Genomic DNA, 214,158 nt, shown 5'->3' with positions numbered 1-214,158 from the left:
TTTTTGCGTCAATTTATTTTACAACTTACGATGCGAGAGACACGGTACTGGATGGCTGCCCTTGATGGGCCGTGCCGTTCGGCATACCGGACTACGGCTAGACGGAAGGCTGCTTCTTGTGCTATTCTGTTCATGAGAGGATACTCCTTTGCTTTTTTGATTTTGTTCCTTAAAAGCATACCACAAGGTGCGTCCTCTTTTCATGACGATTTTGTAACACATGTATTGTAAACCTACACAATCTGTACGAATGTGTACGAATTTATATTGACTTATTCACTGCTTTTTGCTATTATAATGGCTGAATGTACGTATTTGTACGAATACAGAAGATTGGAAGTTATCGCCATGAAAGCAGAATTGGTTGAAAAAGTCATTGTTGCTCATTGCAGCGGAGACGAGCAACAATTTTCAGAGGCATTAAATAATCTCGTAAAAGACGAGGAGAAAAAGGGAAACATGCCCACGGCAAATAGGTTCCGTAAGGCTTATGAAGAAAAGAAAAGTTCCTCCTCCACACCCGCAGATTTTTCTGTAGGTGGATCCGGAGCCTTCTTTTCTCAATCTTCATCCGTGGCTGCACCCAGAGATAAGGATAGTCTGTTAGAGTTGTATGATGTAGTAACGTCAGATGTTTCCTTTGATGAGGTCGTATTGCCAGAGAACCAGAAAAAAATTATCCAGCAGTTTATTGACGAACAGAAAAATGCAGAACGGCTGAACAAACACAATATACCAGCCGCAAACAGGCTTCTCCTCTGTGGCCCGCCCGGTTGTGGAAAAACCATGACAGCATATGCCATCGGAAATGCCCTTAAATTGCCTATAGCATACGTTCGTTTGGATGGACTGGTTTCCTCATATCTCGGACAAACCAGCATAAACTTGCGGAAAGTGTTTGATTCTGTCAAAAACAAGAGGATCATTCTTTTCTTGGATGAATTTGACGCAATCGCCAAGAAGCGAGATGACGCCAACGAGCTCGGAGAGCTCAAAAGAGTGGTGACAACTCTCTTACAGAATTTCGATAACTTACCGGATAATGTAGTTTTGATAGCTGCCACAAACCACGAGCACCTTCTCGATCCTGCCATCTGGAGAAGATTTAATTTAACCATAACGCTTGCCCTGCCTGGATTGGAACAACGGAAAGTTCTTATTCAGAACGGCCGTAAGAAATATGGCATCACAGCAAAAATTAATACATCATCTATTGCGAAAATCACAGATGGGATGAGCGGAGCTCTTATTGATGAATTGATGCTGGCTTCAGCAAAAAAATTTTTACTTGATGGCAAGCTGCAAACGACAGATATTACAACGATACTGATTCAGCAGAAAACAAAGTACTCCGACAATAATGAAGACGCAATAAAAGTTATTATTGAAATGCTAGATAGAGGAGTGTCTTTACGGGCCGCTGCCAATGCGCTCGGAATATCTCATAGCACCTTGGAGTATCAGGTGAATAAATACAGAGGTGGCAATAATGGCTGACAACAGACAATATCATTTATGGATTCCCGAACAGGAAATAGATAGCATCGACAAAAGTCCCACAGGAAGAAGCAACCAATATGATGTAGAGCACTCCGAACATGGCCAGAAGTTGTCGCAGGGTTTGAAAAGTGTGGTGGATTTCTTCCAGCATTTGCAGTCATCAAGCTCTCTTGACGAAAATGACCTGATCACGTTTAAAGTCATTCTTCAAGATAAAGAGGATTTGGCCAGCCAAAAGGATTTTATTGAGAATGAGGGGCTAACCATTAATGCTGTCAAGGATCATAGACATGCAATTGTATCCGCGCCGAGAGATGTTTTTAACAATCTTCAAGGCCGCGTAGATCGCTATAAAGAAAAAGGAACGAAGAAGGATTTTCAATATATCCAAGAATTTGAGCCCTTCACAGCGGAAGATAAAAAAGCGACATCTGTATTACAGTACGTTAAGAATAATCCGGATGCCGTTTCTATTGATGTGCAGGTGGTTCTGCTCCCTGATATGGCTCCTGATGTTCAGCAACGTGCAGAATCCAACATTTCTGATCGCATCAGAGCAGGAAAAGGAATTATTCACAATGAGCCATACCGTCTGTCCGACGGTACATCGATAATCCGCGCAAGTATGTCTCCGCAAAACGTGGATAAAATAGCTGATGATCCGCGTGTTTATTGGGTTGAGAGGACTTTGTTTTTTCACGGGATCCAGCCCAGCATAGTTTCTCCGCTTAGTGGTGGATTGCAGTTGGATCCTAACATCGACATCTCTGCACTACCCGCTGTTGTTGTACTCGATGACGGAGTTTCACTTCCGGATCATCTTCAGGATATTGTCCCCGTTCATTGGCAGGCATCAGGGTGTTCCAAAGGGTCATCCTTCGGAAGTCACGGGACACCTGTCTCCAGCAGGGTCACTTTTGGATATCTTGGCATGCATCTCGCAGATCCATATCTTACTCCAAGGGCCCGAATAATTGATGCCCAGATTGCTGATGCGGACAGCGTGCCTGAAGATACCATGCTAAAACGCGTTCGTGAAGCGGTAGAAAATTTTTCGGGAGTCTCTAAGATTTTCAATTTTTCTTATAATGCTTCAGAACCAATCGAGGGTAGTGAAATGAGCCTGCTCGGGAGTGAGTTTGATCTTCTGAGCAGGAAATATGGTGTCCGATTCATTATCTCTGCTGGAAATCACAACTTATTTGAAAGTCAGGATTCTCTCAAGGATATTGTTGCAGAAGACTTATCGCAGATAGCCTCTCCTGCTGATGCAATGCTCGGCGTCACGGTTGGCGCAATTGTCGGTGTCGATCATCCCGGAAGTTTAAGTAAAAAGAATGAGTTAGCTCCATATTCAAGGCGTGGTCCCGGATTTTATGGATTTTATAAACCTGATCTTGTAGCCTATGGGGCTACTCAATTCAAAAATGGAAATATTCCACCTGACCAATATGCGCTCTGCCTTTCTCAGACCGGATATTGTGCACCTGCTGGAACGAGTTTCACTGCACCAATTGTTGCCGGAGATCTCGCGCAGGTTATGACTGTCGTTCCCAATAATGATGTTGGCCTTGCTCAAGCTCTTCTTTATAACAGAGTTATACCCCCGTATGACAGAACTGGAATGACGCAGGAAGAAATGGATTTAGCCGGGAACTTATATGGCAGAGGATTATCATCACCTGAAAACAGTATGTACTCTTCGGAAGACAGGGTGACTTTTTTAAACAGCGGAACAATGAATCGTCTTACGAAGAAGCGTGTTAAATTCCATATTCCTTCTGCCATCGCGGATCTCAAAGTAAAACGTGGGGAAAAGAAAATACGCGTTACCGTAACCTGCATAGCACGGCCTCCAGTAGACAGGACAAAAGGAAGTGAGTATTCAGCCGCATACATTTCAGCCTCAATACATCGGCTTAATTCCAATGGCGTCAATGTTGTCGATAATCCTTCTGTAAGTGATAATCGGAACAAATGGGATACGTGTTACCACTTCTCTAATGAATTTTCTAGCTTTGATTCTGGAAGCTGGGAAGTTTGGCTTGAATTATTTACCAGATGGGGAATTGCTGACGATGAGGAGATACCTTATTCTCTTGTTATCACAGTAGAGGATCTGACATCTGCTGGCAATCTGTATTCAGAAATCGTTCGTGAAACCGCTGGCCGCTTCAGTGCTGTACAACCGGTACGAATCAATATAAGGTGAAATACAAAACTCGTTGCAGTTATGAGGATGTCTCTTACTGCAACGAGTTTTTTATTTTCTTTTACTGATTAAATAATCGACGAACTTCTTTACTTCTTCCAGTTCTTCCTCTGTCAGATCTTTCGGTATGGGCTGGTCGCTCATAGATGCCACAAATTGCCTTCCCTTTTCTACAGTACTTTCTTCCAACACCCCGGCGACCTGAAGAAGGTCTTCTACCGGAATTGATAAAGCATTGGCAATAGACTTGAGCACACTTGGAGATGGCTCTTTTCTTTTACCAGACTCTATTCTTGAAATCTCGGCATTGCTAATATCGGATGCGGCAGCAAGATCTCTCTGCGACCATCCCTTTTCTTTTCTTTTCTGAGAAATGTATTCACCCAGATTCATGTGTCGCACCTCCTTTGCCTATACTATATCACCAATGTTCCTGTTTAGCAACATCTTTTTGAAGATATTTGACAATAGGTAACAGTATTGATATAATGTCTTTGTTACCAATGGGTAGCGCTGTGATTGCAATATGGCGTTTCGGCTTTATTTTTTGGCCGATGTGTTACCTTTTGGCAACAAAATTGATGAAAGGAGGCATACCTATCGAAGACGGATTTAAGGATGTCCGAAATAGCCATAATCACCTGCTATGTAGGGCAAACGACAAGACGGGTGATGTTCAAACAAAGGGGCCTCATAAGTCCTTGTGTCAGTTCAACATCCCAATAGGTGATTCGTTCACGGTTATACGAGGAAGCATTTGTTCCCGTATAACACATACCACAACTGGTTTCTATGCAGTAGACATCTTATCGGCATAAAAACTTAGCCAAACAGAGTCCGCAGAGCTGCTAGACGGCCTAGGACATAGCTCATTCCTTGCAGGAATAACTATGTGCCTCAGGCCGTTTCTCTGTCTCTACGGACGAATCGGCTTCTGCGGATTCAGCAAATCCAAAGGAGTCGAATATGAGTAAAAAATCTAATTCTTTCCGCATCTATGACAAAAACACCCGCACATGGTATGAGGTGTCAGAGGATCAGTACAAAGAGTATGACCGGAAGCGCACGGCCTATCGAAAGCGCATGCAGTCTCGCGGTGAATGCTTCTGCCCGAGAAATAAATGGTGGCTTTGTGACTGCTGCTGCCTCGATTGCGAATTCCACAACAACAAGGGAGTCTCTCTCGATGAACCTCTCCCAGATGGCGAAGGCACTCTCGCAGATTACATCCCGGACAACGCTCCCCTCATCGAAGACGTTCTCGCAGACAAAGCCGAGCTGGAGCAGCTCATCAAACGTCTGCAGGAGCTGATGCCGGAAGCTATAAAGATCGGTGAGCTCCGTTTGGAGGGTCTCTCGGATGAGACCATCGCCGACATCATTAGAATCAAGCGGACCACCTTCCGCTCACGTCTGAATAAGGTGAAAGAGAAGCTGTCCGAGGAATTCCCGGACTGGTTTTAATCGTCTGCTCTGGCTGCCGCTCAGGTGGCCGGAGTTTTTTCTAAATTTTTTCTCTTTCCTTCGTCAAAACGGGTCCTTCGCCTCCAGTGGGAAGTGTAAGGAGCACGAACACAGGATGCTCCGGATTGGAGGTAGCGATGAACAAGACACGCAACAGAGGTCCGGCAGACACGGAAGTGATAGCAGTTCTATTCGCGATCAGTCGTGTGTCAGCCCGACTGGCAAGAAACCTGACCATTCTTGCCGCAGACAGTCAATCCGAGGAAGGAAGAAAAGACGATGTCAAAAATGGCCGATTTGGATCAAACCATCAAAGACCTGCGCGATGCCGCCGCTGTTATTAATGACGCGGCAAACTGGCTCTACCGATAGTTCTCCGGAACTGAAACAGAGGAAATACCTGTGCCAGAACCGGAAGCAAAGTCAGTACCGAAGAGGGAACTGAAGCTCGAGGATGTGCGGAAGGTTCTCGCAGAGAAATCCCGCGCCGGTCATACAGCTGAGATTCGTGAGCTGCTCCATAAATATGGTGCCAGCAAGCTTTCGGCAGTAGATCCGGCAAATTACGAAGCCCTGCTTCAGGACGCGGAGGACCTCAAATGAGCACTAAAGAACACGCGGTCCTGTCCGCATCCAGCGCCGACAGGTGGCTGCACTGCCCGCCGTCCGTACGGCTCAGCGAAGGTTTCGAGGACACCGGAAGCAGCTACGCCTTGGAAGGCACCTGCGCACACAGCCTCGCGGAATTCAAGCTCCGGAAGGCACTCGAGTACCCGGCGGAGGATCCAACTGAGAATCTTACCTTCTATAACGAAGAGATGGATGAGGCAACGGATGAGTACGCAGGCTATGTGCTTGAACAGGTTGCAGCCGCAAAGGAAACATGCGCTGACCCGGTTGTTCTGATCGAGCACAGGGTGGATTTCTCCCGCTGGGTAAAGCAGGGATTTGGCACAGCAGATGCGCTGGTCATTGCGGATGGGACGCTTCGGATTATTGACCTGAAATACGGCACCGGGATTCCCGTTTTCGCTGAGAACAATCCCCAGCTCAAATGCTACGGGCTCGGAGCCTTGGAGCTATTCGATGACATCTACGACATTGACACAGTGGCGTTCACGATCTATCAGCCGAGGCGGCAGAACGTCAGCGAATGGCAAATCCTGAAAGCTGACCTACTCAAGTGGGCCGATGAGGTGCTGAAGCCTGCAGCCGACCGGGCATGGGATGGTAATGGTGAATTCTCCTGCGGCGAATGGTGCCGGTTCTGCAAGGCCAAAACCATCTGCCGCGCCAGAGCCGAGGCCAATCTGAAGCTCGCCCAGTACGATTTCAAGCTTCCACCAGAGCTGTCGGATACGGAGATTGAAGTCATTCCCTCTAAAGTCGACGACCTTGTTTCGTGGGCATCCGACATCACGGAATATGCCCTGCAGCAGGCCATCTCCGGAAAGGAATGGCACGGCTTCAAGCTCGTCGAAGGCAGATTTGTCCGGAAGTACACGAATGAGACAGCTGTCGCCAAGGCCGTCACCGATGCTGGGTATGACCCGTATGAGAAGAAGCTGCTCGGCATTACCGCCATGCAGAAGCTCCTCGGCAAAAACCGATTTAACGATCTTCTGTCGGCGTACATCGAAAAGCCGCAGGGCAAACCAACTCTGGTGCCGGAGTCGGATAAAAGACCGGCACTCAATACAGCAAAAAATGATTTTATGGAGGACAAAAACTATGAGTAAGAAAATGCAGAATCCGATGAAAGTCATCACTGGCGTAAACACCCGCTGGTCCTACGCCAATGTCTGGGAACCGAAATCCATCAACGGCGGCACGCCGAAGTACTCGGTCAGCCTGATTATCCCGAAGTCCGACACGGTCACGGTCAACAAGATCAAGGCTGCCATTGAAGCCGCCTACAAAGAAGGCGAAGGAAAGCTCAAGGGCAACAGCCGCACGGTTCCGGCGCTCTCGGCGATCAAGACGCCACTTCGTGACGGCGACAGCGAGAGGCCTGATGACGAGGCTTATCGCAATGCCTACTTCGTGAACGCCAACGCTACAACGGCTCCCGGAATTGTGGATGCCGATCTAAATCCAATCATGTCGAGAAGCGAAGTCTACTCCGGCGTGTACGGCAGAGCGTCCATCACGTTCTACGCGTTCAACAGCTCTGGTAATTGCGGCATCGCCTGCGGGCTTAACAATCTGCAGAAGATCCGTGACGGCGAGCCGCTCGGCAGTAAGGCCAGCGAAGAGTCCGACTTTGCGGAATTCGCAACCGACGGTGACGACGACTTTCTGAATTAATGAGGTGACAAGGCTATGGAAAATATCATGAACACGATTCTTTACATCATTGTCTATGCCGGTGGTCTGGCAGCGATCATCCTCATGCTGACGCTGACCATCACGAATTACCGCTCCTACAAGGAGGATAAGGAAAACCGCGAAAAGCAGGACAAGCGTGATGCGGAATATCACGAGAGCCGTATGAAGGCGCTCGAGAAGAAATAACCGCAGCGGCCTTGCCTACTGGCGGCGGGGAGAAATCCCTGCCGCCACATTTTGAATGGAGGCGACAATCACAAAAAAAATATTTCTATCGATCGATATTGAAACCTTCTCGGACATCGATCTTGGCAAGTGCGGCGTGTACAAGTACGCGGAATCACTCGCCTTTGAGATTCTCCTCTTTGGATACAGCTTGGACGGCAGCGAGGTTCAGGTCGTGGATCTGGCATCAGGCGAAGAAATCCCGGAAGGGATCTCTGAAGCGCTGACGGATGATGACATAACGAAATGAGCCTTCAATGCAAACTTTGAACGTGTCTACCTGTCAAGATTCCTCCGGGATAAAGGAGTCAGCCTCGATCCGTTTCACGACCATCATCCTCTCTCGACTGAATATGCCAGGTTTCTGAATCCGGAAGGCTGGAAATGCTCGATGGTCTGGTCGGCGACGATGGGACTTCCGCTGTCGCTGAAGGGCGTCGGCAAGGTTCTGAATCTGGCTGACCAGAAGATGGATGAAGGCAAGAGCTTGATCCGCTTTTTCTCTGTTCCCTGCGTGCCGACGAAGGCAAATGGCGGCAGGACTCGAAACCTTCCCTCTGATGATCCGGAGAAATGGTCGACCTTTAAGGCTTACAACAAGCGTGATGTTGAGGTCGAGATGGCGATCCAGAAGTGGCTTGCCAACTTTCCCGTTCCGGAATTTGTCTGGGACGAATACCACATCGATCAGGAAATCAACGACCGCGGCGTGCGGATTGACATGGACCTGGTCAAGAAGGCCATCGAAATGGATTCCCGCTCCCGCCGGGAACTGACGGAAAAGATAAGGCGGCTTACAGATCTGGATAATCCGAACAGCGTCCAGCAGATGAAGCAGTGGCTCGCAGATAACGGCATGGAGGTCGACAGCCTTGGCAAGAAGGCCGTAGCCGCTCTTCTTAAGACGGCTCCGCCTGAACTTGCGGAGGTGCTGGAACTCCGGCAGCAGCTTGCCAAATCCAGCGTTAAGAAATATCAAACAATGGAACGAGCCGTGTGTGCAGATAGCCGCACCAGAGGCATGTTCATGTTCTATGGAGCGAACCGGACTGGCCGCTGGGCCGGACGCCTGATCCAGCTGTAAAATCTCCCGCAGAATCATCTGCCTGATCTGGATGCCGCACGCGCTCTTGTGAAATCCGGAGACTATGAAACCGTGAAGATGCTTTACGAAGACGTGCCGGATACGCTCTCGCAGCTCATCCGGACAGCTTTCATCCCGAAACCGGGTACCCGTTTTATGTGGCGGACTTCTCAGCTATAGAGGCGCGCGTCATCGCTTGGTACGCGGGCGAGAAATGGAAGTCAGACGCATTCGCTAATGGGGAAGATATCTACTGCTCGACCGTGAGCCGCATGTTTGGCGTTCAGGTAGTCAAGCATGGCATTAACGGCGAGCTTCGCCAGAAAGGCAAAATTGCGGAGCTTGCCTGCGGCTACGGCGGCTCAACCGGTGCGCTCAAGGCGATGGGCGCTTTGGAGATGGGGATTTCGGAAGATGAGCTTCCCGGCATCGTCTCTTCTTGGCGGGCTGCCAATCAGCAGATTGTCTGTTTCTGGTGGGATGTGGACAAGGCTGTCATGCAGGCGGTGAAGTATCACAGGAGCACTCGCCTTGGAAAGCTCACCTTCTTCTGGCAGTCCGGCATGCATTTTATCCGGCTGCTGTCTGGGCGGAATCTCGCCTATGTGAAGCCAAAAGTCGGAACGAACCGGTTTGACAGCGAGTGCATCACTTACGAGGGCGTAGGCTCCGCTAAGAAATGGGAGCGGCTGGATTCCTACGGGCCGAAGTTCGTGGAAAACATCGTACAAGCGACCTCGCGCGACATTCTCTGCAACAGCATGAGGACGCTCCGCTGCTGCGACATCGTCATGCATATCCATGACGAGCTTGTGATTGGAGCGGATCCGAGGGTATCGCTGAAAGTTCTCTGTGAGCAGATGGGACGCGTCCCGGATTGGGCGGATGGCCTAGTACTTCGCGTGGACGGATATATTTGCGATTTCTATAAAAAAGATTGAGTTTGCTTCGTCAAAAGCAGCCTGTCACCTCCAGTGGAAAGTGAGGCAGGCTGCTTTTTTGATTTCCTGCCGGAAAGGAGGATACCGGTTTTGGATTACAGAAACAGTGAAGGCTATCCGGACCCGACATGCTATGATGCACTTTACCAGATTGCGCTGGAAGAAAAGAAATCTCTCCACGCCTTCCGGCCCATTGTCTATATCTGCTCGCCCTATGCGGGAGATATTCCCAGCAACGTGATGGCGGCAAGACGGTACTGCCGATTCGCGGTCGACTCTGGATGTATCCCGGTCGCGCCGCATCTCTTGTTTCCGCAGTTTCTCGATGACAGTGATCCCGCTGAGCGCGAGCTTGGACTTTTCTTCGGGAACGCGCTGATGAGCAAATGTGCGGAGGTCTGGGTGTTTGGGAGCCACATCTCAAGTGGCATGACAGCGGAAATCCGGGCATAAGAAAAATTCTCACTACTGGATCTTTCCAATAGTGAGGATTTTTTAATGTATAATTCTTATATCTGACTTTGGTAGAAACATGGTGGCTGCCAATATTCCATTCCGCAAAGTTTTCATCCCTGATGCCTCTCTAACGAAGTCGTCCCCAGTAAGCCTTCCTGTGAATAAACTTAGCAATAACGGATAGTACTCCCGGACTTCAAAAAATGCATCCTCGTCAATTTCTCTTACATTTATAAAATCCAGTCCTGGCTCTACAACCAAACCCATTTTATTTACTCGGTCAAGAACTTTTTCAAAATCATTATTCATAGGAAAATAGACAAGAGGAACTTCATATCGCAAGTCCGCTAATGATTTCCTTATGTAATTTAAGCCATTCCCGCTAACTTTTATCTGAAGACCTGCAATCGTTCCTGCTGTAGCTTGACTACCTGCAACTAATGCGCATTCACCTCCATCGTTTATCCATATGACATCTCTTTGTGGATCTGACGGGCTATATTTTCTTGGATATCTTCTTTTTGTTGAATGTAGCCCAATACCAATGGCTTTAAACGAATCAGCAAATCTTTGCGTGGTTCGATTCTTTCTTGCTTTAGAAAGCCATGCGCGATTTAGTTGTGTGTTATCGGTACAATTCCTTACGATAACTGCTTCAGCAACTTTTCCAAGTAAACGCATTGCTCCAATCTTTGGATTTTTTTGCAATACTTCTGCAAAGACCGCCCGATTTCTTCTGCAAAGACCGCCCGATTTTCCTCAAAATGGATAGAACCTGTTTCGTCAATAAGGATTGAAAGAAGTCTCTGTGCCGGATTCAGCAAGATTGTTGTCCGCTTATTGGGAAGGTATAGTTGATCTCCAATATGTGCATCGCCATCAACGATATCAATAGCTAATTTTCCCTTGATATTTAAGACTTTGGGTTCTGCAACAAGTTGTCTCGAATACAAAGGATCATCTGAGACATATATTTCATCGTCGTAGATTGGGATTTCGATGTCAGGTGAGTTAAGAATTTCGGCTCCAAAGCATTCTGGATAATACACGTTTTCTATGGCACCCTCTGGATACTCAGATACATCTTGCTGAAAAGATATATTGTTTCCACACTCCGGACATGAACAATCAGCATAGAACCTATAATTTATTCGTGTCCCCATAGGGGCATTTTCATAACCTTCATCGCGCTCTATTTCATCTGTACTTATAAAGAACTCACATCCACAATTTTCACAGCGGATTAGAACGTCTTGTGATATTTGTGATCCATGTGTTTCAAAATCAAATGCCATAATTTGAGTATCACTCCTCTATGAAATGCCAAGTCTAACCGACACCCCTCTTCAAAGCCGACACCCCTTGGCGTCAAGCGACACCCCTGAGAAGGCTATCGTTAATTTGTATTGAAGTGGTAAACTAAAACTGGACACAGAGGGGGTAGAAAATGGACACTGCTTGCGGTATTCTGTGCACAGGATAACAAGCAGTGGACAGCTTATCTCCCGATGTAGGCAGGAGGTTATCACATGAAGTACACCAAGGCGCAACGGCTCATCATAGGCCGCCGGATTTATGACGGTGAACTCACAAGGTATGAAGCAGCGGAAGAATACGAGATCAGCGAGCAGACCGCACGCGATTATATGCGGCTGTACCGCGATGTCAACCATATCCCGCCGCGAAAGGGAACCAAGCGTATTTGCGGGCTTGCCAAAACAAAATCCGCACCGACTCCAACAGGGCTGGAAGATCTCCAATCCATGACGAAAGAAGAACTGATCGATGCTCTTGCGATGGCAAAGATTACAGAGGCACGCTTAAAAAAAGGCTATCTGGTGGAAGGAGTTGGTGCACACAAGACGTTCATTCCTATCGGCAGGAAGAGTACCAAGTAGTCATGGAACTTTCCGGTCAATTCCCCGTCCAGCTGCTCTGCAAAAGAATCGACATCCCGCGCAGCAGCTTCTACCATTGGAAAAAGAGTGTGCAACATCTGTCTCAGCAGAAAAAACGGCTTGTGCAGAGCATTGCATTGTTTCAGGAATACCATAACCGTTTTCCCTCCCACGGCTACCGCTGGCTGAATGCCAAAATCCGGCTAGATAAGGGAATCCTCTTTTCCGATCCTTATGCCCATAAATGCTGCAAGATTGCAGGGATCAAGAGTGTTTCCAAACACTACAGGTACAAGAAGCTAGGAGATCCATTGAGAACCTATCCGAACCTGCTGCTCGCAGGAGTACGCATCAAAGGTCCGATGGAGTGCGTGGTGAGTGATATGGCCGCCTTTTATGTGAAGGGCACATACTACGAGCTCACGCTATACATGGATCTGTGGAATGACGAACTCATAGCTCACGCACTTTCATCCAGGCGCGGCGACCGCATGACCTATCTCGACGGCTTGCAGGATGTGCTTGCATTCAAGAAACAGTATCTGGAACAGAAACTTATTCTGCACAGCGATCAAGGTTCTGTCTATGCATCCAAGAGCTACAACGAACTCTTGCCCATGTACAACATTACAAGGTCAATGTCCAGAGCCGGCACACCAACCGACAATGCTGCTATGGAGTCTATCAACGGCTGGATCAAGACCGAACTCTTTACGGATTTCCATATTACCTCACCGGAGAACGTCCCGGAACAGGTATCCGATTACATACGATTCTTTAACGAAGAACGCCCAGCATACACGCTTGGATACCTTACGCCGAAGCAGTATCGGGAACGGTTTGCGCCCAAGCGAGAACATGATGTCCAGACCATCGCAGGTAACGTCTGAAAGGTTGCTATCGGTATTCTGAGTACCGTATCTTCGATGGAGCTGTATGATATTCAAGATTCCGTGGATAATTTTTAAATTTTTGTGTCCAGTTTTTGTTGACTAGTGCAGATGAGGATAAAGCACCCTTACGGGAATATGAGTTTCCATGCGCCAAGGCGCAAAAAACTCACCGCTTTACCATCATCCGGCCATTTGGTAGCTCGTTTCGGCTCCGTTGCTCGGTATGTTGGTCGATATGTTCAGACTGCCGGCCTCATGGTCAAGGCGCGCCGTCCTGCATATTTGAATTTCGCCAGCTTGTGGCAGTGGGGACACTTGAGTTCCAGTTCCACATTGCCTCTGGCATCAATGTCCGCCGCTCGCCTTCCGCAAACGGGGCATCTGAGCCGCTCCATGCTTACATAACTTCGTCCTACATTCGGTTGGCAGTCCAATCCGCATCCTCCTAACTAAGCCAATTGGCAAAATAAAATGTTTAATTGATGTTCAATTATAATTATAGAGAAAGTGTATTAGTTTGTCAAGGACAAATTACAGAAAATTTTCCGGCCAGTAAAATCAAGGCTTCTGCGTATCGAGATAAGATTATCCCTTTAATATCAAGGAACTAAGAGCGTAAAAGGGCAAGGACCCATGTCTGTTCTGCTTCCAAAATTGCAAGTCTTGTTTTGATGGCATTTCACGGCACTTGAAAATTTTTGTGAAGGAAATGTTGACATTTTTGTTTTAAGTATGTATAATTATCTGTCACAGACAGGGAGATTTCTTCCACTTACATTATCAGGCACGGAAGGAGTATTTTTCATGAGCGGTTTGGGTGAAAAACTCAAGAAATTGCGCGGGGCGCGGCATTTGTCGCAGCAGGAGGTCGCCGATGCCATCCGTGTTACCCGCGGCACATATCTGTCCTATGAAAGCGGCCAGCGCCATCCGCGTAACCGCAAAGGCTACGCGAAATTGGCGAAATTCTTTGACGTTGACGTGGAGTATCTCTACAGCAACGATGAGATTTTCCTGGATGCCGCCGCAGATGCGTATGGCAGCCGCGGTCGGCGGCAAGCCGCCGCTTTGGTGGAAAACGTCAAAGGAATGTTCGCCGGCGGCGATATTTCCGAGGACGATAAGGATGCCGTCATGCAGGCGATTCAAGCGGCGTATTGGGAAGCCAAGAAAGAGGCAAAGAAATACACACTTAAGAAATATCTTTGATTTCAGGAGGACATATGATGAATGCAAACGTGCTTCATCAGAAGGCAAGGCAACTCGTCAATTTAGGCGGCAGCACATGGAATATGGTCAAGTTCGCCCAGCGGCTCGGAATCAAAGTGAATTTCTACCCAGGATTCGGCAATGTGCTGGGCGTGTACACTTACCAAGTGAGGCAAAGGTTTATTCTTCTCAATGACCAATTGCACGGCGCGCTCCTCCGAACGGTGGTGGCGCATGAGGTGGGACACGACACGCTACATCGGGAGATAGCGGCTTCCAAGGGCTTTAACGAAATGGGCAGAATGTTCAACATGAAAAATCAAACGGAAAACGAGGCCAACATCATCGCAATCCACATTTTGATTTCCGACGAAGATGTGCTCGAGGCCTATGAAAATGGCTATACGACCTACAAGATGGGCGGCCTTTTCGGTGTAGACCACAATTTGGTGCTTATAAAGATGCAGGAAATGAACCGCATGGGAGCGAATTTGTATATCCCCGATTCGGCTGATGCTTGCTTCTTCAAGCACTTATCCTGTGAGCCGGGTTATGACGAGTGGGATTGCTGACGGGAGGCATCATGGAAATCGAACGGCAATTCCTCATAGACACGCTCCCTCCTTTGCCTACAGAATACGACGCTATCCGTCAAGGCTATGTGTCCCTCCTACCGGAGATACGCATCCGGCAGACCGGGGATGGCAAGTTCACGCTGACGGTAAAACGTGGAGCGGGCTTGGTGCGCGAGGAATGGGAGACGGAAATTTCCCAGCAGGAATTTGAGAGCCTTGCTCAGCGGCTCATGCCCAGTACGCGCATGATAGAAAAACGCCGTTACCGCTTGCCGCTCCCGGACGGGCGCACGGCAGAAATTCATGTCCACGAGAAACATCTTGCAGGATTTTCTTATGCCGAGGTCAATTTGATAATGTTGACGATGCCGCCGATTTCAAACCGTCGTCTTGGTTCGGACGGGAAGTCACGGAGGACGAGCGGTTCTCTTATGGGACTTTGGCTCGGGAAGACGGCTTGGAAACTGTACGGCGGATTTTGGGAAAATAATCACAAATTATTTTGTAGGAATGAAGGAAATTTAATTTTTGTGTAGAATTATATAGAGTTATAATAAGGTATATGTCGTGTGCTTTTGCGATCAAAATTGAAACAAAGTGGCGTTTTGAGATTGAAGTTGTGAATTGATATGAGCGAGAACACTGATTTTCAACCGGGAAAACTAAATATTGCCCCTGCCAGATATACATCGGAGTGGATTCGCTTTGATTTCACAAACCCCAAGGACTTCATGCGAACGATTCCGGCATATGTTGCAATAGGTGACGCAACTATAACCGGAAAAACATGGGCGAAGATTTTGGCGGCGGTTGTTGAGCATGAAATCAATGCCAAAAATCCGGCACTTGCCGTTTTGTACAAAAGGCCGTTATCATCATCGAATAACGGTAAACCGTTTTTCTTAAAAAACAAAATCAAAAAATTGAATTGCGCCAGATTGTCAAATAACTACTGGATAAATGTAAATCGGGACATCCCGGCGTTGATGAAAATTATTTTGTCATTTTGCTTATATTGCGGTTATTCTGAAGAGCAAATTGTCATATACGGCATCAAAAAAGATAAATCCCGCGAGGCAATCAATGGCAATGCTATCGCCGTCGATAAGGGAAATACTCAAAATTCACTTGATGAGGCGATTCGTCTCCGTGCGGAAGATGTCGTATTGCAATCCGAACTCAAGGGCATTTCGGTCACCGATTTGGCTCGTACCCTTTCTTCGTCAGAGTGGAATGTGGCCAAAATAGTCCGTGCGTCCACAAAAATCGTTTCCATAGGCGACCGCCTGATTCACGAGGATTCTTTTTCCGAATGGGAAGAAGGCGCGCGCCAAATGGATGACATTTTAACGAAACTTATGGCGAAGAATGCCGGTTATGTGTCCTGTAGCCAGCTGTATGAATATGCGCGCGCAGAAATGGACTTATTTCTCCATGAAAATGACATGGCCGACCAGCGCAAGATTTTTGATATAGCCGAGCATTTATTTGATAAAAAAGGCTATCAGGGAAAACATTACACCTTTTGCAATAAAACGCATATTTCCCAAAATCAAGAAAAGATTGCTTCAAAACTTGATATAATGAAAAAATACGCCCATGACCATCAGGGTTTCTTTCGTCAAGAGGATTTGGGAAATTACCTGCAAGGGCTGGGGATACAAACCGCTTCCTTGCGGCAACAAATGAAGGTTTATGACGAGCCGATTTTCCTTTTGTATGAGCCGGGCGTATTTATTACGAAGGACAGCATGGGCATCGATGAGGAATGGCTGCAAAAAACGAGCGGCGCTTTCCGAAAACTCTTTGACGACTCCGGCGACCATGTGGTGTTTCGGGATATTGACTCCTATTGGTATACGCTGTTGCCGGAACTCCCAAACGGCAAGGAGTGGACTTTGCTCCTCTTGCAAAGCGTATTGATGCACTATGGCGGCGATATTGACGCAAAGGTAATTCGTGCATCAGTCAATCAACGCTTGGATACGTTGGGGGCTATGGTGGCGAGCATAAGCAGCGAAATCCAAACCTTTGCCGACGCTGTTATTTCCGTGATATTGGACGACGGCATCGACGAGCGACGGTTTGAATCGGAGGAGCTTCGGCAGCTTTTGGTAAAGCGCGGTCTAATCGCCGGAAGCGAACTTATTTGGAATATGCCCAAGGTTCTCCCAAATGATGAACATTTCGTTTGGGATGCCGAGGGGAAATATGTTGCTTTGAGAATTTAAATTTTGATGGACGGAGGATTGAAAATCCGTGTATGGTTATGAATGGACAAAGGAATACGGTATCTTCCGTCTGACGATAGATGCGAAAATCATCAAGGAGATAAGGCCGGTCTTTCATGAAGAGCTTGATTTCTTTGGCATGGATGAATTTTGGGATTACCCCAAAGATACGGACGCCCCGCTTCTTTGGGCGGAGGGGATTCGACGTTATGTCATGAACGGCGTTCCCGTGGCGGAGGCCGTGGGCGGCGGTTTTTACACCAAGCCTACTGTCAACAGGCTGACGGAGGAAAGACTTAAGCTTCAGCCGGTGGACGTGAAGCTGCTTTACGAGGTCAACAGCTCCCTGATGATTAGCTTGGAACAAAAGGCCATTGGTTTTATCCAAAGCCAATACGAGAAATACAAGCAAAAAGGCTATGCTTTCGTATGCGCTTTTTCCGGCGGCAAGGATTCCCTTGTCCTTTTGGATTTGTGCGCCAAAGCCTTGGCTCCCAACGATTTTTACGTGATATTTTCCAATACTGGCATGGAGCTTTCCGACACGTTAAAGGCCGTGGAAAAAGCCAAAGAACTTTATCCCGAACTTCGTTTTGCCGAGGCCAAGTGCCACATGGAGCCGGATGAGACGTGGGATGAATTCGGGCCTCCCGGCAGACGCATGAGATGGTGTTGCTCCGTGCATAAATCTGTGCCGACGATAATAAAACTGAGGGAAATTACCGGCAGAAATGATGTTAAGGCGGTAGTTTTTGATGGCGTAAGAGCGGAGGAAAGCGCACGAAGGGCAAAATATGATGAGATTAGCGAAGGTGCTAAGAATATAAGTCAAATCAATGTAAGTCCTATTCATAAATGGAATACATCTGAAATTTACTGCTATCTTTTATTTAATAATGTGCTTCTTAATTCCGCATATCGAATTGGAATGTTTCGAGTGGGTTGTAAAGTTTGCCCCCTTTCTTCTGAATGGTGGGACAGTATTGCAAACCTGCATTATAATAACGAAATTAGTAATCTTCTATCCTTGGTTGAGGCATATGCTAAAAGGACGAAACCCGAAACGGAATTCAAAAAATATATCGAAAGCGGCGGATGGAAAGCGCGAATGGGAGGTCGCGGTTTGCCAAATGGCGGCAATCGCGTGATAGAACAAATTAGGGATAATAAATTTACACTACGAATAAAATCTCCCGTTCAAAATTGGCTATCTGTAGCCCCAATTTTAGGGACTATAACGGAACAAAGCAAAAAAAAAGGTATCCAAAAAATAAGCGATCGTAATTATACATATAATATAAGGGAATCTGATGGGAATGTACAAATAACATATCAACCGTTCTCAAATATGGATAGATTCTGCGTAAGTCATCTCAGAGGAATTGCGTATAAAGTGGCTTTTTGTAAGGGTTGCAAAGCCTGTGTCATTCAATGCCCCACTGGGGCATTTACTATACAAGCGGACAGAAAAATTTTCATCCGTGAATCAATGTGTGTACATTGTTCAAACTGCCTGACATTTTCAGAAAAAAGCTGTCTAATTGCGAAATCTCTAAGCACGACAAATTTAGGAGGTATAAGCGTGAATATGAAAGGATTGAATCCTTATCAGCATTTTGGATTCAGGCAGGCATTTCTTGAACACTTTTTTGATACTGGCATGGATTGCTTCTCTCAAAATGTTTTGGGAAATCGTCAGTACGATGCTCTCAAGGTTTGGCTTAAAGAGAGCAAAATCATCGAATCTGATAAGAATCGTGCGCTTTCTATATCTGCCCTCGGCGAAAAAATCATGCAAATGGGTCCCTACAATCCTTTTTCTTGGGCAATTATTTGGGCAAACCTTGCATATAATTCCACCATTTGCAATTGGTATTGCCTAAATGCAGAAATAGGCGCAACTTACGAAAAAGGCGACCTTGTGGTGATGCTTGGAGAAAGTGCTTCAAAATCCAGCAGAGAAAACGCCGTTACCGCTTTATCAGAGACATTGCGGATGTCACCGATTGGTACAGCACTCAAACAGGGGATGCCTATTGAATTGAGCAAAAATACATTTTCTTACCTTCGCGCCGGTTGGGACTATCCCCATGCCGTAGCTCTCCTCTATGCGCTTTACCTATACGCCGAACATACCAATCGCAAGAGCTTCACATTCTCGGAACTTGCCAACGCCCACAACAACCCGGACGCTACGGGGATTTCCCCCCACGACATTTACGGCATTGACGTGAACGCCTTCCGTGAGCAGGTGCAGGGGTTGGCTACTCAATTTCCCAAATATATCCGAGTGTCCTTTGTGGCCAATTTGGACAATATCGTATTGGAAGATTTTTCGTCTTTGGACGTGCTGGACTTGGCCGAGGAAGACTAGGAGGTAGCATTATGCCTGTGACGAAATACAGCAACTATCTGGAAATCAATCCGGCTTTCGAGTCCGTGGTGGATATCGATGCCGACAAGCGTAATCCCGAGCTTTGGCGCGAGTATATCGTTGGCGACGATATGATGAACCTGATGGAGTTTATGTGCCGATCTTTGGGCAATGAAGCTCCCGATGCCCGTCGCTCATTTTGGATTAACGGCTCCTACGGCACGGGCAAAAGCTACGCAGCTATTTTGGTGAAGCATCTCTTTGACGAAAAGCCCGATGTGGTGGACACCTTCTTGAAAAAGAGCCGCTTGTCCCAGTTCAAAAACCGTTTTATGAAATGCCGGGCGAACGGCGATTATCTGGTGGTTTGGAAAACCGGCTGCACGGGCATCCGCTCCGGCGACATGATGCTGATTGAAGCGGAAAAAGCAATCCGCGATGCCTTGGAACAAAACTACGGCGATAATGCCGAGCTTGGCGGGGAGTCTTTGCTGACCTCCGTGAAAAACAAGCTGGACGACCCTACGATAAATTGGGATATGATGATTTCCACCACGGTTCTGGGCAATACCTATGCGTCCGTGGATTCTTTGCGCGCAAAAGTCGATGCCGGCGATTTGACGGCGGTGCAAGAAGTGGCGCGTGTACTCCGTCAAAAGAATATGGGACTCATCAACAATCTGGAAACCTTCCAGAATTGGGTGGCGGAAATCATCGAAGCCAACGGCCTAGCCAAAAGCGGCATCATTTTTATTTGGGATGAATTTACGGAGTATGTAGCTTATTCCGATGACCATACGGTGGTGCAGCAACTTTCCGAGTTTACCAAAGTAAAACCTTTTTTTGCTTTCTTTATCGTGCATAAATCAGCCGATCTTGTATCCCGCGTGGGCGGCGAGGCAAATTATCAGCTCATTGCCCATCGCTTCCACGAAGTCGAATTTCACCTGACGGCAGATGCCGCTCTGGATTTGATTGCCGGTTCCATCAACACGCACACAGGCATGGAAGAGCATTGGAAAGAGGCTCGCAAGCAGGTGGTCAAGGAAATCATGCCCTCTTTGGCGGACATGAGCGGTCTTGACGATAAATTGGCTAACATGATTAATGCGCTCTGTCCCATGCACCCCATGACCATTCGGTTGCTTTCCCGTGTGGCTGAAAATTATGCCGCCGCCGAGCGTACCATGTTCCGTTTTATGAAGGATACCGCCAACGAGGATATTGGCTTTGTGGGATATATCAATCACTACGGCCCGGATGATGAGGCTCGTTGGCTGACTCCCGATTGGCTGTGGGATTATTTCTTTACCCGTAACAGCGACTTCCATGACAAGGACGTTAAAGTGGCGGAATACATTCGCCACTACGAAGATAGCCGGCATATGGTGGAAAATGACGAAAACGCCCATCGTTTGTTTAAAATCGTCATGTTGCTTTTGGCTGTCATGTCCTCCGTCAAAGGAATCTACAGCGGAAGCCGCGACCATGGAGGGATAGTCGCCACGGCGGATTGCGCGGCTCTTTGCCTTGCCGGTGTAATGGACAAGGCGAAAGTCAAGGATCTTCTGCAAACTTTTGAAGACAGCAAGATATTGGTTCTTGATACGGCGGCAAACGGCACAGTCCAGCTACAGCTTCCCTTCAAGAATGACGGCGGCACATTCCAAATGCACTATGATATCCTTGACAAGAGATACACCCGATATCAAATGTTCTCCAAGGATGGCATTTTCGCTAAGGAATTTGAAAAAGTGGCATGGGATGCCAATGACGCAACCTTAAAACGTATGAAGATTTGTGTTTGCTGTGCGGAGACGAATTCCATAAAGAACCGTTTGGACGAGATAGAAAAGGATTTGGATAAGTTTTCCTATAAATTGGGTCTGTTAATCGTTACCGTTCGCGACGATAACCAATACATGGCTATACAAAGCGATTTGGCTAAACGCGCCAATGATGTGGATAAAAGGATTACGATTGCCCTCCTAAAAAATCCCCTGACAGACGATACCCGTAAGAAATGGCTTAATGCCCTTACAAAACAGGAAATGGCAAAGGAAAGCGGTCAGACAGGGGCGGCTTCGCAAGCGGAGATGGAGGCGGCTTCCGTTATAACCACTTGGGTTCAGCCTGCTGTGAACGGGAGCAAGATTATGGCTTGGAATGGCGATACCGTTTGGAACAACCAATACGGAATGCCCCAGCTCAGAAAAACGATTCAGCTGAATGTGAGAGACAAGCTCTTCCCTTACGGCCCGGAATCCATTGTCATGACGAATACGGCATATAAGCCTTGCAATGATTCTGCGCCCTTGGCGGGAATCCAGCGGACAACCAATAGCTCCCAGTTAAAGGGTGTTCTGACAGGATTGGGCAATATGCTGTCCGTCACCGACATTAATGAGATGGCAGAGCTTAAAGGGAGTATTGCCGCTGATGCCATCGGAAGGCTTGCCACGATTGTCAAAGAGAAATTCGAATCCGGCCAGAGGGTCAATCTTTCCGACTTATGGCAGGAACTTATGATGCCGCCTTTCGGGTATTATGACACGATTGCTTGCGGCGTCCTTTTGGGATATGTTTTTGCCGGATATAAAGACAGCGAATACAGCTGGACGGACAATACCCAAGCCACCCATGTTTTGGGAGAATCAACCCTCAAAAAACTGGTATATGAAACCGTCAAAGGCAAAATGACCACAGATTATCTTTCTTCCGGCAGCCAAACTTTCCAGCTGTTTAGAAAATATGGAAAGGGCATAATGGACTTTACGGATGTGCAAGTGGCAAACGAGATGGAATGCTGGCACAATATGCGCGAAGCCGTCACCAAGAGCGGTGCGCCTTTTTGGACTTTGAAATATTTGCCCCAATCTGCCTACGGCAGCGACGAGGCTTGGCATACAGCGGCAGATATTGTCCAAGAGATGCAAAAGTTTATCGCCCAAGACAAAGACCATGAGAACATCATGGGAAGCGTCAATCAACTTTTTAAGGGACAGGCGAAAATTCGTCCGGTGCTAACCAAGGCTTTTCAGGACAAGCATTTGCTTAGCGAGGCGTTCCGCTCGTTCATTTTCGATGCCTCTCCCAACTTAAGGGAGATTGCTGAAAAACTCACCATCCAGCCGGAAGAACTAAGCGACAAATTGCATCTTGTCATGCAGGATGCGATTTACACTTGGACGGAGGAACAAGTCAAGGATAAGCTGGCATCCGTTGTTAATGAATACCGCTATCTTGACACATTAAATGACGCTATGGGGAAAGTATATCATAGCGTTGATGATGCCCAAAAAGACCTTCGCAATCTCTTCCGCATGGTTCGTATTCCCCTGTCTATAATAAGCAAAATGAACAAACCTTGGTTTCCTGCGCTTGATGCCATGCATAAAGTCTATACCGGGAAATGGGTTCATCTTTCTGCCGAGGAACGAAATAGTGACGCGATAGAACTGTCGTCGAACGGGAAAACGGCTATGGATTTCCTTAAAGCTGCCAAACCGATTTTAGCCGAATTGATAGAAGCTCAAGGTTTGGAATGTTCCCAGCAGGAAATTGATGCCGTTTATGCCGGGCTTAAGGACATGACCGTTGACATATCCGAGGCGCAATTTGAAAAGGAACTCAAATCACAAATCAATCAAATAAGCCATGCCAGAAATCGTATCATCTTGCAGGAAAATTGGCACTCCAAAACCGGATGCGATACGGTACGGGAATGGTGTTCAAGCCACAATGTTCCGCTTATGTGGATTGTAGCCAAGGAGCATAGAAAGGCTATTTCCACTCTTATTGACGTTCAGCGGAATCAGCAGACGCTTAATCGCGATGTGGAAACCGCTAATGCGGTTTTGAAAGCGATGGAGCAAAGCACTCTAACGGATGACAATGTGATTTTTGAAAAAATGCTTCACCTCGTTGGCGCAGAATACGAAGGCATCTTCAGAGAAGAAAAAGACCGTGTCATGAACAGCGCAAAAATGAAAATGGGCAATGACATGAGCACTTGGGATGCCTTCGATTTAAACATACTTCTGCAAATTTTGAAAAAAGAGCAGCAGGAGAAGTCGAAGCGCGAGAAACTTAGCGTTACGAAAAATCATGTAAAATCAATGGATGAAAGTCAGCTTAGGCTTAAAGTGCAATCATTCCTGGATATGCACCCCGAATATTGCGATGATTTTAAGATGTAGGAGGCGAGAGCGTTGACTGTAGAGCAGGTTATAAACACCCTGCAGCTTGAGCAGGAACAAAATCAGCAGCACAGGTTTTGCTGCCGTGCAATCATGGTGAAAAATATCGCCCAATATAGCGATTTGCTTGCTCGTCTCCGTAAGCTTCCTCATGCCGAGGTTGTGCCGTCATCGTATTTGTTTGATGGGGATGACATTCTTCCTTCATACGAAAATCTTATTTCGCCGATTCATTACGGGAAATGGTTGATTCTGCCGGGGGTAAGCGAATATTTGCGCTTCTTTGGCGACGATGAAGTTCAGTCTCGTCGCTTTGATAAATTGTGGAATAATAATTGGCCTTCAACCCAAAGGGGCAGAATCATCATTCCCCTTTGGGGATGCAGCGGAGAATGGCATGATAAATCTCTGCATTTTATGGACAAAATAGAGAGAACGGATGAAGTATTCTTTGATTGCGTAAATGATAGTGACGAAGAACAGAAACTAAATATTGATATTCTTTCTGTCGCTTTTAGAAATTACAAGCCTCAACTGATTGGCTTCGGCAAGGTGGTTATTGACGGCTTGCGCTCATGGTATGATTACTGGACTAACCCGCCGGCAAATATGTCGGAATATGTGTTGATTACGGGGAGAATAGATTTTATTCGCCGAATCAATGGCAATATTTCTGTACGAACAGTCAAAGATATGCTGTCTTTTATGCAAACAAATATGCACGGCGGCAATACGCTGACGGAAGAATACTGCCCGAAGGAAGCTCAAGAATGTCTTTTTGAAAAAGCTCCGCATGGAAGTTCTGTTGATGAATCCATTTCTTCTTGCTTGAATGTAGAGAAATTCTCGGCATTCGATGTGATGGGCAAATGGAATGCATTTTCACGGGGTCAGAAACAATTGGTAAGGCTTTGGTATAACCTGCATCCCGATGATAGCTATATTTGCTTTTGCCTGTCAAAATCAAAAAATATTATGGATGTCGAGAGCAATATCTTACATCGCATATTCGATGTCAATAAAACACATCCCGCTTGGATATCAGAAAGCCAAACATTGATTCATCTCATGAAGATAGAAAAAGATGATGACTATTTTGCCGCTGTGGCTAAGTTGCCAACTCTCGAAGAACAGCTTTCATACTTATCGAGTGATAACGCAAGGGACAAGGCGTTTATAGTAAATATTGCCGGCAATTTAATCCGTGAGCAGAAAAACATCCCGGATTTGTTTACGCATTTCGAATCCATATATCCCGAATTATGCGCATATCTAAACGAAACATCGTACAATGAAGATTTAAAGAGATATATGTATCTTTATAAGGGATACAAATTATCAAACACTCTTCCCAAGGATGACCAAATTTACTTTGGAAACATACAAATAGATGACTATGATTCTCGATATTCCGCCATACATAATGCGTTGAACGAGCAATCGATAGTGCTTTGGATTGATGCATTGGGCATCGAATGGCTACCGCTTTTATGCTGGTCTTTAAACCGCATTAATTGCGGGAAGATAGTGGACATAACCATCACGCAGGCAAATCTCCCTACCGAAACAAAATTTAATAAGCAATGGGAACAAATGAGCGTTCCTTTCGATAAGACGCTTAATAGGTTGGATATACTCGCACATAATGGGGTCATAGATGATGCCAATTATTACTCATGTGTGGAGCAACAGATAGAATTTGTCTCAGAAAAGATAAGCAAAAAAGTAATGTCCTTGCTAAAAGATTACCGCCGTATAATAATTACCGGGGATCATGGAACAAGCAGACTGGCTGCGCGTATTTTCCACAAAAGAGACGGCATCAAAGCAAATAATGTAACGCCCATGTCCCACGGTCGTTACGGATTAACCAAAATCGACACCTATCAAATGCAATTGCCTGAAACGCAGATTCCCGCCAAAGACGATGCGGGAAACTCGTATATTGTCTTCAGGAACTATGATCACTTCAAATTCAGTGGTCGCGCTGCGGGAGCAGATGACGATAATGCCACATACGGGGAAATTCATGGCGGAGCAACGCCAGAAGAAGCCCTCGTTCCTGTTGTGATTTTTGATAGTACTGAAACATTGCCACTTTCAGCCAATTGGGGTGAAAATCCTGTAAAAATATTTATGCGAAAGGCAAGATGTCGTATATGTTTCAATCAGCCGGTCAATGATTTACAGGCGAAGGCAGGAGCAATCGATGCCCTTGTGAGTGCGACTAGCAACAAAAAAGAGTGGATGATGGAATTCAAAGACATCAAAAGCGGGATGCATCATGTGTCGATAGTCGCCGATGGAAAAATTGTAGGCGTTGAGGACTTGGTTATAAAATCAGCATTATCAAATGATGATGGTGACTTGCCATGAGCAGAAAAGTTCTCTGCATTGATTGCGGAAAAAGGCTGCGGAAAGACGAAATCGCCCTTTCCCAAAAGCTTATAGATGTTGATACGATGGAATTTTATTGTTTGGATTGCCTTGCGGACTATATCGGTTGCACCATCGATGATCTTAGAGACAAAATACAGGAATTTAAAGAACAAGGCTGTGTTTTGTTCCTTTGATAAGGGGGATTTTTGTGCTTGAAGATAAAATAAGGGAAGTCTTCGTAGATATGGTGGTTCTAAAGAACCCTGAGCGAAGTGAATACTTTTCCAATCTTAGCATTCCTTCCTATATGCGGGATTGGTTGGTTATGAAATTTTCGGACGAAGATGGCATCATCGATTATGATAGCGTTGGCCGTTATATCAAGCGTTACATCCCCGGCAAAGAAGATTTCGAGCAATATAAATTTCAAATGGTTAATGGTGAAACCGTGCAATTTTTAGCGCGGGTGAGAGTGACCGTTGATGTAAAATCAGGCCACACGATATTTGAGTTGCCCGACTTTGGCGGAGCCAGAGGCGGAGCAGCTGGCATTGTGGCGTATGATGTTGCGGACAAGTGGAAGGATACCCTGCTTAAAGAAAGCGAAAATTGGGGTATTTTAAGTTTGTCTTGGCTCATGCAGGGTACGGAAAAAAATCCTAAAGGCACTATCACAATGGTCAATTATAAACCGTTTTGCCCGTATTCGGTTGACCTTGATTTTTATCGGGAAGCCAGAAAAAATTTTGACATTCATGAGTGGATTGATGTGATAATTAGCGCTGTGGATTACAATCCCGACAGCTATATTGATGAGCATGGTGAAGCGGACGAAACGACGAAATTATTCTTTTTGCGCAGGCTTTTGCCCTTTGTCGAAAAAAGGATAAACTTGATAGAACTCGCTCCGAAGGGAACCGGCAAAAGCTATGTATTTGAGAAAATCAGCAAACGCGGTTGGCTCATCAGCGGCGGTACCGTATCCAGAGCCTCGCTCATATATGATAATGCAAAAAAAATGGGCGGTCTGCTTACAAGATTCGACTATGTCGGTTTTGATGAAGTCCAATCCATTACATTTGACCAACCGGGTCAAATTCAGCAGGCCATGAAGCACTATATGGAAGAAGGCGAGATTAAGGGATTTGATGCCATGATAAGGGCGCACGCCGGTGTGATAGTGCTTGGAAACATCAATGCAGAGCGATTTGATGTAAACAAAAATATGGTGGAACATATAAGCACCGTCTTTGGCGAATCGGCAACGCTTGACAGATTTCACGGCTTTATCCCCGGCTGGAGGATTCCGGCTTTTAGCACAGGTATGATTTGCAAAGGATGGGCAATTAACACTGAATATTTCGCTGAAGTGATGCATTCGTTGCGAGAGGACATCAGTTATGCAGCAATAGTGAACGAAATGATTGTCGCACCGCCTAAGGCATACAAACGTCACATGACTGCCATCAAACGAATGACGACCGCATTTCTAAAATTGCTTTTCCCCCATGTGAGAAGCTCAGATGATATATCACCTGATGATTTTTGGAAGTATTGCTTGAAGCCCGCCATTGAGATGCGAAGTGATATTTATAAGCAGTTATGTATCATTGACCCAAAGGAATACACGCAGGCCGACAAGTTAATGCCCAATTTATCCTGTAAAGGGATGGAATTATGATTTATGCCGATAACGCTGCCACAACTAAACTTGATACAGATGCCTTCGAAGCCATGAAGCCTTTTCTGCTTGGAGAGTATGGTAACGCATCCGGGATATATTCTTTTTCTCGTGTTCCCAAAAGAGCCTTGAAGGATGCTCGTGAGATAATCGCTCAATGCATCCATGCCAGTCCAGAGGAAATATATTTTACTTCTGGCGGCACTGAGAGCGATAATTGGGCTGTCAAAATTATTGCAGGTTCAGACGAAAAAAAAAGAACCGTTATAACGTCTGCCATTGAACACCATGCTATCCTTAATTCCTGCAGGGTGATGGAAGGCAGAGGTTACTCGGTGGTATATATGACGCCGGATAAAGATGGAATTATTGCATCGGAAATTCTTAAACGTCATATAACCGATACGGTGTCCTTAGTTACAGTCATGTCGGCAAATAATGAACTTGGCACAATTCAGCCCATTCGAGAACTTTCCAATCTTGCTCATGAACATGATGCCGTTTTTCATACCGATGCCGTTCAAGCTATCGGGCATATTGATATCAATGTCGATGAGATGGGCATCGATATGCTTTCAGCCTCGGCTCACAAATTCAACGGACCTAAAGGAGTAGGATTTCTTTATATTCGAAAGGGGACAAATGTATCTCCCTATTTGGATGGTGGCTCACAGGAAAGTGGATTGCGGGCGGGAACAGAAAATGTTCCTGGTATAGTGGGTATGGCGGTTGCTCTCAAATCAAATATCGAAAATCTAAAAACGAACCGTGATTATGTGAGAAAATTAGAACGGCACCTTCTGGAAAAATTGAGTGACTTTAATGTATCATATGTCCGCAACGGAGGAGAAAATACTCTTCCGGGACTTATCAGCCTTTCGTTTGACGGGCGAGACGGAGAAGCCATCCTTCATAGATTGGACTTAATGGGAATTAGCATTGCTACCGGCTCAGCTTGTAATAGCCATAGCAAAGAAATATCTCATGTATTGAAGGCAATTAATCTGCCGGAATCGCTTGCCAAGGGAACGGTGCGTATTTCTCTTGGCAAAAATAATACAGAGCAAGATGTGGATGCAATCGCAGATGGATTAAAAAAAATACTTTTCCATAATCGAAATTGAGAACCCTGCAAACGGTGGGGTTTCAAAATCCGATACTCTACAAACGGCAGGCAATTTTCGATGCAACCCCTGCTGGTTTTTGAGCGGCAAAATTCTGCCGTACTTCTCCAAATCGTCCTCTAAGCCGCAATCCTCAGATTAGTCAAATCCTCGAAGTCCCTTATATCAAGGGCTTTCGAGGATTTTTCTTTGCCGTTTGCTTGTATCAAATAAGCTATCCTTTTGTCCAGCACGACGTCGTCTGCCTGCACATCCACAAGGTCGCACATCAAGTCCGTGATATGGCGGGGTGTCAGAATGATGCCGAGTGTCTGGCCATCGCCGCCGGAATAGCTCATGAACTCGCCGTAGAAACGTCCGATGAAGTCCTCGGATGTTTTTTGGTATTTGATGTTTTTGAATACGTGCTCGTAAAGAAATTCCGTGTAATACTTCAGTGGGGTCTTGCCAAGCACATCGTTGGTTTCATTTAACCGGAAGCTCGTCTGAAGGATGGAAAACTCCGACAATAGTTTGTCCTTCTTTGCATCAGGCCCGACGTTGGAGCGGGTCAGCCTCGTTCGGATGGCGTTCATCAGCTTGTCCCCGTCTCGGTTTCCGGGCAGTTGGTCGCCCGTCAGGGAATCCATGCGGAATCCGCCGTAGTCGATTTCGTCCAATGCGAGCAGAATGCCAGCCACGACAAGTGGCTTGTCCTGATCTTTCAGCGTGCCGTATGTGCGCAGGTATTCATGCAGGGTTGCGGCATCCTTTAGAATCTGCTCGGTCGTCTTTTCGATATCGGTTGCTTCTTCGAGTACATAGCGTGTGTAATACTCCTGAATGTTGCTCGGTGAGAATGATACGAAAGACTCTATGTCCGGCAAGCGTTTGTAGCCTTCGCGGTCATCCACCCATAGAGGCGTGATGGCGTGGTGCTTTTCATCCCCGGACACACCCAGTGCGAATACTTTTTTGAATGCGCTGTTCTGCGCGATGTGCTTGCCATAAAAGTATGCGCTATTCACACCATAGTCGGTGATGGATTTCGTGTCCGTGGCGATGACGCCGCTGTCGGTCAGATGGATTTGCTTGTCTAGTGACGCTTTGTCCTCAATGACGAGAACGAAATCTCGGACAACAGCCACGTACTCAGGATAACCAGCGTTGCCTGTGCCACGTTTCGATGCCGTTTTCAGAGCCTCGTTCAACTCTTTGATATTGCTTCCCTGTGCGTCGAATGAAATCTTGCACGCTTCAAGCTGCTTTGCCACCCAAAGGTCTGTGTTCGCTTCTTTCTTCGCCATATATGTTATTGCCCCCTCCGTATCTCAATAAATTCATTATAAGAAGAAAGCAGATCCTTTTCAAGGAAACACGGAATCTATCCTGGATCCTTCCATATTGTTTTTTGATTGTTTTTTGACGAAATAAGCAAGTGGTGTCATAATGGAACGTGTAATCAGGAAAAGGGGCTTAGCCGAAAGAATTGCAGCAGAGGAGAAAGAGGCGTTTTCATGCAGACGTATAACATTGCAGTCATCGCAGGCGATGGCATTGGCCCGGAGGTCATTGGCGAGGGGAAAAGGGTGCTTGAGCAGGTCGCCGCACTCGACGGCAGCTTTCGATTTGTGTTCACGGATTTTCCATGGGGGTGTGAGTACTACCTAAAGACGGGGGAGATGATGGAGGCGGACGCGCTCGAAAAGCTCCGTGCGTTCGATGCGATCTACCTCGGCGCGGTTGGCTACCCCGGCGTGCCGGACCACGTCTCGCTGGGCGACCTCCTGCTAAAGATTCGCCGCGGCTTTGACGAGTACATCAACTTGCGTCCCGTGAAGCTGCTCGCCGGCGCGCCGTGCCCGCTCGCGGGCGTGCGCCGCGGGGATATCGATATGGTGGTCGTCCGCGAGAACAGCGAGGGCGAGTACGCCAATGTCGGCGCAAGACTGTTTCCCGGCACCAAGGAGGAGGTTGCGCTGCAGACGGGCGTATTCTCGCGCAAGGGCTGCGAGCGTGTCATGCGCTACGCCTATGAGCTTGCAAAACGCGAGGGGAGGACGCTGACCTCCATCTCGAAGGGCAATGCGCTCGGCTATTCGATGGTATTCTGGGATGCGATCTTCGAGGAGCTGGGGCACGAATATCCAGAGGTCGAGACGCACAAGCTCCTCGTCGATGCGGCGAGCATGTTCTTCGTGAAAGACCCGGCACGCTTTGAGGTCGTCGTGACGAGCAATCTATTCGGTGATATCCTGACCGATCTCGGCGCGGCGATCGCGGGCGGCATGGGGCTTGCAGCGGGGGCGAACCTCAACCCCGAAAAGAAGTTCCCCTCGATGTTCGAGCCGATCCACGGCAGCGCGCCGGACATTGCAGGAAAGGGACTCGCCAATCCCTTGGCCGCGATCTGGTCGGCAAGCCAGATGCTCGAATTCTTCGGGCAGGAGGCCTGGGCGAAGAAGGTCATTGCGGCGATCGAGACGCTGCTCACGGAGAAGAAGACGCTGACGCCAGACCTCGGCGGCAAGGCAAACACGCAGGAAGTCGGCTCGGCCGTCTGCGCGGTCCTGCCGCGCGTCTAATACGGCAAAGAAAACGCTTCTGCGGCATGGCATGCATGCTCAGCAGAGGCGCTTTATTGTGCGTTTCGCGCGGTTTATATGGAGGGGCTTGCTTCTTCTGCTACCGCGAATCCTGCCGCGCGAAAAAATGTTCGATAGGCTTCTGCCTTTTTCGCAAGGGGCATCGGATAGGCGCGCGAGGTGGACGGCAGGCGCGTGACGAGGAGCGTGCGATCCCCGCAGCGCGCGGGCACGGTCTCGCCCGTCTTGACGTCCTTCCCCTTCTTCTCCGCCGTGAGCAGCGCAAAGAGAATTTCAGTTGCCTTGCCGCCTGTCGTGCAGATGCGGCGGCACTGCGGAATCTCACGCAGGATTTCGGGCAGCTCCACGGTCTCCACGACCTGCAGAAAGGCGTCGGATGCGTTGCCGTGTGTGCGGATGGCGCGGCGCACGCCGGGGCATGAGCCGATGCCGCGTTCCGTGAGGAACGCCTTGATGCGCGCTGCGTCAAACATCTTCTCTCCCGGCACTTGGAAATGCGTTGCATCGCCGAAGAACACGAGCCCGTAGACCCGCCACATATCGTTCTGGAAGTTCGGGTAGTGGAACGCCATCGCGCGTTTTTCTTTCATTGGGGGGAAGCTTCCCATCATCAGCACGGTCGCATTTGGTGGCAGGAATGGCGGAAAGGGGCGAAGTTCGATTTCCGGTGTGTCCGTCTTTGTTTTCTTTTTTTTGGCTTTGTTGTTCAACATGTTTCTCGTTTTCCATGATCGTTTCAAATGGCATGGCGAGACAAAGGCAAGAGACTTAGGCGCTCAGCCCTGCCAGCAATATGGGAATCGAAACGCCCTCCAACCGCCTCGGAAGGGCGTTTCCTGTACGTCATGCTTCTGCTGTTTGCCGTGCACATTATAACACGGCTCAATCATGGGATGCAATTTTTGGACACGAACTCGTACCGATCAGAGAATTGTCGAAGGGCGTGAATTTAATTTGACATTTTGCCCTTTTCGTAGTATATTACATAATATATTTTAGCACTCTTTGTGAAGGAGTGCTAAAAAATAGGAAGAAGGAAAGGCAGACGAGACATGGCAAAAGAGACACATGAATTTCAAGCGGAGACCCGCCAGCTTTTGGATCTGATGATCCATTCGATTTATACGAACCACGAGATTTTTTTGCGTGAGCTCATTTCGAACGCGTCGGACGCGATCGACAAGCTTCATTTCGAAGGACTGACGAATCGCGACATTCTGGAAGGCGACGAGAATTACGAGATTTTCCTCGTGCCGGACAAGGAGAGCCGCACGCTGACGATTTCCGATAACGGCATCGGCATGACGCGCGAAGAAGTCATCGAGAATATCGGCACGATTGCAAAGTCGGGCACGAAGGCATTCCTCGAAGAGCTCAAGAAAGCGAAGGAGTCGAATGAGGACGTCACGGACAAGGACATGATCGGTCAGTTCGGCGTCGGCTTCTATTCGGCATTCATGGTTGCGGAGAAGGTCACGGTCGTGACGCGCAAGGCGGGCGAAAGCCAAGCGTACAAGTGGGAATCGACGGCAGACGGCTCGTTCACGATCGAGGAATGCGAGAAGGAGAAGCGCGGCACGTCGATTACGCTGACGCTCGCGAAAGACTATGCGGGCGAAGGCGAGGACGACTACACGGATCCTTACACAGTCGAGCGGCTCGTCAAGAAGTACAGCGACTACGTCCGCTATCCGATCAAGATGAATTTTATGTTCGAGGAGACACCGAAGGACGCGGACGGCAAAGAGATCGAAGGTGCGGAAAAGGTGAAGCGCACGGAGCTTCGCACGCTGAATTCGATGCAGCCGCTTTGGACGCGGAGCAAAAGCGACATCAAGGAAGACGAGTACAACGAGTTCTTCAAGCACCAGTTCCATGAGTGGGAGAACCCGATGGAAATCTTTCACACGAAGGTCGAGGGCACGATCGAGTACACGGCACTGCTCGCCATCCCTGCGCACGCGCCGTTCAACCTCTACCAGACGGACTACGAGCCGGGACTGCAGCTCTACAGCCGCCACGTCTTCATCATGGATAAGTGCAAGGATCTTTTGCCGGACTACCTGCGCTTCATGAAAGGACTCGTCGATTCCCCGGATCTCTCACTCAATATCTCGCGCGAGCTCTTGCAGCAGAGCCGCGAATTAAAGACCATCGGCCGCGCGCTCGAAAAGAATATCCTAAAGAGCCTTGCAAAGAAGCTCAAGAACAGCCGCGAGGACTATGAGAAGTTTTGGAACGAGTTCGGCAAGTCACTGAAGATCGGCGTCTACAACAGCATGTATTCTGGCGGTGATACGATCGACAAGCTCAAAGACCTGCTTCTCTTCACGAGCTCGAAGGAAGGAAAGCTCGTGTCGCTCAAGGAATACACAGAGCGAATGCCCGAGAGCCAGAAGAAGATCTATTATGCGACGGCGCACGACAAGGAGACGATCGAGCAGCTTCCACAGATGGAGACGCTGCGCGACAAGGGCATCGAAGTGCTCTACCTGCTCGATCCCGTCGACGAGTTTGCGATTGAGACGCTGCGCGAGTATGACGGCAAGCCATTCCATTCCATCAGCCGCGGCGACCTCGGACTCGACGATGCAGAGAGCGAGGAAGTGCGCAAGGAAGCGGAGCATATCCAGAAGGAAAATGACGATTTCATCAAGGACGTCAAGGAAGCGCTCGGCGGCAAGGTCGCCGACGTCAAGGTTTCCGCCCGTTTGAAGTCGAGCGCGGTCTGCCTCGTCGCGGATGAAGCCGGCCCGTCGCTCTCGATGGAGCAGACCTTCGCCGACATGAACAATCCGATGTTCAAGGCGAAGCGTATTCTTGAGCTCAATCCGCACCATGCACTCTTTGAGAAGCTCAAAGAACTCCATGCGGCGGGCAAGGATTCGGCGGACTTCAAGGAATACTGTGACCTTCTCTACACGCAGGCACTCCTCATCGAAGGGATCCTGCCCGAAAATCCCGTCGAGTTTGCGAACAAACTCGCAAAGCTTATGGCAAAGTAAAGGAGAGAAAAAGGAGCCGTGGACAAAACGCGAAGGCATTTTGTCCACGGCCCTTTTTGATTGCATGGTGCGACAGGAGGGATTCGAACCCCCGACCCACGGCTTAGAAGGCCGTTGCTCTATCCAACTGAGCTACTGACGCAAAATGGTCGGGATGACAGGATTTGAACCTGCGACATCCTGCTCCCAAAGCAGGCGCGCTGCCAAACTGCGCTACATCCCGACATACCATAGTAGTATACAAGTTTCGTCCCCGAATGTCAAACGATTAATAGCGATTCCTGCGTGCGAGAGCACGAATGACTTTCGCTCCGGTATTGTGGATTTTGCGCAGCGGAGCAACATGTGTTTTGACCTTTGGCCGTATGTCCTTGGCGGATCCGAAATCGCCGCGCTTCAGAAGTGTCGTTTTGATTTTGTCTGGCTTGAAGAATTCGCGGAGCGTGCTTGCAATATTGTCGGGCTGTGCGTTCTTTTGGCAGAGGAATATATCCATGGCGACGTATTTGAGCGCGGTGTATACGTGCATCGTGATATGCCCTTCGCGAAAAAGAATCATGGCTGCGTAATGATCCTCGCTGATTTTTTCGACGGAACTCGTGATGAGTGTCGATTCAATCTTCCCCAGAATCTCCTGCAGGGATTCCTTGATCATCGTGAGGTCTTGCAGGCGGCTGTTTTTGCAGTTGAAAAGGTCAGCCGTGAGATGGCGGGCTAGAATCTTCATTCGCTATGCTCCTTTGAATAGTTCTTATTTTCATTATAAGGGATAAAATACAATGGAGTCAAATCAAGCAGCGGGACGCTTTTTCTTGGAACGGACCCCGAGAATGATGAAGCAAGCGCCTGCTGCGATGAAGACGAGCAGGCTTGTCGTTTGGGCGCTCGTGAAGAGACTGAGCACTTTTTCCGTATAATCGCCGCGCAGGAATTCGAGACCGAAACGAACGAGGCTGTAGAGCATGGCGTAGAGTGCAAAACACTGTCCTTTTGCGTGTCTTGTCGTGCGGAACATCAGGAGAAGCGCGAATATGACGAGGTCGAGCTGCCCTTCCCAAACCTCGGCAGGCCAAAGCGGCTGCTCGCCGTAGACGCGGTGGGCGAGCGTCGTTGCCGGATAGAGTATGCCGAAGCTTGTGCCTGTCGGCGCGCCGAACGCGTCGCCGTTAAGAAGATTGGCGCAGCGGCCGAGCGACTGGCCAAGCACAATTGCCGGCGCGAGTACGTCCATGAGGTGGATGGTGTCGAGCTTGTGCTTGCGGCAGTAGAGAATGCCAGCGAGGACGCCGGCAACGACGCCGCCCTGTATCGCCATGCCGCCCTGCCAAACGTTCAATAGTTCCGTCAGATGGTCATGGTAGTATTCCCAGTCGAAGAAGAATACGTCCCAAAGACGCGCGCCGAGGAGTCCTGCAATGCCGCAGCAGATGCCGAGGTCGGGAAGGTGCTTTTCATATCCCTTTCGGTCTGCCTTTGCGAGAAAGCAGCCGACGCCTGTCGCGAGAATGATGGAGAGGCAAAGCACGAGTCCGTAGGTACGAATGGGGAAATTGCCGATATGAAACAGGTACTGGTGCATGATATATGTTACATCCTTTCAAGCGCTATGTCCTCTCGTATTATAGCGTAATCACCGGGAAAAAAGAAGGGCGGAAGGAATCCAGGCGAGCGGCGGCGAATTTAGGCATATTGTCTTATGGATAAAGAAAGAAGGATTTCGATGGGCATGACAACGGCAGAATTTATGGCAAAGGCGGCAGAGCTTGGAATCAAGGATCATGCAGCGAAACGAGTCGTCGCCATGCACGACAAGTTCGCTGCGCTGGGATTGGAACCGACGCCTTATGAGCAGATATTGAAGGCGTATCAGGGCAATTCCTGTCAGGATGCCTTTGAAGACGCACTCGCCAAGAAGGAATAAGCTCGCGATGTGTAAAAAGGAGGCGCGTGCATGGCAGGGCTGAACGAATTGCAGCGTCAGGCAGCAGAAAATCTGACGGATCACATCTTGCTGCTCGCACCAGCCGGAACGGGCAAGACGAATACGCTCGCATACCGTATCGCCAATATTTTGGCAGCCGGCAAGACGGAGCCGGAGGAAATCCTATGCCTGACGTTTACCAATAAAGCGTGCCGTGAGATGCGTGACCGCATAGAGGAGCGCGTAGGAGAGGCTGGCAGGCGCGTGCTCGTGCGGACATTTCACGCATTCTGCTACGACGTCTTACGCATGGAGGCGAAGCGCAGCGGAGATTTTTTTTCCGATGCGGCAATTTTCGATGAAGTCGATTGCCAAAGCCTATTGCGCGACCTCCTGGAAGAGGATTGGCCGCTTTTATCCGTGCAGAATCTCGTCGCGGAGCTCAAGACGGAGCGCGCTTCCCGTGCCATCGATACGGGCGACGTCTTTGCAGATTACCGCTTGGCGTTGGAATGCATTCGAACGGAACAGGAGACGCGCCTGCGCCGCCTTGCTGTTGACGGTGGTTTTCATTTTTACAATCGGCTCTTCCTCTGGTGGTGTGGGAATGGACCGCGTGTCACGGCAGAGTACGATCAAAGGCTCCATGAGCTGCACGGGCTGGATTTCACCGATCTCATCGCAGGGGCGGCGCGCCTTTTGGCCGAGGATGCCGTGGCGATCAAGTGGGCGCGTCGGTTCGCCTACATTCATATCGATGAAGTGCAGGATACGAGCGAATTGGAGTATGCGATTCTCTCGCGCATCTTCGGAACGAGCAGGCTGCTGCTCGCGGGCGATTGCTTTCAGACCATTTACGAGTGGCGCGGATCGCGGCCGGAATGCGTGCTGCATCAATTTGAGCTGGCATACCATCCCATTCGCATCGTGCTTACGAAAAATTACCGTGCGACGCAGACGCTCTTGTCGGCGGCGTTCGGCGTGCTCAAGGGACTCTTTGGGAGGCGTGTTGCGGATTTCTATCCGCAGGGGATTCACGCGGCGAGCACCTGCATCGGTGCGCCGATCCTCTTGAAGAGCGCAATGGATTTTGCGGAAGAAGCACAGTGGATCTACGGGCAGATCCAGCAGCTCGCGCCGGATGATGCGTCGCGTATCTGCATCTTGACGCGAAGCAATCGGTACAACAAAGACTTGTCCGGGCAGTTTCGCAGTCTTTCCACACTCGTTGCGGAGGAGGAGAGGCTGCCTTTTATGCGCATCGACGATATGAAATTCTTTCGGCGGCAGGAGATCAAGGATGTACTCGCCTTTTTGAAGCTTATCGTCAACAAACACGATACGGCAAGCTGCATTCGCCTCTTAAATCGATTCGGGCGCGGGATCGGACCTGCTACGATCCGAAAGATAGCGGCCGCTGCCTATCGGGCAGCGGGCATTCGCATCACAGACTACCTCGACGATGCGGCGAGACGCTTTGGCGATCCATTTGCCGTGCTCCTCACGGCACTTGACGAAGAGAATGTCGTCGTCTTCGATGTCGAGGCGACGGGGCTGGACGCGACACGCGATGAGATCATTCAAATCGCCGGCATTCGGCTTGCGAAAGACGGGAAAGCAAAGGCGAAATTCAATCGGTTGCTCACGCCGTCGATTTCAGTCGGCACGAGCGAACGCGTTCACCATATCACGGATGCGTGGTTAAGGGAGCACGGCGAAAATGCGCGAGATGTCTTGCAGGCATTTTGTGTGTTTGCCAAAGGGAGCGTTATCGTCGGGCACAACGTGACGTACGATCTTTCCATTCTCGGCAGCCACCTCGCGCGGCTCGGTCTTCCACAGCTCGATTTCCGCACGTACTACGATACGCTCGACTTGTTTCGGCGATTTTATCCGGAGCTTCCGAATTATAAGCTTTCGTATCTCGGCAAGTTCTGCAGCGTTTCGCATGAGTCCACGCACGATGCGTTCGATGATATACGTGCGACCGCAGAGATCCTGCATTATGTCGTCGAGCACGACGTGCGCCCGCATGAAAAAGAGCGACGTATCTATATGGCCAAGTGGAAAGATGGATTTGAGGACTTTGCGATGCACATGCACGCGTTTCGTGAGGCGGCTGGCACGCTGCGCCCGTGGCAGCTCCTCGGCCGCATCGTCGTGGATGCAGGCATTGACGCTTACTACCGCGCGCGAGGGGAAGAGCAGCGCATCGAGAACCTGCGCGACCTTTTCCGTCAGGCACGCGATTTCGATGATCCGAGCATGCGCCCCATGGACGCCGTCCTACGCTTCCTGCGCTATGCGACGCTTTCGACAACGGAGCTCGATGCGCTTTCGACACATCCGAAAATTCCGATCCTCACGATCCATCAAGCGAAGGGCACGGAATTTGACTACGTGTTTCTCGCAGGGCTGCAGGAAGGGACATTTCCCAGTTTTTCCGTCGGGCAGGATGACCGTATGGAAGAGGAAGCGCGTCTGTTCTACGTTGCGATCACGCGCGCGAAGAAGCAGCTCTTCCTCTCCTGGAGCCAATATCTCTATGGACATGAACGCACGGCAAGCCGTTTCCTGCGGGCTTTGCCGAGGGATCGTGTCGAACGCTTGTAGGACAAAAGGGAAGCGGATTTGACAAACGGGTCTGTCCTTGCTATAATGTACCCGTTGGTATAAGTAGTCAAGACAATCGCGGCAGCGGTTACGCTGATGAGGAAAGTCCGGGCTCCACAGGGCAGTGTGCTGGATAACGTCCAGCGAGGGTGACCTTAGGGAAAGTGCCATAGAGATTTAGACCGCCTGCTTTGCAGGCAAGGGTGGAAAGGTGCGGCAAGAGCGCACCAGCAGTCAGGTGACTGGCTGGCTTTGGCAAACCCCACACGGAGCAAGACCAAATAGGGAAGGGATGATGCGGCCCGCGGAACCTTCCGGGTAGCGTCGCTTGAGCCGGCAGGCAACTGTCGTGCCTAGATAAATGATTGTCGCCGCACAAGCGGAACAAAACTCGGCTTACTGACTGCTTATGACAACAAAAGGGAATCATGACACTGGCTGCGATACGCAGCCTGTTTTCATGTTAAGAACAAATCTGAAAAAAGAATGGAAACATAGTGAAAGAAGTTTTCGTTTTGAAGTAGGCGTAATGCGGCATAGCCGTATTATTATAGATGGGTTCATGCAACGGGATGCGTGGCGTCTCATGCGGCGCATCTGTGTATCGTTTGCAGCAAGCCGAGTCCAGCCCAGGAGCGGGGGAACCAATGTCTCGCAAGGCGCTGATCCAGGTTTTGGACAGAACCTTGCGGTATGGGGTGAACGCATGCCACTGCGGTGTCAGGCAGGATTGCCTTCATGGCAGTGCATGCGAGGGTGGCTTTCTTCATCCTAACCCGGCAGCTAACCTCGTAGGCGAATAAAGAGAGGAGTGGATTTTTGAGAAAAGCAACGCGTGTATTTCTACTATCCATGGTCTTGATGTGCTGGTTCGCTGTATGCAGCGCTTCTGCGTTCCGTGTTGGTGACGAGGGCAGTGATGTTGCCGAGATCCAGGGACAGCTTGCGAGCCTCGGCTACGATGTCGCGGCAGACGGCGCATTCGGCCCTGCTACGGCGGAGGCGGTCAAAGCATTCCAGGCTTCGCAGGGGCTTGAAGCGGATGGCCTCGTCGGTCCGTCGACGTATGCGGCGCTTCTCGGCAAGTCGATGCCGGAGATTTCGCGCGGGTCGAACTACATTGCGCGGCGTGTCGTATCGGATTCGATGAACTATCTTGGCGTTCCTTACGTTTTTGGCGGCACGACGCCGAGCGGGTTTGACTGTTCCGGCTATGTTCGTTACGTTTTCGCAAATGCGGGCATTTACCTTCCGCGTACGGCAGATGCGCAGTATGAATGCGGCTATCCTGTTTCGACGAGCGAGCTGCAGGCGGGCGATCTCGTATTCTTCTCCACGTACGATGTTGGCCCATCTCACGTCGGCATCTATCTCGGCGACGGAGAATTCATCAATGCATCTTCGAGCCAGGGTGTCTCGATTGCCTCGATTTACAGCTCTTATTGGGGCTCCTGCTACATTGGCGCGCGCCGTGTCATGTGATACCATGCGTTATGTAAGAGAGGCATCTGCCTCTCTTTTTTCTCTTAAGAAGGATGGTTTTGGATGGGCGACGCTTTCCTTTTGCTGCTCGTTTTCTTGATGATTGCATACACGTTTTGGGATGATCTTTTTACGCATTGAAGAAGGAAATCCTCCTGCATTAGCGAATTGTTCCAAATGGGTGGAAATGTAATGCCGAGACAATTATGAATAAGGAGCGGAAGAAATGACAAAAGTTAGGATTCTCAACATGATGTTCTATGGATTTCATGGTGTCTATGAGTACGAGCGTGAGCAGGGACAAAAGTTTTACATTGACGTTGAGGTTGACACGAAAGATGACCGGGTCTCCGACACGGATCGGATCGAGGACGGCGTCGACCCTGCTTCGATCTACGATATCGTAAAAGAAGTGACGGAGAACAAGCGCTTTCAGATGCTTGAGGCGCTCTCGGCACATATCGGGAACCAGCTCCTCGCGAAATATCCGCATTTTGCACGCGTTACGACGCGCATCCGCAAGCCGTCCGTTCCAATCTCCGGCCCGATGGACTATATCGAGGTCGAGACGACGCGCGAAGCGAAGTAAGACATGCGTGCCGTTGCATAGAAGCCGGTTCATTCTGTCGTGTCGTGATCCCCAAAACGTTAGGCCTGAGCGTAGCAGCCATCATGCTGCTGCGCTTTTTCTATGCTGCATTGGCTGGTCGATGTGCTACGGACTGAGCCGGCACAGATGCTTCTTGGTCATCTGCAGGATTCTTTTTGTGTACAAAAAAGATGAAATCTTGTACAATATGGCAGTGAGGTTAGGAATTTGGCTGTTATAAGGAAGTTTGTCATGGAGTACAAGGCGGGATACACGGAAGAAGAGCGGGAACGAATTCGGCTTTTTCATCTCCTGATGGAAAAGTTGGAAGCGGGAGCGTTCGATGATGCGTATTTGGCGCTGCTCGCACGGTTTTGGAAACGCGATGCGGATGATGCGGAGGGGGAGATTCTCTATGCGCGTTACGCCCTCGCACAAGGGGGCGTTTCCGTCGCAGCCGAATACGCGAAAAAAGCCTTTCGCCATCGAAAAGTGAATCTTGTGTTATGGGAAGTGCTTCGCGACGTTTATAAAGCGGAGCGCGATTTTCCCATGGCGATGCTCTTTATGGGCTTTCTGTCCGATCTGTATGGTATGCCGATCCAACTCGATGTGCCACGCCATGAACTGAACGATTCGCTGGAGTTTCTCTCCCTTGGCATGAGCCAAGGGAATTATGCGCCGGTTGCACGGCATCGCATGGAGATGACAGAGGAAGGGCTTTTGGATCAGAAAAAGTCGTATATCGGTACGTTTCTTCCTACCATGTATCAGAGAGAAAAACAACGCTATTGGGTTGGCGCCTATGTGGAGGCGGCATCGTTTCTGGATGGCCGCGGGATGCTCTTAAAACATATCGCAGCACATGAAAGGCTCGTTGAGGATGCGGATCTTCCATTTGATCTTATGAAGGCAGCGGAGCTTCCGGCGGGCGAGGAACATCGTGTGGAAGTGCCTGAAGGCGGGGCTATCCTTCCGGTTGCGGGCACAGAGCTTGGGCAGGAGTTCCGCTTCCATGAACTCCAGACAGGAAAGGCAGGCGGGAATGACCTTGGCCTGTATGCATTTCAGTTTTATCGCCTGAAAGAGGCAACCAATATTTCTTCCGATCAGACGATGGTATGCGGGGCGCCGATACCGCTTGGGCACAGCCCGAAAAGACGCAAGGTCGTTTTGAGCCTTTTTCTCGATGCGTTTTGCTGGCGTGCCATCAAAGACGAAATGTATGCACTCGTGCCGAATATTTTGCGGTTTTTTGAACAAGGCGTCATCTTCGATGACCATCATTCGGTTTCGGAATACACATATCCATCGGTGCCGTCCATTGAGACCGGTCTTTATCCGCACCACACGCAGATTTATAGTGAACGCGAATCGTACGCGATCAATCCGGATGTGCAGACCCTTTCGAGGGAAATGAAAAAACTTGGTTACTATTGCACGATATTGCTCGGTGCGGGCGATAGTGTTTGGACAGAGGTCTTGGATGGACATGACCGTATCCTTGCGAATCCGTACGGGCTTCGCGTGCATGATGGCGTTGCGCGAGCGATTTCGCAGCTAGAGGCGTTTCATGAGGTGGACCAATTCCTGGTCGTGCATACGATGGATCTGCATCCTTGGGGACCGCGAACGAAAGGTCAGCTTCCGCTTTCGGCGCAGACTTCTCTTCCTATTGCAGAACGCAATACGGTCGGCGAGGGCAAGGTGACTTCCGTTTACCTGCCGAAAAATGAACGCTATGCGGCATGGACGCGTGAGGCGGCACGTGAGACGGATCGTGCGCTCGGCTGGCTGTTCGACTATATTGCCGAGCACTACGAGGAAGATGAATTCCTTGTGATGCTTTATTCGGACCACGGCCTTCCCATTTATGAGAAAAACCACTATCTTCTTAGTGATTATCAAACCGGTGCGGCCTTCATGCTTCGCGGAGGCGGCGTTCCTTCACTCGGACGAGTGGAAGAAATGACGAGCACGGTGGATATCTTCCCGACCCTCGGATCGCTTTTGGGCTTCCCCGTCCGCGTTGTGGATGGATGCGTTCCGAAGGTGCTTGGCGGTGAAGAACGTGGGTACGCGATCAGCATGTCCCTCTATCCTGGCATCCCCTTTTTCTGTGCGATTCGCACGAAGGCGTACGAATGGCGCCTCAAGTCGCTGGAGATCACGGATGAGGATGGACGTGCCGATCTTCGTGGCGCGAAACGCGTGGTCTATCGTCGCGGTACGGAAAAAGAGACGAAGGATGCAAACGTGATTCAATTTTTCGACGGCATTGCAAAGGCTTTCCTCGATACGATTGACAGCCATGGCCTGCAGTGGCCCGATATGCGGAAAGCGCGGCCCGCATGGTATGAGGAACGAAAACCAGGTGATGCCGATAAAATCTAACCGAGCCGATACCCTTTTATTAGAGATAGAAAAAAATTTTTTTCAAAAATTGCTAGGATTTTTCGCGTGCCCATAGAATAATATATAATATGCAGCACAAGCTCCGCAAAAGGGCTTGTAACGGAAGCAGAAGCAAAAAGGGGAGTTTTGCTTTGTTGCGCAGGCAAAGATTAAGGGGGCATTTACTTTGGAAATATCGACCGTCATAGGGTTGGTCATGGGTCTTATATCGGTCTTCGTCGGTATGATCCTGAAAGGCGCGCCGCTGAGCGCAATGAACAACCCGGCAGCATTCCTTATCATCATCGGTGGTACGTTCTCATGCCTGTTCATCGCGTTCAAGATGGATCAGCTGAAGACGTTCCCGAAGCTGGTCGGCATGACGTTCAAAAAGCCGCCTGTTCATGAGAAGGCTGCGCTTTTGCAGCTCTTTGTCGAGCTGTCCCAAATCGCGCGCCGTGAAGGTATCCTTGCCCTTGAGAGCAAGGTGCAGGAGATCGAAGACCCGTTCTTCCGTACCGGTCTCGGCATGGTCATCGATGGCATGGATCCGGATTTCGTCGGCGATGTCCTCGACGCGGAGCTTTCGGTCATGCAGGAACGCCATGCGACGGGACGTCTCATGCTCTCGCAGGCAGGCACGTACGCACCGACACTGGGCGTTCTCGGTGCCGTCGTCGGCCTGATCGCAGCACTCGGCAACCTGAACGATGTCGATAAGCTCGGTCATGCCATCGCAGCTGCATTTATCGCGACAATCCTCGGTATTTTCTCGGCATACGTTATCTACCTGCCGCTCGCCAACAAGCTCAAGCTCTTGTCGGAGGAAGAGGTCAGCGAGAAGCGCATGATCATAGAGGGCATTCTTTCCCTGCAGGCAGGCGATTCGCCGACGGCCATCGAAGCAAAGCTCATGGTATTCATCCCGCAGTCCCAGCGTGACGCACTGAAGGGTGGCGAGTAAGATATGGCGAAACGGAAAAAGCGTGGAGCACCCCATGAGGAAGAAGCAAGCGAGGCTTGGCTGCTTCCGTATTCGGATCTCATGACGCTGCTCCTCGCGCTCTTTATCTCACTCTTTGCAATCTCACAGACAGATCAGACGAAAGTAACGGCAATGGCACAGGCGTTCAGTTCGGCATTCAATATGGGCGGCCCGTCGTTCTTCAATCAGATGGGACCGAGCCCTGGCCGTCAGGCGGAGATCCCGTACGATGAAGATAAGGGAAACTCGGCGTACATTCAAGAGAATCAGAAGCTTGAGCAGCTCAAGAAGGAAATGGACGACTACATCCAGCAGAACCAGCTCGACGAAGATCTCTCGACGGCGATGACGGACGATGGCTTGATGATTCGCATCAAGGAGAAGGCACTCTTCCCGTCGGGCTCAGCGGATCTCGTTGCGGAGTCGCAGAAGATCGGACCTGTCGTAGCAAATCTTCTTGCAACGGTGTCACAGCGTGTCATCATCACGGGGCATACAGACAACGTGCCGATCCATAATGCGCGTTTCCCGACGAACTGGGATCTGAGTTCGGCACGCGCGCTGACGTTCATGAAGTTCCTGTTCTCGATCAATGGGAAACTGGATCCCGCGCGGTTCAGTGCGATCGGCTACGGCGAGTATCGTCCGATTGCGGATAATGCCACGGATGAAGGACGTGCGCAGAATCGCCGCGTAGAGATCTTGATTGCGCGCAGCAATCAGTTCAATCCGAATGAAGGCGTGAAAGGTGCGAATGGTGTTTCGCAGGGAGCACCGGGGGGCTCTGGTGCGAGCGGAACGCCGACTTCCATGGGGGGAGCTGCTGTCGTATCGGCACCGCACTGAGAACCAAAAGCCGGCTTTTGCCGGCTCTTTTATTTGAAGGGAAGGAGCGCGGCAATTGGTCTTAGGAATCGGAACCGACATCATTGAAATCGCTCGTGTGCAGCAGGCAATCCGAAAATCGGCTTTTGTGCATCGCGTCTTTACAAAAGCGGAATGTGCTTACTGCGAAGGGCGCGGCAAGCAGGCAGCGGCAAGCTATGCAGCACGATTTGCCGCGAAGGAAGCCGTGCTGAAATCCTTGGGGACGGGATTGCGCGGCGGCACGCTTCTGGATATCGAAGTTTCAGTCGATGCGCTCGGCGCTCCGCATATTGCTTTGCATGGCTGTTTTGAGGCTCTTGCAAAGGAAATGGGGGTAAAGCGAATCTGGGTATCGATGAGCCATTCGCGGGAATATGCGACGGCACAGTGCGTGATGGAGGGATGCAAATGAAGGTATCAACGGCAGAGGAAATGCGCCGTATCGACAGGCGCGTGCAAGAGGAATACGGACTGCCGGAGCTCGTTCTTATGGAAAATGCCGGCTCGCATGTCGCGGAAGCAGTGGAAACGCTCGCGGGCGGAAGGGCAGAAGGCAAACGGGTGTGTCTCATCGCAGGAAGCGGCAATAACGGCGGCGATGCGTTTTCAGCGGCACGTTATCTCGTGAACCGTGGCGCGAGGGTCCAGGTGTTTCTCGCTGGTGAAAAAGGGCATCTCAAGGAAAGCCCTGCTGTGATGTTTCAGGCGCTCGAACACATGGCGGCGGAGATCCATCCGCTGGAAGGGGACCGCGACTGGGATCGCCTGCGCCTTTCCCTGCGTTTTGCCGATGTCATCGTCGATGGGATCCTTGGAACGGGATTTTCCGGCGAGCTTCGGAAAAAAACGCTTCGCCTCATCGAGATGATCAATGAGGCGAAAAAGCCCGTTCTTGCGATCGATGTGCCAAGCGGAGTCGAAACGGATACGGGCGTCGTTGGGACGGCTGCTGTCAAAGCGGCGGCGACGCTCTCGCTCGGTCTTCTGAAACCGGCACATTTTTTTGGGAGCGGGGCAGGGCTTGCAGGCGATGTCTCAGTCCATGACATTGGAATCCCACAGGAACTATTGACCGCGAAGGAAATTCATCAGTCGCTTATCGACGAGGCGCTTGCCAAGACGATCCTTCCTGTGCGTCCGCGGACTGTGCATAAAGGATCGTGCGGGCGCCTGCTCGTCGTTGCGGGCTCGCGCGGCATGACGGGGGCAGCAGCTCTTGCAAGCACTGCCGCATTGCGCGCAGGCGCGGGGGTCGTGACGCTTGCGTCCGGTGAAAGCCTGCAGGATGTATTCGCGATGAAGCTCACCGAGGTCATGACGCAGCCGATCCAAGAAAATGAGGATGGGCATCTCGGCGGGGCAGCAGCACTCGACCAGCTTACGCATCTTGCAGCAGGGCATGACATGGTGCTCATCGGTCCAGGGCTCGGCCGCGCACATGAGACGATGGAGCTCGTGCGCTGCCTCGGAACGGCAATAAAAAAGCCTGTCATTCTTGATGCGGACGCGCTCTACGCGTTTCGAGGACAGGCAGAGCTGCTGAAAGAATTCCATCAGATGCCGATTTTGACGCCGCATCTCGGCGAGATGGCGGGGCTTCTCGGTACGACGGCCGAGGCGGTCCGGCAAGATCGGATCGCTTCGGCGCGAGCTGCGGCAAAAGATTATCAATCGATTTTTGTCTTGAAGAGCGAATGTACGCTGGTCGCCTATCCCGATGGCGACGTATTCCTTACGACGAAGGGAAATGCAGGCATGGCGACAGCAGGTTCCGGCGATGTGCTCGCGGGCACGATTGCGGGGCTTGTCGGACAGATGCAGGGCGCACTTGCCCCGCTGCTCGGCGTCTATCTCCATGGCAGTGCAGGCGACCTTGCCTACGCAGCAAAGGATTGCGGGCTCATTGCCTCGGATCTCGTCGATAAATTGCCAGAGGCGCGTGCGCTTCTGGCAAATGAATATGAAATGCTTGCTTAAAAAGAGCATTGTCTTTTCCACTGATACAAATCGTATTCTGTAATAGATGCCCTATTGACAATCTGTATAGGCTGGTAATAAAATAGAGAAAGTTTCATTTTAGAAAAGAGGAATCACCATGGCAAATGCAAAAGTGGACTGGGCGAATCTCGGTTTCGCCTATCAGCCGATTTCCAAGCGCTATGTCGCAAATTACAAGGACGGAAAATGGGGAAGCGGCGTTCTGACGGATGATCCGACGGTGCGGATCAACGAGTGCGCCGGCATCCTGCAGTACTGTCAGGAGGTCTTTGAAGGACTCAAGGCGTACAAGACAAAGGATGGCCGCATCGTCGCGTTTCGTCCCGATATGAATGCGGAGCGCATGTACGACTCGGCAAAGCGCCTTGAAATGCCGCCTGTGCCCAAGGACATGTTCCTTGAGGCCGTCGATCAGGTCGTCGCAGCAAACAAGGATTGGATCCCGCCGTTCGAGTCGGGTGGCGCACTCTATCTGCGCCCGTATCTCTTTGCATCGGGGCCCGTCATCGGCGTCAAGCCGTCGGATGAGTACCAGTTCCGCCTCTTTGGCACGCCGGTCGGTTCTTACTTCAAAAATGGGATCAAGCCGATCACGCTTTGCGTCAGTGACTTTGACCGCGCCGCGCCGCACGGCACAGGCCATATCAAGGCAGGGCTCAACTATGCGATGAGTCTCCATGCGTACATGACAGCACATTCCAATGGATTCGATGAGAACATGTTCCTCGATCCAGCGACGCGTACGTATGTCGAGGAGACGGGCGGTGCGAACTTCCTCTTCGTCACGGAGGAGCATAAGATCGTCACGCCGAAGTCGGATTCCATTCTCCCGTCGATCACGCGCCGCTCGCTCATGCACATCGCCGAGTCGCTCGGCTATGAGACGGAGCAGCGCCCCGTAAGGCTCAGGGAGGTCGGGGATTTTGCCGAAGCAGGGCTTTGCGGCACGGCGGCAGTCATCTGCCCCGTTGGCAAGGTCGTCGACCACGGCAAGGAGATCTGCCTGCCAAGCGGCATGGAGAAAATGGGTCCCGTGCTTACGAAGCTCTACGAGACGCTGCGCGGCATCCAGCTCGGCACGATCGAAGCGCCGGAAGGCTGGATTCGCGAAATCAAGTAAAGCGATATTTATGAGGAGGACAGCGGTCATGATGTGACGCGGCGATGCACGTAAGCGAACCGTCATGCCAAAACCCAAAGAAGCCCTCTCGTTCCATATCCGTCCGATTGGCCCTTGTCAAGCGAAGTGCGTTTGCCAAGAAGATGGTATCTCGTGGAATGAGAGGGCTTTTGGCTTGCGCAATCGTCGCTGCGTGTTGGGCATCGTCTTGCATCCGCGGAATGGCTGCTTGTTTTATGGGTGCTCACATCAAAAATTTTCATAGCGCACAAGGAAAATACGCGATGGGGAGAGAATAGCAACTATATAGCGTTTTGGCTTTTTGTATCGGATAAAGGTTTCGGAAGTTGATTAGAGGGGTTTGTATGCCACTTGATTTGTCGTTGCCATTTGAGTTCCACGGGATGTTTCGCGGGCTCCTCTCCACGATTGGACCGATCGACGTGCTCGATATTTTTGTCGTTGCCGCGATCTTGTACAAGGCTTACGAGATGCTGCAGGACACGCGTGCAATCACGCTTGTCAAGGGCATTCTCGTCCTGCTCGCGATCGCTGTCATAAGCAGCTTTTTGCAGCTTCATGCCATTTCATGGCTGCTCCAAAAAGCGATCACACTCCTGTTCGTCGCACTGCCGATCGTATTCCAGCCGGAGCTTCGCCGTGCGCTTGAGCATCTCGGACAGGGCAAATTTCTCGGGGCGGTCGTTTCCCTCGACGATGATGAAGCACGTTCGGTCGTCCACGAGCTCGTGAAGGCCGTCCGCGTGCTTGCCGCGAACAAGACGGGGGCGCTCCTCGTCATCGAGCGCAACATGAGGCTGAACGATGTCAGCGCGACAGGCATACAGATCGACGGGCTCATTACCGCCGATTTCCTTTTGAATGTGTTTATCCCGAATACACCGCTGCACGATGGCGCCGCTGTCATTCGCGGAAAGCGCCTCATCGCGGCGGGATGCCTCCTGCCGCTCACGGAAAACCGCTCGCTTTCCACCGAACTCGGCACGCGCCACCGTGCAGCAATCGGTCTTTCCGAGCAGTGTGACGCGCTCATCGTCGTCGTCAGCGAGGAGACGGGCACGATTTCCGTCGCGGAGAACGGCCGCATCATGCGCCATCTCAATGCGGACTCGCTGAGGAATGTCTTGCGCCCCGTGTTCAATCCACCACAGGCGGGCATCCGAGACATGGTGAAGAACTGGAGGCGGAAAGAATGATGACACGATTCCGAAATCTCGTGCAGCGCAATCTGCCGGCAAAGATCGTATCCATTTTGGCGGCCGTCGTGCTTTGGAGCTTCGTCATGAACGATCAGAATCCCGTCATTGATGGGAGCTTCACGGTGCAGATCCAGCTCGTCAATGCGCCCGATGGGTACAAGATTACGCAGGAAACGAAGAGCGCGAAGGTGAAGGTGCGAGGTGTGCGCTCCCTCTTCATCAATGCCTCGGAGAAAGACTTCAAGGCGTATGCCGATCTTTCGGACGTCACCTCCGGCAAGAACAGCATTCCGATCAAAACGGTATTGCCACAGGGATTTGAGCTCGTCGAAGTAGAGCCGGACAGTGTGTCCATCGTGGCAGAAAAGCTCGTGAGCAAGGTGTTCCGCGTCGAACTTGCCGAAACGGGCACGCTCGCGCCGAACCGAACGGTCGCACACATCAGCACGCCGCTTGAGCAGGTCACCGCATCCGGAACAGAGGCAGCCGTCAAAGAAGTCGTGCGCGTCGTCGGCTATGTTCGCCTAGGGGAAAACAGTGAAGACTTCACGCAGAAGGTCTCGCTTGTGGCACTGAATCAGGAGGGGCGTGAAGTGCAGGGCGTGACGCTTTCACCGGAACAGGCATCGGTAAGCGTGCAGCTCGCGCGAGGCCTCTCCAAGAAGGTCGTTGCGATTCTTCCCGTTGCCGGCACGGATCTAGATAAAACGCTTTCGGTCAGTTCGCTTCGTGCCGACCCATCCAAGGTGGAGATCGCAGGTCCTGAGGATGCGATCAAGGGAATTTCTGCGATCGAAACGGAGAAGATCTCCCTTTCTGACGTCAAGAAAACCATGGACAAGACGGTCAGGCTGCATCTTCCCGACGGCGTGACAGTCACCAATCCGGAAGTGACGGTACATATCGAAGTCAAGGACAAGAAAAAAGAGTAATAAAGAGTAATGGAGTGTGGATCATACGTGATACGGATTCGTAATTTCGCCGTTCCGTTTACGGATGAAACGGATCTAAAAGAGCTTGTCGCACATCGCCTTTTGCTGCCACCTCAGCAGATTGTTGAGGTGGTAGTCGTGCGTAAAGCGATAGATGCAAGGCGCTATCGCGGCGCGCCGATTTCCTTCGTCTACATTCTGGACGCTCGCCTCGCAGGTGGAAGAGGTGCAGAGAAGAGGGCACTGCATCGATTCAAACGCGATGCCAATGTGGAGCAGAGGGCACCGGTCAAGCCGTTTTCTGTTCCGCAGGCAGGGCGGCAGGGCGCGCGTCCCGTCGTTGTCGGATTCGGTCCTGCCGGCATGTTTGCCGCGCTGACGCTCGCCCGGGGCGGAATGGCTCCACTTGTGCTCGAACGCGGGCAGGATGTGGATACGCGCCATGCCGATATCACTCGTTTTTGGAAAGGCGGCGGGCTGGCCCCAGAGTCGAATGTGCAGTTCGGCGAGGGCGGGGCAGGCACGTTCTCCGACGGCAAGCTGACGACGCGCATCAACGACAGCCGTACGAAGGATGTACTCGAGACATTTGTCGCGGCAGGCGCGCCTGAAGAGATCCGCTGTTTGCAGAAGCCGCATATCGGAACGGATATCCTGCGCACGGTCGTCAAGCATATCCGAAAGGAAATCCTCCGTCTTGGAGGCGAGGTGCGCTTCGGGGCGCATGTCACGGATTTGGAGCTGGACGCGGACGGCATCGCGGCGCTCATCGTAAACGGTGAGGAACGGATCGCGGCACGGGAAGTGCTTATGGGCATCGGCCATTCGGCGCGTGATACGTACCGTATGCTGCTCGCGCACGGCGTTGCGATGGAGGGAAAGCCTTTCGCGATGGGCGTTCGGATCGAGCATCCGCAGACGCTTATCGATCAGGCACAGTACGGGGAAGACGCCGGAAGTTTGCGCCTGCCCGCCGCCGATTATGCATTGACGTATCAGGATCCCGTTACGGGACGCGGTACGTACTCGTTCTGCATGTGCCCTGGCGGGCTGGTCGTTGCGGCAGCGTCCGAGCTGGGACGCGTTGTGACGAACGGCATGAGCAACTACCGCCGCGATTCCGGCATCGCGAATGCCGCGCTTCTCGTGCAGGTTACGCCCGAAGACTTCGGGAAGGAAGTCCTTGGCGGCATGGCGCTGCAGGAGGAACTCGAAGGACGAGCCTTTCAGCTTGGGGGAAGCGACTATTTTGCGCCTGTACAGACGGTTGGCGATTTTTTGCGCGGCACATCCGGCTCGAAAGATTTTCTGACGCGTCCGACGTATGCGCCCGGCGTGCGGAGCGCCGATCTCCACGCATGCCTGCCACATTTTATCACACAGGCATTGGAGGGAGCCCTACCGTACTTCGACCGCAAGATTGCGGGATTTGCCGATGCTAGGGCCGTCATGACAGGAGTCGAGACGCGTTCTTCCGCGCCGTGCCGTATCCGGCGCGACCGTGTGACATTCCTCGCGGAACGCACGCCGGGACTCTATCCGATCGGCGAAGGAGCAGGCTACGCAGGCGGCATTATGAGCGCTGCTTGCGATGGGATGAAAGCGGCGCTTGCTATTTTGGCACAAAACGAGCATAATCGTAGGCATGAATGAAAGATCGAATTGGGAGGAATTGCGATGACAAGATTATTCGGTACGGATGGCGTTCGCGGTGAGGCAAATGCAGGTTTGAAACCGGAACTCGCCTATCGTCTCGGCCGAGCCGCGACGATCTACTTCGGCAAGGAGTCCGAGGAGCAGCCGCTCATCATCATTGGCCGCGATACGCGCATTTCGGGCGAGATGTTTGAGGCGGCGCTCACAGCAGGCATCTGCTCGGCAGGCGGGCGCGTGATGCTTGCGGGCGTCATCCCGACCCCTGCGATCGCCTATCTTGCGCGTCGGCATCACGCAAAAGCGGGCATCGTGATTTCTGCCTCGCATAATCCGTTCCCCGATAACGGCATCAAGTTTTTCGGCGGTGATGGCTACAAGCTGCCGGATTCCGTCGAGGACGAGCTTGAGGCGATCGTGCATCGCCTTGAGGCAAACGACGACTACAAGCGTCCGACGGGAGCGCGGATCGGACGTACGGAGATCCGTACCGATCTGCAGAATCAGTACATGGAATTTGTCCGCTCGACGTGCAAGGAGCGCTTCGATGGCATGAAAATCGTACTCGACTGCGCCAACGGTGCAGCGTATGATGTCATGCCGAAAGTGCTCCGCGAACTCGGCGCAAAAGTCAAGGTCATCCACGCCCTGCCGAATGGCACAAATATCAACGACGGCTGCGGCTCGACGCATCTTGAGTCCCTGCAGAAGGCCGTGCTCGAAAACGGTGCAGACTTTGGCATCGCACACGACGGCGATGCGGACCGCTGCCTCTGTGTTGACGAAAAGGCGCAGCTCATCGACGGCGATCATATCCTCGTCATGTGTGCGATGGACATGATCAAGGCCGGCACGCTTCCGTACAACACCGTCGTGACGACGGTCATGGCGAACATCGGCTTCCACAAGGCGATCGAAAAGATGGGCGGCCGTGCAGAGATCACAAAAGTCGGGGACCGCTACGTTTTGGAAAATATGCTTAAGAACGGGTACAAGATCGGCGGCGAGCAATCCGGGCATATTATTTTCACCGATTACAGCACGACGGGCGACGGGCTCATTACGGCGCTGCAGGTGCTTTCCTCGATCAAGAGACACGGCGGCAAGGCATCGGAACTTACGAATATCATGAAGACGTATCCGCAGATCCTCATCAATGTCCGAGTGGCCTCGAAAGAAGGCTGGGAGGAAAACGAAACAATCAAGAACGCGATTGCAAAGGGAGAAGAGGAACTCGGCGGCGAGGGACGCATTCTCGTTCGCCCGTCTGGTACGGAGCCGCTCATTCGCGTCATGGCGGAAGGCCCGGAAGAAGAACAGCTTGGCCGCATCTGCAAGGCAATTGCAGATGTCGTCAGGAAGGAGCAGGGCTGATGCGCCCCGAAGCCGTCCTGCTCGCAAGCTTCGGCGTGGCGGACGATGCGGCTCGTAAGATGAGCATAGACAGACTCTTTGATGATCTGAGGGAGACCTTTGCAGGGAGCGAGATGCGGCAGGCGTTTACTTCGAATTTCATGCGGGAATGCCTTGCAGCAAAAGGCATCCGAATGGATTCCTTGGATGCGGCATTGGCCGCGCTTGCGGAAGAGGGCGTGCGGAACGTACTCGTTCAGCCAACGCATCTGACGAGAGGCGAAGAGTACGAAAAAAAGATCTGCGCAGCAGTCGGGATGGCGCGCAGCAAGTTTGATCGGCTTGCGCTCGGAGAGACCTTGCTTGGCGGTGAGGCGGACTTCGCGGAGCTGCTCGCGGCGCTTCGTGCGTCTGTTTCAGCCATGGAGGGGCATGAGACCGTGCTTTTGGGGCACGGCTCGCCCCATCGCCATAATCCCGTCTATGCAAGGGTTCAGAGCTATATGGATAAAAGGAACGTTCCGATACACGTCGGTGTCTTGGAAGAAAATGATATGCCGGATTTTTCCACTGTGCTGCACCGCCTCCAATCACGCGATGTGCGGGAGATCGTGTTGGCACCGCTTCTTTTTTCGGGCGGACGTCACGTCACCGACGATATGGCAGGGGATGACAAAAGATCGTGGAAATCGCGCTTTGAGGCGGAAGGGATTCGCGTCCATGCTGTGTGCAAAGGGCTTGGCGAGCATGAAGCGATTCGCCGTATCTACGTCGGAAAGGCGCAGCGGGCATGGAGAGATGTGTTATAACGAATAGCTATAATTGCATGCAAATAAAGTAATTTGATTTTTTTCCGAAAACACTTATAATAAATAGCGAGTAATATTATTTCTTTTGATGAGGTGGTCAAATGTCACAACCGGTTACGTCTAACCCGCTGATCATCATGCTGATCAATATGACGGTCGTCTTCTTGGTGCTCATTGCACTCGGCATCGTCATCAACTTGATTCACAAGATCGATCCAACGGCAAAAAAAGAGAAAGCACCTGCTGAACCCGCTGCACCTGCTCCCACAGCAGTTCCTTCGGTCACGCAAAGTGCGCCAGCGGGACTTTCCCCGGAAATTGTCGCGGTCATCGCGGCAGCAGTCGCGAGCTATGGCTACGGGATGGATCAGATCCGTGCGATCCGTCCGATTGCGCGCGATGGGTGGAAGCAGTCGGGTCGCAACATCGTTGCGGAGCGCTTGCTGTAAGGGAAAGGAGGAGAAAAAATGGAATTATTTAATGCATTTGCCGTATCGCTGCAGGCCGTTTGGCATGACAGCGGATTTTCGGCTTTTACCGGCGGCCATGCGATCATGATCGCAGTCGGTCTCGTGCTCCTTTACCTTGCGATTGTCAAGGAGTTTGAACCGCTGCTTTTGGGCCCGATCGCATTCGGCTGCATTCTCGCGAACTTCCCGCGCACGGGCTTTCTCGAAGAACCGGGGCTCATGCAGGCGATCCACTACGGCATCGCCAATGAGATTTTCCCACCGCTGATCTTTCTTGGAATCGGTGCGATGACGGACTTCGGGCCGCTCATTGCGCGCCCTGCAACGCTGCTCATGGGTGCAGCGGCGCAGATCGGCGTGTTCGTCGCGCTCGTCGGCGCGATGTTCCTCGGCTTTACGGTGCAGGAAGCGGGTGCGATCGGCATCATCGGCGGGGCGGACGGACCGACTGCCATTTATCTCTCGATTCAGATGGCACCGCATCTGCTCGGTGCGATCGCCGTTGCGGCGTACTCCTACATGTCGCTCGTTCCGCTCATTCAGCCGCCTGTCATGAAGCTCTTGACGACGCAGAAGGAGCGCGAAGTCGTTATGGAGCAGATGCGTCCCGTCACGAAGTTTGAACGCGTCTGCTTTCCGATCATTTCGGCGATCCTCATCAGCTTGCTGCTGCCGCCTATCGCATCGCTGCTTGGCATGCTGATGCTCGGCAACCTTTTCCGCGAGTCGGGCGTCATGGATCGTCTTTCGGATACGGCGCAGAACTCGCTGTGCAACATCGTCACGATCTTCCTTGCGACCGGCACAGGCATGACGATGAGCGCGGAGAGTTTCCTCGTTCCGCAGACGCTTCTCATCATCGTGCTTGGTCTCATCGCCTTCATCTTCGGTACGGCAGGCGGGGTCATCTTCGGCAAGATCATGTGCCGCACCTCCGGATGGAAGATCAATCCACTCATCGGCTCGGCAGGCGTTTCCGCCGTTCCGATGGCAGCACGCGTGAGCCAGGTCGTCGGCATGAAGGCAAAGCCCGGCAACTATCTGCTCATGCACGCCATGGGACCGAACGTCGCAGGCGTCATAGGCACGGCAGTAGCTGCTGGCACGATGCTCGCGATGCTCAAGTAAATTGTATCGATAAGAGGCTGCTGCAGGGATTATCCTGCACGGTCTCTTTTTTTGTGTCATTGGCGCATTTCGTTTGAAATGCGTCAATTATTTGCCTATGAAATCGATAGGAAACACGTATAATATAAGACAGAAAGAAGGTGAACTGATATGCAGGAGCATATTTTGGGCAGTCGTGTTGCCAAGCTGATCAAGGTGTTTGTGGAATCCAATCGGAGCATGACGAGCAAGGAATTAGCTGCTTATATGGGTGTCAGTTCGCACACCGTCCGCAACGATATGCAGGAATTGGAAGGAGTGCTGCGGCACCACGGTGCAATCGTGGAGGGCAGGCCTCGTGTTGGCTATACGCTTCGCATCTTGAATGAAAAAGCGTGGCACGAATTTTGCCAGCAGCACGTACGGGAGCAAAAAAGCAGCCTGCATGAATCCTGTGGGAAAATTGTGCCGACAGGACGCAAGGACCGAATCGATTACATCGTGGCAAATCTCTTGATTTTGGCGCTGCGCAAAGAGAGGCTCAGCCAATGGGATCTTGCCGATGATTTATACATCAGTCTTTCGACATTGAAGAGTTACTGGAAGGAAATACAACAAATTTTATCAGACGTCGGAATCGAACTGCTTGCAGACCGAAGCAACAAGATTCACTTGGAAGGAGATGAGAGCCGAATCCGTCGGTGCATTGCGGAGAAGATTTTTTCCCAAGACAACCTGCTGGATTTCTCGAACAACAAATTTTATCAGGGAATATTTTCTCAAGAAGAAATACAGAAAGTTCAGGATATTGTACGTAAGGCAATCCTGAACCATGACATCACGCTTTCCGACATGGCATTTCGCGGCATTGTGCTTCATATATTGATCGTCCTGAAACGGCTTGGCAATTCGGCGACCGTGGAGTATGCGTCAGAAGAATTGGAATAGTCCCCGCGATCCGAATGGTATCGCCGGACGATATTCGAGAAACGCTTTTTGACTGTGTCGGTTTTGACAATCTTGCTGAGAAGGATGCACTAACTGCAAAGGCGTGGGAAGCGTATTATGATGCCTTATCGTCCGCCATGGAAGAAGGGAATTTGGTGATGTCCGATTATCCCTTCAGCTATAAGCAAAAAGCGAAACTGCAGGATCTGGCCGATCGCTTTTGCTATCGCATCATTACCATCCGTCTCACCGCACCGCTTGAGCTTCTTTTCAAGCGGCAAAGGGAGCGGGATCTCGATCCCGCGCGGCATAGAGGGCACATATTTTCTTCTTACCATAAGGAAGACCCTGAGCCGGATCGAAGTACGGCGGACGATCTTGTGCCCTTTGAGGCATTTTGTGCATGATGCCTTGATCGGGACTATATGGGATTTAGGATGGGTACATTGCTTGAAATCGATGTGACGGACTTTCAGACGGCCGATTATCCGAGCATGGTCAAGCAAGTAAAAAAGATGCTGAGGGCATAGAATCGTGTGTTTGTTCGTGCCCATCACGTGCCAGAAAAAGAGAACCGTCACATCAAAATGATGGTTCTCTTTTTTTGGCAAAAGCGGTCTATGCAAGGTGAATCGTTTGCTTGAACGAGTCGCGCAGACTCTCGTCGTGCGTGATGACGAGGAGCGTCTTATGGCATTCCTTCGCATAGCGGAATAGGGATGCAGTCAGGCGAGAGGCAGTCTTTGCGTCGAGCCCGAGCGTCGGTTCGTCGAGCAGGACGAGACATTCTTCGCCTGCAGATGCGAGGGCGGTTAACAGGCGTGTGCGCTGTCCGCCGGAAAGAAAGGATCCGTCTTCGCCGATGGGGGTATCGATGCCGCACGCCATTGTCTCCACAACGGGGAGGAGCTGGGCGATTTCGAGGGCGCGGAAGATGGCGGCTTCGTCTGCGCATGGACGGAAACGACGGAAATTTTCGCGGATGGATTGTGAGAAGAGGACGCTTCCTTGCGGAAGTCCTGCAATCTCCACGCCAGGGCCGCGCATAATCTGCCCGCTGTCGGGCTTCCAAACGCCGAGCAGGAGCTGCGCGAGCGTCGTCTTTCCTGCGCCGCTCGTGCCGTAGATGGCGGTATGCGCTCCACGTGCTACGGAAAAGGAAAAGTCTTTCAGCAAGTGCTGGGCAGGTGTGTAGGAGAAGCAGAGGCTGCGGACGGTGAGGAGGGCGTGCGCGGCTGAGGGTTCCTCGGTTCCGTTTTGCATCATGTTGTCATCCTGCGCTGCCTGTGCCGCGGATGGTTCGTACTCGACGGGGGCGAGAAGGCGAAGGGCGGCGGCCGCGCTTTGCTGTGCTTGCCTTACGGCATCGGGCAGCGTGCGGTATTCGGCTAGGAGAGACTGGAGCACGAGAAACCAGACGGCGAGACCGATGCCGGTAAGTGTGCCGGCAGGAATGCTTGGAATCAGAGCAGCAAGCAGCAGGATGAAAACGGCTGCGTCAAAGACAGACTGCAGCGCATCCGTCTGCGTCTCACGCAGGTGCGCGTATTCGTCTTTTTTAACGAGGTCACGGGCAGGCAGGAAAAGGTGCTCGCGTGCCGGCGCCGCGCCTGCACAGGCAAGTTCGTCTGCGCCGGCTGACGCATCGAGGAGCGCACTGCGATAGGCACCGTCCTCCGCGCGCCGCGCTTCTTCGTTTTCGGTCTTGACGTGCCAAGCGATGATGAGACGAATGAAGAACAAAAGCGGAAGAAGGATTGCTGCATAGCCGATCTGCACATAGAGAAGCACCGTCGCGATTCCCGTCAGGATGCCGACTGCAAGCGGCGGCAGAATCGCGCGGATGAAGAAGTCGCGCAGGGCGTCTGCACCGACGAGAAGATCGTGCAGGAATTCGCCTTGACGCATGAGACCCGTGCGCATGGGGAGGAGCGCAGCGGCGCGGTCGTAGAGATGCAGGCGGATGTGCGTGAGCCCCGAAAAGGCGAGGCTGTGCGATAGGTAGCGCTCTGCGTAGCGAAATGCCGCACGGCCGATACCGAAGGCACGTACGGCAGTGATGCCGAGCGAGAGTGTGTAGAGCGGCGGCATGAGCGCCGCACTTGCGATGAGCCATGCGGATGCGCCCAAGAGACCAATGCTCGTGCCTGCCGCGAGGAGACTGACGAAGACGACTGGAACGATGGAAAGCGGCGATACGAGTGAAACGATCTGCCGCCATGCGCAGAGAGCTCGATTCATGCGATCACCTCCCAGTCGATCACGCGGTTCGCCATGGCGCAAATCGCTTCGTCGTGGCTGACGACTAGCGCAGTGCGTCCTGTGCAAAGGGCAAAAAGCGTGTCACGTACCGTCTCCTGCGTCACTGCGTCAAGACCTGCCGTCGGCTCATCGAGAAGCACGATGGGGCGATTTTGCAGCAGTGCACGCGCGATGCCGAGCCGTTTTCGCTGTCCTTGGGAGAGCGTCTGACCACCCTCGCCAAGGCGTGCAGCGAGGCCATGCGGAAGGGAATCGAGCCATTTCCCGAGCGCGGCATGGCGAATGGCGATTTCGACATCGGCTTCGTCTGTCGCGTGAAAGAGCGTGACGTTTTCTGCGAGCGTGCCGGCAAAGAGATGCGGTTCTTGCGGCACGTAGCTGATCGGGAAAGAAACCGCTTCCATGGAGAGCGCGGAGAGGGGAGAGGTACCGACCGTGACCTGCCCTTCGCACGGTTGGAGCAGCCCTGCGAGAAGGCGTATAAGCGTCGATTTCCCGCAGCCGCTCGGCCCTTTGACGATGGTGACGCCTGGTTCGAGTTTCAAATTGAAATCGCGGAACAGGTACGTGCGGCTGTTCGGGTAGTGGAACGAAAGCCCGTGCGCTTCTAGAAGAGCGGGCTGCATATCCGGCGGCAAATTAGGATACTCTATCGCGTATGGCATCCTTTCTTTTGAAAGAACAGCGCGGAGGTTCGACTCTGCCGTCCATGCCGTCATCGCGCTGTGGAATGCCGTTCCCGCTTGACGAAGCGGCTGATAGAACTCGGGCGTGACGAGCAGGACGAAGAACGCGACGCGAAAATCCATCTGCCCGTAGAGCAGGCGAAAGCCGATGCTGACGGCGATGATCGCGATCGCCAGCGTTGTGATGAGTTCGAGCGCAAAGGCGGAGATAAAGGAAAGCTGGAGGACGCGAAGGGCAGACGCGGAGAAGGTTTCGCTGAGCACTTCGACGGTTTTTCGCTGCGCCTCGGCCTGACGGAAAATCTTCAGTGCAGGGAGCGTTCGGAGGAGCTCGCCAAAGCGTGCGGCAAGCGACTCCATGCGCTTCCACTGCGCCTCGCTCGCTACGCGCGTGACGCGTCCGATGAGGTAGAGCAGAAAGGGGGCAATCGGCATCGTCACGAACATGAAAAGCCCCGTGACGGGATCGGCGATAGCCGCAGCGATAAGCGCGATGGGCATCTTGGTGACGATTGCAAGGAGGACGGGGAGGACGCGGCTGAACCAAAGGTCGAGCGCATCCGTTTCCTCGCGTGCGAGCGGAAGAATGCGGCGGCGTACTTCTGCCGCTTCCGCTTTGCCCGTCAGCATCTGCGCATGAAGCTGCGCTCTGGTTTCCGTTCGCAGCGCGGTGGATAGCCGCTGCGATATTCGCTCGCGCACGGGGGTGAGAAGCGGCGGAAGGATCATGAGAAGAAACAGCACCAGTAGAACTGGTGCTGTTTCCATTCGGCCCTTATGTGCGAGGAACACGCCGTCCATTGCGTAGGCACCTGCTCCTGCCGCTGCAATCGTCGCGACGGCACGGGTGGTTTCTATGAGGAGCAAGCGGATTCGCTCGCCTTTATGCGGTTTTAGGCTGCGTAGCAGAAAGCTGTTCGTTACGTTCATAGGACCTCTTGCGGTAGATCAATAGTGTTCTTCGGCATCCTTTTCCGTAATGCGCTTGCGGAAAATGTAGTACGACCAGCACTGGTAAATGAGCACGATCGGAACGAAGATGCAGGCTGCGACGGTCATGACCGAGAGCGTGTACGGCGTAGAAGACGCGTTCGTGATCGTCAGGCTCCATGCCGGATTCAGGCTCGATACCATGAGGCGCGGGAATAGACCGGCGAAGAAGGCGACCGTCGTCAGGACGATGGCGAGCGACGAGCAAACGAAAGCCGGCTTTCCATTGCCTTTTGCGAGACTTGCGATGCCGATGACGAAGATCACGGCTGCCGCGATGAGCGCGACCGCAGCGAGTGTGCTATGGAAGAGATCCGTGTACTGGAGCGTCATGGCCATGCAGAGAACGAAGAGAAGCGCAGCGATTGTGCCGAGCTTGATGCCGAGCTGCTGCGCGCGGCGGACGAGCCCAAAATCAACGACACGGAACGAGAGGAACGAAGCGCCGTGGAAGAGGAAGACGAAGAGGAAGGTCATGCCTCCGACGACCGTGTACGGCGTCAGGAGATCGAAGAAACCGCCCGTGTAAATCATCTTCTCGTTAATGGCGATGCCTGCGATGAGGTTCGTGATGGCGACGCCCCAAAGGAATGCGGGGACGACGCTGCCGAAGGCGATTGCCGCTTCCCAGCCGTGGCGCCAGCACGGCGCGTCATAGCGCGCGCGGAAGTCAAATGCAACGCCGCGCAGGATGAGCGCGAAGAGCATAAGAAAGAGCGCGAGGTAGAACGTCGCGAACATCGTCGAGTAGACGTGCGGGAATGCCGCGAAGAGCGCGCCGCCCGCCGTGATCATCCAAACCTCGTTGCCGTCCCATACGGGCGTGATCGTGCGCAGGAAAATGGAACGATCGCGGTCATGCGGGGAGAGGAAGGGCGTCAGCGCACCGACGCCGTAGTCAAAGCCTTCTAGGAAAAAGAATCCCGTGAAGAGCACGACAATCAAAAGAAACCAAAGCGTATTGAGATCCATCATGCATCCCTCCCTTCGGAGATGACCTGCGTCTTTCGGACGAAGCGGAAGACGATCCAAAGCGCCGCAATCGCGAGCAGGAGATACGTTACAGTGAAGCCAATCATCGTGAACCAGACTTCTGCCCCCGTGAGGTTCGGCGAGATGCCTTCCGCCGTCCGCTGCAGCCCGACGACGAGCCAAGGCTGGCGACCGCCCTCCGCGACGTACCAGCCGAAAGAGTTCGCGATGTAGGGGATCGGCATGAGCCAAGGCAGGATCTTCAAGAGACACGGGCATGCGAGCGGACGATTCGTCCATGCGAGATAGCCGAAGAAAATCGCGATGAGCATCATGAGACCGCCAAGACCGATCATGATGCGGAAGCTCCAAAATAGCGCTGTGACGTTGGGGCGGTACTCGCCGGGACCGTACTTTTCGGAATACTCCTTCTGCAGGTCATTGATGCCGCGGATCGCCCCATCGAATTTATTGTAGACCATGAAGGAGAAAACGCCCGGCACGGTGATCTCGCTGTCGTTCTTGTGCGTCTCTTGGTTGATGTCCGCGACGATGGCGAAAGGAGCCGGATCTTCCGTTTCCCAAAGTGCCTCCATCGAGGAGAGCTTCATCGGATTCGCCTGTGCGATGTACTGCGCGTGCATGTGACCGCTGCCTATGACGCCGAGAAGGCCGATGATCATGAAGAGTGCGGCAGCTTTCATCGACTGTGTGAACGCAGCGCGCGACTTCTCGTCGTGCGCGATCTTCCATGCGGAGACCGCAAGGATGAGGAAGCCGGTCGTCGTCATGCCGGCGAAGAACGTATGCGAATACTCGCCGAGGAAGTAATGATTCGTGACGAGCGTGAAAAAGTCCGTCATTTCAGCGCGTCCGTTGCGGATGGCGTAGCCGACCGGATGCTGCATGAAGGAGTTTGCGATGAGGATCCAAAACGCGGAGAGATTGCTGCCGAGTGCGACAATCCAAAGGACGGCGCAGTGCAGTTTCTCCGGCAGCTTGTTCCAGCCGAAAATCCAAATGCCGAGGAAGGTCGACTCGAGGAAGAATGCCGTGAGTGCCTCGAGCGCGAGCGGAGCTCCGAAGATGTCGCCCATAAAACGCGAGTATTCCGACCAGTTCATGCCGAAGTGGAATTCCTGCACGATGCCGGTGACAACGCCCATCGAGAAGTTGACGATGAAGATTGTACCGAAGAAACGCAGGAGCTTGCGGCAGGTTTCCTTCCATTCCGGTCGCTTCGTCCGCACGTAGCACGTCTCGAGCAGTGCGAGGAAGAAGGAGAGCCCCAGTGTTACCGGGATGAACAGGAAGTGATAGGTGGTCGTGATGGCGAACTGCCATCGGGATAGGATGATTGCATCCATTCAGTTTGTCCCCCTTTTTGCTTTTCCTAAAGATATATCACACCCACTCTTCCTATTATAGCGCAAATACAATATGAAAACAATATGAGAAGAGTGATTTCGTTTGGAAAATGATTCTTCTTGGAATGACACGCCTATGCGCGGAGGGAATTCAAGACGATGAGAAGGCTGGCGAGCAGCACGCCTAGGAGTGTGATGAGCGGCGGCACCAGCGGCGCGCCGAACGGGTGAAATACGCCAGTGGCAGCGGGGACGAGGAGAATCCACGTCAGCACGGCAAGCGTGCGGTTTTCGCGCGTGAGCGAAGCAAATTTTCGGCTGATGGCAAGGAACGAAAGAAGGCTTTCCATGTGGCCGCTCTCCAAACGCACATCGTATGCCGTATGTTCTGCTGCGTGTTGTGATTCGGCATCGCTTCCTTTCCGTACGAGTTGGATGCGGACATCTGCTTCTCCGAGCGCTGCCGCGTCGCGCGCGCCTGCTCCGATCATTGCGATGATATGGCCGTGCGTGCGCAGCAGCTGCACTTCGCGCGCCTTTTCGCTCGGAGAGAGCGCGGCGCTTGCGCCGTTCAAGGCAAGCTGTTTTTTTATGGCAGAAGCCGTGCGGAGCGGATCGCCTGTCATCATATGGACGGAGAGCCCGCGACGCTGAAGGCGGTGCAGCGACGGCGCGACTTCATCGGGGATATCGTCTCTTATCGCGATGATGCCGCGCGTATGCTTGCCATAGCTGACAAAAAGCGGCGTCATGCCCGCATCCGCGATCTTGCCGGCACGCGCGAGAAGCGATTTGCTGACGGCGACGCCTTCTTCGATGAGCCAGTCCGCGTGGCCGACGCGTACGGGTGTGCTTGCGATCAATGCTTCTGCGCCGCGCCCTTTTACTTCAGAAAAGGCGGAGGCATTTTGCAGGCGGCAGCGCCTCTGCATGGCGGTCGCAAGGAGAGCGCGCCCCACGGGGTGCTCGGCTTTGCGTTCTGCCGAAGCTGCGAGTGCGAGAAGCGAGGCCTGGCTCGTTCCCTCCGGCACGAGTTCCGAAATGTACGGGTGCCCCGAGGTGATGACGCCGTTTTTGGCAAGGACGAGCGTGCTGGCCTCGGCAAAATGGGAAAGCACTGCTGCATTCAGGATGGTGATCCCCGCTTCTTGGGCGCGGCGCAGGCTTCGGATGCGGGCGATGGGGGAAGCGAGAAGGTAGGGAAGCGGCAGGCATGAGAAGAGTGCCGAGAAAAAAACGTAGGCGGCGAGCACGATGTTCCGCTCGGCGAAAAAGTAGCTTATTCCGGAAAGAAGCGCGAGAAAAAGCCCGCAAAGCAAGGAATATTTTACGATAGTTTGATTTTTCATCAAATACAGCTCCCATTTATGATACAATGTCCTAAGTATAGGAATCGCGGATAAAATGAAGTTCGTCAGATTGGCGTAGCTGAATTTATCCGTGCTTCCTATATTATCGGAGCAAATAGGGATTCGGTCAAGTGGCGAAAGGTGAGGACAGGTTGCTTCAGGTAAATGGTTTTGCGAAGATCAATTTGACGCTCGATATACGCGGAACGCGTGCAGACGGTTATCACGAGGTTGCGATGGTCATGCAGTCGATCGGCCTTCACGATACGATTGCGATGGAACAGACGGATGGGGATATTTCGCTTTCCATCGATGTGCCTGGGCTTGCGGCGGACGAGAGCAATCTCGCGATTCGCGCGGCAAGGCTCATCTGTGCGCATTGCCATATAACGGGTGGCGTGGCGATGCGGCTCACGAAGCGCATTCCGATCGCGGCAGGGCTTGCCGGCGGCAGTGCCGATGCCGCTGCCGTCCTGCGCGGCATGAATGCGCTCTACGCGCTCCGTATGACGGACGGGGAGCTTTGCACGCTCGGTGCGAGGCTCGGATCAGATGTTCCATTTGTGCTGCTGGGCGGCACGATGCTCGCAACGGGACGCGGCGAAGTGCTTCGCCGCCTGTCCGCCATGCCGAAGACGTACGTCGTACTCGCGAAGCCGCCCGTCTCCGTCTCGACGCCATGGGCGTATCGAGCGTATGACGCGGAAGGGACGGACCGCCATCCCGACAATGCGGCGATCGAACGCGCCATTGAAGCAGGCGATCGATCTTTGGTCGCTTCCTTATTGTGCAATGTGCTTGAACGTGTTACTATGAACGAGTATCCTATCGTTGCAGAATATAAGGCGATGATGCAAGGTCAGGGCGCGCTCGCGAGTATGATGTCTGGAAGCGGCCCTACCGTTTTCGGCCTAGTGGAACGTGCAGAGGAAGCAAAGCGCATCGCCGCGTTCCTGCGGTGCGAGACGAGGGCAGCGGTATTTGTCACCGAGACGTGCGATCCCGTCAAGTCAGGCGAGGAACATCTTTCATAGGAGTTGAGAAGAATGGGTCAGAGATTGGAGCCGATCAAGCTGGACAGCTACCAACCGCTTCGTGAGGTCGTCTGCGAATCCCTGCGTGAGGCGATTCGCAAGGGGCTGCTGAAACCCGGCGAACGCATCATGGAGCTTCAGCTCGCCGAAGAACTCGGCGTGAGCCGTACGCCTGTACGCGAAGCGATCCGCAAATTGGAGCTTGAAGGGTACGTCGTCATGATGCCGCGCCGCGGCACGTACGTCGCGGATATGTCGATTCGCGACATCAACGAGATTTTTGAGATACGGACGGCGCTCGAAGCACTTTCCAATGAGCTTGCCGCCGAACATATCACGGAGGAAGAGCTCGAGCACTTGCAGCGCCTTCTCGTCATCATCGGCGGTTACGTCAAGGAAGGCTCGCTCGATAAGATCGTCGAAACCGATATCGAGTTTCACGACCTGCTTTATCATGCGGCGCGCAATTCGCGCCTCGTCGGCATCATATCGAACCTGCGGGACCAGCTCACGCGCTTTCGCACGCTCTCGATGTCGTACCCCGGTAGGCTTGAGGAGACGATTGAAGAACATCGCCTGATCGTCGAAGCAATCGCACAGGGCGACTGCAAGGCAGCGCGCAGGGCGGCAAAGCGGCACATGGAAAATTCGGAGAAGACGCTCATGCTCGCGATGGAAAGCCGCAAAAAGCAGGAGATGGAGGCAAAACGCAAGGAAGAATAAACGGAGCATCATAAAAGAAGAGGAGATAGGAAATCATATGGCAGAATTTGTAACGGTCGTACTCGCCGCAGGCAAGGGCACGCGCATGAAGTCGAAATTCTCGAAAGTGCTTCATAAAGCAGCGGGAAAGCCGATGATCCAGCACGTCCTCGATGCGGCAAGGGCAGCAGGCGCGCGCCGCAATATCGTCGTGACAGGCTATGAAGGGCAATCGGTTCAGGAAGCGCTGGCGGGGGCGATTGCGGGGCAGGTGGAATTTGTCGAGCAAAAGGAGCAGCTCGGAACGGGGCATGCCGTCCTTCAAACGAAGCCGCTTCTTCAAAATGAGACTGGAACGGTCATGGTGCTCTGCGGCGACACGCCGCTCTTGACGGGCGCGCTCCTAAGGAAACTCGCGGACGAGCACGAAGCGGCAGGCGCGAAAGCGACTGTCCTTACGGCTGTCATGCCGGACGCGACGGGCTACGGGCGCATCATCCGCGCGGCGGACGGCTCGGTCGAAAAGATCGTCGAGCACAAGGATGCGACGGAGGCGGAGCGTGCCGTGCGCGAAGTCAACTCCGGCATTTACTGCTTTGCGATCCAGTCGCTCTTTGAAGCGCTCGCGAGCGTCACAAATGACAATGCGCAGGGCGAGTACTACCTGCCCGATGTGCTGGAAATCCTCAAGAAGAGGGGCGAGAAGATTTGGGCGGTCACAGCGGATCACTACGAGGACACGCTCGGCATCAATTCGCGCCTGCAGCTCGCTCGAGCGGAAAAGATCCTGCGCATGCGCAAGGCAGAAGAACTCATGGCAGCGGGCGTGACGATCATGGATCCCGCGACGACGTACATCGACGCGGATGTCAGAATCGGCCGCGATACGGTGATCTATCCGATGACGTGGCTTGAAGGGACGACGGTGATTGGGGAGGATTGTGAGATCGGTCCGTCCGTCCGTTTTCAAAATGTCACTTGCGGCGATGAGGTCACGGGACAGTTCACGTATGCGCACGACTGCCGGATTGATACGGGCGTCATTCTCGGACAGTTTACGCACATTCGCCCCGATACGCATCTTGCGGCAGGCGTCAAGATCGGAAACTTCGTCGAGGTCAAGAACTCGAATATCGGCGAGGGCTCGAAGCTGCCACACCTTTCCTACATCGGCGACTGCGACATGGGCTCGGGCGTCAACATGGGCTGCGGTACGATCACCGTCAACTACGATGGCAAGAAGAAGTTCCGCACGAGGGTCGGAAACGATGCATTTGTCGGCTGCAACTCGAATCTCGTTGCACCCGTGACCGTGGAAGACGGCGCGTATGTCGCGGCGGGCTCGACGATCACGAATACCGTGCCGGCCGGCACCCTCGCCGTAGCGCGTGCACGCCAGAAGAATATCACGGACTGGCACGATAAGCGAAAATAAAAGGATAAAAGAGAAAAAGGATAAAAAGGAATTATAAAACGGATAAATTGCGTATAGGTCTAGCATTTATCCGTTTTTATGTTATACTGAAAATGAAGCATAATGTATTCTACATGCACATTTAGGAGGATTTTTCAAAATGCCTTTTGATACTGGGAATATGCGCATCCTGACGGGCAACGCGAATCCGGATTTGGCGAGGAAGATAGCCGATCATATTGGAGTGAGTCTCTGCGACGCGTTTGTCGGGCACTTCAACAACGGCGAGACGCAGGTCATGATTGGGGAGAGCATTCGAGGCAAGGATATTTTCATTATTCAGCCGACTTCGTTCCCCGTCAACGACAATCTGATGGAACTCCTGATTATGGCGGATGCCTGCAAGCGCGCTTCGGCGCGCAGCATCACGGCGGTCGTTCCGTACTACGCCTACGCGCGGCAGGATCGCAAGACGCGCGGACGCGAGCCGATCTCGGCAAAGCTCGTTGCGAATCTCATGACGACGGCAGGTGTTACGCGCGTCGTGACAGTCGATCTCCATGCAGGGCAGATACAGGGTTTTTTCGATATCCCGGTCGATCATCTCGCAGCAGCACCGGTTCTCGGCAATTACTTCAAAAGGCAGAATTATGAGGATCTCGTCGTCGTATCGCCGGATCTCGGCGGTGTCACGCGAGCGCGTATCCTAGCCGATCGCGTCCATGCGCCGATCGCGATCATCGAGAAGCGCCGCCCGAAGCCGGGATGCGCTGAAGTCATGAACCTCATCGGCGAGGTTTGGGGCAAGACCGCGCTCATCATCGATGATATCGTCGATACGGCTGGCTCGCTCTGCGAAGGGGCGAAGGCACTCAAGGCACACGGCGCGAAGCGCGTCCTCGCTTCGTGCACGCATGCGATTCTCTCCGCCCCCGCAGTTGAGCGGATCAATGCATCGCCGATTGAGCAGCTTGTCATCACGGACACGATTCCGCTGCCGCCTGAGAAGCAGTCGGATAAGTTTGTCGTGCTCTCGCTCGCTGAGGCGATTGGCGACGTCATAGTGCGCATTCTGAGCCACCAGTCCGTCAGCATGCTCTTTAACCGCTGATTGCACGTTGCAACGAACGGGTGCTTGTTTATCGTGCGTAAAGGATGCTCCTGTCGCAAGACGGGAGTATTTTCTGTCTTGCCGTGGAGGATTCATCATGATGGGAAAAGAAGCGACGGATCTCTACATACGCCATTTCTCTTTTTGGGATCGGCTGTCGAATGGAGAGCGCGATCTCCTCAATCGCCATACACATGCCGTTCATTACGAAAAAGGCACGCAAGTGCATTGCGGTGCACTCGACTGCCTAGGCATCTTTCTGGTCAAGAAAGGACAGCTTCGCGTCTACACGCTTTCGGAGGACGGGCGCGATGTCACGCTCTATCGACTGTTTCCCGACGATATTGCGATCCTATCGGCTGCCTGCGTGCTCGACGCGGTGACATTCGATGTGTTCGTCGATGCAGAAGAGGACACGGAAGCGCTTCTTACCGATGCGGGGGCGTTCCGAAAATTGGTAGAGAAAAATATCTATGTGCGCTGTTACGCGTATGAAATGGCATCGGCCCGCCTTTCGGATATGCTTTGGAAGATGCAGCAGGTGCTCTTTCTCTCGGCGGATCGCCGCTTTGCGATCTTTTTGCTCGAGGAGAGTGAAAAGCAAAAGTCGGCGACGATTCGCCTGACGCACGAGAAGATGGCGCGGTATATGGGAACAGCGCGCGAAGTCGTCAGCCGTCTCGTCAAATACTTCGGGCAGGAAGGGTGGATCGCATCCGCGCGCGGCTTTCTTCGGATTCAGGACAAAAAAGCACTCGAACGCCTGGCGGGCGAACACCGATAACGCCAATAAACGATACAAAACAGTCCCCTTGCGGGGACATGCCGTTCGCTTAGGCGAGCAGAGCTTCGATTTCTTTCTTTGGCATATTGCCGACGGCTTCGTTTACTTTCCTGCCGTTTTGGAATACGATGACAGTCGGGATGCTCATAATGCCGAATTCCTGTGCGAGTGCTGGCTCGTCATCGATATTCACCTTGCCGACCTTGAGTGCAGGGTGCTCTGCGGCGACTTCCTCGATGGTCGGGGCGAGCATGCGGCAGGGGTAGCACCAAGGAGCCCAAAAATCGAGGAGGACAGTCTTTTCAGACTGCAGGACCTCGGTTTCGAAATTGTCTTTTGTAATGGTGACTTCCATTGAAATTCCTCCTTTTGCAGATACGCTGCTTCAAGTATAATGCGAGATGGGGAGAAGCATCCGTGATTCGCTCACATTTTCCCGTGCAGATCGCAGCACACTATGTTATAATGATCGTTGCTTTCAAAGTTTATTTAGGAGGATACGTATTTTGGACTTAAGCATTGCAGAGTTGCTCAAAACCATTGTGCTTGGCGTTGTCGAGGGATTGACAGAATGGCTGCCCGTATCGAGCACTGGACACATGATCCTCGTCGATGAGTTCATCCGGCTCAACGTCAGCAAGGCATTCATGGATATGTTCCTCGTTGTCATACAACTCGGCGCCATTCTCGCCGTCGTCGTGCTGAGCTTCGATAAGCTCAACCCCTTTTCCCCGTGGAAGAGCAGGCAGGAAAAGCGCGATACGGTGAGCCTTTGGGGCAAGGTGCTCGTCGCGTGCGTTCCTGCAGCAGCCATCGGACTGCTGTTCAATAAGTACATGGAGGAGCACTTCATGACGGCACCCGTCGTCGCCTCGACGCTCATCCTGTACGGCGTCCTTTTTATTCTCGTCGAAAATTACAACAGGAACCGCCGGCCGCGCGTGGGCGATCTCGCAGCACTCGACTACAAGACGGCATTCATCATCGGCATGTTCCAAGTGCTCGCGCTCGTTCCGGGCACGAGCCGTTCGGGTGCAACGATACTCGGCGGCATCCTCTTCGGCACGAGCCGTTATGTTGCGGCGGAGTTCACGTTCTTTCTCGCGATTCCCGTCATGTTCGGCGCGAGCCTCCTGAAGATCGTGAAATTCGGGCTGAACTTTACGGGTACGGAAATCGTCATCATGGTCGTCGGCATGGTCACGGCGTTCCTTGTCTCCATCCTCTCGATCCAGTTCCTGCTCTCCTATATCAAGACGAACGACTTCAAGGCATTCGGCTGGTATCGTATTGCGCTCGGCATCCTCGTTATCGCTTACCTCTTCCTGGTGGGTGACCCGACGGCAAACAATTGACGACAAATGACGACAAATCATTAAGAAAACAGGTTTTCATGGGAACCCCCGCTTTTCGGCGGGGGTTCCTCCAATAAAGGAAAGGGAATCGATGAAAGTAATAGCAGGACTCGGCAATCCCGGCAGCGAATACGAAACGACAAAGCATAACGTCGGCTTTATGTTTATCGACGCGCTCGCAGCGCACCTCGGCGTGACGGAGTGGCGCGGAATGTTTGATGCATGCGTCGCAGAGACGCGCATCGAAGCGGAGAAGGTTCTTCTCGTCAAACCGCAGACGTATATGAATGACAGCGGACGCGCGATAGGTCCATTGCTTGCATGGTACAAGCTTGCGCCCGAAGATCTCATCGTCGTACACGATGACATGGATATTCCGGCAGGTACGGTGCGCATCCGCAAGAAGGGGAGTGCAGGCGGGCACAACGGGATCAAGTCCATCCTCGCACACGTTGGCGACGAACACTTTACGCGCATGCGCATTGGGATCGGGCGTCCCCTTCCAAACTGGACGGTTGTGAATCACGTGCTCGCACCGTTTACGGAAGAGGACGCGCCGCGTATCCGCGAGGCGATCGCCTATCTGATCCCAGCCGCAGCATGCATCGTCACGGACGGTGCGGATAGGGCGATGAATCGATTCAATCCGAAGAAAACGAAAAAAGAAAAGCCCGCTTCTGTCCCTGTGCCAAAGGCAGGCGAAGCGAGGGGAAAAGAAGCGCGCGAAGGAAAAGGCGAAGCGGAAGGAGGAACGACGATTGGCTGATACGATTACGGCAGTCTATGCCGCAGCGGATGGGACGATCCTCGATGCGCCCGGCTTGATGGGCATGGGGCGCACGGGTGAGGAGAACGTGCCGCTCACGCCAGAAGATATCATTCCGCTGCCAGGCGGCGCCGATCTCATGCTGCTTCCCGATCGGCTGGCCGTTGGGCAGACGGCGGAAGGGGAAGCACTCCCCATCGAGGGACTTGCCGTCGCCGCAATCCTGCCTGCGGGCTACACGCGGCTCTTTTTGCCTGCCTACGTGCGGGAGGAGAAAGCAGAACGCCTGCCGCTCTATGGCTACACGGCCGTTGTCGTCTGCCGCGACAAACTCTGCTGCGCTGCCGTCTACACGGATGAAAACGACAAGTGGGATCCGGTTCACTACAATACTAGGGAGCTTGCGAAACTCGTCAAGCGAACGAAAAAAGAGCTAAAGGGCAACCGCATCGTCGAACAGGTCGGCGGCTGCTCGCTCAACTGGCACTGCTGCACCGCGCAGAATCTCTTTTACCGCCGCTGGGAATGCGGCATCCCCACATCGCCTGCATGCAACGCGAACTGCATCGGCTGCATATCGCTGCAGCCTGCCGAATGCTGCCCTTCGCCGCAGGAGCGCATCCATTTTCGCCCAACGCCGGAAGAGATCGCGGAAGTCGGCATTTACCATCTCTCCGTCGCGCCCGATGCGATCATAAGTTTCGGGCAGGGGTGCGAGGGCGAGCCGAGTCTCGCGGCAGACCGCATAGCAGAGGGCATCAAGAGGATCCGGGCAAAGACGAAGAGAGGGCAGATCAACATGAACAGCAATGCAGGATGGACGGAAGGCATCAAGACGATTGTCGATGCGGGGCTTGACACCATTCGCGTTTCCATCATCAGCGCGCGCGACGAGTCGTACGACGCGTACTACCGCGCGAGCTATCATCTCGCCGACGTGCGCGCCTCGATCCGCTACGCGCTCGATCACGGCGTTTACGTCTCGCTCAACCTGCTCTATTTCCCAGGCTTCAACGACCGGGAGGAGGAGCTTGCCGCATGGCAGGCGTTTTTCCGTGAATTGCCCGTCCAAATGATACAGGTGCGCAATCTGAACATTGATCCCGACGCATTCCTCGCCGTCATGCCGAAAGCGAAGGGAAAGGCTGTCGGAACGAAGCGGTTCCTAAAGGTGCTCAGCGACGAGTTCCCGCAGCTCGTCATCGGCAGTTTCAGCCACTATGTCTCGCATTGAGTGGCTAGAAGCGGCGTCTTCCGTAGGACTTTCCGCCGTTCCGGCGGCGAAGCTGCTCTTCGTGCAGCTCCGCGCATTTTTCGACGATGAGGCGCACGACCCACGAGGCAGGGCGCGATGCTTTCTTGTGAAACCACATTTCGACCGTGCGGCTCGGTGCGCCGAGGATCATCTCGAAGTCGCGCGGCTGCAGGCCCCATAGTTCGCGCATGAGCTTCATCGGCTCGTCGGCGCAGGCGATGCGGTCAAGTTCCGCCGCCTTTTTAAGTTCCTCGACATCGACGTTGAATCCAGTCTTTCGTTGGAACCAATTCGGTATATCATCTCGTGTGACCTTTGGCATAGGCGTCATCCTCTCCCCGTTCTGAATAAAGTAAGTCTACACCATGCCAAACGTATGGTCAAGATCGCATTGCGCGCGTGCATGCTGAGGACGGCGTAACGAATGGTACGGCAAAGGAGAGGGATTTCCTGTATAATTCGTCACAAAGAAGAGATTGCTGCGTGCTGCATTTGCAGCCGTAAGGCCGTTAGATAGGAGATTCGGATGAAAACACTCGATTTGAGCAAGAGCGTGGCGGAGCTTGTCCGTCAATATCCTGAGCTAAAGGAAGTCATGGCGGGGATTGGCTTTCATGAGATCTTGAACCCAATGGCGCTCAAGATGATGGGCAGCATCATGACGATACCGCGCGGAGCCGTCGTCAAGGGGATCCCCATAGAGAAGATCCGTGCGGATCTTGAAGAGGCTGGCTTTACCGTCGTGGGCGGCGAACAGGAAGAGCGGCAAGTTCGCCTGCGGGAGTACGTCGGGAGACTCACTGCAGGCGAAGATCTCGAATCCGTCCGCGCGGATTTCGTGAAGCACTTTGAGCACGTCGCGGCAGAAGAGATCGCTGATGCGGAGCAGAGCCTCATCAAAGGCGGCGTTCCCGTAAAAGACGTGCAAAGACTCTGCGACGTCCATTCCGCCTTGTTCCATGGGAAAATGGGGAGTGGGAAGAAGGTCGTCGATACACATGAGCAGGCGGCAGAAGCACTCAAAAACATGGAAGGGAAAGACCTGCCCGAAGGTCATCCTCTCAATCTTCTGAAGCGGGAGAACGAAGCGATGTGCGCACATCTCGATAAGCTGCAGGAGGAGATGGACGGCGCAGGGGATGCGCAGGCGATCCTTTCGCTTGTCCGTGCGCTGAACGGCGTGCGCTCGCACTACGCGAAGAAGGAAGAGCTCCTGATGCCGCGCCTCTACGATTACGGCGTGACCGGGCCTTCGCAAGTCATGTGGGGCGTTGACGATGAGATCAAACGCGAGGTCGGCGTCATCACGAAGTCGCTGACGGAGAATACGGAGAACTATCCGCTTTTCAAAGGGCGTCTCACACAGGTCATGCAGCGCATTCGCGAGATGGTTTTCAAGGAAGAAAAGATTCTTTTTCCGCTCACGATGCGTTACTTCACGGAGGCGGATTGGCTTGAGGTCTACCGGGATATTTTCGAGATTGGCGTCGCCTTCATGGAGATTGGGGATTTGCCTCGCTGGGAACAGGCTGAGGCGTGGATACGGACGCAGTACATACCGCCTGCTATTCTGGAGGGCAAGGTTCGGATGGATACGGGCGAACTCACCGTTCGACAGCTTCAGGGCATTTTGAAGCTGTTGGATGTGGATATTACGTTCATCGACAAGGACGATATCGTGCGCTATTTCATCAATGAAGGGCACGTGTTTACGCGCCCGTTTTCCTGCATTGGGCGCGAGGTCTACAACTGCCATCCGCCCGAAATCATTCCCGTCGTCCGTCAGATGATTCTCGACTTCAAGGCGAAAAAGCGCGACCGTATGGAAGTGTGGCGCCGCATCATGGGACGGCCTATCGGCGTGCGCTACCTCGCCGTCTACGATGATGCGGGCGAGTACGTCGGCACAGTCGAGTTCGTGCAGGACTTTCAAAAAGCGCTCGATAAGTTCGGCGGGAAGCAGTAGGGACTGCGTCCGATGAATCTTGAAATTTTCTTGCAATTCATGTATAATAAGAATGGCAAGGGGATATTATAGGGATTGTTAAGGGCAGGAGGCGATTGATATGTTTCGGTCAAGACCCTTTCGGATCCGCGAGAATGCGGAACGAGGGCGCGAGTTCTTGGAGAAAGCGATGGAGTTTGTGGCGGATCAGCCATGCAATCCGCTCGGACGCGTGAGCGGCGCGCTTTCGTCGTTTCGCGTCGACGTCATGGATGTTGGCAGCCGCTATGAAGTATTTGCCGAGCTTCCCGGCTTTCGCAAAGACCAGATCACCGTTTCTTATGACGCGGACTGCTGCCTGACGATCAAGGCAGAGCGCCCCGATCCGGAGATGGAGGTGCGTTACCTTTGCAGGGAGCGGCGCGTCGGAAGCTTTGAGCGCAGCTTTGAAGTGGATGATATTGTAGAAAAGGATGTGACCGTCGCCTACGAGAACGGCGTGCTTCACATCGTTCTTCCAAAGATACGGGAAGAAGACAATCGAACGGTATTTGATATCGATTGAACATCGATAGAAAGAGGAGGACGGACGCAGCCAGCGTTCGTCCTTTTTTGCACGTCAGGCATAGATTCTTTTGGATACAAGAAGGATTTTTTTTAGAAAGCGGGAATCTAATTACTATCGACTTTGAATGTATTGGGAGGACGTAAAAATGATGGACGACAAAGACTGGGGCTCGTTTAAGCATAAGCTCAAAATGAAGACGGAGATCGATCTCGATCTCTACAAAGAGCCGCAGATGAAGCGCCGCATCGGCAATCTCGTTACGCGTGCGGGCATGGATTCGTACACGGCTTATTTCGACAAGGTAGCGCGGGACAAGGACGACTTTGCCGCATTTGTCGAGTACCTGACGATCAACGTTTCGGAGTTCTTCCGCACGCCTGAGAAGTTCTCGAAGCTTGAGACGGACGTCATTCCAGATCTCTTGAAGCGCTCGCCAAAGCTCAATATTTGGAGTGCAGGCTGCTCGATCGGCGCGGAGCCGTACTCGCTCGCGATGATCATGAAGGAATTGACGCCGGGGGTTCGCCATCGCATCCTCGCTTCTGATCTCGACGTCGAGATCATCGCGAAGGCGAAGCGCGGCGTTTATTCCGATACGGAGCTTAAAGCGATTTCACCGCAGCGCAAGGCAAAGTATTTTGACCAAGAGGGCGATCAGTATGCCGTAAAGCAGGAAATCAAGGACTGCATTGAGTTCAAGCGCCACAATCTCTTAAAAGACCCATTTGAACACAATTTCGATCTGATCCTCTGCCGCAATGTCGTCATCTACTTCACCGAGGAAGCGAAGGCAGGGCTCTATGCCAACTTCTTCAAGGCACTGAAGCCGGGCGGCATTCTCTTCGTCGGCGCGACGGAGGCAATCCTGAACTTCCGCAAGATGGGGTACACGAGCTTCCAACCGTTTTTCTATCAGCGCCCCTTGGCATAAGCCGAAGGAGCTTGGGCAAGCGAGGAACTGCTAAATGTACGCGAATCCAGAGATGGAACAATGCGCTAAAACGCGCTTGAAAGAGCTGCAGCTCGAACGGCTAAAGAGGCAGCTTCGATGGGCACAGGAGAAAAGCGTGTTCTATCGGGAGCGCTTTGCGCGCGCAAACGTTTCCTATGAGGCAGTCGAGACACTTTCCGACTTGCGGAAGATTCCGTTCCTGGAACGCGACGCACTGTGGCAGGAGAACCGGCTTGACTTTCTGACCATTCCATTTTCGGGGCTCTTGCGCTACGGTGTCATGCATGAGGCGTCGCGCGAGTTCGCCGCATTTTATACGAACGGCGATATTGCGCATAACGTCGAGATGATGACGCGCGCGCTCGTTGCGGCAGGCGTCCATCGCGCCTCTGTCGTCGCGCTTTTCGGCGACCTCGCTGACAGCCGCCTGCTCGATATCCATTATGCACTCGAAGTGCTCGGCGCGACGGTCATCCCGATGGGAACGGACTATCGGCAGTGGCTGTCGCGCATGGATCAAGTGCGGGCGGATACGTTCGTCGCACCACGGCCGCTTCTCATGCGGCTCATCATTCACTTGCAGGCGGCAGGGATGGATATCGCAGAATATGCCTGTGCGCGTGTGCTCTGCCTCAATACGGATGCTATCCAAAATCCGATGCAGCATCATATCGAGGGCAGGACGAAGATACCCGTCTACAATCTCTATGCACCGATGGAACTCGGCATGGCCGGGCTGCTCTACGCATGTGAGACGCGGGCAGGGCAACATATACAAGAGGATTATTTTTACCCGGAAATCATTGCATTTGGGCGTGATGCGCCAGTCACGGACAAGAATCAGATGGGGGAGCTTGTCGTGACGTCACTTGCAGCTGAGGCGATGCCGCTCATCCGCTATCGGACGGGACAGGCCGTGAGCCTGGCGGATGAGCCGTGCAGATGCGGACGGACACTTCGTTGCATTCGGACACCGTTTGCGGCAGGCTGACGTCGTTTCTTGAAACCATAAGAAAAGCCCTTCACGGAGAAGCGAAGGGCTTTTCTTATGGTTTCTTCTCAGAATAAATATTGACAGTCATGATATGATAGAGGATGAATAAAAGGGCAGGATGAGAGGAGCAATCTCATGACAGATGAATCGTTGATCGTAAAGCCAAAGATCACGATCAAGGTGTTCGGCATCGGCGGCGGCGGCAATAGCGTCCTCGCGCGGATGAGCAAGCACAAGGCAATCGACATGGAACTCGTTGCCGTCAATACCGATGCGCGCCAGCTCGCCTCGGTGAGCCAAGAGGGGATTCGCGTGCTGCAGATCGGCGAAACGCTCACGCACGGCCGTGGAACGGGGGGCAATATCGCGCTTGCAGAGCAGGCGGCAAGGGCAGAGGCGGAAAAGATTCGCGATGCGATGAAAGGAGCCGATCTCGTCTTCATCACAGCCGGCATGGGCGGCGGGACGGGAACGGGTGCCGCGCCGATCGTGGCGAATGTCGCGAAGGATCTCGGCGTGCTCTCCGTTGGTGTCGTGACGCAGCCGTTTAGCTTTGAGGGCAATCGCAAGAAGCGTCTCGCCGATGAAGGCATCGCGAAGATGCAGGCGCAGATGGATGCGCTCATCGTCGTTGCAAATGACAGCCTCCAGAAGCTGCCGGAAAATCATCGCATGACACTTGTCACGGCATTTCAGGCGGCAGACAGCATCCTCCTTCAAGCGATCAGCTGCATTGCGGAACTTATTTTGGAAACGGGCTTTATCAACGTCGACTTTGCCGATGTCACGACGATCTTCCGCCACAGTGAGTCGAGCGACGCCTTGCTCGGAATCGGACGCAGTGCAAAAGATGCCGTCGACGCCGTCAAAGCGGCGGCGGAGAGCCCGCTCCTCGCCAGGAGCCTCAAGGGTGCACGTGCGATCATCTTGAATCTTACGAGTGACGATTCGCTGAGCATGTACGATGTCGATGAAGCGACATCGTACATCACGAAGCAGACGTCTGCCGACGTCGACCTGATCCTCGGAACGGTCATCAAAGAGGAGATGAGCGGTGAGATTCAGGCGACGCTCATTGCAACGGATTTTTCCGACAGCGTCATTTTGAAGGCACCGACGGTCACGGTTCCCGAAGGCAAGGTGAAGGTCAAGAAAGAGAGCTTGCCGCTTGATGCGCCGTCTTTTATGCGGCAGGGGACAAAGAAAACGCCGCCCGAAGGCGGCGCATTCGCGATACCGGCATTCAGGCTGACAACGGATCTTCCGAAAAAAAAATAAAAAGGGGTTGCCAGCGGCAACCTCTTTCCTGTCTATTGTATGGGACAAAGGAAGGGGAGTATTATGGGCAAGCCAGGCAGGTTTTCGCGTACGGAGCTCCTCCTCGGCGAGACGAATATGAAAAAGCTTGAAGCGAGTACGGTGGCGATATTCGGTGTCGGAGGAGTCGGCTCGTTCGTCGCGGAAGGACTTGCGCGCGCAGGTGTCGGACACTTCGTCCTCGTCGATAATGATACGGTCTGCCTGACGAATATCAACCGGCAGATCCATGCGACGACGAAGACGGTGGGGCAGCCTAAGACGAAGGCGATGAAAGAGCGCATTGAAGCGATCAATCCTGCGGCATGCGTCGATACGATCGAGTCCTTTTATTTGCCGGATGCGGCAGAGCGGTTCTTTGCGCAGCATTACGACTACGTCGTTGACGCGATTGACACGGTGACGGGAAAGATCAGCCTCGTGCTCGAATGCGAAAAACGCCGCATTCCCATTGTTTGCAGCATGGGCGCTGGCAATAAGCTCGATCCGACGCGCTTTGAAGTCGCCGATATCTATAAGACGCGCGTCGATCCGATCGCGCGTATCATGCGAAAGAAGCTTAAGGAGCATCGCGTGAGGCGGCTGAAAGTCGTTTACTCGACGGAACGCCCCATCGAAATCGAAGGAAGCGGCTGCGGCAGCACATGCATCTGCCCGCCGGGCAGTGCGCGAAACTGTGACAGGAGACGGTCCGTGCCGGGCAGCATATCGTTCGTGCCGTCGGTGGTCGGGCTCATATTGGCGGGGGAAGTCGTGCGAGACATGACGGGAGCAAAGGCGGGAGCAGGCGTATGAAAGCAACGGTTCTTGGATGCGGCAGATGGGGCACGTTTCACGCGTGGTATGCAAACCGCATCGGACATGATGTCGTGCTGTGGGGACGCACGGGCTCCAGACACCTTGCCGAGCTGCAGGAGGAGCGGAAAAACGAGTACCTCACGCTTGATCGTGCAGTACGGCTGACCGATGACCTCGAAGCGGCCGTCGCGTACGCCGATACGATCATCATATCGATCAGCTCGCAGCAGCTTCGGCCTTTCGGCAAGCAGCTTGCCGCACTCGGCAGCTTGCATGGGAAGCAGTTCGTGCTGTGCATGAAGGGGCTTGAGATCGGCACGGGAAAGCGGCTCACAGAGGTGCTTGAAGAGGAGATTGGAGCAGAGGCAAGGATCGCCGTCTGGGTCGGTCCAGGTCATGTGCAGGACTTCACGCGCGGCGTGCCAAACTGCATGGTCATCGCTTCGCGCGAGCAGGCGCTAGCAAAGGAACTCGTCGCACGGTTCAAGAGCCCGCTCATCCGTTTTTACTACGGGGCGGATCTGCTCGGCACGGAGATCGGTGCGGCGGCAAAAAATGTCATCGGCCTCGCGGCCGGCATGCTTGACGGATATGGCTACGGCAGCCTAAAGGGCGCGCTCATGGCACGCGGGACGCATGAGCTTTCGCGCCTCATCGAGGCGATGGGGGGCGACCGCATGACCGTTTACGGCCTGTCACACCTCGGCGACTACGAGGCGACGCTCTTTTCGCAGCACAGCAACAACCGTCGCTTTGGCGAGGATCTCATCCGAGGTGTTCCGTTTACGAAGCTTGCAGAGGGGGTCTACACGGTCGAAGCGCTTATGGCTCTGTCCCAGCAATACGGCGTGGAGCTTCCGATTTGTGCGACGGTTTACGCCATCGTGCACGAGCATAAATCTCCGAAAGACCAGCTCATGCAGCTTTTCCTGCGTGCGACACGTGCAGAATAAGTATTGACGAGTCTTTTATATTATGATAAAATGCTAATTTTACATTTCTCACCTCCTATGCTATACTTTATTTATTGAATACATGGTTTTATAGGGAGGTGCCGAGTTGCTTCAAACGGGAGATCGTGTCGTCTATCCTATGCACGGCGCAGGCGTCGTAGCGGGGGTCGAGGAATGTGAGGTGCTGGGAGAAAAGCGATCGTATTACGTGATCCACATGCCGATGGGGAATATGAAAATGATGGTTCCGACGGATAGCGTGGAGGCTATTGGCATCCGGAACATCATTCCGGTCGAAAAGGTGGGCGCGGTGCAGAAAGTGCTTGAGGATAAGCCATATCGCATAACGGGAAGCTGGAATAAGCGTTTTCATGCCAATCTCGAACGCATGAAAAATGGCGATATATGCAGTGTGGCAGCCGTCGCGCGCGATCTCATCCTGCAGGATCGGAAGCGGCGCGTCTCATCGGGAGAGCGCAGGCTGCTTGATCTTTCCATGCAGATTCTCGTCAGTGAGCTTGTTTACGCCTGTGACAAAGAGCCAAAAGACGTGGAGCAATGGATTGGACGAGTCTTGGATACGAATAAGTTTGCTTAATCGACGCACATTTTTGACAGATTTGAGCGGATTCGCTATACTGGGATTGCGATTGTATTTGTTTGGGTCATGCAGTTTTGTAAGATGTGTGGGCATCGATAGGATCGGTATGCCCACTCTGTTTTTCTGTTCAAGGAGGTGAATGTATGGTATTGGATCGTGTATTACGTTTTTTTATCATTTTATTCTTAGCGGTAGCAGGCGCGGCATTACTCGATCTCGCAAGCCCTGTTTTGACCCTTTTCATCAGCACAGAAATTTTGAAAATGGATATGGGCATTATGCGGATTACGGTAGCGAGCCTGTTATGCATCCTTTTGGGCGCCATTATCGGTATGATTCTTGGATTTTTTCTTTCCCCGTATCTCATTCACAAGCTAAAGCGCTTTTCCACATGGGTGGAGGTGCAGATCGGCAAGATGCCGATCCACGATGCACTTGCAGGTGCCATCGGACTCGCTATCGGTCTCATCATCGCCAATCTCTTGGGGTTCGCCTTTGCCAAGATCCCCATTGTGGGCGATTACTTCCCCGTTATCTTCAGCATCGTGTTTGGCTATCTCGGCATACGCCTGACCATCAAGAAGCGGGCGGAATTAACGGGGCTCTTCGATTTCCTGCCGCGCATGACGAAAGAGATCATTCGGATGCGCGAGGCACGCGCAGCAGAAGGGGCAGTGAAGGCACCGGCTGAGGCAATGGGAGCAGCAAGGTGCGAGAAAGCCTACAAGCTGCTCGATACGAGCGTCATCATCGACGGGCGCATCGCCGATCTCTGTGATACGGGGTTCATCGAAGGGACGCTGCTCATCCCCGTATTCGTGCTCGAAGAGCTGCAGCATATCGCCGATTCGGCGGATCAGCTCAAGCGCACGCGCGGGCGCCGTGGGCTGGATATCCTGCAGCGCATACGGCAGGAGAAGAAAGTCAAGGTCGAGATTACGAATGTCGATTTTGAAGACATCGCGGAAGTCGACTCCAAGCTCGTCCGCCTCGGGCAGGAAGTCGGCGGCAAGATCATCACAAACGACTTTAATCTCAACAAAGTCGCTCAACTGCGCGGCGTTGAGGTGCTCAACATCAACGCGCTCGCAAATGCCGTGAAGCCTGTTGTCATACCGGGCGAAGGCATGACCGTCACGATCGTGAAGCCCGGCAAGGAGCAGGGGCAGGGCGTCGCTTACCTCGATGACGGTACGATGATCGTCATCGAAAACGGCTACCGTCATATCGGCGAGACGATTGAGGTCGAAGTGACCTCTGCCCTGCAGACGGCGGCAGGACGTATGATTTTTGCCAAGCCCATACGCTAAGAATTGCAGGAAATGGGTGTGAAGGAAGAAGAGCCGCTAGGTTGATTTTGCCTAGCGGCTCTTCTTGCTGGAAGAGGGAATGCAGTTGCGTTGAAAATCGCGTATGCGCGGAATGGTTTATCGGAAGAAGAGGAGAGAACTGTCATGAAAAAATTGGTGGGAGACACCCGTTTGATATTCAAGTGCTGCAGCCTGTATTATCAGGATGGGCTTGGACAGCAGGCAATATGCAATCGGCTCGGCATATCGAGACCGACTGTATCACGTATGTTGACATTGGGCAAAGAACTTGGCATTGTGCGGATCGAAGTAAAGAATCCTGACAATGAACGATACGGACAATTGGAACGCGAAGTAGAAAAACGTTTTGATTTGCAGGAAACGATCATCGTTGATACAGAGCCGCTTGAAAAAGGAACAAGGTACATTAATTCACAGATTGGACGTGCTACGCTGGAATTTCTCTCACGCATTTTGACGGATCGCGATCTGGTCGGAGTCAGTATGGGGCTGACGATTCAAAATATCGTGCGGTCAGACTTTCCGATTGAAAAAGCCATTCATTGTACATTCGTTCCGCTTTTGGGCGGTATTAGTGCAAGCAATCTCGATATCCACTCCAATTATTTGGTACAGGAATTTGCGGAACGATTTGGCGGACGAAGCGCACAGTTTTTTGCTCCGGCGCTCTTTTCGGACAAGATGGTCTTGGATGGATTCCTTAAGGAGCAACCGATTCAAAAGATCGTTCGCATGTATCGTAGCCTGGATGTCATTGTTATGGGAATTGGCGTACTCGATTCGGAACATTCGACTCTTTTGGAGTCAGGATATATTGATGCCGAAACAATGAAAAAATTTATTGCAAAAGGAGCGGTGGGTGATATCGCTTTGCGCTATTTTGACATAGAGGGGAAAACGGATTCCTTTACCGATTTCAATGAACGTGTAGCAGGAATAGGGCTTGATCTGCTTCGCAAGGTACCGAAGCGCATTGGTGTAGCGGGCGGCACCCATAAGATGGAGGCAGTGCTCGGTGCAATTCGCGGCGGATATATCAATATCCTTGTTACCGATGAAGCGTGTGCTGTAGCGTTGCTTCGGCAAAAATGTAGCGTTTCGAAATGAGGGTAGGGTGCTTCGTGGAAAAGGATGGCGATCCACCTTTTTGATACAAATGAAATAATAAACGTTTCGCTCCATTACTTTTACATTTATTCAATATAGAATACTTGTAAAAGTAATGGAGCTTTGTTATACTATAAACCATAAACAAGAATATCAAATGATAGATTTAGGAATGAGGCAATAGGAATAAATAAAAACTAGGAGGTTATGCTATGGAAGTTTCGTTCGGGGAATTGCTTGCCGTTCTGTTTGCCTTGATGATCGTTCAAGTAATTGGGACACATTTACAGGTCAAGGCGTATCGCAATGCAATTCATCGCTTGCATGCACGCGGAAACTTGGGAATCGGATCGTGCCGCAGGCTCCTTGGTCCGGGCAGCATCGTCATCATAGCCTGTGACCGAAATGGCATGATCACGGGTGGAGAGATCCTGCAAGGCATGACGGTGTTCAGCAAGTTTCGTGTGATGCAGGGTATAGAAGGAAAACATATCCATGCGTTGAAGGAAAGCTACTCGCATCTGCCGAAAAAGCGTCGCTCTTATTACAAAGGGCACTTGCAGGCTCTGGAGGCGTTGGAGTTGCGATTCAACCATAAGGAAAAGGAGGTGAAGCCAACCGTATTCGTTGCAGAAGAGAGTGCTGGGAGGACTGCGTAAAAAGAAAGTAAGGAGAGTATCGTATGGAATTTATCGCTGGACTGGCAAATGGCTTTATGGAACTTTTTAAGGCCGGTGCCAATACGTTTTCAGGTTGGGTCGTGGGGATCATCCCGCTTGTCGTTATCTTGATGACGGCAGTCAGCTCTGTCATCAAGCTCATTGGTGAGGAACGTGTCTATCGCGTGGCACAGTGTGCAACGAAGAATATCATTACGCGTTATACGATCCTGCCGATCCTGGCGGTCATGTTCCTAGGCAACCCAATGAGCTACACATTTGGACGGTTCGTGGATGAGAAATATAAGCCCGCGTTTTACGATGCGAACGTCAGCTTCCTCCATCCAGTTACGGGACTTTTCCCCCATGCAAACGGAGGAGAACTCTTTGTTTACATGGGCATAGCGGCAGGCGTTTCGGCTCTTGGCCTATCGCTTGGCGATTTGGCTGTACGGTATTTCCTTGTTGGTGTTGTTGTTATCTTGCTGCGCGGTATTGTCACAGAGAAGATATACCTTTACATGTGCAAAAAAGAGGGCAAAGAGATCTGAGCGGAACGAAATGAGGAGGATAAAGATGTATAAGTCGATCGTAATTCATGCAGGAAGCGGCGGTTGGGGCGGCCCGCTTACGATCCTTCCGACGGAAACGAAACACAAAATCGTGAGCGTCACGGGCGGCGGCATACATCCCGTGGCAGCTAAGATTGCGGAGATGACGGGCTGTGAGGCTGTGGATGGATTCTCAACTGGCGTTCCAGATGCAGAGATTTTGGTCGCAGTCGTCGATTGCGGTGGAACAGCGCGCTGTGGCGTCTATCCGAAGAAACGCATTTTGACCGTCAATGTCTTGCCTGTCGGCAAGACGGGACCGCTCGCACAGTATATTACAGAAGACGTATATGTCTCCGCTGTCAATGAATCGTGTATGCAGGAGGCGGACGGAAACATCCCTGCTGCTGAACCTGTTCCTGTGCAGCGTGCACACACAAGTGAAACACCTAAGACGAAAGCATAAGCGAAGCAAGAAATCGCTGCAATGAATCAGGGAAAGGAAAAGAATTTCGTTACGCGGCTTGGCATTGCGATTGGCGGTGTTGTCAACAAGTTCTATTCTGCAGGACGTGAGACGATTGACATCACGATCAAGAGTATCTTGCCGTTCATGGCATTTGTCTCGATGATACTCGGCATCATCAGTGCATCGGGAATCGGCAATGTCATTGCCAACACGATTTCGCCGATTGCCAGCACACTTTTAGGGATGCTCGTCATATCGTTTATTTGTGCGATTCCCTTTATCTCACCAGTGCTCGGTCCTGGTGCGGTCATCGCACAGGTCGTCGGTACGCTTCTCGGCGCACAGATCGGCATGGGCAATATCCCGCCACAGTACGCGCTTCCCGCACTCTTTGCCATCAATGCACAGGTCGGTGCGGACTTCGTGCCAGTTGGCCTTAGTCTTGGAGAAGCAGAGCCGGAGACGATTGAACTTGGCGTGCCCGCTGTTCTTTACTCGCGCGTCATCACAGGCCCGATTGCGGTTCTCATCGCTTATGCAGCGAGCATAGGACTCTACTGATTGTCGTGCAGAGGGGGGGATCATGCTGAAATTCTTTAGTGAAATTACAGGTTGGGGGAATGATGCACTGTTCTTCTTGGAGGATCCGGACGCGAATTTCATTATTCTCTTTAATGAAAGCGCACCACCAGAGCTGGCCGATATATCCGTCCTCCATACGGAAACGAAGCTGTTGATGCCACCTGAAAAAGATGACATTTTGATCATTGCAAACAAGGCATTTACGATAACAGCAGTTGGAGAAGAGGCAATTCATACCTTGCGTGACCTCGGTCATTGCACAATTTGTTTTAAGGGGGAAGCAGAACCGGATCGTCCTGGCTGTATTATGGCAGCCGGAGATGTTCCATTAAAGCAATCGGATATTCGTGTAGGCGCGACCATTGAAGTTCATTGATTGCCGCATGCTACTCATATCATAGAAGGAAATGGGCAGATTTGCCTACGGGCGAAAGGAGTTTTTGCAATGCTGAATATGGACACGAAGCTGGCAAAGCGTCAGGAAGAGGGAAAAGTCATCCGTACGGGCATCGTCGGTGCAGGACAGATGGGGCGTGGCATGGTCACGCAGATGGCGCTTATGAAGGGCATCATGCCGGCCATTGTATCGGATATAAAGATGGATAACGTCATTCATGCATTTCATTATGCAGGAATTTCCGATGATCAGATCGCGGTAGCTGAAACGTTGGAAGAAGCAAATAAGTACATGGAGATGGGGAAGTTTGTTGCAACGGATCATTCCGATATCATAGCGCAGGCGAATCTTGTTGAGTGTGCAATTGATGTTACAGGAGTCCCGGAAGTCGGTGTCAAGATTGCGACGGATGCGCTCAAAAACCACAAGCACGTTGTCATGATGGACGTGGAAACAGACGTGGTCATCGGATCGTATCTCAAAAAGCTCGGTGATCAAAATGGTGTGATTTATACGGGTTCGGCAGGCGATGAGCCAGGTGCAGTCATGGAACTGTATTCGTTTGCCAAGGCGATGGGCATGCAGGTGAAAGTCATAACAATTGATGGAATCGGCGGCTATACGACGTACGGTTCGATTGCGACGGCGGAAGAGACTTACAAGAATGGATACGTCGTCTATGGTCTCGTCAACAAGAAGACGCGTATGCTGAAGGATGTAAGGAAAGGGCAGCTTCTGACGCTTGATATGGTGGAGCTTGATACATCGACACAGCTTTATCAGACGCGCAAGATGCAGGACAGGATGTACCATAATGGCTATGCATTGAAGTAAGGAAAACGATATTCCTGCCACGGAGAAAATTCCCTCGTTCCCCTGTTGGAGCGAGGGAATTTTGCTATTTCCCATTTTCCCTGTTTTGTAGTATGATAATGGATAAATACATGGGGGTGAGCAGCATGGTGACGGCTGTGTTTCCTGCGGCTGGACGGGGAAGGCGAATGCAGGCGGGAATGAACAAGGTGCTTCTGGATCTGATGGGAGCACCGATTCTTGTACGTACGTTGCTTCAGTTTTCGCATTCGCGGCAGATCGGGTATTTGATTGTATCCGTTGCGGAGGATGAAGTCCCTTTTATTCGTCAAATGCTTCGACATGTCTCTGGACTTAAGCCCGTTGCCGTTGTCGCAGGCGGATCGGAACGCCAGTATTCGATTGCCAATGGGCTTCGCCGTCTCCCCGAGGAAACGGATATCGTGCTGGTTCATGATGCGGCTCGGCCGCTCATATCGGTTTCGACGATTGATGCGGTCATTGATGCGGCGCGGGCAGTAGGTGGCGCGATTGCCGCCGTGCCGGCGAAAAGTACGATGAAAATCGTGAATGGCGAACGTTTTGTTGCAGAAACGCCGCCGCGTGAAATGGTATGGGAAGTACAGACGCCACAGGGATTTCGCAAGGATATTCTCCTTTCAGCTTATGAAAAAGCGGAGCAGGATGGCTATCTTGGAACGGATGATTCCTGTCTCGTGGAACGATTGCATGTACCGATTCAAGTTGTCGAAAGTTCCTATCGCAATATTAAAATCACGACGCCTGAGGATATTCTCATTGCGGAGGCGCTTCTTCGCGAAGAAGCAAACGGTATGAGTGGGCTTGTGCGAAAGGCGGCAAGACACGCGAAAAAAGGACTAAAAGAGCAGCTTATGCGGTAAACCAAAAAGCAGGAGGAAAGAGGGGTAGCATGACACGATTTGGCATGGGGTACGACGTGCATCGGCTCGTCGAAGGGAGAAAGCTCATTCTCGGCGGCATCTGCATACCGCATACGTTAGGGCTATTCGGGCATTCCGATGCCGACGTGCTCCTTCATGCGGTGGCGGATGCGCTGCTCGGCGCAGCGGCGCTCGGCGACATCGGCCGTCATTTCCCCGATACCGATCCGAAGTACGAAGGGGCGGACAGCATGAAGCTGCTCGCACACGTCATGGAACTTCTGAAAGAGCACGGGTATCGCGTCGGCAACATCGATGCGACGGTCGTCGCACAGAATCCGAAGCTCAAGGACTTCATCCCGCGGATGAACGAAAATATCGCATGCGTTTTGGAGATTCCGACCTCTGCGGTCAACGTCAAGGCGACGACGGAAGAGCACCTCGGCTTCACGGGCGCGGAAGAAGGCATATCGGCTTATGCCGTGGCAGGCATCGAAATGGCATAGGAGGAACTTCATGAAATTCTTTTCGCGCATCCGAAAGGATATTCGCGTCGTCTTTGAGCGCGATCCTGCTGCACGGAATGTCATCGAGGTGCTGCTTTGCTATTCGGGGCTGCACGCGATATGGCTGCACCGCATCGCACACATGCTCTATAGGCGCGGCTGGGTGCTCATCCCGCGTATCATCTCGAATTTCGGACGGTTCCTCACGGGCATTGAGATTCATCCCGGCGCGACGATCGGAGAAGGGCTCTTCATCGATCACGGCACGGGAATCGTCATCGGCGAGACGGCGGAGCTCGGACGCAACGTCACGCTTTACCAGGGCGTGACACTCGGCGGCACGGGCAAGGAGAAGGGAAAGCGCCATCCGACGATCGGCAATAACGTCGTCGTCGCCTCGGGGGCGAAAGTGCTCGGCTCGTTCACCGTCGGCGACCATGCGAAGATCGGCGCGGGTTCGGTTGTCCTAAAGAGCGTGCCTCCATACGCGACTGTTGTCGGCATCCCAGGACGCATTGTCGTTATGCACGGCAAGCGCGTTCATACGGCGTGCGAGCTGAAGGAAGCGATCCAAAAGGGAATCGTCCGTCCCGACGACAGGATCGACGAGATCGAGGACGAGCTCGACGTCGACCTCGACCACGATATGCTGCCCGACCCAGAGGAAGAGATGCGGGCGTGCATGATGGAGCAGATTCACGCGCTCGAAGAGCGGGTCGAGGAACTGGAACAAAGGATAGAGGAGAAAGAAAGCCATGCTGAAAGTCTATAATACGATGACGCGCGAGAAGGAGGAGTTCAAGCCACTCAAGAAGGGCGAGGTCTCGATCTACTGCTGCGGCGTCACGCCGTACAACGACCCGCATATCGGCAATGCGCGCCCCTTCGTGACGTGGGATGTCATTCGACGCTACTTTAAGAAGAAGGGCGTGAAAGTCCGCTACATCCAGAATTTTACGGACGTCGACGACAAGATCATCAATACGGCGAACCGCGAAGGCGTCAAGTGGAGCGACATCGCCGACCGCTATATCGCGAACTATTTCGAGGCGATGGATGCGCTCAATGTCCGTCGCGCTGACCTCTACCCGCGCGTCAGCGAGACGATGGACGACATCATTGAGATGGTGCGGACGCTCATCGACAGGGGCTACGCCTATGCCCTAGGAAACGGAGATGTCTTCTACAGCGTGGAGAAGTTCGAAGGCTACGGCAAGCTCAGCGGGCGCAGTCTCGACGATATGCAGGCGGGCGCGCGCATCGAAGTTGACGGGCGCAAGCATCATCCCATGGATTTCGCGCTTTGGAAGGCGGCGAAGCCCGGCGAGCCGTACTGGGAAAGCCCATGGGGCAGGGGCCGTCCGGGCTGGCACATCGAGTGCTCGACGATGTCGCTGAAATACCTCGGCAAGAAGTTCGACTTCCACGGCGGCGGAAGCGACCTCATTTTCCCGCATCACGAGAACGAAATCGCGCAGTCGCAGGCGGCACTCGGCGATCCGTGCAGCTTTGCGCAGTATTGGCTGCATAACGGCTTCATCACGATTCGCAATGAGAAGATGTCGAAGTCGAAGAACAATTTCTTTACGGTCAAAGACATTCTGAAGGAGTACCCCGGCGAAGTCGTGCGCTTCTTCATCCTGCAGACGCACTATCGCAGCCCACTCGATTTCTCCGACGATCGTCTCAAGGAGGCGCAGACGAGCCTCGCCCGCCTGCAGAACACGCTCGGATGCATGAAGGAACTCTCCGCAAAGGAAGGCACGGCAGATACGGCAAAAGAGCTCGCCAAGACGGCAGAGGATCTGCTCGCGGCGTTCTACGAGGCGATGGACGACGACTTCAACACGGCGCTTGCGATCAGCCAGCTTTTCGCGCTTTCGAAAGAGACGAATATATACTACCAAGATGTCATGGGCGGCGCAAAGGCATTCGATGCGGAGAACTTCAGGAAAGCCTGCGCTGCCTACGAGGAGATGGCGTCCATCATCGGCATTTTCGAGCAGACAGAAGAAACGGCGGACGACGGCATGGCAGACAAGCTCATGGACATTCTCATCGGGATCCGACAGTCGGCGCGCAGGGAAAAGAACTGGGCGCTTGCCGATCGGATTCGCGATGCGCTCAGGGAAGCAGGCATTGTGCTCGAAGATACGCCGAGCGGCGTACGGTGGAGAAAGGCATGAAGTTTGGGCAGTTCAAGCTGCTCGTCGACATGATGTTTACGCCGGACGGCGCAGGCGGCGTACTGCAGCGCTATAGGGAGATGGACGCTCGGCGGATGAACCCGCTCGTCCTCGCCTACGTCGGCGATGCGTACTTTCACCTCTTCGTGCGCACGCGGCTGCTCTCCTACGAGCAGGCGAAGGTGCAGGCGCTCCATTCGTTCAGCGCGCAGATCGTCTCTGCCGTTTGGCAGGCGCGGGCATATCAGGGAATCGAGGCGATGCTCACCGAGGAAGAACGGGCGATTTACCGTCGTGGCCGCAATGCGAAGAGCCACGCACCGCGCAGCGCAAGCGTCGCCGAATACCATGCGAGCACGGGGTTTGAGGCGCTTTTGGGCACGCTCTACCTCTCCGAGCGGAACGAGCGCCTCTACGAACTTGCCGAAGCTTCGTTTCAGGTCATCAGCAAAGCGATGATGCAGGAAATTCATAAGAAATGAAGAAAATCCTCAAGGGAGATGTGCCTTTGAGGATTTTTTGGCCGGTCTTACTTTTTTTCGTTCGCCCCGTTGCTCTTGCTTACATCAATCGGCGTCAGACCGAAGTTTTCGAGGCTGCCGTCTTTCGTGAACAGCAGTTCGCAGCGAACCATAGGCTGTTTCCTGAAGCGCATGAGGTAGATGATCTGGTCGGCTTGGTCGAAACGCGTCCAGCTCACGAAGCGCGCGCCTTCGAGTGCGTCGAAATCCTTGCCGAGCGTCTTGCCGAGATCGCTTATCTGATCCTTCGAGATGTTTTTCTTGGCGTCTTCGCCCATGAGATCGTAGGCCTTTCCTGCATCCTTCTTGATGAACATCGCATCGATCCAAGAGACTGTCGTCATGTCCTCCTTGACGAAGGCGTTTGCGTCGTCCTCCGCGGCAAATGCACCTGCAGGAACGAGCCAAAGGAAAAGCGCGGTGAGCATTAGAGCGAATTTTTTCATGGTATCCCATCCCTTCCATACACGCGGTTGCTATACCCTAAAGTCTAAATGTTTTTTCATCGATTGACAAGGTGTTTTTATGGTAATGATTTGTTCATTGTCTTTTCACGGAATTTTTGTATATATAGAGCCAGAAACGTATCCGAAAGCCTAGGAGGGATTGGTCATGCGCGTTTTATTGGCAGAGGACGACAAGCGTCTCGGCAAGCTCATTCAGTACATGCTCGAACAGAACGAGATCCAGGTCGAGTGGGTAACGAATGGCAGCGACATTTATGAATACGCGATGTACACGGATTACGATATTCTGATCCTCGACTGGATGATGCCGGGAGAGTCGGGCGTCGATGCCTGCAGCCGCCTGCGCAAAGAAGGCTATGAGAAAGCGATCCTCATGCTCACGGCGCGCGACTCCGTCGAGGACCGCGTCACGGGGCTTGACGCAGGCGCGGACGACTACCTCGTGAAGCCGTTCGAGTTCGCTGAGCTGCTCGCACGCCTGCGCGCGCTCGGTCGCCGCAGCACGCAGAAGATTCAGCAGGACATCGTCGAAGTCGGCGATTTCACGCTCAATCGCACAGCAAAGGTCCTGAAGAAAAAGGATCAAGTCATTCAGCTCTCGCCGCGCGAGTTCCAGATCTTCGACCTTCTCGCGCAGAATATCGGCATCGTCGTCCCGCGCGATATCATCTTGGACCGCATTTGGGGGCTTGAGTCGGACGTGAGCTCGAACAACATCGACTCCTATATGAAGATCCTGCGCAAGAAGCTCGATCTCGGTGATGGGGGAACGGCAATCAAGACGGTGCGCGGCGTTGGCTACAAGCTGGAGGCGAAAAGCTGATGGCAAAAAGCCTATTCGGCACGGGACGCCGCCAGCTCACGATCATCTACTCGATCGTCATGTTCTTTTTTCTTGCCGGTCTCATTTTTGGCATGCACAAGATATTGGAATGGTCGATCACGTCGGAGCAGGCGCGCGAGCTCGTCGATACGGCTGGAAACGTAGCGGAGGCGCAGGCGTACTTCAATCAGCATCCCGGCATTGTCTCGGATGATAGCCTCGTCTATAAGAGCACGAATGACCGTCTATTCTTTTATGTATTCGATGATCAGGGAAGACTGCTGAACTTTGCGCGTGCTTCGTTCCACATAGAGCCGTTCATTCTCGATGTCATACAGAACTGGAGCGGCGGGGACGATGTCATCGTCGTCGGAAAGTCGGGAGAGAATGGGGTGAAGAGCCGTATCATGATGACGGCCCAAAGCGTCAAGACGGCGTCGGGCGAACATGCGCAGATGGTCTACGTTGGCAAGGATGTCACGGCGATGTACAATGGTCTTGAAAAAGCGACGTATGCGATCGCGCTCCTCGGCATGCTCGCCGTCATCGCAGCGGCTGGCATCTGCCATATCCTCGCCGGGCGCGCGATGGTCCCTTTGAAGGAAGCGTACGAAAAGCAGCGGCAGTTTGCCGCCGACGCGTCACATGAGCTGCGCACGCCGCTCGCCATCGTCATGGCATCGTCCGAGATACTCCAAAACGACAAATCCGTCACATCGCCGTTCTTGAAGCAGGTCATTGACGACGTGCACGACGAGGTCAAGAAGATGGCAAAGCTCGTCGGCGATCTCCTCGTTGTCGCGCGCGGGGACAACAAGGCGCTCAAGCTCAAGCCGTCGAAGTTCGAACTGTCCTCCGTCATCGAGCAGACGGCGCGCCTCATGCAGCCGCTCGCCGAACAAAAACATATCAAGCTTGCAGTCGACGCGAAGGGAAAGGTCGAGATCCAGGCCGACGAGCAGCGTATCCGCCAGCTCGTGCTCATTCTCATCGACAATGCCGTGAAGTACACGCAGGACGGCGGTGAAGTGCGTGTCACGTATCGAAAGGCAGAGAAGGGACATGTTTCTTTTGCCGTTTCCGATACGGGCATCGGCATATCGCCGGAAGACCAGGAACGCGTCTTTGACCGATTTTATCGCGTGGACAAGGCGCGTGCACGAGAGATGGGCGGCAATGGGCTCGGTCTTGCGATTGCGCAGGAAATCGTGCGCCTGCATAAGGGCAGGATCTCGATTGCGAGTGAGCTTGGAAAAGGAACGACGTTCCTCATCGAGCTTGGCAAAAAGATGAAATGAATGGGAAAAAGCGGATCAGCCCAGCGACTGCCCCGCTTTTTTGTGCTTATATATGTGCAAGTGTACATACACGTGTAAATAGGGGAAAGGATTTCCGGTTTTATTCGTCGATCTGTTGAACGGCCTCGGTGAGCGCCGCGAGCTGTGCTTTTGTCGGTACGTTGGCGATGCGCTGCTTTTCGAGCACGATGTCGCAGCCTGCTGCCTTTAGCTGTTCCTCGACCTGTGCAATGCTTTGCCCGCCCCATCCGTAGGAGCCGAAAGCGAATGCCTTGCGTCCCTTGGGCGAAAGGCCGCGGAGGTAGCATAGGAAGCTCGCGATCGACGGCATCATGTCGTTGTTGAGTGTCGGAGAGCCGACGGCGAGGTACTTGCTCGTGAGTACGTCCGTGACGATGTCGGAGTTATGGTTTGCTTTGATGTCGTAGAACGCGGCAGGGATTCCCTTTGCGTTGAACGCTTCGACGATCGTGCGCGCCATCGTTTCCGTTGCGTGCCACATGCTGTCGAATACGACGACAGCGCGATCTTCGAGTTCGTTTGTCGACCATTTTTGGTAGAGCGAGAGGATATCCTTGATATGAGAGCGCCAGCTTATGCCATGCCCCGTCAATATGAGTTCGATATCGAGCCCTGCAAGCGCCTTGAGCGCCGCCTGTGCCTGCCTGCCGTAGAGCATGAGGATATTGGCGTAGTATTTCTTTGCCTCAAAGAGAATGAGATCGATGTCGTTTTCATCGTCGAAACGCTGCCCTGAGGCGAGGTGCTGGCCGAATGCGTCGTTGGAGAAGAGAACCTTTTCTTCGGGACAGTACGTGACCATGCTGTCCGGCCAGTGCAGCATCGGGGTCGGCACGAAGGAGAGCGTGCGGTGCCCGATCGAGAGCGTGTCGCCCGCCTTGATGCCCTTGTACGCTTGCTCGCCGTAGCGTGCTGTGAGCCCCTTGAGCCCGTTTGGCAGACTGGTGATGACCGTCGCGTTCGGACAGAGCGCAAGAATCTTCAAGAGGGATCCGCTGTGATCCGGCTCAACATGATTCGATACGATATAGTCGATCTTTTCCGGATCGATAAGGGAGGAAATGCGCTCGATGAGTTCCCCTGCGAACGGCTCCTTGACCGTATCGATGAGTGTGACATGTTCGTCGAGGATCAGGTAGGCGTTGTAGGAGGAGCCGCGTCCCGTCTCGTATCCGTGGAAGTTGCGCATCGACCAGTCGATCGCGCCGACCCAGTAAATATCATCGCGAATTCTGACAGCGTCCATATAGTACCTTCTTTCTTCAGCGTTCGGTAAACGTATGGTTCCATTTTAAGCGATAAAACGTTTTGATTCAAGGAATATTCTTGCAGAAAGAAATTTTCATTGGAGCAAGCATTTTTTTGAGGAAGGGGGTTGCGCAACAGATGGAAATACCGTATAATTGTGTCTGTCGTCGGGATGTGGCGCAGTTTGGTAGCGCGCATCGTTCGGGACGATGAGGCCGCAGGTTCGAACCCTGTCATCCCGACCATCTAGTCAATCAGACCAGCTTGCGAGCTGGTTTTTTTGTTGTGATGAATCATATTTACAAGACCTTTTTCAGAAGGTATAATGAATCGTGATGGATGAAATCTATAGTAGATGGGACCATTCATCACAAATGTCTATTATATCTATGCCAATATCCTTATACTGAAGAGGGGAGCAGAAAGCATGAGCAAAAGAATGAAGACGATGGACGGCAATACTGCTGCGGCCTATATCTCCTATGCTTTTACCGACGTCGCGGCGATCTACCCGATCACGCCGTCCTCGCCGATGGCGGAAAAAGTCGACGAGATGGCGGCCAAAGGCGCGAAGAATGTCTTTGGGCAGAAGGTTCGCGTCATCGAACTGCAGTCGGAAGGCGGCGCGGCAGGCGCGGTTCACGGTTCTTTGCAGGCCGGCGCGCTGACGACGACGTACACGGCGTCGCAGGGTCTCTTGCTGATGGTGCCGAATCTCTACAAGGTCGCAGGCGAGCTGCTGCCGGGCGTGTTCCACGTCAGCGCGCGCGCACTTGCCGCAAACTCGCTGAACATTTTCGGCGACCATCAGGACGTTATGGCAGCGCGTCAGACGGGCTGTGCGATGCTCGCCGAAGCGAGCGTGCAGGAGGTCATGGATCTCGCTGCCGTTGCGCACCTCGTCGCGATCAAGGGGCGCGTCCCGTTCATCAATTTCTTCGATGGGTTCCGCACGTCGCATGAGATTCAGAAGATTGAGGTCGTCGATTATGCGGCTCTCGCCAAGGTGCTCGATTGGGATGCGGTCGAAGCATTCCGCCGTCGGGCACTCAATCCGGATCATCCGGTCATCCGCGGCTCGGCGACGAACCCGGACGTCTACTTCCAGTCACGCGAAGCGGCAAACGCATACTACGATGCACTGCCTGCATTGGTTGAAGAAGCGATGGGCGAGATGGCGAAGATCACGGGACGTGCGTATCATCTCTTCGACTATTCCGGCGCAAAGGATGCAGACCGTGTCATCATCGCGATGGGCTCGGTCTGCCAGGCGGTGCAGGAAGCCGTTTCCTACCTCAACAAGCAGGGCGAAAAGGTCGGCTTGCTCTCCGTCCATCTCTACCGTCCGTTCTCCATCGAGCACTTCTTGAAAGTCCTCCCGAAGACGATCCGGAAAGTCGCCGTCCTCGATCATACGAAGGAGCCGGGCGCGCTCGGCGAGCCGCTTTACCTCGACGTCAAGGCGGCATTCTACGATTCGGGGCTCTCGCCCGTCATCGTCGGCGGCCGCTTTGGACTCGGCGGCAAGGATACGACGCCCGATCAGATCTTTGCGGTATTTGAAGAACTCAAGAAGGATGCGCCGAAGGACGGCTTCACGATCGGCATTGAGGACGATGTGACGCATACGAGCCTCGCGCCCGTTATGAGCGACGTCGATCTCACGCCGGAAGGCACGACGGCGTGCAAGTTCTGGGGCCTTGGCTCGGACGGCACGGTCGGTGCGAACAAGAGCGCGATCAAGATCATTGGCGACGATACGGATATGTACGCACAGGCGTATTTCGCTTACGATTCGAAGAAGTCGGGCGGCATCACGATGTCGCACCTGCGCTTCGGCAAGCTGCCGATCACGAGCCCGTACCTCATCAACAAGGCGGATTTCATCTCGTGCTCGCAGCAGTCCTACGTATTCCGCTACGACTTGCTCGCAGGTCTCAAGAAGGGCGGCAAGTTCCTGCTCAACACGGTTTGGAGCGATGCGGAGCTCTCCGAGCATCTGCCTGCCTACATGAAGCGCTACATCGCACAGAATGAGATCGAGTTCTACACGGTCAATGCCGTCGAGATCGCGAAGGAGCTCGGACTCGGCGGCCGCTTCAACATGGTCATGCAGTCCGCGTTCTTCAAGCTCGCGGCGATCATCCCTCTCGACGAGGCGGTCAAGTACCTCAAGAATGCCGTTGTCACGAGCTACGGAAAGAAGGGGCAGAATATCGTCGACATGAACAACGGCGCGATCGACAAGGGCATCGAGAAGCTCCACCGCGTCGAGGTTCCCGCTGGCTGGGCAAATGCGAAGGATGAGGAAGCGGCGAAGCGCGACGTGCCTGCATTCGTTTCGGATGTGCAGGAAGTCATGAACCGTCAGGAGGGCGACAAGCTGCCCGTCTCGATGTTCAGCGGCGACCGCGCAGACGGCACGTACCCGCTCGGCGGCGCAGCGTACGAAAAGCGCGGCACGGCGATCAATGTCCCCGTTTGGGATGCCGGGAAGTGCATCGGATGCAACAAGTGTTCCTTTGTCTGCCCGCACGCTGCGATCCGCCCCGTCCTCACGACGGATGAAGAGAAGGCGGCAGCGCCCGCAGGCTTCCCCGCAAAGCAGCTTCGGACGGTCAAGGACTACCATTTCACGGTTGCCGTCTCGACGATGGACTGCCTCGGCTGTGGAAACTGTGCGCAGGTCTGCCCGGTCAAGGCGCTCACGATGACGCCGCTCGATGACGAGCTCAAGGCAAAGCAGGCGTATTTTGACTACGGCGTCGATGCCGAAAAGGTCGCGCCGAAGAAGAGCCCGATGAAGAAGGAAACGGTCATCGGCTCGCAGTTCGAGCAGCCGCTTCTCGAGTTCTCAGGAGCGTGCGCAGGCTGCGGCGAGACGCCGTATGCAAAGCTCGTCACGCAGCTCTTCGGCGACCGCATGATGGTCGCAAATGCGACGGGCTGTTCCTCGATTTGGGGCGGCAGCGCACCGTCGATGCCGTACACGAAAAACGTCAAGGGACACGGTCCGGCGTGGGCGAACTCGCTCTTCGAGGACAACGCGGAATTCGGCCTCGGCATGCTGCTCGGCACGAAGTCCGTTCGCGAGTCGCTCGCAGCCGACGCGAAGGCGGCAGTCGAAGCGAAGAAGGGAAGCATTGAACTGCAGGAAGCGCTCACCGACTGGATCGCGCACCTTGCGGACGGAAACGGTACGCGCGAGCGTGCCGAGGAGCTCGAAGCGCTCCTCGCAAAGGAGAAGGGCGCAGACGAACTGCTGAACAAGCTCTACGACAACCGCGATTACTTCATCAAGCGTTCGCAGTGGGTCTTCGGCGGCGACGGCTGGGCCTACGATATCGGCTACGGCGGGCTTGACCATGTGCTCGCGTCGGGCGAGGACATCAACGTCTTTGTCTTTGATACGGAGGTTTACTCCAATACGGGCGGGCAGGCATCGAAGTCGACGCCCGCGGCGGCTATCGCACAATTCGCGGCAACGGGCAAGAAGACGCGCAAGAAAGATCTTGGCATGATGGCGAAGTCGTACGGCTATGTCTATGTCGCGCAGGTTGCGATGGGCGCAGACCAGAATCAGGTCCTGAAGGCGATCTCTGAAGCAGAGGCATACCATGGCCCGTCGCTCATCATCGGCTACTCGCCGTGCATCAACCATGGCATCCGCAAGGGCATGGGCTGCGCACAGCTTGAGCAGAAACTCGCTGTCGAGTGCGGCTACTGGGCGAACTACCGCTACAACCCGCAGCTCGTCGGCACGGATAAAAATCCGTTCAGCCTCGACTCGAAGGAGCCGGACTTCTCAAAGTTCCAGGACTTCCTCATGGGCGAGAACCGCTACATCAACCTCAAGCGGACGTTCCCCGAAGCGGCAGAAGCGCTCTTCGAGAAGACGCAGCGCGACGCACAAGACCGCTACAACAACTACAAAAAGCTGGCAGGCAAATAAGCGCTGCATGGCATAAGAAAACCGTATGCGTTCCGACTAAAAGGGATGCATACGGTTTTTGCATGGCGGGATTTCGCGTTTCGCGTATGCCTTGCGGGAAATGAGCCAAGCGATGGATCAAAGGCGCGCGATAAGGGTGCTGACCTGCTCCTCTGTCGTCGCCCAGCTCGTCGCGATGCGCATGATGACGTGCGCATCGTCTGCCTGCTCCCAAAAGCCCAAGGCGACAGACGATTCGAGACGCGCGCGCTGCGCGTGCGTGAGGCGGATGAAGATCTGGTTCGTCGGCGTCTCCCAAGCGAGCGGAATCCGCTTTTCGTGCAGGGCCAAACGCGTGCAGCAGCCTTGATCGCTGTGGCGCCGCCTGCCTCGTAAAGCCCGTCCGTAAAGAGCGTGTCGAACTGGATGCCTGCGATGCGCCCTTTGGCGAGCAGTGCGCCGTGCTGCTTGATGATGGTGAAAAAGTGCGGGATGAAGCTGGGATTCGGCAGGACGACGGCTTCCCCGAAGAGCGCACCGCACTTCGTGCCGCCAATGTAGAATATATCGCAGAGGCGCGCAATGTCTGGGAGCGTCACATCGTTTTCGGGGCAGGCGAGCGCGTAGGCGAGACGTGCGCCGTCGAGGTAGAGCGGGATATCGTGCGTGCGGCAGACGGCATGGATGCGGGTGAGTTCTTCCCGCGTGTAGAGCGTGCCGCACTCCGTTGGCTGCGAGAGGTAGACCATGCCGGGAAAGACCATGTGGTCGCGGTTCTCATCGGCACGGCTTGCCGAAAGCACGGCCTCGATCGTTGCGGCGGAGAGCTTGCCATGCTCGTGCGGGAGCGCAAGGACCTTGTGCCCACCGTATTCGATCGCGCCCGCTTCGTGGACGCTGATATGGCCGCTTGCCGCAGCGAGCACGCCCTCGTAGCTGCGAAGCACAGCGTCGATGACAGTCGCGTTGGCCTGCGTGCCGCCGAGCAGGAAATGGACGTTTGCATTTGGCGCCGCGCATGCCATGCGAATTTTTCCCGCGCGGATTCGGAGTAGGGGTCGAGCCCGTAGCCTGCCGTCTGCTCCCCGTTCGTCGCGAGGAGGCGCTCCAGTATTGCAGGGTGTGCGCCTTCCATATAGTCAGACGCAAAAAAAGTCGTTCGGTTCTATCGTTCATTTGAAGGCTCCTCCTCGTATTTCGTTCGCTTGGGATGAGCATGCCAGCGGTGCAGCAGCGGTCAGCGTAAGCGATTTCATTATAGGCGAAATGGGCATTTTATCCAAGGAAAATTTTATTATGCCAAATCATGCCATAGGGGAAGATTTGTCGTATAATAATTTTACGGATTACAGAATACAATTCGGTTCGAGGCGATTGTGATGGATAGTAAATTTTCACGCCGCAGGTTCCTTGCTGCCTGCGGCGCTGCCATCGTGCTCGCGGGCGGCGGCTGGACCTTTATGAAATACCGCGTTTGGCAGAAGCTGGCGGGGAAGGCACACGGCATGACGGGCAGTGAGAAACGGGACGATATTCGCTTCGTGCGCCAAGTCATTGCACAGGACAATGCGGCGGCACGCACGATCATGTGGCAGACGGAAGGCGCGCTCGAAGCGCCTTCCGTCGAATATCGGTGCGTAGGCGAGGAAGAGACGAAACGCGCATCGGCAGAAGCGGATGTCTTTACGGACGACGGTGTGACGGCTGTGATTTACACGGCCGTGCTGCATGATTTGCCGAAGGGCGCGAGCATGGAATACCGCATCACGGCAAAAGGCGTGGCGGGATCTTGGCACTCACTTCATACCGATGCCGGTGAAGGATTCAAGGCGCTCATCTTCCCGGATTCCCAGTCGAGCGACTACACGGATTGGCAGAATCTTGCGCAGGATGCAGCAAAGCGCAATCCACGCGCCGATTTCTTCATCAACATGGGCGATCTCGTCGACAATGGGGAGGACCATACGCAGTGGGAGGCGTGGTTTTCGGCGCTTTCCAGCATCATCGACCGCATTCCCGTCGCGCCTGTCATGGGCAACCATGAAACGTATGATCAGGCGTGGAAGGTGCGTGAGCCAGTAGCCTACCTGCATGCGTTCGCCGTGCCGGAAAACGGCAGTGCAGTATTTTCGCGCTACTATTATTCCTTTGATTACGGGCCGGTGCATTTCATCGTGCTCAACACGCAAGAGGATGAGACACAGGCATTCCATCCGGGGCTTATCGAGGAGCAAACGGAATGGTTCCGCCGTGACGTGGCACAGACGGACAGGAAGTGGAAAATCGTGCTCATGCACAAAGAAGTCCTCCAATATCGAATCCATAACCGTCCCGAACGGTGCGAGGGCATATCGGACGACGGCAGGATTTGGATGCCGCTTTTTGACAAGGCGAATATCGACGTCGTATTCTCGGCGCATCTGCATACCTACCGCAATCGCGGCCATATCCGCAATTTCCAGCACGACCCGACAGGCCCTTTGTACATCTTGACAGGCGTCGCGGGAAACGTGCGCTATCCGGGGCTGTGGATCGACCATTCGCTCGACGAAACGATTGCGCCGCAGCCCGAAACGGACAACTATCTGACGCTGAAGGCGGATCGCGATCACTTGGAGATACGCAGCTATCTGCCCGACGGTTCACAGATCGATGAAGAAACGGTTCGCAAATAAAAGCGAGGTATTTGCGCATGGCACGCACGCCCGCAGCATTTGGCGCACCCAGCTGACCGTTTGTTGCGGTGAAGAAGGAGCAACGAAACGCCGATATAACACTAAGATGGAGAAGCATGGATTCAAGGAGGAACCACGATGTTTGAAGGGATAGGCCGCATCGGGCAATATTTGCAGATGAAGGATCTGAAGCTGCAGGCGAAGACGAAGATTCGGACGGGACAGAGCCTCGGCCAGATGCGCGAGGAGCTCAAGAAGAATCAGACGATAGACGCGCGCATGACGACGCAGAAGACGAAGCAGGCGGATATGACGAGCGGGCTGCGTACCTCCATCATCCGGCAGAAGCTCATGCGCGGGCGCGAGCTCTCGGTCGATGAGCTGAAGTACCTGAAGGACAACGACCCGGATCTGTACGACAAGGCGCGTCGTGCCCAGCAGACGCGCACGGAGCTGCAGCAGGTACTGAAGCGCGCCAAGACGAAGGAGGAGGCGCAGCGCGCCGTCGCACAGGCACAGCTCAAAGTCGCGACGGAGATGCAGCTCGAAAACCGCTATGGAAGCGCAGACGGCGCGATGACGAACGGCAGTGCGGCTGCTGGCACAGCGACGGGAATGGGGGAAGCTGCGACGCAGTCAAATAACGCCGCCGCCTCCATGGATGACGATCTAGGCGCGGACGTGAAAGCGGACGGCGCAATCAGCTCACCCGCACAAGCGAGGGTGCACGGCGTGGAAGGTGCGGCAGAGGGCGCACAGGACGCTTATGCAGAAAGCATGCGTGGCACACAGGATGCGCGTGGCGCGGACGCCCCAAAAAACGCCGACGGCAAGGATGCGGGAAAAGAGGGCGGCGCGGTGGACAAGGAGCAAGAAAAACAGCTTTCTGCCGAGGCGAAGGAGCAGGCAAAGGCAGATGCGCTCATGGCAAAGAAAGAAGCGCTCAAGCAGCTTGCCGAGCAGGCGAAAACAGCCGACGGCTCGCTCCCGAAGGAGAAGTTCATCTTCATGCTCATGGCCATCATGGACGAGTGGAAGAAGTTCACGAACTCCAAGGACTATGAGGAGATGCCGGAGAAAATGAGGAAAGACGACGAAAAGACGCGCGTGCAGTCGACGAAGAAGCCCTACAGGCCGACGGGCATGGCGAGCATCCGAACGGCAGAAGGATACGGAAATCCCGATGCAGATGGGAAGCCCGGCGGCATGCTTGACATCACGAGCATTGGTCAATTGTAACATTAAATTGGACACTGAATTTTTGGAGAAACTGTCCGATTTGCTATTGCAATTACCCCCTACAAGCGTTTCTTGAGGAAATCCATATTTTCCATTGCGCAAGGCGCGTGGATATGATATAATCGCTAGCGGTGTAATAAGAAGCACGCTTTTGGAGTCCTGCCCTGTGCCTAAGATAGGTGGTGCAGGATGAGGAAGAAAGCGGAAGAAAAACAGGAGGTGCACCATTATGTCAGTTATTTCCATGAAGCAGCTTTTGGAGGCCGGTGTCCACTTCGGCCATCAGACGCGTCGTTGGAATCCGAAGATGGCGAAGTACATTTTCACGGAGCGCAACGGAATCTACATCATCGACCTGCAGAAGACGGTTCGCAAGGTGGACGAGGCGTACGCGTTCCTGCGCTCGGTTGCGGAGTCGGGGAAGAGCATTCTCTTCGTCGGCACGAAGAAGCAGGCGCAGGAGGCGATCCGCGAGGAGGCGACGCGTGCGAACATGTTCTACGTCAACGAGCGCTGGCTCGGCGGCATGCTGACGAACTTCCAGACGATACAGAAGCGCGTCTCGCGCCTCAAGGAGCTCGAGCAGATGGAAGCCGACGGCACGTTTGACGTCCTCACGAAGAAGGAAGTCCAGATCCTCCGCCACGAGATGGAGAAGCTCGAAAAATATCTCGGCGGCATCAAGGAAATGAAGAAGCTTCCCGGCGCACTCTTCATCGTCGACCCGCGCAAGGAGCGCATCGCCGTTGCCGAGGCGCGCAAGCTCCATATCCCCATCGTCGCAATCGTCGACACGAATTGCGACCCGGACGAGATTGACTACGTCATTCCGGGCAATGACGATGCAATCCGCGCCGTGAAGCTCCTCACGGGCAGCATGGCAGACGCCGTGCAGGAAGGCCTGCAGGGCGAGGGCGGCGAGGCAGACGAGCAGGCTGCCGAGTAAACCAATCGAATAAAAAGAAAACAGGGGGTGAGGGATTAGTCCCTTGCCCCTGTTTTATTTGCAAAAGTAGTAGGAGGAAAAACGATGGCACAGATCACCGCTGCAATGGTAAAGGAACTGCGCGAGACGACGGGCGCAGGCATGATGGACTGCAAGAAGGCGCTTTCGGCGACGGACGGCGACAAGGCAAAGGCAATCGACTGGCTCCGTGAAAAGGGCATCTCCAAGGCGGAGAAGAAGGCGGGACGCATCGCGGCAGAGGGCGCGGTCGCAGCGTATGTGAGCGCGGACGCCAAGGTCGGCGTGCTCGTCGAAGTCAACTGCGAGACGGACTTTGCGGCCGGCAACGAGCAGTTCCGCACATTGGAGAAGAAGATTGCGGAGCATATCGCGAAGGCAGCTCCCGCTGACCTCGACGCGCTGAACGCGAGCGAGATTGACGGCAAGACAGTCGCGACGCTCGTCACGGAAGCGACGGCGACAATCGGCGAGAAGATTTCGCTGCGCCGCTTCGTCCGTTACGAGAGCGCGGGTCATATCGCAAGCTATACCCACATGGGGGGCAAGATCGGCGTCCTGCTTGACCTGACGGGCGGCGATGAGGCGCTCGGCAAGGACGTCGCGATGCAGATCGCAGCAGCGAACCCGCTCGCTATCGACCGCAGTGGCGTCGATGCGTCGGCACTCGAGCACGAGAAGGAGGTCCTCCGCAAGCAGGCGTTGGAGGAAGGCAAGCCGGAGAAGATCGTTGATAAGATGGTCGAAGGCCGCATCAAGAAATATTATAAGGAAGTATGTCTCATGGAGCAGGCCTTCATCAAGGATTCCGACAAGACGGTTGCGGATGTCCTGGGCGATGTCAAGGTGACGGCGTTTACGCGCTACCAGCTCGGCGAGGGCATCGAGAAAAAGCAGGAGAATTTCGCGGCAGAAGTCGCCGCACAGATCAAGTGATCGCGCAGCGCGCACGGAAGGCCTTTGGTCGCTATGAAAATAGCGTGCCAAAGGCTTTTTCCATGCTTCTGCATTTGACAAGCCCTCCGTTTATCACTATGATAAAATTAGTTTCGTAGCATATCACGACTAGAGGAGACGATACGATGAAAGAATACAAACCGTTTAAGTCTGGCAAAGTCCGCGAAGTCTATGAGGCAGATGGCAGCATCATCATGGTCGCAACCGATCGCATCTCGGCCTTTGACCACATTCTGAAGAATCAGATTACGGGCAAAGGCAAGGTTTTGACGCAGATGTCGAAGTTTTGGTTCGATTTCACGAAGGATATCCTGCCGAACCACATGATTTCGGTCGATAATGGCGATATGCCGGCTTTTTTCCAGCAGAAAAGATTTCGCGGCAATTCGATGAAGTGCAAGAAGCTCACGATGATTCCGATGGAGTGCATCGTGCGCGGCTACATCACGGGCAGTGGATGGGAGAGCTACAAGAAGGACGGCACAATCTGCGGCATCAAGCTGCCTGCGGGGCTCAAAGAGTCGCAGAAGCTTCCTGAGCCGATCTTCACGCCGAGCACAAAGGCGGAGCTTGGCGACCACGATGAAAACGTGTCGCTTGAAGAGGGCGCAAAGGTGCTTGAGAAGTCATTTCCCGGTCACGGCATGGAGTACGCGGAGAAGGTGCGCGACTACACGATCGCGATTTATAAGAAGTGCGCGGACTACGCGTATTCGCGCGGCATCATCATCGCGGATACGAAGTTTGAGTTCGGTCTCGACGCGAATGGCGATATCCTTCTCGGCGACGAGGTGCTGACGCCGGACAGCTCGCGCTTTTGGCCGCTCAAGGGATACGAGGCAGGCAAGGGGCAGCCGTCGTACGACAAGCAGTTCGTCCGCGATTGGCTCAAGGCGAATCCAGACAGCGATTACCTTTTGCCGCAGGACGTGATCGACAAGACGATTGCGAAGTACAAGGAAGCGTATGAACTTCTGACGGGAAAGCCGCTCGACTGAGGGGATCTCAAAAGGCAACAGGGAATAAAGGGGGGCGATGCCCCCTTCTTTCGTTTTATCAAAATGGGATTCCCTTGACAGCATATCGGGTTCTCGTTATGATGATAACGGATAGGTGTATTCGATACGATAGGAGATGATTTGCCATGAAGGTAGGCGTTTTGATGGGCAGTGATTCGGACTGGCCGATCCTAAAGCCGGCCGCAGCATTATTGAAGTCATTTGGCATCGAATCGGAGGTCGCTGTGGCATCGGCACATCGCACGCCGGGCAAGGTGCGCGATTTCGTCTGTGCTGCCGAGGAGAAGGGTATCGGCGCATTCATCGTCGCCGCAGGCGCAGCAGCGCATCTCGCAGGCGTTGTCGCGAGCTACACGACACTTCCCGTCATCGGCATTCCCGTCAATGCAACGCCGCTCAACGGCATGGATGCACTGCTCGCAACGGTGCAGATGCCTTCTGGCGTGCCCGTCGCGACGATGGCGGTCAACGGTGCGAAGAATGCAGCGATCCTTGCCGTGGAAATCTTTGCCGTGTCGGATAAGGGGCTTAGGGGAAAGCTTATGGACTATCGCAAGAAAATGGCCGAGGACGTGGAGAAGAAAGCGGCACGCGTTGCGGCGCAGCTCTGAGACCGCGCACGGTGCAGGCACGGAACAAGAAGGGGAAGTAACGGGGCAACCATGTACGACATTGATGGCTACACGCCAGAAGCAAAGTGGAAAGAGGAATGTGGCGTTTACGGCGTCTACTCGCATACGGAGAATGTCACGGAAATGACGTATCTCGGCCTGTATGCGCTGCAGCATCGCGGACAGGAGAGTGCGGGCATCGCGTTGACGGACGGCGCGTGGATGGACGTCTCGCGCGGCATGGGGCTCGTCGGCGAAGTATTTCGCCATCAGATTCCACACATGGACAATCAGTATATCGCCATCGGTCACGTGCGCTATTCGACGACGGGTTCGAGCCTGCTTGCGAATACGCAGCCGCTGATGGTCTCCTATGCGGGCGGCAAGATTGCGCTCGCACACAACGGCAATCTCACAAATGCTGCGGCAATCCGCAAGGCACTCGAAAGCCAAGGGACGATTTTTCAGACGACGATCGACTCGGAGGTCTTCGTCAATCTCATTGCACGCTCGCGCAAGGAGAAGATCGAGGAGCGCATTATCGAAAGCCTGATGCAGATCAAGGGGGCTTACTGCCTTTCGATCATGACGGAGGATAAGCTCATCGGCGCACGCGACCCGCAGGGGTTCCGTCCGCTCTGCATCGGCAGGACGGAGGAGGGGAGCTGGATTCTCTCGTCGGAGACGTGCGGCCTCGACGTCGTCGGCGCGGAGTTCGTCCGCGACGTTCGGCCGGGCGAGATGGTCGTCATCGACGATGACGGGCTGAGGTCGTATCCGTTTGCGACGGAGGAGAAGAAAGCTTCCTGTATTTTCGAGTACATTTACTTCGCGCGCCCGGACTCCATCATCGACGGACAGAGCGTCCACGAGGCACGCTTCATGATGGGACGCATGCTCGCGCGTGAGTCGGGGTTCAAGGGCGATATCGTCATATCCGTTCCGGATTCCGGCACGACGGCAGCGACGGGATTCGCCTACGAGGCGGGCATCCCGTTTGTCGAAGGGCTCATCAAGAATCGCTACATCGGGCGCACGTTCATCCAGCCGACGCAGAAGAAGCGCGATTCTTCGGTGAAGCTCAAGCTCAACGCCGTGCAGTCTGTTGTCGAGGGCAAGGACGTCATCATGGTCGATGACTCCATCGTGCGCGGCACGACGAGCGGCAAGATCGTCCGCATGCTTCGTCATGCGGGTGCGCGCAGGATATACATGTGCGTCAGCAGCCCCCCGATCGGCTATCCGTGCTATTACGGCATCGATACGAGCGTCCGCAAGGAACTCATCGCCGCGACGAAGTCCGTAGAGGAGATTCGCGCGTATATCGAAGCGGACGGTTTGCACTTCCTGAGCATCGAAGGGCTCAAGAAGTCGGTTTCTGCTGCCGATCCCGAAGCGATGTGCTATGCGTGCTTCGACAGCCTATACCCAATCGAGGAGGGACATCAGCCGCAGGGCGACAGCAAGTACGTATTTGAGCAGCCGAAGTGCTGAGGAAGGGGAGCGATTCCATGGACAAGAAGCTGACCTATAAGGATTCCGGCGTCGACATCGATGCGGGCAACTACTCGGTGAAGCTCATCAGGGACAGCGTCAAGGCGACGTACCGCCCCGAAGTCCTCGGCGACCTCGGCGGATTCGGAGGTCTCTTTGCGCTCGCCGCGAATCGGTACAAGGAGCCTGTTCTCGTATCGGGCACGGACGGCGTCGGCACAAAGCTCCGCCTTGCCTTTATGCTGGATCGGCATGATACGATCGGGCAGGATGCCGTCGCGATGTGTGTCAACGATATTTTGGTGCAGGGTGCGGAGCCGCTTTTCTTCCTCGACTATCTCGCCGTCGGCAAGCTCGACCCGGAGCAGGTCGCGGCCGTCGTGGGAGGCGTCGCGCGTGCCTGCAAGGAATCGGGCTGCGCGCTCATCGGCGGCGAGACGGCGGAGATGGGCGGGTTCTATCCCGCAGGCGAATACGATATCGCGGGGTTCTCCGTCGGCGTCGTCGAGAAGTCGAAGCTCATCACTGGCGCACGCGTCCATGAAGGCGACTTGCTGCTCGGTCTGCCGTCTTCGGGCGTGCACTCAAACGGCTACTCGCTCGTGCGCAAGATCTGCTTCGAGCGCAAGGGATTCAAGGGCGATGAATACATCGAAATGCTCGGCAAGACGATCGGCGAGGCACTTCTGACGCCGACGCGTCTCTATCCTGCCACATGCCTGCCGCTCATCCGGGCGTTCGACATTCACGGCATGGTGCACATCACGGGCGGAGGCTTCTACGAGAACATTCCGCGTGCGATTCCCGAAGGCCTTGCCGTCACGGTGGATGCGGATGCATGGGAGGTGCCGGCGATTTTCCGCCTTTTGCAGGAATGGGGCAATGTCGACTGGAAGGAAATGTACCGCACGTTCAACATGGGCATCGGCATGGTGCTCATCGCGGCGGAGGACGAGTCGAAGAAGATCGAAGCGTCGCTTGCCGAAAGGGGCGAGCCGGTCTACGAAATCGGACGCGTCACGAAGGGCGGCCATGATGTGACGATCAAAGGCGGCGTGTTCCATGGCTAAGGAAAGACTCGGTGTCCTTTGTTCGGGACGCGGGACGGATCTCCAATCCATCATCGACGCCATCGGGCGCGGCGAGGTTGCTGGAGAGATCGCCGTCGTGCTGGCCGACAGGGAGGGCGCCTACGCGCTTACGCGCGCGCGGGAGGCGGGCATTCCCGCCGCGTGCATCGACCGCAAGGCGTATGAGAGGCGCGAGCTGTTCGAAGAGGCGCTCATCGCGGCACTGGAGGAGGCTGGCGTGACGCTGGTCGTCCTCGCGGGATTCATGCGCATTCTGACGCCGCTTTTCGTGCGCCATTTCACGGGGCGCATCCTCAATATCCATCCGGCGCTTCTGCCGAGTTTCCCCGGCGCACACGCGCACCGCGACGTGCTCGCCTACGGTGTGAAGGTCAGCGGCTGCACGGTGCACTTCGTCGACGAGGGAACGGACAGCGGCCCCATCATCCTGCAGGCGGCCGTGCCCGTCCTCGACGGCGACACGGAGGAAACGCTCGGCGCACGCGTCCTTGAACAGGAACACATCCTCTATCCGAAGGCGATCCAGCTCTACTGCGAGGGAAAGCTCCGCGTCGAGGGCCGCCATGTACGAATCATAGAATAACGAGGTAGCATCATGAAAATCAAGCGCGCGCTCATCAGCGTATCGAATAAGGAAGGCGTCGTCGCATTCGCGGCACGGCTCCATGCGGCAGGCGTCGAAATCGTCTCGACGGGCGGTACGATGAAGGCAATCAAAGCAGCGGGCATTCCCGTCCTATACGTCAGCGACGTCACGGGTTTCCCGGAGATCATGGACGGCCGCGTCAAGACGCTCAATCCGTACATCCACGGGGGCATTCTTGCCGTCCGCGACAACGAGAGGCACATCGCACAGATGAAGGAACACAAGATTACGGGAATCGACCTCGTCGCCGTCAATCTCTACCCGTTCAAGGAGACGATTGCGAAGCCAGATGTCACGCTTTCTGAGGCGATCGAGAACATCGACATCGGCGGGCCTGCGATGGTTCGTGCGGCGGCAAAGAACTTTCGCTTTGTCACGGTCATCACGAACCCCGCGCGCTACGAGTTGGTTGCGGCACAGGTCGAGAAGGCAGGCGAGGTCGATGCCCACACGCGCATGGAGCTTGCGCAGGAAGCATTTGCGCACACGGCGGCTTATGACGCGATGATCAAGGATTATCTTGCCGCGCAGATCCGGAAGTAAGCCAGAGAGGGAAGACAGATGAACATTCTCGTAATCGGTTCGGGCGGCCGCGAGCATGCGCTCGCGTGGAAGCTCGCACAGTCGAAACATGAGCCGAAGCTCTATGCGGTTCCCGGCAATCCCGGCATGGCGGAGATCGCTGAGTGTATTGCGGGCGTTTCGATTGCGGACAATTCGGCGCTCGTCTCGCTCGCGAAGGAAAAAGCAATCGACTTCGTCGTCGTCGGCCCTGAGGTACCGCTCATGAACGGCGTCGTCGATGCGATGGAGGCGGCGGGCATCAAGGCATTTGGTCCTAAGAAGGCGGCGGCAGAGATCGAGGGATCGAAGGCGTTCTCGAAGAACCTCATGAAAAAGTACGGCATTCCGACGGCGAAGTACGAAGTCTTCACCGATGCGGAGGAGGCACGCGCCTACGTCGAAAAGGAAGGCGCGCCCATCGTCATCAAGGCGGACGGCCTCGCGGCCGGAAAGGGCGTCATCGTCGCGGAAACGCTTGGCGATGCGCGCGATGCCGTCGATGAAATTCTGTCGGGCAAGGCGTTCGGAACGGCGGGAAACCGCGTCGTTATCGAGGAATTCATGATGGGCGAGGAGGCATCGCTCCTCGCGTTTACCGACGGCAAAACGATTTGCCCGATGGTAAGCTCGCAGGATCACAAGCGCGCTTTTGATGGCGACAAAGGACCGAATACGGGCGGCATGGGCACGTATGCGCCCGCTCCCGTCATGACGTCGGACATGGTCGAGCGTGCGACGGATGAAATCCTAAAGCCGGTCATTGCGGCGATGGCAAAGGAGGGACGCCCGTATGCAGGCTGCCTTTATGCCGGACTCATGATTACGGAAGAGGGACCGAAAGTCGTCGAATTCAACGCGCGCTTCGGCGACCCTGAGACACAGGTCGTCCTGCCGCTGCTCGTGAGCGACCTCGTCGACATCATGCTTGCGTGCACGGACGGCACGCTCGGCGGCATGAAAATCGAATGGAGCGCGGCGTCTTCCGTCTGCGTCGTCATGGCGTCGGGTGGCTATCCGAAAGCCTATCCGAAAGGGTTCCCCATTGACGGACTCACAAAGGCGAAGGCGGCGGGGACGCTCGTATTCCACGCGGGCACGGCGGAAAAAGACGGGCAGATCGTCACGGCAGGCGGACGCGTACTCGGCGTCGTCGCAAAGGCGGCGAACGTTAAGGAAGCCGCCTTTGCGGCGTACAAGGGCGTCTCGGCGATTTCGTTTGAGGGCGCCTTCTATCGGAGGGACATTGCGCATCGCGCGCTTGAACGCATGAAATGATTTGAAAAGGACTGCTGATGGAAAAACCATGCAGCAGTCTTTTTTTTCTCGGAAAAGCATTGTATAATAGGGAGGTCATTTTGGATGAGGAGGGTGAGAGAATGCGCACAAAGGTGCTGAAACTCCTACAGCAGGCAAACCGTGCATATATTTCCGATGGGATGATCGCAGATCGGCTCGGCATCCCGCGCAAGGCGGTATGGAAGCATATCGGCGAGCTTCGCGAGATGGGCTATCGGATTGAGCGTGCGGCAAGGAACGGCTATGTCCTGCGCGAGACGGCGGACCTGCTCCTGCCAGAAGCGATTGCAAGTGGGCTGGATACGGAGATTGTCGGGAAGCACATCGTACACTGCGAAGTGCTTGTCTCGACAAACCCGGAGGCGAAGCGCCTTGCGGAGGAAGGTGCGGCGGACGGGACGGTCGTCGTTGCCGAGGAGCAGACGGGCGGGCATGGGCGAAGGGATCGGCTCTTTTTCTCGCCACATGGAAAGGGCATTTGGTGTTCGTATATTCTGCGCCCGACGTTCCTGCCGCGGGAGGCGCCGAAATGCACGCTCATGGCCGCCGTCGCCATTTCCCGTGCCATGGAAGCGTTCGGCATTGCGGCGGAAATCAAGTGGCCGAACGACATTCTTCACGAAGGAAAGAAGGTCGTTGGCATTTTGACGGAAATGCGCGCCGATATGGATCGCATCCGTTACGTTGTGATTGGGACAGGAATCAGCGTCAATATCGGCGAGGAGGAGTTCCCAGAGCCGCTTCGGGGAGTTGCCACATCACTTTCCATCATCTGCGGTGAGCCGATTTCCCGCATCGCATTCTTTCAGGCGGTCTTGCATGAGATGGATGAAATCTACTGCTTGGTCGAGCGGGAAGGATTTGCCTCTGTCCTTTCCGAATGGCGCAGGTACAGCGTGACGCTTGGGCAGGAGGTGCGTGTCATCGACGTGCGGGGAGATACGGCGTTTGAAGGGCGCGCAGCGGACATCGACGAGGACGGTGCGCTGCTTGTCGATACGGCAGAAGGGCGGCGGCGGGTCGATGCGGGCGAGGTGTCCATCCGCCCTAGGGCGTGCGCGCGCTGAAAAACGTCGCAATGGAATTTGGGCGCGCGAATCGCTTGCCCGAAATGAGTAGGAGAGACGATTTTGTTACTTGTACTGGATATTGGCAATACGAACATCGTCATGGGCGCTTACGAGGGCAAGAAGCTCATGAAACATTGGCGCATTTCAACCGACCGCCAAAAGACGGGCGACGAGTATGGAATGCTGATGAACGACCTCTTTCGCTATCAGGGCATTACGATGGAGGATATTCGCGCGATTGCGATTTCGTCCGTCGTGCCACCGCTCGTCGTGCCGCTCATGAAGATGTGCGAGCGCTACTTCCACCTGCGCCCGCTGCTCGTCGGTCCCGGCATCAAGACAGGGATTCGCCTGCACTATGAAAATCCGCGCGCCATCGGCGCGGATCGCATCGTGAACGTTGTCGGCGCATACGAACAGTACGGCGGCCCATTGATCGTTATCGATATCGGCACGGCGACGACATTTGATGTCGTCGCGGAAAACGGCGATTTCCTCGGCGGCGTCATCGCGCCCGGCATCAATGCAAGCGCGGATGCGCTCTTCCAGCGCGCAGCGCAGCTCCCGCGCATCGAGCTCGTCCCGCCGAAAAATATTATATGCCACAATACGATTCAGGGCATGCAGGCAGGCATCATTTTCGGCTACGTCGGGCAGATCGATGAGATCGTGCGGCGCATCAAGCGCGAGATTGGGCTTGCGGATGAGGCGGTAAGGGTCGTTGCGACAGGCGGCCTTGCACGCATGATCAAGAAGGAGTCCTCGACGATTGACAAGATTGATCATTTCCTCACGTTGACGGGGCTTCGCGTGCTTTACGAGCGCAATATGGATCGTTTTCAGGAGAAGAATGCATGAAGCTGGGGAACTTTTCGTTCGATGTGCCCGTCTTTCTTGCGCCTATGGCAGGCGTGACCGATACGGCATACCGCATCCTTGCACACGACATGGGCTGCCCGCTTGCCTACGCCGAAATGGTATCAAGCCAAGGCATCCATTTCCGCAGCGAACGCACGCTCGCGATGCTCCAGTCCGAACCGAAGGAGCGTCCGCTCGCCATGCAGATTTTCGCCGCAAGGCCGGAGATGGCGGCAGAGGCTGCGGCCTATGTCGAGCAGCTCGGCACGGCGGATATCCTCGACTTCAATATGGGCTGTCCCGCGCCGAAGGTCACGAAGAACGGCGAGGGATCGGCGCTCCTGCTCGATCCAGACCGTGCCTTTCGGATCCTCTCCGCCGTGCGCAAGGCGATCCGGATGCCCTTTACGGTCAAGATGCGCAAGGGCTGGGATGAGGCGCACGTCAACGTCGTCGAGATGGCGAAGCTGGCGGAGGCGGCAGGCGTCGATGCGATCACCGTTCACGGCAGGACACGTGAGCAGTTTTACAGCGGTGCGGCAGACTGGGAAATCATCGCAAAAGTCAAGCAGGCAGTCCGGATCCCCGTCATTGCGAACGGCGATGTGCGGACGGAGGACGACCTCGATCGCATCCGTTCGGTCACGGGCTGCGACGGCGTCATGATCGGACGTGCAGCGCAGGGAAATCCGTGGATCTTCAAGCGCTTCACGCATTACTGGCGCACGGGGAAATGCCTTCCTGCACCGACGATGCGTGACCGCGCCGAGATGCTCATGCGCCACCTCGACCTCTTGCTTGCGTACAAGGGCGACTACATCGGCCCGCGAGAGATGCGAAAGCACGCGACGTGGTACACGCGCGGCATCACGCATGGCGCGATCCTGCGCAATCGGTTCAACAAGGCGCGGACGCGCGAGGACTTCGCACAAATCGTAGCGGCGTACTTCTAAGAAAGGAACAGCATTATGGCAGACAAGGAAAAAAAAGAAAAGGCAAAGGAAAGTGAAGAGAAGCTCTCCGTTTGGAATACGTATCGAAAGGACGACAAGAAAAAGCTCGAACGTCTCGCGAAAGGCTATATCGACTTTATCTCCGACTGCAAGACGGAGCGTGAGAGTGCGGCAGAGGCAATCCGCCAGGCGGAGGCGGCGGGCTATCGCGACCTTGCCGCAATCATCAAAAAGGGCGAGACGTTAAAAGCGGGCGCAAAGGTCTACGCGCTCAACATGAAGAAGTCGCTTGCGCTTTTCCACGTCGGCACGGAGCCGCTCGCGCATGGCATGGCAATTCTCGGTGCACACATCGACACGTGCCGGCTCGACGTCAAGCAGAACCCGCTCTACGAGGACGGTGGGCTTGCCTACCTCGACACGCATTACTACGGCGGCATCAAAAAGTACCAGTGGGTCACAATCCCGCTCGCGATGCACGGCGTCGTCGTCCGAAAGGACGGCAGGGTCATCACGGTCAATATTGGCGAGGCGGCGGACGATCCCGTATTCTGCGTGACGGATCTTCTCATCCACCTCTCGCAGGAGCAGATGAAAAAGAACGCGGCAAAAGTCGTTGAAGGGGAGGACCTCGATATCCTCGTTGGCAACTATCCGCTCAAGAAGAAGGACAAGGAGTCCGTCAAGGCGGGCGTGCTCGCGCTCATCGAGGAGAAGTATGGCATCGAGGAAGAGGACTTCCTCTCGGCAGAGCTCGCACTTGTTCCCGCAGGACGCGCGCGTGAGCTCGGATTTGACCGCAGCATGATTTTAGGCTACGGACAGGACGACCGCGTCTGTTCCTACACATCGCTTCGCGCGATGCTCGAAATGGAAGCGACACCGAAGAAGACGGCGTGCTGCCTGCTCGTCGATAAGGAGGAAATTGGAAGCGTCGGGGCGACAGGCATGCAGTCGCGCTTCTTCGAGAATGCCGTCGCCGAAATTTTGGCGGCGCTTGGTGAAGGAGGCGATCTCACGCTGCGCCGTGCGCTCGCAAACTCGAAGATGCTCTCCTCTGACGTGTCGAGTGCCTACGATGCGCTCTACGCGAGCGCCTACGACAAGAAGAATGTCGCCTATCTCGGACGCGGCATGGTCTTCAATAAGTTCACGGGTTCGCGCGGCAAGTCTGGCTCGAACGATGCGAATGCGGAATACCTCGGTGAGATTCGCCGCATTATGGAAGCGCATGGCGTCCGCTTCCAACTCGCGGAGCTCGGCAAAGTCGACCTCGGAGGCGGCGGCACGATTGCCTACATCATGAGCCTTTACGGCATGCAGGTCATCGACAGCGGCGTCGGCGTCCTCTCGATGCATGCGCCATGGGAGACAACGAGCAAGGTTGACGTCTACGAGACGTTCAAGGGCTATAAGGCGTTCCTAGCGGAAGCGTGACGATTCGTTTTATCCTACAAGAAAAGGCACTCTCATGGGGAAGAGTGCCTTTTCTGTGTTTGGCGTAATGCCCGATTCCAAGCGCATCGCGCATCACGTTTCGACTGCCGTTTCGAGTGCGATCCGGATCATGTCGCAGAACGTGTTCTGGCGTTCCTCTGCCGTGCAGCCTTCGCCTGTCAGCAAATGATCGCTGGCGGTGAAAATCGCGAGCGCCTGTACATGGAACTGGGCCGCGATCGTGTAGAGCGCGGCGGCTTCCATCTCGACGCCGAGGATGCCGTATTTCGTGAGCTTTTCGTTGTCGATTTCTTCATCGTAGAAGCGATCGACGGAGATGATGTTGCCGACCTTGACGGGGAGCGAGAGGCGGCGTGCATTTGAGACCGCCCTTTCGAGAAGCGAATAGTCTGCGATTGGCGCAAAGTTGATCGATGGCCCGAAAATGTTGCGGAGAATGGCGGAATCCGTCGTCGCCGCCTGGGCGATGAGCACATCGCGGAGCTTTACGTCCTTGTGCATTGCGCCGCATGTTCCGACGCGGAAGAGCTTTTTGACGCCGTAGGTTGCGATGAGTTCATGGATGTAAATCGAGATCGACGGAATGCCCATGCCCGTGCCCTGCACGGAGACGGGAACGCCCTTGTACGTGCCCGTGTAGCCAAGAATGTTGCGGATGCTGGTGTACTGTTTCGCATTTTCGAGGAAATGTTCAGCGATGAATTTCGCGCGGAGCGGGTCGCCCGGCAGGAGGATGCGCTCGGCGATATCGCCCGGCTCTGCAGCAATGTGCGGTGTGCTCATGCGGATACTTCCTTTCCTTATGAAAATGAAGAGCAGAAAACGATGCAATTTTATTATACCATGGAATCAGGATTTTCTGTCAAGGTATCGGGAAAGGGCGGGAACAATGGTTTTTGCAAGGATGAGAAAGAGCGCGAGATTCAGCGCGCCCTCGGCTAAAAGGCCGGGCGTGGAGGCAAGCCCCACCGCCAAGCTCCCGTAAAGGAGCGCTCCTGCGAGCGTGTAACCTGCCGCCATGACGAGCATGGAGAGTGCGCCGCCGAGCAGGAGCCGCGGGAAGGATCTGCCTGCGCAGAAGGGGTGCGCGGTCAAAACGATTGCGCTCTTTATGAGGAGCGTCGGCACGCACCAAATCGCAAAACCCGTGAAGAAATCCGCGAGCATCGAGCCGATCGAGGCGGCGAGGACGGCGTTTCGCCGGTTTAGGAAGAGCACGGCGAGAAGAATGACGCAGTCGCCAAGATGAGCGTAGCCAAGCGGAATTGGAATCTGGATGACCATGGTTGCGATGCAGGTGAGTGCCATGAGCACAGCCGTCATGCAGAGTGAGTATGTCTTGTCCTTTGACACGGGAAATCCCCCCTTGATTTGAAACCCGTGAAATCCAATAGGCTAGAATACAACTATTATAAGTAGGAAAAAGTCGATTGTCAATGCGTCCGTTTTGTTGTATGATAATATGTGAGAATCTATAGACAGCCTATGGTCTATGCCATAAAATGATAGGCAAGCAGGGAGGTCATCGTATGGGAGAGCCGCACGTCCATAGCCACACACAGACAAAGGCGGTACTGAACCGCATGGCGCGTCTTATCGGGCATCTTGAATCTGTGAAGCGCATGGTTGAATCGGGGCGCGACTGCAGCGAGGTCCTCATCCAGCTGTCTGCGGTGGACAGTGCCCTGAAAGGTGTCAGCCGTATTATTCTGAAGGATCATTTGGAGCATTGCATGGTCGATGCCGTGAAGGAGAACGACATGCATGCGCTGGAGCAGTTCAACGAAGCGATTGATCGGTTTTTGAAGTAAAAGAGCAGGGGATAGGAGAACGGTATGGCACAGAATCGAATCGTAATCAGCGAGGTCATGATGCCGAGCCAGGCGAACCCGAACGGCAATGTCCACGGCGGCGAGATCATGAAGATCATGGACTCGGCAGCGTATGCGGCGGCGCGCAAGTACGCACGGTCAAATGTTGTAACGGCGCGCGTCGACGAGCTTGAATTCCACTCGCCGATCCTGATTGGCGACCTCGTGACATGCACGGCGGAGATCGTATTCGTTGGCCATAGTTCGATGGAGATTGCCGTTACCGTAGAGGTAGAGGATCTCGATCAGGAGGGCAGGCCGCAGCGTGCGCTTTCCGCTTACTTCACGATGGTCGCGCTCGACCGCAATTCGCGTCCAAAGTCCGTTCCGCCGCTTATCCTCGACACAGAGGATGCAAAGCGTGCATTCGAGGAAGGACGCCAGCGCTACGAAGCGCATAAGGCGCGCAAGAAGCAGCAGCAGGAAGAGGCGCACTTACGAGCCGCAGCCAAGAAGACGCTTCGCGAGCCGGAAGAGTGACAACATTACACCTGCTTGACAAAACGTTTTTACAAAATGCTTGCAAAAGACATTTTGCTGTGCTATCCTAGTATACATCAAAACGAAATGCGTTGCAGAGGAATAGTAGACCTTCCAAGTGCTTGCAGAGAGCTGTCGCTCGGTGAAAGACAGTGGCACGAGATGGACGAACTCGCCTTGAAGCAGCCCGCTGAACGTTCGTGAAGAAACGGGGCAAGTAAGCAGGGACGGAGCCTGACCGTTAGCGCAGGAGGACTTGATGGAGTCCGCAGAGGCATCAATCGATGCGAATTTGAGTGGTACCACGCAGAAGACCCTGCGTCTCATGGAGACGCGGGGCTTTTATATTTTGGGAGGTTTTCCTTATGATGCATTATCAGAAGTACAGCAAAGGCTATTACATGCCGCCGGAGATCGATCTTGAGTGGGCGAAGAAGGACGCACCCGACCATGCACCCGTATGGTGCAGCGTCGACCTGCGCGATGGAAATCAGTCGCTCGTCATTCCGATGAGCCTTGACGAAAAGCTCGAATTCTACAGGACGCTCTTAAAGGTTGGTTTCAAGGAAATCGAGGTCGGCTTTCCGGCTGCTTCTGATACGGAGTACGAATTCCTGCGCCGCCTCGTCGAGGACGATCTCATCCCTGACGACGTGACGATACAGGTGCTTACGCAGGCGCGCGAGCATATCATCCGCAAGACGTTTGACGCACTGAAGGGCGTCAAGAACGCCATCGTCCACGTCTATAACTCGACTTCTGTCGCACAGCGCGAGCAGGTCTTCAAGAAGTCGAAGGACGAGATCAAGCAGATGGCAGTCGATGGCGCGAAGCTCCTGCGGGAGCTGACCGAAGAAGCGGGTGCCGGCTACCGCTTCGAGTACTCGCCGGAATCCTTCACGGGCACGGAGCCGGAGTATGCGCTTGAAGTCTGCAACGCCGTTCTCGACGTCTGGAAGCCTACGCCAGACCGCAAGGCGATCATCAATCTGCCCGTGACCGTAGAGATGAGCTTGCCGCACGTCTACGGAATGCAGATTGCCTATATGAACAAGCACTTGAAGTACCGCGACGCCGTCTTGCTCTCTATCCATCCGCACAATGACCGCGGCTGCGGCGTCGCCGATACAGAGATGGGCATCCTCGCGGGTGCGGACCGCGTCGAGGGCACGCTCTTTGGGAACGGCGAGCGCACGGGCAACGTCGACATCATCACGGTCGCGATGAACCTCTTCGCGCTCGGCATCGATCCGAAGCTCGATTTCTCGAACATGCCGGCACTCTGCGAGATGTACGAACGCGTGACGCGCATGCACGTAAGCCCGCGGCAGCCGTATGCGGGCGAGCTCGTCTTTGCGGCATTTTCCGGCTCGCATCAGGACGCGATCGCAAAGGGCATGAAGTGGAAAGAGGAGAAAAACCCCGACAAGTGGACACTCCCGTATCTCTACATCGATCCCAAGGACGTCGGCCGTGAATACGACGGCGACGTCATCCGCATCAACAGCCAGTCCGGCAAGGGCGGTGTCGGCTTCATCATGGAGCAGAAGTACGGCATCGACATGCCGAAGAAGATGCGCGAGGACTTTGGCTACTGCGTCAAGGGCGTGTCCGACCACAAGCACAAGGAACTCATGCCGGACGAGCTCTATCAGATCTTCCAGCGGGAGTACGTCAACGTCGACACGCCGTACAAGCTCGATGACTTCTTGCTCAAAAAGGAACCGGACGGCTCGCGCAAGGGAACGGTCGATATTTTCGTCAACGGCAAGCAAAGGACTTTTGTCGCAAAAGGAAATGGACGTCTCGATGCCGTATCGAACGCCTTGCAGGAAAACCTCGGCATCTCCTACAAGGATCTGACTTACAGTGAGCATGCGCTTGAGCTCGGACAGTCGAGCCGCGCGATCGCCTATATCGGAATCGTCGCGGAAGGCGGTCACGTGACGTGGGGCGCCGGCATGGATACCGATATCATTACAGCGTCGATTCAGGCACTCGTGAGTGCGATTGACCGCATGCAGATGGGAAAATGATCGTCTGGCACCATTTGTGGCCGTGCAGGAAATGGAGATTTAATTTATTCGATAGGCAGGATTTTACTCCTGCTTCACGAAATTAAATATTCGTTATAGTGCGGTTTGCAGAATAGAAAGGATGTAGGCGATGAATAAGAAGGCTGAAGCATTCAAGCTTTATCTCGAGGGAAAAGAAATCGATTCGTTTGCGGTGGAAGAAGTGAAGGACGATGAGCAGGGGACAGTCGTATTCCGCTCGCATGTCCTCGTCGAAGGGCAGCAGCTTCCGACCCTTGTCATTCTTGACAACAGCGTTTTTGCGATGATGCGCGTCCAAATTTCGCCGAAGGCGCAGACGGAAGAAAACGAGCTTGCCGTCCTGAAGCTCGCAAACGAGCAGAACAAGAAGTTCAAGCCGTTCAAGCTTTACTTCGATGCAGAGGGCTCGCTCATTCTTGACATCTGCATGCTCATGCCGGGCGAAGAGTTCCCGATGATTGGCGATGAGATTTACAGCATGTTTGACGTGCTCATCAATTTCCTCAACGAGAACTACCGTCCCATCATGAAGGAAATTTGGTAATCCTCTTGAAGAGAGCCCCCATCTCTAGTAGTATAGGGAAGGAACCTATGCGCCTAGGGATTGGGGCTCTTGTGATTTGGGGGTGTGCTATGGAACGTATGAAACAAGCGGGAAAAGCGGTTTTTTTTGACATAGACGGGACGTTGATCAATATTAAGAACGGTTGGACACAGATCCGCCCTGCCGTTCGTACGGAGATCAAGCGCCTGCGCGAGGCGGGGTACCATACCTTTATTGCGAGCGGGCGTCCGTACGCCTACCTCGATCCGAAGATTGCGGATTCGAAATTATTTGATGGGTTTGTGCTGATGAATGGTGCGGCAGTCATGATGGGCCATGCGGTCATTTACGATGATCCGCTCCCGAAGGAACTCGTGCAGGAGATCGTTGCGCTCTCGGAGGAAAATGGCATCGAGTATATCTTGGAAGGGCTGCATGATGTCTATCTAAGGCCTGAGTTCAAAGCGACGGAGCAGTTTTACCGCGATATTGATGTCAATGTGAGAGGCTTCGTTCGCGACTATGACCTCGCGCATGTCGATGCGTACAAGATCGAATTTTACGCGCGTGATCCGGGTGGGAACGGCGTCTACGAGCACTTGCTGAAGAAGCCGGAGCTCACAGGGCTGATGGATCCTTATCATAAGGAAAATATGGAGCTTTACGCGAGTTCCATTTCAAAGGGAACGGGAATCTGCCATACGCTCGACTATCTTGGCATACCGCGCACGGAAAGCTACGCGTTTGGCGATGGGCTGAACGACATGGAAATGATGGAGACGGTTGGCATGGGGCTCGTCATGGAAAATGCGCGGCCACAGCTAAAGGAAAAGGCCTCGCACATCCTTCCTTCGGTCGATGAAGACGGCGTGGCATTCGGCATCAGACGGTATATTCTAGGGGAGGAATAAGATGCGAAATCGAATCGTCATGCTGATCAGCGCCGTGATGCTCGCTGTCACGCTTCTTGCGGGCTGTGGAGGCGGTGCGGCGACTACGGGGGGCGGCGCGGGCGGAAGCGGTGCGAAGACCGCCGCAAACGGCAGTGCGGTCAAGATCCGAATGCTCGACGTTGGGCAAGGGGATGCCATCCTGGTTCAGACGCCCGAGCAGACGGTGCTCATTGACACGGGTGATGTTGACGAGCGCGACAAGCTGAAAGCGGAGCTGCTAAAAGCAGACGTCAAGAAGATTGACAAAGTCATCTTGACGCATCCGCATGCTGACCATATCGGCGGGATGGACGTCGTCCTGAAGGATTACGAAGTCGGGGCGGTTTACGATAATGGCATGCCTTCGACATCGAAGCTCTACATCGGCTACATGAAGCAGCTCAAAGCAAAAAAAATCAAGCATGAAATGCTGAAGGCGGGCGACAAGCTCGATTTTGGCAGCGGCGTTGCGTTCGAGGTGTTCTACCCGACGGAAGCGCTTCAAAAGAGAGGACAGCAAAAAGGGTACAAGCACGATCCGAACAATGAGTCTGTCGTCGGACGTCTCGTCTATGGCAAGTTTTCGATGCTCTTTACGGGTGATGCGGAAAAGCCTGTGGAAGAAGAGATGTTGCAGGCGAACGATCCCGTGAAAAGCACGATCCTGAAGGCACCGCATCACGGCAGTTCGACGAGCGCGACGCCTGCCTACCTCAAAGCCGTTTGGCCGGAAGCCGTTCTCATCTCCTGCGGTGTGAATAATGATTATGGCCATCCGCATACGGACGTGCTCGCACGTTGCCGCGGAGAGAGCACGTTCGTGGACCGGAAGACGGGCAAGACGAAAAAGACGGCCTTAGTCAAAAATGAAAAGGGGGATGTCCTTGCCGCCAAGACGTATGAAACGGATAAGGACGGCACGATCACGGTGACAACGGATGGGAAGACGTATCAGATTGAGACAGGAGGCAAGGAAAAGTGATTTCCGCATACATTGATCGCTTTGAAGAGGATGTTGCAGTCCTATTGCTCGGCGATGAAATGAAAACGCTCCATTTCCCAAAGGCGTATTTGCCCGACGGGCTCCATGAGGGCGACTATATCACGATGGACATTCGTTTCGATCCGGAAACGACGGAAAAGGCAGAGCAGGAAGCGCTCGACCTTTTGAAAGACTAGGAGGAACTGTGTTGTTGCAAGAAGCATTGTTTCGATGGGGGCGCGCTGCTGTCCTGCTCGTGCTTGCCGTTTGCCTGCTTCCTTTCGGCACGAGGGCAGAGGCTGCCGCAAGGCACACGCTGAATTATTTTCAGACCGCGGAGGTTACGGTAAACGGCCGGAATGCACTGCGCATCGAGATCGGCATGACGGGAAGCTCCGATCTCGACTACGCAGTAACGGAGTACGAAGGCGTTCGCCGGCAGCTCGCCATAACGGTGCAAAAGACGCAAATTGGCGAAATCGAGCCAGATATTCCGCTTCCCGAAAAGTACGCGAGCCGCATGCGGATCAAGGATCGCGGCAGCGACACGCTGCAGTTCGTCATGGATCTATCGCAGCCTGTATCCGGCAGCTACGCCATTCATGAAGAGAAGGCGGAGCGCAGATCGCACAAGCCGCACCGACTTGTCATCGACATCTTCGAGCCGGTCGTGAGGGCGCCGCAGGCAGAGGGAGCCAAAGGACATACCATCGTCCTCGATCCCGGACACGGCGGCAGTGACAGCGGTGCTGTCGGGCCATCGGGCGTGACCGAGGCAAGTGTGACGCTCGCCGTTTCTGAGAAAGTAAAAAATCTCTTGGAAGCGAGCGGTGCAAATGTCATTATGACGCGCGATGCGGATGTCGATGTCTGCGGGCCAAATGCATCGGCAGATGCGGAACTTCAGGCGCGCGTCAATGTTGGAGCCGCCGCTCCTGGCGCTGAGATATTCATCTCCATTCACTGCAATGCATTCAGCAGTTCGAGCGCGCATGGGACAGAAGCTTACTATTACACCTATGGCGGAACGGCCGCCGAGCATCTCGCGACGGTGCTCAATGAGGAGATTGTTGCGGCGACAGGGCTATCGAACCGCGGCGTCAAGACGGCAAATTTCTACGTCATGAAACACGCGCCGATGCCGGCATCGCTTGTCGAGCTTGCTTTCGTCACGAATGACAGGGAAGAGAGCCTGCTCGCTGACGACACATTCCAGGAAACGCTGGCGAAAGCAATCGCGCGCGCGATTGGCCGTTACTTTACGGAGGGGGAATAACCGATGAAACGCAATATGAGATGCCTTTTCCTGGTCATGATGATGCTTTCCCTGCTCGTCATGTCTGGCTGCGACCCGAAGAATGAAACGGGTGGAAGCAGCGCGGGTTCCTCGTCCGCCTCACTTGCTGGCAGCAGTCCCAGCTCCTCCGGCAATGCAGCGAAAAGCAGCTCTGCTGCCGCGGGAAAAGATGAAAAGCTGACGATCAAGGTCTACTATCCGAATGAAGATGGCACGAAACTTCTCGCTTCTACGCGCAGCGTGAGGCTTGATGGCAAGGATAAGTACACGGCGGCGATGGAATCGCTCATGCAGGGCGCAACGGACAAGGGGCAGGTGACGATCATCCCAAAGCAGGCGAAACTCAGGAGCGTCAAAGTGTCGGACGGCGTCGCAAAGGTCGATCTCACGCAGGCACTGCGGAAGAATTTCGTCGGAGGCTCGACGGGGGAAGAGATGCTTGTCGGATCCATTGCCGATACCTTGACGGAGTTTGCCGAAGTGAAGAAAGTGCAGATCCTCATCGAGGGAAAGCCCATTGAATCCCTTTCAGGGCACATGGATCTCAGCGAACCGATTGGTCGCATGGAGAGCCTGCTGCAGTAATTCCAACAGTGTGGGGCAAAGATGGTTTTGGCAACCGGGTTCCGATGGCAGGATCGGATGGGCTTGCCTCTTTGCTTGAAACGCGCGGGATGGCTTGTCTTTCCGCGCGTTTTGTGATACAATATATTCTGAATGGCGTATGCCCTTGTGCTTGGGGATGCCAATTTTAAGAACGATCATACAGGAGGTCATTTCGTACCATGAAAGTTACGGCAGAACACGGTGAAAATCAGCAGGTTACGCTGACGATTGAGGTTGAGGCAGCGGAGCTCGGAAAGGCAGTGGAGCGTGCTGCGAAACAGTTGGCGGGCCGCGTGAATATTCCCGGCTTCCGCAGGGGCAAGGCACCGCGCAAGATTGTGGAGCGCCACGTTGGCAGGGACGCGCTCATGCAGGAAGCGTTTGACCTCATCGCACCGAAGGCTTTCGGCGAGGCGTTGGATGACCAGAAGATCGAGCCGGTGACGCGACCTGATATCGATATCATCACGCTTGAAGAGGGCAAGGATCTCGTGTTCAAGGCAGCGGTTACGCCGCGCCCTGAGGTCCATCTCGGCGAGTACAAGGGGATTTCTGTCCCAAAGGAAGAAGCAAAGGTTACGGATGAGGAGGTAGAGCAGCGGCTCAAGACGTTCCAGGATCGTCAGAGCACGATGGTGGACGTGCCTGAAGGAGCCGCTGTTGAAAACGGCGACTTCACGACGCTTGACTTCAAAGGATTGGTTGACGGTAAGCCGTTCGAGGGCGGTGAGGGCAAGGACTACCCGCTTCAGATCGGGTCGGGCAGCTTCATCCCGGGCTTTGAAGATCAGCTTGTCGGCGCGAGGGTCGGCGAGGAAAGGGACGTGAGTGTCACGTTTCCTGAAGATTACCACACGGCTGCACTCGCAGGAAAGCCGGCTGTGTTCAAGTGCACGGTTCGCAGCATCAAGCGCAAGGAGCTTCCAGCGCTCGATGACGCGCTTGCCAAAAAGGTCAGCAAGTTCGGGACGCTCGACGAGCTTCGTGCCGATGTCCGCAAGAACATGGAAGAAGCGGCGGAGCGCAAGGCGGAGAACGACCAAAAGACGGCTGCTATCGACAAGGCGACGGAAAACGTCACGGTCGATATTCCGCCTGTCATGGTGGAAAACCGCGTGTCGAGCATGATTCAGGAAATGGCAATGCGCCTTGAGCAGCAGGGCATGAAGTTCGAGCGGTACCTCCAGTATGCGAATACGGATATTCAGAAGCTGCGCGAGCAGTACCGCGAGGCGGCAGAGAAGAATGTCCGCACGGATCTCATGCTCGAAGAAGTCGCAAAGGCGGAAAACATCAAGGTCGAGGCGGCAGACCTCGACGCCGAAGTCGCCGGCATGGCGGCCGCATACGGTGCAACGCCGCACCAGGTTCAGAAGATTATCAAGGAACAGGGACGGGTTGGCGACTTGGCGGCGACTGTGCTCCGCAAGAAGACGGCGCAGTTCATCATCGACAATATCGCAAAGTGACCCTGCTTGTTATGGGGAGTAAACCAAATATGAGTAATATGAGTTATGTACCAATGGTCGTCGAGCAGTCGAGCCGCGGGGAACGCGCGTACGATATCTACTCGCGTCTGCTGAAGGATCGCATCATCTTTTTAGGCGGTCCGATCGATGACAATGTGGCGAATGTTGTCGTCGCGCAGCTCCTGTTCCTGGAATCGGAGGATCCGGACAAGGACATCCATCTCTACATCAACAGTCCGGGCGGCGTCGTGACGGCAGGTTTCGCCATCTACGACACGATGCAGTACATCAAGCCGGACGTCTCGACGATCTGCATCGGTCAAGCGGCGAGCATGGGCTCGCTGCTTCTGACGTCGGGGGCAAAGGGAAAGCGCTACGCGCTCCCCCATGCGCGCATCATGATCCATCAGCCTCTCGGCGGCGCGCAGGGCCAGTCGACAGACATTCAGATCCAGGCGCGCGAGATCCAGCGCCTCCGCGAAGTCATCAACGACATTCTCGTCAAGACGACGGGAAAGGACGAGAAGACGATCAATGCAGACACCGAGCGCGACAACTTCATGACGGCGGAGGAAGCAAAGGCTTACGGGCTTGTCGACGAAGTCATCGTGCGTCCGAAGAAGGGCAAGAAAGACGCAAAGGGCTAAAGGGGTGATGCGGCCATGTTGAAGTTTGGGGATGAGAAAGGGCAGCTCAAATGCTCGTTTTGCGGAAAGACACAGGAACAGGTCCGCAAACTCGTGGCAGGCCCCGGCGTCTATATTTGCGACGAGTGTATCTCGCTTTGCAATGAGATCATCGAGGAGGAGCTCAGCGATGATGTCGAAATCGATCTCAAGGACGTACCGAAGCCGAAGGAGATTCGCGCGATTCTCGATGAATACATGATCGGGCAGGACGAGGCGAAGAAGACGCTTTCCGTCGCCGTCTATAATCACTACAAGCGGATCAACATGGGGCAAGGCGGCAAGAACGATGACGTCGAACTGCAAAAGTCGAATATCCTCATGATTGGACCTACGGGCAGCGGCAAGACGCTTCTCGCGCAGTCCCTCGCAAAGATACTGAATGTGCCGTTTGCCGTCGCAGACGCGACCTCGCTCACGGAGGCGGGCTACGTCGGCGAAGACGTCGAAAATATCCTTTTGAAGCTCATTCAGGCGGCGGATTACGATATCGAGAAGGCGGAGCGCGGCATTATCTACATCGATGAGATCGATAAAATTTCCCGCAAGTCGGAGAATCCGTCGATCACGCGCGATGTGTCGGGCGAAGGCGTTCAGCAGGCACTCCTCAAGATCCTTGAGGGCACGACGGCTTCGGTTCCGCCGCAGGGCGGGCGCAAGCATCCGCATCAGGAGCTTCTGCAGATCGATACGACGAATATCCTCTTTATATGCGGCGGTGCGTTCGACGGGCTCGAAAAGGTCATCGAGTCGCGCATCGGACAGCGTCAGCTCGGCTTTGGGGCAACGGTCAAATCGAAGCGCCAGCGCAACATCGGCGAGATCCTGCGCAAGGTTCTTCCCGAGGATCTGCTCAAGAACGGCTTGATACCCGAGTTCATCGGCCGCCTGCCTGTCGTCGTGACGCTCGACGCGCTCGACGAGGAAGCGCTCGTTTCCGTGCTCGTAGAGCCGAAGAACGCACTGGTCAAGCAGTACCAAAAGCTGCTTGAGATGGACGGCGTCAAGCTGCGCTTCGACGATGAGGCGCTGCGTCAGATTGCGAAAGAAGCGATGAAGCGCAAGACGGGGGCGCGCGGCCTTCGCTCCATCATTGAGGGCATCATGCGCAACGTCATGTACGATGTGCCTTCGATTGAGGGCGTGACCGAGTGCCACGTGACGAGGGACGTCGTGACGACGAAGAAAGAACCGCTCCTCACGATCGACAAGAAAGCGAAGAGCAAAAAGGAAGAAACGGCCTGACTGGCATAGGGAGGGCGTTGGGGGCGCTGCAATCGCAGCGCTTTTCCTATAAGGTGATAAAAAGGAGATACTATGGCAGAGACAAAGAAACTGCCCGTGCTGCCGCTTCGAGGCGTGGTCGTATTCCCATACATGCTCATCCACCTCGATGTAGGGCGTCCGCGTTCCATGGAAGCACTCGAAGCGGCGATGGTGCAGGACCGGGAAATCTTTTTGACGGCACAGCTCGATCCAGAGACCGAAGAGCCGGAGGAGAAGGATCTCTATCCCGTCGGCACGCTCGCTGAGATCCGGCAGCTCATCAAGCTGCCCGACGGATCGGTGCGCGTGCTTGTCGAGGGCAAGAAGCGTGCGCGCAAGCAGGCATTTACGGCACTGGAGCGCTACGATGAGGTTGAGGCAGAAATCTGTATCGATCCGATCGACGGCTCGATGGGCATGGAAGCGCTTACGCGCGCTGTCGTCCACGAGTTTGAGGAATGGGTGCGCCTCTCGAAAAAGATTCCAGCTGAAACGCTCATTTCCGTCGCGATTATCGACGACGCGGGCAGGCTTGCTGACCTAATCGCAAGCCATCTGAGCCTCAAGCTCGAAACGCGGCAGGAGCTCCTCGCGTGTATTGATGTGAGAAAGCGCCTTGAGAGGCTCTACGAAGTCGTTGCGCGCGAGCTGGAGATCCAAAAAGTCGAGCAGAAGATCGGCGTGCGCGTGCGCAAGCAGATGGAAAAGATCCAAAAGGACTACTACCTGCGCGAGCAGATCAAGGCAATCCGAAAGGAGCTCGGCGATGCTGAATCGACGGACAGCACGGCGTATCGGGAGCGGCTGGAAGCGGGGCGTTACCCAAAAGACGTTGAAAAGACAGTCGAAAAGGAACTGAAACGCCTTGAGGCGATGAACAGCATGAGCGCCGAAGTCGGTGTCATACGCAGCTACCTCGATTGGCTGCTCGATCTTCCATGGCTTGTGGAGACGGAGGACACGGAAGACATCACGGCGGCGAAGAAAATACTCGACAAGGATCACTACGGCCTAGAGAAGGTCAAGGACCGCATCCTGGACTACCTCGCCGTACATCAGCTCATCAGCGACCGCGCCGCTCCGATTCTCTGCCTCGTCGGCCCGCCCGGCGTCGGCAAGACGTCGCTCGCGGCATCGGTCGCGCGCGCGATGGGGCGCAAGTTCGTCCGCGCCTCGCTCGGTGGCGTGCGTGACGAGGCGGAGATCCGCGGGCATCGCCGCACCTATGTCGGCGCCATGCCGGGGCGCGTGCTCGAAGGCATCAAGAATGCCGGCTCGCGCAATCCCGTCTTTTTGCTCGACGAGGTCGACAAACTTGCGGCGGATTACCGCGGCGATCCGTCGGCAGCGCTCCTCGAAGTGCTCGATCCTGCGCAGAATGCGACGTTCAGTGACCATTACATCGAGCTGCCTTTCGACCTCAGCCGCGTGCTTTGGATCGTGACGGCGAACAGCCTCGGCGGCATCCCACGCCCCCTGCGCGACCGCATGGAAATCATCACGCTTTCGAGCTATACGGAATATGAGAAGCTGGAGATCGCAAAACGCTATCTCGTTGCGCGCCAACGAGAACAGAACGGTCTCACGGCAAAGGACATCCAGCTCGGTGCAGGGGTCATTCAGAAAATCATCCAGGAATATACGCGTGAGTCTGGCGTGCGCGAACTCGAACGTCTCATCGGACGCGTCTGCCGCAAGGCGGCACGCCGCATTGTCGAAAATGAGGATGCGCCGATTCGCGTGACGAAGAAGAATCTCAGCACGTTCCTTGACCGCGCGAAATTCTTAGAGAAGAAAGCGGAGAAAAAGCCGCAAGTGGGCGTCGTGACGGGGATGGCTTGGACGGAAGTCGGCGGCGATATCCTGCCAACCGAAGCGACGGTCTTAAAGGGAAAGGGGAAGCTCATCCTGACGGGACGCCTCGGTGATGTCATGCAGGAATCGGCACAGGCGGCGCTCTCCTATATCCGCAGCCGCACCGAAAAGCTCGGCCTTGCCGCTGACTTTTACGAGAAGGAAGATATCCACATTCATCTGCCGGAAGGTGCCGTGCCAAAGGACGGACCGTCGGCAGGGATCACCATGGCGACGGCAATGATCTCTGCACTCACAGGGTGCAAGGTGCGCCGTGACGTTGCGATGACGGGGGAGATCACGCTGCGCGGCAACGTCTTGCCGATCGGTGGGCTCAAGGAAAAGGTTCTTGCCGCCTATCGCGAAGGTATGAAGACCATTATCCTGCCGAAGGAGAACAAGCCCGACATCGAGGACATACCTGAGACTGTCCGCGAAAAGCTCGAATTCGTTCCCGTGGAGCACATGGATGAAGTACTGCGAATCGCATTGCTGCGATAAAAGACGAGGGAGATGAAAGTATGGCAGAGAAGGAGCGCGTGATTATCACGCAAGGGCAGTACATCGCCTCTGCGGTCAAAAAGGAGCAGTACCCGGAAAAGGAACTGCCGGAAATCGTCTGCATCGGCCGATCAAACGTCGGCAAGTCCTCGCTCATCAACAGCCTGACGCGCGTCAAGGGGCTTGCACGTGTCTCCTCGCAGCCAGGCAAGACGCAGACGATCAACTTCTATGAGCTCGGCGTCAGGATTGCGGACGTCAAAGACCGTAAATCGTTCTACCTCGTTGACCTGCCGGGCTACGGCTACGCCAAGACGGGAAAAGGGAACCGCAAGATATGGGCGAAATTCATCGAGGAGTATCTCACGACATCACCTCGTCTTCAGTTTGTCTGCCAGCTCATCGACATTCGTCATGAGCCGATGGTATCCGATGTTGGGATGTTCCGTTGGCTCGTCGAGCGCGGCATTCCTGTCCTCGTCGTTGCAACGAAGGCGGACAAGATTGGCAAAAATGCGCAAAACAGGCAAATTTCTATCATGCGCAAAGTGTTCGGCATAGCGGAGCTATCCATACTGCCGTATTCATCTCTGAAAAATGAAGGCCGTTCCGATTTGCTTGACGTCATAGGAGATACTTTGATACAATGCTAAAAGTGAAATGTGAACGCAATTCATAATCGTTGTGTTTCGGAATCACGGATAAATTCAGCCGTGCTTCCTTTAGCATCGCATCAGAGGAGTGACCGTGCATGATGGAATTGACCGCTTTTGACAAGGCGCTGCTGAACCTCTTGCAGGGAAGCTTGCCGATCGGCAAGCTTCCGTTTGCCAAGATGGCAGAGGAACTTGGGACAGACGAGGAGCGCGTCATATCGCGTCTGCGACTGCTGAAAGACGAGGGCTGCCTGCGCCGTATCGGCACGTTCTTCGACTCCAACCGCCTCGGCTATGGCGGAACGCTTGTCGCCCTGCGCGTAGCGGAGGGAAAAGTCGCGTCTGTCGCGGAGGCGGTCAACCGCTATCCGGGCGTTACGCACAATTACGAACGCGAGGGCAAGTTCAATCTTTGGTTTACGCTTCTGACCCCAAATCTCGAAACGGAGAAGGAAATTCTCAGCGAGGTCGAAGCCCTGCCGGGCGTCGAACGTCTTCTGAATCTAAAGACGACGAAAAAGTACAAGATCAATGTGCAGTTCCAACTTTCGTAATTGTGCCTGTTCAGGAAGAAGCATAGATGGGAAAGGAAGCGCAATATGGCAGAACAAACTGCAATATCCGAGCTCGACAAGAGGATTATCCGCATCCTTCAGCGGGATTTTCCGCTCGTTGCAGAGCCGTACAAGCAGATGGCAGAAGAGGCTGGCGTGAGCGTTGACGACTTCGTCGCCCGCGTGCAGGCGATGCGCGAGGAGAAAAAGATCCGCAAGATGGGCGCTGTCCTGCGCCACCGCGAAGTCGGATTCAAGGCAAATGTGCTCGCGGCTTGGGAAGTGCCGGCAGAGCGTCTCGACGCGATCGCACGCGAGATGGCAAAATGTCCGCGCGTCTCGCATTGCTACGACCGCACGACGGCGCCCGGCTGGCCGTACAATCTCTACACGATGATTCACGGACAGAGCCGGAAAGAGTGTGAGGCCATCGCAGTCGATCTCGCCGAGAAGACAGGCGCATCGAAGCCGGTCATGCTCTACACCAAAAAAGAATGGAAAAAGACGTCCATGCGTTATTTCATGGAATAAGAAAATGGCGGAAACGAGTCTGGGAAGGGTTCGTTTCCGCCATTTTCCGCGATTTACCAAAGTCCGATCAGATGCCACCATGCACTTCCGATTCCGAGCCAAATGATGAGATTGACGGTAACGAGAATAAAGCCAAGCTGCCACCATTTCCCCTGCGAGACGTAACCTGCGCCGTAAAGTATGGGAGCTGCACCTCCGCCGTAATGCGTCAGCGGAATCATAATATTGCTCAGTGCGGCAAATGCGATTGCGGCAAGGAGCGGAGGGGTTCCGACGACGACGGAGACCGACAGGAATGCTGCATACATCGCGCCGATGTGCGCGGATACGCTTGCAAAAGCGTAATGCGAATACACATAAATCAACACGAGAAGGATAAACGCGGCAAGCCAACTGAATCCAGTGCCTTGAATTGCGGATCCTGCCATATTGGCGACAATCTTTATGAAACCCGATTTTGCCAATGCGCCCGCTAATGCGATCAGCGAGCCCATCCAGAACATGGTGTTCCATGCGCCTTTTTCCTCCAAGACATCCTTCCAATCCAAAACGTTGGTCAGGAGGAGAATGATGACCGCCAACATGCCGACGCCAGTAGCATTCATGTGGGTAAGAGAAGATGTGGCCCATAGTGCGAGTGCGCCGATAAAGACGAATGCGACGATCCTTTCGAGATACGTCAGAGGACCCATTTCTTGGAGCTTTTCTACGGCCATCTGCCTCGCATGTGGCATGTACTTGATTTCCGGCGGGAAAAGCTTGTAGAGCAAGACCGGCATGATGAGAAGGGATAGAAGACCAGGCACGATGCAGGCAAGTGCCCAATCGCCCCATGTGATTTCGATGCCGATCGTTTTCGCGGCGAGTTCCACTGCCATGGGATTTCCCGCCATTGCCGTCATGAACATGGCGCAGGTAATGGCATTTGCCTGGTATTCGATCTGCATGATATACGCACCGAATTTACGGGCGGTGTCGCCGGGCTCTGAGCCGAGCGCGGAGGAAAGGCTCTTGATGATGGGGTAAATGATTCCACCTGCCCGCGCCGTACTGGACGGCGTAGCAGGAGAAATCACGAAATCGGTGAGCGTGATCGCGTAACCGAGCATCAAGGAGGATTTTCCGATTGCCTTGATGATCAGATACGCGATGCGATTGCCGAGCCCGCTTTTGATAAAGGCACGGGAGAGCAGGAATGCGCAGATGATGAGCCATATCGTGCTATTCCCATAGCCGGAAATCGCGGTGCTCACGCTGATGACGCCGGTCAGAGAGGCTATCGTGACGCCGGCAAAGGCAACTGCGCCAATTGGGATAGGCTGCAGGATGAAGCCTGCAATCGTAGCAGCAAAAATCGCAAACAGATGCCAGGCGACATCGCTGATTTCTGACGGGTGCGGGCATAGCCAAATCAAGACGCCCAACAGAACGGTCATGAGCAATTTTTTCTTTTGGGCATGATCCATAGGGTTCACTCCTTATTCCGCAGCATATTTTTTCATTACCCGATCGACAAATGCCGGCGCTAATCCGACGTAATGATGCGGATCGAGCATATGGTCGATTTCCTTTTCGGTGAACGCTTCCGTGACAACAGGCGTTTTCATCAAAACCTCTTTTAGAGGGAGTTCCTTTTCGTATGCCTCCATGCAGCTTTTGTATACGATTTCATGCGCGGTCATGCGCCCGAGACGTGGTGCGAGATGCATCATGACACATTCACTCATCATGAGGCCTTTTTGAATGAACAGATTGCGCTCCATGTGTTTTGGGTACACAATGAGGTTTTTGAGAATGTATTTCGTCTTGGAAAGCGCTGCTCCCATAAGATGGCACGCTCTGGGAATCGCCTCCCATTCGGATAGGAAACAGCCCCAATCGCGTTCATTTTCGGAAATCATGCTTTCGAGGATGGCAGGCGCGATGCTGCGGACATTGCGCAGCAGGGCAAGATTGTTTTCGAGAACCGCGGGATTGCGTTTGTGCGGCATCGTGGAGGAACCGATTTTCCCCATGAAGAAAGGCTCTTCCAACTCTAATATTTCAGTATGCTGAAGACTGAAGATTTCGTGGTTGATGCGTCCAAGCGTCCCGGCGCAGAGCGCAAGCACGGTACAGAATTCTGCTTGATTATCGCGTGCGACATGCCATGCGATTTTCATGCAGTCAAGTGACGCTGCTTCAACGGATGACGGCCGCCGGGATTGGGGTAACATTTTTGCCGGAATGCCTTGTCGATAGAACAGATGATCTTGCATGTGTCGCACTGGATCCCCCCCCTATTTGTATCTCCTGCCTATGCGTGGCACACGAGCCGGCATCCGTCTTATGCGGCACAAGCATTCCTCGAAACCGTGCGAAAGGAGGAAGCGCAATGAATGAAATTCATTTGATGGCAGTGGGGAGCAGCCCCTTTATTGCAGAAGAAATTCGTTCGATATGCCAATCTTTTCTCGGTACGGATTGGGACATCCAGACGCAAACGACACGCGAGATCAAGACGTGCGAGCCAGACACGTTTTACCTTTGCGCGAAGACACAAGAAGCAGCGATTTCTAGATATATCCCCGAAGGCCGTCGATTTATTTTGGATCTGTACCCGACGACCATTTTTTTCTTGCGATTGCGGGGATTCCCCGTGGTGAGACGGTATATGTGTTCAACAATCTGTTGCCCTATACAAAACGATTGGCGCAGGAATGCAGGGATTTTGGAATCGATGGACTTTGCTTTGTGCCGGTTGCCTATGAGGAAATGGAAGAAGCGCAAGTCCGTCAAAGGCTGCGGAAAGCACGCTATATTATCGGCGTAGACCGCTTTGTTGGGCCGTCCGTGCTTCAATCCCCTAAATATGCACGGGAGTTGCGAAAAGAGGTCAAGATCATCGCAGGCAAACGAACGGCATCGGTATCAACCGCCTGCCGATTGGTAGACGCGATTGTCGCCCACGGATATGAAGCGATTTGCAAGGACGTTGCTATTTTGAAGGAAAAAGGATGTCATAAGGGAAATGCATGTTATTCCGCCGATCTTGCTCGGGCAGAGAAATTGATCGCGTTGATTCGCTATGCGTCCGTGCAAGCCGTTATGACACAAGTGCGAGGAGAAATTGGAGTCGGGCAAATCCCTGCAGGCTCTTTTTCATCCGAGCGGATCGGCAATGGAACGGATGACTTGATCGAGCGGTTGCGGACGATTGATTATCTCAGACGAAAATTGAAGCAGCTTATCGTGTGATGGCGATTCAAGAGAAGTTGCACAAGCTACCAAAGTTTGGCAGAGCGATGCGACAATTCAATTTTCAATTTGCCCGAAGCTGCATAAGACCGTGAAAAGAATTTTTTTTCAGTCGAAGATGTGATAGAATGAAAGGGAAAGGTTTCATATCGAACCCATAAGGTGGTATGCGCATGATTTCACAGACGATGTATGAGCTTGGAACGAAGAAGTCCACGATTCGCACGATCTTTGAGTTCGGGCGGAGGCGTGCCGCAGAGGTCGGCGAGGAGAATGTATTCGACTTCAGCCTCGGCAATCCGAACGTGCCGACGCCGGCGTTCATCAAACAGGTGGCGATCGACATCCTGGAGCACGAAGAGCCGCGTGCCGTGCATGGCTACACCGTTGCCCCCGGTGCTCCGAAGACGCGTGAAGCCGTTGCTAGGAGCATCAACAAGCGCTTCGGAACGGATTACGAAGGAAAGAATATTTTTATGACGGCAGGCGCGGCGGCGGCGATCACGATTTCGTTTAAGGCGCTCTGCCAAGAGGGCGATGAATTTATCGTCTTTGCGCCGTTTTTCCCCGAATATCGCTGCTTTGTCGAATCGGTCGGAGGCAAGCTCGTCGTCGTGCCGGCACGTCCTTCCGACTGGCAGATCGAATTTACGGCATTCGAGGCGTGTATCACGAACCATACGAAGGCCGTCATCGTCGACTCACCGAACAATCCGAGCGGCGCGGTCTACTCGGAAGAGACCATCCGAAAACTAGCCGATGTGCTCCGTGCAAAAGAAAAAGAGTACGGCCATCCGATCTTCCTCATTTCGGATGAGCCGTACCGAGAAATCGTCTACGAAGGGTTCACGGTCCCCTATATCCCGAATTACTACGACAATACGATTGTCTGCTACTCGTACAGCAAGGCGTTTTCGCTTCCGGGCGAACGTATCGGCTATATCGCCGTGCCGAACAAGATCGCGAGCTACGAGAAGGTCTTCGGTGCAATTGCGGGGGCGGCGCGCGTGCTCACGCACGTCAATGCGCCGTCGCTTTGGCAGCACGTCATTGCACGGTGTGCCGAGCGTCCGTCGGATATTGGCACGTACGTCAAGAATGCAAAGCTGCTCTATGACGGACTCATCAAGGCGGGCTTTTCCTGCGTTCAGCCGCAGGGCGCATTCTACTTGTTCCCGAAGGCGCTTGAGACGGACGATTACGCGTTCTGCGAGCGTGCGAAGAAGTACGATCTCTTGCTCGTGCCCGGCGCGGACTTCGGCTGCCCCGGCTACTTCCGCCTCGCGTACTGCATCAAGACGGAGACAATCGAGCGCTCGCTGCCGCTCTTTGAAAAGCTGGCGGCGGAATACAAATAAGGGTTTACCGTCTTTTGACAAGGAGGAACACGATGACTTTTTTGGAGCTTGCAAAAAAACGTTATTCCTGTCGGAGCCTGCAGGACAGGCCGGTGGAGGAAGAAAAACTTCATCGGATTTTGGAGGCGGGCAATCTCGCGCCGACGGCAGTCAACAAACAGCCGATCCATTTTTGGGTGCTGAAGTCGTCTGAGGCGATGAAAAAACTAGCCGAGACGACGCATTTTGTCTTTGGCGCGCCCGTTGCGATTGTCATTGGGAGCAAGGCAGAAGAGGCATGGGTCCGATCGTTTGACGAGAAAAATTTCGCTGAGGTCGATGCGAGCATTGCCGCGACGCACATGATGCTTGAAGCCGAGGACCTAGGGCTTGGCACGACGTGGGTCGGTCACTTCGATGCGCCGAAGATGAAGAAGCTGTTCCCTGAAATGGCAGGCTTTGAACTTTCTTGCGTGCTGCCGATCGGCTATCCAACGGACGACGCCGTACCGTCTACGCGTCATGCGGAGCGAAAGGGAACGGAGGCGCTTGTTTCGTGGCTCTGAGGGGCAAATGCCTTGCGTTTTTAAGAAAACTACGCTATAATGAAGAAGGCAGAAAACCTTTTTAAGATGCGTACGGCGATGCGCACAAGGGGAGCAAGGAACACGAAGAGCGTTTCCGTGATCGGATTTACTGCGATGCAAGCGGCAGTTCTTTTTGTGTACAAATGAAGCGTGGATGCGCTTTATACGGTTACGTGAGTAAGGAGCTTTCCTATCCAGTCGCATAGGAGAGTTCCTTTTTCTTGTGTAAAACCGGCTCCGAAAGGCAGGCTTGGCAGGATTCGACCGCTACAGAATGAGGAGTGATTCGTTTGGGAAAGAACACCGTATCCCTGCGAGGGAAGCATATTCTCGGGCTGGAGGACTTCACGCCGGAGGAGATTCGACTCGTGCTCGAAACCGCGAAGGAAATGAAGAATATCATCCATCGCGACATCAAAAAGGTGCCGGCGCTGCGGGGCAAATCGATCGTGACGCTCTTCTACGAGCCGAGCACGCGCACGCGCACGTCGTTTGAGCTTGCGGGAAAGTACCTTGGCGCGGACGTCGTCAATATCACGGCAGGCGCATCGAGCATCGTCAAGGGGGAAAGCCTGCGCGACACGCTCTACACGATCGAAGCGATGGGGGTCGATGCGATCGTCATGCGCCACAAGGCAGAGGGGGCGGCGGAGTATGCGTCGCATGTCGTGACGCCTGTCATCCTGAATGCAGGAGACGGCGCGCACGCGCATCCTTCACAGGGACTCTTGAATCTCTTTACAGTCGAGCAGCATAAAGGCCGTCTCGAAGGGCTCAAGGTCGCCATCTTAGGCGACGTGCTCCACAGCCGCGTTGCGCGCTCCGATATACACGGCATGCGCAAGATGGGCATGGAAGTCCATATCGCGGGACCGCGGACGCTCCTGCCGCGCTTCCTTTGCGAAGAGCCGGGCATCTTCATCCATGATCGCATTGAGGAAGCGATAGCGGGCGCGGACGTCATCGAGGTGCTGCGCATCCAGCTCGAACGCATGAAGGGCGGACTCTTCCCGACGACGCGTGAGTACGCGCGCATCTACGGGCTCAACGCAAAGCGGCTTGCGCTTGCGAAAGAAGACGCGCTCATCCTGCATCCAGGCCCGATGAACAAAGGCTGGGAAATCTCGCCTGCCGTCGCCTACGGCACGCAGTCGGCGATACAGGAAGAAGTGCAGAACGGCGTAGCAGTGCGCATGGCACTCTTCACGCTGGTCTTGACGGGAGGGAAGCAGGAATGAAACTTTTACTCAAAGGCGGACGCGTCATCGATCCCGCAGGACAATTTGATGAAGTCGCAGACGTGCGGATCGAGGATGGAAAGATAGCAGCAGTCGGAAAGAACCTTCCCGCAGACGGTGCAGAGGCGTATGATGCGCGGGGCAAGGTCGTTGCGCCGGGACTCATCGATATGCACGTCCATCTGCGCGAACCGGGACAGGAAGCGAAGGAGGATTTCGCTTCCGGCACGGAGGCAGCGGCAGCGGGCGGCTATACGCGCGTTGCGACGATGCCGAACACGCGACCCGTCATCGATACGGCAGCGCTCGTCGAGGGCATGAAGAAGCGCGCGGCAGATGTCGCTAAGGTACACGTCGAGATCATCGGCGCGGTCACGAAGAATCAAGAGGGCAAGGAGCTTGCGGAACTCGGCGACATGATCGAAGCTGGCGCCGTCGCATTTTCGGACGACGGACATTTCGACCCCGTCGCAAAGGTCCTGCTCAGTGCGTACGACTACCTGCGCCCGTTTGACAAGGTCATCATCAATCATGAAGAGGAGACGTCGCTCGTTGAGGACGGCGTCATGAATGAGGGGCATCGGAGCGCGATGCTCGGCATGAAAGGGCGTCCGACCATCGCGGAGGACATCGCGACGGTGCGCGACATCATGCTCGCTGAGTATGCAGGCGCGCGTGTTCATATCGCGCACATCAGCTCGGCAGGTGCGGTCGACATCGTGCGGCAGGCGAAAAAGCGCGGCGTTCGCGTGACGGCGGAGGCGACGCCGCACAATCTGACGATGACGGAGGATCTCGTCAAGCTTTGCGACAGCTCGACGAAGGTCAATCCGCCGCTGCGCGCGCAGAAGGATGTCGACGCCGTACTGGAAGGGCTGAGGGACGGCACGATCGATGCGATCGTGACCGACCACTCGCCGCATGCGCCGGAAGAGAAGGATCGAGAATACGGTCTTGCACCGAGCGGTTTTCCGGGACTTGAAACGGCAGTCGGCGTGCTCCTTACAGATCTCGTCCATACGGGCAAGATCGATTTGCCGCTCCTCATTTCCAAAATGACGTGGGAGCCTGCGAAGGCATTTGGCCTTGCGGCAGGCACGCTCTCCGTCGGCGCGAACGCCGATGTGACGGTTCTCGATCCGAATCTCGAGTGGACGGTTGTCGCCGAGGAATTCCACACGCGCGGCAGCCATTCCCCTTTCGCCGGCAGAAAGCTGAAAGGCAAGGCCGTGCTGACGGTCGTCGACGGGAATATCGTGATGCAGGACGGCAGGGTCTTCTGAATGCAGTGAGGTGTTTTGGGTGAAGGGGAAATTGATCTTGGAAGACGGGACGGTCTTCTACGGCGATTTGCTGAATGATTTCAAGGCGACGGGTGAAGTCGTTTTCAATACGGGCATGGTCGGCTATCAGGAGAGCCTTACGGATCCGTCGTACTGCGCGCAGATTTTGACGCTCACGTACCCGCTCGTCGGCAACTACGGCATCGCGGAGCTTTTCATGCAGTCGCGCAAGTCATTCGTCGCAGGCTTCGTCATCGGCGATCTTTGCACGGATGGGAGCAACTGGCACTATGAGAAGAGTCTTGCAGCGTTTCTGACCGAGCAGAAAGTGCCGTGCCTGTACAACGTCGATACGCGCGCCATCACGCGTCACATTCGCGCGGCAGGCACGATGAAGGGAATCATCGTCTCGGAGAAGGCGGCAAAGGATGCGGCCGACGCGCTCATGGCGACGCCTATCCGCAGGGAAGTCGTCGAAGCGGTCACGACGCCGAAGGCATACGATATGGAATGTGAGAGGAGAGGCGCACCGTTCGTCGTCGCGATGGACTTTGGCGTCAAGCAGAATATCCTGGATTCGATGCACCGCAAGGGATTTCGTCTCAAGGTCGTGCCCGCGCATACGACGGCGGAAGAAGTGCTCGCAATGAATCCCGACGGCGTCTTCCTTTCGAACGGCCCCGGTGATCCTGCCGACGTGCCGGAGATTGCGGCAGAAATCAAGAAGCTTTTCGGGAAAAAGCCGATTTTCGGCATTTGCCTCGGACATCAGCTCATCGCGATTGCGATGGGCGCGAAGACGTACAAGCTCAAGTTCGGCCATCGCGGCACGAACCAGCCAGTCAAGGATCTGCGTACGGGCAAGGTGCAGATTTCCGCACAGAATCACGGCTTTGCCGTCGATGCGGCGTCGCTTGAAGGGCTGCCGCTTGCCGTCACGCACGTCAATGTCAACGATGGAACAGTGGAGGGCATGCGGCATAAAGAGCTGCCGATTTTTTCGGTTCAGTACCATCCTGAAGCAGCGCCGGGACCGGACGACAATATGTACTTGTTTGAAGAATTCCGCGCCATGCTGGAGAAAGGGGAATAAGCTGTGCCAAAGAAGGAGAATCTGAGCAAGGTCATGGTCATCGGCTCCGGTCCAATCATCATCGGGCAGGCGGCGGAGTTTGACTATGCGGGCTCGCAGGCGTGCCGCGCACTCAAGGAGGAAGGGCTTGAAGTCGTGCTCGTGAATTCCAATCCCGCGACGATCATGACGGATACGCATATTGCCGACCGCGTCTACATTGAGCCGCTGACGGCCGAGTTCCTCGCAAACATCATCGCAAAGGAGCGGCCGGACGGTCTCCTCGCAACGCTTGGCGGACAGGCTGGACTCAATCTCGCCGTGCAGCTCGCCGAAAAAGGCGTGCTCGAAAAGTACGAGGTCGAGCTTCTTGGCACGCCGCTGGGGGCGATCGAGCAGGCAGAGGATCGCGAGCGGTTCAAGGAGACGATGCAGAAGCTCGGCGAGCCGATTCCCGAGAGCATGATCGTCGAGGATGTGCCTGCGGCTGTCGCATTCGCAAAGGAAATCGGCTATCCCGTCATCGTGCGGCCTGCGTACACGATGGGCGGCACGGGCGGCGGCATCGCCGAAAATGAGGAAGAGCTTATCGAGACGGTCATCAAAGGGCTCACGTACTCGATGATTGGACAGGTGCTCATCGAGCGCAGCGTTGCGGGCTGGAAAGAAATCGAGTACGAGGTCATGCGCGACGGAAACGATACCTGCATCACCGTCTGCAACATGGAGAACTTTGACCCCGTCGGCGTCCATACCGGCGATTCCATCGTCGTCGCGCCATCGCAGACGCTCACCGATCACGAGTACCAGATGCTCCGCAGCGCATCGCTGCGCATCATTCGAGAACTCGGCATCGAGGGCGGCTGCAATGCGCAGTACGCGCTCGACCCGAACAGCAACCGCTACTACGTTATCGAGGTCAACCCGCGCGTGAGCCGTTCGTCGGCGCTCGCGTCGAAGGCGACAGGGTATCCGATCGCAAAAGTATCGGCCAAGATCGCGATTGGCTACACGCTCGACGAGATCACGAATGCGGTCACGCAGAAGACAAAGGCGTGTTTCGAACCGGCACTGGACTACTGCGTCGTGAAGTTTCCCCGCTGGCCGTTTGACAAGTTCGTCTATGCCGACCACACGCTTGGCACGCAGATGAAGGCGACGGGCGAGGTCATGAGCATGGACCGGAATTTTGAGGGTGCGCTCCTGAAAGCTGTGCGCTCGCTCGAAATCGGCGTGCATCGGCTGCACATGGAAAAGATGGAGGAATGGGATGATGCGCGCGTCAAAAAAGCACTCTCACGCATCAACGACGAGCGCATTTTTGCCATCGCTGAGGCACTGCGCCGCGGCATTGCGACGGTCGATGCGATTCACGATATAACCAAGATCGACAAGTGGTTCCTCCACAAGATTCAACATATCACTGATGTGGAAAATCGCCTGACGAAAGAGGCACTGACGCCGAAGCTCATGTTCGCGGCGAAGGACGTCGGCCTTGCCGACCGCTCGATCGCGGAGCTCACAAAAAGGACGACGGACGAGATTCGCACACTCCGCAAGTCGATGGACATCCTGCCGTGCTACAAGATGGTCGACACGTGCGCTGCGGAATTTGAGGCAGCGACACCGTACTACTACTCGACATTCCACGCACAGGAGGACGAGGTGCGCCCATCGAATGCGCGCAAGGTCATCGTGCTCGGCTCGGGCCCGATCCGCATCGGGCAGGGCGTCGAGTTTGACTATTGCTCCGTGCATTCCGTTTGGGCGCTTCGCGAGATGGGCATTGAGGCGATCATCATCAACAACAACCCGGAGACGGTCTCGACGGACTTCGATATTTCCGACCGCCTCTATTTCGAGCCGCTGACGACGGAAGACGTGCTCAACATCATCGACAAGGAAAAGCCGGATGGCGTCATCGTTCAGTTCGGCGGACAGACGGCAATCAACCTCGCGGCGTCGCTGCAAAAGGCAGGCGTCAAGGTATTCGGCACGTCCGTCGACGACATCGACCGCGCCGAGGATCGCGAGCGCTTCGACGAAGTGCTCACGCAGACGAAGATCCCACGCCCCGAAGGCATCAGCGTCACGAATCTTCGTGATGCCATCACGGGTGCGGCGCGCATCGGCTACCCTGTCATGGTGCGCCCGTCGTACGTCCTAGGCGGACGCGCGATGGAGATCGTCTACAACGAGGCAGAGCTGCGCGATTATATGAGCCGCGCCGTCAAGGTCACGCCTGACCATCCCGTACTCGTTGACCGCTATATGCAGGGCACGGAGGTCGAAGTCGACGGAATTTCCGACGGCACGGATGTCGTCATTCCGGGCATTATGGAGCACGTCGAGCGCGCGGGCGTCCATTCGGGCGACTCGATCGCCGTCTATCCGCCGCAGACGCTTCATGCAAAGATCCTTTACACGATCGTGGATTATACGAAACGCCTTGCAGCGGCACTTCATGTCAAGGGACTGCTCAACATCCAGTTTGTCGTCGCGGGCGGCGAAGTCTACATCATCGAGGTCAACCCGCGCTCCTCGCGCACCGTTCCGTTTCTTTCAAAGGTCACGAATGTCAAGATGGTGAATCTCGCGACGCGCATCGCGCTCGGCAGCACACTCAAGGCGCTCGGCTGGCATTCTGGACTCGTTCCGCCGAAGCCGTACGTCGCCGTCAAGGCGCCGGTATTTTCCTTTGCGAAGATGACGGACGTCGATATCGCACTCGGCCCTGAAATGAAGTCGACGGGCGAGGCCATGGGCATCGACTATCACTACGCGCGTGCGCTTTACAAGGCGATCATTGGATCGGGCATCCACGTGCCGATGAAGGGATGTATCCTATTTACGGTCGCCGACAAGGACAAGGATGAGATGAAGCAGCTCGTCAAGGCATTTTCGGAGCTCGGCTTTGCCATCGCGGCGACGGAAGGCACGGCGAAAGCTATTTGGGGCATGGGGATCGACGCGGAAGTCGTCGGAAAGGTACACGAGCGCAGTGCGGATATCATCGAGTGGATCAAGAGTGGCAGGATCAATATGGTCATCAACACACTCACGCAGGGCAAGTCGTCGGCAAAGGACGGCTTCAAGATTCGCCGTGCGACGGTTGAGCACGGCATTGCCTGCCTGACCTCGCTCGACACGGCATGGGAAGTCCTGCGCGTGCTCTCGTTCATGCGCGACCGCCGACTCGTCTACTCACTCGCCATTCAGGACTACGTAGGCGGTGGTGATGACCTTGCCTAAGAAATACGAAGTGACGGCAAATGTCGTTCAGCAGCAGAAACTCATTGAAACCGTTTATTTTCTGATGGTTTATGCACCGGCGATCGCACAGGCGGCGGAGCCGGGACAATTCGTCCAGCTTCGCATATTACGGGGTGCGTTCACGCTGCGCCGTCCTCTCGGTGTCGCGGCAATCGACCGCGAGAACGGCAACATCGCCTTCATCTACCGCGTCGTCGGCGAGGGGACGAGGGCGCTTGCTGCGCTCCAAAAGGACGATTCCGTAAATGTGCTTGGCCCACTCGGCAACGGTTTTTCGCACGATTTTGTACATCCGCTCGTCGTTGGCGGCGGCATTGGGCTTTCCCCGCTCCTCTATTACGCCGCCTCCTTAAAGGGCAGGGCAGATGTGCTCATGGGCGGAAGGACGGAGGACGAACTCTTTTGGAATACGCTGTTTCACGGCTTCGTGCGCAATATCTTCATCACGACGGACGACGGATCGCTCGGCGTCCGAGGCTTTGCGACGGATCTTCTGCCGACGCTCCTTGCGCGTTACGACTACGACGGCATCGTCGTCTGCGGGCCTGAAGTCATGATGCGCGGCGTCGCAAAGCTCGCACAGGAGCATGGAACCCCGTGTGAAGTCTCACTTGAGGCGCGCATGGCGTGCGGGCTTGGCGCATGCCTTTCCTGCTCGGTCGACACGCGCGGCGGGCGCAGGAAAGTCTGCAAGGACGGTCCTGTATTTTCGGCGGCGGAGGTGTTTTCATGAGCGATGAACGGCTGCGTACCGAGCTTCTCGGCATCGAGATGGAGACGCCAGTGCTTACGGCGTCGGGAACGTTCGGATTCGGAGAGGAGTTCGCGGATTTCGTCGACCTCGCGCGGCTCGGCGGCGTCATGGTCAAGGGAACGACGCTCGCACCGCGCCGCGGCAACGAAGGCGTGCGTGTGACGGAAACGCCTATGGGGATGCTCAACTGCATCGGGCTTGAAAATCCCGGCGTCGAGGTGTTTCTTAAAGAAATACTTCCGCGCATCGAGCCGTATGGCATGCACGTCATCGTCAACATTTCGGGCAGCTCGGCAGAGGCGTACGGCACGCTTGCCAAAATGCTTGATGTGCCGGGCGTTGCGGCAATCGAACTCAATGTTTCCTGCCCGAACGTCAAAGACGGCGGCATCCTCTTCGGCACCGATCCCGAGGCGGCATCTTCCGTTGTCCGCGCGGCAAAGGCGAATACGAAGAAGCCCGTCATCCTGAAGCTTTCGCCGAATGTCACGGACATCGTGCAGATGGCAAAGGCCGTCGAGGCGGCGGGCGCGGATGCCGTGTCGCTCATCAACACGCTTCTCGGCATGGAGATCGATATCCATCGGTGGCGGCCCGTGCTCGGCAATGTCACGGGCGGTCTTTCCGGCGCGTGCGTGAAGCCCGTCGCCGTGCGCATGGTATGGCAGGTCGCACAGGCGGTGCGCGTGCCGATCATCGGCATGGGCGGCATCACGAGCGCGAAGGACGCGGTGGAATTCTTCCTCGCGGGCGCGAGCGCCGTTGCCGTCGGCACGGCAAATTTCACCGACCCGACGGTGACGATGCGGATTTGCGACGGGCTGAATGATTACCTTGAGCAGCGCGGACTATCGAATATCCGTGAGCTTGTCGGCAAGGCAAACCCGGATTTTTTAGGAGAAAACACATGATGGCAAAAGCAGATGATCGCTTGATCGTCGCACTCGACTTCCACACGATGGAAGATGTCCGCACGCTCGTGGCGAAGCTCGGCGGCAGCGTATCGTACTACAAGGTCGGCATGGAGCTTTTCTACGCTGTCGGCGGAAAAGCCGTCACGTGGCTGCGGAGGGAGGGCAAGCACGTCTTTCTCGATCTCAAGCTGCACGATATTCCAAACACTGTCGCGGGCGGGCTTTGCTCGCTCATGCACCTCGGTGCGGATATGCTGAACGTCCACGCGAGCGGCGGCCTCACGATGATGAAGACGGCGGCAGACCGCCTGCACAAGGAGGCTGCGGAGGCGGGAATCCCTTGCCCGAAACTCATCGCGATCACGGTGCTCACGAGCATCAGCAGCGCGGAATGGCAGGGAGTTGGGCAAACGCGCGTGCTCGAGGAGTCCGTTCTGCGCCTCGCGCGTCTCGCAAAGGAGGCTGGGCTGGACGGGGTCGTCGCCTCGCCGCAGGAGGCAGAGGCCATTCGCGCAGCGTGCGGCGAGGACTTCTTGATCGTGACGCCGGGCGTGCGTCCCGCAGGCACTTCGGCGGATGATCAGAGCCGCATTGCGACGCCCCGCGCGGCGCTCATGGCGGGGGCAAGCCACCTCGTCATCGGTCGTCCCATTCGCGCGGCAGACGACCCGAAAGCGGCAGCGGAAGCTATTTTGAAGGAAATGGAGACGGTACCATGACAGAACAAGAAGTAAAGGATCTCCTCATCGAGACGAATGCCATCATGAACGGGCATTTCCTGCTGACTTCCGGCCTGCACAGTCCGCACTACGTGGAGAAGTTCAACGTGCTCCAGCATCCCGCGTACACGCAGAAGCTTTGCGAGGCGATGGCGGAAAACTTCAAGGACGCGGGCATCGAGACGGTCGTCGGTCCTGTGACAGGCGGCATACTGCTCGCACATGAGACGGGCAAGGCTCTCGGCACGCGCGCGATCTTCACAGAGCGCGTCGACGGCAAGATGACGTTTCGCCGCGGCTTTTCGCTGCATGAGGGTGAGCGCGTGCTCATCGTCGAGGACATCGTGACGACGGGCGGCTCCATCAAGGAAGTCATCGAAGTCGTAAAACGGCATGGCGGCATCCCCGCCGCCGTCAGCATGCTCGTCGATCGCAGCGGTGGGAAGATCTCCTTCGGCGACGTGCCGTACAAGGCACTTCTCCGCTTGAATGTCGAGACGTATAAGCCGGAGGCATGCCCGCTTTGCAAAGAGGGAATCCCGATGACGAAGCGCGGCAGCACGGGGAAAAAGGCAGCGCGCTGAGAGCCGAAAACCAGCACAAGGCACGCTTCTGTGCAAGGCAACTTGTGGCACCTTGTGCTTTTGCTGCATGCTGGATTCGGAACCGAATGAAAGAAGGGGTCTTTTGGCAGCGAAGGATAAAGCGATCGGCGTTTCGCAGCAGCGTGCGACGCGTGCGGTTTTTTTCATCGGCGGCTTCGGATCGGCATCATGGGCGCCGCTCGTGCCGCTCTTGAAGGAGCGGCTCGCGATTGGGGAGAATGTGCTCGGCATGCTGCTGCTGTGCATCGGCATAGGCTCGCTGCTTACGATGCCGCTCGCGGGAGCGGCTGCGACGCGTCTCGGCTGCCGGCGGGTCCTGACGGTCGCATGCGTCGCTGAGGCCGTGTTCCTCTTTGCGCTTTCCCATGTTTCCACGCTTTGGCTTGCGGCGGTCTTGCTCCTCGGATTTGGCGCATTTATGGGATGCCTCGATGCGACGGTCAACGTCGCGGCGGTCATCGTCGAGAAGGAGAGCGACAGGAGGCTCATGAGCGGCATGCATGCGCTGTGGAGCGTCGGCGGTTTCGTCGGCGCCGGGCTTTTCGGCGTTTGGGTCGGGATGTGTAGGCTTACGCCGCTCGTCTCGACGGCGATCGCATCCGGCATTATGCTCGGGACGATTGCGTATTTCCGCCGGTACCTCATCCCGTACGGCGGGGATGCGGGCGGCAGGCTCATTGGCATTCCGCGCGGCATCGTGACATTTATCGGCATCATTGCTTGCATCGCGTTCCTCACGGAAGGCGCGATCATGGATTGGAGCGGTGTCTTTCTCCGCGTCGAGCGCGGATTCGATCTCTCGCTTGCGGGCATGGGCTTTACGGTCTTTTCCGCTGCGATGCTCGTCATGCGTCTTGTCGGCGATGCGCTCGTCGTAAAGCTCGGCCCAGAATGCGTTGTTATCGGCGGTCTGCTCGTTGCATTTGCAGGCTTTTTGCTCGTGATCCTTGCCGAGAGCACAACGGTCCTCTATCTAGGCTTTTTCGCGATTGGCGTCGGATCGGCGAACGTCGTTCCCGTCTTTTTCAGCCTCATGGGCAAGCAGGAGGATATGCCGATCAGCCTTGCCGTTCCTGCTGTCTCGACGCTCGGCTATCTCGGTGTCCTCATGGGACCGGCGGCAATCGGTTTTCTCGCGCATCGGACGGATCTCTATGTGGCATTCGGCTTTCTTGCCGCACTCGTCGCCATGCAGGCTGCCATTGCAGCGTATGTTTATCGGCGCATGGGACAAAAAGTTTTTGGATCGAAATCCTACGGAACATGATATAATGGGGACGCAGAATAAGACTCAAATTCATGGGAGAATGTGCATGGAACGCATTGCCGTCATTGATATGGGATCGAACTCGATTCGCTTTATCGTCATGGGGATTGCAGACAATCAATCGTATCGGCTCGAATACCAGCAAAAGGAAGCGATTCGGCTCGGAAAGGGCATGTCGGAGACGGGGAGACTGAGTCCCGATGGCGTCAAGCGCGCGATGGCATGTCTAAGTGTCTACAAGCATATCATGGAGGTCATGGGGGTCACGCGCTGCATTGCGATTGCAACGGCAGCGGCGCGAAGCGCGAAGGACGGCACATCGTTCATCGAGCGGATCCGCAGGGAAACGGGCATTGAGGTCGAGGTCGTCTCAGGGGAGCGCGAGGCATATCTAGGATATCTCGGCGTCGTCAATACGATTGCGGAAAAGAATTTTTTGCAGTTCGATCTCGGCGGCGCGTCGATTGAGGTCACGCTCGTCAAGGGGCGCAAAATCGTTCATTCGGTCTCCGTTCCGATCGGCGCGGTGACGATGACGGACAAGTTTTCACTCGCGGGCAAGGTGGTGCCTGCCGCGATGGAGAAGTGCCGCAAGTACGTCGAGAAACGGTTTGAAGAAATGATCCCATGGGCAAAAGGCGTACGCCTGCCCATCATCGGCGTCGGCGGGACGGTGCGAAACCTTGGCAAGATCGATCAGGCAAAGGAGCGGTACCAGCTCGCGCGAATCCACAACTACCGTATGCCGCACAAGCGGTTTGATGCGCTTTGCACGATGATTGCGACATCCTCTCTGGCAGTGCGCAAGCGCATCAAGGGGCTTTCTTCCGACCGCGCCGATCTCATCGTGGCAGGCACGCTTATCATTCGCACGCTCATGGACTACGCCAAAGGCGGCGACGTCATCGTTTCAGGGTGCGGCCTGCGCGACGGTGCATTCTTTGGATACTACGGAGAGAAATACGGCGAGGGCAAGGTCGCAAAGGACGTCCTGCGCATGAGCGTGAGGAATTACCTCGGCTGGACCGATCACTGCATGGAACATCTCGAACGCGTTCACACGAAGGCGAGCTCGCTCTTCGACCAGCTCGCGCCCCTGCACGGCGCGAAGGGACGTGCCCGCACGCTCCTGGGGGTCGCTGCATGGCTGCACGATGCAGGACAGGCAATCAATTACTACGACCACGCACGTCATTCTGCCTTTGTCATCGCGCATGCGCCGCTCTACGGCATGACGCATAAGGAACAGCTCATGGCAGCATTTATCGCGGGGTTCCATCACGGCATCAGCAGCAGGACAATGCGTGCTTACCGCTACGCGATGATGCTCTCGTCGGATGACTGGCAGACGGTGCGCCGGCTTGCCCTGCTGCTCGCGCTTGCCGAGGCATCGGACGTGACGCATGAAGGGAATGTCGAAAGGCTTCGGGCGCGTATCGCGGACGAGGCGGTTGTCTTGACCGCTTATGCGAAAAAGGGAACGGATCACAGCGCTGCCGATCTCGAAATGAAACAGTTTGCCAAGTCGTTCAAAAAGGAGTACGGAAAGCCTCTTATCGTGCTTTGGCGACTGTAGTTCCATCAATCGTGCAATCGTGTCTTCCGTGAGCCAAAGTTTCCTTCGATTGGTTTGGCCGGTCTCAGTTTCGCGGACACCTTGGCAATGCGTTGCATATGCGGTTATACTTAGAAAGCTGTTTTTTAAAATTTTCCAAGAAACAGACCTTGTGCTTGGGATAAGATGGTTTGTTTTCGTTTCGCTATAGATAGGATCAAATGGGGCTGCTCTGCGAAGTTTTTAAACTTCACAGAGCAGCCCCATTTGATCCTAGGTATGCGATGAGGAGACGCTTGATCTCTGCCGTCAGCTCTGCGACGGTGTGACGGCGGCTGCGCGCACAGTTTTGCGCCTGTTCGGCGCAGAGCAGGCAGCGGCGCGGGACTCTGCGCGAAAGCTTTGTCCCATCTGCGTTCAGAACGTCCATATCGAAGAGACGACCGAGTGGATGATCTTCTTCGAGCTTCGTTGCAATCTCCTTGATTGCTGCTGCATGCCCTCTGATGGCAAGCAGTGCCTCATCACCCGTCGGCGCATGGATTTCGTCCCGCGCTATGGCGGACAGCCCTGCGGATTCCAGCGCATCCTCCAATGCTGCAAGACCCGTATCAAACGCACGCCGCAGATCGGGAGAGGTTTTGACTGAACCCGGAATATTGAGCGTGAAGGAGAGGATAGGACAGGCGTATTGTTTCAGCCATATGTCCTGCCGTGCGGCGCGTTCCTCACGTGCGGCGAGCATAGCGGGCAGATCTATCGGGATACCGCTGAACATACATACCGCTCCTTTCGTAGTGAATAACTAGTAGTGAACAATTAGTAGTGAACGACGTCTGCTGCCTCTGCAATCTTTCTGCGAATGGCAGCGCTTTCCTCACTTTGGAGAAAGGCGAGTGTTGCAGGCGGAACGAGGGAGGGGAGGATGCTCATATTGCCTGCCTGAATCGCCCGGCGTACGGTGGAGGCACTGATTGGTGTGCCTGCGTGTTCCCTGCGTGGGATGATCCTGCACGAAATGCCTGCACGTGGGAGATCGTGCAGCATAATCTCGTTGTAGAGACGTGTGACATGGCTTGACTCCTCTGCGCCGACATAGCGGCGCGTGATAGAGAGCGCCTTTGCAATGCGTGAAAACACGGCAATATCGAGCTGCGCATGGCTTAGGATAACGGCATCTTCATCCTTTTGGAAATAGCTGGGGAAGGTTGCCTGGCTGATGATATAGGAACTCGTTCGATGATAGACAATATTTTTGAGATGCGCCGTTCCCTCACGTATGAGGCGCTCACGCACGGCAAAGGGAAAGAGGCTCGCCTCCTCGCTCACGATAAAGAGATGCACCCATTCGTTTTCTGCGGATGCATGCTCCACGAGGCAGAGATGTCCGAGCGTAAAAGGATTTGCATTCATTACAATTGCCGCCGCATTTTGGGCGCTCGCGGGACTTTCCTGCTGCAATGCTTTCAGATAGTCGGAAAATCCCCAGCGGCGATTTTCGAGAAAAACGATTATGTCCGAGACACGGGCAATTTCATGAAAGCCGAGATTGCGGAAGAAGCGGACGGAATCGCCTTTTGTGTAGAGGAAGACGGCGGCGTTCCCGCGCTCCTGCTGCACGGTCATGAGATGGGAGAGGACTTCGTTCAGCAGGCCTTCCCCTCGATGCGTATTGTCGACGGCGAAGCAGCGGAGCGTGTTGCCGCAGCAGCTGCCCGTCGCGATGGGCATGTACGACTCGTCAAGAATGGCGCAAGTATAGTCGAGATTTGCGTCCATGTGCAGACCTTCCCGTTCGAGCAGGGCGCGCACGCGTTCCATGCCCGTACGGTCAGATGGATAGATGGTCGTGATCATAGGTTCTCCTTTGTCTCGGCAAGCAGGTCGATAAAGGCTTGAATCTGCGGCAAGGCAGCAGTTTGCTCCGTGTAGAGGAGATAGGTGGAACGCACGAGTGGACGGCCGTCTGCAAAGCGCATGGGGCGGATGCAGCCATCGAAATGCGCGAGACAGATCTTCGGTACGATGCCCCATCCGAGTCCTTGCCGCACCATCTCGATGCAGGTAGCAGTGCTGTTCGCAAATACCTGATTCTTTGCTGTGGGGATCTTGTTCTCCCTGCACCAAAGCGCCGTGTCGCGTTCCATCTCAAGATCCGCCTTGCGAATGACCTGCGGCAGCTCACGCAGAGGAAGGTCGCAGTGTTCGGGGCAGGTAATGGCGCAGATGGGTTCACGCCCTAGGAGAATGCGCGAGCCGGTCCAGTCCGAGTATTCGCCGCGCACGATGGCGAGTTCTATCTGTCCTGCAATGAACATGGAGTAGATCTTCTGGCTGGCCTCGATGATCGTCTGCGTACGCACGAGCGAGTAGCGCTTCTGATAGCGTCGGAGAAGCGGAGGCAGACGGTACAACGCATAGTTGATCGACACACCGACACGCAGTGTGCCGGAGATAATGCCCTGCGTGTCGTTGAGTTCCTGATTCATCGATGTGAGCTCGCGCGTGATCGCATTGACGTGGCGCAGGACGATCTCGCCTGCCGGTGTGAATTGGATGCCGCGGCGAGAGCGCAGGACAAGAATGATGCCAAGCTCCTTCTCCAGCTGCCGAATGCGTTTGGATACCGAGGACTGCGTCGTGTAGAGCTCCTCTGCTGTGCGTGTGATATTGCTTGTACGGTGCAGTGTCTTGAGGAGTTGGATATCCTGTGTGTTCATCCGATCCCCCTCCCCTTCTCAAGCGCGAATATACAATATTTATTATATCATAATTTCCATCGCTTTTGCGATTAAAAAATGTGCGGATAACATTCTTTTATGGAATGCCACAGTCGGAAAAATGGGAGCGTTTACAGAGAATATGGCTCCTGCTATGATGATATTATACTTGATGGTTAGGAGGATCGTTATGCAGATTGAGACAATGGCGATGGCAGGGACACTGGAATCCAGCGATGTGCAGGTCACGGTTGAGCCGGGCACGGCGGGCATCGAGCTGCGTTTGGAGAGCAGCGTCATGAACCAATACGGTCGCGCCATCCAAAAGACCGTGCTGGACACGCTGAAACGCCTCGGCGTTTCGTCTGCGCGCGTGCAGGTGGTGGATCAGGGCGCTTTGGACTGCACGATCCGCGCGCGTGTGGAGTGCGCGGTGTTCCGCAGCGCCGGCATATCCGATAAGAATATTCCGTGGGGAGGTGTGGTCCAATGATTCCAAGACCAAGGCCGGAGCGGTTCCGCCTGCGCCGTACGATGATGTTCATGAACGCGCAGCGCCCGGGACTGATCAAGGATGCCTATATCTACGGCGTGGACAGCATCATGCTCGATCTCGAGGATGCCGTGGCGGAGAACCAAAAGGACGCCGCACGCTTTTCGCTCTACCATGCGCTGAAGCATATCGACTATGGGGATACCGAGGTCATTGTACGCATTAATGGGCTCGATACCCCGCACTGGCAGGAGGATGTGCGCGTCTGCGTCGCGGGCGGCGCGGACGGCGTGCGCATCGCCAAATGCGAGAGTGCGGATGATGTGCGGCGGATCGAGGAGCACGTGCTTGCGGCGGAGAAGGAGTTCGGCGTCGAGGAGGGGCGGACGCTGCTCATGGCGGCGCTCGAAAGCCCGAAGGGGATTCTGAACGCGCGCGAGATCTGCCAGGCGTCGGAGCGTATGCTCGGCGTGGCGATTTCGGGCGGCGACTTCCGCAAGAGCATGCACGTCCGTACCGAGCGCAGCGGCATCGAGATCAATACGGCGCGCAGCCTCATGCTGCTCGCGGCGCGTGAGGCGGGGATCCAATGCTTTGACACGGTGTTCACATCGCTCGACGATGAGGAGGGCTTCCGCGCGGAGGTGGAACTCGATCACGCGATGGGGTTTGACGGAAAAAGCCTCATCAACCCGCGCCAGATCGCCTATGTGCACAAGACCTTTGCCCCGACGGAGAAGGAGATCGCGACAGCGGAGCTCTACGTGCGCAGCTACGAGGAGCAGTCGAAGCGGGGCGTCGGTGTCTACACGGTGAACGGCAAGATGGTCGACATCCCCTTCATCGAGGACGCGCAGCGCGTGATCGCCCTTGCGAAGGCGTGCGGCGTCTACCACGGCGATTTGTAAAAGGAGTGCAGGGATATGAAAAATGCAGTGGGCAGAGAGATTCCAGACAAACTCCTCACAGGGGGCAAGGAGGTCTACCAAGGCAAATTCCATATGGACGGCAAGGCCTACCATAAGGCAGGGCCAGTGGTGCGCCGCGCAGAGAAGCCGCAGGAATCGAAGGTGCTCGGCTCGATCCGTGAGGCGTGCGAGAAATGCGGCGCGCACGACGGCATGACCGTCTCCTTCCATCATGCCTTTCGCAACGGCGACTATGTGACGAGCATGGTCATGAAGGTGCTCGTCGAGGAAATGGGACTCAAGGATCTGACGGTCGCGACCACCTCCCTCGGCAGTGCACAGGATCTCCTCGCGGACTACATCGAGGAAGGCAAGATCATCGGCGTCCAGTCCTCGGGCGTGCGCGGACGGATCGGCGAGGTCATTTCGGCGGGGAAACTGAAAACGCCGGCGATCATCCGCAGCCACGGCGGACGCCCGCGTGCGATCGAGACGGGGGAACTCTCTATCGACATCACGTTTATCGCGGCGTCGTCGGCGGATGACTACGGCAACGCAAGCGGCACGGGGGGGAAGAACAACTGCGGCACGCTCGGCTACGCCGTCGCAGACTCGCGCTATGCCAATCATGTCGTCGTCGTGACGGACACGCTCGTTCCGTTCCCGAATATGCCTGCCGCCATTTCCTCGATCGATGTGGACTGTGTCGTCGTCGTGGATGCGATCGGCGATCCGAAGAAGATCGGCACGAAGGAAGCGCGCGTCACCGAGGATCCGCGCAACCTCATGATGGCGGAGAACTGCGCCAGGATCATGGCGGCGACGCCGTACTTTAAGGACGGGTTCTCCTTCCAGACGGGCGTCGGCGGGCCGTCGCTCGCGGTCAACCGCTACCTTGAGGACTATATGCGCGAGCGGGGGATCGTGATGGGATTCGCTCTCGGCGGCATGGGAGGCAATATCTGCGACCTCATGGACAAGGGGCTCGTGCGCAAGCTGCTCGACACGCAGGACTTTGACACGAAGGCAATCGAGCATCTCGCGGCACATCCCGACAAGCATCTTGAGATCTCCACGAGCGAGTACGCGAATCCCGCGAACAAGGGCGCCTACGTCAACAAGCTCGACTTCGTGGTGCTTGCGGCCCTGGAGATTGACACGGATTTCAACGTCAATGTGCTGACCGGCTCGGACGGCGTGCTGCGCGGCGCGCCGGGCGGGCATCCGGACACGGCGGCGGGGAGCAAGTGCTGCATCATTGTCACGCCGCTCGTGCGCGGGCGGATGGCGACGGTCTGCAAGAAGGTCGTCACCGTGACGACGCCGGGAGACTGCGTGGATGTGCTCGTGACGGACTACGGCATCGCGGTCAATCCGGCGCGCGGGGATCTGATCGAGTGCCTCGATGCGGCAGGGATCGTCCATACGACGATAGAGGCGCTGCAAGAGAAAGCGTACAGCCTGGTGGGCGAGCCGGACGAGCTCGAATGGGAGGATTCGGTGATCGCCATTTTGGAGGCGCGTGACGGTACGATCCTCGATGTCGTGCGCAAGATCAAGCCAGTCGAGCTTTGAATACGGCCTTGTCATGGGAAACAAAGCGTGCGGATCGCCTTGCCGCGCTCGCCGTGGAGGCGCTGCTCGTAGAAGTGGCGGCGACGCCGAAGCCGGGGCTCGTGGATCGTGTGAATAATGGGGCGCACGACGATATGGATCTCTTGACATTTCAAGTATCGGCTGCGGTGCTTGCCCCATACTTCGCGGAATTTGCGCGCATGGGGGCGGCGCATAGGCATCTCGATACACTGCTCACGCAGCTTCGTTTGATCGGCTGCGCGGCAGAAAAAGCCATGTATGCACGCACGGGAGGCGTGAATACACACAAGGGAGCGATATTCAGTTTCGGCGTTTTGCTCGGTTCGGCTGGGTGGCTCTTAGCACATGGCGGGCGGCTGACCGCCAATGCGGTTCTGGATGTGACGCGGATGGTCTGCGCGGGACTCTGCCGCACGGACTATGGCGCGCTCATACAGGATGTCGTGCCCGGTACGAAAGGCGAGGCGGTCTATCTCGCCTACGGTCTGACGGGCGTGCGCGGCGAGGCGGAGGCAGGGTTCCCGCTTGTCCGCGAGTATGCCTTGCCAACCTATCGCTTGCGCAGGGCGGCGCATACACTGCTGAACGATTCGCTCGTCGATGTCCTTCTCGTACTCATGGCGCACAACATGGATACGAATATCATCGGGCGACGTGATCTTCCCTCGCTCTATGCGGTGCAGCGCGAGTCCGCTCGCATCCTTACGCTTGGGGGCATGGGAACGAAGGCGGGACGTGAAGCGGTTGCAGCACTCGACGCGCATCTGATTGATTCGTGGATCAGTCCTGGCGGCTCGGCAGATCTCGTCGCAGTCACATATTTTCTCTATGAAATGGAACAGTCCGATACATTCGGATTGGGGTAAGACAATTTGGGAATGGAGGTTTTTGCATGTTGCTCGCCATTACGGGTTTTGTGATGATCTTCCTGATCATCTATCTGCTCTTGCAGTCGAAGGCGCACCCGACGCCGATCTTCGTCATTGTTCCCATTCTCTGTGCCGCGGTCTGCGGCTTTGACTTCACACAGATCTCGGGGTTCGTGAAAGCGGGCGTGGCAACGACCATGCCGGTCGCCGTGCTCTTTATCTTCTCCATTGTCTATTTTTCGATCATGTCGGAGGTCGGGCTCTTTGATCCACTCGTCGACTTCCTCGTGCGTTGCGCCGGTTCGAACGTCATCCTTGTTACCGTGTCGACCGCCTGCATCGCAACGATCGCCCATCTCGACGGGGCGCTCGCCGCGACATTGCTCGTGACAATTCCTGCGATGCTGCCGATCTACAAAAAACTGCATATCCGCCCCGTCGTCCTCTGCGTGATCATAGGCGCGGCAATGAGTATCATGAACCTTCTGCCGTGGGGCGGCCCCGTCGCACGCGTCGGCGTAATCCTGAACGCGGATGTCAATGCGCTTTGGCATACCCTCATTCCGCTGCAGATTGTCGGCATCGTCATGGTACTTTTCTTTGCCGCATTCATGGGCGTGCTGGAAAAGCGGCGCGGAGCTGGAGTTCATCCGACGGGCAAGGCGGCGGAGATGGATGAGGATGCGTCTTCGGCGCATCAGATCTCCGATGAGGAAGCCGCTGCACTTAAGCGTCCGAAACTCTTTTGGTTCAACCTTCTCCTCACCGTTGGCGTGATCGCACTCCTCTGCTTCACGAAGATCCAGCTCTACGCTGCCTTTATGATCGGTCTTTCGCTCGCGCTCATCGTGAACTTCCCCGATCCGAAGATGCAGAGCAAGCGCATCAGGGCACATGCGGGCGAAGCGCTTGGCGTTCCGATGATCCTGCTCGCCTCCGGGGTATTCCTTGGCGTGCTGACTGGGACGAAGATGATGGATGCGATGGCAGAGACGCTTGTCATGCTCATCCCGTCTGTACTCGGTCCATACTTCCATATTATCATGGGCATCTTTGCCGTGCCGATCGGCATGATGCTCGGCACGAGCCCATACTTCTTCGGTCTCCTGCCGCTTGCGATCGGCGTTGGCGAACAGTACGGCATTAGCCCGGAGAACATGTCGAACGCGATGCTCGTCGGCAAGAACTTCGCTGTCCTCGTCACCCCGCACGCAGCGACGACATTCCTCTGTTGCGGGCTTGCGGGCGTCTCTATCAAGGAACTCCTGCGCTTCTGTGGACCGTGGCTTTGGGGGCTGTCGATCATTTCACTCTTCTTTGCCATCGTCCTTGGCATTGTGACCGTATAATCCATGGGATTCGAAAAAGGCAGACTGGCGTAATGCTGAAGCACGCCCAAAAGTTGGACCTGAAAGCGCAGGAAAGCGATTTCCTGCGCTTTTTCTATGCAGCGCAAGGGGTATAGCCGGTATTCTTTGGGCGGAGCAGGACGAGAGACATCTGCATTGACAGAGTTTTTCCTTTATAGTAGAATAGCGACAATATATTTGAGTCAGGGAAGTCGTGTCAAAGAAAGGGTGAGGCTACGTTGGCATTCTATTTTAAGGAACCATCGCATACGTTTGGAGAGTATCTTCTTGTCCCAAGTTATTCGTCCGACAAGTGCATTCCGAACAACGTATCGCTCCGAACGCCGCTCGTGAAGTTCAAAAAGGGAGAAGAGCCGAGGCTCTCGATGAATATCCCGATGACGTCTGCCATCATGCAGGCCGTTTCGAACGATACCATGGCGATTGCGCTCGCGAAGGAAGGCGGCATATCGTTCATCTACGGCTCACAGAACATCGAGGCGGAGGCTGCTATGGTCTCGCGCGTCAAGAATTATAAGTCCGGCTTTGTGAGCAGCGATTCGAACATCAAGCCGACGACGACGCTCGGTGAGATCCTTGAGCTCCTTGCAAAGACAGGGCATTCGACGATGGCGGTCACGGAGGACGGCACGCCGACGGGCAGGCTGCTCGGCATCGTCACGAGCCGGGACTACCGCACGTCACGCATGGGGCCCGACGTACAGGCAAAGACGTTCATGACGCCGTTCGAGAAGCTCGTCTACGCCGATGCCGACACGACGACGCTCCCGATGGCAAATGATCTCATCTGGGAAAACAAGCTGAATATGCTGCCGCTCATCGACAAGAACCAGCGCTTGCGCTACATGGTGTTCCGCAAGGACTACACGGATAACAAGGAGCATGCGCTCGAACTCATCGATGAGCGCAAACGCTACATCGTCGGTGCGGGCATCAATACGCGCGACTACGCGGAGCGCGTGCCGGCGCTTCTTGAGGCAGGTGCGGACGTGCTCTGCATCGATTCCTCGGAGGGGTTTTCGGAATGGCAGCGCATCACGCTTCAGTACATTCACGAGCACTTCGGAAAAGAGGTCAGGGTCGGCGCGGGCAATGTCGTCGACGGCGAGGGCTTCCGTTTTCTCGCGGACGCGGGCGCAGACTTCATCAAGGTCGGCATCGGCGGCGGATCGATCTGCATCACGCGTGAGACGAAGGGCATCGGCCGCGGGCAGGCGACAGCACTGATCGACGTTTGCGCGGAGCGTGATCGCTACTATGAGGAGACGGGCGTCTACATCCCGGTATGCTCCGATGGGGGCATCGTGCACGATTACCACATGACACTCGCACTCGCGATGGGCGCGGATTTCCTCATGCTCGGCCGTTACTTCTCGCGCTTTGACGAGAGCCCAACGGACAAGGTCAAGGTCAATGGCACGTACTTCAAGGAGTATTGGGGCGAAGGCTCGAATCGTGCGCGCAACTGGCAGCGCTATGATCTCGGCGGTGCGCGAAAGCTCTCCTTTGAGGAAGGCGTTGATTCCTACGTTCCGTACGCAGGCTCGCTCAAGGACAACGTCGGCATCTCACTCGCGAAAATTCGCTCGACGATGTGCAACTGCGGCGCGCTCACGCTTCCCGAGCTGCGCGAAAAGGCAAAGCTCACGCTTGTCTCGTCGACGAGCATCGTAGAAGGCGGCTCGCACGATGTTATCCTGAAGGATAAGTTTGGCCGTGCCTAAATCATTTAAGCAATGCCCCTGCAGGCAAAAGTTTGGTTTGCAGGGGCATTTTCGTCTGTGGCGTGCTATAATGGGGCAGAAGGAATAGTTTCTTTCTATATATGATTAGGAAAGGATTGTTTTTATGTTAGGAGGATGCTTGCGATGAAGGGTGTATTTTATGGGATCGGCGTCGGCCCTGGCGATCCGGAACTGCTGACGGTCAAGGCAATCCATGCCATTGAGGCGGCGGATGTGCTCATCGCGCCGAAAACGGAGAAGAAGGACGGAAGTGTTGCGCTCTCGATCGCGAAGCCGTACCTGAAGCCGGATGTGGAAATCGTCTATCAGGTATTCCCGATGGTCAAGGGCTTTGAGCATGACGATTCGGCATGGAAGGAGAACAAGGCGGAGATTCTCGGCCTGCTCAATCAAGGCAAGAATGTCGCGTTCCTGACGCTCGGCGATCCGATGTTTTTCAGTACCTATATTTACGTATTCCGCCTCTTGGAGCATGAGGACGTGAGGATCGAGACGATTCCGGGCATCCCCGCGTATGCTGCGATCAGCAGTCAGCTCGGTCGCCCGATCGTCGAGGGAAACGAGGTGCTCACGATCATTCCCGCGACGGCGAAGCGTGAGAAAATGAAGCGTGCAATGGAGGCGTCGGACAACGTTGTGCTCATGAAGGTCTACAGGAATTTCCCCGATGTCATCGAAATGCTCGAAGAGCATGGCATGGCGAAAAATGCCGTACTCGTGAGCCGTGCGGGACTCGATGGGGAACAGGTTTTCCACGATGTTGCAGCGCATCGCGCGGAAAGGCCCAACTATCTCTCGACTATTTTGACGCGTCGCGACGCGAAGTGAGGAGGACACAAGATGAAGCCATTCGTTCGCATGATGCTCCTCGTCGTAATGGCGGGGCTGCTCGTCGCCGCATTCGGCTGCGGTACGGCAGAGAAGAAAGCGCCGGCTGCCGGGGAGGCAGCATTTGCTCACTTTGAGGATGCCGCAGGACGCGATATTACGCTTGACAAGAAGCCGGAACGCATCGTCGTAACGTCTGCATCGTTCCTCGAACCGCTCCATGAGGTCGGCGGGGATGTCGTCGGGCGTCCTGATTCGAAGACGAAAATGCCGGACTGGGCAAAGGACAAAACGAGTGTCGGCAAGGTCTATCAGATTGATGCGGAGAAGGTACTTGCCTGTAATCCGGATCTTGTCATTCTCAACAAGGGAATGAACGAAAAGCTCGCCGCAACGCTCGAGGACAATGGTGTCAAGACGGTCGTGCTCGATATGAAGAGCTACGATGATGTCAAACAGGAAGTGAAGATACTCGCACAGATCACGGGGGAGAAGGAAAAAGGAGATGCGCTTCTCGCTTCCATGGAACATGCAATTGAAGCGGTGCGTCAGCGTGTGCCACAGGAAAAGAAGCGCATTGCGATCATCCATTCGACGAATCAAGGACTCACGATCCAACTCGACGGGAGCATCGCAGGTTGCACGGCCAAGCTTCTCGGCTGGGAAAACGTCGCTGCAGGGCTTGCGCCGCTCGAAAAAAATCCAGATTCTGCGCCGTACAGCCTTGAAACGCTAGTTGAGCAGAATCCCGATGTGTTATTCATCACGAGCATGGGGGATCTGAAAGAGATCAAGGCGGGAATGGATAAGATAATGGAAGAGAATCCTGCATGGCAGACGATCCATGCCGTAAAGAATGGTCACGTCTACTATCTGCCGCAGGATCTCTTCCTGCTGAGCCCCGGCATTCACTATCCAGATGCCGTTCGCACGATGGCATCCTGCATCTATCCTGAGGCAAAGGAGAAATGAACGGGCGTGTTCCAGGGCACGGACGGCAGGTGATGGTACTCTTCGCATTCCTTATCCTCGTGATTGCGGCAGGTGCGGCAAGCATCATGCTGGGTTCGGTTGCGATTCCGTTTGCGGAAATCGAATCCGCCTTGCAGGGGACCGGGGTGGGAACGCATGAGCAGATCCTCATGAACATCCGGCTGCCGCGCACGCTTGTCGCAGCACTCGTCGGCATCAACCTCGCACTGTCTGGCGCTATCTTGCAGGCGATCATGAAAAACCCGCTCGCAGATCCGCATATCATCGGCATCTCGTCGGGTGCAGGACTCATGGGGATTCTTGTCCTTTTGCTCATGCCGGAAGCGACCGTGCTCGTTACGCCTGCAGCATTTGTCGGCGCGATGGGGGCGGCGCTCCTCATCTACGTGCTCGCATGGAAGGATGGCATTCGTCCGATTCGCATCATTCTTGCGGGCGTAGCCGTTTCCGCTTTTCTTGGCGCAGGCATATCGGCACTCATGATTCTTTACAGCGATCGCGTCCACAGTGCGCTCATGTGGATGGTCGGCGGTCTTTCCGCGCGCAGTTGGCCACACGTTGCCATGCTCTATCCGTATACGATCTGTGCGAGCGTCCTCGCGCTGCTCTTTTCGCGCCATCTCAATATCCTGCAGCTTGGCGACGAGATGGCAAAGGGCGTCGGCCTTGCCGTCGAGCGCACGCGCTTTATACTGACGGCGATAGCAGCACTGCTCGCGTCGAGCGCCGTCTCCGTCGTGGGACTCTTGGGTTTCGTCGGGCTCATCGTCCCGCATGCGGCACGCCTGCTCATTGGCTCGGATCATCGCCTTCTGCTCCCGGCATCAGCGCTTTTAGGAGCCGCCGTCGTCATGGCGAGTGATACGTTTGCACGCATTGCGTTTGCGCCCGTCGAACTCCCCGTCGGCATCATCATGGCAGCGCTCGGCGCGCCGTTCTTCCTGTTTCTTTTGAGGAGGGAGCTATGATGGAGCTGATCGTAAAAGACCTCAGTGTGACGATTGCGGGGCATACGATACTCGATCATCTTTCGATTGCCTTCCCGCATGGAAAGCGGACGGCGATCATCGGGCCAAACGGAGCGGGCAAATCGACGCTATTGCGTGCAATCGCAGGCCTGTCGCGCGATTACGAGGGGGAAGTGACGCTCGGCGGAAAGGACATTCGCCATATCGGGCGAAGCGATCTCGCAAAGCGCCTCGCCATTCTGCCGCAGGGGGCGGAAACGCCGCCCGACACGACGGTCGCGCGCCTCGTCGACTATGGACGATTCCCCTACCGCGCATGGTTTCGCGCGAGCAATCCCAAGGAAGACCGCGAGGCGGTAGAGTGGGCGATGCGTGTCACGCACGTCGAAGCCTTCCGCGATCGCGAAGTGCGGACGCTCTCGGGCGGCGAGCGCCAGCGCGCCTTTCTCGCAATGGCGCTCGCGCAGAAGCCCGAGATCCTGCTGCTCGACGAGCCGACGACGTATCTCGACATCGCGCACCAGCTTGAAGTCATGCAGATCGTGACGGACATCAACCAGACGTATGGCATGACCGTCATCATGGTCTTGCACGACATCAACCACGCGCTTCAGTATGCCGACGAGATTGCCGTCTTAAAAGACCACGCCATTTACAGACAGGGCGCGCCGCAATCGGTGCTTTCCGTCGACCTGCTGGCGGACGTATTCGGCGTGCGCGCCGACATCTTCACGAATCGCAACGGCAAGACCGTCCTCTCGCCTGTCGCGTTGGTGCAGTGAAAATCATGAGGGGAATTTCATTAGATTCGTTCGGCTTCAACCTCACAGCTATCACGGAAGAACGGCTGGGCATCAAGCTCTTATGGGGCAAAGGACGTTTGCCCGCTTATTACACGCTCATCCATGCTTTGTTGGAAAAGAAGCCTGCGGCTAGTATGGCGGAATGAATTGGACAGCATCTATTTGCGCGATGCGGATGGGAATCTTGTTGAGATTTCCGTATATTGGCGGTGATAAAATGTTGACTGCTCAGCAGATTTACAACAGACTGCTTGATAGCTATGGACCTGTGCAGTGGTGGCCGGGAGACGAATATGCCATCATGATTACGGCAATCTTGGTGCAGAATACATCTTGGAACAATGTCGAAAAAACCGTGGCCGAGCTAGGAGAACGGCTGAGCCCAAAATTCATGGATAGCCTAAGCGAGGAGGACCTGCAACCACTGATTCGTTCCTGTGGCTTTTATAAGGCGAAGTCAAGGTATGTGAAGAAGCTGACAGCATGGTTCAAGGGATATGATTTCGAGGTGGTTGAGGTTTCACAGAAACCGATGCTGGAGGTGCGAGATGAATTGCTGGCCTTGCCTGGGATTGGTGCGGAAACAGCGGATGCAATCCTGACCTATGCGTTCCGTATGCCATCCTTTGTGCTGGATGCCTATACGCGGCGATTTATGGCACGGCTGGGGTACGATTTCAAGACGGACGAGGAGCGGCGGGCATTCCTGACGGATGGGATAGAGCGTAGTGCGAATATGTATGGCTGGTACCATTGGCTGATTCTCGACCATTGCAAGACGCGCTGCGGCAAGCGAATAAAATGCGAGGGCTGCGTGTTTGGCGATGTGTGCAGAAAAATTGATAGGTGAGAAGCGGAAAAATACAGGAGGGGATTTTCATCCCTTGCTATGATAAAGTATACAAAACGAATCGTAAACAACGCTAGGGAAGCGCTGATTAAGTGAAGTTGCCCAGATATGCGAAGATGGGCGGCTGAATGAATCAGCGCTTCCCTAGAATAGCGTATGGTGCACGGAAGGCATCCTGTACTCCGGTGCGGCTTTTCTGTTAGACTGAGTATATTCATTCTCGTTTTCTTGACGAATGGATTGAAATGGGTTATCATGCCCAATATATATAAAGTTTCATTATCGTTCCCATTAATAAGATCTTAGGAGGTAGCACAATTGACATTGAAGGATGGAAAGACGGGCATGACGCTGAAGATCGTGCAGATCGAAGAGTCGCCGCTGAAGCAGCGGCTCATGTCGATGGGGCTGATCCCCGGCACGAAGGTGACCGTTCTGCGTTCGGCTCCGCTCGGCGATCCGATTGCAATCGGCATTCGGTCGTATAATCTCGCCTTGCGTCGTGAGGACGCAGAGCGGATTACGGTTGAAACGGTAGGATAAGGGGGGCACGGAAATGGCAACACTCGCAGTCGCACTTACCGGCAATCCGAATACCGGAAAATCGACCATTTTCAATGAACTGACGGGAGCACGTCAGAAAATCGGCAACTGGCCGGGCGTCACGGTCGATAAAAAAGTTGGTTACACACGCTACATGGATCGCGCGATTTCGATCGTCGATCTTCCCGGCACGTACAGTGTCAACGCGCGGTCACCGGAAGAAAAAATCGTCATAGACTACTTGTTGAACACGAAGCTCGACCTCGTCGTGGATGTCGTGGACAGCTCAAACATCGAGCGCAATCTCTTCCTTACCGTACAGCTTCTCGAGCAGGACATACCGCTTCTCATCGATCTCAACATGCAGGACGATGCTGCGCGCCGCGGAGTCGAAATTGATACGGCAAAGCTCGAAGAGGCATTCGGCATGCCCGTCGTCGAGACGGTTGGCCGCAGCAGCAAGAGCACAAAGAAGCTGCTCGACGTTTTCACGAGTACGGTCATGGAAAATTATGAGCCGAGCCAGCTTGTAAAGGATCACATCGCAAAAGTGCATGCGATTCGGGCGAGTGAAAAAACGGATGCACAGAAAGATGAGGAAATCATCGAAGCGCGTTATGCACTCATTGACAAAGTGGTAGCAAAGGCGGTTACATTCCGAAATGTCGGCGCAACGCGCTCTGAGAAAATGGATCGGTTTCTCGCGAACGGCATTCTCGCACTGCCGATATTCCTCCTGATTCTCTACGCGGTATTCCAGATTACCTTTACTTGGATTGGCCAGCCTATCGCGGATGCGCTGGAGGATCTCATAAACGATGATTTCCTGAACCTCGCAAAGGATGGGCTTGAGGCGGCGGGCGTTGCAGACTGGATGGTGTCGCTTGTCACGGACGGCATCATTGCTGGCGTTGGCGCCGTGCTCACGTTCGTACCGCTCATTTTCGTCCTGTTCTTCTGCCTCTCGTTTTTGGATGGTACGGGCTACATGGCGCGTATCGCATTCATCATGGATCCGATCATGCGTCGCTGCGGCCTGACGGGCAAAGGCATCATGCCGCTCATGATGGGCTTCGGCTGCGGGGTTCCGTCTATTATGGGGGCGCGTGCGCTTGACTCGGAAAAGGACCGCATGATCTCGATCCTCGTTACGCCGTTCCTTACTTGCGGTGCAAAACTGCCGATCATGGCGCTTTTCGCGGCGATGTTTTTCCCCCATAATGCCGCCAATGTCGTATTCGCGATGTACATTATCGGCATGGCTATGGCGATCATCGTAGCCAAAGTACTCGGCTCGACGCTATTCAAGGCGAAGGGTTCTACATTCCTTTTAGAGCTGCCGCCGTATCGCATGCCGGATATGAAGTCGGTTCTTCTAGAGACTTGGGATAAGGGGAAAGGCTACCTGGTCAAAGCCGGTACGATCATCTTCGTGGCATCTGTCCTGCTTTGGGTCATGTCGAATTACAATTTCAGCGGACCGTGCGAGATCGAGGATAGCATTCTCGCATCGATCGGCAGTTGGATGTCAAAACTTTTCGTATTCCAAGGTTTTGCAACGTGGGAAGCAGGCGCGGCCGTCCTGTCGGGCATCATGGCAAAGGAAACGGTTGTTGCGACGATCGGTGTTCTCTACGGTGCGGGCGATGTTTCGACCGAGGCGGAGGATGCGGCGGATACGGCCTCTACGATGCTTCAGACGGGCATGGCATCCGCGTTCACGAGTCTTTCGGCATTTTCCTTCATGGTATTCTCGCAGCTTTATACGCCGTGCGTAACGGCGCTTGGCACGATCAAGAAGGAAGCGGGCGGCTGGAAATGGGTCGCCTTCTCTGCCGTCTACATGTTCGTGATCGCTTGGTTTGTTTCGCTGGTCGTCTACCAAGTCGGGCGTGCGCTTGGCTTCTGATAGCGGGAGCAGCCTCGTAGATGGAGGAGGGATTCTTATGGCGACCTTCGTCGTCGGCGTTGTTTTGGTCATTGCGCTTTTCTTTGCGCTTCGCCATATATACCGAAACTTTCGTGCGGGAAGGGAGGATTGCTGCGGCGGAAGCTGCCGTTCGTGCAGCGGGCATTGCAGTTCCTGCCGCTCCTTCACAGCACCGATCAAGAAATAGCACAAAAGGGGCATCTTCTGAAAAAGAGATGCCCTCTTTTGTATTTGGTCGTGTATACACGGAAAAGTGCTTTACAAGCTGCTGGTTCTATGCTATCATGAATGCCGTAAATCAATAGCATTTTGGCAATGGAGCCGCGCGGAGAGAATCCACCTGTTTTAGCGGGAAGGTCTTTTCCGCGCGTTTTTTATTGCCGCTGCGCGTTGTTTTGTTTGAAAGGGAGTATAAAATGAACGAGCTTCTATATGTAATTCCTGCCAATTCCAACAAAGAGGATATTTTGCAATCCCTGCAGGAGCATCCTGAGATTCAGTTTGTCTCCCTCGTCGGCATCGATATGGCGGGCAACGACACGGATGAAAAAATCCCTGTCCGCATCTTCTTGAAAGACATTGATGAATTCTACGCAGGCACGGCTGTTCAGACCGATGGTTCGTCTGTCGTTCTCACGGGCATTGCAACGCTCAACAATGCAAAGGTCGACATGCCGATCGATCCGTCCGTCAATTGGTTCGTCGATTACAACATGGAAAATTTCGATGAGACGATGGAAAAACCCGTTGGAACGCTTCGGATCCCTTCGTTCCTCATCCACGAGGGCAAGCGCGTTGACTCGCGTGCCGTACTCGCCGATACACTCGTATACGTCAGGAAAGAACTCCTCGCGCTTTTCAAGAAGCATCCGCAGGTTGCAGGCATTGGCAGCGTGAACGGCAACGACATCACGGACATCCAGTTCACTTCCGCGACGGAGCTGGAGTTTTGGGTCAAGACGCCGCTCGAGGAGGCGGCAATCGAAGAGATGTCCGCCTCCCAGGTGCTCTCCGAGCAGTACTGGGAGCGCACGCACGGCATTGTCCGCACGGCACTGGAGCAGTGCCTTACGGTACTCGATCGATATGGTTTCAAGGTCGAGATGGGACATAAGGAAGTCGGCGGGCTCAAGGCGCAGATCGACGAGAGCGGCCAGATGACGCACGTATGCGAGCAGCTTGAGATCGACTGGCGTTTTGCCGATGCGCTGCAGGCAGCAGACAATGAGCTTTTCGTCCGCACGATCGTCAAGGAAGTCTTCCGCACGATTGGATTGGAAGTCAACTTCAAGGCAAAGCCGATGATCGGGCTTGCAGGAAACGGCGAACATACGCATATCGGAATGGCGGCCGTCACGAAGGATGGCAAGCTGCACAATCTCTTCACGGCAGACGATCAGAAGAAGGATTTCATGAGTGCAGTCGGCTATGGCGCGCTCATGGGTCTTTTGAAGAATTACGAAGTCATCAATCCGTTTGTTTCCGCGACGAACGATTCGCTGAACCGCTTGAAGCCAGGCTTTGAGGCACCGGTCTGCGTCGTCACCTCGCTGGGGCATACGCCGGAGATTCCGTCGCGCAACCGCACGATTCTCGCCGGTCTCATCCGCGACCTCGGCAATCCGTATGCGACGCGTTTTGAGCTTCGGGCCTGCAACCCGTACACGAATACGTACCTCGTCCTGGCCGCGATCTACTCGGCATGTCTCGATGGCATCGAAGCGTGCGTGACACATACGACGGCGGAATGCCTCGCGGAGCTCTCGAAGGAAGCGGGCGAGACGGGGTTCTACCTTGAGAGGGATCGTGCGTACCGCAGTGAGGATGACGTATTCGAAGACTATACGGAAGAGGAGCGCAACCGTATCTTCAGCGCACCGCCTGCAACGGTTTGGGAGAACATGCAGAACTTCGAGAATCATCCCGACAAACTCGCGGTCCTCACGGCTGGTGGCGCACTGCGCGAGCAGATCATCGATGCATTCTGTTCGGGTGCGCTGCTTCGCTGGAAGACGGAGCTCATCGCCCGCATCATTCCGGAAATGCGCAATATCGTGCGCAATGCAAAAGAAATCAAATCGGACTACGTCACGGATCTCGACTCCTACAACTGGAACAAGATCAATAACCTTCGCAGCTATCTCGCAAAGGACAGCATTGATGAGAAGTCGCTGTTCACGCTGCTCATCCACGCCCTAAACGACGGGGATTACGCGACGGCATCCGGCCTGCAGGTCGAGATGAATGACAAGGTCGAGGAACTCAAAGCGCACTACGATTCGTACGTCAAGAACATGATTTGAGCCGTAGATCGGCTGACCAAGAGGCCACCATGCAAGGAAAGGATCCTCTTTGCTGGACAATCTGCTGGAATCTTTTGTCATGCGGTTCTGCGAGAGCTTTGGGCAATGCGATAGTCCACGTCTGAAAGAGTGGGGCTCTCTCGGATTTCCGTGCGCTTTTCCACGCCGAGATAGCCCAAATCACTATAGACAATAGGATCATCTTTGCGGATCCGTGCATGAGCCCTCGCAATGTCGTGCACGTTGGCAGCTGCTGCGGCAATCGTATGGACATAGCCGGTCCCGGCATCCGCGCCGGAATGGATCTTCATGCCGAAGAACCACGGATTTCCCTTCTTGGTGGAGTGCATCCCGGGATCGCGGGGCTCCGTCGCGTCCTTGGTTGAACTCGGTGCATGGATGATCGTTGCGTCAACAATCGTCCCGCCGTGCATGATGAGTCTTGGAGCATCCAGCCGCTGTTCACACCATCGAAAATCTTGCAGGCGATGTCGGGTGTCTGTTCTGTGGAACAGTCAATCTTCAGAAAGCGTTTCATGGCGTAGCTGTCGTAAATGGCCTCCTCGATGCCCTCGCCAAAAAGACCGAACCAGTTCTGCATGAGGTGCATCCGCAGCATGGTTTCCAGTGGAATCCCGTTCCCTGCCGTGCCCTTTCTGGACATAGAACGGCGCAATAAGTTTCATCCATTCGTTCCAAGGAACGATGGATTCCATAGTTTCCAAAAAGGAGCTTCCAGAAAGGCTTCCCGTCGTGTTGTTCTCTTGCGGTTTGCGTATTCCATGTCTGTAAAGGTTTGTTGCATCATTTTTTCTCTCCCTCATCGCGCTGCTTCTTCCCTTTATTGTAATCTTTCGGAGGCAAAAACACGCAACGAAAGAATTTATCAGCGTTTCCTTAGTTCAATGGGAAAACAATCTAATCTTATCATAAAAAAATTCATCCGTATAGACAATCTGACAAAAAAGATTAAAATTGAGCGAGAAAAATCCGCCATCAAAATAGAGATGGCGGATTCTGTGTATTATGCGGTTTCGATTTTGATAATACGGTATCCGCTTCCGGCGAGCGCCCTGCGGATCTCGCCGTCTTCGACGGTGCGCGTCATGGCGAGGTCGGCGGTATTGCGGTGCAGGTTGACCGTCGCTGCCGCACCATTGATCTCGTCCAGCGCTTGCTCGACGCGGATCTTGCAGTTGCCGCACGTCATACCCTCGATTGTGATGATCTTGTGGCCGAGGATGGGGGCGTCGAGTTTCTTTTTCGGCGGTGCGGCGATCCCGTCACCGCCGCAGCATGAACTTTCTCCGCGCCAATGCTTTAAGACGCCTTTCAGGGCGAAGAAGAGTGCGGCGAGCACGACAAGACCGACGATTATGGTAGCTATCATGGAAATCCCTCCAACGATTCATTTTGCGAGCAAGCCCGTCTCCTTAGTTATATACGATGGAGGGATATGTGTCAAGACAGATTCTCATTTGCTATCCAACGACCCAAGTGACGAAGTAGAGGACGAGCGGGATCGTGACGCAGGCGATGCCGAGCACGTCGATGATGACGCCCGTATGGATCATTTTCGTGATGGGAATGTAACCAGACGCGTAGACGATCGCGTTCGGCGGTGTCGAGACCGGGAGCATGAAGCCGAGCGATGCGGAAAGCGCAATACCGACTGCAACGGGGACGGGGCTCATGCCGGCAGAGACTGCCGCCGTGATGGCGAGAGGACCGATCATATTCGTCGCGGCTGTGTGGCTCGTGAGCTCGGAGAGCAGGAGTGCCATGACGGAGAAGATCGCGACCATGGCGACCATCGAGGGCTCGCCGCCCATCGTGCCGACGATTGCGTCGCCGACCCATTTTGAAAGACCCGTCTTGTACATCATGCCGCCCATCGCGAGACCGCCGCCGAAGAGGATGAGCGTGCCCCACTCAATGCCTGCCATGGCGTCCTTCCAAGCGAGCGTGAACTTACGCTCCTTGAAGTTGATCGGCAGGAGAAAGAGGATGAGCGCGCCGAGCATTGCGGCGACTGCCTCCGGGAAGAGGCGCGAGTACATCTTGAGCACCGGTGAAGTGCTGCCGAGTGCGATGGAGAGGAAGCCGGGCGTGATCCAAAGGACGACGGCGATGAGGAACGCGATCGTCGTGTTCTTCTGTGCGCGTGTCCATCCGCCGAGCTCATGGATCTTCGTGCGGATGAAGTCCTCTGCGCCGTCGATTCGTTCGACGTCTGCCGGGAACATGCGGTAGAGTGCGATGTAGGCGATGATGAAGTAGACGATCATCGCGATGACACCCCACGTCATCCACTCGAAGAACGAGATGTGAATATCGCACATCTGATCGAGGAAGCCGAGCATGATGAGGTTTGGTGGCGTGCCGATCGGTGTCAGGACGCCGCCGATCGAGCAGGCATACGCCGTCATGAGCATGAGACCCGTTGCGTACTTATACTCGTGCAGGTCGATTTCGCGACCGTTTGCTGCAAACATTTCTTTGATGGATGTCAAAAGGCCAAGGCAGATCGGGAACATCATCGCGGCTGTTGCCGTATTGCTGACCCAGCCGGAGCAGAGTGCTGCGGCGAGACCGACGGCGAGGAAGATGCGCTTTGGATTCGATCCAACCCATGAACGTGAGAGCAGCCAGTAAGCAAATCGTTTGTCGAGTCCGTGTGTCATCATGGCCTTTGCGAGGATGAAGCCGCCCATGAAGAGGAAAATCATCGGATTGGCAAATGCGGCGAATGCTGCATTTGCAGGTACGACACCCGTCACAACGGCGAGCGTTGGCCCGATCAGCGAAGTGACGGGGATGGGAACAGGCTCCGTGATCCACCAAATTGCGACGAGCACCATGATGGCGAGAAGCTTATGCGCCTCAAGTGTGAGTCCGTTGATCGATGTCAAAAAGACGAGGATCGCGAGAATTGGCCCGCCGAATAGACCAATGGTGCGCCGTTTGCGGTCAAATGCTTGTTCGGCTCTTTTGACCGCGAGTGCTTCCTTGCTCATTTTGTCCATAGCAATCGCCTCCTAAAAAGTAATGTTGACATAAATGAATGAAAAGAATAACGATATCCACGTACATAGAATAAAGAAGAATCAAAACTTTTGCAATAGGCAAACCGCATAAAAACGATTCTATTTAGCTATCGCTTGCATGGAAAAGGCTCGTTTTGACGGACGGGGTTCATCCTTCGTTTTCGTAGCGTCTTGCGAGCAGGCCGTTGATCATCTGCTGCTTATTGCGTTCGATGTAGCGATGGATGAAGATGTTCGGGATGGCGACGCCGACCGCAATCGCGATGATGATGGTGATCGCCTCGACGCCGCTCCGAAGGCCGGCGAGCAGCGCCGCGCTGTCAATCGTGCGGATGTTCATGAGCGCGAAGAGCAGGCGGAAGAGCAGGACGCCTGGGATCATCGGGATCGCGGAGGGAATCGTCAGCACGATGTTCGGCGTATGAAAAATGTGGATGGCGCGAAGCGCCAAAAGCCCTACGACGGCCGCGCCGAGAAATGAGCCGGCGGCCTGCGGCATGCCGAACTGCAGCACGGCGACATTGCGGATGAGCACCGTGATGATGCCGCCGGCGGCAATGACGGGGAGCAGGCGTTTTGGCACGTTGAAGATGAGCGAGAAGCCGACGGAGGCAATCGCTGCCGCGATGGCCTGGGAAAAGTAGATATTGTCGGGCTGCAGGCTGACCGTTGTAAAGTCCTCAACGTTTCCTAGCCAGACGGCGATGACGATGCCGAACGTCATGCTGCCTGTGACGAGCAGCGTGTGCAGGGCGCGTGTCATGCCGGAGACAATGAAATTGTTTAGGAAATCATCTACGGCATTGATGATCGGCACGCCGGGCACGAGAAAGAGCGTGCACGAAATCATCGGGTACCAGTTCATCGTGCCCGTAACGAAGTGCGTGCAGTAGGCGAGCCACGTTGCGGCAAACGATGTGATGGCAATGACGGCATAGGGATTGAAGCCGTAGTTCGTGCAGGCGCGGCGCACGTAGAAGCCGAATATCGCGCAGACGGCAGTCAGGAAGAAGTCGAGCCAGCTTCCCCCAAAGAGCTTGCAGAAGCCGCCGCATGCCGCACCTGCGCCAAGCGCCATGATCGGGAAGGAATAGGCGCGCGCGCATACGGCGATTCCTTCGAGTGCCTGCGCAAACGAGTCAAGGGTATAGTTCTCGCGCAGCGCGCGCCAGGAGAGCTTGCTGACGGCGGAGAGCGTCGTCATGTTGACGACATGGCGCGTGCACTTGCGGAATTCCGTATAGCTGTGCGTCTCATCGTTGATGTTGAGCATGAGCGTCGTATACATGACGTGCAGGTGGATTTCGTCCTTTGGGATCCCCATGTAGGCAGCCGTGCGCATCATGTCGCGGCTGGTGCGGTCGGTATCTGCGCCGTTTTCCATGAGGAGCTGGCCCGTGAGGAGCAGCAGGCGAAGCTTTGCCTGGATCTGCGCAAATGGCTTAATGAGCGCAGATCCGTCGTTTTGGTCGTTTGGGTCGTTTGGATGGTGTGATGCGGTGATTTCGGTGGATTCTCGTTTCTCCATGAGGCTGTTTTCTCCTATTGGTGGTATTTTTGTACGGTTCGGTATAATATTATATATTATACAACAAAGAATCCATTTAGAGGAATCCGATATGAACCAAAAAAACTGGAAGGCGGCAGTGCTCGCTGCGCTGTTCTGTGCGGGCAGCGTTTTTTTCCCTGCTGCGCGCGCGGAAGCCGTCGATGTGTGGACGATTGCGGCGCAGTCGCTCGGCGTGCTTGCCGCCTACCGATCGACGCTCGCGAGCATCCTTTCGATGGGAGCAGATCCTGCCGCACAGATTGCGAGCATGGCGCAGGATGTGGAAAAGAACGGGCTCGATCCCAATGAAAACGATGTCCGCATTGTCAACGCGGTCATGCAAGGTCTCACGGAGCACGGCGGTTACGTGCTTAAGACGAACTCGCTTCCGTTCATCTGGCATGTCACGGACAATGCGGACTTCAATGCCTGCTGCTATCCGACGGACTACATCAGCATCAACCGCGGGCTCGTGCGCGGGCTTCATGCCGACGAGGACGAGCTCGCCGCCGTCCTCGCGCATGAGATGACGCACGGCATCGAGCAGCACAGCGCGAAAAATTACGCAAAGGCCGTCGCGCAGTATTTCGGCATGAGCTTCCTCAATATCGATGCGGGGCTTACGGATTGGAACACGCTCAATGCACTCGCAAATTACTCCATCGCGAAAAATGTGACTCTGCCGACGGAGTATGCGGCTGACGAAGGCGGCTTCTACATCATGGCACGCGCGGGATTCAATCCCGGAGGCGGAGCGGCGGCCATGGCGCGTATGGCGTATTACCTCACGTATGAGACGCAGAATGTCCTCGAGTACCAAGATCCCGATGAGAAGGGCAAGGACGATTTTTCCGACCACCCCGAGACGGAGCTGCGCGAAAAGAGGCTCGCCGGTCTCATGACAGACTGGAGCGCCGGCCACGTGACCGTCAAGGACCGAAAGCATGTCTGCATCGACGGCAAGGAATTGCTCACCGTCACGTGGACGCGCGACGATTACGACAATACAGTTGAAAACGCGTACTACGTTGCCGGCGCGCTCGCGAAGGCATTCCACGAAAAGGATGACCTTGCGGCATGGGGCTTTGCGGAACGCTCGGATGGCGGCTGCGATTTTCTCGATGCGAGCCGCGTCAACCGCGCCTTGCACGAGTTTGCCGACGATGCGAAGACAAGCGCAAGGCTTTATGCGCTCGTCGCAGATGCCTATGCGGCAGAGGAGGCGAGCGGTGCGCGTACGAAGATGAAGGAAGCGGAAGCATTGCGGCAAGAGGCGATGGCGGCGGCAAGGCAGACGGCGCTTGAGGCGAATGCGAAGGTCATCAAGAAGATGCGCGATGCGGCGGATACCTACAGCGACTACGGCATGGGAGACAAGGCGCTCATTCAGATGGAGCGCGTCTTTGCCGCGAAACACATGGGGGACGAAGCGGAGAGCTACGCGATACGCGGCCGCGCCAAGGCCGTCGCGGGTGACTACGACGGGGCGCTTATAGATGCGGACAAGGCATGTGCCATGGATGCGAAAAACGCCGATAACTTTCTGAACCGCGCCGACGTCCGCCACATGCGCGGCGAGCTGACGGAGGCGCTCGCCGACTGCGCGGCAGCCAAGGCGATCGATGCAAAAAATCCATACGCGCCGCTCATGAGCGCACAGATCTACGATGAAATGGGGAACAAGGACGCGGCGCTTGCCGCCTACAGGGATTTTTACGCACTCCGCCGCGACGGCGTGCGCCGGATTCCGGAAGAATACTTGAAAACCATTTCGCCGAAAGACTGCCGTGAAATTTACGAGAAGCCTCGGGAAGAGAAGGAGAGGAAGCGGCAGGAAGAGTATAAAAAGACAAACAAAACGAGTGAGAAGACAATTTAATGTGCGTGTAAACAGGAAAATTGCTGTAAATATGGAATGCATTAATATGATATGGTTATTGAACAGAAGGAGGCATCATTATGGTATCACTGATCGGATCGGGTTTTTTTCTCGTCCTCATCATCGCGGCGGTGTTTTTATTTTTGAATTTTGTGCCGATCGGACTTTGGGTCTCGGCGCTCGCGGCGAATGTCCATGTGGGCATCGTGACGCTCGTCGGGATGCGGATGCGGCGCGTCGTGCCGAGCCGCATCATCCTGCCGCTCATCAAGGCGAACAAGGCGGGGCTTGACGTCAGCGTCAACCAGCTCGAGGCGCATTACCTCGCAGGCGGCAACGTGGACAAGGTCGTCGATGCGCTTATCGCCGCGCACCGCGCGCAGATTCCCTTGCCGTTCGAGCGTTCGGCGGCAATCGACCTTGCGGGGCGCGATGTCCTGGAGGCCGTGCAGATGAGCGTCAATCCGAAGGTCATCGAGACGCCGATCGTCTCCGCTGTCGCGAAGAACGGCATCGAGCTCAAAATCAAGGCGCGCGTGACGGTTCGTGCGAACATCGACCGCCTCGTCGGCGGCGCAGGAGAGCCGACGATCATCGCGCGTGTCGGCGAGGGCATTGTCACGACGGTCGGCTCGTCGGAGAGCCACAATGATGTGCTCGCGAACCCGGACGATATCTCCAAGACGGTCCTCGGCAAGGGGCTGGACGCGGGGACGGCGTTTGAGATTCTCTCGATTGATATTGCAGACGTCGATGTCGGGCGCAACATCGGCGCGGAGCTGCAGACAGACCAGGCGGAAGCGGACAAGCGCATCGCGCAGGCAAAGGCGGAGGAGCGCCGCGCGATGGCCGTCGCAAAGGAGCAGGAGATGAAGGCCTACACGCAGGAGATGGAGGCGAAGGTCGTCGAGGCGCAGGCGGAGGTCCCGCACGCGATGGCGGCGGCGCTCCGCGAGGGCAAGCTCGGCGTCATGGACTACTACAACCTCAACAACGTGCAGGCGGACACCGACATGCGAAACGCGATCAGCACGTCGGGCGGCAATAATTTGCAGCCTACGAAACCCGTGAAGTGAGGAGGGATCGTCATGAGCTTTGTATGGCTGATCCTGATCTTCGTCATCATTGCCATCGTATCGGACAAGTTCGGTGGCAGGAAGAGACCGCGTGGCAGCGTGCGAAAGCGCTTGCCGCAGATGAGGCTTCCGCCCTCTGTGCCGAAGCCATGGCAGCAGGATGGGCGCGGAGCCGGTTCATCGCCTATCGCGTTTGAAATACCGGAGCTAAGGGGCGCGCCCCCTGTGCGGGAGAAGGGCGGCAACGTTTGCCGTGAGGCGGACGCATCGATTGCAGCAGGATCCGGAGCGTATCAAAGCGAGCAGCGCGATGCACTGCGCCGCAGGCCGCGCGAAGTGATTCGCCGCAGGCAGCGAGAAGCGTCTCGGAGACGGGAAGCGACGTGCCTTATGGAGGAACGCGCCGCCGTGAGTCCTGCTGTGCGAGAAGCAGAGGTGCGGACGCAGTCGCTAATACCGACGCTTACGCCGGCAAGCATGCAGCAGGCCGTCGTGCTCGCGGAGATACTCGGAAACCCGAAAGCGCTGCGGAGAAGGTAAGAGAAAGCCTCGCCACGTTTGTTGGGGAGGCTTTTGTCAATCGGCGAGGAGGTGCGTATCATGCAGAAGAAGATGGTGGCCGTCCTTGTATTGCTTGCCTTTCTGGCGGGCGGTATATTCTACTGGCGAGCCAATGCCGCGCGGGAGGCGGCTGCCGCACAGGAGCTGACGCTCATGGGCAATGTGGACGTGCGCGAGGTATCGCTGGCCTTTCGCCAAAGCGACCGCATCAAAGAGATCCTTGTCGAGGCGGGCGATACGGTCGAGGCGGGGCAGGTACTCGCGCGGCTCGATTCGCGGGAACTTTCGCTCACCATGCAGAAGACGCGTTCGGAGATTCGCGCCCGTGAAAGCGCGCTCGCGAAACTACAAAACGGCACGCGTGTCGAGGAGGTGCGGCAGGCCGAGGCAAACGTGCGCGCGGCGCGGGCGGCGGCAGCGAATGCGGCAGGCGTCTATGCGCGCAAGCAGGCGATTTATGACAGCGTCGAGGGCATCAGCGAGCAGGATCTTGCGGGCGCACGCCATGAGGCGGAGGCACGAGATGCGGAGGCGAGCGCGGCGGAGGAGCGGCTTTCTGAGGCCGTGAGCGGCGCGCGCCAGGAGGACATTGCGGCGAGCGAGGCGGATCTGCAGGCGCTCCAAGACGAGCTTGCGCGCGAAGCGTACCTGCTCACGGAGTACGAGCTGAAGGCACCACAGGCGGGTGTCATCCGCTCGCGCCTGCTGGAGGCGGGCGATATGGCGGGCCCTGCCGCTCCCGTATTCAAGCTGTCGCTTTTGGATAAGAAATGGGTGCGCGTCTACGTCCGCGAGTCCGATCTCGGACGCATCCATGAGGGACAGGCGGCGCGCGTTTACATCGACAGCCGCCCGGACGCGCCGCTTGAGGGACAGGTCGGCTACATCGCGGAGACGGCGGAGTTCACGCCGAAGACGGTGCAGACGGAGGAGCTTCGCACGGCACTTGTCTACGAGGTGCGCGTCTATGTGTCCGATGCGGACAATATCCTGCGCCTCGGGATGCCTGCAACGGTTCGAATTTGACTGAGGTGTGCCATGGGAATGAGGCAAAGCGATGCGGAACGAGCGACTGCCGTTTGGGGGCAAGGACTTCGGAAGGTGTTTGCGCGAAAGGGGCGGCCTGCCGTCCATGCGCTGAAGGGCGTGGATTTTATCGTGCGGGCAGGGACGCTCACAGCACTCGTTGGCCCGGACGGCGCAGGGAAGACGACGCTCATGCGGCTCGTCGCCGGCCTTTCGTCGCCGACGGCAGGGCAGCTTCGCGTGACGGGGCTTGACCTAGCGGCTGGGGAGCGCACGGTGCAGGAGGTGCAGTCGCGCCTCAGCTACATGCCGCAGAAGTTTGGGCTGTACGAGGATCTGACGGTCACCGAGAATTTGGCGCTCTACGCCGACTTGCACGGCGTGGTGCAAGAGGCGCGAAAGGCGCGCTTCCAAAAGCTGCTTGCGATGACGGGGCTGGGTGCGTTTGCTGGGCGGCTCGCGGGAAAGCTCTCGGGCGGCATGAAGCAGAAGCTCGGACTTGCCTGTACGCTCGTGCGCTCGCCGAAACTCCTGCTCCTCGATGAGCCGACAGTCGGCGTTGACCCGCTATCGCGGCGCGAGCTATGGGAGATCCTGCGGCAGATGGCAGAGGAGGAGCATATCTCGACGTTCGTCAGCACCGCCTATATGGATGAGGCTGCGCGCTGCGACACGGTCTATGTGCTGGATCGCGGCGAAATGCTCTTTGCCGGAACGCCGGTGGAACTCGGCGCGCGCGCCGGCAGCGTGGAGGGAGGCTTTCTCGCACTCCTTGCCTCTGCTGCCGAAAAGCGCGGCGAGGCGGCTGCCTCGCCGGATTCCTCCTCGTCACGACGAAAGGCAGAGGCGGCTTCGCGCGCGCCAGTCGAAATCGAAGTGCGTGATCTCGTGAAGCGCTTCGGTCGCTTTACGGCGGTCTCACACACGTCTTTTTCGGTGCATCGCGGCGAGGTGTTCGGGCTGCTCGGCCCAAATGGCGCAGGCAAGACGACGACGTTTCGGATGCTCTGCGGCCTTTTGCCCGCGACTTCTGGGACGCTGCGCGTGGCGGGCGTGGATCTTCGGCGCGCGCGGCGGGAGGCACGCCGGTCGATCGGCTACGTCGCGCAGAAGTTTTCGCTCTACAAGGATCTGACCGCCCGCGAAAACCTCGCGTTTTTCGGCGGGATCTACGGCCTTTGCGGGGCGCATCTCGCAGCGCGCATCAAAGCCGTCGCGGACGAGTTCGAGCTCGGCGCGCGCCTCGGCGATGCGGCAGGCAGTCTCCCCGGCGGCTACAAGCAGCGGCTTTCGATGGCGGCGGCAATGCTGCACGAGCCGCGCATCCTCTTCCTCGATGAGCCGACGAGCGGGATCGACCCGCTAGCGAGGCGCACGTTTTGGCAGCAGATTCGGCGGTTTGCGGCAGGCGGCACGACCATTGTCATCACGACGCATTTCATGGAGGAGGCGGAGCACTGCGACCGCTTCATGATTCAGGATCATGGCGAGATGCTCGTGCTCGGCAGCCCCGCCGCGATTCGCCGCGAGATGGGGATGGCGGACGCGGACATGAACGCAATCTTTATCGCGATTGTCGAGCGGGCAAGGGGCGCGAAGGCACAGGGGACAAAGGGGGAAAATGAGCATGGGACGTGATGCAAGGGCGTCGCTGCGCCGTCTCGGCGCATTGACGAAAAAGGAGTTCCTGCAGCTCGTGCGCGATCGCAGCACGATTCTGATGGGCGTCGTCCTGCCGCTCGTGCTCGTCCTGCTCATCGGGTTCGGCATGTCGCTCGATGTGCGCGATGTGCCGACAGCCGTCGTGCTTGAAGACGATGCGCCGTCGGCGCGTGAGGCAGCGCGCTTTTTGGATGGCTCGGTGTATTTTTCCCCGCGCTACGTCCGTTCGATGGAGGAGGCGGAGGCGCTGCTTTTGCGGCATGAGGCCGATGCGATTTTCTGCGTCCCACCGGATTTTTCGGCCGAGCTCGCGCGCGGCGAGGCAAAGGTGCAGCTCATCCTAAACGGCGTCGAGGCGACGACGGCGATGTCTGTCTCGCGCTACGTCGAGGCGGCTGTGCTGACGTATGCCGCAGGGCAGCACCGCTTAGCGGCGATGCCGAATGGCGCGGTACAGGTGGAGGGGCGCATCTGGTTCAACGATGCGAATACGAGCACGTGGTTCTACGTGCCGGGCATCCTCATGCTCGTCCTCACGATGAGCGGTGTCTTCCTGACCTCGGTCGTCATGGCGCGCGAGTGGGAGCGCGGGACGTTCGAGTCGCTTTTCGTGACGCCCGTCCGAATTTACGAAATCATTCTTGGAAAGGTGCTCCCCTACTTCGTGACCGCGATGCTTGGCATGTTTCTCTGCCTGATGGCAGGGCATTTCCTCTACGCGCTCCCCATGCGCGGCTCGATGGCGCTGATCCTCCTCGTCTCCATGCTCTACATCGTCGTCGCGCTTTCGCTCGGACTGGTGATTTCTGCCGTGACGAAAAACCAGTATGTCGCGTGCCAAATTTCCTCGCTTGTGAGCTTCCTTCCGTCGGTCATGCTGTCGGGCTATCTCTTTGACCTCCACTCCGAGCCGCTTGCGATTCGGGTGATCAGCCGCCTCTTTCCGACGACGTACTACCTGCAGCTCATGAAGTCGCTCTTTCTATCGGGTGACTATTGGCCGCTCATTGCGCGAAACGGGCTTGTGCTCGCCGCCTTTGCGGCAGGTTTCGCGGCCCTTGCCCTGCATTTGACGCGAAAGAAGGTGGCATGATGGGAGCGGCTCGCCTTTTCTTCCGAAACCTGCGCGTCCTGTGCCGCAAGGAACTCATCGCAACGCTTCGCGACCCGCGTCTGAAGGCACTGCTTCTGCTCGCACCGCTCCTGCAAGGCTTTCTCTTCGGCTATGCGGCGAACTACAATCTCGACCGCGTGCCGTATGCTGCTGTCGATCTCTCCGGAAGCGCCGCCTCGCGCGACTTCCTCGCGCGGCTGGACGGCGCAGGCACGTTCCTGCGCGTGGCCTCGCCCGCGAATGTGTCCGAGATAGCCCCGCTCATTGATGCGGAGGACATTTTGCTCGCCGTCGTCATTCCGCCGGACTTTGAGCGGCAGCTCGCGCGTGGCGGCGTGGCTGATGTGCAGGTCCTTGCCGATGGGCGCAACAGTGCGATTGCGGGGCTCGCGACAGGCTATGCCGCGACGATTGCCGCCGCGTGGAATGAGGCGCGCGGCGCGCGCCCTGCCGTTACGGTGGAGACCCGCACTTGGTACAATCCGAACCAGACGACGCGCTGGAATTTTCTCGCGGGGCTGATTGCGATGATTTCTTTCGTGCAGGTCGTTTCGATCGCGGGGCTTTCGATTGCGAAGGAGCGTGAGGAGGGGACGTTTGACCAGCTTCTCGTGACGCCGCTCTCGTGGGTCGAAATCCTCATCGGAAAGGCGATGGCACCGATTCTCATCGGTCTTTGGCAGAGCATGGTGCTGTTTTCCATCGCATTTTTTTGGTTCGGCGTGCCGTTTGCCGGGAGCATTCTCTCGATCCTGCTGACAATTTTCGTCTTTGCGCTGAGTTCGACGGGGATCGGCCTCTCGATTTCCTCCATTTCGCGCAATATGCAGCAGGTGCTCGTTTACTGCTTCGTCATCCTGATGCCGATGGTCATGCTGTCGGGCATCGCGACGCCCGTACACAATATGCCGGACGCACTTCAGGCCTTGACCTTCTTGGATCCCATGCGTTTTGCCGTCGATGCGATTCGGCGTATCTACCTCGAAGGGGCAGGGCTTTTTGATGTTGCGCAAGATCTTTTTGCCATGCTCGCGATTGCTGCGGCGACACTGCCGCTTGCTGGCTGGCTCTTTCGCCATAAAACGGTCTGAGGCGGACGGAAAATAAGACGGAAAATAATTCGGTTGAAAAAATTTTAGGAAAATAGTAAACTAAGAAAATAGTAAATGAAGATGTACTATTGCGGATGGAACGGATGAGGAGGCGGCGGATGCTCCACTTACTGGAATGGATTGGTGCGTTTGTGCTGCGCCGTCTCACGGAATTCGGCACGATCATCCTGCTCTACGCCCAGACGTTGCGCGCACTGCGCCAGCGCCTTCGCGTCCGCCATATTCTTACGCAGATGTCGCATCTCGGCGTGGATTCCCTGCTCATCGTGAGCCTCACGCTCCTTTTTACGGGCGTGGTATTCACGCTTCAGACGGCGGATGTGCTCATCCGGTTCGGCGCGCAGAATACAGTCGGCGGCATCATCGTGATCGCGATCGGGCGCGAGCTTGGTCCCGTGCTTGTCGGCGTCGTCTGCGCAGGACGCGTCGGTGCGGCGATCACGGCTGAGATTTCGACAATGAAGGTCACGGAACAAATCGATGCACTTCGCGTCATGGCGGTAAACCCGGTCAACTACCTCATCGTTCCACGCATGCTCGCCTGCATGATGGTCGTGCCGATCCTGACGGTGTTCGGCGATGTGATCGGCGTGTTCGGCGGATGGTGTGTCGCCGTCTTCTATTCGGGGATCAGTTCCTATGCATTCGTCGACTCGATCAAGACGTTTGCCGTGCTGTTTGATTTGACGGGTGGGGTGTTCAAGGCAATTTTCTTCGGCAATGTCATCGCTGTGCTCGGCTGCTACTACGGGCTTTCCTGTCCCGCTGGGGCAGAGGGCGTCGGACGCGCGACGACGAAGACGGTCGTCGCCTCGATTATCGTCATTTTCATCTTGAATGCCGTCTTGACATTCTTGCTCTATTAAAGGATGCAGCATGATAAAACTGGTAGGGATTCGCAAGTCTTTTGGCGAGAAGGAAGTCCTAAAAGGCATTGATCTCACGATCAAGGCAGGAGAGACACTCGTGATCATCGGAGGATCGGGATCTGGGAAGAGCACGCTCCTGCGTCTCATGATCGGGCTGATCAAGCCGACGGGCGGCAAGATCCTTATCGATGGAGCCGACACCGTGCCGATGACGGAGGAGGAACTTGACCGCGTGCGCCTGCGCATGGGCATGGTCTTTCAGTATTCGGCGCTCTTCGACTCGATGACAGTCGGCGACAACGTCGCATTCGGTCTTCGCGAACACACGAAGAAAAGCGAGTTGGAGATCGCCGCCATCGTGCGTGAGAAGCTGCACCTCGTCGGGCTCGGAGGCGTGGAGGACATGATGCCGAGCGAACTTTCGGGCGGCATGAAGAAGCGTGTGAGTCTGGCGCGGGCGATCGCGTTTGAGCCGTCTATCATATTTTACGACGAGCCGAGCTCAGGGCTCGATCCATTGATGACGGAAAAGATCGATGAGCTCATCGTCAATACGCAGAAGGCACTCGGCGTGACGAGCGTTGTCGTCACGCACGATATGGCGAGTGCATGCCGCATCGCGGATCGGATCGCCATGCTCTGCGATGGGTACATGATCGCGGTCGATACGGTCGGGCGGTTCAAGGAAAGCAAGGATGCGCGCGTGCAGGCGTTTTTTCATGCGCTTCGCACGGCAAAGGAGGCGAAACCATGACGACAGAGGCAAAGGTTGGCGCATTTACGTTAGTCGGAATCTTTTTATTTGGAGCAGCTGCCGTACTCCTCAGCGGATTTTCGCTCGGTCGCACGAGTGGCTATACACTCTACGCAGGCTTTCACGAAGTCATCGGCGTTACGCCTCAGTCTGTCGTCCGCCTATCCGGCGTGCCTGTCGGTGCGGTCAAGGCGATCAAGAACGAGGGGGGCGGCGTCATGGTGACGCTTTCGATTCAGGGCGATACGAAGATTCCGAAGGGCTCGCATGTCGCGATCGGATCGACAGGCGTCATGGGCGATAAGTTCATCAATATTACGCCGGCAAAGGATAATGGCATATACCTCGGCGACGGGGATTACTTGATCGGCGAGGACGAAGCGGGGATGGACAACGTGTTCGAAGGCATATCCAGGTCGCTCGACAGGGTTCAGACGATCCTCGAATCGATGAATGAGATCGTAGGCAACGCCGATTTCCAAAAGGATGTCCTCCAAATGGCAGCGAACGTGCGTGAGACGACGGCGCATCTTTCCAGTCTCGTCGCGGCGATGGAGCAGACCGTGCGGATGAATCAGGGCAACGTTTCGCAGATGCTCCAGAATCTGAATGCGGCGACGGCGAGCATGAATCGCACGATGAACGATGTCGAGGCGATGATGGCGAACCTGAAGACGGTCGGTGCCGATCCGCGGACTGCCGAGAATCTCCGTGCGACGCTCGCAAACGTCAAGGATGCGAGCGAACGCATTGCACATATGGCAGAGAATATGGATCAGACATTCGGCGATCCAAAGACGGCAAAGGATCTTCAGCAGACGATTCAAAACGCGCGCGTAATGACAGGGCGGGCAAAAGGCATGATGGACGAACTCGATGCAATCGAGGTAAAGCCGTCGGCGGACATGCTCTACAGCGGCAGTGCGCATGACTGGAGAACGAATTTCAATATGGATGTCGAGGCAGAGGGCGGGAAGTTCCTGCGCCTTGGCCTTGAAGATATCGGCGACGGCGACCGCGGCAATGTGCAGCTCGGCATGCGGCGCGGCAGAATCGGCGCGCGCGCAGGCGTCGTCGCAGGCGATGTCGGCGCAGGGCTTGATGTCTATAGCGGCGACCGATTCCGCTTCTCGGCGGATGCCTACGATTTCGACGACATGGCGGTGCGCCTCCGCTCCGAGTATCGGCTCGGCAGCGGTGACACATGGCTGGTCGGCGAGTGGGATCACGTCAATGACAGCAAGAACCGCGCCGCGTATTTCGGCGTTCGCCAAGCATTTTGATTGGAGGGGGACTTTACATTGAAACAGAAGACGCATGTTCATAAAAAACTCGCTTCTCTCGTCGCGGCAGGGCTTTTTTCCGCTTCGCTTTTCGGTACGGCATTCGCGGAACAGTCGATGCAGATCGGGCTTCAGGACGCCGTGCAGATGGCGCTCATGAATAACCGCGCGATCCATCAGTCGCTTACGAATGTCGATGCGGCGGCATGGTCGCTTTCGGGCGCGCGCCGCACGATGGGGCCGAAGCTCACATGGGATACGACGGCAGCCCGCATCGGTGGCAAGTCATTGGATTCCGCACACGCAGCGCATGCAGCAGGCCGTGGCCCTGCATACGATTGGACGTGGAGCAATACGGCACAGGTCGGCATGCCGCTCTACAACGGTGCGGCGAACGGTCAGATCGAGCAGGCGCGCTACGGGCTGAACAGCGCCGATCTCGCGCTTGAAGAGACGAAGCAGTCCGTTCGCTTGCAGACGACGGCAGACTACTATCAGATCCTTCAGTGCCGCAACCTCATCGACGTGCAGCAGGACGCTGTAAACACGCTGCAGGAGCACCTCAGCAACGTCAACGCACAGTACCGTGTCGGCACGGTCGCAAAGTCGGACGTGCTCGCTTCGCAGGTGCAGCTCGCAAATGCACAGCAGTCGCTTGTCACGGCGCAGAACAACTACCAGATCGCGATGGCAACACTCAATAACGTGATCGGCCTGCCGACGGACACGGTGCTTGACATCCGTGATCGGCTGAGCTATCAGAAGTACGACCTCGATCTCACGGACTGCACGAATTATGCGCTTTCCCACCGTGCGGACGGTGCGGCAGCCCGCTATCGGGTCAAGCAGGAAGAGGCGAGTGTCAAAACGGCGCGCGCCGGCTATCAGCCAACGGTGAACGCCGCTGTCTCGCGGACGATTGCGGGCGAGGATCCGTTCGGCACGGATCATGACAGCAGCGATAGTTGGAGCGCAGGAGTGTCCGCTTCATGGAATGTATTCGACAACGGCGTGACGCGTGCGAGCGTGCGCGCGGCAGAGGCCTCGCTCCTAAAAGCAAAGGAGACCGCGGCGCAGACGGACGAAGCGATCCAGCTCGACGTGCGCACGGCATACCTCAATCTGCAGGCGGCAGAGAAGAACATCCAAACGACTTCGACGGCTGTCACGCGCGCAGAGGAAGACTACAAGATCGCACAGGTTCGCTACAGTGCTGGGGTCGGCACGAATCTCGACGTCATGGATGCCGAGGAGAAACTGACGGCTGCACGGACGAATTACTACACGGCGCTCTACGGCTACAATACGAGCAAGGCATCGCTTGACAAGGCGATGGGGCTGCCTATCGACCTCGACGTCGTCAAGTACACGGAGGCCGAGCAGGAAGGCAAGACGGCGCCGCAGGCACGCGAGGCAGCGAAACTGCACGATGACGCCGTGTTTGACGCAAAACATCTCGCCGACAGCACGAAGCGGGCGGGAGCGCCGGCCGTGCAGAAGAAGACGGAACATGTGGAGAAACCGTCGGCTGCAGCAGAAAAGCATGTGCCGGAAAAACAGACTGCCACCGCGAATTCCGTTGCGCGTGATATGGAAAAGTAACCGTTTATGGGGATCTTTTGCAGGATAGAAGGAGGCCGGCATGAAACGAAAGGCAATCGGGATTTTTATCCTTGTGTCCGTCGTGCTGGCCGTCTTTGGCGGCTGGGCCTACATCCGCACGGCATCCTTCATGGAGCACGCGGGGGAAGTGGCAGGCGAGACGATGTCCTCTGCGCTTGGCGTTATGACGCAGGTAGGCGCAGTGGAAGTAGACGGTTTTCGCGGCCTCATGATTCATGATATCACGATTTACGACAAGCAGGCGAAACCCATCGTCCACGCCGATTCTGCGCGGGTGAGTTTTCGCCTGCTTTCTTCGCTCACATCGCTTTCCGTACCGGCAGATGCCGTCAAAGATATTACGCTGACGGGCGCTGCAGTCACGCTGGAAAAGCGCGAGGACGGAAGCTGGAATGTATCCGACCTCGCTTCGGATAAAGGAGAAACGATGCCATTCCACGGCAGGGTTCATCTCGAAGATGCGCATGTTGCCGTTCGTGTGGGCGACAAGGAAATCGTATTGCACGACGTAACCGGTTCGGCGGACTGCGCCGATTATCCCGTCCTTCGTGCAGAAGCCACAGCGACCTGTGAAGGGGCAAGCATTTCTGCGTCAGGCACGTATCGAAAAGAACGTCAGATCGTAAATCTCGCCGTTTCCGATGCGGATCTTTCTCCCTTTTTGCCACTTCTTCCAGATGGCATCCTTCCAGATGGTGTGACGGTCGAAGCAGGGCACGTCGGTGCGGCACATCTTGCCGGACAGTACTATGGCAGCGTGCTTTCCTATACGGGCGATGCAACCTTTGATGGAGGACGCGCCGAAGTACTCGGTACGGCAGTAGAGAATATCGCCGGCAGTGTGTTCTTCACGGATGCCGAGGCGCGCGTCAATGCCCGCGCCGAAGCGGCAGGGCAAAAGGCGGACGTGCGCGGCAAAGTGCGCATGGGGGCAGGGGCACCCGATCTCGATCTTACGGTAACGTCCGATTCATTCGCTCCTGCGGCGATTCGCACGGAGCTTCCTTATGCGGGGACAGTCGCCTTTACGGCCACGGTTGCGGGAAAGGCAACCGATCCGACGGTCAATGCGAAAGCTCAAGCAGATGCCGGCACACTCATGGGGATCCCGTTTTCGGCGGCGTCGGCAAACGTGCGCTATCGGAACGGCCACGTCTACGTGCAGGATCTGCATGCGCAGACGTTCGGCGGTGAAATCGCAGGCGAAGCGGAATTTGCTGCGTCGGATTTCGCGTATTCCGCGCATCTGAAAGCGAAGAACATCGACCTCGTGGCACTTCACTCCGTTGTTCCCCAAACGATGGATCTAACGGGTCGCGTGACGTTTGACATCGGGGCGAGCGGCATTTGGATGGACGATGCTGCGCGCAACGTGTACGGCAGCGTCGAACTGCAAAACGGCGGGTACAAAGCGTTGCCGATTGAGCGCGCAGATGCCTCGATAGATCTTTCGGGCGATGCGCTTCACGTCGACTATGCGAGCTTTCGTCTGCCGAATGGAACGAGTCTCGGAATTGAAGGGACAGTCGACTTGGGGAAACATGTCGATCTCGCGTTTTACGGCGGACATGCCGACCTCAGTCTGGTGCAGATGATCATCCCGCAGGCCGATGTGACGGGACTCGGTGATTTTGCAGGAACCGTGCGCGGCGCAGTCGGCGATCCAAAGGTTGAGCTAAAATTTACAGCAATGCACGGCACACTGTTCAAACAGCCGTTTGACAATGTGCGCCTCAAGGCGGCGGGCAGCCTGTCCGAACTCATGATTGAGGACTTCTCTCTCGTGCAAAACGGCAAGCAGCGTTGGTACGTCGAGGGCAGCGTCGGTCTTGCCGGGGAGCAGCGCGTGAATCTGCGCGTGGACACGGTCGGCGTGCGTGCCGAAGATCTTGCGGCGCTCGTCGCGCCCGATGAGCCAATCACAGGCAACGTAGACAACACGATTCGCATTACGGGAACACTTGACGATCCGCAGGCGATCGGCTATATCCACTTTTACCGCGGCAGCTACAAGGGCGTCCTGCTCTCTGGCATGGACGGGGACTACACGCTCGAAAGCGGACGCGTGCACCTCAAGGATTTTCATATCTTCTCGCCGTGGGTGGATGTCGATGTCAACGGCATCGTCGATCGTACGGGCGCACTCGATGTCGCCGCGCAGGTTCACGAGTTTGATATGAAGCGCATCGCGTCGAAGTTCCCCTATCCCGTCAGCGGCAAGGGCAAGTTCGACGGACATATTGGCGGTACGGTATCCGATCCTACATTTGACGGTCATTTGACGGCGCCATCCATCCTATTGAACGGACAGGAGCTAACGGATATGGCAGGCGATCTGTCGTATTATGAAGGCGTCCTGCGTCTCGATCATTTCGGCTTTGCACAAGGCGAGGGCAAATGCCATGTCTCGGCATCGATCGATACGGAGTCCCGTGTGATGGACGGAATGGTTTCCGTGCGCGATGTCGATCTTTCGGCGCTCGGCGCGGTGCTGAATCAGAGAAACGATCTCGTCACAGGACGCATTTCCGGCGAGGCAGTGCTCGGCGGGACGTACGACAGCCCCGCCTTCACGGCGAATGCTTTCGTGGCAAAAGGATTGGTCGCAGGCTACGATATGCACGACATCTCGATTCAGGCACACATGGAGGACGGCACGCTCTACGTAGACTCGCTAAAAGGGATGCAAGGGGAAAACGGCATGCTTTCCGTTACGGGATCGGCAGGCGTCGGGGATGGAATGGATGGACGCTTGCAGGGGAACTTGGAAGCGGAATCGCTCGCGCTTGGACTCTTCGCAAAGATGGGCGGGATCGCTACGCCGGTTGCAGGGACAGCAGATATTTCAGCGACATTTGATGGGACGATCGGAAATCCCTCGGCAAATATACGCCTCTTCGTATGCGACGGCGGTTTTGCAGGCGGTCAATTTGATCGGCTCGAAGGCACGCTTGCGCTCAAGAACGGATTGATTCACGTCGATACACTTCGCGTGCAGAAAGCAATCGGCGGGAAACCGTACGAAGCAAGCGCCGAGGGAATCGTCCCGCTGCGCGCACTGACGGCAGGCGATGCGGAAGAGCTCGCGGATTACGAACAAATCAAGCTGAAACTCTCGCTCGACAAGGCGGACCTCTCGCTTCTCCCTGTTGTATCCGATTCGGTGGAATGGGCGATGGGAGCGACGAACGGTGACGTCGAGATCACGGGAACGGCCGCACACCCATTTTTCAATGGGCACATCATCGTTCCAGCGGGGGCGATGAAGTTTCGCGCGATTGCAACACCCGTGACCGATATGGTCATGCGGCTCGATTTTCACGATAACGTAATGACAGTTCGCGAGTTTTCGGGTAAAATGGGAAACGGATCGTATGCGGGAAGCGGAAAGGTCGTACTCGAAGGGCGGAAGGCGGCTCATTATGAAGGCTCGCTTACGGCCAGCGGGCTGGATGTAAAAAGCAGCTTTTTCCACGGCCCCGTCGACGCGGAAATCAAAGTATCCGAGACGGAGGTCTTCGGACGCAAGATGCCGCTCCTGTCGGGCAATCTGAATCTTCACGACTGCTTGATTTCCGTTCCGACGATCCCCGACCGTGACCGTGATCTCCCCCTGCTCGCACTCGACTTTGACGTGCAGGCAGGCGACCGCGTCCACGCCTACAGCCCCCATCTCTACGATATGTACTTGAAGGGACAGGTGCATTTTGGCGGTACGACACAGCATCCGAAGACGCAAGGCACGATTGCGGCGCGGCGCGGAGGCACGATTACCTATTTGCAGAATGTCTTTTCCGTTCGCGAGGGCACAGCGTATTTCAATCAGTTTGACACATTCCTTCCGAGCATTTCCTTCTTTGCCGATACGCGCCTCAGCCGCATGCGGGTCTTCCTTGCGCTGCAGGGAAGGCTTGACGCGATGGAGTTCAAGCTCTCTTCGAGTCCCGAGATGAGCCAGGAGGAAATCCTGAAGGTCTTGACGTTCCGCAATGCGGGCTCGAATGGCGAGCTGAAGTTTGATGCGGAAGACGTTCTTCTCGCGGGTCTTCAGATGAGCGTGCTCGGCGAGGTCGAGGATGCCGTCCGAAAATTCCTTTGGCTTGACCGTTTCACGGTGGCAGGCGGAAATGGTTCGCTCTTTTCGCAGACGGATACGGAATCCAATCGTGACCGCGATGTCTATCACATCGAGATGGGCAAGTATATCACCGATAAAGTCATGGTGCGTTACAGCCAAGGCATTTCCGGCACGAGCACGAGCCGCATCGGCCTGCAGTACGATCTCGATGATCGATACGGCATATCACTCGACAAAGAAGGCGGGGAATACATCATCAGCGGAGAGGCTCGCATACGCTTTTAAAAAAGGAGGGGTTTCGTGCAGCTCGCAGAATACTTGGCAGAACTCGCCAAGGTCAAGGCGCTGGAGCCAAAAGAGGAGAAGCGTCTTTGGCGCGCGGCAAAGAACGGCGACGAACAGGCGCGAAGGCGCATCATCGAAGCCTATCAGCCGCTCGTGTTCAAACAAGCCATCCCGTATCGCACGATGGAAGCGGTCATGGATCTCATCCAGGAGGGAACCGTCGGCCTCATTGAAGCGGTGGAACGCTACGACCCGATGCGCGGCGTCGCATTCAGCCTCTTTGCCGTGCACCGCATCCGAGGGCGCATGATGGATTTCCTAGCGCACGAAGGACGGCGTGATCTCGCGTGTATGGAAGGGGCGGATGTGTGCGGCACGGACTCGATGAAGGATCGGCTCGTCGATACCGCGCCGTCTGCACAGGAATTCGCCGAATGGCATGAACTTACGAATCGCCTGCATCAGGCGATGGATCGCCTTCCGGGCAAGGAGAGAGCCGTTTTGGAGGGCGTGTACCTTCGGAGCGAGCCCGTATCGTCTGTCGCCGATGCACTCGATGTCAGCGCTTCGCATATCTATCGTTTGCAGCAGAGCGGCGTCCGGCGCATCCGTGGGATGCTTTCGCGATTCATGCAGCACTGGAAATGAGGATCGCAGCGCAATACGGAGCATTTGCTTGAAATCGAGTGTGAGCGCTAGAAGATATAAGGGAAATGGAGGGAGATCGAAAGGAATCTCTCGATTCTCCTCCATTCAAGGTGTGAGAATCGCGGCTGAAAGCGGACTATATAAGATGGGTGTCTGCTTTTAAGGAGGGCTGGCGATGAAGGATAAGGAAAAGCAGGTGCGCCATATTCGTGCAGCGCGCGATTGGCTCGGCGAGGCGGAAGCTTCCGTGCAGGCGGATGAAGGCGTGCGCGGCGGGTTGAAGCTCATGCTTGCCGAGGCGGAACTCGTCCGCATGCGCGAGACGAAGCCGGGGCGTATGCGCCGCTTTTTCGGACGCGGTGCGCCGCTTATCGCCGCCTGTTTGATTGCAGCGGGAGCGGCACTCTTCTATCGAGTGGGAATGCCGGCAGAACAAGCCGAGATACCTGCCGCCTCCGAGGTGGCACGGGAGGAAGCACCGAAAGAGGCGCGCCCACTTCCGAACGCGCCTCTGGACGCAGCGCCGCATTCGGAAGTGGGCGTTGCGGCAGAGCGTGCCGCTGATGAGACGATACAAAAGAAACGCCGCGAGGTGCCGAAGGAGCCGGTGCAGGAGGGCGCAGCAGCCCCATCACGCGTGGAGACGACGCAGAGGAGCGCAGCGCCTGTTCAGCAGCAAGGCCCCGCTGCAAAAGTACCCGATGCGGAGGTACAGAAATTGATGCAAGACGCAGGAAAAGCACTGCGGGAAAAGTAAGGATTTATAAAGATTTATAAATCCGTTGCATTTTGGAGGTTATACGATTGGATCAGTCACAGTATCGTGCACTTGCCTATGCCATAGCGCTTGCAACGGGTGTTGCGGCAATGCCGCATACGGGATATGCGGAAGCGGCTTCCGCCGTCCAGGAAGCGCAGGCAGCCGCAACTGAGGCAGCACAGGCGGATGAGGGGAAAGATGCATCTGCTAAAGATGCACCTGCTTCGGATCAGACGGAAGCAAAAGCCGCACCGGCAGGGATGGAAGCTGCGCGTAAAGCGGAAGATGCCTCCGCAAAAACGATGGGGGCAGCGGACAAGAAAAGCGAAACGCAGGTCGATCCGCGCACGGCGAACTGGAGCAAGACGCGCCCACAGGAAGACGAGATCACCGCTAATCTGAAACAGTACGATGGACAGACGGTCGTCGACGTCGTCTTTGACGGCGCGAGCGATGTCACGCTCGGCACGGCGAAGGCGGCTGTCAGGATGAAAGCAGGAGATGTCTACGCCTCGCAGATGCTCGAAAAGGATCGTGAAGCCATCTACGACACGGGCTATTTCTACGATCTCTATCCGACCTTTGAGACCGTTCCGGAAGGTGTTGTCATCACCTACCATATGCTCGAAAATCCTGTACTCGCGAGTGTGAGGATCACGGGAAACACTGTCGAGAAAGATGAGACGCTCATGCCGCTCGTCACGGTCGAGGTCGGCAAGATCCTGAATACGCGCGTGCTCCATGAGAACGTGCAGGCACTGCAGGAACAGTACCGCAAGGACGGCTACATCCTCGCGAAGATCACGGATATGAATATTGACCGGGACGGCAATCTCGTGCTCAAGATCAATGAGGGCAATCTTGAAGGATACACCGTCAAGGGCAATGAAAAGACGAAGAAGCGCGTCATCCTGCGGGAGATGCGCCAAAAGCCCGGCGAGCCATTCAACTCGAAGCAGGCGCGCCGCGGCATGCAGCGCGTCTACAACCTTGGCTTCTTCGAGGATGTCAACGTGAAGATGACTCCGGGCGTCGCGCCGAATGCCGTCGTCATGGAGATCGATGTCAAGGAGAAGCGTACGGGTTCGTTTGGCATCGGTGCGGGCTACTCAAGCGCGGATGGCGTCATCGGCATGCTCTCGGTCGGCGACACGAACTTCCGCGGCACAGGCGATGCTGTGAGCCTGACGTATGAGGTCAGTGGCGACGACAAGGACGCACATGGCTATCGCTTCGCCTATCGTCATCCATGGCTTGACAGCAAAGAAACGGCGATCAGTCTTCGCGTTTACAACCGTACCTACGAATACGATGATTACGATTCGAACGGGGATCTCAACGAAAGCTACATGCGCAAGTACGCGGGTGGCGAGATATCGCTCAGCCGTCCGGTAAGCGAGTATTCGACGAATTCGATCACGATCAAGAGCCGTGACGACAAGTACGTCCGCCATACGGGCGGCACTGATGCGGCGAAGTTCCGCAATGCGGCGTGGCAGGAAGCGAATTTTGGCAAGACGAACAGCATCACGCTATTGCACGTCACCGATACGCGCGATAATGTCTACGATCCGCATACGGGCGGCCGCGTGAGCCTGATGGGCGAGTTCGCAGGTTTCGGCGGGGACTTTACGTTCCAAAAATTCTCCATCGAAGATCAGCGCTACTTCCCGGTCGGGCATGCGCAGGTTTTGGCGCTTCGCGCGCAGTACGGTGCTGCGCATGGCGATCTGTCCTATTTCAACCAGTTTACCGTTGGCGGACAGGACACGCTGCGCGGCTATCGCGAAGATCAGTTCCGTGGCTCGCGCATGGCGATCGGCACGGTGGAGTACCGCTTCCCGATCGTCAAGAAGGTGCAGGGCGCAGTCTTTACGGATTTTGGCGGTGCATGGGATGATGGTCTTGTCCCCGATAATCTCAAGGTGAGCGTCGGCGTAGGACTTGCGCTCAATACGCCGCTCGGACCGCTGCGTCTTGACTATGGCCGCAACAAGGACGGCGGACGCGTGCACTTCACGGTCGGCGGCACGTTCTGATGCGTTGTTGTGGGGCGCACGCGGGTGCATGTCTTCTGCTCGTCTTTGCTGTGCTGCTCTTGCCCATGCAGGCAAGAGCGGCTGAGCGTGTCGCAGAGGTGAAAGCCGTTGTCGCCGCGACGAATGGCATTCCGCCCATCGTCGAAAAGCGCATGGAAAAAAGCGTAAATGCCATTGCAGAGCAGCTCCTCGTCGGACAGGAACTCGATGGCTTGCGGGAGAATGTGCCGCACTGCGAAGCCGTTATCGGGCAGGTCTTCGACAAGGTGCTCGTCGGCTATACCGTCGATCAGGTGAGGATCGAGGTGGGGATCACGTCCACGGTACGGCTCCATCTCGTCCCGTGGACGGATTGCGTTCGCGCGGTCAAGGTCAGCATCGCGGTGGACGGAATGCCGCCTGCCGTCGAATCGCTCGTGCGCGAGGATCTCAGCGGTGTTTCGTCTGTCTTTGACGAAGCACTTTGCGGGCTTCCCGTTGCGGCAACGGACTGGACGAATGGCGCACTGAAGCGTGCACTCGAATCCTATATGGCAGTGCACTTGCCGGAGTTTCGTCCCGATTTTGATATCGCCATCGCGGAACATGACGTGGCAGAGGTACAGCTCACCGTTTATCCACGTTTGCCAGTCGTGCGCACGAATGATCTTTCGATGCGTTCCGATACCGTGCCGAATTTCGCGCTCCTCGGGCATCGCCGCCTCATGCAGGATCGTGTGGATCTTCTTGTCGGTGTCCCCGTCGCATTTGTTTCGCGCCATCGCATTGCCTTTGAACGGCTTTTTGCCGATGCGATCGACGCGCAGGGCGATTTCCGGCGTGCCAAGATGAAGACGCACGTTGCGATCAAGCCGGCTGAGCGCATGCAGGTCATGAGCCGCAGCGATACGGCACGGTATCGTCTGCGCCTTACGGGGTGGCTTGATATCGGCCGCAGTGAAAACGCAGGGCACAGGCGCGAACAGGACATAGTGCTTCGACTCCATGCAGGGCAAATGCTGAGCCGGAAAGATGAGCTATTCCTGCAGATCGATTTCATGCCGCAGGACATCGATTGGCGCTGGGAACTCGGCTATGGGCGTGCGATAGGCGACATGACGGCACAGGTTCGCTACGATATACGGGACCGGCGGTTTATACTCGGCGCGGACTACCGCATTTCACCCGTTTGGCTTGCGCGGTACGAGTACCGCTTTGCGGATCGCACGGCAGAAGCCGCACTCCGCTACAAGGTGCACGACTTCCTTGGCATCGAGTATGCGTTTTCACGTCAAACCGGATGGGTCAGGCTCGTAGGAAATTTCTGATTTGCGAATGGCACTGTCTTGAATCGCAAACGAGAGTTTGCTATAATGACTAGCGTACTCTGTATTCACTATATCCCAAAGGGAAAAGGAGAACCGTAATGATTACTTTGCAGAAAAAACAGGTCAAGATCATCAGCGTGCTCATCGCGCTCGTCTTCGTTGGCTCGGTCGTTGCCCTTGCGCTCACGCAGTCTGGGTCCGGAATCGTTAGCGCAGCCAGCTCGTCGGTCGGCGTCGTCGACTACCGTCAGATTGCGCAGCAACATCCGCAGCTCCAAAGCGCGAATGCCGAGATGCAGACGGCTGTCCAGGATGCGCAGAAAGAGTTTGAAGAGAAGTCTGCGAACATGAGCGATCAGGAAAAGAACGATTACTACCAGCAGACGCAGGAGCGCCTCCAGCAGAAGAATCAGGAACTCATGGAGCCGATCCAGCAGAGCATTGAAGACGCCGTCAAGAAAGTCTCCGAGACAAAAGGTCTTTCCGTTGTCCTCGAAAAGAGCACGGTCGTCTACGGCGGGCAGGACATCACGCAGGACGTCATCAATAAGATCAACAAGAAGTAAGCTCTGTGCGGCGCAGACCGCGAAACAGGAGCCATCAAGTACCGAGCCAATCCTTGTGCTCGGTACTACTTGTCAGAAGAGCTAAGACGGAAAGCATGGGCGTCTGGGAGGGATGAGCCGTGGAGAAAAAGCAGGAGCGCGCGCAGGAGAAAGAGCCTGTACGCGGGAATGTGACGGCACGGCGCGTCGGTGCGGCCGTCCTGCTCCTAGCGCTCGTCGCGGGCGGCGTAACGATCTCGCGTCTCATACCGCACCATGAGGCGGCGATGCCCGTCGCAAAGGCGGATATCGGCATGGTGGATATGGAGCGCGTCCTCGCGGCACATCCCGACTATGCGCGTCTCAAGACGCTTCGCGCACAGCAGGACCGCATTCTTGCGGATACCAATCCCGTGCGCATGCCGCTTGTCGTAGCACCGCCAGAGACAGACGCCAAGCCGTTCGAGGATGCTGTATGGCAGAAAAATGCGCAGGCCGTCATCGGGGCGCGTGCCGAACTTGAGCGCGAGCGCACGCACGTCGAACAAGCGTATCGCAAGGAACATGACGCGGCGTACGAAGCGCAGAAAGAGGCGATCGATGCCGAGTACCTCAATGCGATCCTAAACATCAATTTGAAGCTCGACAATCAGAGCGCGATGCACCATCCATGGGACAAGCCGGAGGATCTCGCAGCGGAACGCGCACAGTGGGAGGCAGAGCTCGATGACCTGAAGATGGAACGCGGCAGGCGGCAAATGGAGCTCCTGCACGCTTACGAAACCGAAATTGCGGCGTATGTCCAAAAGGTGCTCGGACCGAAGATCGCTGCATGGCATGCGGATAGGAAGACGATGCTTGATGCACAGAAGACGGCGTCGATGCGTGAAAAGACAGAGGTACAGGATCGCAATGCCGCCGCCATGCAGGCGCAGATGGCCGTCTCGACAGAAAGGCAGAAGCGCCTTGCGGAGCGGGAATCGCTGCAGCAGGTCGAGCGTGAGATCCAAACGCTCGAAACGCATATTTTCAACGATATTGCGGGCAGAGCTGCGAAAGTCGCGATCCTGCATCACTTTACGCTCATTCTTGCGAGCCATGCCGAGACGAAGGACTATCAGTTCCCGCGCACCTTTCGGACGGGAGCGCCACCCATCCGCTTTTGCGCTGTCATCGGCACGGGAACGGAGGACGTGACAGACGAACTCTTGTCGGAGATGCAGGGGCTTGAAGCCTTGAATACCTCGGAAAAGTCATCCGAATAGAAAGAAGCGAAGCAAAGCATGAAAAAACATAAAATCACAATGGGATTCCTCGCTGCGGCACTTGCGGCAACGACGCTCATGGCGAGCGGCTGCGGACAGGTCAGGCTCGGCTACATAGACGGTGATCGCATCATGAAAGAAGCGCCGCAGATCAAGTCGATTTCCGATGAAGGAAATCAAAAGCTTCAGGAGGTGGTCGCAGAAGCACATCAATCTTTGCAGAACGGCGGAAACACTTCGCCGGAGGACGCGCAAAAGGCACAGGCTGACGCGCAGCGCAAGATGGCGGGCATTCAGCAGTCGTATCAGCTCCAGATACAGCAGAAAATGGATGCGGCTTCTGCAGCCGTCGTCAAGGAGAAGAAGCTCGATGCGATTCTTGACAGCCACAAAGAAGCGCCGACGGCGGTCACGGGCTGCGTCGATGTGACAGATGCGGTCATCAGCAAACTGCAATAAGAAGCGGAAAGGGCGAAACGGCATGAAGAAGACATTGCAGGAAATCGCGGATTACGTAGGCGGACGGATCGAAGGAGATTCGTCCGTCGTCATTGAAGGGCTCGATAATATCGAGGGGGCGGGTGCGCACGATCTGACGTTTGCCGTCGAACCGCATATCGAGGAAGCGAAGCATACGAAGGCAGTGGCGGTCATGTTGCCGCCGGGCATAACGGGCTTCCCGAAGACGTCGCTTATCGTCGACGATCCGCGCGCTTCTTTTGCGCGACTGCTCGAACTCTTCACGCCAAAGCTTGCGATTCCGGTCGGCGTCAGCGATGAAGCCTATATTGGTTCGGGCGTCACGCTCGGAAAAGACATCCGTATCATGCCGTTTGCCTGTGTTGACGACCATGCCGTCATCGGCGACCGCGCCACGCTCTACCCACATACGTATATCGGGCAGTACGCAGAGATCGGCGAGGATACCGTCGTCTATTCGAGTGCGACCGTGCGTGAGCACTGCCGCGTCGGGAAGCGCTGCGTCATTCACAGCTCTGCCGTCATCGGCTCGGATGGCTTTGGCTTCACGACGAAGGACGGCATCCATACGAAAGTCCCGCAGGTCGGCAATGTCGTCCTCGAAGACGATGTTGAGGTTGGCGCACACGACGGCATTGACCGCGCAGCGATGGGCTCGACTGTCATAGGAAAAGGCACGAAGATCGACAATCTCGTCCATGTCGGACACAACTGCAAGATCGGTCCAAACTGCCTCATCGTCGCACAGACGGGCATATCAGGATCGACGACCGTCGGGCACAATGTGACATTCGGCGGGCAGGTCGGCACGGTCGGTCATATCAAGATCGGAGCGAACTCCGTCTATGCGGCGCGCAGCGGCATCATTGGCGACATGCCGGAAGACGTCTTCTGCGCGGGCTTCCCCGTGCAGAGCCATACGGAGTGGCTTCGCATGCAGGCGGCGATGAAGCATCTGCCTGAAATGGCAAAGAAACTCAAACAGATGGAAAAGAAACTCGCAACATACGAAAAGGCATGATATGTACAGGCTGCTAAAGTCAATCAGCTGGATTTGCTGCAAGCTGCCGCGCAGTGCTGCAGAAGTTTTGGGGCACATGCTCGGTGCAGTTTGCTGGCCGCTCGTCCCAAAACGGCGCAAGAAGCTCGCATTTGATCAGATCAAGCGATGCCTTGGCGTATCGGATGCAAAGGCGCGGCGCATTGCGCGCGCCTCCTTTGTGCGCTTCGGCCCGATGCTCGTCGAAGTCCTGCGCTTCCCCATGATTGCCAAACACATCGAGGACTACGTCCGCATTGAAGGACTGAAAAAACTTCAAGCGGGGCTATCGGAGGGGAAGGGGTGTGTCATCGCTGCCGCACACAGCGGAAACTGGGAACTCATGGGCGGCGCATTTGCGCAAGCGGGCATCCCGCTCGTCGGCGTCGCAAAGAAGCAGAAGGATTCAGGCGCAGATCGGTTTATCAACGAATACCGCACTATGATCGGCATGCATATCACGTATAAAACAGGTGTGCGGGAGATGTTCCGAATGATGGGAAAGGGCTGGGCGATCGGCCTCATTATGGATCAGGATCCGAGCCGCCATGACGGCATCGTCATCGACTTCTTCGGACAGCCGACGAACTGCCCGACAGGAGCGGCGTCGATGGCGCGCTTTGCCGACGTGCCGATCTTCACATCCTGCATGCATCGTGACGAACATGGCATGCATACGCTTATCGTCGACGGCCCGTTTCGCGTCGGGCACACGAAGGACAAGCACGCAGACATTCGCGCCATGACGCAGTTTTTGACGCACGCTATTGAGGAACATATCCGCCGATATCCAGAGGAGTGGTTTTGGCTGCATGATCGCTGGAAGTCGATGCGTGAATGACGCGCATGAATCGGCTGGGAGATGGCATGCGGAACCATATTAAAAAAACGGTCTCACAGGGCTTTGCCTGTGAGACCGTTTTTGCCGTTTTTGTGGTGGTCATCGTTTCGCAATCCGCGTATGCGCGACAAAAAAGTGCCCACATGCGTGGGCGCTTTTTCGTGACAGGGAAATGCTTATTTTTCCATCAGCAGCATCATGCCTTGATTCTTGCCGAGTGGCAGGCTGAGATTGCCGTCCTTTGCCGTGCAGGCATAGCCTGTGAGCGCGTCATGGAACGATGTGCCTGCTAGGGAGGCAGGGAGGGAAAATGTGATGGTGCGCGCCGCGCCGCGGTTCAGCGCGACGATCCCACAGCTTCCGTCCGCTGCCATGCGGCTGTAGGCGTATACATCGCCCTCTGCTTTCAGCGTCTTTAGGTCGCCGTATGCGAATAGCGCCTTGTGCGCGTTGCGGATGCCGATGAGTTTTTTGTAGAACGCGAGGAGTTCCTTGTCTTCCTTTCCCCATGGATAGGTGCGGCGGCAGTCGGGGTCGGCACTTCCGTAGACGCCCGCCTCATCGCCGTAGTAGATGGTCGGCATTCCGGGATAGCCCATGAGGAAGATGGCGGCAAGCTTCAGGCGCGCCTTGCCGAGCGCGTAGTCAAAGTCTGTTTTCCCCGGCTGTGCCACTGTTTCCTTTCCGCCGCCAAATTTGTAAATGGCGCGGACGGTGTCGTGCGAGCCGACGATGTTCATGAGATCGTAGAGCGCTTCCTTCGGGTAGTTCTGCCGAAGGATGGTCAGCTCCTCGTCCGCTGCCTTCGCGTCGCCGCGCAGGAGGAAGAGGTCGCCGAGCGCAAAGGAGAGCTTGTAGTTCATGACAGAGTCGAACGTGTCGCCCGTCAGGAATTGCGAGCCGTCCTGCCAGATCTCGCCGAGGAGAAGCGGGGCTTTGCCGTCCGGCGTCGCCTGCTTCTTGACCTCGTCGCGCACCCTTGCCCAAAAGCCGGGCGGCACTTCCTTTGCGACATCGAGGCGCCAGCCCGAAAGCCCTTCGCTGAACCAGCGCGTGAGGACGCCGCGATCCTTATCACGCCCGTAGAGCAGGTAGTCGCCGAGGTCGGAACTTTTCGTGCCTGCCTCGCTTCCGGGATAGTCGCGGTCAGCAAACGGCGTCAGGCTGTCGTAGCCCTGCCAGTCGTGGTAGGCGTATTTCTCGCCCATGCTGTCCTTCGCCTTTTCGTTTCGGATCTCGAACCAGTCCTCGAAATGGTACGGGCTGAAGACCTGACCTTCTGCCAAAAGCTCCTTTTTCGCCTCTTCCTTTGCTGCGGAAAGGGAGAGGTGCTTTTCGTTTTGGAGGTCGTAGATGCGCGACCAGTATTCGTACGCGCCGACGGTCTTGTACTTGCCGTAGCGGTCAAAGTAGATGGAATCGTCGCCGACGTGGTTAAAGACGCCGTCCATGATGAGGTGCATGTGCCGCTTATCCATCTCGTGCACGAGGGCGCGGAAATCGTCCATCGTGCCGAGGATCGGATCGATTTTCGTGTAGTCCACAGCGTCGTAGCGGTGGTTTGAGCTTGCCGATGACATCGGGTTGACGTAGATGGCCGTGATGCCGAGCGACTGCAGGTAGTCGAGCTTTTTGGTGATGCCCTTGATGTCGCCGCCGAAGAAGTCGTTGCATTCCCATTTGTCGCCGTCCGCCTCAGGGGTCTTGGAGTAGTTTGCGGGAAGATCGCCCCAGGCGCGGTGCTGGATGGGCTGAGCGGCGCGCGCGAATTGCCGCGCGGCATCATTTTTGGGGTCTCCGTTATAGAAGCGGTCGGGGAAGATTTGGTAGGTGACGGCTTCCTTCGCCCAATCGGGCGTCTTAAAGTCTGCGCGGTAGACCGTGAGCGGGAATAGCCTTGCGTCGCGCAACTTCGCCGCGCCCGTATGGCCGGGCTTCATGTCATCGCCGTACTCTTTCGTGTCGTCGAGGAGGAATTTGTAGCCGTATAGCCCTGCTTCCTTCGGCGCAATAGTCACCGACCATATATCGCGACCGTTTTCCGTGCGCGTTTTTTTCATGGGGACGGTCTCATTCGTGCCGGCCGAAAAGTCCGGGTTGTACTCGTCGCCGCCGTTTGCTGTGACCTTTGCGCGGGCGATGAAAAGCTTTGCCTGTTGCACGTCGCCCGCGCCTGCTGCTACTGAGAGCGTGATGGGGCTGCCGGCAGGGATCGCCTCAAACGGCTTGCGATACGCGCTGTCCCATGTGTCATGTAGGAGTTCGGATTCGTGGATGCTCCCGTCGTCGACGATGAGGTGCCGCGTTTTCCCATCGTAGTAAAAGGAGACGGGACCTGCCTTCTTGATGTGCACCGTCTGTGCCATGGGCGCTTCGCCCTGCTGCATGATTTTGACGGCGTGGTCACCTACGTCCATTTGGACGGTTGCTTGATAGAGCATGCCTAGCGTGTCGTCGCGCAGGATCGTGCCATCGGGGATGCCGTCTCCCTGCAGGATGGGAAGCGCCTCGTCTTCCTGCAGCACGTATCGCGTGCTGTCCGCAATCTGATGCGTCCTGTCGTTGTAGTAGAAGGTGACGCGCGTCGCCTCAGGAAGAGTGAGCTGGACATTTGCCCCGTCAAAATTTCCGTCCAGGCCGTAGTTTTCTGCCCAGCTTCCGCCGACGGCGACCTTATAGTAGTACGTTCCTGCGGGGAGGTCTGCCGTGAAGCGGTAGAAACCGTTTCCAATGTCCTCCATGCGCGTTGCAGCGGACGCGGGATCCCAGTCCTTTGGCGCACCGGCTTTCATCTGCACCGTGCCGGTGAGCACGACCGTTCGCGTCGCTTCCTGTGCCGCGGCGGCAGGGGCGGCGTACGCCGTGACAGGCAATGCGGGAAGCGATGCGGAAATCGCGCCCGCTGTCAACGCGGCGACTACAGCCGCACGGAGAAGATGCTGCTTGCTTCGTTTCATGATTGCTCCTTTTTTGCAGGAAAAGGCACGGAAAGCCCATGCCTTTTCCGTGAAGCCAAGTGGGCTTCACCGTATCGTGATTGGATCAGAAGTGGTAGTCTACCTGCGTGCGGAAGAGATCGCGGTCGTATGCCCAAGCCTGATCGTAGCCGCGCGTCTGGCGAGAGTAGAGCATTTCCCACTCAATGTTCTTCGCTGGAACGTACTTCGCACCGAAAATCCAGCCGCGCGTTGCGTTCCACGTCGAGTTCCACTCGTCGTCGCCCGCGAGCCATCCGTTTTCGCCGTAGCGCACATAGCGTGCATAGAGACCGTAGCTGCCTGGCTTGTTGAGATCCGTGCCACGATAGTTCAGGCGAAGCGCAAGGCTATTTCCTTGGAAATCCGCATCGGTCTTGACGTAGTCGCCGATGAAGCGGAAGTGTTTTGCGAAGTTCACCGCACCGCTGACAACGAAGCCATAGCTTCGCTTGTTTGTCACGTCATTCTTCCCGTAGACGGGATCGAGCGTCGTGATGCCAGAGGGGGAGGTCGCTGCCCGGTAGCCGACAATCTTGCCCGAACTGTAGGTATCGCCCTTTCCTATGCTGCTCTTGGCGTAAGCAACATTGATGTCCACGCTGTGACCAATTGGCCCCCATGCGCCGATGCCGTAGAGGCTTTCGCGGTTGCCTTCGCCCGTTGATGCCATCCAAAAGCCGCTTGCTGTGAGCTTCGTGTTCGGGATGGGAACGCCGAACTGGAAGCCGTCCGACTCGTTTCCGAAGAGGACGTTTTGGAAGCCGAGTCCGCGCCATGCGCGTCCGATGCTGATCCACTTGCCGTCCTTCGACAAACCGTCCACCCAAATACGCTGGATGTTGCCGTCGTGCCCAGACCACGTCTTTTCCGTGTACTGGTTCAGACCCGTCTCGCCTTGGCGGCTGTGCCCGTTGTTGTAGTGACGGTTCGTCTCGCTTTGGAAGCGCACGGTCCAATAGTCGTTGACCTTGAGGTCGCCGCGCAGATCCATGTAAAAGCGGTTCGTCCCGTGGTCGAGCGTATCGGCGTCCTTGTTCCTGTCGTAGTCGTACTGGGCGCGCAGGAAACCGTAGAGCTTGACTCGGTCGATTTCCTTTTTGTTCTCCGCAATCTGTTTCGTGTTCGCGTCCACCTGTTTCTTGAGCGTGGCGATTTCGCCGCCGTACTCCGCCTCAAGCTTTTCGAGCACGGCGCGGTCGCCGAAGTTCGTGCCTTCCTTCTGCATCGCCTTGGCGACGATGGCAGCGACCTCGTAGCGCGTCATGGGGCGACCGCCCTGGAACGTGCCGTCGCCCATTCCCTCGATGACACCCTCTTTTGCAAGGTAGTCGAGCGCTTCGTACGACCAATGACCTTTCGGTACGTCGGAGAAGCTGTCCGCCGTGGCGGCGAACGCGACCGAGCTTGCGCTGAGGCTCAGCCCGATGGCGAGTCCGAGCAGTGTGTTTCGTTTCATCCTAACAACATCCCTTTCCTCTGGAAATCCATTTGCAGCTTTTGCTTCCATTAAAAAGTATAAGGGAGTTTTATCTTGGAAGCAATGGATTCGTCGTATTTTGGCGCGTGTTTCCAATGGGGTATTTTGTTTGAATTTATGTATTTAGGTACAATTTTTATATTGGAAATGATAATTTATTCTATTTTACGCGTGATTTGAACTTTTGATATAGACAATCCAATTGCCCCGATGCTCTTTTTTGTTTTTAGAGAAAAGGAGCTCGAGGCAGATCTAGGATTGATTCGGCGGCAGATTCCGCTCGTGCTGACTGGCAGCAGCTTTAGGACGCCAATCGTCGCACATGCGGCAGTCCATTCGCAAACAACGTCACACTAGCGCGTCGGTTCCAACAGAGGCGCAGGGATCACAGGCGGATGCAGCATCGTCTGATGTCGTGCACCTTCTTTTGCCAGATACAAAAAAGGCAGGACACGGGAAATCCGCATTCCTGCCTTTTCACATATCCAAAAGATGGGTTAGTCGTCCACGCCGACCATGACGGACGTAGCCTTGATGACGGCATAGGCTTCCTTTCCGACAACGAGACCAAGGCGTTCCACGGAACCAAGGGTGATCGTCGAGGTGATCACATGCCCGCCTGCGATTTCGATGCCGACGATGGCGTTCACTGCACCTTTCTCGATGGATACAACTTTTCCTTTGAACTGATTTCTTGCACTGAGCTGCATGACATTGCCCTCCATACACTATAACACTTATGCTTGCATTCAAGAACGCTTAATCGTATAGCATGCTGTGTTTTTTGCGCTATGACATAGGTCACGATTTCATTTTATGGCAGGATTTTTTCAGTTTGGCACGAATTGGAAACAACATAAACTTTATCAATGCTATAGATAAAGTCCATGCATGATCAGGAGGGAGAAACCTATGTCTAACGAAATCTCACGTCGTACCTTTATCAAGGGCGCGGCAGCAGCGGGCGTCGTTCTCTCGGCAAGCGGCTGTTTCTCGTGGAACGGCAGGAACATTCCCGAAAAGGTACGGCGCGGCGACGTGACGTATGATGTGCTCATCATCGGCAGCGGCGGCGCAGGGATGCGCGCGGCGCTTGCCGCAGCGGGAAACAAAGATCGAAAAGTCGCCGTTATGACAAAGCTTGTGCCGACGCGCTCCGCCTCGACGATGGCACAGGGCGGCATGAACGGCGTTACGGGACTCACGGATCCGACGGATTCGATCGAATCGCATGCGTTCGATACGATCAAGGGCGGGGACTATCTCTGCGATCAGGATGCAGTCGAGTATTTCGCTGAACGTGCCGGCAAAAACATCTTCGAAATGGACTATATGGGCTATCCGTACAACCGTCAGGAAGACGGCCATTTCCATTCGCGCAAGATGGGAGGCCATTCGCATCCGCGCGCAGCGTATTTTGAGGATCGCGCCGGCCATGCCATGGTTCACACGCTCTTCGAACAGTGTCTTGACAAAGGCATCGACTTCATCTCGGAGTGCCAGATGCTCGAAATCAGCATGGCAGGCGACAAGCTCGCAGGGGTCATCGCAATGGACATGCGCACGGGCAACTTCATCGGCATTCCCGCAAAGACGGTTCTTATCGCGACGGGCGGCTACGGCCGTGCGTACTGGGTCCGCACGTCGAATCCGTACAGCTCGACGGGCGATGGCATCGTCGCAGGCATGAAGGTCGGCATCCCATTCAAAGATCCGGAGATGGTGCAGTTCCATCCGACGGGACTTTCTGTCAACGGCGTTCTCCTTTCCGAGTCGAGCCGCTCCGAGGGGGCGATCCTGCTCAACAAAAATCGTGAACGATTCATGGAGAAGTATGCGCCTGAAAAGAAAGAGCTCGCGACGCGTGACATCGTCGCGCGCAGCATCGCAACGGAGATCGAGGAAGGGCGCGGCGTCGGCGAGGGGCTGACAGCAGGCGTCTATCTCGACTTTACGCATATCCCGGCGGAGCGCATCCACGAGCGGCTCGGGCAGGTGTACGACCTTTCAAAGCGCTTTGCAGGTGTCGACATCACGAAGGAGCCTGTCCTCATCAGCCCGACTTGCCACTACTCGATGGGCGGTCTTGAGATGGCGGATTTCCACACGGGCGAGACACGCGTGCCGGGCATCTATACGGCAGGCGAATGCAGCTGCGTTTCCGTTCACGGTGCGAATCGTCTCGGCGCAAATAGCCTTTCTGAGGTTCTCGTCTTTGGTCATACGGCGGGCGATGGTGCAGCGGCTTATGCGAAGGGCCACCCGTACGAGGGTAGCCAGGACCAGCTTGCAAAAGACTGTGCAAAATGGAAGGATCACTTCGATGAAGTGACGACCCGTCCACATGAGGGCAATCGCACGGTTCCGGAGATTCGCGATGCCATGGTTCAGACGATGTGGTTCAAGGCAGGCGTATTCCGCAACGGGCCGCAGCTTGAAGAAGCGGCAAAGGAACTTGCCAAGCACGAGGAAGATTACAAAAAGTGCTATGTCGGCGATCCGAGCCATGTCTACAATACGGCATTTGAGCAGTATGTCGAGCTTGGCAATCTCCTTCAGATTTCGCATGCGATCGTGCAGGGTGCGATCGCGCGCAAGGAGAGCCGCGGCGGTCATACGCGCCGTGATTTCCCGAAGCGGGATGATGCGAACTTCCTGAAGCATACGCTTATCTTTAAGGATGAAACCGGCTATCGTGCTGAGTACAAAGATGTCGTCATCACGAAGTATCCGCCGAAGGAAAGGAAGTATTGATATGCAGGCAACGCTGAACATCCATCGCTTCGTTGATGGAAAGAAGTGGGTTCAGACTTATAAAGTCGAAGTGCAGACGGGCATGACGATCCTCGGTGCACTGACGGAAATCAAGGAGAAGCAGGATCCGACGCTTTCGTTTGCTTGTTCCTGCCGTTCGAGCATCTGTGGCGCTTGTGCAACGCGTGTCAACGGCAATGCAGAGCTTTCCTGCGAGGTCCTCGTCGAGGGCCTCATGAAGCGCTATCGGAGCGAAGAGCTTACGATCGAGCCGCTCGGCAATTTCCGCGTCATCCGCGATCTCGTCGTCGACTGGGATCCGAAGTACGCGCGTATCAAGAAGATTAGGCCCGTCGTTCATCCGAAGGACGAATTCTCCGCGGAGAAGGGCTGTCTCCAGTCTCCGGCGGATTTCAATAAGTACAAGAAGCTCGCCGGCTGCATCCTCTGCGGCTCGTGCGTTTCGGAGTGCAACAAGAACGCACTGAACGAGGATGACTTCCTCGATCCATTCGCTTTTGTCAAGGCCCTCAAAATCGCGACGGATACGCGCGACAAGGACGCGAAGGATCATGTCAAGGCAGCGATTGACGCCGGTCTTTGGGCTTGCTTCAACTGCCAGGAGTGCACGGCGAAGTGCCCGAAAGGTCTTGATCCAGCCGGCGCGATCGAGAAGCTCAAGGCACTCTCCTTTCAGTATAAGCTGGATGACAACGTCGGCGCGCGCCATGCGAAGGCGATCTACGACGATATCCAGGAATCGGGCACGCTCGATGAGTCGAAACTCAACATCAAGTCCGAGGGCTTCCTTGCGGCAGGCCTGCGTCTTCCGATGGCACTGCGTCTCATGAACGTCGGCAAGATGAATCCGATGGAAAAGCATCCTGTCAACCCTGAAATCAAGACGATTGATGCAGTCGTAAAGGCGGCCGAGGCAGCGGAGAAGGAGGAAGTGTAAGCCATGAAATACGCATTGTTTCCGGGCTGCGTACTCGAAGGAGCGGCAGCCGAGGCGTATACCTCGCTGAAGAAGGTTTGCGAGGCGATCGGCCTTGAAATCGAAGAAATACAGAACTGGACGTGCTGCGGCGCTTCGCATGCGCAGGGCGTGAGTGACCTCGCATCGCTTGCCGTCAACGCGCGCAATATCTCGATCGCAGAGAACCTTGGCCTTCCGATCCTGACGGTCTGCAACACTTGCACGCTGCAGCTCCGTATGGCAAAGTACCGCCTTGATCACGATACAGCGCTCAAGGCAAGGGTCAACGGCATTCTCAAGGAAGCCGGCCATCCGTATGAGTACAAAGGCACGAGTGAGATCACGCATTTCCTCTGGTTGCTCGATCAGCATCCAGAGCTTTTCGAGGGCAAGGTCACGGGCGCACTCGCCGGCATGAAGGTCGCCGGCTACTATGGCTGTCACATCCTGCGCCCGCATGAAGTCATGAACTACGAAGAAGGCGAGCATCCGGAAAGTCTCGAGCGACTCATCCGCCGCCTCGGTGCTGAGCCGGTCTGGTTCGATGCGAGCCGTAAGTGCTGCGGTTTCCATGCGCAGTTTGGTGCAGAACACGATGTCATGACGGTTACGGGGCAGATCGCTGCAAGCGCCGCAAGGGCGGATGCCAGTCTCGTCGTCACGCCGTGCCCGCTCTGCCAGATGCAGCTCGATATGTATGGGCCGGAAGGACGTGAAGCCGTTCATTCCGATACGGAGATGCCGATCCTGCACCTTCAGCAGCTCGTTGGTCTCGCTATCGGCATGTCGAAAGAAGACGTCGGCTTCAACCGGCACGTCACGGGGCAGTCCAAGCTTAAGATTGGATGAATGCAAATGATTGCGTGAAGCAAATGACCTCACGATCCATGATCGCGAGGTCATTTTTATGGATTTTTAGGGAAAGAAGGCTTGCTTTTTCGCTATTGTTCGCATATAATAGTCTCATATAGAAAACGTTTACTAATAAAATACAGGAAAAAGTAAACGTTTGCGATTAGTGAGGAGGAATTACCATGGGGGAGAACCAGTGTATCATCACGGTCAGCCGCCAGTATGGCTGCGGCGGGCGTGAGCTAGCGGGCATCTTGGCGGAGAAGCTCGGCGTGAAACTCTACGACAGGCAGATCGTCCATATCGCGGCGGCGAAGCTCGGGATCAACGACCTATCGGAGAAGGAGCTCCTCGAGATGGAGAATACGGTAAAGCCGGTTTCAATGAATTTTATTCCCTTTCACTCATTCGGTATGTCAATGGGAAGTTCGAGCCGCGAAATGTTCCATTCGGAGTCAGCGGTGATCCGCAAGCTTGCAAATAACGGTTCCTGTGTCATGCTCGGGCGCTGTGCGGATTTCGCACTTCGGAAGCGTGATGACGTGTTCTCGGTTTTCGTCTGCGCCGACGATGCATTCCGCGAAAAGCGCGGTCAGACGATGTACGATGGCAAATCGCTGAAGGAACTCGACAAGGAGGATGCGAAGCGCGCCCGTTATTACAATTACTATACGGGGCTTGAGTGGGGCGACGGCAAGCATTACGATCTCGTCGTCAACACGTCAAAGGCGTCGCTTGATCAGATAGCGGACGCCATCATTGCGTACATTCATACGCTCAAAGGCTAAGGAGGGCGTCATATGAAAAGCCAGTTTTGGTCCCGCATCGCCTATGCTTGCGGCACGTTCGGCCACGATTTTTTCTATGCCATGATTGGCACGTACTTCATGATCTTCGTCACGAGCAACCTGTTTCACTCGGAAGATCCGACGCACGACGCCTACATGATCGGCATTGTTACAACGATCATTCTCGTCCTGCGCATCGGCGAGCTCTTCATTGACCCGTTCATCGGAAACACAATCGATAAGACGAAGACGCGTTGGGGAAAGTTCAAGCCATGGGTCATCGCAGGCGCATTCGTCGCGGCGATCACGCTTGCTGTTCTCTTCACGGATATGGGCGGTCTCACGATGTCGAATCCGATGGCCTACCTCGTCGCATTTGCCATCATCTACCTCATCATGGATGTTTTCTATTCGGCAAAGGACGTCGCGATTTGGTCGATGATTCCGGCACTATCGTTCGACTCGCATGAACGCGAAATCACGGCGACATTTGCGCGTATCGGCTCGGTATTCGGCGGCCAGCTCGTCACGATTCTCGTCATGCCGATTGTTCTCTATTTCTCTGCCAATCAGAACGGCGGCGCGGGCGATCCGACAGGATGGTTTGCCTTTGCGGCCATAGGCGGCGGCATTGCAACGCTCGGCGCCATCATTCTCGGCATCGGCACGAAGGAGCAGGACTCGGCGCTTCGCGAGAACAAGCAGGAGACGACGTTCAGCGAAGTGTTCTCGATCCTCATCAAGAATGACCAGCTCCTTTGGGTTGCCTGCGCGTACCTCGTTTTCGGCCTTGGTCAGAACCTCATCAACAACCTGAATCTCTACTACTTTATTTACGTGCTTGGCGACGCGAGCAAGTTCTCTTTCCTCGGCGTCATCAATGTCATCATCGGCCTTCTCGCTGTTGCGCTGTTCCCGACGCTCACGCAGAAGTTCAGCCGCCGCAAGCTCTTCTTTGCTTCGATTTCGATTATGCTCGTTGCGGTCATTCTCTACGCACTCGCAGGCACGAATGTCGCGATGACGCTCTTCGCGGCTGGCCTGTTCGCACTGCCGCAGCCGCTCATTTTCCTCGTCGTCCTCATGACGATCACGGATACGGTCGAGTATGGACAGCTCAAGCTCGGGCATCGCGACGAGGCGCTCTGCCTCTGCGTGCGTCCGCTTGTCGATAAGCTCGCAGGTGCAATCACGAGCGGCATCATCGGCATTGTGGCAATATGGGTCGGCATGACGGCAGGAGCTACAGCCGACACGATTACGCCGGAAAACCTCACGCACTTCAAGTACGTCATGTTCATAGCCCCGTTTGTCTTCATCGTTCTCGGCGCCATCCTCTATCGTGCGAAGGTTACGCTTACGGAGCGCGAGCATGCACGCATCGTGCTCGAGCTTGAGGAGAAATGGGAAGAAATGAATCAGTAAGCACACTGGCTTTCTTTACCCGCAGGCATAGGGAAAATCTGAAGGGGAAAAGGAGAATTCTTATGAACGTGTCCGATTTTGAAAAGCTTGCCGATCCGCGTTATTTCGAAGAGAATCGCCTGCCTGCACACAGTGACCACATCGTTTACCGCACGGAGGAGGAGCTTGCGGCAGGCCGGTCCTCATGCTATCGATCCATGGACGGTCTGTGGCATTTCGCATATGCGCCGAATCTTGCACGTGTGCCGATGGACTTCATGGAAGCGGCATATGACTGTCACGACTGGGAGACGATCCGCGTTCCCGCACATATTCAGATGGAGGGATACGGCTATCCGCACTATACGAATACGACGTATCCTTGGGACGGGCATGAGTGCGTGAAACAGGGGGAGATCCCGAAGCGTGAAAATCCCGTCGGCTGCTATGTGAAATACTTTGAGGCGCCGGCGGACTGGAAGCAGGTATTCATTTCATTTCAAGGCGTCGATTGCGCACTTAGCTTGTGGCTCAACGGCCATTTCGTCGGCTACAGCGAAGATAGCTGCACGCCGGCTGACTTCGATCTCACGCCGTACCTCACAGCGGGCGAGAACAAGCTCGCGGCGATGGTCGTACGCTTTGCGAGCGGCAGTTGGCTTGAGGATCAGGATTTTTGGCGTTTCAGCGGCATTTTCCGCCCCGTCGTGCTCTACACGAAGCCGGCTGCACATATCGAGGATATTTTTGTCCACGCATCGCCTATAAATAACTATCGGGATGGCTCGCTTGCGGTGGACTGCAAACTTTTGGGCATGGCAGCACAAGTCGATCTTACGCTTTACGATGAAAACGGCGAGCAGGTTCTCGCGCTTTGCCGCGATGCAAAAGACGGAACGTGTACGCTTTCCGGTACGCTGAATGGGGCAAAGCTGTGGAGTGCCGAGCATCCGCATCTCTACCGCGCACTCATTCGCGTCAAGGATACTGCGGGGAACGTACAGGAGGTCACGACACAGAACATCGGCTTTCGCGAGTTTAAGATAGATGAAACGCTCATGAAGATCAACGGCAAGCGCATCGTGTTCAAGGGCGTCAATCGTCATGAATTCGACTGCTACAATGGACGCGCGATGAATCCCGCGCTTTTCGAGCAGGACATTCGTGAAATGAAGCGGAACAACATCAATGCGCTTCGCATGTCGCATTATCCAAACAGCAGTTATATCTACGATCTTGCGGATCGCTATGGACTCTATGTCATTGACGAGACGAATCTCGAGACCCATGGCTCGTGGATGCGCAACGGTGTATGCAAGCGAGATGAAAATACGGTACCAAATGATAATCCAGCTTGGCTCGATGCCGTGCTCGCGCGTGCGGAGGCGATGCTTGAACGCGACAAGAACCACGCATCCATTCTGATGTGGTCGTGCGGAAACGAGTCGTGCGGCGGACGTGACCTCTGCGAGATGCATGCGTACTTCCGCCGCAGAGATCCGTCACGTCTCGTGCATTACGAGAGCATTTTCTGGGATCGCCGCTACAATGCGACGAGCGACATGGAAAGCCAAATGTACACGAAGGTGGCGGACATTAAGAAATTCCTCGCCGTGCATCGTGACAAGCCGTTTATCTGCTGCGAGTACACGCATTCGATGGGAAACAGCAACGGCGGCATGCATCAGTATACGCGGCTTGCCGAAGAGGATGCCCTCTATCAGGGCGGCTTTATTTGGGATTTCGTCGATCAAGCGATTTGGCGGCGTGATCGTTACGGCAAAGAAATGCTTTGCTATGGCGGTGACTTCGGCGATCGCCCGTCGGACTACAGTTTCAGCGGAAACGGAATTTTCTTTTCAGACCGTCGTCCGACGACAAAACTGCAGGAAGTTAAATTCAACTATCAGAACTTCGCGATCACGCCTGCATGGGATTACGTCAAAATCGAGAATAAAAGCTTGTTTGCTGACGCGGCGGAATATACGCTGCGACTCTCACTTCTGCGCGATGGGCGGGCAGTATGGAAGAGCGAGCAGGACGCTCCGCATATCGCAGCGGGAAAGTCGGATGAAATCGAGATTTGCGTGCCGCATTACGGCACGGGAGAATACGTGCTCACGGCATCCCTCTGCCTTTCAGACAATACGCTTTGGGCAGAACGCGGATACGAGATTGCATTCGGGCAGACGGTTCTTCCCGAACGCGCTGCTTCGCCAGAGCTTTCGCCTGCCGCTGCGTGGCTTTCCCGCCATACGGGCTATGAAGCCGCTGTACCGCTCGTGAAGGCGAGACGCCTGCGCGTCGTTGTCAGCGATATCAATCTCGGCGTGCAGGGCGAGGGATTTTCGCTCATGTTTTCAAGCGCGCAGGGAAATCTCGTTTCGTACCGTTATGGCGGACAGGAACTCATCGAAGAAATGCCGCAGCCGCTCTTTTGGCGTGCGCCGATCGACAACGACTACGGCAGCCGCCGCATGGCGGACTGCGCACAGTGGAAACTCGCGAGCCTCTACAAGAAGTGCGAAAGGATCGCATTTGCTGTTGACGGTGCACCGTTTGAGATGGGAAGCCCATACTTCGGGCAAAACGGGCAGCGTGAGACAGAGGCCGAGACTGTCGCGGTGCGCTTTTTCTACAGACTTGCGACGAATCCTGCCGCCGCATGCACGGTGATGTGGGAAGTGCACGAGGATGGTGCGATAAAGGCAACGCTCGACTATAAAAAAGTGGAAGGGCTCTCCGATATGCCGGATTTCGCACTCCTCTTTACGCTTCCCGCAGACTATGACCGAATCCGTTACTATGGGCTGGGCGCGGCGGATAACTACATTGATCGCATGGAAGGCGGGCGGCTTGGCATCTACGAGCAGTCTCTTGCCGATGGCGTAGAGCCGTATCTTCGGCCGCAGGAGAGCGGCAACCATGGAGGCATCCGTTGGTTCGAGGCGCGCGATCGCCGCGGCCGCGGCATCCGCGTCTACGCTGGAGCGGGTACGGTGCCGTTTGAAGCATCAGCGAGTCCGTATAGCCCACATGAGCTAGAGACCGCACGTCATCCGCACGACCTGCCTGTCGTGCACCATACGTATCTTCGCGCATCTGCTGGCATGTGCGGCGTGGGCGGCGACGATACATGGGGGGCACCTGTGCTGGAAGAATACACGCACAAGAATGAAGACCGCCGCTTTGCGTTTTGGATGAAGGGGATTTGACGATACAGTTTCAGCGAAACATGAGGGCTTTTCCCTTTAGCAAGAGAAGCAGCGCGCAGCCTTGCGGACGGATTCTTCTTGTAAAAAACTTTTTTCAAAAAGGTATTGACAGGGGGA

Annotated in this window: 191 protein-coding genes, 3 tRNA genes, 1 other RNA gene, 3 pseudogenes, 1 riboswitch and 1 other annotated feature; of the genes and pseudogenes, 163 read left to right on the top strand and 35 right to left on the bottom strand. The window is 55.1% G+C overall.

What is annotated here, in order from left to right:
• Positions 1-348: 348 nt before the first annotated feature.
• Together HMPREF1985_RS08820 and HMPREF1985_RS08815 are read left to right on the top strand one after the other, a co-directional pair.
• Positions 349-1,497 (top strand): AAA family ATPase, encoded by a 1,149-nt coding sequence (locus HMPREF1985_RS08820; protein WP_040637516.1) that lies wholly within the window; start codon positions 349-351, stop codon positions 1,495-1,497.
• Positions 1,490-3,712: a S8 family peptidase gene (locus HMPREF1985_RS08815; RefSeq protein ID WP_021772250.1), complete on the top strand. Its 2,223-nt coding sequence runs from the start codon at positions 1,490-1,492 to the stop codon at positions 3,710-3,712. Before HMPREF1985_RS08820 ends, HMPREF1985_RS08815 begins: the two co-directional genes overlap by 8 nt.
• Before the next feature lie 51 nt (positions 3,713-3,763).
• On the opposite strand, the gene HMPREF1985_RS08810 is transcribed toward HMPREF1985_RS08815, so the two are convergent.
• On the bottom strand, positions 3,764-4,105 hold the full coding sequence (locus tag HMPREF1985_RS08810) for a helix-turn-helix domain-containing protein (protein ID WP_021772249.1): 342 nt from the start codon (positions 4,103-4,105) through the stop codon (positions 3,764-3,766).
• 573 nt (positions 4,106-4,678) lie between these two features.
• Between HMPREF1985_RS08810 and HMPREF1985_RS08805 the strand changes: the two genes are divergently transcribed.
• The 7 genes and pseudogenes from HMPREF1985_RS08805 to HMPREF1985_RS08775 all read left to right on the top strand — a co-directional run bounded on the left by HMPREF1985_RS08805 (position 4,679) and on the right by HMPREF1985_RS08775 (position 10,207).
• Positions 4,679-5,176, top strand: coding sequence for an RNA polymerase sigma factor (locus tag HMPREF1985_RS08805; RefSeq protein ID WP_021772248.1), 498 nt, complete (start codon positions 4,679-4,681; stop codon positions 5,174-5,176).
• A 402-nt stretch (positions 5,177-5,578) separates the two neighbouring features.
• Positions 5,579-5,779, top strand: a complete 201-nt coding sequence (locus HMPREF1985_RS11480; protein WP_021772246.1) for a hypothetical protein — start codon at positions 5,579-5,581, stop codon at positions 5,777-5,779.
• Positions 5,776-6,915: a DUF2800 domain-containing protein gene (locus HMPREF1985_RS08795; protein WP_021772245.1), complete on the top strand. Its 1,140-nt coding sequence runs from the start codon at positions 5,776-5,778 to the stop codon at positions 6,913-6,915. Before HMPREF1985_RS11480 ends, HMPREF1985_RS08795 begins: the two co-directional genes overlap by 4 nt.
• The gene (locus tag HMPREF1985_RS08790) at positions 6,908-7,483 is read left to right on the top strand and encodes a DUF2815 family protein (protein WP_021772244.1); all 576 of its coding nucleotides are present in this window, start codon (positions 6,908-6,910) and stop codon (positions 7,481-7,483) included. The genes HMPREF1985_RS08795 and HMPREF1985_RS08790 overlap by 8 nt, the downstream gene beginning before the upstream one ends.
• 15 nt (positions 7,484-7,498) lie before the next feature.
• Positions 7,499-7,690 carry a hypothetical protein gene (locus tag HMPREF1985_RS08785; protein WP_021772243.1) on the top strand — a complete coding sequence of 64 codons (192 nt, stop codon included), beginning with the start codon at positions 7,499-7,501 and terminating at the stop codon, positions 7,688-7,690.
• Between the two features lie 55 nt (positions 7,691-7,745).
• Positions 7,746-9,754: pseudogene (locus tag HMPREF1985_RS08780) on the top strand (DNA polymerase).
• A 90-nt stretch (positions 9,755-9,844) separates the two neighbouring features.
• Complete coding sequence (locus HMPREF1985_RS08775) at positions 9,845-10,207, top strand: DUF7768 domain-containing protein (protein ID WP_040637547.1); 363 nt, start codon at positions 9,845-9,847, stop codon at positions 10,205-10,207.
• 42 nt (positions 10,208-10,249) lie between these two features.
• Here HMPREF1985_RS08775 and HMPREF1985_RS11355 read toward each other — a convergent pair whose 3' ends face one another.
• Together HMPREF1985_RS11355 and HMPREF1985_RS10865 are read right to left on the bottom strand one after the other, a co-directional pair.
• On the bottom strand, positions 10,250-10,891 hold the full coding sequence (locus HMPREF1985_RS11355; RefSeq protein ID WP_155943546.1) for a hypothetical protein: 642 nt from the start codon (positions 10,889-10,891) through the stop codon (positions 10,250-10,252).
• A complete protein-coding gene (locus tag HMPREF1985_RS10865; RefSeq protein WP_051349093.1) occupies positions 10,852-11,505 on the bottom strand; it encodes a hypothetical protein in 654 nt (217 codons plus the stop codon). The genes HMPREF1985_RS11355 and HMPREF1985_RS10865 overlap by 40 nt, the downstream gene beginning before the upstream one ends.
• Positions 11,506-11,739: 234 nt before the next feature.
• Between HMPREF1985_RS10865 and HMPREF1985_RS08765 the strand changes: the two genes are divergently transcribed.
• The 12 genes from HMPREF1985_RS08765 to HMPREF1985_RS08710 all read left to right on the top strand — a co-directional run bounded on the left by HMPREF1985_RS08765 (position 11,740) and on the right by HMPREF1985_RS08710 (position 28,773).
• Entirely contained in the window at positions 11,740-12,108 is a 369-nt protein-coding gene (locus HMPREF1985_RS08765; RefSeq protein ID WP_021772236.1) for a hypothetical protein, read from the top strand.
• A gap of 2 nt (positions 12,109-12,110) precedes the next feature.
• Positions 12,111-12,998 (top strand): IS3 family transposase, encoded by an 888-nt coding sequence (locus HMPREF1985_RS08760; protein WP_021772235.1) that lies wholly within the window; start codon positions 12,111-12,113, stop codon positions 12,996-12,998.
• Positions 12,999-13,805: 807 nt separating this feature from the next.
• Complete coding sequence (locus HMPREF1985_RS08755) at positions 13,806-14,210, top strand: helix-turn-helix transcriptional regulator (RefSeq protein WP_021772234.1); 405 nt, start codon at positions 13,806-13,808, stop codon at positions 14,208-14,210.
• 14 nt (positions 14,211-14,224) lie between these two features.
• Complete coding sequence (locus tag HMPREF1985_RS08750) at positions 14,225-14,782, top strand: ImmA/IrrE family metallo-endopeptidase (protein WP_021772233.1); 558 nt, start codon at positions 14,225-14,227, stop codon at positions 14,780-14,782.
• Positions 14,783-14,793: 11 nt separating this feature from the next.
• Positions 14,794-15,321: a hypothetical protein gene (locus HMPREF1985_RS10860; protein WP_021772232.1), complete on the top strand. Its 528-nt coding sequence runs from the start codon at positions 14,794-14,796 to the stop codon at positions 15,319-15,321.
• A gap of 93 nt (positions 15,322-15,414) precedes the next feature.
• Complete coding sequence (locus tag HMPREF1985_RS08740) at positions 15,415-17,016, top strand: hypothetical protein (protein WP_021772231.1); 1,602 nt, start codon at positions 15,415-15,417, stop codon at positions 17,014-17,016.
• A gap of 28 nt (positions 17,017-17,044) precedes the next feature.
• Positions 17,045-19,390: a phosphoadenosine phosphosulfate reductase domain-containing protein gene (locus tag HMPREF1985_RS08735; protein ID WP_021772230.1), complete on the top strand. Its 2,346-nt coding sequence runs from the start codon at positions 17,045-17,047 to the stop codon at positions 19,388-19,390.
• A gap of 11 nt (positions 19,391-19,401) precedes the next feature.
• Entirely contained in the window at positions 19,402-23,589 is a 4,188-nt protein-coding gene (locus HMPREF1985_RS08730) for a hypothetical protein (RefSeq protein ID WP_021772229.1), read from the top strand.
• Positions 23,590-23,601: 12 nt separating this feature from the next.
• Positions 23,602-25,965 (top strand): BREX-4 system phosphatase PglZ, encoded by a 2,364-nt coding sequence (pglZ, locus tag HMPREF1985_RS08725; RefSeq protein WP_021772228.1) that lies wholly within the window; start codon positions 23,602-23,604, stop codon positions 25,963-25,965.
• Complete coding sequence (locus tag HMPREF1985_RS08720; protein WP_021772227.1) at positions 25,962-26,162, top strand: hypothetical protein; 201 nt, start codon at positions 25,962-25,964, stop codon at positions 26,160-26,162. Before pglZ ends, HMPREF1985_RS08720 begins: the two co-directional genes overlap by 4 nt.
• Before the next feature lie 14 nt (positions 26,163-26,176).
• Positions 26,177-27,649, top strand: coding sequence for a BREX system Lon protease-like protein BrxL (gene brxL, locus HMPREF1985_RS08715; RefSeq protein ID WP_155943545.1), 1,473 nt, complete (start codon positions 26,177-26,179; stop codon positions 27,647-27,649).
• A complete protein-coding gene (locus HMPREF1985_RS08710) occupies positions 27,646-28,773 on the top strand; it encodes a cysteine desulfurase family protein (RefSeq protein WP_021772225.1) in 1,128 nt (375 codons plus the stop codon). Before brxL ends, HMPREF1985_RS08710 begins: the two co-directional genes overlap by 4 nt.
• Before the next feature lie 119 nt (positions 28,774-28,892).
• On the opposite strand, the gene HMPREF1985_RS08705 is transcribed toward HMPREF1985_RS08710, so the two are convergent.
• Positions 28,893-30,059 (bottom strand): hypothetical protein, encoded by a 1,167-nt coding sequence (locus tag HMPREF1985_RS08705; RefSeq protein WP_021772224.1) that lies wholly within the window; start codon positions 30,057-30,059, stop codon positions 28,893-28,895.
• A 210-nt stretch (positions 30,060-30,269) separates the two neighbouring features.
• On the opposite strand from HMPREF1985_RS08705, the gene HMPREF1985_RS08700 reads away from it, so the two are divergent.
• On the top strand, positions 30,270-31,337 hold the full coding sequence (locus HMPREF1985_RS08700; RefSeq protein WP_021772223.1) for a tartrate dehydrogenase: 1,068 nt from the start codon (positions 30,270-30,272) through the stop codon (positions 31,335-31,337).
• A 74-nt stretch (positions 31,338-31,411) separates the two neighbouring features.
• On the opposite strand, the gene HMPREF1985_RS08695 is transcribed toward HMPREF1985_RS08700, so the two are convergent.
• Positions 31,412-32,071, bottom strand: a complete 660-nt coding sequence (locus HMPREF1985_RS08695; protein WP_021772222.1) for a hypothetical protein — start codon at positions 32,069-32,071, stop codon at positions 31,412-31,414.
• A gap of 339 nt (positions 32,072-32,410) precedes the next feature.
• On the opposite strand from HMPREF1985_RS08695, the gene htpG reads away from it, so the two are divergent.
• Positions 32,411-34,363: a molecular chaperone HtpG gene (gene htpG, locus HMPREF1985_RS08690; RefSeq protein ID WP_021772221.1), complete on the top strand. Its 1,953-nt coding sequence runs from the start codon at positions 32,411-32,413 to the stop codon at positions 34,361-34,363.
• 65 nt (positions 34,364-34,428) lie between these two features.
• On the opposite strand, the gene HMPREF1985_RS08685 is transcribed toward htpG, so the two are convergent.
• From HMPREF1985_RS08685 to lgt, 4 genes are all read right to left on the bottom strand, one after another.
• A tRNA-Arg gene (locus tag HMPREF1985_RS08685) sits at positions 34,429-34,505 on the bottom strand.
• A 4-nt stretch (positions 34,506-34,509) separates the two neighbouring features.
• Positions 34,510-34,586 (bottom strand) — tRNA-Pro (locus HMPREF1985_RS08680).
• 45 nt (positions 34,587-34,631) lie between these two features.
• Positions 34,632-35,090 carry an adenosylmethionine decarboxylase gene (speD, locus tag HMPREF1985_RS08675; protein WP_021772220.1) on the bottom strand — a complete coding sequence of 153 codons (459 nt, stop codon included), beginning with the start codon at positions 35,088-35,090 and terminating at the stop codon, positions 34,632-34,634.
• A gap of 63 nt (positions 35,091-35,153) precedes the next feature.
• Positions 35,154-35,942 (bottom strand): prolipoprotein diacylglyceryl transferase, encoded by a 789-nt coding sequence (lgt, locus tag HMPREF1985_RS08670; RefSeq protein WP_021772219.1) that lies wholly within the window; start codon positions 35,940-35,942, stop codon positions 35,154-35,156.
• A gap of 141 nt (positions 35,943-36,083) precedes the next feature.
• Between lgt and HMPREF1985_RS08665 the strand changes: the two genes are divergently transcribed.
• From HMPREF1985_RS08665 to HMPREF1985_RS08650, 4 genes are all read left to right on the top strand, one after another.
• Positions 36,084-36,284 (top strand): hypothetical protein, encoded by a 201-nt coding sequence (locus HMPREF1985_RS08665; protein WP_040637514.1) that lies wholly within the window; start codon positions 36,084-36,086, stop codon positions 36,282-36,284.
• A gap of 30 nt (positions 36,285-36,314) precedes the next feature.
• A complete protein-coding gene (locus HMPREF1985_RS08660; protein ID WP_021772217.1) occupies positions 36,315-38,897 on the top strand; it encodes a 3'-5' exonuclease in 2,583 nt (860 codons plus the stop codon).
• A gap of 60 nt (positions 38,898-38,957) precedes the next feature.
• Positions 38,958-39,311: RNase P RNA component class A (rnpB, locus tag HMPREF1985_RS10875), an RNA gene on the top strand.
• 192 nt (positions 39,312-39,503) lie between these two features.
• A riboswitch (cyclic di-AMP (ydaO/yuaA leader) is annotated at positions 39,504-39,711 on the top strand.
• Positions 39,712-39,749: 38 nt separating this feature from the next.
• A complete protein-coding gene (locus tag HMPREF1985_RS08650) occupies positions 39,750-40,379 on the top strand; it encodes a C40 family peptidase (protein ID WP_021772216.1) in 630 nt (209 codons plus the stop codon).
• A 9-nt stretch (positions 40,380-40,388) separates the two neighbouring features.
• On the opposite strand, the gene HMPREF1985_RS11740 is transcribed toward HMPREF1985_RS08650, so the two are convergent.
• The gene (locus HMPREF1985_RS11740) at positions 40,389-40,517 is read right to left on the bottom strand and encodes a hypothetical protein (RefSeq protein WP_255349305.1); all 129 of its coding nucleotides are present in this window, start codon (positions 40,515-40,517) and stop codon (positions 40,389-40,391) included.
• 88 nt (positions 40,518-40,605) lie between these two features.
• Here HMPREF1985_RS11740 and folB point away from each other — a divergent pair, with 88 nt between their 5' ends.
• The 16 genes from folB to HMPREF1985_RS08570 all read left to right on the top strand — a co-directional run bounded on the left by folB (position 40,606) and on the right by HMPREF1985_RS08570 (position 57,231).
• Positions 40,606-40,968 carry a dihydroneopterin aldolase gene (folB, locus tag HMPREF1985_RS08645; RefSeq protein ID WP_021772215.1) on the top strand — a complete coding sequence of 121 codons (363 nt, stop codon included), beginning with the start codon at positions 40,606-40,608 and terminating at the stop codon, positions 40,966-40,968.
• Positions 40,969-41,220: 252 nt separating this feature from the next.
• The gene (locus HMPREF1985_RS08640; RefSeq protein WP_021772214.1) at positions 41,221-43,362 is read left to right on the top strand and encodes a sulfatase-like hydrolase/transferase; all 2,142 of its coding nucleotides are present in this window, start codon (positions 41,221-41,223) and stop codon (positions 43,360-43,362) included.
• 169 nt (positions 43,363-43,531) lie between these two features.
• Positions 43,532-44,326: a flagellar motor stator protein MotA gene (gene motA / locus HMPREF1985_RS08635; protein ID WP_040637511.1), complete on the top strand. Its 795-nt coding sequence runs from the start codon at positions 43,532-43,534 to the stop codon at positions 44,324-44,326.
• Between the two features lie 3 nt (positions 44,327-44,329).
• Positions 44,330-45,193 carry a flagellar motor protein MotB gene (locus HMPREF1985_RS08630; RefSeq protein ID WP_021772211.1) on the top strand — a complete coding sequence of 288 codons (864 nt, stop codon included), beginning with the start codon at positions 44,330-44,332 and terminating at the stop codon, positions 45,191-45,193.
• 55 nt (positions 45,194-45,248) lie between these two features.
• Positions 45,249-45,626, top strand: a complete 378-nt coding sequence (gene acpS / locus HMPREF1985_RS08625; RefSeq protein WP_021772210.1) for a holo-ACP synthase — start codon at positions 45,249-45,251, stop codon at positions 45,624-45,626.
• A complete protein-coding gene (locus HMPREF1985_RS08620) occupies positions 45,623-47,191 on the top strand; it encodes a bifunctional ADP-dependent NAD(P)H-hydrate dehydratase/NAD(P)H-hydrate epimerase (RefSeq protein ID WP_040637510.1) in 1,569 nt (522 codons plus the stop codon). Before acpS ends, HMPREF1985_RS08620 begins: the two co-directional genes overlap by 4 nt.
• Before the next feature lie 118 nt (positions 47,192-47,309).
• Positions 47,310-48,332 (top strand): branched-chain amino acid aminotransferase, encoded by a 1,023-nt coding sequence (locus tag HMPREF1985_RS08615; RefSeq protein WP_021772208.1) that lies wholly within the window; start codon positions 47,310-47,312, stop codon positions 48,330-48,332.
• 365 nt (positions 48,333-48,697) lie between these two features.
• Positions 48,698-49,549 carry a diadenylate cyclase CdaA gene (gene cdaA, locus HMPREF1985_RS08610; protein WP_021772206.1) on the top strand — a complete coding sequence of 284 codons (852 nt, stop codon included), beginning with the start codon at positions 48,698-48,700 and terminating at the stop codon, positions 49,547-49,549.
• A complete protein-coding gene (locus HMPREF1985_RS08605; RefSeq protein WP_021772205.1) occupies positions 49,546-50,484 on the top strand; it encodes a CdaR family protein in 939 nt (312 codons plus the stop codon). Before cdaA ends, HMPREF1985_RS08605 begins: the two co-directional genes overlap by 4 nt.
• A 27-nt stretch (positions 50,485-50,511) precedes the next feature.
• Positions 50,512-52,137 (top strand): NAD(P)/FAD-dependent oxidoreductase, encoded by a 1,626-nt coding sequence (locus HMPREF1985_RS08600; RefSeq protein ID WP_040637509.1) that lies wholly within the window; start codon positions 50,512-50,514, stop codon positions 52,135-52,137.
• Between the two features lie 24 nt (positions 52,138-52,161).
• Positions 52,162-53,511, top strand: coding sequence for a phosphoglucosamine mutase (gene glmM / locus HMPREF1985_RS08595; protein ID WP_021772203.1), 1,350 nt, complete (start codon positions 52,162-52,164; stop codon positions 53,509-53,511).
• Positions 53,511-54,299: a sirohydrochlorin cobaltochelatase gene (locus tag HMPREF1985_RS08590; protein WP_021772202.1), complete on the top strand. Its 789-nt coding sequence runs from the start codon at positions 53,511-53,513 to the stop codon at positions 54,297-54,299. The genes glmM and HMPREF1985_RS08590 overlap by 1 nt, the downstream gene beginning before the upstream one ends.
• Positions 54,300-54,400: 101 nt before the next feature.
• Positions 54,401-54,748 carry an OadG family protein gene (locus tag HMPREF1985_RS08585; protein ID WP_021772201.1) on the top strand — a complete coding sequence of 116 codons (348 nt, stop codon included), beginning with the start codon at positions 54,401-54,403 and terminating at the stop codon, positions 54,746-54,748.
• Between the two features lie 18 nt (positions 54,749-54,766).
• The gene (locus HMPREF1985_RS08580; RefSeq protein ID WP_021772200.1) at positions 54,767-55,897 is read left to right on the top strand and encodes a sodium ion-translocating decarboxylase subunit beta; all 1,131 of its coding nucleotides are present in this window, start codon (positions 54,767-54,769) and stop codon (positions 55,895-55,897) included.
• Positions 55,898-56,047: 150 nt separating this feature from the next.
• The gene (locus HMPREF1985_RS08575) at positions 56,048-56,824 is read left to right on the top strand and encodes a BglG family transcription antiterminator (RefSeq protein ID WP_021772199.1); all 777 of its coding nucleotides are present in this window, start codon (positions 56,048-56,050) and stop codon (positions 56,822-56,824) included.
• Positions 56,825-56,838: 14 nt separating this feature from the next.
• Positions 56,839-57,231, top strand: a complete 393-nt coding sequence (locus HMPREF1985_RS08570) for a hypothetical protein (protein WP_021772198.1) — start codon at positions 56,839-56,841, stop codon at positions 57,229-57,231.
• A 211-nt stretch (positions 57,232-57,442) separates the two neighbouring features.
• Here HMPREF1985_RS08570 and HMPREF1985_RS08565 read toward each other — a convergent pair whose 3' ends face one another.
• The 5 genes from HMPREF1985_RS08565 to HMPREF1985_RS08545 all read right to left on the bottom strand — a co-directional run bounded on the left by HMPREF1985_RS08565 (position 57,443) and on the right by HMPREF1985_RS08545 (position 64,450).
• Positions 57,443-59,065, bottom strand: a complete 1,623-nt coding sequence (locus HMPREF1985_RS08565; protein ID WP_021772197.1) for an amino acid ABC transporter ATP-binding/permease protein — start codon at positions 59,063-59,065, stop codon at positions 57,443-57,445.
• Positions 59,062-60,702 (bottom strand): thiol reductant ABC exporter subunit CydD, encoded by a 1,641-nt coding sequence (gene cydD, locus HMPREF1985_RS08560; RefSeq protein ID WP_021772196.1) that lies wholly within the window; start codon positions 60,700-60,702, stop codon positions 59,062-59,064. Before cydD ends, HMPREF1985_RS08565 begins: the two co-directional genes overlap by 4 nt.
• An 18-nt stretch (positions 60,703-60,720) precedes the next feature.
• Positions 60,721-61,734, bottom strand: coding sequence for a cytochrome d ubiquinol oxidase subunit II (gene cydB / locus HMPREF1985_RS08555; RefSeq protein WP_040637508.1), 1,014 nt, complete (start codon positions 61,732-61,734; stop codon positions 60,721-60,723).
• Positions 61,734-63,101, bottom strand: coding sequence for a cytochrome ubiquinol oxidase subunit I (locus HMPREF1985_RS08550; protein WP_021772194.1), 1,368 nt, complete (start codon positions 63,099-63,101; stop codon positions 61,734-61,736). The genes cydB and HMPREF1985_RS08550 overlap by 1 nt, the downstream gene beginning before the upstream one ends.
• Before the next feature lie 134 nt (positions 63,102-63,235).
• On the bottom strand, positions 63,236-64,450 hold the full coding sequence (locus HMPREF1985_RS08545) for an HAD-IC family P-type ATPase (RefSeq protein WP_021772193.1): 1,215 nt from the start codon (positions 64,448-64,450) through the stop codon (positions 63,236-63,238).
• A 152-nt stretch (positions 64,451-64,602) separates the two neighbouring features.
• On the opposite strand from HMPREF1985_RS08545, the gene ispE reads away from it, so the two are divergent.
• The 5 genes from ispE to HMPREF1985_RS08520 all read left to right on the top strand — a co-directional run bounded on the left by ispE (position 64,603) and on the right by HMPREF1985_RS08520 (position 69,495).
• Positions 64,603-65,484, top strand: coding sequence for a 4-(cytidine 5'-diphospho)-2-C-methyl-D-erythritol kinase (gene ispE / locus HMPREF1985_RS08540; protein ID WP_040637507.1), 882 nt, complete (start codon positions 64,603-64,605; stop codon positions 65,482-65,484).
• Positions 65,485-65,496: 12 nt separating this feature from the next.
• Entirely contained in the window at positions 65,497-66,207 is a 711-nt protein-coding gene (locus HMPREF1985_RS08535) for a GntR family transcriptional regulator (protein ID WP_021772191.1), read from the top strand.
• A gap of 37 nt (positions 66,208-66,244) precedes the next feature.
• Complete coding sequence (gene glmU, locus HMPREF1985_RS08530) at positions 66,245-67,621, top strand: bifunctional UDP-N-acetylglucosamine diphosphorylase/glucosamine-1-phosphate N-acetyltransferase GlmU (protein WP_021772190.1); 1,377 nt, start codon at positions 66,245-66,247, stop codon at positions 67,619-67,621.
• 139 nt (positions 67,622-67,760) lie between these two features.
• Positions 67,761-68,711, top strand: a complete 951-nt coding sequence (locus HMPREF1985_RS08525) for a ribose-phosphate diphosphokinase (protein WP_021772189.1) — start codon at positions 67,761-67,763, stop codon at positions 68,709-68,711.
• A gap of 97 nt (positions 68,712-68,808) precedes the next feature.
• Positions 68,809-69,495, top strand: coding sequence for a Crp/Fnr family transcriptional regulator (locus tag HMPREF1985_RS08520; protein ID WP_021772188.1), 687 nt, complete (start codon positions 68,809-68,811; stop codon positions 69,493-69,495).
• A 49-nt stretch (positions 69,496-69,544) separates the two neighbouring features.
• On the opposite strand, the gene trxA is transcribed toward HMPREF1985_RS08520, so the two are convergent.
• A complete protein-coding gene (gene trxA, locus HMPREF1985_RS08515; RefSeq protein WP_021772187.1) occupies positions 69,545-69,850 on the bottom strand; it encodes a thioredoxin in 306 nt (101 codons plus the stop codon).
• A 151-nt stretch (positions 69,851-70,001) separates the two neighbouring features.
• On the opposite strand from trxA, the gene HMPREF1985_RS08510 reads away from it, so the two are divergent.
• The 3 genes from HMPREF1985_RS08510 to HMPREF1985_RS08500 all read left to right on the top strand — a co-directional run bounded on the left by HMPREF1985_RS08510 (position 70,002) and on the right by HMPREF1985_RS08500 (position 72,850).
• The gene (locus HMPREF1985_RS08510) at positions 70,002-70,850 is read left to right on the top strand and encodes an undecaprenyl-diphosphate phosphatase (protein ID WP_021772186.1); all 849 of its coding nucleotides are present in this window, start codon (positions 70,002-70,004) and stop codon (positions 70,848-70,850) included.
• A 91-nt stretch (positions 70,851-70,941) separates the two neighbouring features.
• Positions 70,942-71,616 (top strand): aminoacyl-tRNA hydrolase, encoded by a 675-nt coding sequence (gene pth / locus HMPREF1985_RS08505; RefSeq protein ID WP_021772185.1) that lies wholly within the window; start codon positions 70,942-70,944, stop codon positions 71,614-71,616.
• A 58-nt stretch (positions 71,617-71,674) separates the two neighbouring features.
• Positions 71,675-72,850 (top strand): radical SAM protein, encoded by a 1,176-nt coding sequence (locus HMPREF1985_RS08500; RefSeq protein ID WP_081695827.1) that lies wholly within the window; start codon positions 71,675-71,677, stop codon positions 72,848-72,850.
• Positions 72,851-72,854: 4 nt separating this feature from the next.
• Here HMPREF1985_RS08500 and HMPREF1985_RS08495 read toward each other — a convergent pair whose 3' ends face one another.
• Positions 72,855-73,193 (bottom strand): hypothetical protein, encoded by a 339-nt coding sequence (locus tag HMPREF1985_RS08495; RefSeq protein ID WP_021772183.1) that lies wholly within the window; start codon positions 73,191-73,193, stop codon positions 72,855-72,857.
• A 204-nt stretch (positions 73,194-73,397) separates the two neighbouring features.
• Between HMPREF1985_RS08495 and HMPREF1985_RS08490 the strand changes: the two genes are divergently transcribed.
• The 20 genes and pseudogenes from HMPREF1985_RS08490 to HMPREF1985_RS08395 all read left to right on the top strand — a co-directional run bounded on the left by HMPREF1985_RS08490 (position 73,398) and on the right by HMPREF1985_RS08395 (position 90,984).
• Positions 73,398-74,837: a DUF438 domain-containing protein gene (locus HMPREF1985_RS08490; protein ID WP_021772182.1), complete on the top strand. Its 1,440-nt coding sequence runs from the start codon at positions 73,398-73,400 to the stop codon at positions 74,835-74,837.
• A 100-nt stretch (positions 74,838-74,937) separates the two neighbouring features.
• Positions 74,938-75,381, top strand: a complete 444-nt coding sequence (locus HMPREF1985_RS08485) for an Hsp20 family protein (RefSeq protein ID WP_021772181.1) — start codon at positions 74,938-74,940, stop codon at positions 75,379-75,381.
• Positions 75,382-75,529: 148 nt separating this feature from the next.
• Positions 75,530-76,315 (top strand): CheR family methyltransferase, encoded by a 786-nt coding sequence (locus HMPREF1985_RS08480; RefSeq protein WP_040637506.1) that lies wholly within the window; start codon positions 75,530-75,532, stop codon positions 76,313-76,315.
• A 34-nt stretch (positions 76,316-76,349) separates the two neighbouring features.
• Complete coding sequence (locus tag HMPREF1985_RS08475; RefSeq protein ID WP_021772179.1) at positions 76,350-77,327, top strand: phenylacetate--CoA ligase family protein; 978 nt, start codon at positions 76,350-76,352, stop codon at positions 77,325-77,327.
• A gap of 138 nt (positions 77,328-77,465) precedes the next feature.
• Positions 77,466-78,608: a cell division protein FtsZ gene (gene ftsZ, locus HMPREF1985_RS08470; protein WP_021772178.1), complete on the top strand. Its 1,143-nt coding sequence runs from the start codon at positions 77,466-77,468 to the stop codon at positions 78,606-78,608.
• Positions 78,609-78,671: 63 nt separating this feature from the next.
• Positions 78,672-79,442, top strand: coding sequence for a tRNA threonylcarbamoyladenosine dehydratase (locus HMPREF1985_RS08465; RefSeq protein ID WP_040637505.1), 771 nt, complete (start codon positions 78,672-78,674; stop codon positions 79,440-79,442).
• Complete coding sequence (locus tag HMPREF1985_RS08460) at positions 79,439-80,398, top strand: NAD(P)H-dependent glycerol-3-phosphate dehydrogenase (protein WP_021772176.1); 960 nt, start codon at positions 79,439-79,441, stop codon at positions 80,396-80,398. The genes HMPREF1985_RS08465 and HMPREF1985_RS08460 overlap by 4 nt, the downstream gene beginning before the upstream one ends.
• Positions 80,399-80,504: 106 nt before the next feature.
• Positions 80,505-80,996 carry a CarD family transcriptional regulator gene (locus HMPREF1985_RS08455; RefSeq protein WP_040637504.1) on the top strand — a complete coding sequence of 164 codons (492 nt, stop codon included), beginning with the start codon at positions 80,505-80,507 and terminating at the stop codon, positions 80,994-80,996.
• Positions 80,997-81,142: 146 nt separating this feature from the next.
• Positions 81,143-82,309: a PIN/TRAM domain-containing protein gene (locus HMPREF1985_RS08450; RefSeq protein WP_021772174.1), complete on the top strand. Its 1,167-nt coding sequence runs from the start codon at positions 81,143-81,145 to the stop codon at positions 82,307-82,309.
• A 144-nt stretch (positions 82,310-82,453) separates the two neighbouring features.
• Positions 82,454-83,437, top strand: coding sequence for a sugar-binding transcriptional regulator (locus HMPREF1985_RS08445; RefSeq protein ID WP_040637503.1), 984 nt, complete (start codon positions 82,454-82,456; stop codon positions 83,435-83,437).
• 212 nt (positions 83,438-83,649) lie between these two features.
• Positions 83,650-84,096: a transcriptional regulator GutM gene (locus HMPREF1985_RS08440; RefSeq protein WP_021772172.1), complete on the top strand. Its 447-nt coding sequence runs from the start codon at positions 83,650-83,652 to the stop codon at positions 84,094-84,096.
• Between the two features lie 23 nt (positions 84,097-84,119).
• On the top strand, positions 84,120-84,647 hold the full coding sequence (locus HMPREF1985_RS08435) for a PTS glucitol/sorbitol transporter subunit IIC (RefSeq protein ID WP_021772171.1): 528 nt from the start codon (positions 84,120-84,122) through the stop codon (positions 84,645-84,647).
• A gap of 25 nt (positions 84,648-84,672) precedes the next feature.
• Positions 84,673-85,677 (top strand): annotated as a pseudogene (locus tag HMPREF1985_RS08430) (PTS glucitol/sorbitol transporter subunit IIB).
• A gap of 25 nt (positions 85,678-85,702) precedes the next feature.
• Complete coding sequence (locus HMPREF1985_RS08425) at positions 85,703-86,074, top strand: PTS glucitol/sorbitol transporter subunit IIA (RefSeq protein ID WP_040637535.1); 372 nt, start codon at positions 85,703-85,705, stop codon at positions 86,072-86,074.
• Positions 86,075-86,143: 69 nt separating this feature from the next.
• Complete coding sequence (locus HMPREF1985_RS08420; protein WP_021772167.1) at positions 86,144-86,929, top strand: hypothetical protein; 786 nt, start codon at positions 86,144-86,146, stop codon at positions 86,927-86,929.
• A 125-nt stretch (positions 86,930-87,054) separates the two neighbouring features.
• A complete protein-coding gene (ispD, locus tag HMPREF1985_RS08415) occupies positions 87,055-87,810 on the top strand; it encodes a 2-C-methyl-D-erythritol 4-phosphate cytidylyltransferase (RefSeq protein WP_040637502.1) in 756 nt (251 codons plus the stop codon).
• Positions 87,811-87,839: 29 nt separating this feature from the next.
• Positions 87,840-88,316, top strand: a complete 477-nt coding sequence (ispF, locus tag HMPREF1985_RS08410; protein WP_040637501.1) for a 2-C-methyl-D-erythritol 2,4-cyclodiphosphate synthase — start codon at positions 87,840-87,842, stop codon at positions 88,314-88,316.
• Between the two features lie 10 nt (positions 88,317-88,326).
• Entirely contained in the window at positions 88,327-89,088 is a 762-nt protein-coding gene (gene cysE / locus HMPREF1985_RS08405; protein WP_021772164.1) for a serine O-acetyltransferase, read from the top strand.
• The gene (cysS, locus tag HMPREF1985_RS08400) at positions 89,072-90,502 is read left to right on the top strand and encodes a cysteine--tRNA ligase (RefSeq protein WP_021772163.1); all 1,431 of its coding nucleotides are present in this window, start codon (positions 89,072-89,074) and stop codon (positions 90,500-90,502) included. Before cysE ends, cysS begins: the two co-directional genes overlap by 17 nt.
• Positions 90,499-90,984: a Mini-ribonuclease 3 gene (locus HMPREF1985_RS08395; protein ID WP_021772162.1), complete on the top strand. Its 486-nt coding sequence runs from the start codon at positions 90,499-90,501 to the stop codon at positions 90,982-90,984. Before cysS ends, HMPREF1985_RS08395 begins: the two co-directional genes overlap by 4 nt.
• A 47-nt stretch (positions 90,985-91,031) precedes the next feature.
• Here the strand turns inward: HMPREF1985_RS08395 and HMPREF1985_RS08390 are convergent, their stop codons facing one another.
• Positions 91,032-91,469, bottom strand: a complete 438-nt coding sequence (locus HMPREF1985_RS08390; RefSeq protein ID WP_021772161.1) for a hypothetical protein — start codon at positions 91,467-91,469, stop codon at positions 91,032-91,034.
• Positions 91,470-91,635: 166 nt separating this feature from the next.
• Here HMPREF1985_RS08390 and HMPREF1985_RS08385 point away from each other — a divergent pair, with 166 nt between their 5' ends.
• Positions 91,636-92,313 carry a response regulator transcription factor gene (locus tag HMPREF1985_RS08385; RefSeq protein ID WP_021772160.1) on the top strand — a complete coding sequence of 226 codons (678 nt, stop codon included), beginning with the start codon at positions 91,636-91,638 and terminating at the stop codon, positions 92,311-92,313.
• Complete coding sequence (locus HMPREF1985_RS08380) at positions 92,313-93,611, top strand: sensor histidine kinase (protein WP_021772159.1); 1,299 nt, start codon at positions 92,313-92,315, stop codon at positions 93,609-93,611. Before HMPREF1985_RS08385 ends, HMPREF1985_RS08380 begins: the two co-directional genes overlap by 1 nt.
• Before the next feature lie 100 nt (positions 93,612-93,711).
• Here the strand turns inward: HMPREF1985_RS08380 and HMPREF1985_RS08375 are convergent, their stop codons facing one another.
• The gene (locus tag HMPREF1985_RS08375; RefSeq protein WP_021772158.1) at positions 93,712-94,878 is read right to left on the bottom strand and encodes an FprA family A-type flavoprotein; all 1,167 of its coding nucleotides are present in this window, start codon (positions 94,876-94,878) and stop codon (positions 93,712-93,714) included.
• A 170-nt stretch (positions 94,879-95,048) separates the two neighbouring features.
• Here HMPREF1985_RS08375 and HMPREF1985_RS08370 point away from each other — a divergent pair.
• A tRNA-Pro gene (locus HMPREF1985_RS08370) sits at positions 95,049-95,125 on the top strand.
• Between the two features lie 182 nt (positions 95,126-95,307).
• Positions 95,308-98,832: a pyruvate:ferredoxin (flavodoxin) oxidoreductase gene (gene nifJ, locus HMPREF1985_RS08365; protein WP_040637534.1), complete on the top strand. Its 3,525-nt coding sequence runs from the start codon at positions 95,308-95,310 to the stop codon at positions 98,830-98,832.
• Here nifJ and HMPREF1985_RS08360 read toward each other — a convergent pair.
• A complete protein-coding gene (locus HMPREF1985_RS08360) occupies positions 98,808-99,836 on the bottom strand; it encodes a threonine aldolase family protein (protein ID WP_021772156.1) in 1,029 nt (342 codons plus the stop codon). The two genes, nifJ and HMPREF1985_RS08360, sit on opposite strands and share 25 nt — an antisense overlap.
• Before the next feature lie 88 nt (positions 99,837-99,924).
• Between HMPREF1985_RS08360 and HMPREF1985_RS08355 the strand changes: the two genes are divergently transcribed.
• The 16 genes from HMPREF1985_RS08355 (at position 99,925) to HMPREF1985_RS08280 (ending at position 115,685) form a co-directional block, all read left to right on the top strand.
• The gene (locus tag HMPREF1985_RS08355; RefSeq protein WP_021772155.1) at positions 99,925-100,191 is read left to right on the top strand and encodes a hypothetical protein; all 267 of its coding nucleotides are present in this window, start codon (positions 99,925-99,927) and stop codon (positions 100,189-100,191) included.
• Positions 100,191-101,486, top strand: a complete 1,296-nt coding sequence (locus HMPREF1985_RS08350) for a purple acid phosphatase family protein (protein ID WP_021772154.1) — start codon at positions 100,191-100,193, stop codon at positions 101,484-101,486. Before HMPREF1985_RS08355 ends, HMPREF1985_RS08350 begins: the two co-directional genes overlap by 1 nt.
• Positions 101,487-101,624: 138 nt before the next feature.
• A complete protein-coding gene (locus HMPREF1985_RS08345) occupies positions 101,625-102,725 on the top strand; it encodes a hypothetical protein (RefSeq protein WP_021772153.1) in 1,101 nt (366 codons plus the stop codon).
• A 229-nt stretch (positions 102,726-102,954) separates the two neighbouring features.
• The gene (gene rpsB / locus HMPREF1985_RS08340; protein WP_040637498.1) at positions 102,955-103,671 is read left to right on the top strand and encodes a 30S ribosomal protein S2; all 717 of its coding nucleotides are present in this window, start codon (positions 102,955-102,957) and stop codon (positions 103,669-103,671) included.
• An 84-nt stretch (positions 103,672-103,755) separates the two neighbouring features.
• The gene (tsf, locus tag HMPREF1985_RS08335) at positions 103,756-104,625 is read left to right on the top strand and encodes a translation elongation factor Ts (protein WP_021772151.1); all 870 of its coding nucleotides are present in this window, start codon (positions 103,756-103,758) and stop codon (positions 104,623-104,625) included.
• 146 nt (positions 104,626-104,771) lie between these two features.
• Positions 104,772-105,644, top strand: a complete 873-nt coding sequence (locus tag HMPREF1985_RS08330; RefSeq protein ID WP_021772150.1) for a phosphoribosylaminoimidazolesuccinocarboxamide synthase — start codon at positions 104,772-104,774, stop codon at positions 105,642-105,644.
• A 146-nt stretch (positions 105,645-105,790) separates the two neighbouring features.
• Positions 105,791-106,276 (top strand): 5-(carboxyamino)imidazole ribonucleotide mutase, encoded by a 486-nt coding sequence (purE, locus tag HMPREF1985_RS08325; RefSeq protein WP_021772149.1) that lies wholly within the window; start codon positions 105,791-105,793, stop codon positions 106,274-106,276.
• 51 nt (positions 106,277-106,327) lie between these two features.
• Positions 106,328-107,770: an amidophosphoribosyltransferase gene (gene purF, locus HMPREF1985_RS08320; protein ID WP_021772148.1), complete on the top strand. Its 1,443-nt coding sequence runs from the start codon at positions 106,328-106,330 to the stop codon at positions 107,768-107,770.
• Between the two features lie 17 nt (positions 107,771-107,787).
• Complete coding sequence (purM, locus tag HMPREF1985_RS08315) at positions 107,788-108,840, top strand: phosphoribosylformylglycinamidine cyclo-ligase (protein ID WP_040637497.1); 1,053 nt, start codon at positions 107,788-107,790, stop codon at positions 108,838-108,840.
• A complete protein-coding gene (purN, locus tag HMPREF1985_RS08310) occupies positions 108,833-109,444 on the top strand; it encodes a phosphoribosylglycinamide formyltransferase (RefSeq protein WP_021772146.1) in 612 nt (203 codons plus the stop codon). The genes purM and purN overlap by 8 nt, the downstream gene beginning before the upstream one ends.
• 12 nt (positions 109,445-109,456) lie before the next feature.
• The gene (locus HMPREF1985_RS08305; RefSeq protein ID WP_021772145.1) at positions 109,457-110,050 is read left to right on the top strand and encodes an MGS-like domain protein; all 594 of its coding nucleotides are present in this window, start codon (positions 109,457-109,459) and stop codon (positions 110,048-110,050) included.
• An 18-nt stretch (positions 110,051-110,068) separates the two neighbouring features.
• Complete coding sequence (gene purD / locus HMPREF1985_RS08300; RefSeq protein WP_021772144.1) at positions 110,069-111,346, top strand: phosphoribosylamine--glycine ligase; 1,278 nt, start codon at positions 110,069-110,071, stop codon at positions 111,344-111,346.
• Between the two features lie 101 nt (positions 111,347-111,447).
• The gene (locus HMPREF1985_RS08295) at positions 111,448-112,434 is read left to right on the top strand and encodes a biotin--[acetyl-CoA-carboxylase] ligase (RefSeq protein ID WP_040637496.1); all 987 of its coding nucleotides are present in this window, start codon (positions 111,448-111,450) and stop codon (positions 112,432-112,434) included.
• A 63-nt stretch (positions 112,435-112,497) separates the two neighbouring features.
• Entirely contained in the window at positions 112,498-113,295 is a 798-nt protein-coding gene (locus HMPREF1985_RS08290) for a type III pantothenate kinase (protein ID WP_021772142.1), read from the top strand.
• Positions 113,292-114,248, top strand: coding sequence for a tRNA dihydrouridine synthase DusB (gene dusB / locus HMPREF1985_RS08285; protein WP_021772141.1), 957 nt, complete (start codon positions 113,292-113,294; stop codon positions 114,246-114,248). The genes HMPREF1985_RS08290 and dusB overlap by 4 nt, the downstream gene beginning before the upstream one ends.
• Before the next feature lie 15 nt (positions 114,249-114,263).
• Positions 114,264-115,685, top strand: coding sequence for an aminopeptidase (locus HMPREF1985_RS08280; RefSeq protein ID WP_021772140.1), 1,422 nt, complete (start codon positions 114,264-114,266; stop codon positions 115,683-115,685).
• A 93-nt stretch (positions 115,686-115,778) separates the two neighbouring features.
• Here the strand turns inward: HMPREF1985_RS08280 and deoD are convergent, their stop codons facing one another.
• Together deoD and HMPREF1985_RS08270 are read right to left on the bottom strand one after the other, a co-directional pair.
• Complete coding sequence (deoD, locus tag HMPREF1985_RS08275; RefSeq protein ID WP_021772139.1) at positions 115,779-116,489, bottom strand: purine-nucleoside phosphorylase; 711 nt, start codon at positions 116,487-116,489, stop codon at positions 115,779-115,781.
• A 66-nt stretch (positions 116,490-116,555) separates the two neighbouring features.
• Positions 116,556-117,059: an ECF transporter S component gene (locus tag HMPREF1985_RS08270; protein ID WP_040637495.1), complete on the bottom strand. Its 504-nt coding sequence runs from the start codon at positions 117,057-117,059 to the stop codon at positions 116,556-116,558.
• 176 nt (positions 117,060-117,235) lie between these two features.
• On the opposite strand from HMPREF1985_RS08270, the gene HMPREF1985_RS08265 reads away from it, so the two are divergent.
• From HMPREF1985_RS08265 to HMPREF1985_RS08190, 16 genes are all read left to right on the top strand, one after another.
• Entirely contained in the window at positions 117,236-117,517 is a 282-nt protein-coding gene (locus tag HMPREF1985_RS08265) for a metal-sensing transcriptional repressor (RefSeq protein WP_196805383.1), read from the top strand.
• A 24-nt stretch (positions 117,518-117,541) separates the two neighbouring features.
• Positions 117,542-118,057: an acyl-CoA thioesterase gene (locus HMPREF1985_RS08260; RefSeq protein ID WP_021772136.1), complete on the top strand. Its 516-nt coding sequence runs from the start codon at positions 117,542-117,544 to the stop codon at positions 118,055-118,057.
• 83 nt (positions 118,058-118,140) lie between these two features.
• Positions 118,141-118,386: a binding site (T-box leader), on the top strand.
• Positions 118,387-118,425: 39 nt separating this feature from the next.
• Positions 118,426-120,093: a 2-isopropylmalate synthase gene (locus HMPREF1985_RS08255; protein WP_040637531.1), complete on the top strand. Its 1,668-nt coding sequence runs from the start codon at positions 118,426-118,428 to the stop codon at positions 120,091-120,093.
• A gap of 130 nt (positions 120,094-120,223) precedes the next feature.
• On the top strand, positions 120,224-120,658 hold the full coding sequence (locus HMPREF1985_RS08250; RefSeq protein WP_021772134.1) for a hypothetical protein: 435 nt from the start codon (positions 120,224-120,226) through the stop codon (positions 120,656-120,658).
• An 89-nt stretch (positions 120,659-120,747) separates the two neighbouring features.
• Complete coding sequence (locus HMPREF1985_RS08245; RefSeq protein WP_040637494.1) at positions 120,748-121,569, top strand: HAD family hydrolase; 822 nt, start codon at positions 120,748-120,750, stop codon at positions 121,567-121,569.
• A gap of 1 nt (position 121,570) precedes the next feature.
• Positions 121,571-122,572 (top strand): ComEC/Rec2 family competence protein, encoded by a 1,002-nt coding sequence (locus HMPREF1985_RS08240; protein WP_040637493.1) that lies wholly within the window; start codon positions 121,571-121,573, stop codon positions 122,570-122,572.
• Positions 122,569-122,769: a DUF3006 domain-containing protein gene (locus HMPREF1985_RS08235; protein WP_021772131.1), complete on the top strand. Its 201-nt coding sequence runs from the start codon at positions 122,569-122,571 to the stop codon at positions 122,767-122,769. Before HMPREF1985_RS08240 ends, HMPREF1985_RS08235 begins: the two co-directional genes overlap by 4 nt.
• An 11-nt stretch (positions 122,770-122,780) precedes the next feature.
• Positions 122,781-123,848, top strand: coding sequence for an N-acetylmuramoyl-L-alanine amidase family protein (locus tag HMPREF1985_RS08230; protein ID WP_231385188.1), 1,068 nt, complete (start codon positions 122,781-122,783; stop codon positions 123,846-123,848).
• Between the two features lie 3 nt (positions 123,849-123,851).
• On the top strand, positions 123,852-124,454 hold the full coding sequence (locus HMPREF1985_RS08225; protein WP_021772129.1) for a GerMN domain-containing protein: 603 nt from the start codon (positions 123,852-123,854) through the stop codon (positions 124,452-124,454).
• Between the two features lie 200 nt (positions 124,455-124,654).
• Positions 124,655-125,944 (top strand): trigger factor, encoded by a 1,290-nt coding sequence (tig, locus tag HMPREF1985_RS08220; RefSeq protein WP_021772127.1) that lies wholly within the window; start codon positions 124,655-124,657, stop codon positions 125,942-125,944.
• Positions 125,945-125,982: 38 nt separating this feature from the next.
• A complete protein-coding gene (clpP, locus tag HMPREF1985_RS08215; RefSeq protein ID WP_040637492.1) occupies positions 125,983-126,591 on the top strand; it encodes an ATP-dependent Clp endopeptidase proteolytic subunit ClpP in 609 nt (202 codons plus the stop codon).
• 15 nt (positions 126,592-126,606) lie between these two features.
• Positions 126,607-127,875: an ATP-dependent Clp protease ATP-binding subunit ClpX gene (clpX, locus tag HMPREF1985_RS08210; protein WP_021772125.1), complete on the top strand. Its 1,269-nt coding sequence runs from the start codon at positions 126,607-126,609 to the stop codon at positions 127,873-127,875.
• 72 nt (positions 127,876-127,947) lie between these two features.
• On the top strand, positions 127,948-130,251 hold the full coding sequence (gene lon, locus HMPREF1985_RS08205) for an endopeptidase La (protein WP_021772124.1): 2,304 nt from the start codon (positions 127,948-127,950) through the stop codon (positions 130,249-130,251).
• Between the two features lie 20 nt (positions 130,252-130,271).
• Positions 130,272-130,904: a ribosome biogenesis GTP-binding protein YihA/YsxC gene (gene yihA, locus HMPREF1985_RS08200; protein WP_021772123.1), complete on the top strand. Its 633-nt coding sequence runs from the start codon at positions 130,272-130,274 to the stop codon at positions 130,902-130,904.
• Positions 130,905-131,002: 98 nt separating this feature from the next.
• Positions 131,003-131,461 carry a siroheme decarboxylase subunit alpha gene (locus HMPREF1985_RS08195; RefSeq protein ID WP_021772122.1) on the top strand — a complete coding sequence of 153 codons (459 nt, stop codon included), beginning with the start codon at positions 131,003-131,005 and terminating at the stop codon, positions 131,459-131,461.
• Between the two features lie 45 nt (positions 131,462-131,506).
• Positions 131,507-131,992 carry a siroheme decarboxylase subunit beta gene (locus tag HMPREF1985_RS08190; protein WP_040637491.1) on the top strand — a complete coding sequence of 162 codons (486 nt, stop codon included), beginning with the start codon at positions 131,507-131,509 and terminating at the stop codon, positions 131,990-131,992.
• Between the two features lie 53 nt (positions 131,993-132,045).
• Here HMPREF1985_RS08190 and HMPREF1985_RS08185 read toward each other — a convergent pair whose 3' ends face one another.
• Together HMPREF1985_RS08185 and HMPREF1985_RS08180 are read right to left on the bottom strand one after the other, a co-directional pair.
• Complete coding sequence (locus HMPREF1985_RS08185; RefSeq protein ID WP_021772120.1) at positions 132,046-133,458, bottom strand: anion permease; 1,413 nt, start codon at positions 133,456-133,458, stop codon at positions 132,046-132,048.
• Between the two features lie 12 nt (positions 133,459-133,470).
• Entirely contained in the window at positions 133,471-134,250 is a 780-nt protein-coding gene (locus HMPREF1985_RS08180) for a lyase family protein (RefSeq protein WP_231385187.1), read from the bottom strand.
• Positions 134,251-134,647: 397 nt separating this feature from the next.
• On the opposite strand from HMPREF1985_RS08180, the gene HMPREF1985_RS11350 reads away from it, so the two are divergent.
• The 13 genes from HMPREF1985_RS11350 to HMPREF1985_RS08115 all read left to right on the top strand — a co-directional run bounded on the left by HMPREF1985_RS11350 (position 134,648) and on the right by HMPREF1985_RS08115 (position 149,854).
• On the top strand, positions 134,648-135,229 hold the full coding sequence (locus tag HMPREF1985_RS11350) for a hypothetical protein (RefSeq protein ID WP_021772117.1): 582 nt from the start codon (positions 134,648-134,650) through the stop codon (positions 135,227-135,229).
• Between the two features lie 173 nt (positions 135,230-135,402).
• On the top strand, positions 135,403-136,587 hold the full coding sequence (locus HMPREF1985_RS08170) for a pyridoxal phosphate-dependent aminotransferase (RefSeq protein WP_040637490.1): 1,185 nt from the start codon (positions 135,403-135,405) through the stop codon (positions 136,585-136,587).
• Between the two features lie 32 nt (positions 136,588-136,619).
• Entirely contained in the window at positions 136,620-137,132 is a 513-nt protein-coding gene (locus HMPREF1985_RS08165; protein ID WP_021772115.1) for a nitroreductase family protein, read from the top strand.
• 311 nt (positions 137,133-137,443) lie between these two features.
• Positions 137,444-138,391 (top strand): aspartate carbamoyltransferase catalytic subunit, encoded by a 948-nt coding sequence (locus tag HMPREF1985_RS08160; RefSeq protein ID WP_155943542.1) that lies wholly within the window; start codon positions 137,444-137,446, stop codon positions 138,389-138,391.
• The gene (locus HMPREF1985_RS08155; protein ID WP_021772112.1) at positions 138,388-139,674 is read left to right on the top strand and encodes a dihydroorotase; all 1,287 of its coding nucleotides are present in this window, start codon (positions 138,388-138,390) and stop codon (positions 139,672-139,674) included. Before HMPREF1985_RS08160 ends, HMPREF1985_RS08155 begins: the two co-directional genes overlap by 4 nt.
• 19 nt (positions 139,675-139,693) lie before the next feature.
• Complete coding sequence (gene carA, locus HMPREF1985_RS08150; RefSeq protein ID WP_040637489.1) at positions 139,694-140,767, top strand: glutamine-hydrolyzing carbamoyl-phosphate synthase small subunit; 1,074 nt, start codon at positions 139,694-139,696, stop codon at positions 140,765-140,767.
• Between the two features lie 3 nt (positions 140,768-140,770).
• A complete protein-coding gene (gene carB / locus HMPREF1985_RS08145) occupies positions 140,771-143,998 on the top strand; it encodes a carbamoyl-phosphate synthase large subunit (protein ID WP_021772110.1) in 3,228 nt (1,075 codons plus the stop codon).
• Entirely contained in the window at positions 143,985-144,752 is a 768-nt protein-coding gene (locus HMPREF1985_RS08140; protein ID WP_021772109.1) for a dihydroorotate dehydrogenase electron transfer subunit, read from the top strand. Before carB ends, HMPREF1985_RS08140 begins: the two co-directional genes overlap by 14 nt.
• Entirely contained in the window at positions 144,749-145,684 is a 936-nt protein-coding gene (locus HMPREF1985_RS08135) for a dihydroorotate dehydrogenase (protein ID WP_021772108.1), read from the top strand. Before HMPREF1985_RS08140 ends, HMPREF1985_RS08135 begins: the two co-directional genes overlap by 4 nt.
• Complete coding sequence (gene pyrF / locus HMPREF1985_RS08130; protein ID WP_021772107.1) at positions 145,681-146,406, top strand: orotidine-5'-phosphate decarboxylase; 726 nt, start codon at positions 145,681-145,683, stop codon at positions 146,404-146,406. The genes HMPREF1985_RS08135 and pyrF overlap by 4 nt, the downstream gene beginning before the upstream one ends.
• Positions 146,403-146,990 (top strand): orotate phosphoribosyltransferase, encoded by a 588-nt coding sequence (pyrE, locus tag HMPREF1985_RS08125; protein ID WP_021772106.1) that lies wholly within the window; start codon positions 146,403-146,405, stop codon positions 146,988-146,990. Before pyrF ends, pyrE begins: the two co-directional genes overlap by 4 nt.
• A gap of 103 nt (positions 146,991-147,093) precedes the next feature.
• The gene (locus HMPREF1985_RS08120; RefSeq protein WP_231385186.1) at positions 147,094-148,278 is read left to right on the top strand and encodes an MFS transporter; all 1,185 of its coding nucleotides are present in this window, start codon (positions 147,094-147,096) and stop codon (positions 148,276-148,278) included.
• A gap of 46 nt (positions 148,279-148,324) precedes the next feature.
• Positions 148,325-149,854 (top strand): Ppx/GppA phosphatase family protein, encoded by a 1,530-nt coding sequence (locus tag HMPREF1985_RS08115; protein ID WP_040637488.1) that lies wholly within the window; start codon positions 148,325-148,327, stop codon positions 149,852-149,854.
• Positions 149,855-150,083: 229 nt separating this feature from the next.
• On the opposite strand, the gene citX is transcribed toward HMPREF1985_RS08115, so the two are convergent.
• From citX to HMPREF1985_RS08100, 3 genes are read right to left on the bottom strand one after another with little or no spacing between them, the layout of a single operon-like run.
• Positions 150,084-150,611, bottom strand: a complete 528-nt coding sequence (citX, locus tag HMPREF1985_RS08110) for a citrate lyase holo-[acyl-carrier protein] synthase (protein WP_021772103.1) — start codon at positions 150,609-150,611, stop codon at positions 150,084-150,086.
• Between the two features lie 41 nt (positions 150,612-150,652).
• Complete coding sequence (gene citC / locus HMPREF1985_RS08105; protein WP_021772102.1) at positions 150,653-151,690, bottom strand: [citrate (pro-3S)-lyase] ligase; 1,038 nt, start codon at positions 151,688-151,690, stop codon at positions 150,653-150,655.
• Complete coding sequence (locus HMPREF1985_RS08100) at positions 151,687-152,553, bottom strand: LysR family transcriptional regulator (protein ID WP_021772101.1); 867 nt, start codon at positions 152,551-152,553, stop codon at positions 151,687-151,689. Before HMPREF1985_RS08100 ends, citC begins: the two co-directional genes overlap by 4 nt.
• Positions 152,554-152,743: 190 nt before the next feature.
• Between HMPREF1985_RS08100 and citD the strand changes: the two genes are divergently transcribed.
• From citD to HMPREF1985_RS08030, 16 genes are all read left to right on the top strand, one after another.
• On the top strand, positions 152,744-153,046 hold the full coding sequence (gene citD, locus HMPREF1985_RS08095; protein ID WP_040637487.1) for a citrate lyase acyl carrier protein: 303 nt from the start codon (positions 152,744-152,746) through the stop codon (positions 153,044-153,046).
• On the top strand, positions 153,043-153,954 hold the full coding sequence (locus HMPREF1985_RS08090) for an aldolase/citrate lyase family protein (protein ID WP_040637486.1): 912 nt from the start codon (positions 153,043-153,045) through the stop codon (positions 153,952-153,954). Before citD ends, HMPREF1985_RS08090 begins: the two co-directional genes overlap by 4 nt.
• Positions 153,955-153,969: 15 nt before the next feature.
• Positions 153,970-155,529, top strand: a complete 1,560-nt coding sequence (gene citF / locus HMPREF1985_RS08085) for a citrate lyase subunit alpha (protein ID WP_021772098.1) — start codon at positions 153,970-153,972, stop codon at positions 155,527-155,529.
• 8 nt (positions 155,530-155,537) lie between these two features.
• Entirely contained in the window at positions 155,538-156,416 is an 879-nt protein-coding gene (gene citG / locus HMPREF1985_RS08080; RefSeq protein ID WP_040637525.1) for a triphosphoribosyl-dephospho-CoA synthase CitG, read from the top strand.
• A 26-nt stretch (positions 156,417-156,442) separates the two neighbouring features.
• Complete coding sequence (locus tag HMPREF1985_RS08075) at positions 156,443-157,768, top strand: CitMHS family transporter (RefSeq protein WP_021772096.1); 1,326 nt, start codon at positions 156,443-156,445, stop codon at positions 157,766-157,768.
• 239 nt (positions 157,769-158,007) lie between these two features.
• Positions 158,008-159,513 (top strand): IMP dehydrogenase, encoded by a 1,506-nt coding sequence (locus HMPREF1985_RS08070; RefSeq protein WP_040637485.1) that lies wholly within the window; start codon positions 158,008-158,010, stop codon positions 159,511-159,513.
• Between the two features lie 144 nt (positions 159,514-159,657).
• The gene (gene cobI, locus HMPREF1985_RS08065) at positions 159,658-160,362 is read left to right on the top strand and encodes a precorrin-2 C(20)-methyltransferase (RefSeq protein ID WP_040637484.1); all 705 of its coding nucleotides are present in this window, start codon (positions 159,658-159,660) and stop codon (positions 160,360-160,362) included.
• 12 nt (positions 160,363-160,374) lie between these two features.
• Positions 160,375-161,334: an ABC transporter substrate-binding protein gene (locus HMPREF1985_RS08060; protein ID WP_021772093.1), complete on the top strand. Its 960-nt coding sequence runs from the start codon at positions 160,375-160,377 to the stop codon at positions 161,332-161,334.
• A 32-nt stretch (positions 161,335-161,366) separates the two neighbouring features.
• The gene (locus HMPREF1985_RS08055) at positions 161,367-162,323 is read left to right on the top strand and encodes a FecCD family ABC transporter permease (RefSeq protein WP_051349095.1); all 957 of its coding nucleotides are present in this window, start codon (positions 161,367-161,369) and stop codon (positions 162,321-162,323) included.
• Entirely contained in the window at positions 162,323-163,105 is a 783-nt protein-coding gene (locus HMPREF1985_RS08050; RefSeq protein WP_040637483.1) for an ABC transporter ATP-binding protein, read from the top strand. The genes HMPREF1985_RS08055 and HMPREF1985_RS08050 overlap by 1 nt, the downstream gene beginning before the upstream one ends.
• A 5-nt stretch (positions 163,106-163,110) precedes the next feature.
• Positions 163,111-163,272, top strand: a complete 162-nt coding sequence (locus HMPREF1985_RS11345) for a hypothetical protein (RefSeq protein WP_155943541.1) — start codon at positions 163,111-163,113, stop codon at positions 163,270-163,272.
• A 38-nt stretch (positions 163,273-163,310) separates the two neighbouring features.
• Positions 163,311-163,976 (top strand): endonuclease III domain-containing protein, encoded by a 666-nt coding sequence (locus tag HMPREF1985_RS08045; protein WP_196805381.1) that lies wholly within the window; start codon positions 163,311-163,313, stop codon positions 163,974-163,976.
• A 318-nt stretch (positions 163,977-164,294) separates the two neighbouring features.
• Entirely contained in the window at positions 164,295-164,519 is a 225-nt protein-coding gene (locus HMPREF1985_RS08040) for a FeoA family protein (RefSeq protein WP_040637482.1), read from the top strand.
• 13 nt (positions 164,520-164,532) lie between these two features.
• Complete coding sequence (feoB, locus tag HMPREF1985_RS08035; protein WP_021772087.1) at positions 164,533-166,428, top strand: ferrous iron transport protein B; 1,896 nt, start codon at positions 164,533-164,535, stop codon at positions 166,426-166,428.
• A gap of 37 nt (positions 166,429-166,465) precedes the next feature.
• Positions 166,466-166,636: a FeoB-associated Cys-rich membrane protein gene (locus HMPREF1985_RS11050; RefSeq protein ID WP_021772086.1), complete on the top strand. Its 171-nt coding sequence runs from the start codon at positions 166,466-166,468 to the stop codon at positions 166,634-166,636.
• A 229-nt stretch (positions 166,637-166,865) separates the two neighbouring features.
• Entirely contained in the window at positions 166,866-168,752 is a 1,887-nt protein-coding gene (locus tag HMPREF1985_RS08030) for a glutamate--ammonia ligase catalytic domain protein (protein WP_021772085.1), read from the top strand.
• Between the two features lie 77 nt (positions 168,753-168,829).
• Here the strand turns inward: HMPREF1985_RS08030 and HMPREF1985_RS11625 are convergent, their stop codons facing one another.
• From HMPREF1985_RS11625 to HMPREF1985_RS08010, 5 genes and pseudogenes are all read right to left on the bottom strand, one after another.
• A complete protein-coding gene (locus HMPREF1985_RS11625) occupies positions 168,830-169,186 on the bottom strand; it encodes a transposase (RefSeq protein ID WP_021772084.1) in 357 nt (118 codons plus the stop codon).
• A 116-nt stretch (positions 169,187-169,302) separates the two neighbouring features.
• A pseudogene (locus tag HMPREF1985_RS11620) lies at positions 169,303-169,353 on the bottom strand (hypothetical protein); the annotation flags it as partial.
• A gap of 423 nt (positions 169,354-169,776) precedes the next feature.
• Positions 169,777-170,142 (bottom strand): heavy-metal-associated domain-containing protein, encoded by a 366-nt coding sequence (locus tag HMPREF1985_RS08020; protein WP_021772082.1) that lies wholly within the window; start codon positions 170,140-170,142, stop codon positions 169,777-169,779.
• 91 nt (positions 170,143-170,233) lie between these two features.
• Positions 170,234-171,778 (bottom strand): SLC13 family permease, encoded by a 1,545-nt coding sequence (locus HMPREF1985_RS08015; RefSeq protein WP_021772081.1) that lies wholly within the window; start codon positions 171,776-171,778, stop codon positions 170,234-170,236.
• A gap of 169 nt (positions 171,779-171,947) precedes the next feature.
• Complete coding sequence (locus HMPREF1985_RS08010) at positions 171,948-173,327, bottom strand: threonine/serine exporter family protein (RefSeq protein ID WP_021772080.1); 1,380 nt, start codon at positions 173,325-173,327, stop codon at positions 171,948-171,950.
• 91 nt (positions 173,328-173,418) lie between these two features.
• On the opposite strand from HMPREF1985_RS08010, the gene HMPREF1985_RS08005 reads away from it, so the two are divergent.
• The 21 genes from HMPREF1985_RS08005 to HMPREF1985_RS07905 all read left to right on the top strand — a co-directional run bounded on the left by HMPREF1985_RS08005 (position 173,419) and on the right by HMPREF1985_RS07905 (position 199,594).
• On the top strand, positions 173,419-175,227 hold the full coding sequence (locus HMPREF1985_RS08005; protein WP_040637481.1) for a M48 family metalloprotease: 1,809 nt from the start codon (positions 173,419-173,421) through the stop codon (positions 175,225-175,227).
• 80 nt (positions 175,228-175,307) lie between these two features.
• A complete protein-coding gene (gene floA / locus HMPREF1985_RS08000) occupies positions 175,308-176,303 on the top strand; it encodes a flotillin-like protein FloA (protein ID WP_021772078.1) in 996 nt (331 codons plus the stop codon).
• 12 nt (positions 176,304-176,315) lie between these two features.
• Positions 176,316-176,843, top strand: coding sequence for a hypothetical protein (locus tag HMPREF1985_RS10850; protein ID WP_021772077.1), 528 nt, complete (start codon positions 176,316-176,318; stop codon positions 176,841-176,843).
• 60 nt (positions 176,844-176,903) lie between these two features.
• Positions 176,904-177,890, top strand: a complete 987-nt coding sequence (locus HMPREF1985_RS07990; RefSeq protein WP_231385185.1) for an efflux RND transporter periplasmic adaptor subunit — start codon at positions 176,904-176,906, stop codon at positions 177,888-177,890.
• Positions 177,891-177,908: 18 nt separating this feature from the next.
• Entirely contained in the window at positions 177,909-179,528 is a 1,620-nt protein-coding gene (locus HMPREF1985_RS07985; protein ID WP_081695824.1) for an ATP-binding cassette domain-containing protein, read from the top strand.
• Positions 179,518-180,645, top strand: a complete 1,128-nt coding sequence (locus tag HMPREF1985_RS07980) for an ABC transporter permease (protein ID WP_040637479.1) — start codon at positions 179,518-179,520, stop codon at positions 180,643-180,645. The genes HMPREF1985_RS07985 and HMPREF1985_RS07980 overlap by 11 nt, the downstream gene beginning before the upstream one ends.
• Positions 180,642-181,757 carry an ABC transporter permease gene (locus HMPREF1985_RS07975; protein ID WP_021772073.1) on the top strand — a complete coding sequence of 372 codons (1,116 nt, stop codon included), beginning with the start codon at positions 180,642-180,644 and terminating at the stop codon, positions 181,755-181,757. The genes HMPREF1985_RS07980 and HMPREF1985_RS07975 overlap by 4 nt, the downstream gene beginning before the upstream one ends.
• A 119-nt stretch (positions 181,758-181,876) precedes the next feature.
• The gene (locus tag HMPREF1985_RS07970; RefSeq protein ID WP_040637478.1) at positions 181,877-182,644 is read left to right on the top strand and encodes an MlaE family ABC transporter permease; all 768 of its coding nucleotides are present in this window, start codon (positions 181,877-181,879) and stop codon (positions 182,642-182,644) included.
• A 10-nt stretch (positions 182,645-182,654) separates the two neighbouring features.
• Positions 182,655-183,401, top strand: coding sequence for an ABC transporter ATP-binding protein (locus tag HMPREF1985_RS07965; RefSeq protein ID WP_021772071.1), 747 nt, complete (start codon positions 182,655-182,657; stop codon positions 183,399-183,401).
• The gene (locus HMPREF1985_RS07960; protein WP_021772070.1) at positions 183,398-184,684 is read left to right on the top strand and encodes an MlaD family protein; all 1,287 of its coding nucleotides are present in this window, start codon (positions 183,398-183,400) and stop codon (positions 184,682-184,684) included. Before HMPREF1985_RS07965 ends, HMPREF1985_RS07960 begins: the two co-directional genes overlap by 4 nt.
• A gap of 18 nt (positions 184,685-184,702) precedes the next feature.
• The gene (locus HMPREF1985_RS07955; protein WP_040637477.1) at positions 184,703-186,286 is read left to right on the top strand and encodes a TolC family protein; all 1,584 of its coding nucleotides are present in this window, start codon (positions 184,703-184,705) and stop codon (positions 186,284-186,286) included.
• Positions 186,287-186,326: 40 nt separating this feature from the next.
• On the top strand, positions 186,327-190,670 hold the full coding sequence (locus HMPREF1985_RS07950) for a translocation/assembly module TamB domain-containing protein (protein WP_021772068.1): 4,344 nt from the start codon (positions 186,327-186,329) through the stop codon (positions 190,668-190,670).
• A gap of 15 nt (positions 190,671-190,685) precedes the next feature.
• Positions 190,686-191,318: a sigma-70 family RNA polymerase sigma factor gene (locus tag HMPREF1985_RS07945; RefSeq protein ID WP_021772067.1), complete on the top strand. Its 633-nt coding sequence runs from the start codon at positions 190,686-190,688 to the stop codon at positions 191,316-191,318.
• A 175-nt stretch (positions 191,319-191,493) separates the two neighbouring features.
• Positions 191,494-192,075 (top strand): hypothetical protein, encoded by a 582-nt coding sequence (locus HMPREF1985_RS07940; RefSeq protein WP_021772066.1) that lies wholly within the window; start codon positions 191,494-191,496, stop codon positions 192,073-192,075.
• A gap of 47 nt (positions 192,076-192,122) precedes the next feature.
• Positions 192,123-194,117 carry a BamA/OMP85 family outer membrane protein gene (locus tag HMPREF1985_RS07935; protein ID WP_040637476.1) on the top strand — a complete coding sequence of 665 codons (1,995 nt, stop codon included), beginning with the start codon at positions 192,123-192,125 and terminating at the stop codon, positions 194,115-194,117.
• Complete coding sequence (locus HMPREF1985_RS07930) at positions 194,117-195,424, top strand: hypothetical protein (RefSeq protein ID WP_021772064.1); 1,308 nt, start codon at positions 194,117-194,119, stop codon at positions 195,422-195,424. Before HMPREF1985_RS07935 ends, HMPREF1985_RS07930 begins: the two co-directional genes overlap by 1 nt.
• Before the next feature lie 98 nt (positions 195,425-195,522).
• A complete protein-coding gene (locus tag HMPREF1985_RS07925; protein ID WP_021772063.1) occupies positions 195,523-195,990 on the top strand; it encodes an OmpH family outer membrane protein in 468 nt (155 codons plus the stop codon).
• Between the two features lie 119 nt (positions 195,991-196,109).
• Complete coding sequence (locus HMPREF1985_RS07920) at positions 196,110-197,234, top strand: hypothetical protein (protein WP_021772062.1); 1,125 nt, start codon at positions 196,110-196,112, stop codon at positions 197,232-197,234.
• Positions 197,235-197,252: 18 nt separating this feature from the next.
• Positions 197,253-197,693, top strand: coding sequence for an OmpH family outer membrane protein (locus tag HMPREF1985_RS07915; protein WP_021772061.1), 441 nt, complete (start codon positions 197,253-197,255; stop codon positions 197,691-197,693).
• A 22-nt stretch (positions 197,694-197,715) separates the two neighbouring features.
• Entirely contained in the window at positions 197,716-198,735 is a 1,020-nt protein-coding gene (lpxD, locus tag HMPREF1985_RS07910; RefSeq protein ID WP_021772060.1) for a UDP-3-O-(3-hydroxymyristoyl)glucosamine N-acyltransferase, read from the top strand.
• A 1-nt stretch (position 198,736) separates the two neighbouring features.
• Positions 198,737-199,594, top strand: a complete 858-nt coding sequence (locus HMPREF1985_RS07905) for a lysophospholipid acyltransferase family protein (RefSeq protein WP_021772059.1) — start codon at positions 198,737-198,739, stop codon at positions 199,592-199,594.
• Between the two features lie 176 nt (positions 199,595-199,770).
• Here HMPREF1985_RS07905 and HMPREF1985_RS07900 read toward each other — a convergent pair whose 3' ends face one another.
• From HMPREF1985_RS07900 to HMPREF1985_RS07890, 3 genes are all read right to left on the bottom strand, one after another.
• The gene (locus tag HMPREF1985_RS07900) at positions 199,771-202,551 is read right to left on the bottom strand and encodes an alpha-amylase family glycosyl hydrolase (protein ID WP_021772058.1); all 2,781 of its coding nucleotides are present in this window, start codon (positions 202,549-202,551) and stop codon (positions 199,771-199,773) included.
• 85 nt (positions 202,552-202,636) lie between these two features.
• Positions 202,637-204,028: an S-layer homology domain-containing protein gene (locus HMPREF1985_RS07895; RefSeq protein WP_040637475.1), complete on the bottom strand. Its 1,392-nt coding sequence runs from the start codon at positions 204,026-204,028 to the stop codon at positions 202,637-202,639.
• 518 nt (positions 204,029-204,546) lie between these two features.
• Positions 204,547-204,759, bottom strand: a complete 213-nt coding sequence (locus tag HMPREF1985_RS07890) for a TOBE domain-containing protein (RefSeq protein WP_040637474.1) — start codon at positions 204,757-204,759, stop codon at positions 204,547-204,549.
• A gap of 202 nt (positions 204,760-204,961) precedes the next feature.
• Here HMPREF1985_RS07890 and HMPREF1985_RS07885 point away from each other — a divergent pair, with 202 nt between their 5' ends.
• The 6 genes from HMPREF1985_RS07885 (at position 204,962) to HMPREF1985_RS07860 (ending at position 214,041) form a co-directional block, all read left to right on the top strand.
• Entirely contained in the window at positions 204,962-206,803 is a 1,842-nt protein-coding gene (locus tag HMPREF1985_RS07885) for an FAD-binding protein (protein ID WP_040637473.1), read from the top strand.
• Position 206,804: 1 nt separating this feature from the next.
• Positions 206,805-207,761 (top strand): succinate dehydrogenase/fumarate reductase iron-sulfur subunit, encoded by a 957-nt coding sequence (locus HMPREF1985_RS07880; RefSeq protein WP_021772052.1) that lies wholly within the window; start codon positions 206,805-206,807, stop codon positions 207,759-207,761.
• Positions 207,762-207,764: 3 nt separating this feature from the next.
• Positions 207,765-208,631: a CoB--CoM heterodisulfide reductase iron-sulfur subunit B family protein gene (locus tag HMPREF1985_RS07875; protein WP_021772051.1), complete on the top strand. Its 867-nt coding sequence runs from the start codon at positions 207,765-207,767 to the stop codon at positions 208,629-208,631.
• A gap of 185 nt (positions 208,632-208,816) precedes the next feature.
• Positions 208,817-209,422 carry a cytidylate kinase-like family protein gene (locus HMPREF1985_RS07870; RefSeq protein WP_021772049.1) on the top strand — a complete coding sequence of 202 codons (606 nt, stop codon included), beginning with the start codon at positions 208,817-208,819 and terminating at the stop codon, positions 209,420-209,422.
• Positions 209,423-209,434: 12 nt separating this feature from the next.
• Positions 209,435-210,847, top strand: coding sequence for a glycoside-pentoside-hexuronide (GPH):cation symporter (locus HMPREF1985_RS07865; RefSeq protein WP_021772048.1), 1,413 nt, complete (start codon positions 209,435-209,437; stop codon positions 210,845-210,847).
• A 62-nt stretch (positions 210,848-210,909) separates the two neighbouring features.
• Positions 210,910-214,041: a glycoside hydrolase family 2 TIM barrel-domain containing protein gene (locus HMPREF1985_RS07860; protein WP_021772047.1), complete on the top strand. Its 3,132-nt coding sequence runs from the start codon at positions 210,910-210,912 to the stop codon at positions 214,039-214,041.
• Positions 214,042-214,158: the final 117 nt, after the last annotated feature.

The organism is Mitsuokella sp. oral taxon 131 str. W9106, assembly GCF_000469545.1.
Classification (GTDB): Bacteria; Bacillota; Negativicutes; order Selenomonadales; family Selenomonadaceae; genus AWVT01.
The sequence above is the reverse complement of the archived record's forward strand: the minus strand, read 5'-3'. Positions and strand labels throughout refer to the sequence as shown.

Coding starts and splice junctions, on each gene's coding strand:
- deoD (WP_021772139.1), bottom strand. CDS start 116,489: ATGAGCACACCGCACATTGCTGCAGAGCCGGGCGATATCGCCGAGCGC.
- HMPREF1985_RS08075 (WP_021772096.1), top strand. CDS start 156,443: ATGTTGCTCGCCATTACGGGTTTTGTGATGATCTTCCTGATCATCTAT.
- HMPREF1985_RS08590 (WP_021772202.1), top strand. CDS start 53,511: ATGCGCCCCGAAGCCGTCCTGCTCGCAAGCTTCGGCGTGGCGGACGAT.
- lgt (WP_021772219.1), bottom strand. CDS start 35,942: ATGCACCAGTACCTGTTTCATATCGGCAATTTCCCCATTCGTACCTAC.
- HMPREF1985_RS08785 (WP_021772243.1), top strand. CDS start 7,499: ATGGAAAATATCATGAACACGATTCTTTACATCATTGTCTATGCCGGT.
- HMPREF1985_RS08440 (WP_021772172.1), top strand. CDS start 83,650: ATGGAAGTTTCGTTCGGGGAATTGCTTGCCGTTCTGTTTGCCTTGATG.
- ispF (WP_040637501.1), top strand. CDS start 87,840: ATGACACGATTTGGCATGGGGTACGACGTGCATCGGCTCGTCGAAGGG.
- HMPREF1985_RS07980 (WP_040637479.1), top strand. CDS start 179,518: ATGGGACGTGATGCAAGGGCGTCGCTGCGCCGTCTCGGCGCATTGACG.
- HMPREF1985_RS08475 (WP_021772179.1), top strand. CDS start 76,350: ATGTACGCGAATCCAGAGATGGAACAATGCGCTAAAACGCGCTTGAAA.
- HMPREF1985_RS08790 (WP_021772244.1), top strand. CDS start 6,908: ATGAGTAAGAAAATGCAGAATCCGATGAAAGTCATCACTGGCGTAAAC.
- HMPREF1985_RS08615 (WP_021772208.1), top strand. CDS start 47,310: ATGGCAAATGCAAAAGTGGACTGGGCGAATCTCGGTTTCGCCTATCAG.
- HMPREF1985_RS07925 (WP_021772063.1), top strand. CDS start 195,523: ATGATTACTTTGCAGAAAAAACAGGTCAAGATCATCAGCGTGCTCATC.
- HMPREF1985_RS08170 (WP_040637490.1), top strand. CDS start 135,403: ATGATTTCACAGACGATGTATGAGCTTGGAACGAAGAAGTCCACGATT.
- HMPREF1985_RS08495 (WP_021772183.1), bottom strand. CDS start 73,193: ATGCCAAAGGTCACACGAGATGATATACCGAATTGGTTCCAACGAAAG.
- glmU (WP_021772190.1), top strand. CDS start 66,245: ATGGCAGAATTTGTAACGGTCGTACTCGCCGCAGGCAAGGGCACGCGC.
- HMPREF1985_RS08605 (WP_021772205.1), top strand. CDS start 49,546: ATGATGACACGATTCCGAAATCTCGTGCAGCGCAATCTGCCGGCAAAG.
- HMPREF1985_RS08580 (WP_021772200.1), top strand. CDS start 54,767: ATGGAATTATTTAATGCATTTGCCGTATCGCTGCAGGCCGTTTGGCAT.
- HMPREF1985_RS07965 (WP_021772071.1), top strand. CDS start 182,655: ATGATAAAACTGGTAGGGATTCGCAAGTCTTTTGGCGAGAAGGAAGTC.
- HMPREF1985_RS08305 (WP_021772145.1), top strand. CDS start 109,457: ATGAAAATCAAGCGCGCGCTCATCAGCGTATCGAATAAGGAAGGCGTC.
- ispD (WP_040637502.1), top strand. CDS start 87,055: ATGGTGACGGCTGTGTTTCCTGCGGCTGGACGGGGAAGGCGAATGCAG.
- HMPREF1985_RS08100 (WP_021772101.1), bottom strand. CDS start 152,553: ATGAACACACAGGATATCCAACTCCTCAAGACACTGCACCGTACAAGC.
- HMPREF1985_RS08380 (WP_021772159.1), top strand. CDS start 92,313: ATGGCAAAAAGCCTATTCGGCACGGGACGCCGCCAGCTCACGATCATC.
- folB (WP_021772215.1), top strand. CDS start 40,606: ATGACAAAAGTTAGGATTCTCAACATGATGTTCTATGGATTTCATGGT.
- HMPREF1985_RS08640 (WP_021772214.1), top strand. CDS start 41,221: ATGGAGTACAAGGCGGGATACACGGAAGAAGAGCGGGAACGAATTCGG.
- HMPREF1985_RS08265 (WP_196805383.1), top strand. CDS start 117,236: ATGGGAGAGCCGCACGTCCATAGCCACACACAGACAAAGGCGGTACTG.
- HMPREF1985_RS08570 (WP_021772198.1), top strand. CDS start 56,839: ATGGTATCGCCGGACGATATTCGAGAAACGCTTTTTGACTGTGTCGGT.
- HMPREF1985_RS08630 (WP_021772211.1), top strand. CDS start 44,330: ATGGCGAAACGGAAAAAGCGTGGAGCACCCCATGAGGAAGAAGCAAGC.
- cysE (WP_021772164.1), top strand. CDS start 88,327: ATGAAATTCTTTTCGCGCATCCGAAAGGATATTCGCGTCGTCTTTGAG.
- HMPREF1985_RS07880 (WP_021772052.1), top strand. CDS start 206,805: ATGCAGGCAACGCTGAACATCCATCGCTTCGTTGATGGAAAGAAGTGG.
- HMPREF1985_RS08740 (WP_021772231.1), top strand. CDS start 15,415: ATGAGCGAGAACACTGATTTTCAACCGGGAAAACTAAATATTGCCCCT.
- HMPREF1985_RS07890 (WP_040637474.1), bottom strand. CDS start 204,759: ATGCAGCTCAGTGCAAGAAATCAGTTCAAAGGAAAAGTTGTATCCATC.
- purD (WP_021772144.1), top strand. CDS start 110,069: ATGAACATTCTCGTAATCGGTTCGGGCGGCCGCGAGCATGCGCTCGCG.
- HMPREF1985_RS11625 (WP_021772084.1), bottom strand. CDS start 169,186: ATGCACGGCGGGACGATTGTTGACGCAACGATCATCCATGCACCGAGT.
- HMPREF1985_RS08190 (WP_040637491.1), top strand. CDS start 131,507: ATGGCAGAACAAACTGCAATATCCGAGCTCGACAAGAGGATTATCCGC.
- HMPREF1985_RS08020 (WP_021772082.1), bottom strand. CDS start 170,142: ATGATAGCTACCATAATCGTCGGTCTTGTCGTGCTCGCCGCACTCTTC.
- HMPREF1985_RS08155 (WP_021772112.1), top strand. CDS start 138,388: ATGAAACTTTTACTCAAAGGCGGACGCGTCATCGATCCCGCAGGACAA.
- HMPREF1985_RS07930 (WP_021772064.1), top strand. CDS start 194,117: ATGCGTTGTTGTGGGGCGCACGCGGGTGCATGTCTTCTGCTCGTCTTT.
- HMPREF1985_RS10860 (WP_021772232.1), top strand. CDS start 14,794: ATGGAAATCGAACGGCAATTCCTCATAGACACGCTCCCTCCTTTGCCT.
- HMPREF1985_RS08395 (WP_021772162.1), top strand. CDS start 90,499: ATGAAGTTTGGGCAGTTCAAGCTGCTCGTCGACATGATGTTTACGCCG.
- HMPREF1985_RS08730 (WP_021772229.1), top strand. CDS start 19,402: ATGCCTGTGACGAAATACAGCAACTATCTGGAAATCAATCCGGCTTTC.
- HMPREF1985_RS11345 (WP_155943541.1), top strand. CDS start 163,111: ATGAGGGGAATTTCATTAGATTCGTTCGGCTTCAACCTCACAGCTATC.
- HMPREF1985_RS07975 (WP_021772073.1), top strand. CDS start 180,642: ATGATGGGAGCGGCTCGCCTTTTCTTCCGAAACCTGCGCGTCCTGTGC.
- HMPREF1985_RS08660 (WP_021772217.1), top strand. CDS start 36,315: ATGGCAGGGCTGAACGAATTGCAGCGTCAGGCAGCAGAAAATCTGACG.
- HMPREF1985_RS08710 (WP_021772225.1), top strand. CDS start 27,646: ATGATTTATGCCGATAACGCTGCCACAACTAAACTTGATACAGATGCC.
- speD (WP_021772220.1), bottom strand. CDS start 35,090: ATGAAGATTCTAGCCCGCCATCTCACGGCTGACCTTTTCAACTGCAAA.
- HMPREF1985_RS08545 (WP_021772193.1), bottom strand. CDS start 64,450: ATGAAAAATCAAACTATCGTAAAATATTCCTTGCTTTGCGGGCTTTTT.
- HMPREF1985_RS11355 (WP_155943546.1), bottom strand. CDS start 10,891: ATGCGTTTACTTGGAAAAGTTGCTGAAGCAGTTATCGTAAGGAATTGT.
- purE (WP_021772149.1), top strand. CDS start 105,791: ATGAAGGTAGGCGTTTTGATGGGCAGTGATTCGGACTGGCCGATCCTA.
- HMPREF1985_RS08755 (WP_021772234.1), top strand. CDS start 13,806: ATGAGCGGTTTGGGTGAAAAACTCAAGAAATTGCGCGGGGCGCGGCAT.
- purF (WP_021772148.1), top strand. CDS start 106,328: ATGTACGACATTGATGGCTACACGCCAGAAGCAAAGTGGAAAGAGGAA.
- citX (WP_021772103.1), bottom strand. CDS start 150,611: ATGTTCAGCGGTATCCCGATAGATCTGCCCGCTATGCTCGCCGCACGT.
- purM (WP_040637497.1), top strand. CDS start 107,788: ATGGACAAGAAGCTGACCTATAAGGATTCCGGCGTCGACATCGATGCG.
- HMPREF1985_RS08620 (WP_040637510.1), top strand. CDS start 45,623: ATGAAGGTATCAACGGCAGAGGAAATGCGCCGTATCGACAGGCGCGTG.
- htpG (WP_021772221.1), top strand. CDS start 32,411: ATGGCAAAAGAGACACATGAATTTCAAGCGGAGACCCGCCAGCTTTTG.
- rpsB (WP_040637498.1), top strand. CDS start 102,955: ATGTCAGTTATTTCCATGAAGCAGCTTTTGGAGGCCGGTGTCCACTTC.
- HMPREF1985_RS08295 (WP_040637496.1), top strand. CDS start 111,448: ATGCGCACAAAGGTGCTGAAACTCCTACAGCAGGCAAACCGTGCATAT.
- HMPREF1985_RS08720 (WP_021772227.1), top strand. CDS start 25,962: ATGAGCAGAAAAGTTCTCTGCATTGATTGCGGAAAAAGGCTGCGGAAA.
- HMPREF1985_RS08705 (WP_021772224.1), bottom strand. CDS start 30,059: ATGGCGAAGAAAGAAGCGAACACAGACCTTTGGGTGGCAAAGCAGCTT.
- HMPREF1985_RS08060 (WP_021772093.1), top strand. CDS start 160,375: ATGAAGCCATTCGTTCGCATGATGCTCCTCGTCGTAATGGCGGGGCTG.
- HMPREF1985_RS07860 (WP_021772047.1), top strand. CDS start 210,910: ATGAACGTGTCCGATTTTGAAAAGCTTGCCGATCCGCGTTATTTCGAA.
- HMPREF1985_RS08135 (WP_021772108.1), top strand. CDS start 144,749: ATGAGCGATGAACGGCTGCGTACCGAGCTTCTCGGCATCGAGATGGAG.
- HMPREF1985_RS08815 (WP_021772250.1), top strand. CDS start 1,490: ATGGCTGACAACAGACAATATCATTTATGGATTCCCGAACAGGAAATA.
- HMPREF1985_RS07990 (WP_231385185.1), top strand. CDS start 176,904: ATGCAGAAGAAGATGGTGGCCGTCCTTGTATTGCTTGCCTTTCTGGCG.
- HMPREF1985_RS07905 (WP_021772059.1), top strand. CDS start 198,737: ATGTACAGGCTGCTAAAGTCAATCAGCTGGATTTGCTGCAAGCTGCCG.
- HMPREF1985_RS07915 (WP_021772061.1), top strand. CDS start 197,253: ATGAAAAAACATAAAATCACAATGGGATTCCTCGCTGCGGCACTTGCG.
- nifJ (WP_040637534.1), top strand. CDS start 95,308: ATGAGCAAAAGAATGAAGACGATGGACGGCAATACTGCTGCGGCCTAT.
- HMPREF1985_RS08435 (WP_021772171.1), top strand. CDS start 84,120: ATGGAATTTATCGCTGGACTGGCAAATGGCTTTATGGAACTTTTTAAG.
- cydD (WP_021772196.1), bottom strand. CDS start 60,702: ATGAACGTAACGAACAGCTTTCTGCTACGCAGCCTAAAACCGCATAAA.
- HMPREF1985_RS08450 (WP_021772174.1), top strand. CDS start 81,143: ATGGTATTGGATCGTGTATTACGTTTTTTTATCATTTTATTCTTAGCG.
- HMPREF1985_RS08760 (WP_021772235.1), top strand. CDS start 12,111: ATGGAACTTTCCGGTCAATTCCCCGTCCAGCTGCTCTGCAAAAGAATC.
- HMPREF1985_RS08565 (WP_021772197.1), bottom strand. CDS start 59,065: ATGAATCGAGCTCTCTGCGCATGGCGGCAGATCGTTTCACTCGTATCG.
- HMPREF1985_RS08375 (WP_021772158.1), bottom strand. CDS start 94,878: ATGGACGCTGTCAGAATTCGCGATGATATTTACTGGGTCGGCGCGATC.
- HMPREF1985_RS08810 (WP_021772249.1), bottom strand. CDS start 4,105: ATGAATCTGGGTGAATACATTTCTCAGAAAAGAAAAGAAAAGGGATGG.
- HMPREF1985_RS08225 (WP_021772129.1), top strand. CDS start 123,852: ATGAAACGCAATATGAGATGCCTTTTCCTGGTCATGATGATGCTTTCC.
- clpP (WP_040637492.1), top strand. CDS start 125,983: ATGAGTTATGTACCAATGGTCGTCGAGCAGTCGAGCCGCGGGGAACGC.
- HMPREF1985_RS10865 (WP_051349093.1), bottom strand. CDS start 11,505: ATGGCATTTGATTTTGAAACACATGGATCACAAATATCACAAGACGTT.
- HMPREF1985_RS08195 (WP_021772122.1), top strand. CDS start 131,003: ATGATGGAATTGACCGCTTTTGACAAGGCGCTGCTGAACCTCTTGCAG.
- cysS (WP_021772163.1), top strand. CDS start 89,072: ATGCTGAAAGTCTATAATACGATGACGCGCGAGAAGGAGGAGTTCAAG.
- HMPREF1985_RS08090 (WP_040637486.1), top strand. CDS start 153,043: ATGATTCCAAGACCAAGGCCGGAGCGGTTCCGCCTGCGCCGTACGATG.
- HMPREF1985_RS08420 (WP_021772167.1), top strand. CDS start 86,144: ATGCTGAATATGGACACGAAGCTGGCAAAGCGTCAGGAAGAGGGAAAA.
- HMPREF1985_RS08460 (WP_021772176.1), top strand. CDS start 79,439: ATGAAAGCAACGGTTCTTGGATGCGGCAGATGGGGCACGTTTCACGCG.
- HMPREF1985_RS07960 (WP_021772070.1), top strand. CDS start 183,398: ATGACGACAGAGGCAAAGGTTGGCGCATTTACGTTAGTCGGAATCTTT.
- HMPREF1985_RS07865 (WP_021772048.1), top strand. CDS start 209,435: ATGAAAAGCCAGTTTTGGTCCCGCATCGCCTATGCTTGCGGCACGTTC.
- HMPREF1985_RS08165 (WP_021772115.1), top strand. CDS start 136,620: ATGACTTTTTTGGAGCTTGCAAAAAAACGTTATTCCTGTCGGAGCCTG.
- HMPREF1985_RS08480 (WP_040637506.1), top strand. CDS start 75,530: ATGATGGACGACAAAGACTGGGGCTCGTTTAAGCATAAGCTCAAAATG.
- HMPREF1985_RS08140 (WP_021772109.1), top strand. CDS start 143,985: ATGACCTTGCCTAAGAAATACGAAGTGACGGCAAATGTCGTTCAGCAG.
- HMPREF1985_RS08550 (WP_021772194.1), bottom strand. CDS start 63,101: ATGGATGCAATCATCCTATCCCGATGGCAGTTCGCCATCACGACCACC.
- tig (WP_021772127.1), top strand. CDS start 124,655: ATGAAAGTTACGGCAGAACACGGTGAAAATCAGCAGGTTACGCTGACG.
- HMPREF1985_RS08490 (WP_021772182.1), top strand. CDS start 73,398: ATGAAAACACTCGATTTGAGCAAGAGCGTGGCGGAGCTTGTCCGTCAA.
- citC (WP_021772102.1), bottom strand. CDS start 151,690: ATGATCACGACCATCTATCCATCTGACCGTACGGGCATGGAACGCGTG.
- HMPREF1985_RS08465 (WP_040637505.1), top strand. CDS start 78,672: ATGGGCAAGCCAGGCAGGTTTTCGCGTACGGAGCTCCTCCTCGGCGAG.
- HMPREF1985_RS07950 (WP_021772068.1), top strand. CDS start 186,327: ATGAAACGAAAGGCAATCGGGATTTTTATCCTTGTGTCCGTCGTGCTG.
- feoB (WP_021772087.1), top strand. CDS start 164,533: ATGGCAACACTCGCAGTCGCACTTACCGGCAATCCGAATACCGGAAAA.
- HMPREF1985_RS08385 (WP_021772160.1), top strand. CDS start 91,636: ATGCGCGTTTTATTGGCAGAGGACGACAAGCGTCTCGGCAAGCTCATT.
- cobI (WP_040637484.1), top strand. CDS start 159,658: ATGAAGGGTGTATTTTATGGGATCGGCGTCGGCCCTGGCGATCCGGAA.
- clpX (WP_021772125.1), top strand. CDS start 126,607: ATGTTGAAGTTTGGGGATGAGAAAGGGCAGCTCAAATGCTCGTTTTGC.
- HMPREF1985_RS10850 (WP_021772077.1), top strand. CDS start 176,316: ATGAGCTTTGTATGGCTGATCCTGATCTTCGTCATCATTGCCATCGTA.
- purN (WP_021772146.1), top strand. CDS start 108,833: ATGGCTAAGGAAAGACTCGGTGTCCTTTGTTCGGGACGCGGGACGGAT.
- HMPREF1985_RS08055 (WP_051349095.1), top strand. CDS start 161,367: ATGGTACTCTTCGCATTCCTTATCCTCGTGATTGCGGCAGGTGCGGCA.
- cdaA (WP_021772206.1), top strand. CDS start 48,698: ATGCCACTTGATTTGTCGTTGCCATTTGAGTTCCACGGGATGTTTCGC.
- HMPREF1985_RS08535 (WP_021772191.1), top strand. CDS start 65,497: ATGGGTCAGAGATTGGAGCCGATCAAGCTGGACAGCTACCAACCGCTT.
- HMPREF1985_RS07870 (WP_021772049.1), top strand. CDS start 208,817: ATGGGGGAGAACCAGTGTATCATCACGGTCAGCCGCCAGTATGGCTGC.
- HMPREF1985_RS08805 (WP_021772248.1), top strand. CDS start 4,679: ATGAGTAAAAAATCTAATTCTTTCCGCATCTATGACAAAAACACCCGC.
- HMPREF1985_RS08250 (WP_021772134.1), top strand. CDS start 120,224: ATGAATAAGAAGGCTGAAGCATTCAAGCTTTATCTCGAGGGAAAAGAA.
- HMPREF1985_RS08050 (WP_040637483.1), top strand. CDS start 162,323: ATGGAGCTGATCGTAAAAGACCTCAGTGTGACGATTGCGGGGCATACG.
- dusB (WP_021772141.1), top strand. CDS start 113,292: ATGAAGCTGGGGAACTTTTCGTTCGATGTGCCCGTCTTTCTTGCGCCT.
- floA (WP_021772078.1), top strand. CDS start 175,308: ATGGTATCACTGATCGGATCGGGTTTTTTTCTCGTCCTCATCATCGCG.
- HMPREF1985_RS08700 (WP_021772223.1), top strand. CDS start 30,270: ATGCAGACGTATAACATTGCAGTCATCGCAGGCGATGGCATTGGCCCG.
- trxA (WP_021772187.1), bottom strand. CDS start 69,850: ATGGAAGTCACCATTACAAAAGACAATTTCGAAACCGAGGTCCTGCAG.
- HMPREF1985_RS08500 (WP_081695827.1), top strand. CDS start 71,675: ATGGGCATGGGGCGCACGGGTGAGGAGAACGTGCCGCTCACGCCAGAA.
- HMPREF1985_RS07875 (WP_021772051.1), top strand. CDS start 207,765: ATGAAATACGCATTGTTTCCGGGCTGCGTACTCGAAGGAGCGGCAGCC.
- HMPREF1985_RS08330 (WP_021772150.1), top strand. CDS start 104,772: ATGAAAGAATACAAACCGTTTAAGTCTGGCAAAGTCCGCGAAGTCTAT.
- ftsZ (WP_021772178.1), top strand. CDS start 77,466: ATGACAGATGAATCGTTGATCGTAAAGCCAAAGATCACGATCAAGGTG.
- HMPREF1985_RS08665 (WP_040637514.1), top strand. CDS start 36,084: ATGGGCATGACAACGGCAGAATTTATGGCAAAGGCGGCAGAGCTTGGA.
- HMPREF1985_RS08015 (WP_021772081.1), bottom strand. CDS start 171,778: ATGGACAAAATGAGCAAGGAAGCACTCGCGGTCAAAAGAGCCGAACAA.
- HMPREF1985_RS07900 (WP_021772058.1), bottom strand. CDS start 202,551: ATGAAACGAAGCAAGCAGCATCTTCTCCGTGCGGCTGTAGTCGCCGCG.
- HMPREF1985_RS08345 (WP_021772153.1), top strand. CDS start 101,625: ATGTTTGAAGGGATAGGCCGCATCGGGCAATATTTGCAGATGAAGGAT.
- HMPREF1985_RS08525 (WP_021772189.1), top strand. CDS start 67,761: ATGCCTTTTGATACTGGGAATATGCGCATCCTGACGGGCAACGCGAAT.
- HMPREF1985_RS08390 (WP_021772161.1), bottom strand. CDS start 91,469: ATGAAAAAATTCGCTCTAATGCTCACCGCGCTTTTCCTTTGGCTCGTT.
- HMPREF1985_RS08280 (WP_021772140.1), top strand. CDS start 114,264: ATGGCAGACAAGGAAAAAAAAGAAAAGGCAAAGGAAAGTGAAGAGAAG.
- lon (WP_021772124.1), top strand. CDS start 127,948: ATGGCAGAGACAAAGAAACTGCCCGTGCTGCCGCTTCGAGGCGTGGTC.
- HMPREF1985_RS11050 (WP_021772086.1), top strand. CDS start 166,466: ATGGCGACCTTCGTCGTCGGCGTTGTTTTGGTCATTGCGCTTTTCTTT.
- glmM (WP_021772203.1), top strand. CDS start 52,162: ATGACAAGATTATTCGGTACGGATGGCGTTCGCGGTGAGGCAAATGCA.
- HMPREF1985_RS08360 (WP_021772156.1), bottom strand. CDS start 99,836: ATGGCATGCGCGGCGCCAAATGCAAACGTCCATTTCCTGCTCGGCGGC.
- HMPREF1985_RS08010 (WP_021772080.1), bottom strand. CDS start 173,327: ATGGAGAAACGAGAATCCACCGAAATCACCGCATCACACCATCCAAAC.
- HMPREF1985_RS08005 (WP_040637481.1), top strand. CDS start 173,419: ATGAACCAAAAAAACTGGAAGGCGGCAGTGCTCGCTGCGCTGTTCTGT.
- tsf (WP_021772151.1), top strand. CDS start 103,756: ATGGCACAGATCACCGCTGCAATGGTAAAGGAACTGCGCGAGACGACG.
- HMPREF1985_RS11740 (WP_255349305.1), bottom strand. CDS start 40,517: ATGCGTAAAAAGATCATCCCAAAACGTGTATGCAATCATCAAGAAAAC.
- HMPREF1985_RS08520 (WP_021772188.1), top strand. CDS start 68,809: ATGATGGGAAAAGAAGCGACGGATCTCTACATACGCCATTTCTCTTTT.
- pyrF (WP_021772107.1), top strand. CDS start 145,681: ATGATGGCAAAAGCAGATGATCGCTTGATCGTCGCACTCGACTTCCAC.
- HMPREF1985_RS08115 (WP_040637488.1), top strand. CDS start 148,325: ATGGAACGCATTGCCGTCATTGATATGGGATCGAACTCGATTCGCTTT.
- HMPREF1985_RS08750 (WP_021772233.1), top strand. CDS start 14,225: ATGATGAATGCAAACGTGCTTCATCAGAAGGCAAGGCAACTCGTCAAT.
- HMPREF1985_RS08695 (WP_021772222.1), bottom strand. CDS start 32,071: ATGTTGAACAACAAAGCCAAAAAAAAGAAAACAAAGACGGACACACCG.
- HMPREF1985_RS08485 (WP_021772181.1), top strand. CDS start 74,938: ATGTTTCGGTCAAGACCCTTTCGGATCCGCGAGAATGCGGAACGAGGG.
- citD (WP_040637487.1), top strand. CDS start 152,744: ATGCAGATTGAGACAATGGCGATGGCAGGGACACTGGAATCCAGCGAT.
- HMPREF1985_RS07970 (WP_040637478.1), top strand. CDS start 181,877: ATGCTCCACTTACTGGAATGGATTGGTGCGTTTGTGCTGCGCCGTCTC.
- HMPREF1985_RS08255 (WP_040637531.1), top strand. CDS start 118,426: ATGCATTATCAGAAGTACAGCAAAGGCTATTACATGCCGCCGGAGATC.
- HMPREF1985_RS08350 (WP_021772154.1), top strand. CDS start 100,191: ATGGATAGTAAATTTTCACGCCGCAGGTTCCTTGCTGCCTGCGGCGCT.
- HMPREF1985_RS08650 (WP_021772216.1), top strand. CDS start 39,750: ATGGTCTTGATGTGCTGGTTCGCTGTATGCAGCGCTTCTGCGTTCCGT.
- HMPREF1985_RS08180 (WP_231385187.1), bottom strand. CDS start 134,250: ATGCAAGATCATCTGTTCTATCGACAAGGCATTCCGGCAAAAATGTTA.
- HMPREF1985_RS08585 (WP_021772201.1), top strand. CDS start 54,401: ATGTCACAACCGGTTACGTCTAACCCGCTGATCATCATGCTGATCAAT.
- HMPREF1985_RS08245 (WP_040637494.1), top strand. CDS start 120,748: ATGGAACGTATGAAACAAGCGGGAAAAGCGGTTTTTTTTGACATAGAC.
- pyrE (WP_021772106.1), top strand. CDS start 146,403: ATGACAGAACAAGAAGTAAAGGATCTCCTCATCGAGACGAATGCCATC.
- HMPREF1985_RS08795 (WP_021772245.1), top strand. CDS start 5,776: ATGAGCACTAAAGAACACGCGGTCCTGTCCGCATCCAGCGCCGACAGG.
- HMPREF1985_RS07895 (WP_040637475.1), bottom strand. CDS start 204,028: ATGAAACGAAACACACTGCTCGGACTCGCCATCGGGCTGAGCCTCAGC.
- HMPREF1985_RS08820 (WP_040637516.1), top strand. CDS start 349: ATGAAAGCAGAATTGGTTGAAAAAGTCATTGTTGCTCATTGCAGCGGA.
- HMPREF1985_RS07985 (WP_081695824.1), top strand. CDS start 177,909: ATGAGGCAAAGCGATGCGGAACGAGCGACTGCCGTTTGGGGGCAAGGA.
- HMPREF1985_RS08185 (WP_021772120.1), bottom strand. CDS start 133,458: ATGGATCATGCCCAAAAGAAAAAATTGCTCATGACCGTTCTGTTGGGC.
- citF (WP_021772098.1), top strand. CDS start 153,970: ATGAAAAATGCAGTGGGCAGAGAGATTCCAGACAAACTCCTCACAGGG.
- yihA (WP_021772123.1), top strand. CDS start 130,272: ATGGCAGAGAAGGAGCGCGTGATTATCACGCAAGGGCAGTACATCGCC.
- HMPREF1985_RS08445 (WP_040637503.1), top strand. CDS start 82,454: ATGAAAAAATTGGTGGGAGACACCCGTTTGATATTCAAGTGCTGCAGC.
- HMPREF1985_RS08240 (WP_040637493.1), top strand. CDS start 121,571: ATGCGAAATCGAATCGTCATGCTGATCAGCGCCGTGATGCTCGCTGTC.
- HMPREF1985_RS08765 (WP_021772236.1), top strand. CDS start 11,740: ATGAAGTACACCAAGGCGCAACGGCTCATCATAGGCCGCCGGATTTAT.
- HMPREF1985_RS08260 (WP_021772136.1), top strand. CDS start 117,542: ATGGCACAGAATCGAATCGTAATCAGCGAGGTCATGATGCCGAGCCAG.
- pth (WP_021772185.1), top strand. CDS start 70,942: ATGAAAGTAATAGCAGGACTCGGCAATCCCGGCAGCGAATACGAAACG.
- HMPREF1985_RS07940 (WP_021772066.1), top strand. CDS start 191,494: ATGAAGGATAAGGAAAAGCAGGTGCGCCATATTCGTGCAGCGCGCGAT.
- HMPREF1985_RS08030 (WP_021772085.1), top strand. CDS start 166,866: ATGAACGAGCTTCTATATGTAATTCCTGCCAATTCCAACAAAGAGGAT.
- HMPREF1985_RS07885 (WP_040637473.1), top strand. CDS start 204,962: ATGTCTAACGAAATCTCACGTCGTACCTTTATCAAGGGCGCGGCAGCA.
- HMPREF1985_RS08575 (WP_021772199.1), top strand. CDS start 56,048: ATGCAGGAGCATATTTTGGGCAGTCGTGTTGCCAAGCTGATCAAGGTG.
- cydB (WP_040637508.1), bottom strand. CDS start 61,734: ATGGATCTCAATACGCTTTGGTTTCTTTTGATTGTCGTGCTCTTCACG.
- lpxD (WP_021772060.1), top strand. CDS start 197,716: ATGAAGAAGACATTGCAGGAAATCGCGGATTACGTAGGCGGACGGATC.